This window comes from Streptomyces sp. NPDC048018 (assembly GCF_043202995.1).
Taxonomy (GTDB): Bacteria; Actinomycetota; Actinomycetes; order Streptomycetales; family Streptomycetaceae; genus Streptomyces.
The window spans coordinates 761,943-989,352 of sequence record NZ_JBIDBK010000001.1; the positions used below are offsets into that span (position 1 = coordinate 761,943).

The window sequence follows — 227,410 nt, forward strand, 5'->3', positions numbered from 1 at the left end:
GACGCCTGACAGGGCAGGGGGTTAGCAAGGCCCCGTGCCCGGACCTGTGCCGGGAGCCCGGACGCTGCCGGAGCGCGGGGCGGTGCGGGACCGGCCCCGAGGGGCCTGGTGGGCCACCGGCGCGCGGCATTTCGGGCAGCGCCCGGTTCCGGCCCGCCCGGTGGTGCCGGTGGGACCGGTCAGCAGTTCTCGTTCTTCTTCACCGCGCCGAGGACGGCGGTGCCGTCGGGGGCGAGTTCCTGGGTGCAGATCTTCCAGTCCGCCGCCGCCGGTGAGTCGACGGGGACGATCCGGCCCTGTCCCGAGGCGTCCTCGGCCCTGAGGCCGCCGGTCAGCTGGCTGTACGCGCCGGCGACGCTTCCGCCGATCATGTCGGGCAGGCCCCCGCCACGGCCCGGTGACTGCGCCGGGGGTGTGGTGGCCGTCGGGACGGTGTCCGAGGTGACGGTGGGCGACGCCGCGGCCTGCGGGTCCGGGGAGGAGGTGCAGGCGGTGAGTCCGGCGATCAGGACGATGCCGAGTGCCGCGGCGAGACGGGCGGTGCGCATGTTCCCCCCAGGGACGAGCGTGAATGGGGGTACATCATCCACGCACCGTCCCGACGACGGACACCCGCCCGTCAGTTGTGCCCGAACTTGCGTTCCTTGCGGTGTGACGCGACGTCGATGGCCGGGCGGGGCGCCTCGGGCATCTGCATGCTCGTCTTGGTCTCGACCGCCGCACGGTGTTCGTGGCCGCCCGTTCGGGCGCCCTTGTTGACCCGGGTCTGTTTCTTGCCCACGATCATGCCTCCCGTGGTCGGGGAACTTCCTCCCAGGCTCGCACGGGGGTACGAAACCCGCACGTCAGGCCGGGCGTGTCGGAACGCGCGGACGCTACGGTGCCGGGATGACGATGCCGACGCACACCACGACCGAGGCGGACGCCCACGCGATCGGGCCGGTCCGCACCTCCTACGCGCCCGCCCACGACGGGGACCCCGATCCGGGGGAGATCGTGTGGACCTGGGTGCCCTTCGAGGAGAACGACGGCCGGGGCAAGGACCGCCCGGTGCTGGTGGTCGCGCGGGAGGCGGAAGGCACGCTGCTCGCCGTACAGCTGTCGAGCAGGCGGCACGACCACGATCGCGAGTGGGTGGCGATCGGAGCGGGGCCCTGGGACGCCGGACGGCGCGAGTCGTGGGTGGATCTGGACCGGGTCCTGCGGGTGCGCGAGTCGGGGATGCGGCGCGAGGCCTGCGCGCTCGACCGGCCGCGCTTCGACCGGGTGGTCGCCAGGTTGATCGAGCGGTACGGCTGGTCGTAGGACACGTCCGCCGGACTCCTGACGCGAGCACGGCACGACCCCCGCGGCGCCCCGCCGGCGCCCCGCGGCGCTCAGGACGGGTCGAGGACGCTCCGGAAGGCCCCCAGGGTGGCCCGGTCGCGGGTGCGGTCGAGGATCGCGAAGACGATCTCGTCGAAGTGGCCGGCGAACCGGCCGGCGCCGGTGAGCAGCGCCTTGAAGGTGCCCGCGACCTGGGCGGGGTCGTTCTGGAAGACGCCACAGCCCCAGGCGCCGAGGACGAGCCTGCGGTAGCCGTGCGCGGCGGCGGTCTCCAGGACCCGCTCGGCGCGGGAGGCGAGGGCCGCGGGGATCCGGTCGGCGAGCTCGGGGGTGCGGCGTCGGATCACTCCGGCGTTGGGCGCGGGCGAGGTGAGGAAGCCGACCGTGAAGGGCTCGTCGAGCAGTCGTCCTCCGTCGTCGCGGAAGACCGGCACGCTGGGCGAGTGGATGACCCGGTCGGTGTAGAAGGGGTCCCGTTCGGCCCGGTGGTGCTCGTAGTACCGCGGTGCGCGCAGCAGGGTGGCGTAGAGGGCGGAGGAGCGGCACAGGGCCTCCTCCTGCGCCTGGGCGCCGTTCAGGTAGCCGCCGCCGGGATTGCGGGCGGAGGCGAAGTTGAGCACGGCCACAGGGGGGCCGGCCTCGGCGCGGACCATCCGGCGGGCGGCGGCCAGGCTGCTCTCGCCGGTGACCTGGAGGGTGGGCGTCCGGTCGGTGCCGGGGGTCACGGCGACCGGCTCGGGGCCGTGCAGCCGGGTTTCGGCCAGGGCCGTGGCCAGCTGACCGGCGAGGGAGACGGTCCGCCCGTCCGGCGTGGTGTAGCGGCCCGCGGTCACGATCTCCTCGTTCGCACGGGCGAGAGCCCGCAGTCGTGCGCTCATGGGCCGAAAGCATGATCGACCGGCTTCCTGGACGGCAACGGGTTTTCCCGGCGCTGCCTCCTGGGACGCAGGAGGCGCTCTTGCACGCCCTCGCCGGGTGGCTTTAGGTGGAATCAGCGCTTTCCCAGGAGGTGGAGCGATGACGACACCGTCGTCGAGCGGCATACCGCGCGGCGGACCCCTGCTGACCGAGGGGGATGCCGAGGATCTGCTGCGATGTATCTGTTTCAAGACGGGCCCGCCGCGGACGGTCGGGGCCGAGCTGGAGTGGCTCGTCCACGAGCTGCGTGATCCGCGCGTCCCCGTCCCGCCGCACCGGCTGGCCGCGGCGATCGACACCGTGCGGGCCCTGCCGCTGACGGCGGCGCTCACCTTCGAACCCGGCGGGCAGCTGGAGCTCAGCTCGCTGCCCGCCGCCTCCCTCATGGAGTGCCTGGACTCGCTCGCCGCCGATCTGCGGGCGGTGCGGGAGGCGCTCGCCCCGCTCGGGCTCGGCCTCAGCGGCTACGGGGTGGATCCCTGGCACGCGCGCCGGGCGCGCGTGCTGCACGAACCCCGCTACGACATCATGGAACTGGTCCTCGGAAGGACCGGTCCCTCGGGTCGCGCGATGATGTGCGAGTCGGCCTCCGTGCAGGTCTGTCTCGACGCCGGTCTGGACGGCCCGGGGCCCCTGGGCTACCGGCAGCGGTGGCGCCTGGCGCACCTGCTGGGCGCGGTGCTGGTGGCGGTGTTCGCCAACTCCCCCGTGCACGGCGGGCGCCGGACCGGCTGGCGCTCGACGCGGCAGCTGCTGTGGGACGAGCTCGACCCCTCACGGGCGCTCGCCCCCTCCCCGGACGGCGTAGCCGGCGGTGCCCCGTATGGGGAGCCGCGTGCCGCGTGGGCGGCACACGTCCTGGACACGCCGGTGATGTGCGTGCGCATGCCGAGCGGGCCCTGGGAGGTACCGGAGGCGCTGACCTTCCGGGACTGGCTGCGCAAGGGCGGGCCGCGCCGGGCCGACGCGGACGATCTGCGCTATCACATGACGACCCTCTTCCCGCCGGTCCGGCCGCGCGGGCATCTGGAGCTGCGGATGATCGACGCGCAGTCCGGCCCCGACGGGTGGATGGTGCCGATCGCGGTGACCACCGCCCTGTTCGAGGACCCGTCGGCCGCCGAGGCCGCCCACCGGGCCGTCGGGCCCCTGGAGGCGCTGGCCGGGCAGGCGCCGGCGCCGCGGAACCCGCTGTGGCGGATCGCCGCCCGGGACGGGCTGACCGACCCGGCGCTGCACAGGGCGGCACTGGAGGTGTTCCCGGCGGCACTGGAGGCGCTGCCCAGGATCGGGGCGTCGCCCGCGGTCGTGGCCGCCGTCGCCGCCTTCCACGAGAGGTACGTGCTGCGGGGCTGCTGCCCGGCCGACGAGCTGCAGGAGGTGGCCTCATGACCACACAGGAGACCGCGCCCGAGGAGAAGCCCGTCGACGAACACGCGCTGCGGCTGCGGGTGGTGGCGGCGCTGGGCGCCGCGCGGGACCGGACCGAGCTGCTCACCTCCTGCGTGGAGGAACCTGATCTGACGGCCCAGCACTCACCGTTGATGTCGCCGCTGGTGTGGGACCTGGCGCACATCGGCAACCAGGAGGAACAGTGGCTGTGGCGGGCCGTCGGCGGCCGTGAGGCGCTGCGGCCCGAGATCGACTCGCTGTACGACGCCTTCGAGCACCCGCGGGCGGCCAGGCCCTCCCTCCCGCTGCTCGCGCCCGCCGAGGCCCGGGCGTACGCGGCGGACGTCCGCACCCGCGTCCTGGACCTCCTCGACGGCACGCGCCTGGAGGGCCGCCCGCTGCTGGACTCCGCGTTCGCCTTCGGGATGATCGCGCAGCACGAACAGCAGCACGACGAGACGATGCTGATCACCCATCAGCTGCGCAAGGGACCCGCGGCGCTCAGCGCCCCGCCGCCGGCCACCGCTTCGGATCCGCCCGGGCGGACCGAGGTCCTGGTGCCCGGCGGTCCGTTCACCATGGGCACCTCCGACGAGCCGTGGGCTCTCGACAACGAGCGGCCGGCGCACACCCGGATCGTCCCGGCCTTCCTGATCGACACCGCTCCCGTCACCAACGGCGCCTACCAGGCCTTCGTCGCCGACGGCGGCTACCACGACGAGCGGTGGTGGCAGGCCGAGGGCTGGCAGCAGATCCGCGAACACGGCATCGAGGCACCGCTGTTCTGGCGGCGCGAGGGCGGCCGGTGGCTGCGCCGCCGCTTCGGGGTGACCGAGCCGGTGCCCGAGGACGAGCCGGTGCTGCACGTCAGCTGGTACGAGGCGGACGCCTACGCCCGCTGGGCCGGTCGCCGGCTGCCCACCGAGGCCGAGTGGGAGAAGGCGGCCCGGCACGACCCGGCGACCGGCCGCTCCCGGCGCTATCCGTGGGGCGACGCCGACCCCGGCCCCGAACACGCCAATCTGGGGCAGCGGCACCTGGGGCCCGCGCCCGCCGGGAGCTATCCCGAGGGGGCCTCCCCGCTCGGGGTGCGTCAGCTGATCGGCGACGTGTGGGAGTGGACGGCCAGCGACTTCCTGCCGTACCCGGGCTTCCGCGCCTTCCCGTACAAGGAGTACTCCGAGGTCTTCTTCGGACCCGCGCACAAGGTGCTGCGCGGGGGTTCCTTCGCCGTCGACCCGGTGGCCTGCCGGGGCACCTTCCGCAACTGGGACCTGCCGGTGCGGCGCCAGATCTTCGCCGGCTTCCGCACCGCCCGGAACGCGGGGCCGGCCTGATGTGCCGGCATCTCGCCTACCTCGGCGAAGAAGTGCCCCTCGGCGAACTCGTGCTCCGTCCCCCGCACTCCCTGGAGCGGCAGGCCTGGGAGCCGCGGACGCAGAGCAGCGGCGTGGTGAACGCCGACGGCTTCGGGGTGGGCTGGTACGCCGAGGGAGATCCGGTGCCCGCCCGCTACCGGCGGGCGGCACCGATCTGGGGCGACCTCTCCTTCGCCGACCTGGCCCGCGTGGTGCGCACGGGGGCGCTGCTCGCCGCCGTGCGCGGCGCCACGCTGCCGGGGGCGGACGGGGAGGCCGCCGCGGCGCCCTTCGCGGCCGGCCGGTGGCTGTTCAGCCACAACGGGGCCGTCCCGGGCTGGCCCGGCTCCCTCGTCCCGCTCGCCGCGGCGCTGCCGGCCGCGGAGTTGCTCGACCTGCCGGCGCGGACCGACTCGGCCCTGGTGTGGGCGCTGGCCCTGCACCGGCTGCGGGCCGGCGACGCGCCCGAGCGGGCGCTCGCCGACACCGTGCGGGAGGTGGCCGAGGCCGCCCCCGGCGCCCGGCTCAACCTGCTGCTCACCGACGGGGCGACGATCACGGCGACGGCCTGGGGGAACTCGCTCTGGTATCTCACCGGGCCCGGCCGGACGGTCGTGGCCTCCGAACCGTACGACGACGATCCGCGCTGGACCGAGGTGCCGGACCGCACGGTCCTCACCGCCTCCGGCGCCGACGTCGTCCTCACCCCGCTCAAGGAGCCCTCCCCGTGAGCCCCTTCCAGCTGACCCGCACCCTGCCCGAGGACGCCACCGGCGCCGCCCTGCGCGCCGACGTTCTCCACGGCCTGACCCAGAGCCCGAAGGAGCTGCCGCCGAAGTGGTTCTACGACGCGCGCGGCAGCGAGCTCTTCGAGGAGATCACCCGGCTGCCCGAGTACTACCCGACCCGCGCCGAGCGGGAGATCCTCGTCTCCCGCGCGCACCAGATCGCGGCCGCGACCGGCGCGCGGACCCTGGTGGAGCTCGGCTCGGGCTCGTCGGAGAAGACGCGGCATCTGATCGACGCGCTGCTGCCGGACCTGGACGCGTACGTGCCGGTGGACGTGTCCGAGTCGGCGCTCGAGGGCGCGGGCGAGGCACTCCTCCAGGAGCGGCCCGGGCTGCGCGTGCACGCCCTGGTCGCCGACTTCACCCACGGGCTCGACCTGCCGCCGACGGTGGGGCCCCGGCTCGTGGCGTTCCTGGGCGGCACCGTGGGCAATCTGCTGCCGGAGGAGCGGCGGGAGTTCCTGCGGGGCGTCCGGACGATGCTCGTGCCCGGGGACGCCCTGTTGCTCGGAACGGACCTGGTGAAGGACGAGGCCACGCTGGTGGCGGCGTACGACGACGCCGCCGGCGTGACGGCGGAGTTCAACAGGAACGTGCTGGCCGTCCTCGGCCGGGAGCTGGGGGCCGACGCCCGTCCGGAGGACTTCGAGCACGTGGCGCGGTGGGACCGGGAGCACGAGTGGATCGAGATGCGGCTGCGGGCGCGGCACGCGCTCGTGGTCAAGATCCCGGAGCTCGATCTGGTGGTGCCGTTCGAGGCGGGTGAGGAGATGCGGACGGAGATCTCGGCGAAGTTCCGTCAGGAGGGGGTGCGCGCGGAGCTGGCGGAGGCGGGCTTCACGCTCTCCCACTGGTGGACGGACGCGGAGGGCCGGTTCGCGCTCTCGCTGGCGACCGTGGACTGAGCGACGCGCGCGAGGGCGCGGCGGTCGGCGTACCGGGTGCCGGATATCGGATCCAGCACCCGGATCCCGGCCTCGATCCGCCGCGCCCTCGCGATCCGCCACAGCGAGGCGCCGAGGGTGTCCTCGCCGACGAAGGCGGCCGGGCCCGCCGGCCGGTAGGCGATCCGTACCGGCTGGACGGCGGCTCCGCTGTCGAGCGCGGCCTGGAAGGCGGCCCGCCGGAACGCCCCGCCCGCCGTCCCGCACCAGGTGGAGCCCTCGGGGAAGACGACCACCCGGCCGCCGTCCGCGAGCGCGCGCGTCATCGCCCCGACCGTGCCCGGCAGGCTCCTGATCCGGTCGCGGTCGATGAAGAGGGTCCCGCCGAGCGCGGCGACCGGGCCGAGCACCGGCCAGCCGCGCACCTCGCGCTTGGCGACCATCCGGCCCGGGAGCACGGCGCCGATCAGCGGGATGTCCAGCCAGGACACGTGGTTCGCGACGACCAGGAGCGGGACGCCGACCGGCGCGGGGGTGCCCGAGATCCGGAGGCGTACCCCGAAGGCGCGCAGCACCGTGCGGCACCAGAGCCGGACGAGGAGCGCACGCCGGGCCGGCGGCAGCGGGAGCGCCGCCGGGGCGAGCAGGACGCCGAGGAGGACGACGACGAGCCCGGCGGTGAGCCGGAGCACGGCCCGGCCGGTCCCGCAGCGCGGCGCTGCGGGACCGGGATGGGCGGCGCACCGGCCGGGCGTGCACGGGGCCGTGGGGAGCCACGGCGACGGGGCCGTGGGGCCGGTCACCGGGCGGGGGCGAGCGAGAGGAAGTGGCGCAGGTAGCGGGGGTTGGTGCGGCGCAGCGAGAGCAGGACGTAGAGGTCGGCGACGCCGAAGTCGGGGTCGTGGGCGGGGGCGCCGCAGACCCAGGCGCCGAGCCGCAGGTAGCCGCGCAGCAGCGGGGGCAGCTCGACGCGGCCCTTGGCGGGGGCGGCGCCCTCGGGGGTCCAGAGGCGGTGCGGGGTGACCCAGTACTCCTCGGGGGCCAGGTGCCCGGCCCTGACGGTGTCCCAGGTGGCGGCGGCGAGGGTGCCGCCGTCGGCGAGCGGGACGGAGCAGCAGCCGGCCAGCCAGTTGTGCCCGGTGCGGGTCATGTAGCGGGCGAGGCCGGCCCAGACGAGGGCGATGACGGCGCCGTTGCGGTGGGCGGGGTGGACGCAGGAGCGGCCGACCTCGACCAGGTCGTGCCGGATCGGGGCGAGCCGGGCGAGGTCGAACTCGCTCTCCGAGTACAGTCGGCCCGCGATCGCGGCCCGCTCGGGCGGCAGCACCCGGTAGGTGCCGACGACCTCGCCGGTCTCCTCCTCGCGTACGAGCAGGTGGTCGCAGTAGGCGTCGAAGGCGTCGCTGTCGAGGCCGGGCTCGGGCCCGTCCAGGCGGGCGCCCATCTCGCCGGCGAAGACCAGGTGGCGCAGCCGCTGGGCGGCGCGGACGTCCTCCTCGGTCCGGGCGAGACCGACGGCGTAGCGGGGCTGCGGTTCGCCGGGCCGGGGCTGGGCGGGTACGGCGGCGAGGGTCTCGCGGGGCGGTCCGGCGACGGTCGGGGCAAGGGGTACGGCGGCCATGGCGGGCTCCTCCGGCACGACGGAAGGGGACGGTCGGTGCCGGGCCGTGCGAGCGGTGGCCCGGCTCCTCGTTTCTTCCGTGAGTGGCTGGATTCGACGTGACCGTGCGGGGGCCGAGTGATGTGGAGGCGCTGAATGGTGGGCGGAGCGCCTATTCGGCGAGGGTGTCGGTGATCTGTTCGGAGGCGTTCCGGGCGGCCTGCCGGGGGTCGTCGCCGGAGAGGACGGCGGTCATGTACGGCTTGATGGGGTTGTCGGCCTCGACGTCGGCCCACTGGGGCGAGTTGGGGGTGGCGCGACCTCGGGCGGCGCCGACGGCCATGGTGGCGGTGGCCTCCTGGCCGGCCACGACGGAGGCGAGGGAGGTCTTGTTGGGCACGTAGTTCATGGCGCGGGCGAGTTCGCCCTGCCATTTCTCGCCGGCGAGCGCCTTGACGACGTCGAGGGCGGCGGTGCGTTCCGGCGCGTTCTCCGGGATGATCAGGTCGGAGCCGCCGGTGAAGACGGCGCAGGGCTGTCCGGCCTTCTTGCCGGGGATGGGGAAGAAGCCCAGTCTGTCCTTGAGCCCGGGGTTGGCCTTGGTGATGGCCGGTATCGCACTGGGGGGCGCGATGATCTGGGCGACGTCGCCCCGGGCGAAGACCTCGGCCTGCGGGGGGTTCTGCTCGTCGGCGTTCCGGGGCCCCTTGCCGAGGGCCTGGAGGTCCTTGTAGAAGTCCATGCCGCGCAGGGCGGCGGGGCTGTCGAGGGCGCCGGCCCAGACGCCGCCCTTGTCGACGGCGAGTTCGCCGCCCTCTTCCCAGATGAAGCCGGAGAGCGTGTACCAGTCCTGTCCGGCGAGGTAGATGCCCTGGGTGCCGTCCCGGTTCAGCTTCTCGGTGTCGTCGAGCCACTGGCCGCGGGTGGCGGGCGGGCGGACGCCCGCCGCGGCGAAGAGGTCCTTGTTGTAGATGACGATGCGGTTGGCCGCGTACCACGGGATGCCGTACTGGGCGCCGTCGATGCTGCCGGGTTCGGCCAGGCCGGGGAGCCAGTCCTGGCCACCGAGGTCGCGCACGGACTCCAGGGTGAGGTCGTAGAGCTTCTCGGTGTCGGCGTACTGGGCGACCTGGGTGTTGCCGACCTCGATGACGTCCGGCCCGCCGGGGCCCTGGATGGCCTCGGTGACCTTCTTCCCGATGCCGGTCCAGTCCTGGATGGTGACCTTCAGCTCGACACCGTCGTGCTCGGCCTCGTAGGCCTGGGTGAACCGCTGGAGGAAGTCGTCGCTGACGCTGTCGCGCATCAGCCAGAGGTTCACCGTGCGGCTCTTGCTCCCGCCACCGGGGAGCAGCCCGCACCCGGCGAGGGAGAGGGCGGAGACGACTGCCAGGGCACAGACGAGACGGCGGTTCTTCACGTAGGTCACCTTCTGCAGGGGAGCTGCTGACCCGACGTGGGGGGACCGAACGGAGGGTTCGCGCGGGTATGTGGCCTGGATTCTGGTCTGGACCAATGCGGATGGTCAAGTCCTCTACCGACTCCTCCGCGCTCCGCCGGCCGGCGGCGGACGTGTCGCGGACCCCGGCCGGGTGGGGCACGGTGGAGGGGACCCGCACCGGGGGCACCGAGAGGAGTCCGGCTTCCATGTCGAACCACACCTACCGCGTCACCGAGATCGTCGGCACGTCCACCGAGGGCGTCGACCAGGCCATCCGCAACGGCATCGAACGGGCCTCGCAGACCCTGAGGGGTCTCGACTGGTTCGAGGTGACCCAGGTACGGGGCCACCTCGTGGACGGGGCGATCGAGCACTACCAGGTCGGCCTCAAGGTCGGCTTCCGCCTGGAGGAGGAGGAGGCCTGAGGCAGGCGCCTCACGCCCGCCCCTCCACCTCCTGCGCCTCCTTCAGCGCCTCCGACGCCGCCGCCCACCGGGCGCGGACGACGGTGAAGCCCGCCGCCTCGGCGGCGTCGCAGACCAGCTCGTCGTCGTCCACCAGGACGCGGACCTCACGGTCGCGCTCCAGCCGGCGCAGCACGTCGAGCTTGGTCTGCCGGGCCGGGCGGAAGTCGCGGTCCCGGCGCATGTGCACCGGCCCCTCCGGAAGTCCGTGCGCGGCGAGCCAGTCGAGGGTGTCGCGGCGGCAGCGTTCGGGCCGTCCCGTCAGGTAGACGATGTCGCACTCCCCGGCGGTCTCGCGGCACAGCGCGAGGCCCTCGGGGAGCGGCGGGTCCGCGGGGGCGGCGGCGAAGAAGCCGTCCCAGTCGCGCGGACGCCCCTCCAGGAAGTGCTGCCGGTGGGCGGTGGAGGCGAGGGTGTTGTCGAGGTCGAAGACGGCCACGGGCCGGTGCTGTCGGATCACTCCCCCAGCCTAGGCAGCGGACGGCGCCGCGGAGCGGCCGGACACCGCCGGGGAATCCCCGGCGCCCCGGGGCGTTGAAGCCTGTGTGAGCAGCATGACGACACCCCTGGACGGCATCCGTCTCTCCGTCCTCGACCGCTCCCGCACCCGGGAGGGCGAGGACGGCGCCCAGGCACTGCGCGACACCGTCCGGCTGGCGCGGGAGGCCGAGGCGCTGGGCTATCACCGCTTCTGGGTGTCGGAGCACCACAGCGTGCCGGGGGTGGCCGGCTCGGCGCCGACCGTGCTCGCGGCGGCCGTCGCCGCCGCCACCACCCGCATCCGGGTCGGTACGGGCGGGGTGATGCTGCCGAACCACCAGCCCCTGGTGGTGGCCGAGCAGTTCGGGGTCCTGGAGGCCCTGTTCCCGGGCCGGATCGACATGGGCCTGGGGCGTTCGGTGGGCTTCACCGACGGCATCCGGCGGGCGCTGGGGCGGGACAAGGAGGACGCCGACCGGTTCGCCGCGCAACTGGACGAGCTGCTCGGCTGGTTCACCGGCGAACAGACCGCCCACCCGCAGGTGCACGCCCGCCCCGCCGAGGGCCTGCGGGTGCCGCCGTACGTGCTGGCCACCGGGGAGGGCGCGGCGATCGCGGCCGCGGCGGGGCTGCCGCTGGTCGTCGGCGACCTGCGCGGGCGGACCCGGCTGCTCGACGCCGTCGACGCCTACCGGGCCGCGTTCCGCCCCTCGCCGTGGTCGGCGGAGCCCTACGTGGCGGTGGCGGGCACGGTCGTGGTGGCGGAGAGCGAGGAGGAGGCGCGGCGGCTGCTGATGCCCGAGGCCTGGTCGACGGCCCACGCGAGGACCCTCGGGGTCTTCCCGCCGCTGGCCCCGCCGGAGCGGATCGAGACGCTCGCCATGACGGAGAGGCAGCGCGGATTCTACGAGTCCGGGCTCGCCGGGCACGTGTACGGGACGGAGGACCGGGTCGCCGAGGCCCTGGAGGCGGTGGTGAAGGAGACGGGCGCGCAGGAGATCCTGGTGACCACCAGCACGTACGACCGGGACGCCCTGCTCGACTCGTATCGCCGGCTCGCCCGCCTGGCGGGCCTGACCAGGGCAAACGCCATAAACACGGCCTAGAATCAGCGAATGCGCGCCCCCGACCCCGAGACCCCCGGCAGCTCTCCCGCCGCTCCCCACGATCCCTTCGTCCGGGTCAGGGGAGCCAGTGAACACAATCTCCGGGGCGTCGACGTCGACATCCCGCGCGACGCGCTGACCGTCTTCACCGGGGTGTCCGGTTCGGGCAAGTCCTCGCTGGCCTTCGGAACGCTCTACGCGGAGGCCCAGCGCCGCTACTTCGAGTCGGTGGCCCCCTATGCCCGGCGGCTCATCCACCAGGTCGGGGCGCCGAAGGTCGGCGAGATCACCGGCCTGCCGCCGGCGGTCTCGCTCGAACAGCGCCGCGCGGCGCCGAACGCGCGCTCCTCGGTGGGCACGGTGACCACCCTGTCCAACTCGCTCCGGATGCTGTTCTCCCGCGCGGGCAGCTACCCACCCGGAGCGGAGCGCCTCGACTCCGACGCCTTCTCCCCCAACACCGCGGCGGGAGCGTGCCCTTCGTGCCAGGGTCTGGGACGGGTGCACGGGACGAGCGAGGAACTCCTGGTCCCCGACCCCTCCTTGTCGATCCGGGAAGGGGCGATCGCGGCCTGGCCGGGAGCCTGGCAGGGCAAGAACCTGCGGGACGTCCTGGACGCGCTCGGCCACGACGTGGACCGGCCCTGGCGGGAGCTCGACGCCGAGGACCGCGAGTGGATCCTCTTCACCGACGAGCAGCCCGTCGTCACGGTCCATCCGGTACGGGAGGCGAACCGCATCCAACGCCCCTATCAGGGGACGTACATGAGCGCACGGCGCTATGTGATGCACACCTTCTCCGACTCGAAGAGCGCGACGCTGCGGGCGAAGGCGGAACGGTTCCTGACGAGTGAGCCGTGTCCGCTGTGCGGGGGCAGCCGGCTGCGGCCGGAGGCGCTGGCGGTGACCTTCGCGGGCCGCACGATCGCGGAGCTCGCGGCGCTGCCGCTCACCGAGCTGGCGAGGACGCTGGAGGCGGCGGGCGGGACGGAGACGGCCCGGGTGCTCACCGGGGACCTGGTGGCGCGGATCGCCACCGTCACCGAACTGGGCCTCGGCTACCTCAGCCTGGACCGGGCGACACCGACCCTGTCCAACGGGGAGCTGCAGCGCCTGCGGCTCGCCACGCAGCTGCGGGCCGGGCTCTTCGGGGTGGTGTACGTGCTCGACGAGCCGTCGGCGGGCCTGCACCCGGCGGACACCGAGGCGCTGCTCGTGGTCCTGGACCGGCTGAAGGCGGCCGGCAACACGGTGTTCGTCGTCGAGCACCACCTGGACGTGGTGCGGCACGCCGACTGGCTGGTGGACGTGGGCCCGCGGGCCGGGGAGCACGGCGGCCGGGTGCTGTACAGCGGTCCGCCCGCGCAGCTCGCCGAGGTGGCCGCGTCGGCGACCCGGCGCTTCCTCTTCGAGCGGCGGCCCGTGCCCGAGCGGAGCGTGCGCGAGCCCGCCGGGCTGCTGCGCACCGGGCCGGTCACCCGGCACAATCTGCGCGGCCTGGACGCGGCGTTCCCGCTCGCGGTCCTGACCGCCGTCACCGGGGTGTCCGGGTCCGGGAAGTCGACCCTGGTGCGCGCGCTGACGGTGGCGGCGGAGGAAGGGGAGGCCGTGGCGCGGGTGGTGACGGTCGACCAGAAGCCGATCGGGCGCACGCCGCGCTCGAACCTGGCCACGTACACGGGCCTGTTCGACGTGGTGCGCAAGCTGTTCACGGCGACGGAGGAGGCCCGGGCCCGCGGCTACACGGCGGGCCGGTTCTCCTTCAACGTGCCGGGCGGGCGCTGCGAGACCTGTCAGGGCGAGGGGTTCGTCTCCGTCGAGCTGCTGTTCCTGCCGAGCACCTACGCGCCCTGCCCGGACTGCCGCGGCGCCCGCTACAACCCGGAGACGCTCGAGGTGCGGCTGCGCGGACGGACGATCGCCGAAGTGCTCGATCTGACGGTGGAGTCGGCAGCCGGCTTCTTCGCGGACACGCCGGCGGCCGCGCGGAGTCTGCGCACGCTGCTCGATGTCGGCCTCGGCTATCTGCGGCTGGGGCAGCCCGCGACGGAGCTGTCCGGCGGCGAGGCGCAGCGCATCAAGCTGGCCGCGGAGCTGCAGCGGCCGCGCCGCGCGCACACCCTCTACGTGCTGGACGAGCCGACGACGGGGCTGCACCCGGCCGATGTGGAGGTGCTGATGCGCCAGTTGCACGGGCTCGTCGAGGCGGGGCACACCGTGGTCGTGGTGGAGCACGACATGGACGTGGTGGCGACCGCGGACTGGGTCCTCGACATGGGCCCCGGCGGCGGCGACGAGGGCGGCCGGATCGTCGCCGAGGGGACACCGGCGGCCGTCGCCGCCGCCCCGGACAGCCGGACCGCACGCTTCCTCGCCGCCCGTCTCGCCCGCTGACTGCGCACCGCTCCCCGTCCTCCCCCGCGGGCGCGGTGAGCCGGGCCCCGGGTCGACTCCCGCCCCGCGCGGGGGTGTACCTGGACACACCCCCGTCCGGCAGCCGCCTCCAGGGACCGCGGGCGCGCCGGACGGCAGAGTCGGCGGTGACGGAAACGGACCGGGCGACGGGAGGCCGACGGCATGGGGATACGGGGACGGAAGGCGGAGGCGGGGGTGTTCCTCGCCGTGGCGTTCGTCGCGGCGGGACTGCTCGGGGCGGTGCAGCCGGCGCTCGGGGTGCCCCCCGAGGTGCTGCAGCTCACCCAGTTCGGGCCCGCGGTGGGCGTGCTCGTCGTGGCGCTCCTGTGGCCCGCGCCGGTCCGTCGGCGCCTGGCCGGAGCGTTGCGCGCGGCGCCGGACACGGCTCCGCGGCCGGGGGCCGAGGCCGGGCTGTCTCCCGCGCGCGGCACCGGGTCGGCGGGGACGTCCGGGTGGCTGCTGCTGACCGCACCGCTGGTCATCGCGCTGTCGGCGGGGACGTACGCGGTGGTGCACGGGGGGCCGGTGGCCACCGATCCGCGCACGCTGTCCCACCCGTTCCTGCTCATCGCGGCGGCCCAGCTGGTGGGTGCCTGCGGCGAGGAGGTCGGCTGGCGCTGTCTGCTGCAGCCGCTGCTGCGCACCCGCTTCGGCCCCTTGACCGCCTCGGTGCTCGTGGGTTCGGTGTGGGGCGTGTGGCATGTGGGGGTGTTCACGCGGGCACCGGCGTACGCGGCCGGGTTCCTGGCGGCGACGGTCGCGATGTCCGTGGTGCTCGGGCTCGCCCTGGAGCGGATCCGGGCCGGCCGGCTGCTCCTCGCGGGCGGCTTCCACGCCCTGGTCAACCTGGGAATGCTGCTCTTCATGGACGAGGAGTCCGGAGCGGTGCCCCCGATGCTCCTGTTCGGCGCCGCCTGCCTGCTCGCGGCGGTCCTGTGGGTGGCCGGGGCGGGCGGGCGCGCGCCGGGGGTTACGATCGCAGCGGCGCGACGCAGCGCGCTCTGACATGGGGGAACACACGGTGGGGAGAGGGCGGGCGGCCTGGACGGCCCTCGGGCGGTGCCAGCGGCACTCGCTGCGCGCCCTGCTCCTTCCCCTCCACGGCGGACTGGTGGTGGGCGCGCTGCTCCTGCTGCCCGTGGGCCTCGGCTTTCCGCTGCTGCCGCCCGCGGCGGCGGCCCTGCGCCGGCGCGCCGACCGGCAGCGGGGGCGTACGGCCGCGTGGTCGGGCAGGGCGGTCGTCCCGCCCGCTCCGCTCCCCCGCACGGCCAGGGCGATCCTCGGCGACGAGGGCTTCTGGCGCGAGCTGCGCTGGGCGTGGCTGGAGCCGGTCACCGGCGGTCTCGTCGTGGCCGTGCCGCTGTGTCTCTTCTGGTACGGGGTGTTCGGTGTGCTCGTCCAGCCCTTCGTGTGGCGCGGGTTGGGCGACGGGAACTGGTACGCCTTCGTGCCCGTCCGCTCCACCGCGACCACGGCGGCCGCCCTGCTCCTGGGTCTCGCCTTCGTCGCCGCGGCCCTGACGCTCGCGCCCCGGGCGCTCGCCGGCCACGCCCGCTGGAGCGGCCGGGCGCTCTCCGCGTCGCGCACCGCCCGACTGACGAGCAGGGTCGCCGATCTGACGGACAGCCGGGCTGACGCGCTGGACGTGCAGGCCGCCGAGCTGCGCCGTATCGAGCGGGACCTGCACGACGGGGCGCAGGCGCGGCTGGTGGCCCTGGGGATGACGCTGGAGGAGGCGACCCGGCTCCTGGACAGCGACCCGGCGGCGGCCCGCACCCTGCTCGTCGAGGTGCGCGCGGCCTCGGAGCGGGCCCTGCAGGACCTGCGGGAGCTGGTGCACGGCATCCTGCCGCCGGTTCTCGCCGACCGTGGGCTCGGCGACGCGGTGCGCTCGCTGGCCCTGGACAGCTTCCTGGACGTGCACGTGGACGTCGGCCTGCCGCCCGGACGCCTCCCGGCTGCCGTCGAGTCCGCCGCCTACTTCGCCGTCGCCGAGCTGCTCGCCAACGCGGCCAAGCACGCGGCCGCCCGGGAGGTCCGCATCGGGCTCGGCCAGTGTGGCGGCGTCCTGCGGGTGAGCGTCGCCGACGACGGCCGCGGCGGGGCCGACGCGTCCTCCGGCGGCGGCGGGCTGCTCGGTGTGCGGCGCCGGCTGCTCGCCTTCGACGGAACCCTCGCCCTGCACAGTCCGCCGGGCGGCCCCACTCTCGCGATCCTGGAGATACCGTGCGCGTCGTCCTCGCCGAAGACCTCTTCCTCCTCCGGGACGGGCTGACCAGGACACTGCGGGAGCACGGCTGTGACGTGGTCGCGGCCGTGGACAACGAGCCCGCGCTGCGCCGTGCGCTGCGCGAGGAGCGGCCGGACGTCGCCGTGATCGACGTCCGGCTGCCGCCGGGCTTCACCGACGAGGGGCTGCGGGCCGCGCTGGACGCCCGGCGCGAGCGGCCGGGCCTGCCGGTGCTGATCCTTTCCCAGTACGTCGACCAGCTGTACGCCCAGGAGTTGCTCGCGGGCGGGGAGGGAGCCGTCGGCTATCTCCTGAAGGACCGGGTGACGCACACCGCCCAGTTCGTCGACGCGGTGCGGACCGTCGCCGCCGGCGGCACCGTGCTGGACCCGCAGGTCGTCGCCCGGCTGCTGGCCCGCGGCGACGCCCGGGGCACCACCGCGGCGCTCACTGCGCGCGAGCACGACGTGCTGCGGCTGATGGCCGAGGGCCGGTCGAACGCGGCGGTCGCCCACACCCTGCACATCAGCGAGAGCGCCGTCGCCAAGCACACGGCGAGCATCTTCGGGAAGCTGCGCATCGACGCGTCCGCCGACGACAACCGGCGGGTCCTCGCCGTACTGGCCTACCTCCGCCGGTGACCGGCCGTAGGGGGCCCGCCACGCGACCGGGAGGCGCTTCGGCCGTGGCTTGCGCGGCGGCGGGGACGGTCGCATAGTCCGAGGTATGGACCCGCGTGAGGCGGCGCTCCGCCAGGCGTACGACCATGCCGTCCGGTGGCTGGCGAGCCTGCCCGACCGGCGGGTCCCGGCCCGCGCCGACGCCGACGCGATCGCCCGCGCCCTGGGTCCCGGCCTCCCCGACGGTCCCGGCACCCCCGCGGACGTCGTCGACCTGCTCGCCACGGCCTGTGAACCGGGGCTCACGGCCTTCCCCGGCGGCCGCTTCTTCGGATTCGTGGTCGGCGGCACCGAACCGGCCGCGCTGGCCGCCGACTGGCTGGTCAGCGCCTGGGACCAGAACTGCGTGATGCGCGCCGTCTCCCCCGCCTACGCGGCGGTCGAGGACATCGCCGGCGCATGGCTGCTCGATCTGCTGCGCCTGCCCGGCGACGGCTCCGTCGGCTTCACCACGGGCGCGACGACGGCGAACTTCACGTGTCTCGCCGCGGCCCGGGACGAGGTGCTGCGCCGGGCCGGCTGGGACGTGGCCCGCGACGGCCTCCACGGCGGTCCGGCCGTACGCGTGCTGGCCGGGGCGTCACGGCACATGGCCGTCGGCCTGGCCCTGCGCTACCTCGGCCTCGGGAGCCCCGAAACGGTGCCGGCGGACGACCAGGGCCGGATCGATGCCGGGGCACTGCGGCAGGCGCTGGCCGACGGTGGCGGGCGACCCGTCATCGTGGTCCTCCAGGCCGGCGACATCCACTCCGGCGCCTTCGACCCCTTCACCGAGTGTGTGGAGGCCGCCCGCGAGGCGGGCGCCTGGGTGCACGTCGACGGCGCCTTCGGGCTGTGGGCGGCCGTCTCGCCGCGCCACGCCCATCTGACGGCCGGGGTCGCGGGCGCCGACTCCTGGGCGACGGACGCCCACAAGACCCTCAACGTCCCCTACGACTGCGGGCTCGCGATCGTGCGCGACCCGTCCGCGCTCCGGGCGGCGATGGGCGAGCGCGGCGACTACCTGATCCAGCACGAGCACGGCGACCCCGTCGACAAGGTTCCCGAACTCTCCCGCCGCGGCCGCGCCTTCACCGTGTGGGCCGCGCTGCGCGCCCTCGGCCGGTCCGGGGTGGCCGACCTCGTCGAGCGGCTGTGCCGGCACGCCGCCACGTTCGCCGCCGGCATAGCCGCCGTCGACGGGGCGAGCGTCCTCAACGACGTGGTGTTCACCCAGGTGTGCGCCGAGTTCGGCGACGACGGGCGCACGGACCGGGTCCTCGCTCGGCTGCTCGACGACGGCACGGCGTGGATCAGCGGCTCCACCTGGCGCGGGCGGCGCGTCATGCGCATCTCGGTGAGCAACTGGTCGACCACCGACGACGACGTGGCGCGCACCCTCGACGCGATCCGGCGCGCGGCCGGGGCCACACCGTAGGCGCCGGGCCACGGGGCGGCGCCGGCCCGGGCCGGCGGACGGGTGTCACAGCCGTTCGTCAGGCGGGCGCCGGCGCGAAGCGGTGGAGTTCGTCGACACCCGGCTGGACGACGCCGTAGCTGCTCTCCGGGACCTCGTTCCAGGCTCCCGGCAGGTCGCCGAGCGGTTCGGAGACGATGAGGCGGGTCTCTCCCGAGACCTCCTGCAGGAAGCCGAGGTCGGGGTGGAGCCGGCGCAGCGCCTCCACGCGGCTGCTGTAGAACAGCGAGCGCGAGGCCCGCGCGCTGGAGTAGCGGAAGGCCCAGACCCGCTCGCCGTCGGTGATGGCGAGCGTCATCTGGAGCGGGAACTCCACGCCGTGCTCGTGCCCGAGGCGCTCCACCACGCCGGCCATCCGGGCCACGGCGGCGGGCGGGTCCCGGTCGAGGCCGAAGGTGAGCGCCAGGTAGAACATCACCTCGGAGTCCGTCGTGCCCTCCATGTCGGGGTACAGCCGGGGGTCGACGAGGAGGCTGAGCTCCCTGCGCAGCAGGGGGAACCCCGCGATGGCGCCGTTGTGCATGAACATCCAGCGTCCGTGCCGGAACGGGTGGCAGTTCGACTGCTGCACCGCCGTCCCGGTCGAGGCCCTGATGTGGGCGAAGAACAGCGACGACCGCACGTGGTCCGCCAGCTCGCGCAGATTGCGGTTGTTCCAGGCCGGGCCCACGTCCCTGAGCAGGGCCGGGGTGTCGTTGTCCGGCGAGTACCAGCCGACGCCGAAGCCGTCACCGTTGGTGGTCTCCACACCGAGCTTCGCGTGCAGGCTCTGGTCGATCAGGGAGTGGGTCGGCCGGTACAGGATGGTGTCGAGCAGTACGGGCGTTCCCCAGTACGCGAGCCATCGGCACATGCACGATCACCTGGACCCCAGCCGGTTCTCGGTGACAGGTTCCCTACGCGCGGACGGCGTGACGCATCCCGCCCGCCCTCTCATTCTCGGCTCCGTTCCCGGCGGACGCCACGCGGGTGGGCGCGGCGTCCGCCGCGGGTGCCGGGCCCGGGGGTCGTGCCCGGCGCCCGGCCGGCCCCCGCCCCTACGGGCGGCCCGCCTTGCGCCGTGCCCGCAGCCACTCCTTGTTCATCGCCGCGATGGACGGCAGCGGGATGCCCTTGGGGCAGGCGGTCGCGCACTCCCCGGTGAGGGTGCAGCCGCCGAAACCCTCGGCGTCCATCTGGGCCACCATGTCGAGCACACGGGTCTCGCGCTCGGGGGCGCCCTGCGGCAGCACGCCCAGGTGGTTCACCTTGGCGGAGGTGAAGAGCATCGCGGAGCCGTTGGGGCACGCGGCGACGCAGGCCCCGCAGCCGATGCACTCGGCGTGCTCGAAGGCGGAGTCGGCGTCGGCCTTGGGGACCGGGGTGGCGTGCGCCTCGGGGGCGGAGCCGGTGGGGACGCTGACGTAGCCGCCGGCCTGGATGATCCGGTCGAAGGCGGAGCGGTCGACGACGAGGTCCTTGACGACCGGGAAGGCGGCGGCCCGCCAGGGCTCGACGTCGATGGTGTCGCCGTCCCGGAAGGACCGCATGTGCAGCTGGCAGCTGGTGGTGCGTTCGGGGCCGTGGGCGTCCCCGTTGATGACGAGACTGCAGGCGCCGCAGATGCCCTCGCGGCAGTCGTGGTCGAAGGCGACGGGGTCCTCGCCGCGCAGGATGAGCTCCTCGTTGAGGGTGTCCAGCATCTCCAGGAAGGACATGTCGGAGGAGATGCCGTCCACCTCGTAGGTGGACATGGCGCCTTCGGCGCCGGCGTTCTTCTGGCGCCAGACGCGCAGGGTGAGCCTCATGCGTAGCTCCGCTGGGTGGGGTGGACGTGTTCGAAGACGAGGTCTTCCCTGTGCAGGACCGGGCCGCCCGCTTCGGTGAACTCCCAGGCGGCGACGTACGAGAACTCCTCGTCGCGCCGGGCGGCCTCGCCGTCCGGGGTCTGGGACTCCTCGCGGAAGTGGCCGCCGCAGGACTCCTCCCGGTGGAGGGCGTCGAGGCACATGAGCTCGGCGAGCTCCAGGTAGTCGACGACCCGGTTGGCCTTCTCGAGGGACTGGTTGAACTCCTCTCCGGTGCCCGGGACCTTGATGCGGCGCCAGAACTCCTCGCGGATCCCGGGGATGCGGCGCAGCGCCTCGCGCAGGCCTTCCTCGGTGCGGGCCATGCCGCAGAACTCCCACATGAGTTCGCCGAGTTCGCGGTGGAAGGAGTCGGGGGTGCGGTCGCCGTCGACGGCGAGGAGCAGATGGATCCGGTCCTCGGTCTCGGCGATCACCTCGCGCACGGCGGGGTGCGCGTCGGTGACGGGCTCGCTGTGGGGGTGGCGGGCCAGGTAGTCGTTGATGGTGGCGGGGAGCACGAAGTACCCGTCGGCGAGGCCCTGCATGAGGGCGGAGGCGCCGAGCCGGTTGGCGCCGTGGTCGGAGAAGTTGGCCTCGCCGACGGCGAAGAGGCCGGGGATGGTGGTCTGGAGGTCGTAGTCGACCCAGAGCCCGCCCATCGTGTAGTGCACGGCGGGGTAGATCCGCATGGGCACTTCGTACGGGTTCTCGGCGGTGATCCGCTCGTACATGTCGAAGAGGTTGCCGTACTTCTCCTCGACCGCGGCCCGGCCCATCCGCCGGATCGCGTCGCCGAAGTCGAGGTAGACGCCCTGGCCGCCGGGGCCGACGCCGCGGCCCTCGTCGCAGACGTTCTTGGCGGCGCGGGAGGCGATGTCGCGGGGGACGAGGTTGCCGAAGGACGGGTAGATGCGCTCCAGGTAGTAGTCGCGCTCGTCCTCGGGGATCTCGTTGGCGGGGCGGGTGTCGCCCTGCGCCTTGGGGACCCAGATGCGTCCGTCGTTGCGCAGCGACTCGCTCATCAGGGTGAGCTTGGACTGGTGGTCGCCGGTCCGCGGGATGCAGGTGGGGTGGATCTGGGTGAAGCAGGGGTTGGCGAAGTACGCGCCGCGCCGGTGGGCCCGCCACACGGCGGTGGCGTTGGAGTTCATGGCGTTGGTGGACAGGTAGAAGACGTTGCCGTAGCCGCCGGTGGCGAGGACGACGGCGTCGGCGTAGTGGGTGGAGATCTGTCCGGTGACGAGGTCGCGTGCGACGATGCCGCGGGCCCGGCCGTCGACGACGATCAGGTCGAGCATCTCGGTGCGCGGGTGCATCTCGACGTTGCCGGCCGCGATCTGCCGGGACAGCGCCTGGTAGGCGCCGAGCAGCAGCTGCTGGCCGGTCTGGCCGCGGGCGTAGAAGGTGCGGGAGACCTGGACGCCGCCGAAGGAGCGGGTGTCGAGGAGGCCGCCGTACTCCCGGGCGAAGGGGACGCCCTGGGCGACGCACTGGTCGATGATCTCGACGGAGATCTGGGCGAGCCGGTGGACGTTGGACTCGCGGGCGCGGAAGTCGCCGCCCTTGACGGTGTCGTAGAAGAGGCGGTGGACGGAGTCGCCGTCGTTGCGGTAGTTCTTCGCGGCGTTGATGCCGCCCTGGGCGGCGATGGAGTGGGCGCGGCGCGGGGAGTCTTGGTAGCAGAACTGGACCACCTGGTAGCCCTGTTCGGCGAGGGTGGCGCCGGCGGAGCCGCCCGCGAGTCCGGTGCCGACGACGATGACGCGGTGGCCGCGCCGGTTGGCGGGGTTGACCAGCTTGGCCTGGAAGCGGCGGGTGTCCCAGCGCTCGGCGATGGGGCCGGAGGGGGCCTTCTCGTCGGCGAGCGGGGCGCCCAGGGTGTAGTCGGGGGAGGTCATTCAGCTCACCACTCCGGTCATGACGGCGACGGGTACGGAGACGAAGCCCGCGGTCAGGACGAGCGCGAGGGCGTTGGCCAGGAACGTGAGGGCGCGTTCGCGGCGGGCGTTGCCGACTCCGAGGGTCTGGGCGGCGCTCCAGAAGCCGTGCCGGACATGGAGTCCGAGGGCCAGCATGGCGACGATGTAGACGAGGTCGCCGTACCAGGTGGAGAAGGTGTCGACGACGTTCTGGTAGGGCTTGCCCTCCTCGAAGCCGCCGGGGTGGACGGTGCCGGTGGTCAGGTCGAGGACGTGCCAGACGATGAAGAGGGCGAGGATGACACCGCCCCAGCGCATGGTGCGGGTGGCGTACGAGGAGCGCCGGCGCCGGTGCACGTACGCCGTGGGGCGGGCCTTGAGGTCGCGGCGGCTCAGCTGGTACGCGGAGACGGCGTGCGCGACGACGGCGGCGAGCAGCACGACGCGGGCGATCCACAGACCCCACTGGTGGTGCAGCACGGGGGCGCCCATGACCCGCAGCCAGTGGCCGTAGGCGTTGAACTCCTCGGGGCCGAAGAACACCTTCAGATTGCCCGCGACGTGCGCGACGAGGTAGGCGAGCATCAGCAGGCCGCTCACGGCCATGACCGTCTTCTTGCCGAGCGTGGACGCCCAGAAGCCGCGGGTGGGGGCGGCGGGGGGCCGGGGTGTCGTCCGGTCGGTCTTCGTTGCCAAAGCCATGCCGTCGACGGTAGGGCCGAAGGGCCCGAGAGGTCCAAGACATGGATCGGCTCATCTCGATAGGTGACGGCTATGGCCGCGGGTAGGGTGGTGTCATGCAGTTCCAGCAGCTCCTCTACTTCGTGGCCGTCGCCGAGACCCGCCACTTCACCCGGGCCGCCGAGCGGGTGCACGTCTCGCAGCCCTCCCTCTCGCAGCAGATCAAGGCCCTGGAGCAGGAGCTGGGCGCGGAGCTCTTCAGCCGGGCGCGGGGCAACATCACCCTGACCGACGCGGGCGAGGCACTGCTGCCGCTGGCCCGCCGGATCCTCGCCGACACCGACACCGCCCGGCACGAGGTGCAGGAGCTGGTGCAGCTGCGGCGCGGCCGGGTGCGGCTCGGCGCGACGCCCAGCCTGTGCACGGGGCTGCTGCCCGACGTGCTGCGGGCCTTCCACGACCAGCATCCGGGGATCCAGCTGCTCATCGAGGAGGGCGGTTCGCACGACCTCGTCCGGGAGCTGGCGCGCGGCGCGCTCGACCTGGCGCTCGTGGTGCTGCCGCTGCCGACCCCGTCGCCGGCACTGACCACCGTGGAGCTGCTGACGGAGGACCTGGTGGTGGTGTCCTCGGCGTCCGCACCCGCGCCGCGCCGGCCGGTGCGCATCGCGGACCTGCGCGACCAGCCCCTGGTGATGTTCCGGCACGGCTACGACCTGCGGGAGCTGACCGTGGCGGCCTGCCGGGCGGAGGGCTTCGAACCCTCCTTCACGGTGGAGGGCGGCGAGATGGACGCGGTCCTCGGCTTCGTACGGGCGGGGCTCGGCCTGGCCGTCGTCCCCACCATGGTCGCCGCCCGGGCGGGCCGCGACCTGCGCGTCACGGCACTGGCGCCGCCGGGCCTGCGCCGGACCATCGCGCTGGCCCACCGCAGCGACGTGGCACCGCCGAGGGCGGCCCGCGAGCTGCAGAAACTCCTGCTCGACCGCAGGTGACCCCCCGGCGGGAAGCCGCCGGCCGCGGCGCGCCTCCCCCGGGGGTGCCCGCACGGAGAGAGCGGGCCCCGCCCCGGGGACGGGCGCGGCCCGGCGTGGCGAGTGCCCGGTGGTTACACCGCGTCCACCAGGACCAGGGAGTGGATCCGGTCCGGGGCGCCGGGGCGGGCGTAGTACCAGCCCTGGGCCGTGTCGCAGCCGAGCTCGCGCAGCTGCTGGGCCTGCGCCCCGGTCTCCACGCCCTCGACGGTGACCGCCAGCTCCAGGCTGTGGGCCAGCTGCACGATGCCCTCCACGATCTTCAGGTCCACCGGGTCGGCCGGGTGCTGCTGCATGCCCTGGGTGAAGGAGCGGTCCAGCTTGAGGACGCTCACCGGCAGCCGGCGCAGGTTGGCCAGGTTCGAGTAGCCCGTGCCGAAGTCGTCGAGCGCGATGTCCACGCCCATCTCGGCGAGTTGCCGCAGCGGCTTGAGCAGGTCGTCGTCGGCGCCGATCAGAGCCGACTCCGTCACCTCCAGGCACAGGGCGCCCGGTTCGAGCCCGGAGCGCTCCAGGACGTCGACGGTCTCGGCGACGAGACCGGGGTGGTGCAGCTGGGTCGGCGACAGGTTGACGTTGATGCGCAGCGGGCGGGTGGCCTTGCGGCCCCCGGGGGCCTCGTCCTGCCAGAACCGGGCCTGGCGCACCGCCTCCTGGAGCACCCAGCGGCCCAGCGGCACGATGAGGCCGGTGTTCTCGGCGAGCGGGATGAAGCGGTCGGGGCCGAGCACCCCGTGCTGCGGGTGGCACCAGCGCACCAGCGCCTCGGCGCCGTGCACACTGCCGTCCCCGAGCCGCACCAGCGGCTGGTACTCGATGAAGAACTCGCCGCGCTCCAGGGCCGCGGGCAGCGCGGTGGTGAGGCCGTGCCGGGTGATGGCCCGGGCGTCGGCCTCCGCGTCGGCGTACTCGAAGCGGTTGCCGCCCGCGGACTTGGCCCGGTACATGGTGATGTCCGCGCTGCGGAGCACCTCGGCCGCGGTCCGCTCCCCCGCCGGGCCCTCGACGACGCCGACGCTGCCGCGGACGGTGAGCTCGCGCCCGTCGACGCTGATCGGGGAGGCCAGGACGGCGAGCATCCGGTCGGCCAGCTCGGCGACCTTCCGCTCGGTGCCGGGCCCGGTGGTGAGGGCGACGAACTCGTCGCCGCCGAGCCGGGCGACCATCTCGCCGGGCGCGGTGACACAGCTCTGCAGCCGGTCCGCGACCTCGACCAGCAGCCGGTCGCCGGTGGAGTGCCCGAGGCTGTCGTTGATGACCTTGAAGCCGTCGAGGTCGAGGTAGCACAGGCCGAAGCGGGTGTCGCCGGCCGGCCCGAGGGTCTTCTCCAGGCGTTCGAAGAACAGCGTCCGGTTGGGCAGCCCGGTGAGGGCGTCGTGGGTGGCCTCGTACCGCAGCCGCAGGTTGAGCAGCCGCCGTTCGGTGGTGTCCTCCATCAGCGCCAGCTGGTACTGCGGGGCGCCGGCGGCGTCGCGCAGCAGCGAGACGGTCAGGTTGGTCCACAGGACGGTGCCGTCGGCGCGGTAGTACGGCTTCTCGACCCGGTAGTGCTCGCGCTCGCCGCGGACCAGCTCGTCGTAGAGCCGCCAGACGTGCGGGCCGTCCTCCGGGTGGGACCACTCGACGATGTTGCGGCTGAGGACGGTCTGCTCCAGGCCGCCGAACATGCGGGTGAGGGTCTCGTTGACCTCCAGGACGTTGCCGTCGAGGTCGGCGATGCCGATGCCGATCGCCGCGCCGTCGAAGACCGCGCGGAAGCGGCTCTCGGTGGCGTGCAGGGCGAGTTCGGCGGCGCTGCGGGCGGAGAGCGCCGAGTGGGCGATGGACTCCTGCTCGACCAGGGTGCGTTCGCGCAGGGCCTGGGCGAAGCCGGCGGCCACGGCGTGCTGCAGCCGGGCACAGCGGGCCCGGAGCTCCTCGGCGGGGGTGTCCTGCTCGTCGCCGCAGTAGAGCACCAGGTACGCGTCGACCACGCCGAGGCTGCGGGCGAGCGCGTCGGGGTCGGTGCAGTGGGCGGCAACCAGGGCCTGGCCGACGCGGTGGGCGGGCGCGGTGTCGAAGGGCCGCGCGTGCAGGGCCTCGGACAGCTCCCGGGCGGGCGGCAGCAGGTGCCGCTCGAACTCCTGACGGGTCATCGAGGTGGCGGTGACCGGGAAGACGGCGCGACTCCAGATGGTCACGAACCGTCTGAGTCGGTCCTCCGGCCCGTCGGCTTCGGCCGCGGCACGGGTCGGCTGGGACGGCAGCTTCACGCCTTGCGCCCCACCCCTGCGAACCCGGAGAAGGCGAAGGGATCCTCCTCCTCGTCCGGGCTGTCCGGCCGCCACAGCGGCATCGGGACGAGTCCGGGCTCGACGAGCTCGGTGCCGGCGAAGAAGCGTCCGACCTCCTCGTGGCTGCGCATCACCAGCGGGTTGCGGATGTCGCGGTAGACGTCCACGACCCCGCCGGTCTGCTCGTGCGTGGCAGGGATGCCCTCGTAGGAGGCGTGGGTGAGGACGAGGAGGCTGCCGGGAGCGAGCGCGTCGAGGAGTTCGGCGACGGCGGCGCCGGGCTCGTCCTCGTCCTCCAGGAAGTGCAGGACGGCGACGAGCAGCAGGGCCACCGGGCGGTCCAGGTCGAGCAGTTCGCCGACCTCGGGGCTGCGCAGGATCTCGCGGGGCTTGCGCAGGTCCGCGGCGACCACGGCGGAACGCGGGACCCCGTCGAGCACGGCCCGGCTGTGGGCGACGGCGACCGGGTCGTGGTCGACGTAGACCACCCGGGCCGAGTCGCTCGCGGCCTGGGCGACCTCGTGGACGTTGCCGAAGGTCGGGATCCCCGAACCGATGTCGAGGAACTGCGTGACGCCGCTGGCGACGGCGTACCGGACGGCGCGGCGCATGAAGGCACGGTTCGCCTGCATGATCTTGGGGAGTCCCGGCAGGAACTCCATGGCCTTGCGTGCCGCCTCCCGGTCCACTTCGAAATTGTGCGAGCCGCCCAGATAGAAGTCGTACATACGGGACACGCTCGGCACCGAGATATCGATGCCCGGCGGGGCCCAGGCGGGACGCTCCATCAAAGTCTCCATCAAGTCGCCATGGATGCGGCCATGTGTTCGCAGCATACGTTCGAGCTGAGGCTACTGATCGCCCGCCTGGAGAGCGAGTGGAAACGGAAATTCGCGATCCGTTCTTGGTCACACGCCATTGGCACGTGCGCCGGGTAAGGAAGAGTTCACGCCTTCAGGTCGTGCAAATTCACGTGCATATGGACGCACGGATTCCGGAAACCCCTCCCGCACAGCCCAGAAGCCCGGAACGCCGCCGCGGGCGGACCAACGGAGGGCGACAACCGGCCAGTTCTCCGCACGAGCGGTCCGACCGAGCCGCCGATCGCGCATTCCTCCCGAATCGGCCGCAACGGCCGGGCCGTTGGGTGCGTTGGGTACGCGTGAGACGACAGAACGCCGTGAAACGTCAAACCCGTGAGACCCGAGATCCCCACCATCCGGGGAATCCCGAGCCGTTCCGGCCCGCCGGATCGGTCCATATGATCATGCTGCGAGGCGTGTCTCTGTCACCTCTGCACAGATCGCGCCTCGCGCGGCCGCTCGCGGCCGGTGCCCTGGTGTGGCTCCTCAGCGCCCCGGCGCCCGCGGGCGCCGACGCGTGTGCCTACGCCGCGACCGGTCCGGACGGTTCGAGCGTCTCGGTCGTGTCCACGGGGCCGGGGTCCTGCCCCGGGCATCCGCCGCACCCCTCGCACCCTCCTCACCCGTCCCATCCCCCGCACCCGACGCACCATCCCCACCCCACCCACTCGCCGCAGCCCACGTGCACGCCGACACCGACGCCGGAGCCCACACCGCCGCCGAAGCCGACACCGAAGCCGACGCCGCCCCCACCGCCGCCGCCGAAGCCGAAGCCGCCGGCCACCCGGCCCGCTCCCCCGCCGAAGCCCGCCCCGGCCCCGGTGCCCGCGCGTCCGCGACCGGCGCCACGGACGCCCGAGGCGGCCCCGCCGCCCCCTCCGCCCCCGCCGCCGTCCCCTTCGCCGACCCTGCGGCCGCGCCCGCCGGCCCCCTCGCCGGTCGCCCTGCCGCACTACCGGCGCACGGCCCGGGTCGAACCGAAGAGCGCCCCGAACGTCCTCAGCACCACCTTGCTCATCACCGCCCCCGCGGTGCTCGCGACCGCGATCCTGCGCCCCCGTTCCCGCTGACCGCTCGTCACCGCCGAGCGCTCGATCCCGCCGGGCCCCGGCTCGGCCGACGGAGGAAACCTTGTCCGAATGGCTCGTCCTGTCCATCGCGATGGCCGCCGCCTGCGCCGTCGTCCTGACCATCGTCGTCATCAACCACCGAAGGCTCCCCGAGGACGACGACCCCAGTGAGACCCCCGACGTCATCGAGTACATGACGATGATGATCGGCGTGGTGTACGCCATCGTGCTCGGCCTCGCGATCGCCGGCGTCTGGGAGGCACGCAGCGCCGCCCAGGAGACCGTGCGCCAGGAGGCGCAGGCCCTGCACGAGATCTCCGCCCGCGCCGAGGTCTACCCGCCCGCCGTACGGGACCGGATCCGGTCCGACGTCGACGCGTACGTCAGCTACGTCGTCCACGACGAGTTTCCGTACATGTCGGACCACAGCGAGCTGAGCGACACGGGCACGGAGCTCCTGGAGAAGGTCCGCCGCAGCGTGACCGACTACCAGCCCGCCAACGACTTCGAGGGCCAGGCCTACCAGCCGCTCGTGGACCAGGTCGCGGTCGCCGACGACGCGCGGGGTTCCCGGGGACAGAACGCGGGCGCGACGATGCCGGGCGTGGTGTGGTTCGGCCTCATCATCGGCGCCCTGGTGACGGTGGGCCTCATCTTCACCCTGCAGATCCGGCGCACCGGCAGGGAGGTGCTGCTCGCCGGCCTCTTCAGCGCGCTCATCGCCTTCCTGCTCTTCCTCATCTGGGACTTCGACGCACCGTTCGGCCGCGGCATCTCGGCCACCGCCGCGCCGTTCACCGATCTGTTCCCGCAGCTCATGGGCTGACCGGGGACCGGTTGCTGGGCCGGGCGGGGGACATCGGTGCCCCATTCGCACGTCTGGGATCGCGGCTGTGGTAGTGGGCTCCTAGCGTTGCCGGCATCGAGGTGCATCTCATGCCATTCGTGGAAAAACCTTCCGCAGCTGCTCCTCGGAGACCGGAGGATTCACCATGCGCGCGATACGTGCCGCGTCCACCGCTCTGCTGGGGGCGGCCACCCTCGCCCTGGCCGCCCCCCACGCCGTCGCCGTCGACGGCGCGCCGGCGCCCAACCCCCGGGCGCCCGGAGCCAGGCAAGTGGGCGACTTCGTCGTCTCCCCCGCGTTCGTCGCCCCCGGCGGCCGGGTCACCCTCAGCGCCCCGGGCTGCGCGAGCACCGCGACGGCCTCGGCGGGCATCTTCGACACCGTCACGATCGCGCCCGGCTCCGCGGCCACGGCCACGGTGGACATCGACGCCAAGCGCGGCGCCGTCTACACGGTGTCCTTCAACTGCACGGGCGGCATGCAGAGCACCGTCGACCTGACCATCACCGGTGGCGCGACCGCCACTCCCACGGCGCTCTCCACGCTCCGCCCCGCGACCCCGCGCGGTGTCGCCGGCGGTCTCGGCGGCTCGGTCGACCCGACGAACGGCTGGACGATGGCGGCCGGCGGGGCCATGGCGCTCGCCGCGGCGGGCGGTCTGGCCCTGGTGATCCGCCGCAGGTCCGCCTCGGGGCGGCGGCACTGACGGGGCCGCCGCACCCCGGCCCGATCCGCGACGGCCGGGATCCGCCCCGGACGCCCGTCGCCCCCGGACCCTGAGGAGGGTCCGGGGGCGACGGGCGTTGCGGGTCCACCGGGAGGTTCGACCGGTCAGACCCCGGCGCGGGCCGTCCGGCGACGGCGGACGATGAACATGCCCCCGCCCAGCGCGGCCGCGGCGACGAGGGAACCGCCGACCGCCATCTCCGCGGAGCTCGGCGCGAGCGAGCCGCCCAGACCGCCCTGTGCGCCCTGGCCGGGCAGCACGCGGAAGGACTGGGTGAGCGTGCGTCCGTTGTTGCACTGGACGGTCAGCTGGTACTGGCCGGGCGTGGCGTTGTTGAAGATGCGGGCGGTGGCCGTGGACACGCCGTTGTTGGCGGCGGAGAGGGTGGTGGTGGCGAAGGCACTGGACGTGACCGTGCCCCCGGCGCACCCCCTGACGGTGATCGTGAGGATCGACCCCGGGTGGACCGCGAACGGGGATACGGTGACGCCGTTGGAGTTGTCACCGCCCCCGGGGGCCTGGAAGGAGTCGGCCGTCACGCTGCTGGGCCCAGAGGTGGCGGTGGCGAGGGGGGCCGCGAGCCCGAGCGCCGCGAACGCGGTCGCCGTCACCGCCAGAGTGCGTACAGCACGCATGGTTGAACCTCCACTGAAGGCGCCCCAAAGCGGTGCTCCGGGAGTATCGACGAGTACGCCTTCCATGACGAACCATCACAAGTGCCGACGGAGCGCGCATTTCGGCAATGGGCCACCTCGGTGAGGCCCGGCGTCGGCCGAACGGGGGTCCCGGTCTGACGGATCCGCAGGTCACACGACATCAGAACGATGATCTGACGATTACTCGGACGGGTCATCACCCGGACGCCCGCGACACCGTCCCCCGGCGCCGCTCCGGCGGGCTCGCGGCGTCCGTTCGCGGCCCGGGCACGGGGCGCCGCGGTGGCCGCCACCCGTTCGCCCCGCTCCGATCGCCGGTTTCCCCCGGCGCCCTTACCGTTCCCGTGACGTACCAAGGGAGAACCATGAGCCCGGGAGAACCATGAGCCCCAAGGACTTCAGCTTCCTCGAAGCCGCCAGGAGACGCCAACCCTGGGGCGCCCTGGCCCTCGTCATGCTCTCCGGGGTGGCCATAATGCGCAACGGGGTCGGCTTCGAGTCCGGACCGCCCCAGCCCACCGCGGCGGCCCGCCCGGTGACCCGCCCGGCCGCCCCGGCCGCCACGCCCGGCTTCGGCGTGGAGCCGCTGCCCTTCGCCCCGGCCTCACGGATCAGGATCCCGGCTCTCCGGGTGGCCGCTCCCGTCATCGACGTCGGTCTGGACGCCAACGGGTGGATCGCCGCCCCGCCCGCCGAGGACACCAACCTCGCCGGCTGGTACCAGAACGGCATCGCACCGGGCATGCGGGGCACCTCGGTGGTCGTGGGCCACGTGGACAACCTGGCCGGACCCGCGGTCTTCTACGGCCTGGGCTCCCTGCAGCGCGGTCAGCACATCGAGGTCGAGCGCTACGACGGCCGGGTGGCCGTCTTCGAGATCTACGGGGTCGACGTCTACGCGAAGAACGACTTCCCGGTGCAGGTCTACGCCGACACCGGCGAGCCCGAACTGCGGGTGATCACCTGCGGCGGCGGCTACTCCCGGGCGCACGGCTACGACGGCAACGTGGTCGTCTACGCGCGGATGGTGGGCTCCCGGTAGGACCTGAGCCCGGCACACCGGGGCCCCGGCACCGTCACCGGTGCCGGGGCCCCGGGGCGTTCGGGCCGGGCGCCGCGCCCGGCGGTCCATGGGCCGTGCGGGCGCGGCCGTCCGTTCAGCGGCGCGGGACGGTGATGCTGTAGCCCGCGTCGAGGAGTTCGGGCAGATAGCGCTTGAGCGCGGCGACGCTGTGCGAGCGGTTGCCGCCGGCGTCGTGGTTGAGGACGACGACGCCGGGTCCGGCCCCGTCCAGGACCCGGCGGACGATGCGGTCCGCGGGCGGCTCCTGCCAGTCCAGGGTGTCGACGGTCCACGCCAGCGGCTCCATGCCGAGCTCCGCGCCGATCTCGAACGAGAGCCTGTTCCAGGCCCCGTAGGGGGCCCGGTACCACAGCGGCGCGGCGCCCAGGGCCCGTTCGATGACCTCGCTCGTGGCGCCGAGTTCGTGGCGGATGCGGGAGGGGCGCAGCTTGGGGACGAGCGGATGGGACCAGGAGTGGTTGCCGACGACGTGTCCGTCGTCGGCCATCTCCTTGAGCAGGTCCTGGTTGTCGACCGCCATCTCGCCGCACACGAAGAACATCGCGCGGCAGTCGTGGCGCCGGAGGGTGGCGAGGATCTCCGGGGTGTAGCGGGGGTCGGGCCCGTCGTCGAAGGTGAGCACCATCGAGCGTCCGACGCCGGTCAGGTGGAGGAAGGGCCGGGTCCTGACCGGGGTGACCGCCCTGCGGAAGGCGGGTGGCGCGTAGCCGGTCATGGGCTGCAGCCGGTAGGCGGCCGGGCGCAGCCGGGCGGCCTGGGGCTGGGGTCCCGCCGCGCCGGGAGTTGGCCGTGCGGACGGGCGCGCCGGGGGTTCGGCGCCGGGTGCGGCCTCGGGGGTGCCGTCGGGGCCGGTGAGGCGGTCCGTGGCGAAGACCCCGACCGCGGCGGTGGCGCCGAGGGCGGCGGCGAGGCGCAGCAGCGACCGCCGCCCTGTGGTCGTCTCATCCTTTTTCATGACCAATGGTTCGTACGGAGGACGGCGCCGTCCGCGCAGCGACACCGCCCACCCGTCCGAAAGCACCTGATGAGCCGATAGCCTCGAAGGGTGAGTGGATTCGAACGGGGCACGGACGGCCCGAAGGTGATCGTCGCCGGGGTCGACGGCTCCGCCTCCTCGCTGCGTGCGGCGGCGTACGCGGCGGGCCTGGCGCGCCGGCAGAACGCCTTGCTGGCCCTCGTCTACGTACAGCCCGTGATGGCGGCGGGCGTCTCGCTCGGCGCCCCGGTCGCCGGCACGACGGAGGAGATCGCGGAGGGCCTGGTGGCCGAGATCCGGGAGGCGGCCGAGCGGGTGAAGGAGATCTTCCGGGTGCGCTGGGAGTTCCACACCTTCCGCGGCGACGCCTACGCGGGCCTGGTCTCGGCCGCCGACGAGCTGAAGGCGGACGCGGTGGTGGTGGGGGCGTCGGAGTCGGCGGGGCACCGGTTCGTGGGCTCGGTCGCGGTGCGCCTGGTCAAGGCGGGCCGCTGGCCCGTCACCGTGGTGCCGTGAGCCCTCTCTCCCCCGGCCCGGGGGGGGGCGGTCCGTCACCGTGGTGCCGTGAGCCCCGCCCTCCCGGCCCCGGGGGGCTACTCCCCCATCACCAGGCCGTCGCGGGCGGCGCCCCGACCCAGGACGGCCTCGCGGACGGCGTCACGGGTCGCGGTGTAGTGCGCCTCGCCCTTCCCGATCGCCTCGTTGAGGTTCACCACCCGGCCGCGGGCGGTGTCGAAGAGCTGGGGCACGAACTCGGCCCGGGAGACCGTCCAGCGTCCGCCGGGCCCCCGGGGCGGGGCGAAGGTGAAGCGGGCGAGGGTGCCCTGGTTGCCGCGGGGGTCGTGGGCGCCCTCGTGGTTGACCATCTCCCCGGCGATCTGGTCGCCCATGCCGTAGACGATCCAGGTGCCGTTGACCTTCTCGTAGGCCTGCGGCACATGGGCGTGGGTGCCGATGATCAGGTCGATGTCCGGGCGGTTCCCGCTGCGCGCGGCGGTGAGCGAGCGCCCGAGGGTGAGCTGGCGCCGGTCCGGGGCGGTCTGCCACTCGGTGCCCCAGTGCAGGGAGACGACCACGACGTCGGCACCGGCCTTCCGGGCCGCCCGGGCGTCGGCGAGGATGCGCCGCTCGTCGATCAGGTTGACGGCCCAGGGCTGCCCCTCGGGCAGCGGGTAGCCGTTGGTGCCGTAGGTGTAGGCGAGCTGGGCGACGGTCGCGGCGCCGGCCCGGAGAAGGGTGGGCCGGGCCGCCTCCTCGGCGCTGCGGGCCGAACCCGCGTGCCGGACCCCCGCCCGGTCGAGCGCGTCGAGGGTGCGGCGCAGGCCGCCGGCCCCGTCGTCGAGGGTGTGGTTGGAGGCGGTGGAGCAGGAGTCGTAGCCGGTCTCCTTGAGCGCGGCGGCGACCTCCGGCGGCGACGTGAAGGCCGGGTAGCCCGCGTAGGGGCCGCCGGCCTTGCCGTAGACGGTCTCCATGTGGCAGATGGCCAGATCGGCGCGGGACACGACGGACCTGACGCCGGAGAGCATGGGACGGAAGTCGTGGCCCGCGCCGCCCGCGTCGGCTGCTGCCTGCCGGATGACCGAGTCGTGCGGCAGCACGTCGCCGGAGGCCACGAGGGTGAAGGGGACCGGTGCGGTCGGGCCCCCGGGGGCCGCGGGGCGCTCCGCGCCGCCGCTCCGGCCGGGGGTGGCGGCCGAAGGGCCGGCAGCACGTCCGGCGAGGGTGCAGCCGGTGGCCGCGGCGAGCAGGACGACGGCGAGGGCCGCCGCGCCGGGTCTGGTGCGTGGGGTCATCTGCCACTCTCCGCCGATTCATAGGATGAACATCTGTTCATGCGAATCCACAGGGGAGATAAGCGCCAGTCAAGGGTCATTGCCGCATCTCACGGAAACCCCGCCGAATCGGACGAAGCGCTTCCCTGGCAACCGTTCGCCGCACCACTCACCGCGCGGTGCGACCGTTCGTCGCAGACCGCCGTCCGTTCCCTGGCCGTCGTCGAGCGGATGCGTTCGGATGCGGAACCATGACGACGGCACCGACGGCACCGAGGGCGACCGCCGACGAGCGGGCCCTGAAGGAACTCCAGCGCGAGCACGGCCAGGCCCTGCTCACCTTCCTCCTCGGGCTCACCCAGGGCGACCGGCAGCGGGCCGAGGACCTGGTCCAGGAGACCCTGCTCCGCGCCTGGCTCCACCCCGAGGCCTTCGACTCCCCCTACGACTCCATGCGCCCCTGGCTGTTCACCGTGGCCCGGCGGCTCGCCATCGACGCACGCCGCTCCCGGCTGTCGCGGCCCACCGAGATCGGCGACGGAATGCTGGCCTACGCCGCCGACCCCGCCGACACCACCGAGGCGGCCGACGCGGCGCTCGACGTCCGGGCGGCCGTCCGGGGGCTGAGTCCGGAGCACCGCGCGGTCCTCGTCCGGCTCTACTTCCGCGGCCTGACCGTCAACGAGGCCGCCGCCGACCTCGGGATCCCGGCCGGCACCGTCAAGTCCCGTTCGCACTACGCGCTGCGGCAGCTCGGCCACCGGCTCCCCGGCTACCGTCCCCGGCACCGCACGGGCGTTGCCGGGCCCACGGCCGGCGCCCCACAATGACGCTCGTGACGCTGACTCTCATCGCCGCCGAAAAGATCCTCGCCGACAACTTCGCCCCCTGGGTGCTCGACCTGGGGCTCTCCGTCGCCTCCGTCGACGGTCACGAGGCCGTCCTGCGGCTCCCCTGGTCCGACCGGCTCGCCCGCGAGGGCGGCGGGCTCTCCGGACAGGCGCTCATGGCGGCCGCCGACACCGCGACGGTCATCGCGGTGTCCGCCGCCCGCGGCGGCTTCGTCCCGATGACCACGGTCCAGCAGTCGATCAACTTCCAGCGCGCCGTGCTCGGCACGGACGTCCTGGTGCGGGCGCGGCTGACGAAGGCCGGCAAGCGGATGGCGTTCGCGGACATCACGATGACCGCCGAGGGCACGGACCAGCCCGCGGCGCACGCGACGGCGGTCTACGCACTCCTCGGCTGATCCTCTCCCACCTCCGGCTTCACCCTCGTCACACGGCTCTCACCTGCACCGATGTGGCGGGGGCCGTGTCCGAAACCACTCGGGGGAGTTGAGGAAACGCGCCCCGCGCGCGCCCTTCTGGGAGGAGGCTCGTCACCGGGGGGCTCGTTCTGTGACGTCCGGGAGAAGGTGGAAACGGTGCTGCCCGAAAGCACGAACGGCGCCGGCGGAGGCGGGCTCGCCGTCCCGATGGACTGGCTGTGCGCCGAGTACGTGGCCGACGACGTGTTGCGGACCAGCGGGCTCGTCGCGCCCGGCTCGCTGGAGTTCCGGGCCGGGGTACGCACCCTGTCCCTCACGGTCCTGCTGTCCGGCGCGGACCCGGACGGCTGGCTCCGCCGGACCGCCCACGACCACCCCTGGTCCGCCTGGGTCGGCGAACGGCTGGGCGCACCGGCCCCGGGCCTCCCGGAACCGGACCTCGCGCTGGCCCGGGACACCTGGCGGCGGCTGCGGGCCACCGAGCTGCGCGCCGCCGACCTGGCCGAGCTCGCCGGCCTCACCGGCGTCGACGAGGACCGCCAGGTGTGGCTGCCGGCCTGGCAGGTCGGGGTCGCGCTGAGTCACCTGGCACTGCAGCTCTGCTGAACGCCGGGCCCGTCAGGCCGTCGGGTGCACGCCCGGACGGTACTTCGGGATCCGTACGGTCACCTTCATGCCCGCGCCGACACCCGTCTCGATGACCAGGCCGTGCTCGGCCCCGTAGACCTGCCGGAGCCGCTCGTCGACGTTGCAGAGGCCCACGCCCGAGTCCGAGGGGCGCTCGCCCCGCAGGACCGCGCGGAGCAGCTCCGGGTCCATGCCGACGCCGTCGTCCTCGATGGTGACGACGGCCTCGGGGCCCGCGTCACGGGCCGCGATGACGACCCGGCAGCCCTCGGCGGAGTCCTCCAGGCCGTGCTTGACCGCGTTCTCCACGAGCGGCTGCAGGCAGAGGAACGGCAGCGTCACCGGCAGCACTTCGGGCGCGATCCGTAGCGTCACCTGGAGCCGGTCCCCGAAACGGGCCCCGGCGAGGGCCAGGTACTGCTCGATGGCGCGCAGCTCGTCGGCGAGCTGGGCGAACTCGCCGTGCCGCCGGAACGAGTAGCGGGTGAAGTCCGCGAACTCCAGGAGCAGGTCGCGGGCCCGCTCCGGGTCGGTGCGGACGAACGAGGCGATGGCGGCCAGGGAGTTGAAGATGAAGTGCGGCGAGATCTGGGCGCGCAGGGCCCGTATCTCGGCTTCGACGATCCGGGTCCTGGAGCGGTCCAGCTCCGCCAGTTCGAGCTGCACGGACACCCAGCGGGCGACCTCCGTCGCCGCCCGCACCAGCACCGCCGACTCGCGCGAGCCGTAGGCGACGAGCGCGCCGAGCACCCCGTCCTCGCCGGTCAGCGGGGCGACCACCGCCCAGCCCAGCGGGCACTCGGGGGCGGCGCAGGCGCCCGGACAGCCGGTGTGGGCGGAACGGCTGCGGCCCGAGGCCAGGGTCTCCGCGACGAGTTCCGTCACCGCCTCGCGGTGGTGCCCCTCGCCCGGACCGTCCCAGGCGAGGACGCCGGCCCGGTCGGTGAGGCACAGCGCCTCGGTGCCGAGCAGGGAGCGCAGCCGGCCGGCCGCCCTGCCCGCGGTCTCCTCGGTGAGCCCGGCGCGCAGCGGCGGCGCGGCGAGGGAGGCGGTGTGCAGCGTGTGGAAGGTGGCCCGCTCGACGGGGGTGCCGAGGTCGAGGTCGGCCGCCCGGCGCCCGCGCCCCGCGGTGGTCCGGCCGAGCACGAACCCGGCCGCCAGGAGCACGGCTCCGACGGCGACCGCCGCCGCCGCCACGATGCCGCTCACCGCTCGGCCCCCCGGGCCTGGACCTCGGGCCGCCCGCTGAACTCCTCCGGCAGATGCAGCCGGGCCAGGATCCCCGGCGCCCCGGCCGGGACGCTGCGCGGGGTCGCGAGGGACACCAGGACCATGCTGAGGAAGCCGAGCGGCACCGACCACACGGCGGGCCAGGCCAGCAGGGTGTGCGGCCAGCCCCCGGGCGGCAGCCCGGCCCGGGTGACCATGACGGCGGTGAGCGCGGAGCCGCCTCCGAGCAGCAGCCCGGCGATGGCGCCGGGCGGGGTGAGCCGGCGCCACCAGATGCCGAGCACGAGCAGCGGGCAGAAGGAGGAGGCCGACACCGCGAAGGCGAGGCCGACGGCGTCGGCGACCGGCACCTTGGAGGCGACGGTCCCCGCCGTCAGCGGGACGGCGGTGGCCAGCAGGGTCGCGAGCCGGAAGTGGCGGACGCCCCGGGAGGGCAGCACGTCCTGGGTGAGGACCCCGGCGACCGACATGGTGAGCCCGGAGGCGGTCGACAGGAAGGCGGCGAAGGCCCCGCCGGCGAGGAGCGCCCCGAGGAGGTGGCCGAGGACCCCGCCGAGCAGGCGTTCCGGCAGCACGAGCACGGCGGCGTCGGCCGCCCCCGTCAGGGCGAGTTCCGGGGCGTAGATCCGGCCCAGGGCCCCGTACAGCGGCGGCAGCAGATAGAAGACGCCGACCAGGCCGAGGACGACCAGGGTGGTGCGGCGGGCCGCACGGCCGTGGGGGCTCGTGTAGAAGCGGACGGCGACGTGCGGCAGCCCCATGGTGCCGAGGAAGGTGGCGAGGATCAGCCCGTAGGTGGCGTAGAGCTGGTGCCCGTCCCGGCCCCCTGCGAGGGGCTGCGACCAGCCGAGGGGATCGGCCCCGTTCGAGGCGCGGGCGGGCACCGGCTCGCCCGCGGGGAAGGCGAGCCGGGTGCCCTCACCGATCTGGTGCGTGCCGGGGCGCAGGGTGACCGTGGCCCCGTCGTACGCCCGCTCGTCCACGCTCCCGGTCACGGTGAGCGTCAGGGGGGCGCCGACGTCGATCCGCACCGTGTCGGCGACCCGGACGGCCGTGTGGTCCCGGAAGACGGCCGGGGCGTCGAACCGGGCGCGCGGGGCGCCGTCCCCGTGCCAGGCGGCGACCAGGAAGAACGCGGGGACCAGCAGCGCGGTGAGCTTGAGCCAGTACTGGAAGGCCTGTACGAAGGTGATGCTGCGCATGCCGCCGGCCGCGACGATGCCGGTGACGACCAGCGCGACGACGAGCCCGCCCAGCCAGTCCGGGGCGCCGGTGAGGATCTCCAGGGTGAGCCCGGCGCCCTGGAGCTGCGGCAGCAGGTAGAGCCAGCCGATGCCGACGACGAAGAGGCTGGCGATCCGGCGGACCTCCGGGGACTCCAGCCGGGCCTCGGCGAAGTCGGAGAGGGTGTACGCGCCGGAGCGGCGTAGCGGCGCGGCGACCAGGAGCAGCAGCACGAGATAGCCGGCGGTGTAGCCGACCGGGTACCAGAGCATGTCGGGGCCCTGGACGAGGACGAGCCCGGCGATGCCGAGGAAGGAGGCGGCCGAGAGGTACTCGCCGCTGATCGCGGCGGCGTTGAGGCGCGGGCCGACCGTGCGGGAGGCCACGTAGAAGTCCGAGGTGGTACGGGATATCCGCAGGCCGAGTCCGCCGATGAGGACCGTGGCGAGGACGACGGCGGTGACGGCGGCCACCGCGTAACCGTGGTTCATGGGCCCGGGGTCACCGCTCGACGAGGCCGGTGAAGTCGCGCTCGTTCCGCTCGGCGCGCCGGACGTACCAGTGGGCGATGCCCCAGACCACCGGGTGGACGCCGACACCGAGCACCGCCCACACGACGGCCTCGGGCGCGGGCAGCGCGAGCAGCAGCGGCAGGGAGCCCACGAGCAGGAGGAGCGCCCCGAGTCCGGTCAGGGCGGCGCGCAGCTGGCTGCGCATCAGGGAGCGCACATAGGTGTGGCCCAGGGTGGTCTGTTCGCTGATCTCCGAGCGGGCGGGCGGGTGATGAGGACGGGGGCGGGGCACGGATCCGCCGCCCGTGGCCGAGGCGTGCGTGACGGTCTCGCGCCGGGGCCGGCGCGGGGGCTCCCCCCGGCCGGGGGCCGGGGGAGGGTGGTGCTCGGACATCGGCGTCCGCTCCCTCACGGTCTGGTGGGCCCGTGGAGTGTAAGCGGAAGCGGTCGGGGGCGTACAGGGGTCGCCGGGGCCGCCGACGGCTCAGCCGCCGGCCCGGCGCATGAGGAGGTCCCGCAGGTCGCGGGCGTGCCGGCGGGAGACGGCGAGCTCGGCGCTGCCGACGCGGACGGAGGTCGCGCCGCCGTCGAGGCGCAGTTCGTCGATCCGGCCGAGGGCCACCAGGTGGCTGCGGTGGATGCGGACGAAACCGCGGGCGGCCCACCGCTCTTCGAGCGCGGACAGCGGGATGCGGACCAGGTGGCTGCCGTGGTCGGTGTGCAGTCGGGCGTAGTCGCCGTGCGCCTCGACGTACGCGATGTCGTCGACGGACACGAAGCGCGTGACGCCGCCGAGTTCGACCGGGATCTGCTCGGGCGCGGGTGCCTGCGCGGTGGCGTGCACCACGTCGTGGACGCGGCGGACGGCCTCGGCGAGGCGTTCGCGGCGCACGGGCTTGAGCACGTAGTCGACGGCCTCCAGGTCGAAGGCCTGGACGGCGAAGCCCTCGTGGGCGGTGACGAAGACGATGAGCGGGGGGTCGGCGAAGCCGCCCAGCAGCCGGGCGAGGTCGAGTCCGCTCAGGCCCGGCATGTGGATGTCGAGGAAGACGACGTCGATGCCGTCGTCGCCGTCGGGCCCGCTCTCCAGGGCGCGCCCGATCCTGCGCAGCGCCTCGGTGGCGTCGCCGGCGCCCTCGGCGGCGCGGACCCGCGGGTCGGCCCGCAGCAGGTAGAGGAGTTCCCCGAGGGCCGGCGCCTCGTCGTCGACGGCCAGTACGCGCAGCATGCGCGGGAGTCTATTTCAGGGCGCCGGGAGGCGGCCCCGGGAGTCGGGCGGCTACTTGAGCAGTCGCGACATGCGCCGGTCGGCGAGCGGCTTGCCGCCGGTCTGGCAGGTGGGGCAGTACTGGAGGGAGGAGTCGGCGAAGGAGACCTCCCGGATGGTGTCCCCGCAGACCGGGCAGGCCTCGCCGGTGCGGCCGTGGACGCGGAGCCCGCTCTTCTTCTCGGCCTTGAGCCGGCCGGCGGCGAGCCCGTGGGAGCGTTCGACGGCCTCGTCGAGGGTGGTGCGCATCGCCGCGTAGAGGGCGGCGGTCTCCTCGGGGGTGAGGTTCTGCGTGGGCTTGAACGGCGACATCCTGGCGGCGTGCAGGATCTCGTCGCTGTAGGCGTTGCCGATGCCCGCGACGAGGCTCTGGTCGCGCAGGGCGCCCTTGATCTGGCGCCGTTCGCCCGCGAGCAGGGCGCGGAAGGCGGCGAGGTCGAAGCCCGGGGCGAGCGGGTCGGGCCCGAGGCGCGCCACGCCGGGCACCTCGGAGGGGTCGCGGACCAGGTGAACGGCGAGGCGTTTGGTGGTGCCGGCCTCGGTGAGGTCGAATCCGTCGCCCTCGGTGAGCGCGGTCCGCAGCGCCAGGGGTCCCTTCCCGGGCTTCGGGAAGCCGGAGGGCAGCACGTCCCTCCACTGCAGCCAGCCGGCCCGGGCGAGATGGGTGACCAGGTGCAGTTCCCCGGCGGCGCCGTCGGTGGTGATGTCGAGGAACTTGCCGTGCCGGGCGACCCCGGTGACCCGCGCGCCGTCGAGCGCGCTCAGCGGCGGGTCGTAGGTCTTGAGCACGCTGATCGCGACCGGCAGCACGCGGGCGATCTCCTTGCCCACGAGGTGGGCGTCGAGGAACTCGCGGAGTGCCTCGACCTCGGGCAGTTCGGGCATGTCCCCACCCTGCCGCACGAGCGGGACGGGCGCGCGTCAGGGCGTGCCGGCCCCCTCGGAAACGCGCTGGAGCGCCCCTGTCAGAGCCCCGTCTCCTCCGTGACGAACTCGCACCACACGCATTTGCCGCTGCCGCGCGGCTCCACGCCCCACAGGTCGGAGAGGCGGTCGACGAGCAGCAGGCCGCGGCCCGAGACGCCTGCCTCGCCGGCCTCGCGGCGGCGCGGGAGGGCGCTGGAGCGGTCCTCGACCTCGACGCGCAGGCGGCGGTCGGGGCCGGTGAGCATCCGCAGGGTCACGATCGCGCCGCCGTCGGTGTGCATCAGGGCGTTGGTCGTCAGCTCGTCGGCGACCAGTTCGATCTCGTCGGAGCGTTCGCCCGCGCCCCAGGCCCGTACGGCGGCCCGGATCATGTGACGGGCGGAGCTGAGCGCCTCGGGGTCGTTCTGGCCCACGTGCTGCTGGAGGCGGCCGCCGGCCTGCGGGGCCTGGGTGCCCTCGCGGCGCAGCAGCAGGACCGCCACGTCGTCCTCGCCGCCGCGCTCGTCGACGACGTCGCAGAGGTGGTCGGCGAGCAGGGAGAGGTCCCGCGGGCCGCGTTTGACCAGCGAGGAGAGCCACTGGAGGCCCTCGTCGAGGTCCGCGCCGGGCTTCTCGACGAGTCCGTCGGTGTACAGGAGCAGGGTGTGGCCGGGGTCGAGCTCGGCGGTGGTGACCGGGTAGTCGAGCCGTCCGAACTCGGCGGACAGCCCGAGCGGGAGGCCGCCTTCGACGGGCAGCCGGTGGGCGGTGCCGTCGGGGTCCTGGACGAGCGGGTCGACGTGGCCCGCGCGGACGATCTGGACCAGTCCGGTGGCGGGGTCGGCCTCGGCGTAGGTGCAGGTGGCGAAGCGGTCGGTGTCGAGCTCGTGGAGGAAGACGGAGGCGCGGGCCATCACGGTGGCGGGGGTGTGGCCCTCGGCCGCGTAGGCGCGCAGCACGATCCGCAGCTGGCCCATGACGGCGGCGGCGTGGGTGTCGTGGCCCTGGACGTCGCCGATGACGGCGCCGACCCGGCCGCCGGGCAGCGGGATGATGTCGTACCAGTCGCCGCCGATGTCCCGGCCGAGCCGGGCGGAGCGGTAGCGGACGGCTATCTGGGCGCCGGGCACGTCCGGGATGCGGCGGGGCAGCATCGCCTGCTGGAGGCCCTCGGCGAGGTCGTGCTCCTGCTCGTAGAGCATGGCGCGCTGCAGGCTCTGGGCGATGGAGCTGCCGAGCGCGACGAGGAGGTTGCGTTCGTCGGCGCTGAAGCCGGTCCGGTCGCTGTAGAGCAGCCCGAGGGCGCCGATGGGCCGGGCCTGGGCGATCAGCGGCAGATAGGCGGCGGAGGTGACGCCGAGGCCGCTGATGTGGGGCCACAGGACCGGGTAGGAGGCGGCGAAGTCCTCCGGCGACTCGATGAACCGGGGGCGCAGGGTGCGGATGACCTCGCTCATCGGGTACGGCTCGTCCACCCGGGTGAACCGGGTGCCGGGCACGAAGGCGCCGTCGGGCCCCTCGGCCACCAGGTGGATGCGGCCGGCCTCCAGGAGGCCCATCACGAGGCTGGCCGCGCCGAAGTGCTCCAGGCCCTGGGAGTCGTTGAGCAGGTCGATGATGTCCTGCACGGTGCGGGCGTGGGCGAGGGCGGCCGTCATGCCCTCGACGACGCTGGTGCGGTGCCGGCGCCCCTCGTCGAGGCCGAGCCGTGCGGCGGACTCGGTGAGCTCCTCGGAGGCGTCGCGGACGATGCCGACGATGCGGTAGGGGCGCCCGGTGCCGTCGCGCCGGACGACGCCCTGGGTGTGGGTCCAGCGCTGGACGCCGGCGCGGGTGCGGATGCGGAAGTAGGCGCCGTAGCGTTCGCTGCCGTCCTTGAGGGCCTGGGCGACCAGGGTGTCGAGGCGGCGGCCCTCGTCGGGCAGGACGCGCGAGCCGAGGGTGGCGGGGTCGCCGTCGTAGGTGTCGGGGTCCATGTCGAACACGCTCAGGGCGCCCTCGTCCATGGTCATCCGACCGGTGAGCAGGTCCCAGTCGAAACTGCCCATCCCGAATTCCTGGCCGAAGTCATGAAGGAAACAGCAGGTCGGCCCCGCCGGCCCCGCCTCGCAGCGGCACTGCCCGGCCGCCTCCCCGCCCCGTCTGCCCGCGTTCATGGGGCCACGCTAGGCGTACGCCCGCCCGTGCGCACGGCGAAGATCGGAACAGCTTCGCAACAACGTGCGGACGGGCCTGCCGGAGGGGGGCAGGGGGCGGTCGGGCCGTCTCTCTCGCATCATGCCGGACTCCCGCCGATCAGCCGTGTCAACAACGTCCGTGATCAATACACCTATCCCTCGAAGGTCTCGGGCTGCTGGGGGGCGGTCTCGGCGGGGAACAGGTCCTCGAAGGAGGGCGGCGGCTCGGCGCTGGGGTACTCCCCGGGACCGTCCGGTCCGACCGAGGGGTCGGGCATGGGCACGGGGGTGCCGCCGTCGGGCGGGGCGGGGGCGTCGGGGGACGACCGGTCGGGTGCGGGCTCGGTCGCCGAACCGTCCGGCGCGGGAGGGACCGGCTGCGGGCTGGAGGGGGGCGGGACGGGGTCTGCGGGCGACGTGGGCTGCCGCGGCGTCGCGTCGTCCGGCGCGGGCGGCGGCGGGGCGGTGACGACGTCGCAGGTGGCGGGGTCGCAGGGCGGCAGGACGTCGGGCCTGCGGTCCTGGGCTCCGGTGGTGCCGGTGCGGCGCTCGATCCAGGTGTTGTCCGCGGTGTTCACGATGACCAGGCTGGTGACGACCGTCGTGGTCGGCGTGATGGCGACGACCCGGTCCGGGCGGTAGCCGGCCCAGGGCTGTCCGGCGTGCGCGGCGCCGGGGGCGGCGGCCGGGGAGCGCAGCGGGTTCCCGCAGGCGCAGCGGACGCGCGGGGCGCCGTACCGGTCGACGAGGACGGCGGTGCCTCTCTGGAGCACGGACTGGAAGGCGGTGGCGTGGCCGTCGCCGAAGCCGTGGCTGGTGACGCGGACGTCGGTGCGCAGCACGACGGGGGTGAGGTCGTGGAGCCAGCCGGCGATGTTGCTCTCGGGGATGCCGGCGGACTCGGCGAAGGCGCGGGCCCTGGCCGGGTCGGCGGTGAGGAGGGCGACCTGCCGCTCGACGTCGCAGCTGGCGACGGAGCGGGTGCCGCCGTACAGGCCGGGGGTGGCGCCGGTGAGGGCCCGGCCGACGGGCGCGGGGCCGCCGACGCCGGCGGCGGGTGGTGCGCTCGCGTCCTGCGGAGCGCCCTCCTGCGCGGTGGAGGCGGTGAAGGGGGCGGGGCCCGGGGCGCCGGCGGGCTGCAGGAGCACCTCGCGCGCGGGGGCCGCGGCGGCGGTCTGTTCCGCGCCGGGTTCGCCGGGCTCGCCGGCGGCGCAGCCCGCGAGCAGCAGGGCGGAGGCCAGGGCGGCGAGGGTGAGCGCGCCGGGCCGGGCGTGCGGCGGTCGCGCGGCCCCCGTTCGCGTGGGCCGTCGTCTGGTTGCGTCGCGCACTGCGTCTCCCGCCTGTTCGCCCCGGGTCGTTCCTTCATGTCTGCCGCAGGGGCCGGGGGGTCGCAATCCGTGCGCGTCCATCCGGCGAGGGAGGCACGACCACCCCTCCCTTGAACGCGTTCAAGGGAGGGGTTACGCTCACTCCGCAAGCACTTGAACGTGTTCAAGAGGGGGGTCCGTGCCGTGTCCGTACTCGTGGGACTGATCGTGCTCCTGGGGATGCTCGTGGTCGTCCCCGCCGGTCTCCGGCTGATCGACGGGCCCCGGCCGGCCGGCCTGCGCCTCCTGCGCCGCGCCTGGCCGCTGCTCGCCGTACCCGGGGCGCTCTCGCTCTGGCTGCCCCGCTCCCCCTACGCCGCCGCCCTGGCCGGGGTGTACGCACTCGCCACCCTGGCGCTCGCCCTGCAGGCCCCGGTCCGTCTGGTCCTCACCCGGTCCCTGGCCCCCGCCGAGATCGCGGTGCTCACCGCGCTCGCGACGCCGTCCGTCGCCGGGCTCGCCCTGGTCGCGGAACGCTCCGGGTACCGGCTCTTCGGCTTCGAGCTCGACGTCCTCGCCCTCACCGTCCCGCACTTCCACTTCGCGGGCTTCGCCGCCGCGCTGGTCGCCGGACTCGTCTGCCGTGCGGCCGACGGCCGCGCCACCCGGTTCGCCGCCCTCAGCGTCCCCCTCGGCACCCTGCTCGTGCTGCTCGGCTACTTCGTCGACGACCGGGCCGAACTGGCCGGGGCCCTCGTCCTCACCGCCGGCATGTGGGCCGTCGCCCTCACCACCTGGCGCGAGCTGCGCCGCACGGCACCGGACCCGGCGACGCGCACCCTGCTCGGGATCTCGGCGGCCGTCCTGCTCGCCACCATGCTGCTCGCGCTCAGCTGGGCGCTCGGCGAGGCCACCGGCCTCCCGCACCCCGGCCTGACCTGGATGGCCGCGACCCACGGCCTCGGCAACGCCCTCGGCTTCGCGCTCTGCTCACTGCTCGCCTGGCGCCGCCTGCGGCCCGGCCCCGCGGCCGGACCGCGTCCCCCGCGGCGCGGCCCCCTCGGCCGCGCACCCGGCCGCCCCCACAGGCCCTCGCCTCCCCGCGCCCCCGCCCGCCCCCGTACCGCCGGCGCCACCGGCGCACCGGCCGCGGCAACCGCCCACCGAACGGAGCTCCCGGCATGACCCGTCTCGTCCGCAGCCTCTCGGACTCCCCCGCCACCGGCCCCACCTACCCCGAGGTCGGCGCCACCGGCACCCGGCCGCTGCCCGCCGGCTACCACCACCTCCACCACAGCGTCCGGGTCGGCCACGGCCGGGCCGCCTACGCGGCGGCCGGCACCGCCGTCACCACCTGGGCCGTGCACCGCGCGACGGGCGCCCGGGTCAGGAGCACCGCCGGGCGCGCCGAGCCGGGCGTCACCGTGGAGATCTCGATCGGATCCGGCCCCGTCCGCTTCACCGCTCCCTGCCAGGTGATCTGGACGACGCACACCGACCGGAGCACCGGCTTCGCCTACGGGACCCTCGCCGGGCACCCCGAGTGCGGGGAGGAGTCCTTCGTGGTGGACCTGCGAGAGGACGGCTCGGTCTGGTTCACGGTCACCGCCTTCAGCCGCGCCGCCGTCTGGTACACCCGGCTCGGCGGACCGGTCGTCCGAGCCCTCCAGCTCGCCTACGCCCGCGCGCTCGGCCGCCGGCTGACGCGGCTCGTCTCCGGCCGGTCCGGCCGATGAGAGATACGCTCCTTCTGTACTCACCCGTGCATCCTCCGAGGAGGCGGCCATGAGCAGCTGGTACGACGAGTACACGAACCCCTCGCAGGCCGAGGGCGAGCGCCTCGACGAGGACCTGGACCCGCAGCAGAAGGCCCACGTCCATCCGCAGGTCACCCGCACCACCCCCTCCCAGGCGGAGGGCGAGCGGTCGACGGACGAGGAGACGTAGAGGCGCCGGCCACCCCTCCCGACGACGCCCCCCGACAGCCGCCGCTGATCACCGGTGCCGGACGCGATGGAGTGGTTCACCGCCCCCGACTACTGGCTGAGCCGCATCGTCTTCCAGCGGGGGCTCGCCGGGCTGTACCTCGTCGCGTTCCTGTCCGCCGCCCTGCAGTTCCGCGCGCTCATCGGCGAGCGCGGCATGCTGCCGGTCCCGGAGTACGTGCGCCTGGTGCCCTTCCGGCGGGCGCCCAGCCTGTTCCAGTGGCGCTACTCCGACCGGCTCTTCGCCACCGTCGCCTGGGGCGGCGCGGGCCTCGCCCTCGCCATGGCGGCCGGCGCGGGCGACGCCGTGCCGCTGCCGGTGTCGATGCTGCTCTGGCTGCTGCTGTGGGGGCTGTACCTGTCGATCGTGAACGTGGGACAGACCTGGTACTCCTTCGGGTGGGAGTCCCTGCTCCTGGAGACCGGCTTCCTCGCCGTCCTCCTCGGCAACGACGAGACCGGGCCGCCCGTCCTGGTCCTGTTCCTGCTGCGCTGGCTGCTGTTCCGGGTCGAGTTCGGTGCCGGGCTGATCAAGATCCGCGGCGACCCGTGCTGGCGGAAGCTGACCTGCCTCTACCACCATCACGAGACCCAGCCGATGCCCGGCCCGCTGAGCTGGTTCTTCCATCGGCTGCCGAGGCCGCTGCACAAGGTCGAGTGCGCCGCCAACCACGTCGTCCAACTCGGCGTGCCCGTCCTGCTCTTCACCCCGCAGCCGGTCGCGACCGTCGCGGCGGGGCTGATGATCGTCACCCAGCTGTGGCTCGTGCTCTCCGGCAACTTCGCGTGGCTGAACTGGCTGACCATCGTCCTCGCGCTCCCGGCCCTGGACGGCTCGCTCCTGGCCGACACCCGTGCACAGCCGCAGGCGCCGCTCTGGTACGTGATCGTGGTGTGCGCCGCGACCGCCCTGATCCTGGTCCAGAGCCGGCACCCGGTGCGCAACCTGCTCTCGCGACGGCAGGCGATGAACCGCTCCTTCGACCCGCTCCACCTGGTCAACACCTACGGCGCGTTCGGCACCGTCGGCCGCGTCAGGGACGAGATCGCCGTCGAGGGCACGGACGACCCGGAACCGGACGAGAACACGGTGTGGCGGGAGTACGGCTTCCGGGGCAAGCCCGGCGACCCGCGCCGGATGCCACGCCAGTTCGCTCCGTACCACCTGCGGCTCGACTGGCTGATGTGGTTCGCGGCGCTCTCCCCCGGCTACGCGCGCGACTGGTTCGGGCCCTTCGTCGAGCGGCTGCTCGCCGGGGACCGGGACACCCTGCGGCTGCTGCGCCACAACCCCTTCCCTGACGCGCCCCCGACCCATGTACGGGCCCGGCTCTACCGCTACCGCTTCACGACCTGGCGCGAGCTGCGGGAGACCGGGGCCTGGTGGCACCGGACCCTGCGGCGGGAGTTCATGCCGCCGGTACGGCTGCGCGGGCCCGCCGAACGCGGGAGGGCGCGGCCGGGCGCGTGACGGGGGCGGGGTGCGTGAGGTGGGCGGGGCGGCGCGTGAGGTAGGCGGGGCGCGTGAGCGGGGCGGGGCGCGTGACCGGTGCAGGGCCGCGGGCCCCTCCGTCGGCTGGGCCCCCTCCGCCGCCCCGTGCGCCTCGCCCGTCGCGCACGCCGGCGCCACCCGGGCACGCCCGTGCCCCCGGCCGTGGGGTCGGCCGGGGGCACGGGGCGAAGCGACAGTGTCCGACTCAGTCGATGCCGGGCAGGATGTGCGGCTCCGCGAGGTCGTCCTCGTAGCCGGCGAGGCGGATCGGGGCCGAACGCGCCCACACTTCGAGGCTTCCCAGCTCTCCTGACCGGCGCGTCCGCTCGGTCGGTTCGGCGGGAACCTTCTCCTGCTTGGTCAATTCTGGTGTCACCGCGCACTCCTCTGTGTCGCGTACCGATGGGGACAAGGGGGCCGTTCGGTCGCGGTGGCGCCGTTCTCCGGGCGGGACCGCGGCCTTGGTGGCAGGCCAGTCCCCGACCGGCCGAAGGGGTTCGGTGGAACCCCGTGGCCGACCATGTGCATCAGACTAACCAGATGAGCGCGCCAGCGCTCTATGGGGCGCAAAAGTGTGACGCGATCGAGTGACGTTGGCCCGTTTGCCGAGGTCAACGCCCGATCATCGATCAAAATCGGCGGCTCGAAAACACCTCCCGAGCCGCCCGCGAATCACCAGTTTCCGGGCGCGTAGTCCTTCATGAACACGCCGTACAGGTCCTCGCCCTGCTCGCCGCGCACGATCGGATCGTAGACCCGGGCCGCACCGTCGACCAGGTCGAGCGGGGCGTGGAAACCCTCCTCGGCGAGCCGCAGCTTGTCGAAGTGCGGGCGCTCGTCGGTGATCCAGCCGGTGTCCACGGACGTCATCAGGATGCCGTCGGTCTGGAACATCTCCTGGGCACTCGTTCGCGTCACCATGTTGATCGCGGCCTTGGCCGCGTTGGTGTTCGGGTGCCCGGCGCCCTTGTAACCGCGCCCGAAGACGCCCTCCATCGCGGAGACGTTCACGACGTACGCGCGCTTGCTCGCGGCCTTCGCGGCGGCGTCGGCCATGGCCGGGCGCAGCTTGCTGATCAGGATGAACGGCGCCGTGTAGTTGCACAGCTGGGTCTCGAGGAGCTCCACCGGCGAGATCTGCTCGATGGTCTGCACCCAGGTGTTGGTGTCCACGACGTCCGGCAGCAGGCCGCCCGCGTCGATGGCGGTGCCGGCGTGGTGGCGCTCGATGCTGGCGTTGCCGGCGACCAGGGCGAGGTCGGCGACCTGCTGGGCGTCGAGTCCGCTCACGCCGGCCGGCAGCGCGGCCGGCCCGCCGAGCTCACCGACGGCGCCGGAGTTGAAGGCGCCGATGACGTGGTGCGCCGGGAGCTCCCCGAGGGGCAGCGGGGCGCTCTCGCCCTCGACCAGGGCGGCGTACGCGGCGGGCAGCCGGCGTACGGTCTGCGTCGCGTTGTTCACCAGGATGTCCAGCGGCCCGGCCTCGGAGACCTGGTCGGCGAGGGCCACGGCCTGCGCCGGGTCGCGCAGGTCGATGCCGACGACCTCCAGGCGGTGCATCCAGTCCGCGGAGTCCTCCATCGCCTTGAAGCGGCGGATGGCGTCCTTGGGGAAGCGGGTGGTGATGGTGGTGTGCGCGCCGTCGCGGAGCAGCCGCAGCGCGATGTACATGCCGATCTTGGCGCGGCCGCCGGTGAGCAGGGCGCGCTTGCCGCTGAGGTCGGCGCGGGCGTCACGCTTGGCGCGGTTCTCCGCGGCGCAGCTCTGGCAGAGCTGGTGGTAGAAGTAGTCGACCTCGACGTACCGCTGCTTGCAGACGTAGCAGGAACGGGGGCGCTGGAGTATGCCGGCGATCCGGCCCTCCTCGGTGACGGAGGAGGGCAGCAGGCCCTCGGTCTCGTCGTCGATGCGCATGGCCGAACCCGTCGCGGTGGCCTCGGTGACCGCCTTGTCGTTGGCGGTCTTGGCGGCGCGACGCTCCTGGCGGCGGCGCTGCTTCACGGTCCGGTAGATGCCGGCGGTGGCACGGCGGACGGCGATCGCGTCCGGGTGGTCGACCTCCAGTTTGTCGAGCTCGTCGAGCACGCTCAGGCAGACGGCCAGGCGCTCGGGGTCGATGCCCGGCCCGTACTCCTGGGTCTCTTCAGTCACCGTCATGCCGTCGTCGTTCCTCGATCGCTCGTGCCGTCGCGTCTGCTCGGCGTTTTCCGGCGGTTCCAAAGACGCAACTTTACGGAGCGAAGGGCCGCCGCTCCAAACCCTTACGGGGAGCGTGGTCGAACACACAGTCCCCGCACAGGCCGCCGGCGGGGCAGCGGTAGTACAGGCAGCAGCTGCTGCGGCGCAGGGCCGGCCCCCGGACGGTGCCGGCCAGATCCGGGTGGTCGAACAGCCCCTCGGCGAGGGCGGCGGCCCGCCGGGCGGCCTCGGGGCGGTCGTGGGCGCGGGCCCAGCGCAGGAGTTCGCGGAGCGCTCCGGCGAGCGCGGAGCCGGCGTTGCCCCAGAGCAGCCGGGCCGAGATGCGCCCGTCCCGGGCGAAGGCGGCGTGCAGCGGGACGAGGTGGGCCTCGTGGACGGCCGCGCGGAGCTCGCCCACGGTGCCGGGGCGGGTGTCGGTACCGGACCACCACAGGTCTTCGGGTGAGGTGAGCGCGCCGTCCCAGTGCAGGGTGCCGGGCGTCAGGTCGGGGAAGCGGCCGTGCAGGGCGGCGGGCCCGAGGGCGGTGGACCAGAGCCGGGCGGCGAGCCCGAGGTGGGCGACGGAGGCCCCGACGCGCCGTTCGGGGGCGCCCAGACGGGCGGCGACCCGGTCGACGCGTGCGGTGAGCGGGGTGTCGTCCCGTCCCGCGTAGAGCTCCGCGAGGGGCCGGTGGGCGCCGGCGTCCGGCGGGGGCGGACTGGTCCGCAGCGCGAAGAAGCCGCCCACCTGTGCGCTTTCGTCGAGATCCACGCCCGCATCCTGCCATCCTGCGGAGTCGGGCCGGTCTCGTTCGGCCATGCCTGATCAGGAAGGGAAGGTGCGGGCGGGCGGATCTGGCGCCAAGGAGGCCGGAACGGTTCGGAGCCGGCGGAAGCGCGACGGTCCGAGCGCTCGGGAATGCGGGATGGTCCGGAGCTGGAGCCGGAGCACGGATCGACCAGAGCAGGAGGTCGGAGCACGGGCCGGCCGGAGCAGAGCAGGCGTCCGGCGATCCGGGGTGCCCGGTCGCGCACCGGGGAGATCCTGGACGGTCGCGAGCCCGGGGAACCGGGGGCCAATGTGGACCGGTTCGCCCGGCGACTGGCTCGGGATGCGGCCCTTTCGCGGGGACTCGTCGCTTGTGACCCGTATCGGACCGGACACCGGAAAGGTCCCGTTCCACCCCTCCTGACCTGCGAGGGGCGTACGTCCCACGACGTACGCGTGCGCCGCGTACTCCATCCGCGGTACTTCCGATCGCGTTCCCAGGTACGACGACGTGAAGGCACGGAAGAGAGATCGTGGAGTCATGAGCCCCCTCGTGCTGTCCGTGGTCCTCTCACTGGTCTCCGCGGTCGCCTACGCTGCCGCGGCGATCGTGCAGGAGCGGGTCGCCGCCTCGGCCACCGGCCCGCGCTACGCGCCCCTGCGCCGACCGGCGTGGTGGGGCGCCGTGCTGCTCAACGGCGTCGGCGCGGCCCTGCACGTCGCGGCCCTCGCGTACGGTCCGCTCAGCCTGGTGCAGCCGCTCGGCGCCCTCACCATCGTGTTCGCGCTGCCCATGGCGGCTCTGTTCGTCGGCCGCCGGGCCGGCCGCGCGGCCTGGTGGGGCGCCGTGATGGCGACCGCGGGACTGGCCGGGCTGCTGAGCCTCACCGGCGGCACGGGCGCGCAGTCCCTCGCGTCCGACGAGCGGCGGCTGCTCGCGATCGGGGCCTTCGGCCTCGTGGCCCTGCTCTTCGCGGCGGCGCACATGGTGGGGCGCTCGGTGCTGCGCGCCGTGATCCTGGCGGCGGCGGCCGGCGTCGCCTTCGGCATCGCCTCGGTCTTCACCAAGACGGTGGCCGTCGACTTCACGCCGGACGCGCCGTTCGCCCAGTGGCCGAGCCTGCTGGTGCTCTCGGCGCTCGCGGTCACCGGGCTGCTGCTCTCCCAGGCGTCCTACCGGGGCGCCGGCCTCGCCGCGCCCCTGGCCACGGTCACCGTGGTCAATCCGGTGATCGCCGCGGCCGTCGGCCTGACCCTGTTCGGCGAGTCCTTCCGCTACGGGACGGCCGGCGCGGTCGCCGCGCTGATCTGCGGCGCGGTGGCGGCGGGCGGTCTGGTCCGGCTCACCCTCGACCGCATGACGACGCACGAGGACTCGCCGGCGGTGTCAGATCGACACGCCTCTGGCCCGGAGGTACGCCAACGGGTCGATGTCGGACCCGTACCCGGGACCGGTACGCATCTCGAAATGGAGATGAGGTCCCGAACTGTTGCCGGTCGACCCTGAACGCGCGATCCGCTGCCCGGGGCCGACCCGCTGCCCCTCGCGCACGCTGAGCGCGGAGAGGTGCGCGTACTGGCTGTAGCGCCCGTCCTCGTGCCGGATGACGACCTGGTAGCCGTACGCGCCGCCCCACCCCGCGGACACGACCCGGCCGGCGGCGACGGCCCGTACGGAGGTGCCGGTGGGGACGGGGAAGTCGACGCCCGTGTGGTAGCCGCTGGACCAGGAGGAGCCGGTCACGCGGTAACGGGTGCCGATGTCGGTGTCGGCGACGGGCGAGGCGAAGTGCACCGCAGGCCGGGCGGGCTTGTGGACGGGCTTGGGCGCGGCCGGCTTGTGCACGGGCCTGGGCTTGGCCGCGGCGGGCCTGCCGACCGGCTTGGCGGTCTGCTGGGCGTTCGGGGGCTTGGCGACCGACGGCCTGGGCGCGGGCTTCGCGGCCACGGGCTTGGTGACCGGCTTGGCGGGCGCCTTAGCGGCGGGCCGCGGCTGCGTGGGCGGCGCGGGGCGCGTGGCGGGCTTCGGCTTGGTGTGCGGCGTCGCGTCGGGCCGAGCCACCTTCGGGGGAGCCGCGGGGGCCGTCATGCGCAGGGTGAGCCGCTGGCCGGGGTGGATCAGGTCGGGGTCGTCGCCGACGACCGCGCGATTGCGCTCGTAGAGCTTCTGCCAGCCGCCGCGGACGTGCTCGTCGCGGGCGATCTCGGAGAGGGTGTCGCCGGGCGTGACCGTGTACATCTCGCGAACGGTCGGCACGGTGGTCGGGCCGGCGGGCTTCCCCGCCTCGACGGGCCGGTTCGCCCGGGTCCGCTGAGCCGGTAACGCGACGTCCTTGAGCGGGCGGGTGCGCTCGGTCTGCGGGGCGACGCCGGGGGCCGGGCCGCCCCGCTCGAGTCCGGCACGCGGCGCGCAGGCGGGCCAGGCGCCGGGGCCCTGCCCCTTGAGGACGCGTTCGGCGACGGCGATCTGCTGGTCCTTGGAGGCCAGGTCGGCGCGCGGCGCGAAGTGCGTGCCGCCGTAGGCCTCCCAGGTGGACTGTGTGAACTGCAGCCCGCCGTAGTAGCCGTTGCCGGTGTTGATCTGCCAGTGGGACGAGGACTCGCAGGACGCGAGCTTGTCCCAGACATCGAGTGAGGCGGCATGCCCCGTGCCCGCGCCGATCAGCGGCAGGGCCATGCCGGCGCCGCCGGCGGTGACGGTGAGCGAGGCACGGTTGATCCGGCTCGGCTGGACCCGACGGTGTTTCCCGCGTACGGCCATGAGCCCCCCTTGAACGCATCGGCAGTCGCCCACGGTAAGGGCGGGCAACCGTGCGTGACAAGGGTTTGGGGCCGATCCCGCGCCTCTTCCGTCACATCCCGGCGGGACCCGGTTGCGGCTGGGGCTCGGGCTCCGGCACCGGAACGGGATGCGGCGGCGGGACAGGACTCGGCGGCGGTACGGGCGTGGGCACCGGCCCCGGCGTGGGCGGAGGCAGCGGATCCGGGATCGGGGGCTGGGTCATGGCGGACTCCGATCTGAGGGGAGGTGACGCTTCGGCACCAGCGTCTCCCCGTGCGCCTGCCCCCGCGATCGGGACCCATTCCTTCGGGTGGGAGTCCCGGCGGCCGGGCGCCGGGACAGGGCACCCGGGGAGGTCCGGGTGGCCGTCGGCCGACCGCCCGGACGAGGTCTCCACGGGCGGCGGGACCTTCCGCCCCGCTGTCAGATCGCGGCGGGAACGGCGTGCGGCGCGCGCACCGTGTCGCTGCCGGGCACCGGCGCCGACGCGTCGCCCCCGAGCTGCACGATGCGGTTGTCCGCGTCGACGTGCACCACCCGCGGCACGAGCGCACGGGCCTCGGCGTCCGTCACCTGCGCGTAGCTGATGAGGATCACGAGGTCCCCGGGGTGGACCAGATGGGCGGCGGCGCCGTTGATGCCGATCACACCCGAACCGCGCTCGCCCTCGATGACGTACGTCTCCAGGCGGGCCCCGTTGTCGATGTCGACGATGTGGACCAGCTCACCGGGCAGCAGATCGGCGGCGTCCATCAGGTCGGCGTCGATCGTGACGGACCCCACGTAGTGGAGATCGGCCTGGGTCACGGTGGCACGGTGGATCTTGGACTTGAACATTGTACGTATCATCGAGGTACTCCTGGACATAGGCTCCCTGCCTGCGTTTTTGCAGGTCAAGGGCTGTTTCCACACCCTACAACGAGTCGCAAGTTCGGGCAGCTGTCCCCAGGTTTTTCAGGACTCATGCTGACCACTTGCTGACTTTCCTGACGCATCGTCAGGCAGTCCGGGCGGCTTCACCCGCCCCTCAGGACCGACCACGACGACTTCACAAGCCTACGCAGCCCTCGCCCACGAGCCCCCGTGATCACCGTCACGCCGACGGATCGGCGACGACCCGGATCCGTACGTCCGCGAGGCCCCGTCACCCCAGGAACCCTCGAAGCGGCGCGGTGACCTAGCAGCGAATCCCGGCTCGGCAAAGCCGGCGATCCCCATGACCATGGCCGTGGTCCGTCCGTGACCCTTGGCAGCAACACAGGACGGCCACCAAGAATCTCCGGAATCCGGCCAGAGCAGAGCGCGACCGGCACTGCGATCAGCCTCAGAGCAGCCTCGAGGAGCCGTCTCCCCCATGGAACCGCAGCCACACCCCTCCGAAAACGGCCAACCGCGCAAGCGCCAGCCCGTCGAGCCCGTCCTTATGGAGACTTCCGAGGTCGCCGCGATGCTCAGCATGTCCACGAGCTGGGTCTACAGGGAAGCATCGAAACTGGGCTTGAAGGGGTACAAACTCGGCCGAGGCAAGAACGCCAAGGTCCTGTACAAGCGGACTGAGGTCTTCAAATGGCTGGAGCAACAGAAGATCCATTAGCTCGATCTTCAGCATCCCCGACGAACCGGGCTGCGCACTAGGCCACTTGGTTCGGCAACCGCCAAACACTCGCCGCAGCAAAGAAATTCGGGGAATACCCGACAGATGCTCGCAAGCAGCCCACCCCTTCAGGGATTGTCAGTGGCATGGGGGACGATGACCTCCGTACTGATTGGCCTGTGGGGGGACATGGTGCACCTGAGTCGTATTGCTGTCAGTGGCTTCCGGGCAAGCGCGGAGGGGGAGATGATCTGCGATCTCCCGGGTCGTTTCAGTGTGCTGATCGGAGCCAACGGCGCTGGGAAGACGACACTCACAGACGCCCTCTACCTGGCACATCCCGCCAGCCGTTTCCCGGTCCTGCCTAGATACGGATCCGCCACGCTCGCGCCCGAAAGGTCCACCCGCAGCATCGAGGTTTCCTACAAGCTGGGCGACAGCCTCACTGGGGAAGGCCGCCTGGGGCGTCAGTTACACGAGGCCGACCACCGACCCCTCGGTCACGTCGCCCAGAGCTGGGGTGTCACGCTGAGCCGTCGACTCGGAAGCGTCGCCACGAAGATCGAGAGCGCGCACGGCAGGTCCTTGGACCTGGACCCGTACAAGCTGATCTACCTGCCGGCGTGGCGCTATCCGCTCGACGAGCTGGCACGCCGCGAGGCGCGGATCCTGGTCGAGCTGCTCCGTGCCGAGCAGCAGCGTCTGAACGGCACCCGGAACCTGGTGGGGCTCCGGGCGCGCGCCTCCCAGCTGCTCGAGGAGCTGGCCAAGGACAGCATCATCGACGCCGTCGAGACGCGGATCGGCGGATATCTCAGGGATCTGTCGGCCGGAGTGGACCGCCAGTGGCCGTACATACGCGGCCAGGTCATCGACGACGCCTACCTGGCCCGCGTGCTGGAAGTCATGCTCGCCGTCATGGAGGGACGGAAGTTCGCTCGGCCGCTGGAAGTATCCGGGCTGGGATACGTCAACCTGCTGCACATCGCCGTGACACTGGCGGCGATACCGGACTCCACCGAATCTCCGCAGGCAGGGGTCTGGCCCCCCTCGGGCACCTCAGATCAGCCGCCCCTCACCGAGGAGGAGCAAATCCGGGAGGCGACCCTGAACCTCGAACAGGCACAGGCGGACGCCGACGCCGAGGAGGACTCCTTCTTCGGTACGAAGCCATTCCACGCGACGGTCGTCATCGAGGAGCCCGAGGCCCACCTTCATCCGCAGTTGCAGCAGGCTCTGGTCCGCTATCTGCGCAGGACCGTCGAGAAGCGACCGGAGCTGCAGGTCGTCCTCTCCACCCACGCAACAGACATCATCACGTCCTGTGCCCCGGAGGAGCTTGTCGTCGTCCGCCGGACGGAGCGGGGAAGGGTCTGCCGCACCGTCGCCGACGTCGTACCGGACAAACACCGTGCCGTCACGCTGCGGAAGACACGGCTCCACCTGGACGCGAGCCGGTCCGCCGCACTTTTCGCCGAGCGCCTCGTGCTGGTCGAGGGCGTCACCGACGCCGCTATCGTCCGGGAGTTCGGCAGGACGTGGGCCGGCATGGACGCACGCAAACACTCGTTCGTCGACGCGCTCAGCATCGTGCACATGGGCTGGAAGGTCGGACCGTGGCCGGTGCATCTGCTGGCGACCCGAGGCAGCGAGCTGTGCACCAGGCTGGCGGTCCTCGTCGACAGCGATCTCCCTTTCGAGAGCGAAGAGCGCACGAAGCCGAAATGGATCTTCGATCACGACCCCTCGGTCGTCGACGCCTTCGTTAGCCACCCGACCTTGGAACCGTCCATCACCGAGGGCAACGAGCACCTGATCGAGGCCGCCCTGAAAGAGGTCGGGCTGGAGGTGACGGAGGTGACGGCCCAGACCGTGCACGAGCTGTTCCGCAGTGCCCGGAAGGCCAAGGGCGAGCAGCCCGGTACTCCGGCGGGGCCGGGTTCCAGCAAGAAGGGCGACTTCGCGCTTGCCTTCGCCGGTCTCCTCGCGGAGGCCAACGAGGCGGGCCCTGAGCAGCCGTCGAACCTCCCGACCGTGCCCGAGCACATGCGCCAGCTGTTTGAGTTCCTCTACGCGCCCGGCGCGATTGCTCATGACGGCTCCGGGTCGGAGAACGAGCCCTTCGCGCCCCACGAGGAGCCGGACTGGCTGGCAGTGGTGAAGGAGGAACGGGATAGGGATGACCAACCCGTCGAGAAAATGGAGGACTTCCACTGGCCGGATGACGAGGAGGAGGAGAGCGACTGGGTGTCCGGATACGAACCGTTCTCGGAAGCACCGGAACCGGATGCACCGCTCTGGGATGAGCTACTTCTCAAGCGTCCCTCCCCCAGGGGGGCGTGGCCTACGGCCGCGCTTCGCACGACGGGCTCCGATGAGTAGCCGCCGGCCTGGCAGACCGGTCCTCACGCCGGAGCAACTCCTTGTCGCTGCGAGCCCTCACCGCCTCCTCTACATAGAGGCGTTCCCGGGTTCGGGGAAGACGACCGTCTCGCACCAGCGCTTCGGCCTGCACCGCTTCGCGCGCACGACCGACCACCGGGCGGTCGTGGCAGTCAGCTTCACTCGCTCGGCCACCGAGGAGATACGCAGCCGCGTGACCCAACAGTGGGGCCCTTCAGCCCTGACTTGGCCCCATCGCATCGTCACGCTGGACACCGTCCTCAACGACCTTCTCACCCACCTCCTGCGTTCCCGGGTCCTCCAGTGGCCGGGAAACCACGAAGACCTGGAGGTGCTGGACACATGGCCAAGCCATCTGCCCACCATCCGAACGAAAGCAAAACCGGTCCTCCGCCTCGTGGGCACCCGCGTTGTCACCACCTACCAGGTGGAAGACGAACCGAATTACCACATCAAGCCGGTGGACTTCTCCTCCACGGTCGGAGACGGGCGGTGCACCCACGAGAACGTGCGTGAGGTCCTGCGCGACGCCCTCGGCACCGAGGACATCCGCGCCCGGGTCACGGCCTACTTCACCACGGCGATCAGGTCCCTGCTCGTCGATGAGGTCTACGACGCGAACGACCTGGACATGGAAATCATCCGCGTGGCGGCGGACGCGGGACTGGCCGTCACCCTGGTTGGAGACCCCTGGCAGGCTCTCTACGCCTTTCGCGGCGCCCGCCCGGAGAGCGTGCGTCGGCTCCTCGGACTGCTGGAGTTCGAACGCGGCGAACTCCGGACCACGTTCCGATGGCGCGACAGCGTGACCCAGACATCACTGACACAGGGACTGCGCCGCGGGGAGAGCACGATCCTCCCCGCGGGAGCGGCGAAAGACGTCGATGTCGTGCTCGCACGGAAGTGGCAGTCGCTGTGGGACTGCGCCCCTCATGTCCTCCCCCTGGCCACTGCCAGGTGGAGGATGGGGCCGCTCCAGAAAGCCTTGTGCACCTTGCTTCTGAACGAATTCACTCAGACTGCCCTTGGCCTGCCGGCCTTGTTCCTCCCTGAGGCATGGACCACCCTGGGCATCAAGGAGGTCGAGACGTTCGAGAAGCTGCGTCCGGACCTGCAGAGCACGCTCCAACGCCTGGCGGGCCAGGACGATCTCTCCGAGATCTGGACCGCCTTGGTGCGTACCGTGGCCGCTACTACGGCCCACCTCGAGCCGTCGGACGGGCAGAAACGGACACCTCGCAAGGCTCTCGGTCACCTGCGCACGCGCCTGAACGTCCAGCACGAGCGCCTGGTACTCGGTCTGACCTGTCACCAGGCGAAAGGCAGGGAATGGGACAGGGTCGGAGTGCGGCTGGAAGAGTCCGACGTGGCCGCGCTCCGCAAGGGCCTCGACCCTGGCGACGAGGCCCACCGCGCGCTCTACGTCGCACTCACCAGAGCACGACACCTCAGCGTCATGGTGTGAGGGCTCTTGAGCCCCGTCGCCCCCTCCGGCTCAGCTGTGTTCACCTCTCCGAGCCACACGGAGATGTGGCCGACGGCAGGGCCCGCCAGGCGTATCCACTGCCCCGGACGTAGACGATGACGATGATCAGCGTCTCATCAGACGTGCTCTGCGGCCGCGCCCGTCTTCTGAGCGGCTGAACGACTCGCCTCTTGGTGCCTAGATGTGGAATACCGCGAGCCCTCCGACGTTTGGTCTTCGTACGGAGATCACAGGAGGGGCGCTGGTGGCCGAGCTGATGTTGTTCCGGCAGGACGCGGACGGGCGGGATGTCGAGCTGTCCGGTTCGACGGTGGCGCTGGAGGTGGAGCTGCAGCGGCGGGTCGAGGCTGGACTGGAGCAGATGCTCGGGATCCGGTTCGTGGCGTCGGAGTATGCGACTGGTCCGTGGCATCGGGGGCGGATCGACACACTGGGGCTGGACGAGAACGGCAGCCCGGTGGTGATCGAGTTCAAGCGGGGTTCTGACAGCGGGGTGCTGTCGCAGGCCGTCTCGTATCTGTCCTGGCTGCGCTCGGCGCAGCACGAGTTCGAGGCGCTCGTCCGGAAGGTGCTGGGCGCGGAAGCCGCCGAGTCGATCGACTGGCGGCGTCCGCGGATGGTTTGCATCGCGGCCGGCTTCTCCCACCACGACCGTGTGGCCGTGCAGTGGCTGCCCGAGCGGATCGACCTGGTGCGCTACCGGGTCTTCGAGGGCGGCCTGCTGAGCCTTCTGCTCGTCGATTCCTCGCCCGGCTCAGCGAGCGCGGCTTCGTCTCGGCGGAGCCTGGAGCGGGACACGGTGGTCGGCAGCGCGCCAGCGGCTCCCGCGACTCCTTCACCTGCGGGTGCCGCCCTCGTGCCAGAGCGCTTGCGGGACCTGTACGCGGAGCTGGACGAGGCGCTCACGGCGTGGGGCGAGGTCGAGGTGGCGCCGCTGCGGCACTACATCGCCTACCGGCGGCTGGTGAACGTCGCGTCGGTGATCTTCCGTCCGAAGCACGAGGCGATCCTGGTCTATCTCAGACTCGACCCAGACTCGGTCGTACTTGAGGAGGGATTCATCCGGGACATGCGTGGTATCGGGCATCTCGGGACCGGGGACCTGGAGGTGCGTCTCGCCTCGGCGGCCGACCTGGAGAAGGCGGCGCCGTTGATCCGGCGGGCGTTCGAGGCGGCCTGACGCAACGAGAAGGGCGGCTGGTGCATCGGATTCTCGATGCACCAGCCGCCCTTCGGCGTCTGCGGCCCGCCGGCCCCGGGCTCTCTCCGCTCTCATGATCACGCCTCCGGTCCGGCCAAGTCGAAGTCGTCCTTGGTCAGCTCGGCGCGGAGTCGCTGTTCGGCCACGTCGGCGTAGTGCGAGGACAGCTCGACGCCCACGAAGCGACGGCCCTCGCGAAGGGCCGCGACGCCCGTGGAGCCGCTGCCGGTGAACGGGTCGAGGACGGTGCCGCCCTCGGGGCAGACCTGTACGAGCTGCTGCATGATCTCGACGGGCTTCTGGGTGATGTGGACCCGGTCCTTGCGGGGCTGGGAGGCGATGTAGTGGCCAGGCAGGTAGAGGTCGCGGGTGTTGTCGAGGGATCCCTTGACGCCCCAGACGATGAACTCGGAGTCCTGCTTCGGCCCGCCCTTGCGGGGCCGGCTGGCGGGCTTGATCCACGGGATGGTGCCGCTCCAGGTCCACCCGGCCATCTGCAGGGCGTCGGACGTTGTCGGTTCCTGGCGCCAGTCGGAGAAGACCATGGCCACCGCGTGCTCGGTCGAGGCCCGGTACGCCTCGGTGAGCAGTTCGGTCAGCCAGGAGCGGTAGGAGCGCTGGTCGCGGTTCTCGCCGGGGAAGTTGGCGAGGTCGTGTGCGCTGTTGCTGGTGACGTACTTGGCGCGCGCGGTCCGTCCGGTGCGTTCCGAGCTCGTACGGCCGCCGGAGTTGTACGGCGGGTCGGTGATCACGGCGTTGACGCTCTCGTCCGGAAGGGACTTCAGCACGGTCAGGGCGTCGCCTCGGTGCAGCGTGTAGCTCATGGGAAGGGCCTCTCTCAGGGCATGGCAGGGGCTGGGCCCGCTCAAGGCAGCGCTCAACGGCGTTCTTCCGGGGCGGGGTTGTGCTGGAGGTTAGCGGCGTTCTCCGGCCGTACCCAACGAGGCGGGCCGTGCTGCGGGCCGCGGTCCGGGAGTCGTTTGGTGCGGCCGGAATCCCTGTCTACTGTCTCGCCGTGTCACCGGGCAGGAGCCTCGCTCCGCCCCCGCTGACCTGTGCTTATCCGTGCTGTCTCGTCCAGATGAGCGGTATCGGAGGCACGTTGCTCTCTTCCTTCCCGCACACCGTCAGGAGCCCCGGTGTACTGCCTGAGATTACGAGCGCGGCTGGCTGCCGCGCGTGACCTGAGACCGGCGTCCGGAAGCTACCAACTCCTCTGACCCGGGCCCGCCCGAGCGGCGGATGCACATCGGCGCGGTGCCGGCGGCTTTGCACGAGAAGTCGGCACCGCGCCTCCTACGAACACCGAGGAGCCGCTGCGATGCAGCATGCCCTGATACCTCCGCGCCCCGACCCGACGCCGTCACCCGGCCGGCACCGCCGCCTCGGTGAACGGCGGCGGCGATGAAGAAGACCACCGGAGCCGTCGTCGGTCTCTGCGCAACCGCTCCGCTGCTGCTGGCCGTTCCGGTTCTCGCCATCGGGGCCGGGACCGCCTCGGCCGCCTGTTCGACCGGCGGGGCACAGGATGTGGATACCGCCGCCGTCGCGACCCAGGTGAAGGCCATCCTGGACGGCGGCGACAAGGGCTCGGTCTCCATGCCGGGCCTGGACGACCCGGCCGAGCAGGTGCCCAACGCCAAGACGATCCAGGCCACCGGCGTCGCGATGAACATCCCGGCCCGCGGGCAGGTCGTGGCCCTGGCGACCGCCCTGCAGGAGAGCGGCCTTCGGAACCTGACCTACGGCGACCGCGACTCGCTGGGGCTCTTCCAGCAGCGGCCGTCGATGGGCTGGGGCACCGCGGACCAGATCCTCGACCCGGTGCACGCCTCGACCAAGTTCTACGAGGGGTTGCGGAAGGTCTCGGGCTGGGAGTCCCTGTCGATCACGCAGGCCGCCCAGGCCGTGCAGCGGTCGGGCTTCCCGGAGGCGTACGCCAAGTGGGAGCCCCTGGCCACCGCTCTGCAGAAGGCCATCGAGCCCCTGCTGCCGAAGGCCGGTAGCGCGTCACCGGACCCTTCGCCGTCCGGCTCGGGCGGCACCGGCAGCCCTGCGCCCGGTATCGCGGGCGGTTGTAGTGCCGAGGGGGACGGGACCGACTTCGGCACCATCCCGCCCGGCGCGCTGCCGGCCGAGTACAAGATCCCCGCCGACGCTCCGCGAGAGGTCCAGACGGCGATCCGGTGGGCGCTCGGGCAGCTCGGCACGCCGTACCAGTGGGGCGGGAGCTGCACGGACTCCCACGGCGAGGACGCCATGGGCCGGTGTGACTGCTCCTCTCTGATGAAGCAGGCGTACAAGGCCGCGGGGGTCACCCTGACGCGGACGACGTACTCGCAGGTCAAGGAGGGCAAGGCGGTGTCGGTCGACACCCTCCGGCCGGGCGACCTGCTCTTCACCGAGGGCACGGCCGCCGTGCCCGAGCACGTCGGCATGCTCATCGGTCAGGGCTTGATCGTGCACGCCCCCCGCACTGGCGACGTGGTCCGCATCACGACCCTCGCCTCCTGGAAACCGCGGATTCTCGCGGCCCGCCGAGTCGTCTGACCGGCGCTTCTCCCCTTCCCCTCGCAGCGCCGCTTCGCCCCAGCGGGGCTTTGGCGTGCGTGTAATCCAACTGGAGTTCTCCATGTATCTCGCTGACCAGGTCATTCAGCTCGCCTACGATCCCGGGATCAAGCCGAACGAGGGCGGTCTGCCGGGTCTGTCCGTGCTCAAGCAGGTGATGGGCTCAATCAATCTCTTCGGGCTCATCGCCGTGGTCGGCGCCCTCGCCGTCAGCGCGGGTGTGTGGGCCTGGGGCCACCACTCCGGCGGCCACCAGGCGGAGGCCAATGGCAAGAAGGGCGTGCTGGTGAGCGCTGGCGCGGCCCTTCTGCTCGGTGCGGCGAACGGCGTGGTGGCCTTCTTCAGCACGCTGGGGACGCAGGTCCGCTGATGGCTCAGCACTCCACCCACCCCGGCGGCGCATCTCACGTGCGCCGCCGGGCGCTGCTCGGCACCGTCGTCCTGGCGGTGCTCGTCGCCCTCGCCGGCCTGGCCGCGTACCTCACCCGCGACGGCAGGGGCCCTTCCGAAGCCGCTGCTCCATCGCCGAGTTCACCCTCGAGCTCCTCTTCGGCTCCTTCGGCGTCCGGGTCGTCCACCCCGCACACCCGTCCTCGTGCCCTTCCGGTCCCGCCGAAGACCCATGACCCGATCGCGTACGGGAAGGCAGCCGCCGCAGCGCTGTGGTCCTACGACACCCGTGCGTACGCGCAGCCCGAGCTGCGGAAGGCTCTGCGCGCGTGGCTGACCACGGAGGCGAAGTACGCCGACCCGGCCTCGGTCGACAAGGTCGTTCCCTCGGCGGTGCTGTGGAAGGAGATGGCCGCCAACGGCCAGTTCGCCACAGCCAAGGTGTACGAGGGGCACTTCCCGAACGCGTTCACCCGGGCCCTTCAGGAAGACCCGGGGGCGATCACCCAGGCGTACGTCTACGCCGTCACGGTCTCCGGCAAGCAGTCGATCGCTTGGAAGGGCTCGCCCGCCGGCGGCGCGGAGAGCCGTGCCACCACCCTCGCGGTCCAGTGTCGGCCCGACCACCCCTGCGCCCTGGTCGGCGTCATGCCGTCTGTCGCGCCCTAGGTTCTGTCCGGCCGATCTTGGACTATGGGAGGATGCCATCCATGACTTGCATCCGAAGGGGCCGTGCCGCGTAGAGCACCAGCTTCACTTCGCTCGCGGGAACGCGTCTGGGGAAGACCCTGGGTGCGGTATCGCGATGTCCCAGGTCTGTCAGGAGCGGCGAATGCCGCCGTCCGTGTGCTCGAACGAGAGCGATTGTCTCCGGGTATCGTGGCAGTGGCACTGAGCGTGTGGTCCGTGCACGTCCACGGCACCAAGCGCCGGTGGAGGCAATGGGAGGCTGAGTTCACCTGCCCGTGCTGCGGTGCGGGATGGGCCCGGGACAAGCTGCAAGACGCTCTGTTTATGCTGCCGCCAAGGGCCGCCGGCGAACTACGGGTGCAGGTGGAGAGCCTGGACATGGTGCTCCTCGGACGAACTCATCACGAGCCGATGGCAGACCCGGAGTCGGCGTGGTGGCATCGCAGGTGCTGAACGCACCCATGTCTCCCACTGATTCGTTGGCTCTTGTATGACTGGTCGGGGGGATCTGACAGAGGCGGAGTGGCGACGTCTGGAGCCGCTCCTGCCTACGGGTAACAACCGCTGCGGGCGGTGGCGCGATCACCGCCAGGTGGTCAACGGCATCCTGCACCGCGTGCGGACTGGGGTGCAGTGGCGTGACCTGCCGGAACGCTATGGGCCGTGGAAGACCGTCTATGAGCGCCACCGGCGCTGGTCCGCCGACGGAACCTGGGAACGGTTGCTTCAGCAGGCGCAGGCCCAGGCCGATGCCGTCGGTGGAATCGACTGGGACGTCTCGGTCGACTCCACCTCGATCCGTGCCCACCAGCACGCGGCCGGCGCCCAGAACGCCCCGCCACCCGCCGCGCCAAAAGGGGCCGCGGTATGGCACACCAGAGCGGAAGACCATGGGTGAGACTGTGCGCCCGCCTGGTGGAGGTGGTGCAGGAGGTGAGGCGCTCGGTCGCTCCCGAGGAGGCTTCACCACCAAGATCCACCTGAGTGCCGACGGTCGTTGCCGCGTGCTATCACTGCTGCTGACGGCGGGCCAGCGAGCAGACTGCACGCAGTTCGAGCCGGTCATAGAGGGCATTCGGGTGCCCCGCCTCGGGCCCGGGCGCCCGCGCATCACACCAGACAGCGTGAGCGCCGATAAGGCATACAGCAACCGCCGGATCCGCCGCTACCTGCGACTACGAGGCATCCGCCACGTCATTCCCGAGAAGAGCGACCAGGCAGGGAACCGCCTACGCCGCGGCCGGGCAGGAGGCCGCCCGCCCGGCTTCGACAAGGAGCGGTACAAAAAGCGCAACACCGTGGAACGGGCGATCAACAAGATCAAGAACTACCGAGCCGTGTCCACGAGGTACGACAAGCGCGCATATGTCTACCTGGGCACCGTCACCGTCGCCGCAACCATCATCTGGCTCCGGACATGATCGGCCGGACAGAACCTAGGGAAGGGTCGAAAGCGCTTCGTACCGCCCATGCGACGAGACGACCATCGCCTCCCACAAATCCCTCACCGTACGAGTCGAGTTCGACGAAGCACGCCACCGTACCGACCTCGTCTGGACCATCGCGAATTACGACGGCCTCGGAGAGCACCTCTGGCACCGCCCTCACCGCCAACACCCCCGTGCCCCTCATCCGGGCGATGTCCAGCACCTCGAGGCCCCGCCCCTCACCACCGTGAGCCACCCGAACGACGTCCTACACGACGCTACCTGGCACGTGGTCACCGCCCCGCCCGCACCACCTGGGCAGCACCAGACCGGACCATCGTTTCGAGTCCACGCCGCACGCCGCAGCCGACCGATGGGCGCTGTACGACGGAGAAGACCTTGACCGAGCGGCCACCGCCACAACCCTCGTCGCCGCACCCACACCCGCCCCCGCAGCACGCACCGCTCGCCGTACCGCGACCGCCACCGCCGCGGCGGTGACCGGGGGCACTCCTGCGCACCGGTTGGACGCTCCTCGCCATACTTGAGAACCCTCGCGGGAGACAAGGTCGCGGGACATGCCTACCCTTCGGCCCTCGATGCGCCCGGATGCAGGACGACGAACTGCTGAAGGAGTGGGCACGCCGGCGCACCGGGCGTCAGGCCGCCTCAGCGCTCTCAGCTGAGCCCCAGCCAACGACAGTCAGCCATGACGGCGGGTGCACCGATCGGTCAGGCTCTCCTGGCCATCGTTCAAGTCAGATGACTCAGTTGGATGCTCTCGAGATCGCCACCGAGATTCCATGCGACGACGTCCAAGACGCGCAGCACGCTCACGCCGTCCGGAGCACATCCCATCAGCGTTTTCCACGTATCCGGCTGCTCGTCCAGGTCGCGCGCCATGGCATCGCCGAGAAGTCGGAGGAACTGTGCCCAGGTGCGCTGGGGAGACTTCTTGATCGGATACCGCGCACCGGGCCCGCAGTAGCAGGCATAGACCTGGGTGTCGTAGAGCGGCAGGAACAGTGGACGCTTGCGGTGCATGATCTTCATCAGAATCGTTCCGCCCACCCCGCGGAGCGGGGCCGGACCGTCGAGCAGGCCGCCGATGCGGTGCAACGGCTCCGTGTGCGCGCCGGAGGCGACCGCATCTTGCAGCGTGAGCTTTGGTGGAATCGCCGCGAGCACTGCCTCCAGGTCTGGGCGCACAGCTTGGAGGTTCAGGACGGCATGTAGCTTCGGCGTGACGTTCAGCAACACCGGTGCCAGCAGGTCCCCGTCGTTGAGTTCGTTTGGCCCGCTTCCGGTGTCCATCCGATCGTAGACGGGGAACGCATACGGTCTGCCCTTCGCGGCGACAGCAGCCGCCCGATTCGCCTCAGCGTCGAAGTACTGCCATATCCATTGCGTGGCTTGGTCCAGCGCCACGCTTCGGCCGCCGACACGCACGGTCTGCCCGCTCATGTCCCCCCTCACCGTGCTGCACATGCGGCAGAGTGCGGAAGTGACTTGTGCAAGGGAAATGGTCGCCGCGATACTCCGCTGCTGGGCGTTGCCGTATCAGTCCTCGCCGAACCCGTACCGAATGTTCTCGTGGCCGCACGAAGGACAGCTGATGTACGCGTGCGAGTTGCTGCCGTCTTCGTAGGGAAGATACGACGTGCCGGTCGACAACGACGACTGACACACCTCGCAACTGCTGCCGCCGTGCTTGCGGTTGCCCCCATAGCCGTTGAGGTTGCCGTCTTCGATGCGGTACACGACGCCGTCAGTGCACGTCGGGCACTCGTAGGCTTGACCGTACGTGCCATCGCTCTTCAACGTGCTGCCGCACGATGGACACGACGGACCCGAGCTACCGCCAATGCCGCTCAACAACTTGTCACAGATCGCCATCGTTACCCAGCCCCCTCCCCGCGCACAATACGCACAGAAATGTGGCGATGCTATGAGCCACGCGGTGAAGCGCTAGGTCGGTGGAACGGTTTTGGGTTTGGGTGTGGTCCTGCGTGGGTTCCTCACCGTGCTCTTCACCTACAACGACGGCCTTCGTCCGTCCCTCCCGACCGTCTGGCCCGTCGTCATGAAGGCCGCCCTCGACTTCATCGGCGACGGCACCAGCTGCGCACCAGCCATCACTGGGACGGCCGCGCGCTGGGGTCGCTCCTGCCCACGCCCGAGATCGACATGAGTGACACCGACATCGACGCGAGCCTTGCCCGCGCCCGGGAGGACTGGCTCCCTCCCGACATCCTCACCGGCCTCCTGGACCGCTGGACAGTACTCGCCCGTCAGGAACCGGAGGCCCTCGACGCACTCGCACGTCTCGGCAAGTGCACCCCGCTCGCGTGGCAGAGGGACACGGGGGCTCCGCCTGGCGGAGCCACTGATCGACGGCGACCATCGCATCGCAGCGAACAGGTGCAGGTGCCTCCCCGACTGGCTCGGGGGCTTCACTCGCGCGATGCCATGACACCGGACCAGATCGCGCGATGGCGACGCCTCGTCGACGGGTTGGCGTCCGCAGGTGACCCACCGGGCGGCGGACCTACAGCGTATGGAGGAATGACCCGGCGCAGGGTCCCCCGGGGTGCGGGGGGGCAGGCGGCCTTGTGTTCGCCCAGGACCGGCTCCGGCGCCAGGGGAACACGTTCCGGCGGGTGCCGATCCGCCTCTATCTCCCACACGGGGCACCTTCAAGTTCGCGGATCCATCCCGATGTACAAAGGCTGGCATGGCTGGAGGCCAGCGTCGGCCTCTGGTCACCGAATCGGAACTCGGACACCGCCGTCATCAGTAGAGGATGCGGTAGCGCACGATCCGTGAGGCTGCGACTTCGCAGGACATCAGCCGCAACGATGTCGCCCAGCACCTCGTACGACCGCAGGGGCCTCCCAGCCCGGAAAGAGCGCTGTCGGCTCCTGAAGGCTTGCTCGACTTCACGCCCATGGGACGGGCTCGGTCTCACCAACCCACCTATTGGTCCTGGAGAGGTCCTGGTAGGAGCCTCGGTAGCCGATCGAGCGGAGCACCAGCAGCGCGAGGTAGTGGCGGGTCAGGAGCCAGGTGTCGGTGACCAGTCCTTTGACGCCGTAGACGGGTTCTTGTTTCTCTTTGGGATGCACAAGACGGTTACGGACGCGGGTGACGACGTCGGCGCCGTCCGCCGGCCGACCACCGTCTACCTGCTGTCTGGTCGCATAGGCAGCGGCTGCCGGCAGGCGGTCTGCGCGCACCCTCAGATCGACCCCGGACTCCGTCAGGAGCGTACGCAGCTTGTCATGAGCCGGCCGTGCGCGGGATGCGTACTCGGCTTCCGTGAGCCGGCCGCTGAGCACGAGTTCCTGCCACATCACATGCTCCAGTCCGGCAGCTCCGCTCATGATCCGCTGTTCGACAAATCCCCGATCGGCGATGGCAGTGATCGCGAACTGCATCTGCAGGCGAAGCTCCTGCCCCTTGTCGGGATCACGGAAGGCAGGCAGGAGGCAGGCCAGCAGACCTGCCAAGGACTCCTGGTCTTCGGGATACCACCAGCCGGAGCTGATGCGGCGGGCCGGGTCACAGAGCATCGGACCCCATTGGCCCCACGCCGCATGCTCCTGGTCGTTCAGGCCGACGGGCAGGGCGGGGGCAACCCACCGGCCGAGCGCGAAGGACAGCCCGACGTGCAGCGCACTGAGAACCGGGGTGACCTCGGTGGCCGTGAACGTGGTTCCGTCCAGCCGACGGATCTCCATCACATGGGTCATGACGTAGACGTCAGCCTGGCGCACATCAGAGAAGACGGCCTCGTGGTCTGGGCGGACGTCGAGCGTGATCCTCCATCCGTCCGCCTCGTACACGCTGCGTCCGGCCGACAAAAGTCGCGGCGTCCCATCAGCAGCATGAGCCTCGAGGTGGGCTGATCCACGCCATCGGGGCAGATTGAACCAGTGGGCAACAACACGGTCGAGCGGGGCGGCGGGGTCTCCGTAGGAAGTGCCGTTGGACCAGCCGCTCACAGCGTCTCTGGCGGACACCGGCAGTTCGATGCCGAGATTGAACAGACTCAGCTCAGTCCTGTCCATAGAGGTGGGGTCATAGTCCTCAGTACGCAACCGCCAAGAGATCCCGGGCTTCGGGGAGCAGTCGTACTGCACAACCCCGGGTGCCTCAGCCCCGGCCGGTCCAATGGGTCCGTCGTAGAGGGTGATCGGCTCCCCTGGCGCATTGAAGGGGTACATCGGCGCCAGGGGCTCCTCAGCCTTGAGCTCAGTCGACGAAGCAGACATGTGCCGCACTCTAGACGTTGCCACCGACATTGGCCGCGCAGTTCCGCCGGGCACTGCGCGGCTCCCCCCTGCAAGCTCAGCTCTCCACAACGCGTGCTCGGACGACAACGCGAGAAGGGCCGCAAAGGGAGGGCGGTGCAAGGACCTGAATCGCTACACAACGGCCCCACGCTCTGCACGGGCCCTCAGAAGGGAGCCCCTCGCCGTCCAATTACAGTGCGCTTATCCAGCCTATACAGTGTGTGGATCGCGCCATTCTCCCGGACTGCGTTGTCGTGCCTCCTCGGCCACCCGATTCTGGAACGTTCGTCACCAGCTGAGGGGAGACAGGTGAAGGTGCCACGACACGCCGCGAACAACTCTGATGTCATCGGGCAGACCACCGGGCTGATCGGCTTCTTGCGAGAGGTCGTCCAAAGCAGCCACCAGCGTCTACGGGACGACCGGCGTTCGCGGGAGCGTTTGTGGCTCGCCAGTCTGCCGGCCGCCGTACGACGCCCCGTTGACCGGCCCGACGGCGTCCTGCTCACCCTCGACCACGTGCCCCAGGCTGCCCCGCCGCCGCTGCCGGAGGTGCTGGACGGCTGGGTGTCCCCTGAACTCTGCCGGGACGCGGACGGTGAGGATCCGCCGCTCGCGAGCGAAGGACCGGGGAAGGAGTTGGTGCGTGCCGAGGACGGTCGCCAATGGCGAGAGGAGGCCGACGACCACAGCGTCCGCCGCGAGGACGCGGCCGAGGTGTTGCGGGCCTACGGACCGTGGTTGGCGCGGTGGCGCCGCTGGGCCGAGCGGGAGCGGGCCGAGCGGGCCCTGCGGGAGCTGTACGAGCAGGTCTACCACTGGCACCAGAAACTGACCCAGCAGGACGACCAGCTCGAACTCGTGCTCGTCACTGGCCTGTTGACCTGGAGCGATCCGCGCGGCGATGCCGTCCATCGTCATATTCTCACCCACCGGGTGGAGACTTCGGTGGACCGCAAAACCGCCCGGCTCACTGTCCGGCTGACGGCCGAAGGGGCGGTACGGCTGGAGGACCAGGCATTCCTCGACACCGACGACGGCTGGGCCCCCGAGCGGTCGGCCGCGCTCGCCGAGGAGATCGCGGCCCAGTCGCTGCACCTTCTCGGCTCGGAAACCTTGGAACACCTGGCCCAGTGGCAGGAACGCGTGCTACAGCGTCCCGTGACGTTCAGCGCCGAGTGGCAGCCTCCCCGCGAGCCGGAGCCGGGGGCACGCCTCACGTACGCCCCGGCGTTGGTGCTGCGCCCCCGGGACCGAAACGCCCTGCTGAATTTCTACGAGCGGATTGCCGACAGCGTGGCCTCGGAGGCGCACGCGCCGCTGGCACTGGCACAGCTGGTGCTGCCCCTGGACGCCGAGGCTCGTGCGAACTGGGACGGGCGAGAGATCCCGCCCCTGTTCGGGGGCGACCCGCTCTTCCCGGGCAAGACCAACGAACGCCAGCGCAGTGTGCTGCGGCGCCTGGAACACGACACCGGCGTGGTCGTGCAGGGTCCGCCAGGCACCGGCAAGACGCACACCATCGCCAACCTTGTCTCGGCATTGCTGGCCCAGGGGCAGAGGGTCCTGGTGACCAGCGCCCGGGACCAAGCCCTGACCGTCCTGCGGGACAAACTTCCTCCTGCCGTACGCGACCTGTGCGTCCTCCTGCTCAGCTCCGCCCGCCAGGACGGGGCGGACGAACTGGAGCGGACGATCAACGCCCTGACCGACCAAGTCGCCGCCAGCGACCCGGAGCAGCTGCAGGACGAGATCCGCCAGCTTGCCGCACAGCGTGAGGAGGTTCGTGAACGGATTGCCACGCTCACCGAGGAGGTGATCTCACTGCGGGAGGCAGAGGTGTATCGGCACCCGGAGATCGCCCCCGGGTACGGCGGTGTCCTCGCCGCCATCGTGCAGCGCGTCCGCGACAATGCCGAGCATCACTCCTGGATCGGCCTGGTCCCGGAGGGCGGACCGACACCCTCCTCCCCTCCGCTGTCACCCGCTCAGGCGGCCGAACTGCTGAGCCTGCTGCGCGAGGGCGCCGCGGAACCCCGGACCGGAGGCACTCTGCCGGATCCCAACACCCTCCCCTCCCCTGAGGACCTGAGTCAGGCTATTGAGGCGGGACGCATCACCGACGACGGCCTGTCCCTCGAAGCGGTCGATATCCGCGACAGTCTCGCGCAACTCGACACCTCCGTCACCGACGAACTGGTCTCACTCGCGAGCGATTGTCGTACGGCCCTGCACCACCTCGGCCTGCCACCGAACTCCAGGCGCTGGGACACCGACAAGTGGACCACGAATGCTCTGACCGCCCGCCTGTCCCGCGAAGACTCCGCCATGTGGCGCCAGGTGTACACCCTCAACGACCAGCTCACCGAGGTGTCACAACAGCTGGAAGCCGTCGTGACGCGGCGTGTGCTCCTGCCCGAGGCACTCACGGGGCAGCAGGCCGACGCGTTCAGTACCGCCGGCGCCGCCCTGCGGGCCCATCTCGCCGGGGGCGGCAGGCTGCGCAAGCGGGGCAGCCTCCTGGCCTCGAAGGCTCAGAAGGACGCCCAGGACCTCCTCGACGTCTGCTCTGTCGACGGTCATTCGCCCGGCACACCGGACGAACTCGATGTCGTCCTCGCACACTTGCGGGCACTCGCCACTGTGGACGCGATCGCGCGCCGGTGGGCGCAGGCAGGTGCCCCCCTCTCCGACGGTCCCCTGGAACTCCGACTGGCGTCCTTGACGGAGGCGTACACGCGCCTGAGGCAGGTCGATGCCTTCGGTGCCGCCCGCGAGCGCATCGACGACGTCCTCGTCCGCCACGGCCTGCACATCGATCTCACCTCACGCATGGCCTGGCAGGACTTCGCCGATGCACTGGCGGCGCTGTCGGATCGGCGGGCCGCGGACGAGGCACTGATCCGACTGGCCACGTGGGAGGAGCAGTTGCGTACACCGTCGGAGGGTTCGCGTCCCGCCCCTGAGGCGCTGGCCGCAGCACATGCCATCCGGGAACAGGACACCGAGCGCTATTCCAAGGAGCTTGACGCGTTGCGGGAGGCTCACCGGCGCGAGCACCGCCGGCGACGGTGCGCTGTACTCCTGGACAGCGTGCGCCGGGCGCACCCGTTGCTCGCGGACCAGCTGACGGAGGATGCCAACGATCCAGCCTGGGAGAAGCGGCTGGACTCCCTGGCTGAGGCATGGGCCTGGGCGACGGCCTCCGCATTCGTGAAGCGCCGGCGTACTCCTGGGCGAGAGCGTCAGTTGGAGGGCGAGCTTGCCGAGTGCGAACGCCGCCTGGAGGCACTGACCGGTGATCTCGCCGCCACCTGGGGGAGGTGGCACTGCCTGAAGCGCATGACACAGGAGCAGCGTTCGGCGCTGCAGGCATACCGCAATCACATGGCTTCGTACGGCAAGGGCAAGGGCCGCAACGCGGGCCGTTTTCGTGCCGCAGCGCACGACGCGATGCGGACGGCGCAGGGAGCGGTGCCTGCATGGGTGATGCCCATCTCTCAGGTGGCGGAGATGGTGGCGCCCAAGCGCGACGCCTTCGACGTCGTCATCGTCGATGAAGCCAGCCAGGCCGGCATGGACGCGCTGTTCCTGCTGTGGCTTGCTCCCCGCGTGATTGTCGTCGGCGACGACAAGCAGTGTGCGCCTCCGGTCAGCGGCATGGGCCGGCTCCAGGCGATCCAGGACCGGCTCCTCTCACATCTGCCCGACATGCCGCCCATGCTGCGCCAGCTCTACACCCCTGCCACCAATCTGTACCAGCTACTGTCCACGTTCTTCCCGAAGGTGATCCGGCTGGAGGAGCACTTCCGCTGCATGCCCGAGATCATCGGCTGGTCCTCCCGGACCTTCTACAACGACAAGTTGCAGCCGCTTCGGCAGTTCGGCGGCGAGCGTCTCGACCCGCTCGTGACGCACTTCGTCGAGGGAGCGGTCACCCAGGGCCGCGACAGCCGTCTACGCAACCCAAAGGAAGCCGAGGCCGTCGCCGACTGCCTGGCCCGGCTGGTCGAAGATCCCGCCTACCAGGACAAGACCATGGGCGTCATCGCCCTGCAAGGCCCGGTGGGGCAGGTCAAGCTCCTGGAACAGCTGATCAATCAGAGGATTCCGGCGCCGGTACGCGAACACCACCAGATTCGGGTGGGCAATCCCGCCTCGTTCCAGGGAGACGAGCGGCACGTCATCCTGCTGTCGATGGTGGCGACCGACCCGCCGCGCATCGCGGGCGGTGCCCGCAGCGAACGACAGGCGTACAACGTCGCCGCTTCCCGGGCTCAGGACCAGATGCGGCTGTTCTACTCGATTCCGCCGGACCGCCTGAAGAAGGAAGACCTCCGGTTCAATCTCCTCGCTTACATGGAGAACCCGCCCGCCGTTCTGGCGAGCGCCGACCAGATCGGCGATGTCTCGGCGGACATCCCGGAGGATCCGTTCGAGTCCCTCTTCGAGCAGCAGGTCTACCTGTGCCTGAAGGCACGCGGCTACCACGTCGTCCCGCAGTTCCCTGCTGGGAACAGGCGCATCGACCTCGTGGTGGTGGGTGCCCGCAGCCGTCTGGCGGTGGAGTGCGACGGCGACCGATTCCACTCCACGCCCGAGCAGATCCGGCGCGACCAGTGGCGCGACCGTGAACTCCAGCGGGTGGGCTGGACGTTCTGGCGTATCCGAGAGAGCGAGTTCCGCTTCGACCCCGACGAGTCACTGACCGGGCTGTGGGTGGAGCTGAACCGGCTGGGCATCCATCCGGCCACTTTCGACTACGCCCGCTCCCCCACACCATCCATCGCGCCCTCCGCTGTGCAGTGGACCCCGCTCGACCTCTCCTCCGACGAGGACCTGACCGTGGACACGGCGGAAGCCGCGGACACCACCGACGCAGCAGATCCCCTCGCTGTTCTGCAACCGGCCGAGGACGAGGAACCCGACAACATCAAGGAAGGCTCGGCATGACCCCGTCCCCTCTCAGCATCCTGGACGCCAACACCCTGGAGGAACTGGCCCGCGTCATCTGCGGCGACGAACACCTCTACTACCGCAAGGGCTACGAGATCGCCCGATTCCTGGAACACGCAGGCTGGCAGCGCGTGCCGGAGTACGACGGCGAGTACCGCAGGGAGTGGGCCCTCGCGCGACTCACCGAGCGCCGCGAGGATCCCACCGAGTTGGAGAGGGTCCTGCTCCGGCTCGCCGACCCACGCGAGTACCTCGACGAGCCCGAACAGCTCCCCGCCGTCATCTCCGCCGTCAACGCCTTCCTCATCCATGAGGGCGTACGCCTGGAGAACCCCGGCGGCCGCCCCCGCCTCGTCGCCTGCGACCCCTCTCTCGCCCATCCGGGCAGCCAGGGCCCAGTCGAACTCAGAGCCACCATGACCGACCTCATCACGGACAAGAACATGGCCGGCCTCCTCCAGCACCGCCTGGATGAGGCCCACACCTGCTACGCCAACGGCGCCCATGTGGCCGCCATCATCATGCTCGGCAGCCTTCTCGAAGGCGTCCTCGTCCATGTCGTCCAAGAGCGCAACGCTTCTCTACTCGGCCCTACATCCCCGGACAGGGTGAGCCTGGATACCCTGATCAAGACCTGTCACGACGCCGACTGGATCGGGGCCGACGTCGAGCGCTTCTGCCACGAGTTGCGCAAGTACCGCAACTTCGTACATCCGCGCGCTGAGATCCGGGAGGCTCACGCCCCGGACCGCGACACCCTGGACATGTGTTGGCCCGTGGTGAACGCGGTCCTGAACGACCTCGCAGACTCCCAGCCCAACGCAATCTGATCATCCGAACCGCACCGTCCCGCGCGCAGCTCGTCAGACGAGTCTGAGCACGGGGCGGCCGTCCGGCACCCCCAGCAGTTTCAGTGCGCGGTCACCACCTCGTTCGGCGCGGCCCACGACCCTTCCGATTTCTCGGCCTTGGAGGGGCCCGCGAGCCACTGGCTCATGCGGCCTCGATCCGGTGTGGGCGCCTGGGCAGCCGACCGCTTGCCCCGTCCAATCCCGATCGCACCCAATCCCTGCCGCTACAGCCCCAGCTAAGGGCCAGGCAGGCACCAGCTGGGTCAAGATCCGGACCGTTCCCGGACCTACCCCCGCCACAGAGCCGCACCAACTGCTATTTCTCCTAGTCAGCATGCATGCAACTCCTGTACCACCAACAGACCAAGAACCTGCTGTTCCCTCAAAACCGGAAATCAGGCCGCTTCCCAGAGGCCGGCGTCCAGGATCCGGGCGGCCTTGGTGATACTGCCCGGCATCAGGTGCCGGTACGTGCGGTACGTCTCCTCGATGGACTTGTGACCCATCCACTCCGCCACGTCAGTGATGGGGATGCCGTTGCCGAGGGCGTTCGAGGCGAAGTAGTGCCGGAAGCCGTACATCCCGACGCCTTCCTCCGGCGGGAGGTCCGCGAAGAGCTTTTTCACCCGACGTCGCTCCGTACCTTCGGTGAAGTAGCCGCCCGGGCCGCGCAGCAGGTAGCCATCCTTCGTGGTGCCGTGCTTCTCCGCATAGCGCTCGATCGCCTCCCGCACCGACCGCGGCAGCGGAACCTCACGGAACTCCCCCGCCTTGCGGTGCTTCAGCTTCGCCGGCCTCAGCGTGTTCGAGTGGATCTGCTCTCGCACCCGGTAGACGTCCTGCGCCACGACGTTGTTGACATTCACCGCCCGCGCCTCACCATTGCGCAGACCGCATCCCGCCATCATGACGATCTCCAGCGCGAGGTCCTCGTCGGCGACCTTCAGCGCTTTCGTTACGTAGGCGAGAGACGGAATGGCAACCTGTTCGCGCACATACTCCGGTTCCTGGACCCCCTTCACCGGGTCGTCCGCCATGGCCCCCTTGGCATACGCATCCCGAAGGATGGTCTTCAGGACGCGGAATATGTTCACCTGGTTTCCCCGGCCGACTCCGTCGTTCTCCATCTCGTCCAGGAAGCGTTCGACCACCATCGGTGTGACCGAGTTCAGCCTCCGCGCTCCCAGACGCGGGACGATATGCACGTTGATCGAGCTGTCGACGTGCTCGCCGGTGGAGTAGTCCGTCATCCTGCGCTGCCGGGGCCGCCACTGCTTCGCGTACTCCTCGACCGTCAGCTGACCCAGTTCACGGCGGGCCGCCGCCACGGACGGCGCCGTGGTCTTCTTTTCCGCATACAGCTGCGTGAGGCGTTCGATCGCATCGTCCTGCGTGTCGTATCCGGACTCCTCGCGCTGCTTGCCGAGCGCGTCGCGGAAACGGATCGAGTACGGGTGAGGGCAGCGGGTGGGCTTGGCGCAGCCGCAGTCCTTGAAGAAGGAACCCATGCCGCGGGCGAGCTGTCGGGCCATGTCGCGAACCATCCGATCCAGCCCAAGAATCATGCTCAGGCGCCTGCTGCGGGTCGAAGGTCAGCAAGTGCGGACATCATGCGGACGCATGCTGACCGTTTGCTGACCTGAGGGGGGCACATGATGCCCCTGACCTGCGGCAACGCCAAATAGTCAGATCTTGGACTTGAACATCGTTCGCATCATCGAGGCACTCCTGGACATAGGCTCCCTGCCTGCGTTTTTGCAGGTCAAGGGCTGTTTCCACACCCTACAACGAGTCGCAGGTCCGGTCAGCATTCCCCAGGTTCTTCAGGGCTCATGCTGACCACTTGCCGATTTTTCTGACGCATCATCAGGTCGGGTCGGCTTGGGCTGCGCGAGCCCGTCCACTCCCCCGCCGGGACGACGATGCCAGCCTACGCAACGCCCCGCAGAGGTTCTGCGTGATCGCTGTCACTGCGGCATCCAGGGACACCAGCCGCCCGCAGGTACGGCTCCTGCCCCGAGCGGTTTCCTGAAGGGCTGCGAGCTCGGTCGCGGCAGGAATGCCAAGGTGCTCTGCAAGAGCCCGAGGTCTTCACATGTCTGGAGCAGCAGAAGGTCCATTCGACACGGGCGTCGTGGAACCCCACCCGGCCGAGTCCACCCCGGGTCAGTGGCATGCCGACAGCCGGCCATGCGACTGGGGACCGTTCGGCCCCAGCGAGACGCCTGCCTGTGAACCAGACTGGTGGTGTCGGATCTGGGAGGTGTACATGAATACCCGGCCGAGCCCCGCCGCGACAGCCGAGTCCCTCTTGCTGGACGCGGCTCTGCCCGAGTTCCGGTTCTCCCGCCTGGAGTGCGCCGTGATCGCCGCCGCGCCCGACGTCGTGTACCGCGCAGCCCGAGATCTGGACATGCTCTCCATCCACTCGCCGCTGTTCGACGCGGTCATGTGGGCCCGTGGAGTCCCGGACCGACTGCGCCGTCGGCCAGTGGTCACACCGCCTTCCATGCGGGTGTCCGACCTGTTCGAAACCGCCGCAGGCAGTGATCAGGGGGACTTGGAGGCCCAGCCCTGGGTTGCCTTGGGGGAACGCTCGGGGCGCGAGATCGTCTTCGGGGCGGTCGGCAAGGTGTGGAAGCCCGTCATCGAGTGGCGCCGGGTCGAACCCGGCGACTTCGCGGGCTTCGAGGAGCCCGGCTGGGCGAAGATGGCCGCCGCCTTCGTCGTCCACCCCTACGGGGAGCGGCGGTCCCTCCTGACCTACGAAGCGCGCACCGCCTGCACCGACCCGGCGTCCACCACACGATTCGGACGCTACTGGACGCTGGTTTCCCCGGGCGTCGGCATCGTGCTGCGCGGGGCGCTGCGGACGATCGAAGCGGCCTCCGAGGCCGGAGAACGAAGCACCTGAGGAGATGAGACGTGATGCGTGCCGTGATCGTCTACGAGAGCCTCTTCGGCAACACCCGCGAGGTCGCCGACGCGATCGGAGAGGGCGTGAAGGAAGCGCACCCGGACGCCGAGGTCGAATGTGTGGCAGTGGTCGACGCGCTGCCGGAGCGCATCGGTCCCACGGACCTGCTGGTCGTCGGCGGTCCGACCCACATGCGGGGCATGACCACGGGGATGAGCCGGAAGATGGGGCTGAAGGCCGAGGCGAAGGAAGCCGAGAAGGTGGAGCGGGCCTTCGCCCCGCAGGAAGGCGCCGAGGGTCCTGGCGTTCGCGACTGGTTCCACGGCACGCTCCCGAAGGCCCACACCGGTACTCATGCCGCCGCGGCCTTCGACACCCGGGCGGACCTGCGCCTGGCCGGCGCCGCCGCCGGCGGCATCGCACGTCGGCTGCGCAGCCATGGTTACGAACTCGTCGCGGAACCGGAGGGATTCATCATCGAGGACACCGAAGGGCCGCTGCGCGAGGGCGAGAGGGATCGCGCAAGGGCGTGGGGCGCGGCCCTCCGAGTCGGTTGACCGACCCACCGGGAACCGCACGGGCCGACCAGCACTCCCAAGGGACCATCCGGCCCTCCTCTCCCCTCGCACGACAAGGCCAGACTGGGAGCGAGCGCCGATCAGGAGGCCCCGATGAGCACTCCCCCCAACCCACGGCTCACAGCGGCTCTCTCCGCCGAGCACCGTGACCGGCTGTTGCAGCGCGCTAACCCGGTGGACTTCCCGGAAGAGACCCGGCTGTTCGAGGAAGGCGGATACGCCGACCGGTTCTGGATCATCCGTACCGGCACGGTCACTCTGGACGTCCGTGTCCCCGGCAAACGGCCGGCCGTGGTCGACAGCGTCTGCGCCGGTGAACTGCTGGGCTGGTCATGGCTGTTCGAGCCGTACCGCTGGCACTTCGGAGCCGAGGCCATGACGCGGGTCCGCGCGGACGAGTTCGACGCGGCGACCGTGCGCATGATGATGGACGCCGATCCGGGCTTCGGCCTCGCCCTGGACCACTTCGCCGGACAGATGCTCGCCCACCGCCTCTTCTCCGCCCGTGTACGGCTGCTGGACCTGTACGCCCCGCACGGGAGCGGTATGTAGGCCCTCTCACCCCCTGGGAGAACGTGATGCCCGCCTCGCGATACACCGTCAGCGACGTCATGACCCACACCGCCGTCGCCATCGGGCGTGACGCTCCGTACAAGGAGATCGTCGCCCTCATGGACCAGTGGAAGGTGAGCGCCCTGCCCGTCCTGGAGGGAGAAGGGCGGGTGATCGGGGTCGTCTCGGAGGCCGATCTGCTGCCCAAGGAAGAGTTCCGCACGGACGAACCCCGCCCGGACGAGTTCGCCGAGGCGTCCAAAGCCGGAGCGGTACGGGCAGGGGAGCTCATGTCCACCCCGGCCGTCACCGTCCACCCGGATGCGACGCTCGCCGAAGCGGCACGGATCATGGCGACACGGAGGGTGAAGCGCTTGCCCGTGGTCAATGGCGTCGGCATGCTGGAGGGCGTGGTCAGTCGGAGCGATCTGCTGAAGGTCTTCCTCCGCACGGACACCGAGATCGAGGAGGACGTCCGCCGCTCGGTGCTCAGCACGACAGCTGCACCGGCGGGACTGGACGTCACGGTGACGGAGGGGGTGGCCGCGGTACGTGGTGGGCTCACCGATCGGTCGCTGGTGCCGCTCCTGGCCCGGGCGGTGCGCGCTGTCGAGGGGGTCGTCGACGTCCGGATGGATCTCGATCCGCCTCCTGAGGCGTTCGATGACGGGCAATCCTCTTGAGGGGCGGACCACGAGCGCGACCGACCACAGGGATCGCCATGGACGATCGTCCGGCAGCCACCGCACCCACGCGGGTCTTCCTCGTGGACGATCACGAAATCGTCCGCCGGGGCCTTCGTGACCTCATCGACGACGAGCCCGACATGGAGGTGGCAGGCGAGGCGTCGACTGCGGAGCAGGCGCTGGCCAGGGGACCCGCACTGCGTCCGGACGTCGCGGTTCTCGATGTCCGGCTGCCCGACGGCGACGGCATCTCCGTGTGCCGGGAGCTCCGCTCACGGATGCCTGAAGTGGCGTGCCTGATGCTGACGTCGTTCGACGACGAGGACGCACTTCTCGACGCGATCATGGCAGGGGCCGCGGGGTACGTCCTCAAGCAGATCAGGGGCTCCGACCTGGTGTCGGCCGTGCGGACCGTGTCCACGGGCCGGTCGATGCTCGACCCGGCCACCACCGCTCGGCTGATGCGCTCGCTGCGCGACCCCGCGGCGGCGAAGCCGCCGGAGGACGAACGGCTCACGGTGCTGTCCGAGAGGGAGCGTTCGGTACTGGAACTCATCGGCGAGGGGCTCACCAACCGGCAGATCGCCAAGCGGCTCCATCTCTCGGAGAAGACGGTCAAGAACCACATCTCCCGGCTGCTGGGCAAGCTCGGCGTGGGGCGCCGCGTCCAGGCTGCCGTCATCGCCGCACAGGTCCACGAGCACGACGCCGAGGAGGCTTAGGACGCACCTACCCGCTCGGCCGGGAGCGAGATCCGCCCCTCTGGGACCGGGGCTGCGACGGACGCACGGTCTCCACCTCGCGCGCGCACTTCTACCGTGGTCGGGATGTGCCGTCTCTTCCTGTCGGCAGGGTGGGGTGGAACGCGGTCCGTAGGACGCGTGCGGCCACGAAGCCGACGGGTGCGCAGACGAGAGCGATGCCGACGCTCGCCAGGTCCAGGGGCTCGGTCTCCAGGACCGAGCCCAGGAAGGGTACGTAGAGCGCCGCCGCGGCAAGCAGGGCGGAGGCGAGGACGGACAGCGGGAGGAACGGGTTCTCCTTGGTCAGAAGTCGCGTGCGCAGCCCCAGAACGACTCCGAGCTGTGCGGCGAGCAGTGCAAGGAAGAGGACGCTCTGCCAGGCGAGGTCCAGTGCCCGGGCGGCAAGTCCCGCGCCGAGGGACGCCGCCGTGACGGCGGCAGCGAGAATGAGCAGCCTCTGCCAGGCGCCACCGCCGAGAATGTGCTGGTCAGGTGGGCGCGGGGGCCGGTGCATCGCTCCCGGGGACGCGGGCTCGGCACCCATCGCGACGCCCGTGAGCCCGTGTGTCAGGAGATTGATCCACAGGATCTGGCCCGCGCGGAGGGGCAGCGGCATTCCCAGGAGCGGGCCGATGAGCATGACGAGGATCTCGGCCGCGCCGCCGGCCATGCCGTAGACGAGGAAGCGGCGGATGTTGTCGTAGACGCGTCGCCCCTCCTCGACGGCCGCCACGACGGTGGAGAGCTCGTCGTCGGTGAGGACGAGGTCCGCGGCCTGCCGCGCCACCTCCGTCCCACGGGCGCCCATGGCGACTCCGATGTCGGCACGGTGCAGGGCCGGGCCGTCGTTTACCCCGTCGCCGGTCATGGCCGTCACCGCTCCTCTGGCGCGCCACGCCTCCACGATGTCCAGTTTCTGCTGGGGGTCCGTGCGTGCGAAGACGCGCACGGAGGTGAGGTCGGCGACCCGTCCGGCTGTCACTTCCGCCCCGGTGACGACGTGTCCCTCCGTCCCCCCGTCGTCGCCCAGGAGTGCGACGTGGGACGCCACCGCGCGAGCCGTCGCCGGATGGTCCCCGGTGATGAGTACCGGGGTGATGCCCGCCGCTCGGCAGGAGGCGAGGGTGGCTGCTGCATGCGGCTTGGGAGGGTCACTGAGCGCGACGAGGCCGAGCAGGGCCAGCCCCGACTCCGCCTCCGTGACCGGGCTCGGGAGGTCCTTCCGCACACCCGACGCGACGGCGAGCACGCGGTATCCGCGGGCGGCCAGGCGCGCGGCCTCGTGCCGGGCCGTGGCGAGCGCGTTCGGAGGATCTCGCACGACGGCCGGGTCGAGGACTGCCTCAGGGGCGCCCTTCAGGCAGACCAGCACCCGGTCCTCGTCACTCTTGTGGAGCGTGGTCATACGCCTGCGGAGACTGTCGAAAGGTGCTTCTCCGATTCGAGGGCGAGTCGCGGACAGTTCGCCCGGCTCCTGGCAGCCCGTCTTGACCGCAGCCGTCAGGAGGGCGGCTTCCATGGGATCACCCAGAGCCGTCCAGCGGCCGTCGGAGGTCGTGGAATCCGGTGGGCGTAGCGTGGCGTCGTTGCAGAGGGTGGTCACCGTCAGCAGCTCCCGCAGCGGCTCGAGCTCGTCGGCCGCCGCCCGCCTCCCGGCGACAAGGACCTCGCCCTCGGGCTCGTAGCCCACGCCCGAGAGCTCGGCGCTCACCTGTGGTGTCCAGACGTGCTGGACGACCATGCGCCCCTCGGTCAAGGTGCCGGTCTTGTCGGTGGCGAGGACGGACACCGAGCCGAGCGTCTCCACTGCGGGCAGCCGCCGCACCAGGGCGTGCCGGGCGACCATGCGCCGGGCTCCGAGTGCGAGGGCCAGGGTGACGACGGCGGGAAGGGATTCGGGGACCGCCGCCACGGCCAGGCTGATGGCGGTGACCGCCATCGTGCCGAGCGGAAGCCCCCGCACCAGGCCGAGGGCGAAGACCAGGACGCACAGGCCGAGCGTCACGGCCGCGAGGACGCGCCCGAGGGAGGCGAGTCGGCGCTGCAGCGGGGTCGGCTCGCGCCGTTCGTCGAGCAGAGCCGCGATGCGGCCGAGGGCGCCGGCGGCCCCTGTCGCCGTGACCACGGCCACGCCCCGGCCACGGACGACGACCGTGCCGGCGCTCAGCATCGCGCCGGCGTCCTTGTCGACGGGCACGGACTCCCCCGTGAGCATGGACTCGTCCACCAGTACGGCGGAGGCCGCGGCGAGCTCGGCATCGGCGGCGACGATGTCGCCCTCGCCGACCAGGAGGACGTCACCCGGGACGACCGACGCCGCCGGGACGTCACGGACCGCGCCGTCGCGCCGCACTCGCGCGTGCGGGGCGGTGAGGGCGGAGAGGGCGGCGACGGCGTTGTCGGCACGGATCTCCTGCGCCACGCCGACGGTCGTGTTCACGAGGACGACCAGCCCGATGACGATCGCGTCGGGATGGTCGCCGATGGCGAGGGTCAGCACGACCGCGCCGAGGAGCACCATGATCAGCGGGTCGGTCAGCTGGGCCAGGACCCGCTTGTGGAGCCGTACGGGCTTCCTCGCGGCCACCTCGTTGGGGCCCGTGTCGGCGAGCCTCCGCGCGGCCTCCGCCTGGGTGAGTCCCGTCGGCTCTCCCACCGAGGCGAGCGCCCGGTCCGCCGACGCGGTCATGGCACGTTCACCCGGCAGGGACGGTGATCACCGGGCAGTGGGCACGGTGCAGCAGCCCGTGGACGACGGAGCCGACGCGCATCCCGCTGTAGCCGCCCCGGCCTCGACGGCCGACGACGACGGCAAGGGCGTGCTCGGCCGCTTCGGCGAGCGTCTCCACGGGGGAGCCGATGGGTACCTCGTGGGTGAGCCGGACGTCGGGGTACTTCTCCGCCCAGCCCGCGGTGGTCTCCGAGAGCAGGCGGCGCTCGGCGTGGAACAGCGTGTCGGCGCTGTGCAGGGAGAAGACGGGTGGCTGCCAGACGGCGATGGCACGCAGCGCGCAGCGCCGGAGATCCGCTTCCTCGAAGGCCCAGGCCAGAGCTGCTCGGGAGGACTCGCTGCCGTCGATGCCGACCACGAGACAGGGCGTGGCCTGCGTGACGTGTTCCGCGTCGCCCACGACGACCACCGGGCATCGCGCCTTCGCGGTGACCGGGACGACCAGGGAGCCGGCGCTCAGGAACTCCTCGGTACGACTGAGATGCCGGGAGCCCAGCACGATCACGCCGGCCTCGTGGGACAGACCGGCCAGAACGCCTGCCGGGAACCCGTCCAGAAGGGAGGATGTGGGCCTGGTGTCCGGCTGACGGGCACGCGCCCAGGCGAGCGCGCTCCGCAGGGCTTCTGTACCGGCCTGCCGCTGCGCCAGGTGACGAGGGGTGTCGTCGACGTGCTGGGTGTCGTGCTGCGGTGGTATCGCGACCACCAGACGCAGCCTTCTTCCTCGCAGGTGAGCCTCGTCCGAAGCCCAGGCAAGGGCCATGCGCCAGTTCTTGACCGGGTCGATGCCGATGACGACGTCTCCGCGATCCGTGGTGCTGGTCATGACGTGCTCCCATGTCCAGGCCCTTGCCGGGGGATGAGCTCCACGGGGCAGTGGGCGTGCTGCAACAGACTGAGCGTCGTCCGCCCGATGGTGGGTCCGAGGTATCCGGGCGCCCGTCGGCCTCCGACGACCACGGGGTCCGCGAGGAAGAGGGCGCTGCCCCGCAGGGCCGCCTCCGCCGCCGCCCACATCACCGCCGTGTGCGCGGACGGCGACCCGCCGACCCCGACGACGACGCTGCCGAGACCGGAACGGGCCGTGGTTCCGTTCATGGCTCCTCCCTCCATGTCCGAGGGGCTTCCTTCCACCCTGGCAGCCGGTCCCGGATGGCCGCAGGGCCGCTGGGGGCAATGGCGGGACCAAAGGGCCCCTTCCCGGCCGGGGCACAGACCCGGCCGGGACGAGCCCGTTCGGTCCCGAGGTTGGACCGTTCGGCCCTCGCCCAAGCCATGCACGCGTCGGAGGGTGGTGACGCGGGACAGCACCGTCCGAACCCTCGAACGAACAGGAGGCGCGGCGATGAAGCACTTGAAAGTCGGCAGCCTGATGACCGCCGATGTGGTCTCCGCCGTCCCTGCGACGCCGTTCAAGGAGGTCGCGAAGCTGCTCGCCGAGCGCGACATCAGCGGGGTCCCCGTCGTGGACGAGGACGATCATGTCCTCGGTGTCGTCTCCGAGAGTGACCTCCTGGCCCGCCACGAACCGGCCACGCGAGACCTCATGACCACCCCGGCCGTCACCGTGCACGCCGAGGAGACCGTGGCGGACGCGGCACGGCTCATGGTGCGCCGCGGGGTCGAGCGTCTTCCCGTGGTCGACGAGGAGGAACGGCTCGTGGGCATCGTGACCCGCCGGGATCTCCTCTGCGTCTACCTCCGCCCGGACTCGGAGATACGGCGCCGTATCCGTGAGGACGTCCTCACGGACGTCCTGGGCCTGGCGGGAGACGCGGTGGACGTGCACGTCCTCGACGGCGTGGTGACGCTGGGAGGCCGCGTCCGGCGTCGGAGCCAGGCCCTGACGCTCGTCGGCCTCGCCGAGCGCGTGGACGGCGTCGTCGCCGTCGTGGACCAGCTTTCCTTCCACGAGGACGACTCCTACCTGACCGCCTCCGCCCGTACCCCACACCACATCTCATGGTGACCTACCGCAGGCAGGACGAACCGTGACTCCCACCGCTCTGACGCGACCACTCGTGACGTCGCTGATCGAAGATGCCGTCACCGCTCCCTCGATGCACAACGCACAGCCCTGGAAGTTCGTCTGCAAGCCGGCCACCGGCCTCATCCACCTGCACGGCGACCCGCTGCGCCGCATGCCGCACGAGGATCCGGACCATCGCGCCCTCCACCTCGGCTGCGGCGCCGCCCTGTTCGGTCTGCGGGTCGCCGCCGCGCACCGGGCCCTGCGTCCTGTGGTCCGGCTGCTGCCCTCTCCCGACGATCCCTGGCACCTCGCCGACATACGCTTCGACGCCACCGACGACGCCGACAGCGACCTGGGCGTGCTCCACGGCGCCTTGTCGCGGCGGCACACGAGCCGCTTCCCCTTCACCGAGGAACGGATCCCCCCGGAGGTCGTCGACGGGCTCCGGGCCGCGGCCTTGCTGGAGGGCTGCCGACTGGTCGTACCAGGGGCGTGGCACACCGACACCGTCATGGAACTCGTCCACGCCTCCGAACTGTTCGAGGCGGCGGACGAGGCCGTACGCGCGGAGATCGCCGCCTGGACACGCACCGGTGCGGCCGGGGAGGGTCCCGGCACCGAGGGCATCCCGGCGTACGCCTTCGGCCCACGGCAGTACGACGTGACCTCACCTGTCAGGGACTTCGGCGCTCCCCGCCGCGTGCCCGGCCGTGCGTCGGCGCTCTTCGAGAAGAAGCCGCAGCTCGCGCTGCTCGGCACAGTCGGGGACACGCCGGAGGAGTGGCTGAAGGCCGGCCAGGCGCTGCAACGCGTCCTTCTGCAGGCCACCCTCGACGGCCTTGCCACCTCCCTCATGTCCCAGCCGCTGGAATGGCCCGAGCTGCGTTCCGGCACCCGCGATCCCGGGTCGGCGATCGGCTTCGTCCACATGGTGATCCGCCTGGGCTACGGCCCCCAGGGGCAGGCCACGCCGCGCCGGCCCGCCGCCGAGGTGCTCACCTTCGGCTGAGGCTCTCCTCACAGCCGGAGCCAGCGCTCCTCTCCGGGGGCGACGGCGCTTCGCCGGCCGCCAGGGAGCAGCACGCCACCGCGGCGCACTGCACCTCCGCTGCACGCAGGCCGTGAGAGCCGGCCGAACGTGGGGAGGCCGTGACGCCCTCCGTACGGAGCAGATCGACGAACGCGTGTTCCTTGCGCGCGTGTCCGGGACCAGGGCTCGGGGCGTGCGGAGTCCGATCTCGGTCGTCCACCGGAGCGCTTCGTGCCGGACGGAGGTGGGAGCGGGGGCTCGCCACGTCCTACGCCCCGCCGAGCGCGACCTTGAGGGCGCCGGTCTCCGCCGCACGACCGAAGACGTCGTACGCCTCCTCCATCTGTCCCAGCTCGAAGCGGTGCGTGATCAGGGACGAGGACGGCAGCCGCCCGGCCGCCATCATGCGCAGCAGCAAGGGCGTGGACGAGGTGTCCACAAGACCGGTGGTGATCGTGACGTCCTTGATCCACAGGTCTTCGAGGTGGAGGGTCGCCGGCTTGCCGTGGACTCCGATGTTGGCGACCCGACCGCCGGGCCGGACCATTCGGGTGCACAGCTCGAACGCCTCCGGAACGCCGACGGCCTCCATGACGACATCGGCGCCCAGGCCCTCGGTCAGATCCGCGACCAGCTGTTCCGGCTCTTCGCCCGCGTTCACGGTGGCGTCCGCGCCGAGGGCACGGGCGGAGGCCAGCCGCGACTCGGCCAGGTCGACGGCGACGATTCGGCCCGGACTGTAGAAGCCCGCGGTGGTGACGGCGGCGAGACCGATGGGGCCGGCGCCGACGACGACCACGGTGTCGGCGGGGCGCACACCTCCGTTCAGGACCCCCACCTCGTAGGACGTGGGAAAGATGTCGGCGAGCAGGACGGCGTCGGAGCCGTCGATCGAGTCCGGCAGCGGGTGCACGGAAAGGTCGGCGAAGGGCACCCGGACGTACTCGGCCTGTGTACCGTCGATCGTGTGGCCGAGGATCCAGCCGCCTCCGCCACGGCACTGCCCGTAACGGCTCTCACGGCAGAACCGGCACCTGCCGCAGGCGGAGATGCACGAGACCAGGACCCGGTCTCCCGGACGCACTGTCCGGACATCCGCCCCGGTCTCGACGACGGTTCCGACCGCCTCGTGTCCGAGGACCCGGCCGGGCGTCACCTCCGGCACATCCCCCTTCAGAATGTGCAGGTCCGTACCGCAGATGGTGACGACGTCGACCCGGACGATGGCGTCGGCGGGGTCCTCGACGGCCGGGTCGGGTACGTCCTGCCAGGCGATACGGCCCGGCTCCTGGAAGACGAGTGCCTTCATGGCGCCCACCCACTTCCTGTCGCACGTCACTGTGGTCCTGCTCGACCAGGCTCTGCGGAGCCCTCCGGCAGCACATGAGCCGATCGGCCCCCGAAAGGGGCCCGCTCGGACCCTCCGGGACCGACCGGTCGGGGTGCGAGGGTGGTGACCGGTCCACTCCGAAGGAGGGCTGACCATGTCCGAGGCGGCCCCGAACCCCACGCCCACCGCTCAGCGTCCGGCACTGCTCAGTTTCCTGGGTGCCGTGGGGACGGTCACCGGAAGCAAGTTCCTGGTCGAGAGCGACCATGCGCGAATCCTCCTCGACTGCGGACTCTTCCAGGGTTTCGCGACCCTGCGACGGCGCAACTGGGAACGGTTCGCCCGCGACGCCGCGGACGTCGACGCCGTGGTCGTCACCCATGCCCATCTGGACCATTGCGGCTATCTGCCGCGCCTCGTCCGGCAGGGCTTCCGGGGGCCGATCCTCACCAGCGCCCACACCGCCCGGCTCGCCGGGATCGTGCTGCGCGACAGCGCCCGGCTCCAGATGGAGGCTGCCCGGCACGCCGATGAGCACGGCTGGTCCAAGCACCGCCCGGCCAAGCCGCTCTACGACGACTCGGATGTCGAGAAGACGCTCGCGTTCTTCGACCAGGTCCCGGTCGGCGAGGACGTCGAGATCATGGACGGCACCTCGCTGACGCTCCACCACTGCGGGCACATCCTGGGATCGGTGTGGGCCCGCCTGACGCTCGAGGACGGCCACACCCTGGCCGTGTCCGGAGACCTGGGGCGGCCCGGACACCCCCTGCTGCTTCCGCCCGAACCGTTCTCCGGCGCCGACGTACTGCTCATGGAGTCCACATACGGCGACCGCCGCCACGACCAGGAGTCCGCCCGGTCGGAGTTCGCCGCCGTGATCGCCCGGACCCTCGCCCGGAGCGGCACCGTCGTCATCCCGGCCTTCGCGATCGACCGCACCGAGGTCGTCCTGCACGAACTCACCCGGCTGCGCGAGACGGGCGTCCTGCCCCGGTCGGTGCCGGTGTACGTGGACAGCCCCATGGCACTGGCCGCGCTCGACGTGTACCGGGACGCGGTGCGCGAGCGGTCCACCGAACTGCGGCCGGAGATCCTCGCCGAGGGCGAGGCCGCGCTGAGCCCCGAACCGTTCCTCGCCGCGCGCACCGTCCAGGAGTCCATCGAGATCAACGAGGTCCACGGCCCGGCCGTCATCGTCTCCTCGGCCGGTATGGCGACCGGCGGCCGCGTCCTGCACCACCTGCACCGGCTGCTCCCGGATCCACGCAACGCGGTCGTCGTGGTCGGCTTCGCCGCCGCGGGCACCCGCGCCCGGGACCTGGTCGACGGCGCCAGGACGCTCAAGATGTTCGGCGAGTACGTGCCCGTACGAGCCGAGGTCGCTGACGTCCCCCACTTCTCCGCCCACGCGGACGCCGGACAGATCATCCACTGGCTGCGCGGCGCCCCTCCCCCGCACACCACGTACCTCGTCCACGGAGAGCCGGCCGCGTCCGAGGCGCTGCGCGACCGCATCGACCACGAGCTGGGATGGACGGCAGTCGTGCCCCGGTCGGGTGAGGCCGTGCTGGTCCGCTGACAGGGGCCTGTCGGCCCCCCGTATGGGCCCTGCCGGCCCTCCCGGACCCCGAACGCGACGCGGGACGCTGTACGTGAAAGGGCTGGAGGCACGGTATGAGCACCATGACCATGCTGCTGAACGAACTCTCGACGGGCAGGCCGTCCGGGAGCTGTGTGCGGAGGACACCACGATCGGCGAGGCCCTGGCCGCCGCCGTGGCCGCCGCGATCGAACGAGGGCTCCTCACGTGAGGAACAGGCGATGACATCCCAGCCGTTCACCGTCGCCGACGTCATGACCAAGAAGGTCGTCGCGGTCCTGCCCGGCGCGGACTTCAAGGAGATCGTCACCGCGATGCAGCGGTGGAAGGTGACCGCCGTCCCCGTAGTCGAGGGCGAGGGTCGCGTGAGGGGCGTGGTCTCGGAGGCGGACCTGCTGCTCAAGGAGGAGTTCCACGACCACCGCCTGGGACTCCTCGAACAGCTGCGCCGCCTCGACGCCACCGCCAAGGCCGGTTCCCGCCGGGCCGAGGACCTGATGACCTCACCCGCCGTCACCGTCACCCCCGAGGCGTCCCTGCCGCAGGCCGCGCGCCTCATGGCCGCGCATGGCGTCAAGCGACTGCCGGTCGTGGACGCGAGCGGCGCGATCCAGGGGATCGTGAGTCGGTCCGACCTCCTCAAGGTATTCCTCCGGTCGGACGAGGATCTCGCCACCGAGGTACGCCACGAGGTCATCGAGCACCTGTTCCCGCTCTCCCGCCGCCAGGTCGACGTCCGTGTCGACGCCGGTGTCGTGACGCTGTCCGGCGAGGTCCGCGACGGCGCGCTCGTCCCGCTCGCTGCCCGCCTGGCGCGGGCCGTCGAAGGCGTGGTGGACGTACGGTGCGAACTCACCGCCCAGGAAGGCGCGTAGCCGTGCCCCGCCGATCCGGTGCGGGCCACGGGTCCGCCGTACAGGCTCGAACCGTGTCCCAGGTGACCGCCACCGACCTGTACGAGGTCACGATGGCCCTCTCGTACCTGCGGGAGGGCATGCAGGGATCGGCCACGTTCAGCCTCTTCGTCCGTGACCTCCCGCCGGGCCGCGGGTTTCTCGTCGCCGCCGGGCTCGAACCTGCCCTCGACTACCTCTCCGGCTTCCGTGTGGGCCGATCCGACGTGCAGGAGTTCGCCGAGGCACTGCGACGGCCGATCGATGACGCCGAACCGCTGCGCGGTCTGTCCTTCGGCGGCCGCGTCCGCGCCGTGCCCGAAGGCCGGCTCGTCTTCGCGGGTGAGCCGCTCCTGGAGGTCACCGCGCCGCTGCCGCAGGCGCAGCTCGTCGAGACGTACCTGCTCTCCCTCCTCTGCCATCAGACGACCGTCGCGTCCAAGGCGGCGCGATGCGTGCTCGCCGCCGCCGGGCGGCCCCTGGTCGACTTCTCCCTGCGTCGCACGCACGGGCCCGGGGCAGGCATGCAAGCGGCACGTCTCTGCGCGCTCGTCGGCTTCGCCGGCACCAGCAACGTCGCCGCCGCCAATCGGTACGGTATCCCCGCCGCCGGCACGATGGCCCACTCGTACATCGAGACCTTCGCGTCGGAGGAGGCGGCGTTCCGGGCGTTCGCCCACGCCCATCCCGGCCCGGTGACCTTCCTGGTCGACACCTTCGACACCGACCGCGGTGTCGCGACGGCGGCACGCGTGTTCAAGGACCTCGGGCTGGGCTCGGGGTGCGGGATCCGCCTCGACAGCGGAGACCTGGGCGCAGTGGCCCGCCGGGCTCGTGCGGCCCTCGACGGGGCGGGTCTGGGGGACGTGCGGATCATCGCGAGTGGCGGTCTGGACGAGTACGGCGTCGACCGGCTCGTCCGTGAGGGAGCGCCGATCGATGCCTTCGCCGTGGGGACGAAGGTCGGCACGGCCGCCGACGCCCCGTATCTGGATGCGGCGTACAAACTGGTCGAATACGACGGGCACCCGGTGATGAAGCTGTCGTCGGCGAAGGTGACGGCGCCGGGGCAGAAGCAGGTCTTCCGTGGTCCCGGCCTTCGGGACGTCATCGGCCTGGCCGACGAGAAGCCGCCCGCGGGCACGGAGGCCCTGCTCCGGACCGTGATGCGCGACGGGCTGCGTACCGAGCCACCGGACACCCTGACCGCTGCCCACGCCCGCTTCGAAGCGGATCTCGCCGCGCTGCCGAATGAGGCGCGGCGCATCGATCGCCCGGTGGCGCCGGAGCCCATGGCGTCACAGCGGCTGACGACACTGACGACCGTCGTTCGGCAGCGCATCGCGTCGCGGACGGGCGCCTGACGGTAGGCGTGACCCGGCCGCCCGCAGCCTCCCACCGTCCGCCACCGGGCTGAGAGCCGTGGCCTTCACCGACCGGATCCGCGGGACCTGTTCGTCCTGATCGTGGGTCTGAACCGCTGGGTGCTGCGCGTCGCCGCCCACGCGAGCCTCATGACGGACGACGCCTATCCGCCCTTCCGCCTCGACCAGGGCGGGACCGAGACGGCCGAGCGCGCCGCGCATGCCGGCTGACGGCGCCGCTTGGCACGCCGCAGCTCGTCCGTGCCCCACACCAGGACCGGGAAAATCGCGATGAGCAGGACGACGTCCAGGGGAAGGGCGGCCGTGCCGAAGAGGTGCTGGAGCGGGGGCGCGTAGACGAGGGCGGCTGTGAAGGCGAGCTCGAAGGCGATACCGGCGAGCAGCAGGCGGTTCGAGAACACCCCGATGTCGCGCAGGGCGGCGTGATCGGTGCGTGCCGCGAGGGCTGTCCCGACCTGGCAGGTGACGATGCCTGCGAAGGTGGCCGTGGTGGCCGTCACGTAGGCGTGGTGCAAGGGGCTGCCCGTGCCCGTGGGATCGCCCGGCTGCCAGCCCGCGCGCCACAGCACGTAGAAGTAGCCCGCCATGACGAGGGCCGCCGACACCAGGCCCAGGTAGCCCCAGCTCCTGACCAGCATGTCACGGGAGATCACGCCCTGGTGCCGTGGCCGGGGCGGTCGCTGCATGATGCCGGGCTCGGAGCGTTCCCTGCCCAGGGCGAGAGCGGGCAGGGTCTCGGTGCCGAGGTCGATGGCAAGGATCTGCAGCACGGTGAGGGGCAGCGGTACCGCGCCGGCGGAGAGCGCGAAGACGAGGAAGGGCACGATCTCCGGGGTTGCGTGGGCGAAGATGTAGACGATGAACTTGCGTACGTTGTCGTAGACGCGTCGGCCGGATTCGACGGCTGTCACGAGGGTGGCGAAGTCGTCGTCGGTGAGCACCATGGTGGCGGCCTCGCGGGCCACATCGGTGCCGGAACGGCCCATCGCCACTCCGATGTGCGCGCGGTGCAGCGCCGGGGCGTCGTTGACCCCGTCACCGGTCATGGCCACGATCCGGCCATGGGCCCGCAGGGTGTCGGCCACCTTGAGCTTCGTCTCGGGCGAGGAGCGGGCGAAGACGATCTCGGCGTCGCCGTGTACGAGGAGCTGGTCGAGCTCGTCGTCGCCCAGCGACTCGGAGGCCGCGACCACGTGCAGACGGGGCTCCCCGATGCCCACTTCCCGGGCGACCGCCGCGGCGGTGTCTCCGCTGTCCCCCGTGACGATGTGCACGCGTACTCCGGCCTCGTGGCAGCGGCGCACGGCCTCCGCCACCTCGGGGCGCGGCGGATCGTACAGGCCGACGAGGCCGAGCAGCGTCAGTCCCGACTCGGCATCCTGACGGCGTGACGGCGGCTCCGAGCCCGGCGGCAGGTCGCGTACGGCGACGGCCAGGACCCGCATGCCGCTCTGGGCCAGTTCCTCGGCCGCCGAGCGGGCGGCGTCCGTGCCGGAGCCGGGACGGACACGATCCAGGACCGCCTCGGGCGCTCCCTTGGTGACGATCCGCAGACGACCCGTCGCCTCGTCGTCCTGCACGACGGACATCAGCCGCAGCCGCGGATCGAAGCGGAACAGTCTGCGCCGTCCCGCGTCGCGCCGGGCAAGCTCCACCGGGGCCCCGTGGTCGACGGCGCCGGCGACGAGGGCGGCCTCGGTCGGATCCCCGTGCAGCTCACCCTCCTGCTCGCGGGTCACGGTGGTGCAGAGGGCGCTCGCCCGTACCAGCTCCTGTGCCCAGGGTCCGGGTTCCGCTCCGTGACCGGCGGCCCAGAGGGCTCGCAGACGCATGCGGTTGCGGGTCAGCGTGCCGGTCTTGTCCGTGCAGATGACGCTCGTGGAACCGAGCGTCTCCACGGCGCTGAGCCGCTTCACCAAGGCACCCTCGCGCGCCAGCGCGCGGACGCCGACGGCGAGGGCCAGCGTGATGGTCGGAAGCAGTCCCTCGGGGACGTTGGCGACGAGGAGCCCGATCGCGAACGTGAGGGAGTCGGTCACCGGTAGTCCGACAGCCACCCCGACGACCAGGAACAAGGCCCCCATGCCGGTCGCGACCCCGGCGATGAGCCAGGCGACCTTCTTGACCTGTCGTTCCAACGGGCTCGCCTCGCGCCGGGTCCGCTGGCTGAGGGCGGCGATCCGGCCGAGTTCGGTGTGGTTTCCGGTGGCGAACACGATGGCCCGAGCCTGTCCTTCGACACATGTCGTCCCGCTGAAGACGAGGTTCGGCTCCTCGAGCAACGGGGCACCGAGGAGCCCGGCGGCAGCCATGCGTTCGGCGGGGACGGACTCCCCTGTGAGCATCGACAGGTCGACCTCCACGCCCCCTTCGGTGAGGCGTGCGTCGGCCGGTACCTTGTCGCCCTCTTCCAGGAGGATCACGTCGCCGGGCACCAGGTCGCGGGCCTCCACCGTGAGGGGCCGGCCGTCGCGTACGGCAAGGGCGTGCTCGGGCAGATATCGCGCGAGGGTCTCCACCGCGCGCTCGGCCTGTCGTTCCTGAAGCAGCGCGAAGGCCGCGTTGACGGCGACGACCGCCAGGATCGCCCAGCCGAGCACCCCGAGATCCGCGACGAAGGCCAGCGCGGCGGCCGCCCAGAGCAACAGGGCGAGGGGGTGGACCAGCTGCCCGACCAGCTCCCGCGCGAAGGAGGAGCGGGCCTTGCGCCGTACCTCGTTGGGCCCGTGAACGGCGAGCCGGCGCGCGGCCTCCCGAGCGGACAGCCCGTCGGGCCCGGTGGCGAGTTCCCGGCGCAACCTGGCGAGAGGCTCGCTGGGGTCGAGGGGAGGTGCCTCGCTGGGTGTGGGAGCCCTCCCCATGGCCGCGCGGTCAGTCATCGTCCGACCCCGGAGCGCTCCCCCGGCGGAGCCGCCCGGACCACACGGGTTCGACCTGTTCCCATTCATGTTCCCAGGCCGTGAGCCGACGGGCTTCGGTCCACCGTCGTACGAGGAGGAGAGCCCCGGCCCCGATCGCTCCGACGGCGGCCGCGGCGGCGGTTCCGCCCGAGAGTGAGGTCAGCGCGCGGTCGGCGGCGCTGTTCGGGGGGCGGGCGGGGGTGCCGTCGTCGTCCACCCAGATCGTGACGGTGCGACCCTCGGGCGTCCGGGGAGGAACCTGGATCGTGCCCGTCCGCCGGACGTTGTCGGGCTGTTCCCAGACCGCTGGTGCGACGGACTTGGGCGTCGCACCAGCGCGGGCGACCGTAGGGGGCTCCTTGGCCGGTCCGGTGGTGGTCGCCTGCACCTGGCGGTGTTGGGCGGCGAGTTCACGGTCGGTCTTCCCTGCGGCGTTCCAGAGCATCCCGGCGGTCACCGCGCCGCAGATCAGGGAGATCAGCAGGACGAAGGCCAAGGCGGAGCGCCGTACGGTTCTCCTGGGCGGGATGATCCCGCTCTCCGACGGCTCGTGGTGAAGCATGCCGCACCTCCCGAAGGGAGCGGACCTCGCCGGCCCGTCACCCACCCGTTTCAGTCGGGGGCGCCGAGTTCCGTTCCTCTGTGGTGGGCCCACGCCCGGACCCGTTCCGGATTGCGGAATGCGCCACCCTCACCGATGCTCACCATGTTCCGGGCGACCGGGTCCGACGTCTCGCCGGTCACGGCGCCGCCGAAGGTCATGTGCCCACGAGCGCCGGGCTTCTCCATCCGCCGGGCGACCCCGCGTACGGGCGGGATGTCGGGGCGGGATGTCGGGTTCGTCCGCCGGCGTGTCCATGGGGCCGCTGCTGAAGAGCCACACGGCCCGGTGCCGGAGATGTTCGGCGTTACGCCGCGCACACCGGCGGGTCTTGCCGGTCCAGTGCCCGGCGTAAAGAGCCCCGCCGAGGACGACTCCGTCGTAGCCGCTGACGTCGGTGACGGTGTCGGCCGGCGGGACGGCGGTGTCGAAGCCGTCGTCCCGGAGCGTCTGGCCGATCCCTCCGCGATTCCGGCGGTCGCTCCGGCCTTGCTGCCGCAGGCGACCAGGACACGCTCGGCGTTCATGATTCCGCGTCCCCGGCCGGCCTGGTGATCCGCTTCACGGGAATCGTCCGCGCGGTCTTCGTCCGCTCCTCGTCGGGCATCGGGATGCGGACGGTGAGGATGCCGTCCGCGTACGACGCCTCGACGTCGTCGGCCGGGATCGTGCCGGGAAGACGCACGGTCCTGCGGAACGACCCGTAGCGGAACTCCGAGTGCTCCTTGTCCTCCTTGCTCTCGCTGTGCTCCGCGCTCACGGTGATGAGGTTCTCGTCGACGGTGATCGTGATGTCGTCCGAGTCCATCCCCGGCAGCTCGGCCCGCAGCACATACGTGCCGTCACTGCTGGACACCTCTACCGGGATGGAGTGGGCGGCGGTGGCGGGGCGCCATCCGGGCAACCCGGGGAACTCCCGGCCGAACCAGGTGTCGAAGTCGGGGAAGAGGCTGTGCCTGCGTTCCACGTGGTGTCCGGTCATCGCTCTGCTCCTCGTGTACGGGGCCCGGCAAGGCGCCGTGGACCCGAGTCGGTGCGGACGGGCGGCGGATCGGGTCAGGAGCCCGGTCCGACTCCGTAACCCCATCGTCCGCCCGCGAGGCCACGTGGCGCAGTTCCAAGCGGGTTGTTCGACGGGGCCGAACGGGCCCCACCGGGAAGGACCGACTGGCCCAAGGTGCGCCACGTCGCCCGTGCGATCAGCGACATATCTCCTCGACGAAGTGACCCACCCGTTCCTCCGGCAGGTGGCGCGCCAGGTCCGCCTCGCTGATCATCCCGACCAGGCGATGGGCGTCGATCACAGGGACGCGACGGACCCGATGGTCCTGCATGGTGCGCAGGACCTGCTCGCTGTCGGCGTCCGCGTCGACCGTGATCGGCTTGCCCTGGGCGAGGAGTCCGGCCGTCATGTGGTGGGGGTCCTTGCCTTTGGCCAGGCACTTCACCACGATGTCACGGTCGGTGATGATGCCGTGCAGCCGGTTGTCCGGTCCGCAGATGGGCAGCGCGCCGACGTCCAGTTCGCTCATGAGGCGTGCCGCGTCCATCAGGCTCTCGTTCTCCTGCACGCAGCTCGCACCGGTGTGCATGATTTCCCTTGCGGTCGTCATGGCTGCGTCCTCCTTTCTTGCCCCCCTGCTCCCGCGCGCATGCGCAGGGCGCTCTGATGCGCGAGCGCGTCGTACCGGTGCCCGTCGTGGACCGGAGGCACGGCGACGACGAGCCGGAGGACCCGGCCGCCTCGTACGGCCTCGTACGGCCTCGTCGGCGGCCCAGACGAGAGCGGGCATCGACGGTTCCCGAGGGTCGACCCCGAGCAGAATCTCTTTCACGTCTCCTCGAACCGGCTGGCGAAGGCGGGTGGGACGATCATCACCGGGCAGTGGGCGTGGTGGAGCAGGACGTGGGCGACCCGCCCCAGGGAGGGGCCCGCGCCGAGAGCGCGGTGTTCGCGGCCCATCACGAGCAGATCGGTGTGGGCGGTCGCCTCCACCAGTATCCCGGGCGTGCTCGTGGCCGTCTCGACGTGATGGCTCACGATCAGCTGTGGATAGAACTCGCGCACGAGGTCGGCGAGCGCCTTGGTCTCGCGCACACGTTGCCGTGCGATCTCGTCGAGGTCGTCCAGCATGGTCGCGACGCTGCCGACGTGGGTGAGCACGTTCCAGACGCTCACCAGCCGCAATGCCGCCTTGCGGGCATCCGCCTCGGCAGCCGCGACGAGCAGCCAGCCAAGGTCCGAGGCGCCGTGCACGGCCGCTGTCACCGAACCTGACGCGGGACGGTCGCCGTCACCGCGCACCACGATCACGGGCACGTCGGAGCGGGCCGCGACACCCAGACCGACCGATCCGAGCATGAGGGCCGAGAATCCGCCCAGCCCGCGGCTGCCCACCACGATCGTTCCCCGGTCACCGGCGGCCGATCGAAGGCTCGCGACCGGCTCCTGACGGCTCAGTTCCTTGGTGATCTTGAGGTCCGGAAAGTCCTCCTGGATCGCGTTCACGGTCTCCGTCAGAAGGTCGCGGCCGGCCTCTCGCACCGCCTGGAGCGTTTCGGCGTTCGCGTAGAGGGCCCGGCGGTCCGTGTCGGCGGCATGCACGAGGTGCAGGTGCCGCTCTCTGCGGTCCGCCTCCGCCGCGGCCCACAGCGCGGCCGTACGGCCGGAGGGCGACCCGTCGACTCCCACGACGACGTTGCCGAACTCCGGCCGGGTGGGGGTCTCGCTGCTCATGGTTCCTCCTCGGGGTACGCCCGAAGCTCGGGAACGCGTGCCGAAGGACGACACCTCCCACGCTGACATCGTGCCGGGCTCCTCGGGATGGGCCGTTCGGCCCCCATCGAGACCTGCCCGGCCCTGATGCCGGGAGGGACGTGGCGCCAACCTGGACGGTGAGATGCCCCGTTCGATCCGAACCCGAGACGGGGCGGGCGGGGCGGAATGGACCCGATGAGGGAGGCATGCCATGACAGCCCAGGTCACCGTCGGTCTGGACGGCTCCGACGAAAGCCTCGCCGCCGCCCGTTGGGCCGCGGCGCAAGCGGTGCTGCGCGAAGTGCCCCTCAGGTTGGTGCACGTGGAGGAATGGCCGAGCATGCCGGAAGTACCCGTGGCGTACGCCCGCACACTCGCCCACGACGAGCAGACCGAGAGGCTGATGCGCGAGGCGACGGACCGAGCGCGGGAGGAACATCCCGACCTCGAGGTCGTCACGGAGCATGCGCAAGGCCGGGCAGCCGAAGAACTGACGGCCGCCGCGAACGAGGCGGATCTGATGGTCCTCGGTTCGCGCGGACTCGGCGGCGTCCGCGGCTTCCTCGTCGGATCGGTCTCCCTCGCCGTCGTCGGCGCGGCCCGGCAGCCGGTCGTCCTCGTACGGGGCGAGGACAGCCGGACAGCTCCCGAAGGCGGGATCGTGGTGGGCGTCGACACCTCCCACCCGTGTGACACGCTGCTCGCGTTCTCGTTCGCAGAAGCCGCCCGCAGGAACACGCCGTTGCGGTTCCTGCACAGCTGGACGCTCCCCGCTTCGTACGGCCACGCGGCTGTCGTAGACCCCGGGATCGGTGAGGAACTGGGCGGCCACCTCCTCAGGGGGCTGGACGACCTCCTGGAACCGTGGCGGAAGCGGTACGCGGGCGTGAAGGTGGAGGCCAGGGCTGTGGTGGGCTCGCCCGCGTACCAGCTGGTCGAGACGGCTCGGACCGCCCAACTCGTCATCGTGGGACGCCGGAACCGGAAAATACCTCTCGGCCCGCATCTGGGCCATGTCGCGCACGCGGTCATCCACCACAGCCCCGCACCGGTCGCCGTCGTCCCCTGCTGAGGCTCGGCTTGCTGAGGCCCGGCCCGGGGCACGGCGCTCAGGGACACGGCCGGGCCCGCCGCAGCGGAGGCAAGCACCGCCCGGTACTCGGAGATCACTCAGGGGACGGACCGAAGTCCACAGGCCCGGACGGCGTGCCGGGCGCTCCCGGTACGACGATGCGCCGTCCGGTCACCCTCCGCGGTGAGAGCACCACCACGGTGTCGCGTCCGTCTCCCGCCCACGGTGCCGAGTGGACACCGTCCCTGATCCTCCGTGTCTCACTCTCCTCCGACACCGTGTGTGCCGGACCCACCAGGAGCACGCTCCAGCCCTGGCTGAAGGCTTCGTCCATGCGGTCCTCCTCGAAGGCGACCTCCACGCCGGACGCCGAGGCACGCGCGAGGGACGAGTCCGGAGCCGTCATGAAGACGATGCCGCTGTCGACGACCTGGTAGTTCACGGGGAACACCATGATCCCGTCCCTCCCTTCGACGGCGATCCGTCCGACGCCGTGGCCGTCGAGGAGCTCCCAGCATTCGGCCTCGCCGATCTCCTCCATGCGCGCCCGGTATCCGGCACGGGCCCCACCCGGAGCGACGTCGGCCGCATACCCGGTCAGATCCTGGACCGTGGTCTCCAGGGCGTTCGCGAGCCGGACCAGGAACTCGATCCCCGGGGCGGGTACCTGCTCCTCCACGTAGGCGATGTATCCGGGAGTGGAGCCTGCCCGTTCGGCCACGTCCTCACGGGACAGGCCGAGTCGGGCGCGTCTGGATGCGACGCGGCGGCCGAGGTCACTCGCGGCGTGCGGGGTACGCGGGTCACCAGCCGTGTTCATCACCGGTCTCCTTCCGTTGCCTCCGGACCCCGCTGAGGAACGACGGCGACCGGGCACGAGGCGTGGTGCAGGGCGCGGTGGGCGATCCTGCCGAGTTCCAGGCCGACGAGTCCGTCGCGGCGGCGGGCCCCGACGACCAGCAGGTCGGCGGCGGCGGACCGCTCGGTCAACACTTTGTGCGCCGGTCCTTCGAAGGTGGTCCTGCGCAGGCGGACCCGTGGATACCCGGAGGCGGCGGCCGCGAGAACCCTGTCGAGGAGTCCGGCGGACCGTTCGGCGAGATGGGCTTCGACGTCGCCGGTGAGCAGCGGGGGGGTCGACCGGTTCGTGGGCCGGCCGTCGCCAGGCGTGGACGGCGTCCAGTTCCGCGTCCCGGACCGCCGCCTCCCGGAAGGCGAACCGCACGGCCGGCGAGTCCACATGGACGATCCTCAGCGGAAGCGCGTGCCGTACCGCCTCGTCGACCGCCCAGCCCAGGGCCGTGAGACTGGCGTCGGACCCGTCGACTCCAACCACCAGGGGCGATTCCATGGTGCCCACCGCCTTCCGGAAGGTGTGGTGGCCTGCTGCCACGGTCGCACCGCGCCGACGTGGCGGGTCAGGGCTCGGACGTGCCCCGTTCGACGGTCGTCGTCCCCGGCGGGCGGCGAACCGGCCCTGCGCCCAACCAGGGCCGTGCCCCGCGTGGTGGACGGCGCGGCTGCGTTCACGACCGTGCAGTGGGACCAGGGCCGCTCAGCGACCTTCGCCCTTCCTGACATGCGAAGGAAAGTGCTGGACCCGCGCGTCCGGGCCCGGGAACACCAGAGTGACCCGGCCCGTGTCCGACCACCGGACGTCGAAGGGCGGAGTGCCGTCCTCGTGGTGCAGCCCGACGATCTCACCGTCGCGCCCCTCGTCCCCGACCGTGGAACCTCCCACGATGAGCCGGTCGCCGACGCGGGCCCAGAGCCCGGCGCGAAGCCTCTCCTGACCTTGTCGTGCTTCGGTCGCGGTCATGGTTCTCGCCTCCCGGCCCGCGCCCGGCCCCGGTACTCCCGAGACCGGCGCGCTCTCGTCATCCACCGTGCGTCCCGATGGGCGGACCGCCATAGGGGCCAAGAGTCCCGAATGGGGACCATTCGGCACTGCCCCGGCGGTGTTTCACGCAGCAGGGTGATATCTATCGGGGCCGTCGCGCCCCGTGAAGGAGGACCGTCATGCAGCACCGCACGGTTTTCGAGGTGATGACCCACGACGTGGTCACCGCCGCCCCAGAGACCCCGTTCAAGGAGATCGCCCGTCTCTTCGCCGAGAACGACGTCTCGGCGGTCCCCGTCGTCGACGCCGACCGTCGCCTGCTCGGCGTGGTCTCGGAGGCCGACCTGCTGCGGGCCACCGCCGAACTTCCCGACCTGGAGGGCCGCTGGGCGGGCGTCGGACTACTGTCTCGCGAGGGAGGGCTCTCCGATGCGGAGACGGCTGCCGAGCTGATGTCCTCGCCGGCCGTCACGGCGCAGGCGAACTGGAACCTCGTCGAGACGGCTCGGACGATGCAGCAGAAGGAAGTGAAACGGCTTCCCGTGGCCGATGAGACCGGTCGGCTGGTCGGGATCGTCAGCCGCAGCGACCTGCTCAGGCCGTTCCTGCGCAGTGACGATGCGATCCGCGACGAGATCGAGCACGACGTCCTGTACGACACGCTTCGCCTCGCCCCTGACACGGTCCGGGTGACCGTCGACGACGGAGTCGTCAAGCTGACCGGCCGGGTCGACGAACGCGCCGACATCCGCGTGATCGTGCGGCTGTGCCGCTCGGTCGACGGAGTCGTCGCCCTGCACGAATCGATCGAGTACGCCAACGACAACCTCGTCCTCGACGGGGAGGCACGGCGATGAACGCCCTGTGTGTGGAACCCGTCGTCCCTGACTGCGACAGTGCCCGGGCCACGTTCTCCCTCGACCGTTGGGGCGGCTCGGCCGCCCGACTGGTGGGCGGGGCACATGCGTCCGCGCGGGGAAGGAGAGGGTGATGCGTCATCGCACGATCGGCGAGCTGATGACCCGGGAGGTGGTGAGTCTCCACGGCGACACCCCCTTCAAGGAGATCGCCCGCACGCTCTCACAGCACCAGGTGACCGCTGTTCCCGTGGTGGACGGAGGTGGCCGGGTGCTCGGGGTGGTGTCGGAAGGGGACCTGCTGCGCAAGACCGCCGACCAGGCCGCCACACCTGGCGACCTGCCGGCCGTTCCGGACCTTGAGGCGTGGGAGCGGGCGAAGGCCCAGGGCACGCGCGCCGAGGAACTGATGTCCGCGCCCGCCGTGTGCGCCCGGCCCGACTGGACGGTGGCGGAGGCGGCCCGGCTGATGGAGGTGCAAGGGGTCAAACGGCTCGTCGTCGTCGACGACGAGGACCGGATGGTGGGCATCGTGAGCCGTCGCGACCTCGTGGGCATCTTCCTCCGCCAGGACGACGAGATCCGCCGGGAGATCGTCGAGGACGTGCTCGGTCACACGCTCCGCCTCGGACCGACCGCCCTCGCCGTCGAGGTCCACGACGGACGGGTGGAGCTCAGCGGCAGACTGCCCTTCCGGGGCATGATCCCGGCGATCGAGCGCATGTGCGCGACGGTCGACGGCGTCGTCTCGGTCTCCAGCACCCGTCTTACGTACGACATCGACGACACCGAACGAGGAGGTGGACGATCATGACGCGGAACGTCCTGGTCGGCCTGGACGGCACGGAACAAGCACGCGCCGCCGCGGAGTGGGCGGCGGAGGAGGCGCTGCTGCGCGGCACGGGCCTGGAGCTGGTGCACGCGAGCGAGCCCGTGCCGGAATCCGTTCTGCCCTTCGTGGCGGGGGAGGACGAGGAGGCGTGGGCCCAGGAGATGGTGACACGCACCGCGACCGACCTGGGCCGGCGCCATCCCGGCCTCTCGGTGACCACGCGACTGCTGGCCGAGGGACCGGTACCGGGTCTTGTCGCCGCGGCCCGGGAGAGCGATCTCCTGGTCCTCGGCTCGCGGGCGCTGGGCAGCGTGGCCGGATACCTGCTCGGTTCGGTCGGTCTGACGATCGCCGGTGCCGTGGAGCAGCCGGTCGTCCTGGTACGGGCCGCCGGCACGGCACTCACGCCACGCGGACCGGTGGTGGTGGGGGCCGACGCGCGACAGCCCGTCGACGCGGTGCTGGGCTTCGCCTTCGAGGAAGCCGCGCGCCGGCACAGCCAGGTGCTCGTCGTCTATGTGCAGCAACTTCCGCTGCACGCGGGGATGGGGCCCGCCATGGTTCCGGATTTCAGGCTCTCCCTGGTTCCGGAGATCAGAACTTCGCTGGAGGGCCTGCTGGACCCCTGGCGGGCGAAGTACCCCGACGTCGAGGCAACAGCCCGCGCGGCGGTGGGATCAGCAGGGCCCGAACTGGTGGCGGCCGCCAGGAAGGCTTCGCTGGTGGTGGTGGGTCGGCGCACGCGGCATTCGGCGCTGGGCGCTCATATCGGCAGCGTGGCCCACGCGGTACTGCACCACAGCCCGGCGCCTGTGGCCCTCGTGCCACACGACTGAGCTCCTGGCGGGTCTCTGTCGCCGCCGGTTCAGGCGTCGGCCCCTGCGGGCCGCAGCCGTACCGCCGTGACCTTGTACTCCGGACACGAGGTCACGGTGTCGGCGTGCTCGGAGGTGAGCGAGTTGACGCCGCTGGCCGGGAAGTGGAACGCGCAGAAGACCTCCCCGCGAGCGAGTTCCGCCCCGAAGCGGGCGACGAGGCGCGCCAGTCCGCCCGGCGCAGGGGCCAGCCGTCCTCGACCACGCAGCGGGCCAGGCGCAGGCGTCCGGGTCTCGGTCAGGGGTGCATTACGGTGGGGCATGAGGGCCTTCTGATCGTTCGGTGGAGATGGCGCAATCCACGCCGAACCCGGAAGGCCCTCACCCGTTCAAGATCCCCCAGCCGAGACCTGCATCACCCGTCCACAACCTCCCGGGACAGAACACCTAGGCTTCGCCACCTGAGGTGCCGTCGTCGTCACGCCGCGCCGGCAACCTCACGGTGAAGCGGGTGTGGCCGGGTCGACTGCTGACCGTCGCCCGGCCGTCGTGGGCGCGGGTCACGGCGTCCACGATGGCGAGGCCGAGCCCGGTCGAGCCCATCGCGCGGGAGCGTGAGGAGTCGCCCCGGGTGAACCGGTGGAAGACGCCGGACAGCAGCTCGGCGGGGATGCCGGGACCGTCGTCCGTGACGGTGAGGATCACCCTCTCTGCGTCGACAGCGAGGCCGACGACGACTCGGGTACCGGCCGGGGTGTGCCGGCCGGCGTTCGCGAGGAGGTTGCCGAGGACCTGGTGGAGGCGGTCGCCGTCGCCGGTGACGTGGACGGGTTCCTCGGGAAGGTCCAGCTCCCACAGGTGTCCGGGGTGCCGAGCGGTCGCGTCCGCCACGCTGTCGAGGACCACGTGGGTCAGGTCCACGGCGTCCCGGCGCAGGCTACGTCCCGCGTCCAGCCGGGCGAGCAGCAGCAGTTCGTCCACCAAAAGGCTCATGCGGCGGGACTCGGCATCGATGCGTTCGAGCGCGTGCCGGACCTCGTCGGGCACGGTGTCCCCGTGATGGCGCAGGGCGAGTTCGGCGCGGGCCCGCACCGTGGACACGGGAGTGCGCAGCTCGTGTCCGGCATCGGCGGCGAAGGTGCGCAGCCGTTCCTCGACGACGTGGCGGCGGTCCAGGGCGTCGCCGACATGGCCGAGCATCCGGTTGAACGCACCGGTGAGCCGGCCCACCTCGGTGTCTGGCCGGGTGCCGGGCAGCGGCGGCGGCATGGCGACCTGCCCCGCAGCGAGCGGAAGTCGGGTCACCTCGTCGGCGGTCACGGCCAGGCGTTCGAGGGAGCGCAGAGAGAACCGGGTCCAGACCGCGGTGATCACCCCGGCCGCGGTGAGGACGATCGCGAACACGACCGTCTCCACGACCGCGAGCCTCTCCACCGTCTCCTCGACGGGGTGCAGGGGCAGTCCCGACAGCAGGACGTCGCCGTCGTCGCCGCTCCAGGCGGCGACACGGTACGTCCCCAGGGACGCGAGGCGCACGGTACGGGGCCGCGCATCTGCGGGCACGGCGGCAAGCGCCCGCGCGTCATCGGCGGTCAATGGCACCGTGACGTCGCTGGTGCCGCGCACCACGGCGGCCTGTGCGATCCGGCCCCGCAGCAGCCGGGCGCCGAGAGTCCCGTCGGCCTGCCCCCGGGTGTCACCCCGGCCGTCGGCGTCGGGCCGGTCCTCGTGTTCGAGGCTGACGGCGAACCGACCGCCGCTCGCCACGATCTGCTGGTCGAGACGGTTGACCAGGAAGCTGCGCAGGGCGAGCACGGTGACCAGGCCGACGATGCCGCAGGCGAGGGCGAGAAGCACGACGAGCCCCGTGGTCAGCCGGGCTCGAAGGGAGTGCGGCAGGCTGGGGCGTACGCGCCGTCCACGGGCGCGTGACGGGCGCTGCGGGGTCATCGGCGCTCGGGGCGCAGCACGTAGCCGACGCCGCGCACGGTGTGGATGAGCGGCGGGCGGCCGGCGTCGATCTTCTTGCGGAGGTAACTGATGTAGAGCTCGACGACGTGGGCGCGGCCGCCGAAGTCGTACCGCCAGACGTGGTCCAGGATCTGCCGCTTGGACAGCACGCGGTGCGGATTGCGCATGAGGTAGCGCAGCAGCTCGAACTCGGTGCGGGAGAGGTCGACGGGGACGCCGCCGCGGGCGACCTCGTAGCCCTCCTCGTCCATGACGAGGTCGGCGAGGACAAGCCGAGGTCCACCGCCCTGTGCGGCCTCCGCGAGCCCGGCCCGGCGCAGCAGCCCCCGGAGCCGGGCCAGTACCTCCTCGAGGCTGAACGGCTTGGTGACGTAGTCGTCGGCGCCGGCCGTGATCCCGGCGATCCGGTCCTCGACGGCGTCGCGCGCCGTGAGAAAGAGGACGCACAAGGTGGGACGGGCGGCGCGCAGTCGGGCCAGCACGTGCGGGCCGTCGTGGTCCGGCAGCATCCAGTCCAGGACCACCGCGTCCGGGCCGAAGTCCTCGGCGGCCGCGGTCGCCTCGGCGGCCGTTCCCGCGGTGCGCACCTCCCAGCCTTCGGCGCGCAGGGCTGCGGCCAGCACCTCGGTGAGATCCTGCTCGTCGTCGACGACCAGCACCCTGGGCCGGGTGCCGTCGGGGCGCAGCACCTCGGTACGCGGCGATGGGTTCATGGTCCTTCCAGGATGCCGGACGGCGCGGGGCCGGCGGCCCGCTCTCACCTCTGAGTCTCCTCTGAACTGATTCTCACCGTCCGGCCGTGCCCCGTCGGGTCCGGCGCTGGTCCTGGGCCGGCGGACCGCTCCGTACGGGGTCTGGTTCAGAGGCTTCTCACAGGATCACGGACCACAGTGGGCGAGGCCCTGGCGCCCTGCCGGGCCACGGGATCGAAGGCGAGGGAGAGATGAGCACGGAAGTCGCAGGGACGGTGCGGCCGGGAGGCCGGCGTCGCGCCGGCCGGGCCGCCCCCGGGTCCGCGACCGTCGCGGTGATTGCGGTCCAGGCGGTGATCTGGGCCGGTGCCACGGCGGTGCTCGCCCTGTGGTGGGTGGACACCGCCTCGGTGGTGGGGCCTGCGGGCTGGTTCACCGGCGCGGGCCGGATCACCGGCCTGCTCGCGGGGTACGCCTGCGCGGTGCTGGTCGTCCTCATGGCACGGGTGCCGCTCCTGGACCGCACGCTGGGCACCGACCGGATGACGCGCTGGCACGCGGCGGCGGGCCGCTACACCATCGGGCTGACACTGGCCCACGCGGTGCTGATCGTCGAAGGCTACGCACTCACCGGCCGGACGGATCCGGTCACCGAGGGAGTCCGGGTGGTCCTGCACTACCCGGACATGCTCAAGACGACGGCCGCGTTGCTGCTCCTGCTGCTCACGGCGGTGGTCTCGGCGCGTGCCGCACGCCGCCGGTTGAGCCACGAGACCTGGTACTACCTGCACCTCCTCACGTACGCGGCGGTCTTCCTCGCCTTCGGGCACCAGATCACGAACGGTGCGGACTTCGACCGGCCGGCCGTGCGAGCCGCCTGGTACGTGCTGTACGCGGGGGCCGCCGCGCTGATCGTCTGGTTCCGGATGCTCACGCCGGTGCGGCTTTCGCGGCGACACGGACTGCGGGTCGCGGGCATCCGGCGGGAAGCCCCCGACGTGGTGTCGGTGCTGGTCACCGGCGATCGCATGAATGAACTCACCGTCCGGCCCGGGCAGTTCTTCCGCTGGCGGTTCCTGGCACCGGGGCTGTGGTGGACCGCGTCGCCGTACTCGGTGTCCGCCGTCCCCGACGGACGCAGCCTGCGCATCACCGTGAAGGCACTGGGCGGCCACAGCGCGGCGCTCGCCACTGTCCGTCCCGGCACCCGGGTGTGGGCCGAGGGCCCGTACGGCGCCCTCACCCCGGACCGCGCGGCGGGACGGCCCGCGCTGCTGCTCGCAGCCGGGGTGGGCATCACCCCGCTGCGGGTGCTGTTCGAGACGCTGCCGAGGGACCCGGTGCTGATCCACTGGGCACGACGGCCCGAGGATCTGGTGCTCCGCCACGAGATCGACGCGATCGCGGCCCACCGAGGCGCGCGCGCCCACTACTCCGTGAGCCACCCGACGGGCTACCGCCTGCCGCTGGACGCCGCCACGCTGCGCGGCCTCGTCCCGGACGTGGCGGGGCGCGCCTGCTTCCTGTGCGGGCCGCCCGGCTGGACCGCGGCGGCGGAGGCGGCGCTGCGCGAGGCGGGGGTGCCCGCCCACCGGATCCACTCCGAATCGTTCACGTGGTGAACCTGCCGGGGTCGACCCGAAACACACCCCGCCCACCGGCCCTGAGGAGGCCCCCATGCGCCGTCTTCTGCTCTCCACCGCGGTCACCGTGGCCGGAGTGTGCTCCCTGCTCGCCCTGAAACCGCACCAGCCGGCCGGCGCCTCGGCGGAGGCCGGGGTGCCCGGTTCCGTCGGCACGACACCGGGCACCCCGGCCTCCGGCACGTACACCGGGGACGTCGTCGACACCCGGTACGGACCGGTGCAGGTGCGCGTCACGATCGCCGACGGACGGCTCACCGACGTCACAGCGGTCCGGATGCCGTCGGAGAACGAACGCGACCGGGAGATCGCCGGCTACGCGGTGCCGACGCTCACCGGCGAAGCCCTGACCGCGCAGAGCGCCCACATCGACACGGTGTCGGGTGCCACGTACACGAGCGAGGGCTACATCCAATCGCTGCAGAGCGCGCTTGACCAGGCCCATGGATGACCGGACCGCGCCCGGGACGGCCCCTTGGCGGCACGCCGAACCAGTGATGGGCACCGTGGTCTCCTTCGCCCTGCGCCACCGGCGGACGCCGGAGCTGCGGACCGCGCTGGGCAAGGCCGTGGCGCTGCTGCACGAGGTCGACCGGGAGTTCTCCCCGTTTCTGCCGGACAGCGCCGTGAGCCGACTGCGACGGGGCGAGTCGGGCCGGGCGGACACCACTCCCGCCGTACGGCGCGTGCTGGAGCTGTGCGACCTCGCGCACAGCCGTACCCGGGGCGCCTTCGACGCCTGGGCGGACGGCCGGCCCGATCCGTGCGGTCTGGTGAAGGGCTGGGCCGCCGAGCGGGCCTGGCGGGTGCTGCGGGAGGCGGGCGCCACCGACGTGTGCGTGAACGCGGGCGGCGACGTGCGGGTCGGCGGCGCCCCGGGACCCGGGGGCACCTGGCGCATCGGGATCGCCGACCCCCGGGTGTCGGGGCGGCTGCTGGCGGTGGTGGCGGGGCGAGACGTCGCGGTCGCCACCTCGGGCACGACCGAGCGCGGCGCGCACATCATCGACCCGCGCACCCTGAGCCCGGCCACAGGGCTGCTGGGGGCGACCGTGACGGGCCCGGAACTGCTGTGGGCCGACGTCTACGCGACGGCGGCGATGGTCCTGGGGGCTCGCGAGGCCCATCGGTGGATCACCGCTTTGCCGGGGTACGCCCTCCTCACCGTCGCTGCGGACGGGGAAGTCCGGGCGTCCTCGGACTTCCCCCTCGCCCCGCTTGGGTAGGGGCTGGGCGTCACCACGAGACCCGACCGAAGGATTTCCGACGGCCCCTCAATGCCTGTCGTCCGCCCCCGGACGGATGCGTCGGGACATCATGTTGTCCTCGGCCCACGCTGCGCCGACCGTCAGCGGCACGACGACCGGGTCGCCCGCATGGCGAGGCGGTCGCCGTCCGAACAGTGAGGTGAAGACCATGCCGTACGACCGCACCGTCAAGGTCGCCGGAACCTTCGACGAGACGGTGGAGGCCGTCCGCCGCGCCCTCGCCGACCAGGGCTTCGGCATCCTGACCGAGATCGACGTCCAGGCCACTCTCAAGGCGAAACTCGGCCACGACATGGAGCCGTACCTGATCCTCGGAGCGTGCAACCCCCCACTCGCCCGTCAGGCCCTGGACGCCGACCGCTCGATCGGGCTGCTGCTGCCCTGCAACGTCGTGGTCCGCACCGACGGCGACCAGGTGACCGTCCAGGCGATCGACCCCGCCACCATGGTCACCCTCACCGGCGTCGACGCCATGGCCCCCGTCGCCGACGAGGCGGCACGACGCCTCGACACCGCACTCGCCAACGTCGCAGAAGGCAGTACGTGAGCTGTCGGGCTGCCGTACTGGTCGTGGAGCATGACCGGGGCATCGCAGAGTCCTTGGGCGCGGTCTGCGACAAGCCGGATACAAGGCCGCGAGTGTGGGGACCGGGCGGGCGGCCCTGGCAGCGTTCACGCCCGATGTCGTCCTGCTGGAGCTGGGGCATCCGGACATCGACGGTGCGGCGGTGTGCCGGTGGGTGCGGGAGCGTTCAGACGACGAGATCATCGCCGTGACAGCGCGGGGTGAGGAGGCGGACCGGGTGGTGGCCCTGGACGAGGGTGCCGATGACTACCTGGTCAAGCCGTTCGGTCCTGCCGAGTGCTGTGGACGCCAACGCCGTCAGCACGGCGGCGATCGTGCTGGGCGAACGGGCGCCGGACTGGCTGCTCAGCAGCGCCCTGCCGGCCCGGCTGACCTCCCTCGACGGCAGGATCGTACGCCTCGGCGGCTGGCCGTCCGACTCGCACGCGCCCGCACCGCCCCGCTCGCGGAAGCCGGACCCCGGAGGCGCGCGATGACGACTCCCCTGGCACTGACCGGCAGCCCTCCCTGGTACGCGAGCCGTGCGGGCGGCACCCTCGCCCTGTCCTCCTCACCGCCACCGTGGGCATGTCGCCGGGCGCCTGACGGCCGCCGTGGCCGCGACCGCCGTACCCGTGGTGCTCACCGCGTTCCTCACCGCCGGGCCACTCCAGCCGGGCTGGTCGTAGCGCGCCGCCCTGACACCTGTGGTCCTTATTTGGGTGCCGCACCCGGTGCGGGCGGGCTGGTCGCTCTGCCCCGGGAGGCCTGCGGCCTGTCCGAGGCGGCGCACATGCTTGCGTACCTCGCCGCCACCCGGACGGCGCCCGAGGCGGGCGCCCACCGCTCGCGTCAGGCCCTTTTCAGCAGGCTCAAGGATCGCGACGCACCCGACGTGCTGGGCCTTCCGCACCACCAGGCGTCGGGTCCGCCACCCGAAGCCCTCTCCCCCGCACCGTCCCGGTGCGCCGATCCGACGCGTACGGACGGTGCGACGTCAGCTCAGCTCCTCTGGAAGAACTCCACCTCCGCCAGTGCGAGATGGCTTTCCGGGGCCAGGCCGACGGGAGAACGGAGCGTCAGACGAACCGTCTTCACGTCGCTGATCCCGGTCTGGATCGTCTGCGGGCCCGCCTTGTCTCTCAGCGTGAGTTCCCTGACCTGACGCGTGCCGTCCGCCGCCGTCACCTCCATGTCGATCTGCAGGGCACGCCCCTGACGGGCGTACTCCTCGGGAGACTTGGACGCGCCGTTGGTAATGATCAGGTCGACCATCCGGAACGGCTTGCGGAACGTGTACGTCACCGAGGCACCCGCTCCGGGGGCCGCCCAGTACTTGTTGTTGATGCCGTCCGTGGTGTTCGTCACGGGGTGCCCGGCAAGCTCGCCGCTCCCCTCGGTCCTCTCGGGCGTGATGGCCGTGGCCTTGCCCAGCTTGTCCCGGGTGTCCTCGATCAGGTTCCGGCCTGCGGGCATCAGGAAGAACCCGGCGGCGCACAGCGCGAGCACGGCCAGGAGGATCACGACGAAACGTGTGCTCTTCCCCGAACCCGCCCGCACCCGGCGCCGGAACGGCCACACGGTACGCCACCACGGCAACGGCGCAGCCTTCGGCGCGGGTCGCAACTCCGCTGCGCAGCGCCGGCAGAAGCGCCGGTCCGGCCGGTTGGGCGCGCCGCACGCCGGGCAGGGGAATCCGCTCCCCTCGTCCTCCACCGCTGCCGGGCGCACGACCGGACGCGGGGCCACGGCCTTCGCCGGGAGCACGGGCAGGATCGGGTCGCCGGCGGGCGCGGGGCCGACGGGCGTGCGCGGGCCGATCGGAGAGGAGGGGCGCCGGGGCGGCACGGCAGGAGCGCTCGGCCGACGGGGGGCCGTCGCCGGACCCGAGCCCGTGTCCGAGCCGGGTCGCGTCCCCGGGTCGGCAGCCGGGGCAGGATCGGGCGTGCGAGCCGGGCCGGATGGGGGAGCCGCCTCGGACGCCGGAGCCGGGCCGGTGGGGCGCACGGTGCCCTCGGGGCCGGACGGCGAGGCGTCCGGGGTTCCCTCGTCCACGGGCTGGTTCGCCCTGGCCCGGGTGATCCGGTTCTGGGCCACCTGGCTGAGGGCCGCCCGGGTCCTGTTGACCGCTCGGGCACGGGCCGACTCGGTGACGGACGCCGGGGTCTCCGGTTGCGGGATGTCTGGAGCCGGTGGGCGCGGAGCCGGGAGGTCCGGTATGGCGACGTCCGGTGCGGAGGCTTGCGGTGCCGGGGCGTCCGGTGCCGGGGCGTCCGGTGCCGGGGGGCTGGTCGACGCGGCCACGGCAGGCGGGTCCGCGGGCGCCGGGGTGCCGCCCCGGACGGCCGGGCCCGCGCCGTCGGCCCCTCCCGCGGTCCCCGGCTCGAGGGCGCGGGTCGTCACCGTCGGCGCGGGCGCGGTCACCGGGGCCGTCCGGGACGGGGAGGAAGAGGCTTCGCCCGCTCCCCCGGACGACGCCCTCCCGCCCGGCGGTACGGCGTCCTCGCCCGGCTCCGTACCTCCCCTCGTCGTGGGGCGCGCGGGCTCGTTCGACCAGCCCAGGTACGCGCCGCAGTTGCCGCAGAAGTCGTCGGCGGGGTCGTTGGCGGCCCCGCACGCAGGACACGCGCGCATGCGTCAGTTCCCTTCCTCGGCGGGCGGGCCGGTGAGGACCTCCACCCGGAACGCCACGTGGACCGGGCACATCGCCCGTACGACGTCGTGGACCCGGTCCACGTCCACCCGCCCGGCCCGCGCGCCCTCGGGAGCGACCCGTACGAGCAGTTCGGCGTCGGGCTCCGGCGGGAGGTCGGAGCCCGCGGTGTCGGACCAGACCGCGTCGCCGTCGCCGACGATCTCGGTGCGCACGTCCAGGGCGAGCCGCAGGGCCTCGGCCAGCCCCCGCTTCGTACCGCGCCACCGGTGCAGTTCCACCGCGCGCGCGACGGCCTCGCGGCGCAGTTCCATGGGTCGGCGCGGATCGTCGGCGGCGCCGACCCAGGACGCCAGCCACACCAGGAAGTCCGGCGGCGCCAGCCGGGGGTCGAGGTAGGAGGGCAGGTTGTCGAGGGTGGAGAAGACCGGGGCGAGGACCGTGTCGAGACCGGCGGTGAGGCGCTGTGCGAGGTCGTCGTCGGCGTAGAGGGCGGGCAGCTGCTCCCCGATGGGGTGTCGGCTGGGCAGCCCGGGGATCGCGGCGCGGCTCATCGTTCCTCCCCTTCCCGGGGGGACACGACCACCTGGTGCTGGTAGGAGAAGACCAGGGCGCCGGGACCGACGTCGATGCGGTCCGCCGGGGCGCCGCGCCGGCCGGTGACCGGGTCGGCCGGGAAGAGCCGGATCTCCTCGACCAGCGCGTCGCCCGTGGCGCGCTGCAGGACACCGAAGACCTCGCCGTACTGGACGGGCCGTCCGAACGGCCATCCGGTACCGTCCGGACCGCCGGTCAGCGGGTTGAAGTGGCGGAACAGGGCGTCCAGGGCGGCGGTGCGGACCGCGTCCGTGTCGCCCGGGGCGGTGGACAGGCGGGCGACGACGGTGACTCCCTGGTAGACCGGCGGCTCCACCACGAGGCGGGTGCCGATCAGGCGCCGTTCGTCGAGACTCGCGGTGATCGCCGAGAGGACCTGCTCGCCAGGGATGAGCTGCTCGAAGCGGAGCCGGTCGTCGCCCTCGTCGGCGACGGCGTCCGGGACCACCAGCACCCGGACCGCGCCCGCCGTGTCGGCGGCCGGCAGGCAGCGAACCCGGCGCACCGAGGGCGCGGCCTGGCGGCTGATGATCTCGTAGTCCTCGGCGGTCACCGCGCGGTCCTGCATGCGCAGCGCCTCGGGGGCGCGCAGCCGGGCGTTGTGCACGCTCTCGCCCGCGACCCCGCCTCGCGCCGCCTCCCGGTTGCCGACCCGGGCGACGTACGGCACGGAGCTGAGCAGGACGGAGATCGCGCCCCGGGCGACGTTGCCCGCAGGGCCGCCGCCGGTGCGGTAGCGGGCGACCCGGATCCGCTCGCCCTTGGGCGGGACGGCCCCGCACTGCCGCAGGGTGCCGTCCGGCTCCCGCAGGGCCGGGGGGAACGCGAACTCGCCGGTGGTGGCGTCCACCCGGACGTGCAGGTCTGTGGGACGGGAGCGGCCGAAGTGCTCGACGACCTCCCAGCGCTGCCAGCCCTCCTCGGAGGACACCTCCACCACGGGCGGTCCGGCGTCGAGGAGGACGGGCGGCCGGCCGAGCCGGAAGGTCTGTCCGGCGACGCCCTCGGAGGTGCCGAGCGGCACGTCGGTGACCGTTTCCGCGTGCTCGGCGGACATGGTGCCGCCGACGGTGAAGACCTCCGCCTCGCGGACCGTCGGGGACTCGGAGTAGAACGGCTGGCCCGGTTCCGGCTCGGTGACCCGGCAGCGCAGCCAACCGGCCCGGGTCCCGCCGATCACGGACGCGACGTGTCCGGCGGGCACGTGCACGACGACCTCGCCGGGCCGGTTGAGGCCACCGGTGGTGTCGTCGCCGGTCTCGCAGGCCTCCCAGCCGCCGCCGTTCCACGCCTCCCACACGAGCGGGGGCTGGCGCGGGTCGACACCGACGCCTTCGACGCGGCTGTCGAGGCGTACGGCGACGATGCAGCGGGGTACGGCCGTGGGCAGCCCGAAGAGCAGCGCGTCGCCGGGTTCCGGCGTGGCCTGGAAGCAGGGGATGTCGAGGCCGTCGGCGAGCATGCCGGTCCTGTCGTGCTGCTCGCCGCTCCGCCACGCGGTCACCAGGCGGGTCAGCTCGCTGGGCAGGATGCGCAGTTCACCGGCGGTGGCGAAGACCACGGCGTCGTCGGTCTCACCGCCCGCGGTGGTCACCTCGGTGCCGGGCGGCAGCGTGACCGTGTCGGGCTGCGGGGCGGACAGCCAGAAGTCGACGTCGGCGGCCGCGGCCGTCGGCGGGAACAGCCGGATGCCGAGCAGGTCGAGGAAGGCGTGGTAGTTCTTGTCCGGCACCCGGTTGAGCCGGTAGAGCACCTGGTCCACCAGGTAGGCGAACGTCTCGATCAGGGTGACGCCCGGGTCGGACACGTTGTGGTCGGTCCACTCCGGGGCACGCTGCTGCACGTACCGCTTCGCCTCGTCGACGAGCTGCTGGAACCGGCGGTCGTCCAGGTTCGGGGAGGGCAGGGCCATCAGTCAGCGCCCGCTTCCTCGGCCCCCTCCTCGGAGGGGATCGTGTAGAAGGGAAAGACCAGGTTGCGCCGGTCGTTGGTGGAACGCAGGGTGTAGTGCACGTCGATGTAGAGGGTGCCGTCCTCGACCGCGTCGAAGGCGACGGCCACGTCGTCCACGGTGATCCGCGGTTCCCATCGCTCCAGCGCCTCCCGCACCTGCCGCGCGACGCGGCCGGCGGTGGCGCCGTCGCCGGGGGCGAAGACGTACTCGTGGATGCCGCAGCCGAACTCGGGGCGCATGGGGCGCTCGCCGGGCGCGGTGCCGAGGACCAGGCGGATGGCCTCCTCGATCTCCCGCTCCCGTTCGACGAGGGCGATGCCTCCGGTCGGTCCGACGCGCAGGGGGAATCCCCAGCCCCGGCCGATGAACCGTTCGCTCATCGGCCGTCCTCCGGGAAGCCGTGCGCGGCGGCCGGTCTCGTGCCCTCCCGGGACCCGTGCGCGGGATCGCGGGCCGGCCGCCGCTCGGCGCCCGCCATCACACGCCCCCGATCAGCACGTTGGGCGCCCCGGTGAGGATCATCGCGCCGCAGGCCGTCCTGTCGCGGGCTCGCGCGGCCGGGAGACCGCCGATGAGGACCTGCCGGCCGGCGAGCCCGGCCGGGTTCGGCAGGATCACGTTGGCCGGTCCGGTGGCGGCGTGCGGCGGCACCACGCAGGTGTGCAGGCTGCCGGTGACGGCGGCGGGACGGCCGCCGATGAGCACGGTCGCCACCGCCCTCGCGACGGCGGGCGGCGGGGTGGCAACGACCCCGCCGTGGTCGGTGGGGTCGCCGGTACGGGCGGCGGCGGGCATGCGGAGCTCCTTTCACGAGCTTTCTGCGGAAGGTCAGTTGATGCGGATGAGCTTGGCCTTGAGGGTGGCGAGCAGGCCTCCGTCGACGGTGACGCCGGAGACGCCGGAGACGTCCACCGTGCGGCCGCCGATCTTCACCCCGACCCGGCCGTTGATGGCGACGTTGCGCCCCGACACGTTCACGTCGCCGCGCCCCGCGTCCACGGTGATGCCCTTCTTGTCGAGGACGACGGAGCTGAGAACCTGCCGGCTCCTCCCCTGGTACACGGTCAGCTCGATCCGGTCCCGGCGGTCGTCGAGAAAGACCTCCAGGCGTTCGTCGGCGGACATCAGCCGCACTCCGGAGCGGCCCGGCGCCCGCGCGTCGAGCAGTTCCACCCGGTGGCCGGAACGGGACACCAGGGAACGGCGGTTGACCTTGCCGGTGGTCTTGTCGATGAGAGGCACGTCGTGCGGCGAGGGCCTGTCCACGCCGTTGTAGAGCCCGCCGATGACGTACGGGCTGTCGAGCAGGCCCTGTTCGAAGCCGACGAGGACCTCGTCGTTGACCTCGGGGCTCACCACTCCGCCGCCGCCCTTGCCGCCCCACTGCACCGTACGGACCCAGTCGGTGACGTAGGTGTCGTCCAGCCACGGGAACCGCAGCCGCACCGAGCCGCTCTCGGCGCCGCCGGTCTCGCGGACGTCCGTCACCACGCCGATCGCCAGGCCCGGCATGCGCGGCCCCCGGGACGGCGCGTTGGCGCCGGTGACCAGTCCGGTCAGGGAGCGGTCGGGGCTGGCGCTCACCCACACCGTCGTGCGGTAGCCGCCGTGCGGTTCCAGGACGTGCTGCACGGCGGTGGCCGTGTACTTGCCGGAAAACGCCCCTCCGACGTTCCCGAGCGCCACGGGCTTGCCCGCGCGCAGCAGCGGATTGCCCTCGACCAGCGCCTCCAGCTCGCCGAAACCGGCGCTGACCTGCCCGGCGACCGCGTCCGCGACCGCCTTCGTCTCGGCCTGGGTTCGGTACGGGGTGTCGGTGACGGTGAGCTTGGACGCCTTGCCGAACCGGGCGGCGAGCGCCGGGCTCAGGCCCGGCACGACCGTGTCGCTGTCGACCGAGGGCTGCCGGGCCACCAGCGGCCGCTTGGTGGTGACGTCCCAGCCGCGCACCTCCACCTGCTGCGCCCCGTCCGCCGTCGACAGGGAGGCCCGCAGCGCCAGCAGGTTGCGCCCGTACTCCAGGACCAGCGGATCGCGGGCCGCCGAGGTGGTCGGCGAGGGCGCCCCGGACGCCTTCCGGGGCTTGGCGAACTGGAGCAGCCCCTTGTCGTCGACGCGCACCAGCGCGCCGCTCTCGGCGGCCAGGTACTGGAGGAATTCCCAGTCGGAGACGTTCGCCTGGGACAGCTGCTGGTAGGTGACGGGCGCGGCCTCGACGGTGCCGCAGGCCAGGCCGGCCCCGGCGGCCACCTTGCGGACGATGGCCGCCGCCGTCATGTTCCGGTACGCCACCACCTTCCGGCCGCGCTGGAGCCGGTGCGCCTTGGAGTAGGCACGGAGCACGGTGAACGAACCGGTGCGGTCCCGGTCCGCCTCCAGAGCCGTGACCTCGCCGTTGAACAGCCGCTCGCGGGCCTGCCCGGTCACGGTGACCACGGAGACCCGGAGCGGGGTGCCGATGGTGATGCCGGTCTTGCCCAGGAACTCGTGGTCGGGGTCGCGGTAGGTGAGCACCGCCGCGTCCGGCAGCCCCACGTTCTCGTCGATCACGCAGCTCACCAGCTGGGCCGCCCAGACCGGCGGCAGTTCGCCGGGCGTCTCGACGATCGGGTCCGCGGCGAACGACCGGCCGTCGCGCTCCCCGCCGCTCACCGCTCCTCCTCGTCGGTCAGCGCCGGTACGACGAGTTCGGTGCCGGGCACGAGCGCCATCGGGTCGTCGATGTCGTTGGCCTCCGCGATGACCCGCCAGGCCGTCGCGTCGCCGTACTCCCGCCAGGCCAGCAGGGCCAGGCTGTCGCCGGCCACGACGACGTGCGTGCTGCGGCCGGTGCGCGAGCCGGACGTCGGGTTCTGTCCGGCGGGGCCGACGCTCGCCTCCTCGATGGACAGGCGGCAGGTGGCGCGCAGCGGCTTTCCGTCCACGTCGAACAGCGTGTACGACACCGACAGGTTGGAGAGCACGCCGTCGAACGACGTGGTGCGCGCGCTGCCCCACTCGAACCGGACCCAGGGGCTGGCGGGCTTCTTGCGCCCCAGGCTGGCCTTGGTCGGCACGCACGCCTTCATCAGCTTCTCCACCGCCTGCTCCACGGAGTTGTCGTGGGTGGCGGTGGCGTCCAGGAACACTTCGAGGCTGAGCTCGCGCGGGCCGCTGCCGACGAACTCGGGCAGGGAGGACTCCTCCGCCATCCGGGACGGGGAGCGCCGCCACTCGGTGGTCTTGCGCAGTTCCAGGGTGGACGGGTTGAACTGGAGGTTCAGCCGTGCCAGCGTCCCGCCGGGCTTGGCGCCGACGGACGCCGGAGGCTCCTTCAGCGTGAGCTGGGCCCTGGCCCGACTGGCTCGGGACGCTGGGGACATGACGGGGGTCCTTTCCGGTGGGACAGGGGAACTGAGGGGTGCCGGACGGCGGACGGCCGGCAGGAGGCGGGCGGGGGCGTCAGGAGGGGCGGAGTCCCTCGTGGGCGATCTCCAGCGTCTCCACCGCCGCCTGCGAACTGCTGGGGTCGAAGGACGGGCCCTGCCAGCGCACCGGGACGATCCCGAAGACCTGCCAGCTGATGATCCGGCTCAGGTCGGGCCGGAGGGCGACGATCTCGCCATCCTTGGGCTCCACGCGCTTCAGTGTCTCGTCGAGCCAGCGGGCGATCTTCGCGGTGTCGGCGGTGACCGGCCGGGTCAGGGTGATGTTCGACCAGCTCACGCGGCCGGGCAGCTGCCAGGTGAAGCCGTTGTTGCCGCCCTCCGCGTAGCTCTCCATCTCCACTTCGGCGCCCATGCCGGAGCAGGTGTGGAAGGCGCCCAGGTCGTTGCCGCCGATCGCGAGCCTGAAGAACACGCTGCTCGCGAAGATGTTGTCCGTCATTGATCCGTCATCCGTTCCATGCCGTGCGCTCAGCGGCGTCCGTCGAAGGGGCGGCCCGAGCGCTCCCGGCCGCGCCGCAGTTCGGTGCGCAGCAGGCGGGCCATCGGGTCGAGCAGCCGTCGCGCGAGGTCGTCCAGGTCGAGACCGGGGTCCTGCGCCGGCTCGGCGTCGCGCCCGGTGTTCCGGGCCGTGCTCCGGCCGGCGGCGGCCGGTGCGGAGGACGACGCCTGCTTCCCGCGCGCGGGGACCTCCTTCACCGGAACGGCCGGGGTGGCGGACGCGCTCCTGCCGGTGTCCGGCACGGCGCGCTGGATCCGGGGCGTCGCGCCGCCACCCGACGAGGGGGCCGCCGCAGGCACGCTGCGGGGCCGCACCACGGGGACGGGCGCGCCGGGCGCGGGCGTCCCCGGAGCGGACGGGCCGTGCGCCACGGGAGGAGCCTGCGGCGGCGCGACCGGGAGGGAGTGGGCCGGGGCGGCGGACGCGCCTCCGCCTGGCGGAGCGAGCGTGACGACAGGGACCCGTGCCCCGACGGCCGGCGCGCCCGCCGCCGCTGCCCCGTCGGCGTGCCATGACCCGGGGGCGGTGGCGGCGCGCTGGACGGTCGGCACGGCGAAGGGCCCCGGCGTGTCCCAGCGGGTGGACGGGGGAGGTACGGCGCCGGACGCCGGGAGACCCCGAGAGGGCGACGCGGCTCGCTGTACGGGCGCGGCTCCGGCTCCCCGTACGGATGCCGACGCGGCTCGCTGTACGGGCGCCGAGGCGCCACCGCCGCCGGGGGGCGACGCGTGGGCGGGGCCGCCCGGGGTGTCCTGCGCCGTGTTCCAGCGCGCCGCCACCACGGGAGGGCCACTGACCGCGCGGGACGCGGCGGACGGGGCCGGGCCCTCGGCGGCCCCGGTGCTGAGCGTGAGGGGGCGGGCCGGGAGCAGCGCGAGGGTACGCCGCGCCACCGGAACAGGCCCGTTCGCCGGGCTCCCGAGGTACGGGGCGAACGCCGGACGCCCGCCGCCGGCCCCGACCCGGGACGCGGAGCCGGAGGTGGGGCGCGGACCGGGCCCCGGAGTATCGGAGACCCGGACGGTCCCCGACGGTCCGGCGGCCGTCTGCGCGGCGGTGCCCGGCTTCGGACCGGGGCCCGCCTGACGCCCGGTGGTCGGCTTCGATCCGGTGGTGCTCGCGGGCCCTGGGGTGGGCGCCGGTCCGGCCGTCCCCGGCCGGTCGCCGCCGGACCCGGGCGCCGCGCCGGGGGCGTTCGTACCCGGTCCGGATACGACGCGGGCCACGACGACCGGAACGGGAGCGGTGGAGCCGGAGCCGCCGGGGGCCGTGTGGGGCCCTACGGCCTCGCGGCTCGCGGCGAGTTGCGGAGCACCCCCGGAGGGCGGCGCGGCGGAGCCCGGAGTGCGTACGACGGGGGCGCCGCCCGGCGCGCGGTCCGTTCGGCCGGCACCCGGGGACGCCGGGTGGTCCGTGATGCGGCGCTGCACGTCGGTGGCCCCCAGCAACGGGGCCCCGGGTGCGGAGGCATCCGGGCGGGGCGCAGCGGGCGAGGGCCGTTCCCCGGCGGGCGAGGCCGGGGCGCGCTGGACACCGGGGCCGGGCGCAGGGAGGCCGGGTCGGGCGCCGGACGCTGGGGAACCGGCGGGCGGGGTCGCGCTGGACGGCATCGCGGACAGGGGTGCGCCCAGGCCGCCGCGCGCCCGCGCTCCCGAGCGGCCCGGGGGCACCGGGTCGGAGGCGGAGACGCCGGACATGTCCCGGGGGGTGCCCTCAGCCTGTCGCTGGACGATGGGGAGCCCCGGGCCCCGTGTTCCTCCCCCGCCCGGCGCGGGGGAAGGGGTGCCGGTCGTCGGGGTGGTGCTCGCGGTCGACGGCAGTTCGGTCAAGGGAGCGCCCAGGACCGTCCGGGCGGCGGCGCGCCGGACGGCGGGGCTCGGCGCTGCCGGGTCGGGGGCCGCGGTCCCGGTCGGTTCGGCGCGGCCGGGAGCGGTGGCGGGCCGGGCGTCCGTGGCCGCCGTCGTACTGCCCTGGGGTGCCGCCGGGGCGGCGGGCCGGAGCGCGGGCACCGGGCGGGCGCTGCCCGGCACACGGCGGGCGACCGTCAGCCGGGCCCCGACCGGTCGGGTCCGGACGACGGGCGGGGAAGAGGGTCCCGGCGGGGCACCGCCGGGCGCGACCCGTGCCCCGTTCGACGCGGCGCCCTCCCGTCCCGTACTCCCCCGGGCCTCGCCCCTCATCCGGGGCGAGCCCTCCCGGGCCGCGCCCGTCTCTGTCGGGGTCGTCCGTGCCGGGCCCGTCGCGGGCCGGGGGGCGAACGCCTCGCGGGTGCGCGGGGCGACGGGGAGCACCGCCACCCGTCGGATCAGTGGAACAGGGGCCGTGGCGGAGGTGCCTCCCTCGTCGACGGAGGCTGCGGCCCGCTGGACGGCGGCCGGCTCCGGTGCGGAGAGCACCGCCGGGGACGTGGTGACGGACAGGTCACGGCTCGGCGGACGACCGCTCACGCTCCGGCCTCCGGAGGGAGCGGCGGTGCCGCGCGTACCACCGGAGGACGAGGAGGTCGCCGTGCCGCGCCCACCGGACGACGGACGGGCCGCCGCGGCGGAGTCCGGCGCGTCAGGGGCGTGCAGGGGCTCGGGAGTTCCGCCCGCGCGGACCGCGCGGAGCAGCAGCGGCCCCCCGCCGGAGTCGGTGGAGCGGGGCGTGGCCGGGCGGGTCGCCCCGTGCACCAGACCGGTCGGGGCCGTGGGCAGCAGGGCGTGGCCCATGCCGCTGTCGAAGGACGGGTTCTGCCAGGCGGCGAGGCCGGAGCGGAAGGCGAGACCGTCGCTCACGCCCAGGGGCGCGCGGGAGAGGGTCAGGAGCGGCGGTGCGGTACGCCGCCAGCCGCCGTCCCAGTCGCCGGGCACGGCAGAAGGATCCGGGGCGCCGCCGGACACACCGGAGCCCCCGGGCACGCCGGGCTCCCGGGACAGACCCGAACCGGCGGCGCCACGGGACGCACCCGGACCGCCGGAGCCCCCGGACGCACCCGCGCCGGTGGCACCCCCGGACGGGCCGGGCCCGCCGGAGCCGCCCGACGTGCCCGGCCCGGCGCCCGTGCGGCCGGCCGCACCGCCGCGGCGCAGCCTGTCCCGCCATGCCATGTGCTCAGCCGCCTTCGTTCATGCGGGTGTTGATGCGGGCTATCTCGGCCACCCACTGCTGTCGTTCGCCGTGGGTGAGGTCGAGGATCTCCTCGCGCTGCCAGTGGAAGTGGTAGGCGATGTACGCGATCTCCTCCCGGAGGCGGGGAAGGGCGTACGTCACGATTCCCCCAGGCGCCCACCCGAGAGGTCGACCTCGAAGCCGCCCTCGCAGTGCGGGCAGGTGACCGCCGCGCGGGTGTGGCCCTCGCTGTTGACGCGGCGGTAGAAGTCCTGGAGGAACGCCACGTCGGTGGCGTACATCCGCTCGACGATCCCGGCGTGCACGTCGGTGATGCCGCCGAGCCGGGTGACCACCTGGCTCAGCAGGACCACGCTGAGATAGGCCGGGTTCTCCTTGACCCGCAGGTCGATCTGGGGTCGCAGCTCGTCGCGGGCGGTGGCCAGGCGCATGGCGCCGTGCCGGTGCACCGTACCCGCCTCGTCCACGTATCCGCGCGGGAGTTCGAACTCGAACTCCGTGCGCAGCCCGTCGCCCTCCTGGCGCGGCGGGGGCTGCGGGGCGGGGGCCGGGGCCTGCTGCTCCGGCGCCCGGTCGGGCTCCGTCAGCTGGAGGATCTCCTCCAGGTTGCCCGCCGTCACGGTGCGGCGCCTCATTCGACGACGATCTCCTCGAACACGATCGTGACGGACTCGGTGGCCGGGGAGGACTCGCCCGCCTTCAGCGACGGGCCCTCCCACTTGGACGCCCAGCCCTGCATGAGCTGGATGCGGCGCACCGTGTTGCCCTCGGTGTCCTTGATCTCGATGGTCAGGTTCTGCCGAGCGGAGTTGACGGCCCCGTTGTTCAGGGTCTCCTTGATCCACTTGGTGAACTCGCTGCTCTGGTCGAGTCCGCGGGTGATCGTGATCTCGCCGGCCTGCCGGGCGCCCGGCTGCTTGCGGATGATCTGCTTGCCCTCGGCGGTGACCTGCTTGACCTCTACGACGTCCTCTTCGACGGTGAAGCCGCTGATCTCCTGGATGGACTCCACGAGGTATCCGCCGAGCTGCACGCCGAAGACGTGGGTGGAGAGTGCATCGCCCGTTGCCATGTCTGTCTGTCGACCTTTCCTTGCGTGTGCGACCGGGACCCGCGGGTCACTCGTCGATGAGGCTGGTGGTGTCGGAGAACTGGGCCAGTCGGAAGACCACGAACTCGGCCGGCTTGACCGGTGAGACGCCGATCTCACAGACCACGCGGCCCTGGTCGATGGACTCCTGCGGGTTGTTCGTGCGGTCGCACTTCACGTAGAACGCCTCGTCGGCGGTGCGGCCGAACAGCGCGCCCCGGCGCCACTCCTCCATGAGGAACGCGGTGACGTTGCGCCGGATGCTGGACCACAGCCGGTCGTCGTTGGGCTCGAAGACGACCCACTGCGTGCCCAGGAGGATCGACTCCTCCAGGTAGTTGAAGAGGCGGCGCACGTTCAGGTAGCGCCAGGCCGGGTCGGAGGAGAGCGTGCGGGCACCCCAGATCCGGATGCCTCGGCCGGGGAAGGCCCGGACGCAGTTGACGCCGATCGGGTTCAGCAGGTCCTGCTCGCCCTTGCTGAGGCGGATGTCCAGGTCGACCGCGCCCCGGATCACCTCGTTGGCGGGGGCCTTGTGCACGCCGCGCTCGGCGTCGCTGCGCGCCCACACGCCGGCGATGTGACCACTCGGCGGGACGGTGGTGTTGCGTCCGAGGGCCGGGTCGAAGACCCGCACCCAGGGGTAGTAGAGGGTGGCGTACCGCGAGTCGTAACCGGCCTCGTCCATGCGCCAGTTGCGCACCTGCTGGGCGTTGAGGCCGGGCGGGGTGTCGAGGACGGCCACGCGGTCGCCCATCTGCTCGCAGTGCGAGATGACGGCGAGCTGGACGGTGCGCACGCCCTCGGCGTCGATGTCGCCGCGCTCGTAGGCGCCCATCAGGTCGGGGACCGCGACCATGGTGATCTCGTCGATGGTCTCCAGGCCGCCGAAGCCGGTGCGGGCCGCCGCGTCGCCGACGTACTCGGCGGGGTCGATGCGGGCCACGTCGGCGGCGGCCGGGGCGGCGGGGACGCCGGGTGCGTCGGGGATCGCCAGGGTCTGGGTGCCGGGCCGGGTCTGGGGGGCGCCGCGCTGCTCGGTGACCTCGATCAGCTCGGAGGCGCGGGCCTGGGTGACCAGGTAGCCCTTGACGTTCTTGCGGGCGGAGGCGTCGTACGTCTCGCCGACCTGGTCGCCGCGGCGGACCAGCAGCCGGAAGCGGTCCTCCGGCGGGTTCTCGCCCTCGGGGTCGGCGACCTCGACCGAGACGCCGGTCACGCCCGGCTTGGCCGCGATCAGGAAGCCGCCGAGCTCCACCGGGCGTGCGGCCACGGCCTCGCGGTCGGGCCGGCCTGTGGTGGTGGACCGGGCGCCGGACTCGGCCGAGCCGCCGATGCGCACGACGTAGGCCGCGCCGCCGCCGTTGGAGAAGTACCCGTAGAGCGCGTGGGCGAGGTAGGTGCCCCCGGTGAGGCCACCGAACACCTGGGTGTACTGGTCCCAGCCGGTGACCAGGGTCGGTGTGTGGAACGGCCCCTTCTCGGCGAAGCCCACGAAAGCGGCGACGGCCGTGCCGACCCCTTCGATCGGCCTGGCACCGGACTGCACCTCCTCCACGTAGACGCCCGGGGTGAGGTACGTCGGCATGCTCGCTCCTTCATGTTCTCGCGGCCTCGCGATGACCTGTGTCCAGGTCGAGTCTGTTCGGCCCGCGGCCGGACCGGCAGGGACCGGGGGACCTGCCCGGGGGCAGCGCTTCTGCCTCAACGGGCGGTCCGCGTTGACCGCCCGGACCTCACCGGGGACTGCCCACACGCTGCCCGTTCGTCCCTGGACGCGCCCCCCGGCGGGCGGTGTGCTGGAGAGTCGTACGACGGGCGCCGACGAGGAGACAGCTGTGCAGACTTCCAGGCCGCGCAGGGATCGGGTCGAGGAGCCTCGGTCGGCGCGCGACCGGTCCGGGCCCCGGCGGGAGAGCCCGGGCACCGGCGCCGCCGTCCCGCCCCCGCTCACGGCCGACGTGCTGCGGGCGGCCCAGGGCAGCGCGGGCAACGCCGCGGTGAGCGGCATGATCGCCCGCCGGGCGAGCGCCGGGCCCGCCCCGGCGCAGCAGGACACCGGGGTGCGGGAGGTGCTGGGCTCGGCGGGCCGGCCGCTGGCCGGTCCGGTGCGCTCGGAGATGGAGTCCCGCTTCGGCACGGACTTCTCCGGCGTGCGGCTGCACACCGGAGCCGCCGCGGCCCGCTCGGCGCGGGCCATCGGGGCGCGCGCGTACACCTCGGGCAGTCATGTCGTCCTCGGAGAGGGCGGCCGGGACAAGCACACCCTGGCCCATGAGCTGACCCATGTCGTCCAGCAGCGCCAGGGCCCGGTGTCCGGCACCGACCGGGGGGACGGGCTGCGGATCAGCGACCCGGGCGACCGCTTCGAGCGGGAGGCGGAGAGCAACGCCCGGCGGGTGCTCTCGGGACCGGTGCCGGTGGCCCGCGCCGTCGGGGGCCACGGCTCCGGGCACCACGCGGGCGACGGGCACGACCACGGACACCCCGGGCCCGGCACGGCGCAGCGCGCGGCCGACCCGGACGCCGTGCAGCGTCTGGTGGGCTTCGAGGTGGAGCTGAGCGTGCCGAGCTTCGCCCAGCACGACACGACGGGTCTGAACACGGTCGGCGGCCGGGCGCCCTCGGCGGACCTCGGCGGCTTCTTCCACGGCGGTTTCGGTTACGCGGCCACCGTGATGAGCGAGCCCAACCTGACGATCCTCACCGACCACAACTCGCTCGCCCGCAAGGCCGCGCAGCTGTACGCGGTGCTCTGCGGGCTGGCGGGCGACGGCGGCCGGCCGGTGGCGACCGGGCGGCCCGTCTCCTCGCTGAGCAACCTGGAGTACGTCACCGCGCCGTTCGACGAGATGGCGCCGGGCTCCGACGTGGCGATCGGGCAGGTCGCCAACCGGATCGACGCGCATGTGAACGAGATCTTCGGGAACGACCCCCAGCACCGTGCCTCCCGCGTGCCGGGTTCGCCCGTCGCCGCGACCGGCACCCCGCTGGCGGCCCTGCGCGAGTGGCTGGGCCCGGAGCTGTTCGCCAGGGCCGACGTGCAGAAGGCCATCGCGGACTTCCAGGCCGACGTCAAGGCCGAGATGTACATCCAGGCCACCCTCGGCGTCCTGCCGTCCGGGCTGGCGTCCCTCTACGCCTACCAGGCGCAGGTCAGCCACGAGTCCCGGCGGGCCCCCGGCAAGGAGCACATCGCCGACGGCTGGCGCGACGCCGCCGCCGCGGTCAACCGCGCGGTGCCGCGCCTGCGTTCCGAAGTCGTGCCGCACCTGATCCCCGGACTGGGCCCCGTCGACCAGGAGGCCCTGACCGGCACCCTGGCCCTCGGCCTGTCGTACGCGATCGGCTCGGCCATGATCGAGGCGGGGGTGCGGGGGCCCACGGCCTCCACGAAGAACGCCGTGCCGTTCCTGCTGAAGTTGGCCAACCTGGGCGGCATCCGCCGGGCCGCGACCACGGACACGCTGCGCGAGAAGGCGGTCGGGCAGGACCTGGTCCAGCAGCTCGCGTCCTGGCTGCACGGCCAGATCCCGGAGACAGGTGTCGCGCACTGGCAGGGGCTGCTGGCGAAGTACCCGAACAACAAGGCGAACCCGGCCGGACCGGCGTACGGCCACGGTGCCACCGGGGTCGCGAACACCGCGCAGATGCTGGACAGCCTCCTGCACGGCAGGGAGGACTTCCCGGTGATCGCGCCGGGCAAGGCTCTGCCGAAGGCCGACGAGCCCAACGCCGCGATCGTGCCGCACATCGGCGGCCAGAAGGGCGCCCCGGTCGAGATGCGCTGGCTGACCACGCGCGCCACCAGGATCGGTCAGCTGGCGAGCGGCTTCAAGGAGATCACCGACGAGGCGCGCAAGGCCAACCTGATGTCGGTCCCGCCGGAGGTCCGCGCGGCGATCCTGGCGGGGGCCACCGACCCCACCGCGGCACCCGCCGCGGGCGGGCAGGGCGTGCACCAGGCCGAGATGATGGAGATGTGAGACGCCGGAGGGGCCCGGTCCGGCGGACCGGGCCCCCCTGGGACCCGGCACCCTCGGATGCGGGCCCCCTCGGATCGGGTCGGGCACGCTCGGGTCGGGCACCTCGCCCAGGCGCCCCGGTCAGGCCCCCGCGGCCTGCGCCAGGTACGGCCCGAACTCACCCTCCAGGACGAGCCGTCCGAGCTTGCGGTACTCCTGGGCCACCGCGGTGACCACCTGCCCCATGGTGAGCGGCTCCTCGGACTCGGCGGCGAGATAGGCCGCGGTGACCGCGCAGGCACGGATCGAGCCACCGGCCAGTTCGAACCGGTCGGCGCAGAAAGCCAGGTCCAGGTCCTCGCTCCGGGGCAGCCGGGTGCCCAGGCACCGCTCCCACAGCGCGAGGCGCTGTTCCGCGTCCGGCACGGGGAAGTCCGCCACCACGTCCAGGCGGCGGGTGAACGCCTCGTCGAGGTTGGCCCGCAGGTTGGTGGTCAGCACCGCGATCCCGTCGAAGGACTCCATGCGCTGGAGCAGGTACGCCGACTCGATGTTGGCGTGCCGGTCGTGCGCGTCCTTGACCTCGGAACGTTTGCCGAAGATGGCGTCGGCCTCGTCGAAGAGCAGCACGGCGTTGACCGCCGACGCGCCGGTGAAGATCCGCTCCAGGTTCTTCTCGGTCTCCCCGATGTACTTGTCGACCACCGTGGACAGGTCCACCACGTAGAGGTCCATGCCGAGGTCGGCGGCGACGACCTCGGCGGACATGGTCTTGCCGGTGCCGGACCCGCCGGCGAACAGGGCGACGACCCCGCGCCCCCGGCCGCCGCCGGGCCGCATCCCCCACTGCCCGAGCACCTGCTCGCGGTGGCGTGCGCGCAGCGCGAGCTCACGCAGCCGGCGGTGGGTGGTGGGCGGCAGCACCAGGTCGTCCCAGCCGACGGCCGGCTCCACCCGGCGGGCGAGCCGGTCGAGTCCCGCGCCGTTCTGTGCCCGCACGGCGGTCCGCAGGTCGTCGGGCGCCACCGGGCGGCCGTCCAGGGCGGCGGTCCGCACGGCCGTGTCGGCGGCCCGGCGCAGTTGCCCCGAGTCCAGGCGGTGCGCGGCGACGGCACGGGCCAGCGCCCCGACGTCGCCGGTCACCAGGCCCCCGTCGCCGGCGGCCCGGTCGAGGGCGTGGCGCCAGCGGGCGGCCTGGCGTTCCGGAGAGGGCGGCTGGACGTCCAGGACGACGGGGGTGTCGGCAGACCAGACCGGATCCCAGCCGGTCGTGCCGTGGGTGAGGAGCGGGAGACCGCGCAGCGCGGCGCACAGCGACGTGAGGACCCGCTCCCTTTCGACGGGTTCGCCGGGCAGCGCGGTCAGCGGGCCGAGGACGACACCGGAGCCGGTCAGCCGGGCCTCACGGGCGAGCACCCGGGCGAGCGCGGGCACGTCGGCGGCGCGCCGGGCGAGCGCCGCCGCGTCCAGGACGAGCGTGCCGAGCCCGGCCTCGGCGAGCGCGGCGGCGGCCAGTCCCCCGGCGTCGCCGCCCCGGCCGCGCAGATGGACGAGTCCGACGCCGGTGGTGGCGGCCGAGGCGGCGCGGCGGACTTCCGCCGCCTCGGCGGTCGGGTCCGCGCGGACCTCGTCGAGTACCCCGGTGAGGCGGGCGTCGGGCCGGCCGTCGCCGAGGATGTGGGCGGTGACCCGGTCGGGCACGGCCAGGACGCGGGACAGTGGCGGCCGTTCCGGTTCGGTGACCTCAAGGAGGCCGTGGTCGACCAGCGGCGCGCCGGGGGCGAGCCGGAACCGGGCGGGCGAGGCGCCGTCGAGTCCGCACAGCTCCAGGGCCAGCCCGACGGTGGGCCGACGGCGCGTCAGGTCGTCGTTGAGATAGCCGTAGAGCCGCTCGAACCGGGGGTCGAGGTCCGGGGCGGTGGCGACGAGGAGCAGGTCCAGGTCGAGCGGGGTCAGACCGAAGCGCTCCGCGAGGACGTCGAGGAGGGACCCGGCGGGCGGTCGCCAGGGCTCCGCCCGTGGCAGGCCGAGGCCGCCCGGCTCGTCCAGGATCCGCGCGGCGGCGTCGGGTGCGAGGTACTGGCCCCGGTAGGGGTCGTCCGGGTCGGGGTCGACGGCACGACGGGCGGCCACGGCCTCCCGTACGCGTGCTTCGACGGCGGCGAGCCGCGTCCACAGGGCGTCGGGGGCGCTGGGCCGCCGGGTGCCGGGTCCGCCGTCGGTCAGGGGTTCGACGGTGTGCGTCACGGCTGTCGGTCCCCCCTCCGTCGTCGGCGGGCCGGGGCGGGCGGGCGTTCACGGGGGCCGGCGAAGCCGTCGCGGCCGGGGTCGGCGACCTCGGTGTAGCGAAGCCTGCGGCCCTGGTCCCCCTCCTCGGCGGAGCCGTCGCGGGCGGCGGCCGAGCGGACCACGAGTCCTTCGGTGACGGGGGGTGCCGCGGCCTTGGCCACCCCGGCGAGCGGGGCCCACACCCGTACCCCCAGGGAGGCCTTCATCTCGCCGCCGAGCGCCGGCCACACGTCGGCCGCGGCCGGCGCGTCCGTGACCGGTCCGGCGGCCTCCAGGGCGACGGTCAGGCCGAGTTCGGCGAGCGAGCCGGTGAGCAGCGGCGCGGGGAGCGCGTCCTGCGCGACGAGGGCGGCGAGCACCTGGGACAGCAGCCGGTGCTCGTCCTGCGGGCGGTTGGCCCACGCGGTCACCAGGTAGGTGAGCTGGAACCAGCGCGGCGGTGAGCGGCGCGCGACGAGGTGGCCGACCTCGTCGTAGACCTCGCCCGTCCCGGAGCCGCGCCGCAGGGCGTCCTCGCGGATGTCGTACAGGAACACGCACACGGTGGGGGCGCTGCGGCGTGCCGCCCAGTCACGGGTGGGGGCGTCGAAGGTGACCTCGATGCCCGAGGCCTCCAGGCCGCTGCCGTTCAGCAGCCGCCTGAGGCCCTCGTCGACCTCGTGGATCACCGGCGGGTCACCCCGTCCGGCGGCTGGATGGTTCCGCTGACGACCAGGAAGTCGGTCTTCACCGGGGAGAATCCGGGGCCCGAGGCCGTGATGGTGCGCGGCCCGGTCTGGTCCTTCGCGAGGACGAGCAGCTGTCCGATGAACGTGCCGTCGGCCTTCGGGAAGGTCGGCGAGGCGGCGGCGGTGATCCCCGGGTTCCAGCTGAAGCGGACCGGGACGCCGGGCGGGAAGTCCACGCCGCGCACGGAGGTGACGAATCCGGGCTTGCCGATGTCGGGCACGGCGACGATGCGCGGCTGGAGGACGCGCAGGCGCTCCCGGGCGGTGTTGTCGCTCCGGTCGGCGTCCGTGCCGGTGGTGGTGAGCACGGCGGTGACGCGGGCGGTCACCGCCTTCTTCGGGCTGAGGACGACCCGCAGGACGGCGGTCGTGCTCGGGGTGAGGTCGGGCAGCGCGCACGCGCCGTTCCGGTCGCAGCCCGCCGGGAGTCCGCCGTGGGGCACCCCGGCCGGCAGTCCGATCCTGAGCCGGAGTCCGGTGGCCAACGCGTTGCGGCCGTTGCGGACGCTGTACGTGACGACGACGCGTCCGCCGACGTAGCCCGGTTCGGGCTGGACGGTGATCCGCACCCCGGGTCCGGCCTTCGGCGCGGGGGGCTGCGGGGGCGTGGTCGGAGTGGGGGTGGGGGTCGGAGTCGGGGTGGGGGTGGGGGTCGGCGTCGGGGGTGCCTCGCGTACGGGGATCACGCTCCGGCCCTCGTTGTCGCCGGGCCGCGGGTCGAGGACCGCGCCGGTGACCGACCAGTCGACGGGTGCGTCGCCGGCGGTGACGCCGGTGAGCGTGACGTCCACGGGGACCTGGGCGCCGGGCTCGACGACGCCCAGGTCGCACTGGAGGGAGGCGGCGTCGCAGGTGCCGCCGGACCACTCGATCCCGGTGATCCGCACGCCGGACGGCGGGACGACGGTGAGCCGGGTGCCGGGCGAGGCGGCGGGGCCGTGGTTGACCACGTGGACGGTGACCGTGCCGGATGCGCCGACGGTGACCTCCGGCGTCGTGCCGGGTGCCTCGACGGCGAGGTCCACGGACTGCTGGACGGTGGGTTCCTTCTGGCGTCCGGCGAGCTCGGCGGTGAGCGGGGTGACGTCGCCGGAGCCGACGTCCAGGACGTTCAGCTTCTCCGGGCTGTTGACCGCGGCCGTGGACCGGGAGCTGAAGACCAGGCTCTTGCCGTCGGCGGTCCAGGCGGCGTCGCGCGGCTGGTGCGGTCCGGTGAGCGTGGTGTCCGGCAGTTCCCGGTCGCAGGCGCCGTCCTGACCGCGGGCGGCGGTGGGCAGCAGGGCCTGGCAGGCGTCGCCGGACACGGTGGTCAGGAGGAGGCCGTTGCGCTCGTCGATCCGCCCGCCGCCGTTCTTGCGGTTGAAGGCGAGGGAGCGCCCGTCGGGCGAGAAGGCGGGGCTGTCGTCGATGACGTCGCAGTCGCGCGGGCAGTGCGTCGCGCTCAGGTCGCGCTGCCGGGTCAGGTCGGCCACGGACGCGGTCCACACGTGCTTGCTGCCGCCGCCCCCGTCGATCCGCCGGGCACGGGTGAAGGCAAGGGTGGTGCCGTCGGAGGACCAGGTGGGCTGGGCGTCCCGGCCGCGGAGCTCACCGGCCGGGGGCACGATCTCGCCGGTGATCCGGCCGGTGGCGACCTCGGCGAGGAGGATGCGGCTGTCCCCCGCGGCCTCGCCGACCCCGCCGGGCGAGGTGCGGGTGAAGGCCAGGCGGGTGCCGTCCGGGGAGAACGTCGGGTCGGTGTCCCAGTCCCGCGCGCCCCGCCCGTCGAGGGGCATCGGCGCCTCGTTCGTACCGTCGGCGTCGGCCGTCCAGATCCGCTCGATCCGCGCGTCGTCGGGGCCCTCGAAGCGGGTGAGGACGAGGCGGCGCCCGTCGGGGGTGTAGTTCTGCCGTTCGGTCCACGGGTCGAACGGGGACGCGGGCTGGAAGAGCGGGTCCTTGGCGGGGTCGGTGTTGGTGTCGGCCTGGGGGTCCTCGCGCAGGATCTTCCGCTCCAGGTCGCGCGGGTCGGAACCGTCCGCGCGGATGTCCTGGAGGGTCGCCGTGTGCGCGGTCTTCGCCGAGCTGCGCTCCACGACCGGGTGGCCGCCCTGGGCGGGGCCGAGCCAGGTGGGCGAGAGGACGTCGCGGTCCTCGTCGAGCACCAGGGAGGGTTCCTGGCCGGAGTGCACGACCGACCGGAAGACGTGGTCGTAGGGCGTCCTGCAGGTGCAGGTGGTCTCGGGGCTGAGGAACACGATCCCGTCCCCGTCGGGCAGCCATGCCGCCCCGTGGCCCTGCCAGTTCGCGTACGCGCCGGTGAACAGGGTCTCGTCGGTGGTGCCGTCGGTGATCCGCAGCCGCTGCCGGGTCCGCCCGTCCTCGGTCGTGGTCGACGTGTACGCGATCCACGCGCGGTTGACGTCGTCGTCGACGGGGTTCCAGGCGGGCTCGGAGGCGGTGCCGCGGGCCGGGTCGGTGAGCCGGGTGGGGATGCCGCCCGCGAGGGCGCGGACGTAGATCTGCCGCCCGGCCAGGGGGTCGGCGTCGCTGGAGTAGGCGATCCGGGCGCCGTCGGGAGAGACCGCCGGGTCCTCCTCGCTGGCGGGCGTGTCCGTCAGCCGGGTCAGCCCGGTGCCGTCGGTGCGCACCAGCCACAGGTCGCGCTGGGCGCCGCCGGCCGGGTCGGCGGCGTCGAAGAGCACCGACCCGCCGTCCGGGGTGAGCCGGGGATGGGCCGCGTCCAGGCCGCTGGTGAGCCGCAGGACCCCGCCGTCGGCGCCCCGCAGATAGATCTGCGGGTGCTTCTCGTCGCGGCGGCTCGCGAAGACCAGCCGGTCGCCGAGGGCGGACGGGTCGGTGTCGTAGTGGGTGGGTCCCGCACCGAACAGCGGGGTGCTGGAGCCGGTGGAGACCGGTTCGCCGAGGCTGCGGTGGCCGGTGCCCGCGTACGCGATGCGGGTGGTCTCCGCGGCGTCCGCCGCGGCCGCCGCGGTCCGGGTGCCGTCCGGCCCGACCACGCCCGTCGCCCCCAGCAGGGGGACGAGCAGCAGGAGCGCCGAGGCGAGTCTCCCCCGGCGGCGCCGTCCACCGGGGCCAGCGGTCTTCATCAGGGTGCCCTTCTCCGTCCGGTGCGGCACCGGGAGGTGCCCCCCGTCATCGTGCGTCGGCGGCGCACGCGGCGGGAGGGCCCGGGGGCCGCACCCGGGGGAAGGGCGGGATGCCCTTTGGGGCAGCGCCGCCTTCCCTCCGGCTGTCGCGCCGGCCGCCGGGCCGCGCTCCGGACGGGACGGTCATATCAGACCGTTGCGGAGCGCGTAGCCCACGGCGTGGGCGCGGTTGCGCAGTTGGAGGCGGGTGGTGATCTCGTGCAGGACGTTCTTCACGGTCCGCTCGGAGTACGAGGTCTTGCGGGCGATCGCCGCGGTGTCCAGGCCCTCCGAGACCAGGCGCAGCATCTCCGCCTCCCGGCTGGTGAGGGTGGAGAGGGGCAGGGCGCCGGGGTCGAGGGCCGCGCGGCGCAGGCTGCCGACGTGTCCCAGTAACTCGCCGAGCAGGTCGCCCGGGAGCACGCCCTCGCCGTTGGCCACCGCCAGGACCAGCTGGACGAGCTGGTCCTGGTCGGCCTCGGCGCGGCGCAGGACCGCCGACACCCCGCACTCGACGACGCGCTGGAGCGCCCCGACGCCGAGGGTGCCGATCACGAGTCCCGCGCGGGTGGCGCCGTTGTAGCTCAGCCGGGTCAGCAGGGCGGTCACGTCGTCGTCGAGGGCGTCGACGACGACCAGGGAGACCTGCGCGTTCTCCGCGTCCGCGTCGTCGACGAGTTCGGTCTCGGGGCGCTGGCGGAGCTGTTGGACGACGCCGACCCGCAGCACGGGGTCGGCGGCGTAGACCGCCACGGTGACGCGGCGCGGTCGGCCGAAGCCGGCGGCATGGGGGTCCGGGTGGCCCCGGACGGCGTCATGCGCCGTACTGCCGGTCGCGACCAGCCTCTTTTCCTCGGTGCGGAACATGGGATACCTGTTTTCCTGAGTCGGTGGGGGGAAGGCGGACACGACACGAGCCGACCACGGGCCGGTGGTGTGTCGAAGGCGGCTCTCCAGACTAGAAATCCATTGTTACCGGAGAGTTGACTTGTGCTTGCCGGGCAGCCGCGCTGCCCGGACACTGCCCTCGCGTGCCTCGTACGGATCTGTCAGGTCTCCTACGGTGGGGCGGGTGACGCCTTCCGCAGCCTCCTCCGGTCCCGGTGCGCCCGGCCTCGACATCCCGGCCGTGTCCGTGACGCCGGGTGACATCGCCACCACCACCCTGACCGTCCGCAACGACAGTGACATCGTCGAGGCGTACGACCTGAAGGTCGTCGGTGACGGTGCCGAATGGACCACCGTCGAGCCCGAGCGGCTCTCCCTCTATCCCGGCACGTCCGAGACGGTGACGCTCCGTCTGGCCCCGCCGCGCTCGCCGGAGATACGGGCCGGCGAGCTGCCCCTCGGCGTACGGATCCTCCCGAACGAGCAGCCCGAGTCGGTCAAGGTCCTCGAAACCGTGGTGCGCATCGGCGCGTTCCACGAGTTGCGGACCGGCCTCTCGCCGCGCCGCAGGCGCGGCTGGCTCCGGGGCCGCTATCTGCTGGCCGTCCGCAACCAGGGCAACACCCCGGTACAGGTGGGATTCACCCCCGGGCAGGCGGGCGAGGAGCTCCGGTTCGCCTTCACGCCCGCGGAACCGGCGCTGGAGCCGGGCGAGTCGAAGGAACTCCGGCTGCGGGTCCGCACCGCGCGGCCGGTCTGGTTCGGCGACCCCGTGGTCTGGCCGTTCACCGTGGACTGCCGCGAGACCGGCGAGCGGGCGCAGACCGAGGACCGTACCGAGGGGCCCCACGCGGGAGCGACGCTGGACGCTGAGTTCGTCCAGATACCGGTCTTCCCCAAGTGGCTGCTCCTGCTGCTCGCGGCCCTGATCGCGCTGCTGATCGCCTGGTTCACGCTGGTCCGGCCGGCCGTGCGCAGCGCCGCCGAGGAGGCGGCCACCCAGGCGGTGCAGCCCCGCCCGATCCCGACGGAGAGCGGCTCGGACGGATCGTCCCCCGGCCCGGGCCGGCCGTCCGGCGGCAGCAGCCAGAAGCCGGGAACGGGCGGCGGACCCGGCGGCGGGGAGGACGGTTCGACCGGCACGGACGACGGCACCGCGACCGGCGGGGGCCGGCAGAGCTCGGCCACCATCGACCTGAAGTCGGAAGCGGGACAGTCCAAGACCGGGACGTACACGGTGCCCGAGAAGACCGTGTTCGGGATCACGGACATCGTTGTCGCAAACTTCCAGGGCGACGAAGGAGTGATGACGATCACCTTCGGCGACCGTAAGATCACGACGATCGCGCTGGAGACGTTCCGCAACCAGGACTACCACTGGGTGACTCCCATCAGGATCGGCGCGAAGGACACCGTGACCATCGACGTGACCTGCACGAAGCCCGGTACGCCGGCGACGGGGCAGCAGGCGCGGGAGTGCCACGAGGTCGTCAACGTGAGTGGTGCGCTCAAGAGCACCGAGTGATTCCGACGTTGCCCGTCCACCGCATTATCGATCGGCCTCGATCACAGCTGTAAAGTCCGGCATATCTTTCGGCCTGAAATCGCCAGCCCAGGACTCGAAACACGCATCGGCCCGCACGAACCTGGTGTTCGTGCGGGCCGAACCGTGTGCGGGCCGGCCGCAGGGCCCCGCACCGGATGCCCCCGCGTGACCTGCACCAGAAGGGGCCCCTGCCCTTCCGTGCGTACCGACCGTGCGGGCGGGTGCCGGCGGCGGCGTTGTCGGCGTTGTCGGCCCCCGGTGTTAACGTCCCCGCCATGGCAAACCGTTCATATCTCTACTCCGCGGACTCGATGCCGGACGAGGCGGAGATCCCTCAGCGGATCCGGTGCATATCCGAGCACAACTGGGACATCCCGCTCGCGCACAAACTCCTGGTGGGGCGCGGAACGTCGGTCGTCCCGTCCATGATCTGGAATCCTCCGATCGGCATCGCCGCGGACTACGCCGGAGGGGCGGCCCTGCTCCGCGACCTCCTGCGCGCGGTCGGCAAGGGCCTTGAGGACGACGCCGAGTTCGCCGAATGCGTTGCCAGGACCACGGCCCACCTCGAGAAGCAGCAGGCGACGTACTTCCTCCTGGAGACCGGGGAGATCGTCTCGATGACGGACGACGATCCGTCATCGAGCGTGCAGCGCCTGGTGGCCGAGGAGATTCCCGACGCCGTCGCCCAGGCAGAGGCGGCGATCGCGGGCCTGAACGACGACTGGCTGGCTTCGGTCCGGGCCGACTGGCAGAGGCACTTCGCGTCGTTCTACAGCGACGCGCTCTACTTCTCCTTCCCTGGCTGACGGCTCCCGCGGAATCCGGCCGCGCCCACGGAAGGGTGTCCGGCCGTGCCCCGGCCGAAGGCGACGCGCGGCCTTCGGTCGGGGCGGTCGGGGCGGGGGGGAACTGGCTGCCGTGCACGGCGTGGCCGGGCCTCCGGACCGAGGACCGTATCCGGCAGGCCCCCCGGCCCCGGCGGGTAGGGTCACTGCCGAGAGGACCTGTGCAGAGTGGGAGTCACGTGGTGAAGCGGCCGACGATTGCGGACATCGCGCTCCGTGCCGGAGTGTCCAAGGTGGCCGTCTCCTATGCGCTCAACGACCAGCCGGGGGTGTCCGACGCGACCCGCGCGTCGATCAAGGCGATCGCCAACGAGCTCGGCTGGCGTCCCAACAGCGCCGCGCGGGCCCTGAGCGGTGCTCGTGCCCAGGCGGTCGGGCTCGTCGTGCGGCGGCCCGCGTCCACGCTCGGCACCGAGCCCTTCTTCATGGAGCTCATCAGCGGCATCGAGAGCGTCCTCTCCGACCGCGCCTACGCCCTGATGCTGCAGATGGTCGACAGCGAGGAACGCGAGCTGGAGATCTACCGGCGCTGGTGGGGAGAGCGACGGGTGGACGGGGTGTTCCTCGTCGACCTGCACACCGACGACCCGCGCGTGCCGGCGGTCGAGGCCCTCGGCCTGCCCGCCGTGGTCATCGGGCCGCCGCACACGGCGGGCTCCCTGCCCGCCGTGTGGTCGGACGACGGGGAGAGCGTGCGCGAGGTGGTGCGATACCTGGTGGCGATCGGCCACCGGCGCCTCGCGCGGGTGGCCGGCCCCGAGGACTTCGCGCACACCGGCGTCCGGGACGCCGCCTTCCGCGAGGGGTGCGCGGAGGCGGGGTTGCCCGAGCCCGAGATCGTCCACACCGACTACACCGGCGACGAGGGGGCCCGTGCCGCCCGCCGGTTGCTCATCGCCGCCGAGCGCCCGACCGCGATGGTCTTCGACAACGACATCATGGCGGTGGCCGCGCTGTCCGTGGCCCAGGAGATCGGCCTCTCGATCCCCCGCGAGCTGTCCGTCGTGGCCTGGGACGAATCGCCGCTCACCCAGGTCGTCCGGCCCCCGCTGTCCGCCCTCGCCCGGGACATCCCGGCCTACGGGGCCGGAGCGGCTCGGGCCCTGCTCGCCCTCGTCGCGAACGAGGAGGTCGGGAACGTGGAGGAGGAGTACGCCCGGTTCGTACCCCGGGGCAGCACCTCCGCTCCGTCGGTCTGAGCCGCCCCTCGCCCGCCACGGGCACTACTTCGTGGCCCCTTGCGCGAAGCCGTTGTAGATCCACCGCTGGAGCAGGAGGAAGACGACGAGCGTCGGCAGGATGACGAGGATCGCGCCCGCCGAGATGGCCTCCCAGTGCGCGCCGAAGGGGCCCTTGAAGCGGAACAGCGAGGTGGAGATGGTCCCGAGGTCCTCCGAGTGCAGGTAGAGGAAGGGGATGTAGAAGTCGTTGTAGGTGGTGATCCCCTTGATGATGACGACGGTGGCGATCGCCGGCTTGAGGAGCGGAAGAATGATCTTCCGGTAGATCGTGAACGCGTTGGCGCCGTCGAGGCGGGCGGCCTCGTCGAGCGAGCGGGGGATGGAGCGGATGAACTGCAGGAAGACGTACACCGAGACGATGTCCGTCCCCATGTAGAGCAGGATCGGGGCCCACCGGGTGTCCACGAGGCCGAAGCTGTTGACGACCTGGAAGGTCGCGACCTGGGTGGTGACGCCCGGCACGAGGGTGGCGACGAGGAAGAGCGCCATGACGAGCTTCTTCGCCCGGAAGTCGAAGCGGTCGACCGCGTAGGCCGTCATCGAGCCGATGAGCACGGTGCCGCCGACCGAGAAGACGAGGATGAAGGCGGTGTTGCCGAAGGCCGTGAGCATGTGGCCGTCCGTGAACGCCGTGGCGTAGTTCCGGAGGTTCAGCCAGTCCCCCGGAAGGGAGAGGGCGCCGCCCTCGGAGACCTCCTCGGACGTCTTGAGCGAGGTGAGGAGGACGACGACCAGCGGCAGCAGGACGACTGCCGCCGCGACCAGCAGGGACAGGTAGGTCAGCGCGGTCCCGACCGGCAGGCGGCGGCGGTGCGTCGTGGGGGCGGGGGTCATACGAGGTCCACCTTGTCGTCGGGTACGAGCCGGCGCTGGATCCAGGTGATCAGCAGGATGATCGCGAGCAGCACCACGGCGGCGGCCGAGGCCAGCCCGGTCTTGTTGAACTGGAAGGCGAGCTTGACCGTCTGGATGACGAAGGTCGACGTGCCGGTCGCGCCGCCGGTCATGATGTAGGGGATCTCGAACACGGACAGGGAGCCGGAGACCGCAAGGATGACGCTCAGGCTGAGGACGGGCCTGATGCTCGGGGCGATGATGTGGCGGAACTGCTTCCACTTCCCGGCGCCGTCCAGCTGGGCCGCCTCGTAGAGCTCTCCGGGGATGGACTGGATGGCGCCGAGGAAGAGGACGAAGTTCAGCCCCGTGAAGCGCCAGACCGACACACCCGCCAGGGACACGTTGGCGGAGGTGGGATCTCCGAGCCAGGGATGGTCGGCGCTGACGCCGAGCCAGGTCAGTACGGAGTCGAGGGTCCCGCCGTCCTGGAAGAAGTACAGGAAGACGAAGCCGATCGCGACGCCGTTGATGAGGTAGGGGAAGAAGAGGATCCCCTTGAAGAAGTTGCGGAACCTGAGGTCGAAGCTCAGGACGGTGGCGAAGTAGAGGGCGACGCCGATCTGGAGGGCGGACGCGGCGAGGTAGTAGCCGCTGACGAAGAAGACCCGGAAGAGTTCGGGGCGGGTGAAGATCTGGACGTAGTTGTCCACGCCCGTGAACTCGCGGTCGGGGCTCACGCCGTCCCAGTCGGTGAAGCTGTAGGTGATCATGCTCGCCACGGGTACGTAGGTGAACGTGATCAGCAGCGCCAGGGGCGCCGCCAGGAAGAACCACGGGGTGGCGCGCCGGAGCGGGGAGTCGCGCCAGGAGCGCCGCCGGGTCCTCGTGCCGCCCGGGGGTCTCCGGGCCGCGGCGGCGGCCGGGCCCGCCGGGTGATCGTCTCTCGTCGTCCGAGGCGGCCTCCGCGCCGGCTCGGTCCGGGGAGGGGCAGGAGGGGTGTCGGTCATGTCGGCCTTTCGTGTCCGAGGCTGCGGGAGACCGGGTCCCGGCCGGTGTCGTACGGCCGGGACCCGCTCGGCCGGTGTCAGGAACCGGCGGTCCTGGCCGCCTCGTCCCACCTCTTGTTCAGGTCGGCGAAGAAGTCCTGGAGGCTGCCGTCCTGCGCTCCGCGGGCGGTGTCGATGAGCTTCTGCCGGTAGTCGGGCTTGTTCAGGCCGATTTCGGCGGCGTTGTCGATGTCGTTCACCAGGGCCGTCTCGGCCTCGGAGCGCTCCGTGAAGGTGACATCGTTGTCAACGAAGTCCTTGAGGGTCGCCGGCATCGGAGCCGACTTCACCGCGGGCACCGCGCCCTCCTGCGCCGAGTAGCCGGACTTCTCGGTGAACCAGTCGATCCAGGCGCGCGCGGCCGCCTTGTTCTCGGAGTGGGCGCTGACGGCCTGCTGGTAGTCGGAGACCAGGGTCGCGCAGAACCTGCCGTCCTTCTGGGCGGGGAAGGGCATGAATCCGATGTCCGCCGGCGAGCCGCCGGCCTCCTTCGCCGCCCCCTGCATCTGTGTGACCGCCCAGGAGCCGAGCATCATCGCACCGGTCCTGCCCTCGGCGAGCATCGCCTTGGAGGTCTCCCAGTTCGTGGTGGTCGGGTCCTTCTCGGCGAGCCCCTGCTTCACGATGTCGTGGACCAGCGTGTCGATGGTGCGGAGCTCCCCGCCGGCCTTCCAGGGCGACACGGGGCCGGCCAGCTTGTCGGTCGCCTTCGCGTCGCAGGTCACGGATCCCACGTTGGCGGTCCACTGGACCAGCGGCCAGCCGTCCTTGAAGTTCGTGTAGTAGGGAACGGCCTCGGTCCTGTCGGCGATGGCCTTCAGGTCCGCGAGGAACTCCTGCGGGGTCTTCGGCCACGCGGTGATGCCGGCCTTCCTCCACACCGCCTTGTTGTAGACGAAACCGTTGGCGGTGCCGAACTGGGCGATGCCGTAGACCTTGCCGGCCACCTCGGTCTTGTCGCTGAAGCGGTACTTCCCCGCGAGTTCGGCGGTCGTCCCGAGGGGGGCGAAGAACTTCGGGTAGTCGTTCTTGGCGACCGCCGCGGGGATCATCAGCACGTCGCCGTAGGACCGGGTGTTCATGCGGATCTTCACCTCCCCCTCGTAGTCGGTGATCCCCTCGAACGTCACCTTCACCTTGGGGTAGACCTTGTTGAACTCCGCGGCGTACCGCTTCAGCGTGCCGTTCTGGACGAGGTCGGTCCGCTGGGTGAGGACCTTGATCCCCCCGGAGACCTCGTTCGGGTCGGCGGGTGCCGCCGCGGTCTCGCCCGACGCGGCACCCCCGCCACTGCAGCCCGCCACGGCCAGCATCGCGACGGTGAGAAGCACGCCCGTGAGCGTCTTCGTCTTCCCCATGTGCCCAACTCCTTCAGGGTTACGGCTCAGGTCAATGTGGGATGTCGGCACTATGACAGGAGCTTGTGAACCGGTAAAGCTCAGAATTCATGCACGATGCCCAATCGTTATCAGGCGACTGCACAGACCCCTGGAAGAGGCCGGTTTCACACCTCTCCGCGCACGGTCGGTGACGTAAAAGAGCTTTACCGGTTCATGGACAGTGGCTGTGCGTCCGGCTAGGTTGTCCGGGTCGTATACGCATCCCGCCGCAGTCAGGCGATTGGAGCCGCACACATGAAGGACGTCACCCAGCTGACCGAGGGCTGGAGCCTGCGCCACGAGGACGCGTTGCTCCCGGCCCGCGTCCCCGGCTGCGTCCACACCGATCTGCTCGCCGCGCAGGTCATACCCGACCCCTTCATCGGCCGGAACGAGACCGAGGTCGCCTGGGTCGGTCGGCAAGGGTGGTCCTACGTCACGGAGTTGGCCCACGACAGCACGCACGAGCGCACGGAGCTGGTCTTCGACGGGCTGGACACCGTCGCGGAGATCGTCCTGGCCGGCGAGGTCCTCGGCGGGACCCGCAACATGCACCGCGCCCACCGTTTCGACGTCACCGGCCGCACGGGCCGCCTCGAGGTGCGTTTCGGCTCGGCGTACGAGGAGGCGGACCGGGTCCGTGCCCTCACCGGGGACCGGCCCAACGTCTACCCCGAGCCCTTCCAGTACCTCCGCAAGATGGCGTGCAGCTTCGGCTGGGACTGGGGCCCCACCGTCGTGACGGCGGGCATGTGGCGCCCGGTGCGCCTGGAACACTGGTCCACCGCCCGGCTCGCCGAGGTCCGCCCGCTCGTGACGGTCGACGGGGCGACCGGTCACGTCGAACTCCGGCTCCGGGCGGAGCGCACGGGATCCGGCACCGGTCGGTCGCTGACCGTCCGGGCCGCCGTCCGAGGAGAGGGCGCGGAGGCCGAGGGCCGGATCTCCTTCACCGGTGACGAGGCGGTGCTGCGTCTCGAGGTGCCCGCGCCCCGGCTGTGGTGGCCGCGCGGCTACGGCGACCAGCCCCTGTACGAGCTCGACGTGACCCTGCTCGACGAGGAGGGGGACACGCTCGACGCCTGGCGGCGCCGGATCGGCTTCCGCACCGTCGAGCTGGACCGGTCCGCCGACGAGCACGGGACGGGCTGCACCTTCGTCGTCAACGGCGTCCGGATCTTCGCGCGCGGGGTCAACTGGATCCCGGACGACGTGCTGCCCTCCCGGATGACACCGGAGCGCTACCGGACCCGGCTCCGTCAGGCGGCCGAGGCCAACGTCGATCTGGTGCGCGTCTGGGGCGGCGGCATCTACGAGGACGACGCCTTCTACGACGTCTGCGACGAACTCGGGCTCATGGTGTGGCAGGACTTCCTCTTCGCCTGCGCCGCCTACCCCGAGGAGCAGCCGCTGCGCGGCGAGGTGGAGGCGGAGGCTCGTGACAACGTTGTCCGCCTGATGGCGCACCCCAGCCTGGTCCTCTGGAACGGCAACAACGAGAACCTCTGGGGCTTCCGCGACTGGGACTGGGAGGAACCTCTCGCGGGCGACTCCTGGGGCGAGGGGTACTACCTCGGCGTGCTCCCGCGCGTCGTCGCCGAGCTGGACCCGACCCGCCCGTACACGGCGGGCAGCCCCTGGTCGGGCTCCTGGGAGCACCACCCCAACGACATCCGCCACGGGACCCACCACTCCTGGGAGGTGTGGAACCGTCAGGACTACGCCGAGTACCGCGCGAGCGTCCCCCGCTTCGTCGCCGAGTTCGGCTGGCAGGCGCCCCCCGCCCTCGCGACGCTGCACCGCGCCCTGCCCGGCGAGCGGCTCGCCCCCGACTCTCCCGGCATGCTCCACCACCAGAAGGCCGAGGACGGCAACGGAAAGCTGGACCGGGGCATCGCCCGCCACTTCCCGCTCCCCGAGGCCGACTTCGACCGCTGGCACTACCTGGCACAGGTGGTGCAGGCGCGAGCCGTCGCGGCGGGCATCGAGCACTGGCGGGCCCACTGGCCCGTGTGCGCGGGCACGGTGGTGTGGCAGCTCAACGACTGCTGGCCGGTGAGCTCGTGGGCGGCGATCGACGGCGACGGACGGCTCAAGCCGCTCTACCACGAACTGCGCCGGGTGTACGCGGACCGGCTGTTGACACTGCTGCCGGGCGAGGACGGGCCGGTGCTCACCGTCGACAACCAGTCGGGCACCCCCTGGCCCGCCCGGGTCGTCCTGCGCCGGTTCGACGCCGACGGCACCGTCCTGGCGGAGAGCGAGATCGAGGTCGAGGCCGCGCCGCGCTCGGTCGTCCGGCCGGTGCTCCCCGCGGAACTCCTGCCCGTCTCCGCCCAGGAGTTCCTGGTCGCCGACGCCGCCGGGCTGCGCGCGGTGCACTTCCCGGTACCGGACCGGGAGTTCGCCTACCCGGCCGCCCGCTACGACATCGCGCTGGAGGCCGTCCCCGGTGCGGACACGGCCGTCGACGTGGTGGTGACGGCGCGAACGCTGGTGAGAGACCTCCTCCTCCAGGCCGACCGGCTCGGTCCCGCGGCGAGTGCCGACCGCGGACTGCTCACCCTGCTCCCCGGCGAGGCGGCCAGGATCCGGGTCAGCGGCTGCGGGGACCTCGGCCCCCAGGGGGACGAGCGGGTCCGCGCGGCCCTGTTCAGCGTGGACCCGGCGTGAGCACCGACGCTCCTCGGGTGACCATCAACGACGTCGCCAAACGGGCCGGTGTGTCGAAGGGCGCCGTCTCCATGGCGTTCAACGACCGCCCGGGGGTGTCGCGGACGACCCGGGAGCGGATCTTCGAGGTCGCCCGGGAGCTGGGCTGGGCCCCGCACCAGACCGCGCGGAGTCTGTCGGGCCGGCGGGCGGGCATCGTGGGCCTGGCCGTCTGCCGCCCGGCCCGGCTGCTCGGCCTCGAGCCGTTCTACATGGAGTTCATCTCCGGTATCGAGAGCGTGCTGACCGAGCGTTCGTGCTCGCTGCTGCTCCGTCTGGTGCGGGACCTCGACGAGGAGGTGGCCCTGTACGAGGAATGGTGGCGGAGCAAGACGATCGGCGGAGCGATCCTCGTGGACTTCCGGCAGGAGGACCCTCGGATCCCCCCGCTGCGGGCGCTGGGGCTGCCGGCGGTCGCCGTCGGACACCCGTCGCTGACCGGCGGTTTCCCCTCGGTGTGGACGGACGACGCCACGGCGGCCGCGGACGCCGTACGGTACCTGGCGGCGCTCGGCCACCGGCGCATCGCCCGGGTGGGCGGCCCCGCGGGCCTCGGCCACAGCGCCATCCGCGCGCGGGCGTTCGAGGCCACCATGGCCGAGCTCGGTCTCGACGGCCGCCGTCAGGTGTCGACCGGCTTCGCCGGCGAGGAGGGCGCCCGGGCGACCCGCGGGCTGCTCCTGACGCGGGACCGCCCCACCGCGATCGTCTACGACAACGACATCATGGCCGTCGCGGGAGCCGCCGTGGCGGCCGAGATGGGCCTCGTGGTGCCGGACGACGTGTCGCTGCTGGCCTGGGACGACTCCCAGCTGTGCAGGCTCACCCACCCGCCCCTGTCGGCGATGAGCCATGACGTGCACCGCTTCGGCGCGGAGGTGGCGCGGGCCCTGTTCGAGGTGATCGAGGGCACCCGGAGCGACGCGCTGCAGGTGCCGACGCCGTCGCTGACGCCCCGGGGTTCCACGAGTCCGCCCCGTACGCGTCAGGGACGATGACCCGAAGGCCGTGCCTCCCTGCCGGGGGGTACGGCCTTCGGGTACGTACGGCCTCGGGGTACGGCCCGGCGGTACGGCCTGCGGGTACGGCCGTGGGTGCGCCGACGCCCGCGGGAGCGCCCGCTCTCCCCGCCCGGCGCCTTCGGCGGGGCACTCGGCGTCTCCGCGGGCCTTCCGGCGTCGCCGCGGGCCACTCGGTTCCCCGGCACCGGGGCCTTCGCCGTGCCGCGCCCCCGGGCGCCGGGGACCTGGTGGCGCGCCGGCCGCCTCATGCGGGGTGCAGGCGCGGGTGCTCCCCCAGCCAGCGCAGGTGCTCGACGGCGGTGGCGCCCCGGCCTCCGGCGTGGTCGCCGAAGGGCCACTCCCTGATGGCCTTCTCCCCCGCGTACGCGCGGAAGGCCGCGAGGACGGTGGACGGCGGGCAGACCGGATCCATCAGGCCGGCGCTGAACAGCGCGGGGGCCGTGGCCCGGCGGGCGAAGTGCACGCCGTCGAAGTACCCGAGGGTGGCGAAGACCCGCTCCGTCGCGTACGGAGCCTGGTGGCGCAGGTAGTCGACGAGTTCGGTGTACGGGCCCTCGGTGGCCGTCTCGGCGCCGCGCCGGATGTGGCAGAGGAACGGCACGTCGGGCAGGGCGCCCGCGATGCGGTCGCCGGTGAGTCCGGCGACGGCCAGGGCGAGCCCGCCTCCCTGGCTGGCCCCCTGGACCACGATGCGCTCCGGGTCGACGTGGGGGATCGTGCGTGCGGCGTCGACCGCGCGGACGCAGTCGGTGACGAGGCGCCGGTAGTAGTGGCCGTGGGGCGACTCGACGCCCCGGGTCATGTAGCCGTGCACCCAGTGGGTGCCCTCGTCGGGGTGGGGATCGGGGGTGTCGTGGCCCTGGCCCCGGCTGTCGACCACGAGGTGGGCGTATCCGGCGGACGCGTACAGGAGGTGGTCGACGGCCCTCCCGCGGCCTCCGCTGTATCCGATGTACGTGATCACCGTCGGCAGGGGCTCCTCCGCCTCGGAGGGGACGAGCAGCCAGGCCGCGACGGGCTGGCCGGCCCAGCCCGCGAACCGCACGTCGTAGGTGTCGAGGGTGGTGAGGGGCGAGTCGGACACCGGCCGGACGACCGGATCGCTCCCGGCCTCCCGTGCCGTCCGCAGGGTCTCGTCCCAGAAGGTGTCGAAGTCGGCCGGCTCCTCCGGGAGGTCGACGGTCCGGGCAGCCGGGTGGTCCGGCGGCAGGTCGGTGTACGGCACGGGAGGTTCCTCGCTGAAAGGCCCGGCCGCGCCCGGCCCGTCGGGGCGGTGCGACCGGGCGGGCCGGCGGTGCGGCCGGACAGGTCGGGGCGGGCGCGGCCGGGCGGGTCGGGTGGGGTGGGGTGGGGGTGCGGGCCCCGTCACGCGGGACGGGGCCCTGAGGGCGGTGGGGTCAACTCCTGGCGCAGGCGACGCCGTTGAGGGTGAAGGCCACGGGGGCGGCGTTACCACCGGTGGACGAGGCGCTCAGGCCGAAGCTCACGCTGCCGCCGGCCGGGATGGTCTCGGTCCAGGACTCGTGGGTGGCGCGCACCTGGTTGCCCTCCTGGACGACCTTGGCGTTCCAGGCCGAGGTCACCGTCTGACCGCCGGGGAAGGCGAAGTCGAGCCGCCAGCCCTTGACGGCCTGGAGGCCGGTGTTGCGGATGGTGACGTCGGCGTTGAAGCCGGTGCCCCAGTCCTGCAGCCGGTAGCCGACGGTGCAGGCGCCGGCGGACGGCCCGGCCGCGGTGGTGAGGGCGGTCGCGGTGGACCGGGGGGAGCGGTTGCCGGCGGCGTCGCGGGCGTACACGGCGAAGGCGTAGGCCGTGGAGGGCGTCAGACCGGTGAGCGTGGCGCTCGTGCCCACCGTGGTGGTGACCGGGGTCTCCGCAGAGCCGCTGACGCGGACGACGTCGTAGCCGGTGACGCCGGTGTCGTCGGTGGCGGCGGCCCAGGTCAGCCGGGCCCCGGTGGCGGTCACGTCGGTCGCGGTGGGAGCGCCGGGGGCGGTCGGCGGCCGGGTGTCGCCGCCCGTCGCGCCGTAGACGCTCGCCTCGCGCGCGGTCTGCCGGATGCCGTCGGCGCCGTGGAACAGGCGCTGTCCCCAGGGGGTGAGCCGGGTCGCGTCGAAGTCGGCGGCGAGGTCGAGGTATTCCACTCCCCCGCCGTTGCCGCTCCACGACCAGCCGAGGTAGCCGAGGTTCAGCTGCCGCGCGGTGGCCATGATGGCGTCCTCGTCCGGGTCGCCGTCCGAGTGGTTGTTGCCGAACTCGCCGACGACCAGCGGGAGTTTCCGGCTGACGAAGCTGTTCAGGTATCCCTGGACCTCGGCGGCGGTGTCGTAGACGCCGTACATGTGGACGGAGAAGACGGTGTTGCGTTCCGGGTCGGCGGCGAAGACGGCGGGCGCGTTGTCCCGCATGGTGTTCGACCAGTCCTGGCCCCAGTTGGGTGCGTCCGCCATGAGGGTGTGGTGGAAGCCGGCGGCGCGCAACCGGGCGACGGCGTTCTTGGTGTCCTCGGTCCACGCGCTGTAACCGGTGTTGCCGTGCGGCTCGTTGCCGAGGTTGAGGACGACGTACTTCTCCTGGCCCTTGACCGCGCCGGCGACCTCCAGCCAGTAGTCGACCGCCTTGGCGAGGGACACGGCTCCGCTCTGCTCGCCGTAGCCGGTGGTGTCGTGGGCCTCGAGGACGCAGACCAGCTTGCTGGCCTTGCACTGGGTGATGATGTTCGCGACGTCGGCGACGCCGTTCTTGGGCCACCGGTCACCCGTGCCGAGCACGATCCGGGCGGAGTTGGCGCCGAGCGCCTTGAGGTCGGTGAGGGCCTGACCGGTCCTGCCCGGGTACCAGGCGTGGGCGTGGTTGACCCCGCGGAAGACGAAGTCCTGGCCGTTGGCGTCGACGAGCCGGCCGTCGGTGACGTGGAAGCCGGCGGTGGCGGTGTCGGCCGCGTGGGCCGCGGCGGGGGCGGTGATCGTCGCGGCGGCGAGGGCGAGCAGCGCTCCCGCCGCGGTCGCCAGTGTCCTGTTCATGTGTGGTGCTCCCAACTCGGTCGCGCGCATGCCGGGGCGCGATGCCGGGGCGTGCGGGCTTGCCTGACATGGAGGGTGCGGTGCTGCCGGCCCTGCGGAGCGACGCGTCGAGGACGCGGGGTGGGCCGGTGGATCCCCCCTGCTCGGTGTGTTCCTGCGACTCTCACCGAGCAGGGAAGGGAAGGCGCCGGCCGGTGGGGGGATGGTCCCCGCCCGGCGGTGGCGTGGGCGGATTCGCGAGACGCCTCGGCGACCGAGGACGAGGCTAGAGGGGAACGGGGCCGGAAAACAATAGAGAGGACCTAACCGGTTAAGTGCGCTTGGCCTTTCCGTGGACGACCGGAGGCGCGTCGGGCCCGACCTCGATTCCGACCGTGGCGCGGAAGACGACCCCTTCTCCCTCGAGGGAGACCGTCTCGGCCGCGGGGACGTAGACGGAACGCCCCGGTCCGATCCGCAGGGTGTCGCCCCTCGCGGCCGAGGTGAGCCGCGCCGCCCCCGCCACGCACAGGACGATCTGCGGTGCCCCGGCGGGGAGCGGGCGCGGCGGCTCCCCGCCGCCGAGCCGGAACCGTGACAGCCGGAAGTCGTCGACGGGGATCGGGTAGATCTCTTCACCCGCCTGTTCCGCGGGGGTGAGGACTCGGCTGGGCAGGGCGGTGAAACGGACCACGCGCAGCAACTCGGCGGCGGCGACGTGTTTGGACGTCAGCCCGCAGCGCAGGACGTTGTCGGAGTTCGCCATGATCTCCACGCCGAGGCCGGAGAGGTACGCGTGCGGGACGCCGGCGCCGAGGAACAGGGCCTCCCCCGGTCGCAGTTCGACGCGGTGCAGCATCAGGGCGGCCAGCAGGCCCGGGTCACCGGGGTGAGTCCGGGTGAGTTCCGCGTAGCGGACGAAGTCCTTCTGGTGCGGGCCGACGTGAGCCGCGACGGCCGTGACGGCCGCGGTGACGGCGCCGAGGAGCCCTTCGGGCGGGCTGAGGAAGGCGGCGAAGACCTCCGCGAGCGCGACCGCCTCGGGCCGGGTCCTCAGCACCTCGGCATGCGGACGGAGGGCGGGTACGGCAAGGGCGTCCAGGAGGTCGGCGCACTGCGGAGGGCTCCGGAAACCGCACAGCCCCTCGAAGGGGGTGAGGGCGACGATCATCTCGGGCTTGTGGTGGGGGTCCCGGTACGTGCGGTGCGGAGCGTCCAAGGGCACTCCGAGGGCGTTCTCCAGCGCGAAGCCTGCTTCGGCCTGGGCGGGATCCGGGTGGACCTGCAAGGAGAGCGGGGCGTCGGCGGCGAGCAGTTTCAGCAGGAACGGCAGCCGGGGCCCGAACCGGCGCAGCGTGGGCGGGCCGAGTTCGGTCGCCGGGTCCGAGCGGAGCACCCGGTCCAGGGGCAGCGGCCCGTGCCCGCGGTCGACGCGGGACGGCGCGGCTGGATGGGCGCCCATCCACAACTCCGCCTGGGGCTCGCCCGTGGGCGGGGTTCCCATAAGACGCGGGATGGCGGTGCGGGAGCCCCAGGCGTAGGGCTGGACGGTGTTCGAGAGGAGGTCCATGGGCTCTCTTCCGGGCGTACGGACGGGGTGCGGGGCCGCCGGGGGCGCCGGCCCCCGGGGGTCACGATCGGGTGCGAGGCCGCCGGGGGCGCCGGCCTCCGGGGGACACGAACGGGGTGCGAGGCCGCCGGGGGCACCGGCCCCCGCGGGACACGAACGAGCAGCGGAACCGCCGGCGGCACCGGCCCCCGCGGGACACGAACGAGCAGCGGGGCCGCCGGCGGCACCGGCCCCCGCGGGTCACGAACGGGGTGCGAGGCCGCCGGTGGCGCCGGCGGCCGTGCGGGGCGGGCCGGCCGGCGCGGCGGCGACCGCGGCCGCGCCGATCAGCCCCGCGTCGAGCGCGAGCCCCGCCGGCACCACCGGGACGCCACGGGTGAAGTCCAGGACGGCGTAGTCGGCGAGGTGCCGGCGGAGCGGGCCGAGGAGCGTCTCGCCGGACTGTGCGACGCCGCCGCCCACGACCACGAGGTCGAGTTCGACCAGCGCCGCCGTGGCCGCGACGGCCGCGGCCAGGGCTCGGCCCGCCCGGTCGAAGGCGGCCAGGGCCCTCGGGTCCCCCTCGCGGGCCGCTTCCGCGACGGCGGCGGCCGTCGGGACGGTGCCGGGCCGCGGGGTCCACCCGGCCTGCAGGGCGTGGGCGGCGATGGCGGTGCCGCTGGCGAAGCGCTCGACGCAGCCCCGCGCGCCGCAGGGGCAGTGGGGGCCGTCCTGTTCCACGGTGATGTGGCCGATGTGGCCCGCGTTTCCCGAGCGACCCGGGTGGAGGGTGCCGTTGAGGATCAGCCCACCCCCCACCCCGGTGGAGACGACCATGCAGAGCGCGTTGTCCACTCCCCTCGCGGCTCCCGCCCAGTGCTCGGCCGCGGTCATCGCCACGGCATCGCCCACGAGGACGGGCCGGATCGCGGACGGCAGCCGCGGGTGTTCCCGTACCCGGTCCACGAGCGGAAAGGAGCGCCAGGCCGGGATGTTGACCGGGCTGACCGTCCCGGCGTCCGTGTCGACGGGCCCCGCGCTGCCGATGCCCAGGCAGGAGAGGGCCGCCCACTCGGGGCGGGCGGACAGTTCCTCCAGCACGGCGGACACCTCGGCCATGAGCTCCGCCGCGGAGCCGTGGGCCGGGGTGGCTCGCCGGGACCGGGCGACCAGCCGGCCCTCGCCGTCGACCAGGGCGCCGGCGATCTTCGTACCCCCGATGTCGAGTGCTCCGTACATCATCGCCTCGAGCCTTCCGTAAGCGCGAACAGGAAAAGGTGCACACACTCTGAGCTCTCGATGACAACGTTGTCCAGTTAACTGGTTCAGTTCAGCCTCCGTTTAGTAAAACCGAGCTCTTCCCGCCTTCTGATCCTGGACGGAAACACGGAATCGCCTCATGCTCGGCTCTGGATTCCCGCAGCCGATCTCCCCTGTCCCGAGCGAAGGACGTGCTCTGCCATGACCGACTTCACGGCCTTCCCCTCCGGCTTCGAGTTCGGCACCGCCACGTCCGCGTACCAGATCGAGGGTGCGACGGACGAGGACGGCCGGGGACCGTCGATCTGGGACACCTTCGCCCGGCGCGGCGGCGCCGTCCTGGACGGCACCAGCGGCGACCCCGCCTGCGACCACTACCGCCGCCACCGGGAGGACGTCGCGCTGCTCGCGGACCTCGGGGTGGCCTCGTACCGTTTCTCCGTCGCCTGGCCGCGGATCCAGCCCTCCGGCCGAGGCCCGGTGAACCCGCGAGGGCTCGGCTTCTACGAGCGCCTGGTCGACGACCTGCTGGAGGCCGGTGTCACGCCGGTCGTGACGCTCTACCACTGGGACCTTCCCCAGCCGCTGGAAGACCTCGGCGGATGGCGCTCACGGGACACCGCCGAGCGGTTCGCGGAGTACACGGAGCTCGTCGCGGCGCGGCTGCACGACCGGGTCCCCCGCTGGATCACCCTCAACGAGCCGTGGTGCAGCGCCTTCCTGGGGTACGCCGACGGCGAGCACGCCCCGGGAGCGCGCGAAGGGACGCCGGCACTGGCCGCGGCCCACCATCTGCTGGTCGGCCACGGCCTGGCGATGGAGGCGCTGCGCGCCATCGGTGTCCGGGAGGCGGGCATCGCGCTCAACCTCGACCACATCTCCCCCGCCACCCCGGCGGACGCTGACGTGGCGGCCGCCCTCCGCGCCGAGACGCAGCGCAATCTGATGTGGACCGACCCGCTGCTCACGGGGAGTTACGCCGCCGCCGAGGCGGACACCTGGGGCGAGCTCATCGGACGCCGGCCCTTCCGCCGCGAAGGCGACCTCGCCCTCATATCGGCCCCGATGGACTTCCTGGGCATCAACTACTACACGCCGTCCAGGGTGCGCGCCGCCCCCTGGCGCGAGCCCGACCCCGCCCGCCGCACCGCGACGGACAACCGCTTCGAAGCGGTCCCCACCCCCGGCGTCCGTCACACCGCCATGGGCTGGCCCGTCGTCCCCGGCGCCCTCCGGACGCTCCTCGTCTCGCTCCGCGACCGCTACGGCACGGCCCTTCCCCCGATCCACATCACCGAGAACGGCTCCGCCGAACAGGACGCCCTCGCCCCCGACGGCAGCGTGCACGACACCGACCGCGTCGCCTACCTGGAGGGCCATCTCCACGCGGTCGCCGAAGCACTGGCGGACGGCGTGGACGTGCGCGGGTACAGCGTCTGGTCCCTCCTGGACAACTTCGAGTGGGCCTACGGGTACAGCAAGCGCTTCGGGCTGGTCCATGTCGACTTCCCGACCGGGCGACGCACCCCCAAGGCGTCCTACCACTGGTACCGGTCGCTCCTCGCCGGGAGGGCGCACAGACCGTGAGGAGTGGGCCCGCGCGCACGGCCGAGGCCGAACGGCCGGCCTCAGGCGGTGGAGTCCAGGGCTCGGCAGACATGCCTGAGGTAGTCATGGGCGCGCTGCGAGCCGAGCAGTCCGTCGCCCAGCCGGTTCATCGTGTACGAGAACGTGACGCGCCGGTCGAGGTCCATCATGACGATCGAACCGCCGGGGCCGGGCGTGCCGCGTCCCGGAGGTGAGGGGCGGCAGACCGGCTCGGCGCCGGTGGGTTCGCGTCCTGCCGTGTTCGGCGTACGCGGAAGCGTGGTTCAGACGCCGGCCTCGGGATGTTCCGGGCTGAGGTAGTGGACGGTGCTCCGTGCGGCGTGCGCGGTGAGCAGGTCGCGCAGGTCGCCGACGGCGGTCCGGAGGAGGTGGCCGTCGCGGGCGCTGTGGAGGGTTTCGAGGACGAAGGCGACGTGGGTGGAGTCCTCGGTGACGCGGGTGCGGTGGGCGTCGCGGTGGTTCCAGTGACGGGTGAGGACGTCGGTGGTGTCCGTGTAGACGACCTCGCCGGGCTTGGGGTTCTCGACGGTTTCGGGTTCGCCGAGCGGGGTGAAGGTCTCGGTGCCGTCGGCGTGCCGGATGTCGACGTCGCCGGTGACGTGGTCCAGGTCGAAGGCGCCGGCGGGCAGGCCGTGGCGGACGGAGACGGCGTTGTAGGAGTCGACGGCCGGGTTGATCCGGGGCAGGGTGCCCTTCTTGGCCATGCGGCGGCCCAGGGCGTCGACGCTGGGGCGGATGCGGCGGGGGTTGGTGCCGAAGGCGCGGTAGGCGGTGTGCCATGCCTCGATGCGCGGGTCGGTCTCGTCGGCGGGCGCCCAGGTGCCGTCCGCGAGCTGCCGCTCCAGGTCCTCCAGGGCGGTCGTGGTGGCCGGCCAGGGTTCGTGGCCGCGCAGGCCGTCGGCGGTGACGACGGCGATGAGGGTGTCGGGGAAGGCGTCCGCGACGGCGGGGCTGATGCGGAAGGTGGTCATCGAGGAGTCCGGTTTCCGGGAGTGCGGGCGGGGTGGGGTCAGGCTTTCCAGGGGCCGATGCGGTCCAGGCGGCGCAGCTGCTGGGCTGCGGTGGGCGCGTCGAGCCGCCGGCCGCGTTCGGCGAGCCGGCGGGCGGTGTCCGTGCGTTGCCCGACGGGTTCGTGGTCGTCGTACGTGAACTTGGCGCGGACCTCGGTGACCTCCAGGCGCAGGCCGCGGATGCCGGGCAGCATGCGCCCGTAGGGCGGCTGGTCGGGGTCGATGGGGGCGTGGTCGCCGTCGGGCTGGAAGTGCGCCATCTGCCGGCGCAGCAGCTCGGCCTTGGCCGCCGGGTCGTCGGCGACGGTGGCCCGGCAGGTGAACTGGACGGCCGCGTAGTAGCTGGTCGGAACGCCGTCGGTGGGCGGGGTGCCGGGCTTGGCGCGCCAGGGGCCGGGGATGAAGGCGTAGTCGCCGGTGACGGTGAAGGTGACGTCGGGGTCGGCTTCGATCGCGTTCCATACGGGGTGGGGGCGGGCGAGGTGGACCAGCAGGGTGTGCCCGTCGACGGCGAAGTGGGTGGGCACGACGATCGGTGCCCGGCCGGGCAGGCCGTTGACGCTGAGGAGACCGAAGTCGTGGCCGTCGGCGATCCAGTTCTGCCACTCGTCGTCGTCCAGAGCGGCGTCCCAGGGCTGGATGAACATGCGCGGGTCCTTTCGGGCTCGTTGCGGGGTCAGGCGAGGGCGAGGAGGCTGACGGCGACGGCGGCGGTGCCCAGGCCGATCAGCTGGCCGCGGTGGACGCGCTCGGCCAGGACGCTGCGGGCGAGCAGGACGGTGCCGGCCGGGTACAGGGCGGTGATCACGGCGACGACGGCCAGGTCGCCGCTGCGGGCGGCGAGGAGGAACAGCAGGTTGGCCACCGAGTCCAGCACACCGGCCGCCGCGGACATCGCGTGGGCCGGCTTCTCCGGGCCCAGCCGCCTGGACATCAGCCCGGCCGCGGCCAGGGTGACCGCGGAGGACACGGCGCGGCCGACGATCAGCGGGCCGACCCCGCTGTCGGCCGGCGCCTGGTGCAGGAAGACCAGTTGCAGGGCGATGGCGGCCCCCGCACCGAAGGCCATCAGCAGCGCGGTGCGCGACGGGCGGGCACTGCCGGCCCCGTGTCCGGCGCTGACCAGCACCACCGCCGCGAGCGCCAGCGGCAGACCGACCAGTCCGGTCGTGCCGAGGTGTTCGCCCTGCAGCAGTCCGACGGCGACCGGCAGCATCGCCGAGACCAGCGCGGTCACGGGCGAGAGCACGTTCATCGGGCCGATCGCGAGCGTGCGGTAGAGCAGGGCGAACGCGGCGGCCGACGCGACACCGGAGGCGGCGCCCCACGCGAGGGTCGGCACGGCGAACGAGGCGCCGAGGAAGGGCCACAGCAGCAGCTCGACGGCGAGCGAGGCCGGGGCGGCGATCATCACGGTGCACAGGACGTGGGCCTTGCGGGCGCCGAGACCGCCGAGGAAGTCGGCACAGCCGTAGGCCAGAGAACTGCCCAGAGCCAGCAGCAGAGCGATCACGGGTGTACATCCCTTACTATCAATGGAACGACTGAACCGTACAACGCACCGACCGATTGCTGTCAACCGAACGACCGCATGGTGCAGTGCACTGAACCATCTGCCGGAGGGGACAGCCGATGACCGAGACCGAGGCGGCACTGCGGACGCTCGCGCACAACGTCCGCGCCGCCCGCACCCGCGCAGGGCTCTCCCTGGACGAGCTCGGCCGCCGCGCGAAAGTCAGCAAAGGCGCCCTGGTGGGCCTGGAGAAGGCCCAGGGAAACCCGAACTTCGCCACGCTGGTGCGCCTCGCCGACACCCTCGGCATCTCGGTGTCCGCACTGATGGAAGGCCCCGCCGAAGGGCGCGTCCGGATCGCGTCCGCCGACGCCGCCATGCCTCTGTGGGCCGGGGAGAAGGGCGGCGAGGCACGGCTCATGCTGACCACTTCGGGACCGGCCCCGGTGGAGGTCTGGCGCTGGAGACTGGAGCCGGGCGAGGAGTACCCCAGCCATCCGCACCAGGCCGGCGTCGTGGAGACCGTGAGCGTCACCGCCGGACAGATGACGCTCGTCGTCGACGGCACCGAGCACCGCGTCGAGGCCGGGCAGACCGCCACCTTCGACGGCGACGTCCCCCACACCTACCGCGGGTCGGGCACCGGCACCTGCCACCTGATCATGACCGTCCACCTGCCCCTCGGCCCCGCATGACCGGCGCGTGCCCGGGGAGGATCACCCCGGGCACCCGTAAGGCCGGCGCCCCCACCTGACGACAGCCAGGGGAGGGCGCCGGCCCACCTGCGGTTAACTGGTCAGTCCGTGACCCTGACGACGCCCGTGACCGCCGCCTCTGCGCCGACGCCGTCGGACGGAGCGGAGGTCAGCAGCCAGGTGTAGGCGCCGGCCGCCACCGGGGTGCCGGCGCCGTCCCTGCCGTCCCAGGAGACGCGTACGGCGCTGAGGGCCTCTCCACCCGTCCAGGTGCGCACCGCCTCGCCGGTCCGACGGTCGGTGAGCGTCAGCCGCCAGGACGCCGCGGGCTTGGAGAGCCACCAGGCGGCGGCCCACTCGGCGGTCCCGGTCCGGGCCAGCGCGCGGGGTGTCGTGCTGCCGGCGACGCGCAGGGGCGAGACCCCTTGCTGGGGCGCGGTGACGTGGACGGTGTCGTCCGTGTCGACCCACGCGAGCTTGCCCGCACGCGGGTCGAGGGTCCAGGTCGTGCCGCGTCCGTCCCCCTGCGCGGACTGCTTCAGGCCGGTGACGGTGCCGAGATCGGCCGTATCGCCGTCGCCCCGCAGGGCCGTGAGGCGCAGGTCTCCGGCCGCGTCGCGGTGCGCCAGGAAGCGGTCGCCCAGGAGGACGCCCGAGGCCGGGGCCGGGTACGCGTGCCCGGTCGCCAGATCGCGCACTCCTGCCGTACCCGCGGAGGCGCAGCTCCAGTACAGCAGGGTGCCGCTGCGCTGGAGCTCGTCCGGGACGCATGCGGTGCCCAGCGCGACGGTCTCGGTCACCCTGCCGGTGACCAGGTCGACCACGTTCACCGCTCCGGGATTCCTCGGCGCGGGCTTGAGCAGCCACTTCTGCTCCAGTGCGGCGGCCTGCGCGCGCTGCTCGCGGACGACGACGTCGCGTGCGGTGTCCACCACGTACTGCCGTCCGGCCGCCTCGTACAGCACGAACTCCGGTGCCGTGTCCAGGATCCGGCCGTCCTTGCCCGGAAGCGTGAAGCTGTCGGTCGGGTGCTCCGGGTCGTCGCCGGTCACGAGCACGTCGGCGCCCGTGTCCGGGTCACGGACCAGGCGGGCCAGCCCCTCGTCGGTCCCGTCGGCGAAGCGGCCCGCCGCCGGGCCGGGGTGGTCGGCGAGCGCCGCTCCCCTCGCCGGGTCGAGACCCGACCCGATGCCCGCGCCGTGCAACGTCTCCTTGCCGGCCAGGGAGTTGACGTACCGCAGCCGCCCACGGTCGAGACTCAGCGCCTGGATGCTGCCCTCCGCCGTCGTGACCCCGGGCACCTCGCGCAGGAGCAGATCGAAGACGAGTCCGGAACCGTCCACGCTGAAGTGGTGGATGGCGCGCCTGCCTTCCGCGTTCTTTCCGAGGGCGACCAGCGAACCCCCGCCCTCGGAGCGCAGGAAGGTCGTCTCGACGTCGCTCAGCAGCGTCCGCTCGGCCTCCGCCCCGGCGAAGGGGGTGAGGCGCAGGGGTCCGCCGTCGCCCTCGCGCCAGAGCACGTTGTCGCCCACGACGAAGGCCGTGACCTCGCTGTCGGCCGACTGCGTGGCGAGCGGCACGACGCGCGGGGCGGCGGACATGTCGGCGCGCGCCATGACGCGCACGCCCGGCTGCCCGTCACGGGTGAACCAGCTGACGGTGTCCTGCGTGATCCGGAAGCCGCTCGCCTCGCCGCTCACGGGCAGCGGCTCGACGGTGCCGTTGTACGCGGTGAGGATGCCGTAGCCCGGGGTGCCGTCGGCGGACCGGTATCCGATCACGAGCCGGTTGGACTGGGCGCCGAGCAGCACGGGTTCGGCTCCGGTGGTGGCTCCGGCGGGGAGCTGCACGACGGGGTCGGCGGCCGGGTCCCCGCCGCGTGCCACGCGCAGTTGGTACGTTCCGTCGCCCCGGTCCACGGTGGCCAGCACCCAGCCGTTGGCGATCCGCGGATTGAGGTAGCCGGCGGGCAGGGTGGTGGTCCTGGTGAAGCCGGGATCCTCGACGCCGATCCGCACGACGTCCGTGCCGCCGTCCTCGCGCGGCCTGGTGTGGATGACGCGGTTGAACTCGTCGTGGCCCTGGACGATCGCACCCTCCGGTACGCCGTCGAGCTCCGGAACCGGCTTGGTGGCCGCGTTGTACGTGTTGGTCCAGAGGTAGCCGCCGCCCTCGCGGTGCAGTACGCCCTGGCTGCCGGTCGCCAGCAGCGTCTCGGGTCCGTCGCCGTACGCGTCCGGAGCGGGTATGCGGACCTCGGCGGCCTCGGCGGCCTCCGCCGCGTGAGCGGTGGCCGGCAGCACGACGGCCGATCCTGCGGCGAGGACGACGGCGACGGCGGCCGCGGTGGCGGTACGCCGGGTACGTGCGGTGCGGCTGGTTGCGCGCAGGTGACGAGACACCTGACCCCCCATGTGTTAACAGGCGAAATTCTGGTATCGAGCTGTGAACGCGGTTAACACTACACATCGAGACGGGAGTTGTGCACGCCCTTTGCGTCGCCCCCGGTAACCCGTTCGACGGGGCGGGGGCTTCGCTCGTGCTCCCGACCCGCCCCGGGTGAACCGGCCGGAATCCGGGCCCGTGTTACGTTCCTCCATTTCGTCGGGCGACCGGGGACGTGGGGTGACCGTGGTGACGGAGGCGGGAGCGCCGGAGGCGGCGGGGCGGGTGCGGCGGAGGCCGCAGCAGGCGCGGAGCCGGGCGCGGGTCGAGGCGATCCTCGGGGCCGCCGACCGGATCCTGGCGCGGGAGGGGTACGAAGCGCTGACCATACGCCGGATAGCCGAGGAGGCGGGCGCGCCCGTCGGCAGCATCTACCAGTTCTATCCCGACAAGAGCGCCGTCGTGGACGCCCTCGGGCAGCGCTACCTGGAGGCGTTCAGGGCCGCCATCGACGATCTCGTCGCGCGGGCCCTCGCGGGTGAGCTCACCGACCTGGTCGGCACGACGGTCGACGTCTACGCCGAACTCTTCCGGTCCCAGCGGGGCGGTATGGCGCTGTGGGCCGGCCGGCACCTGAGCCCCGAGCTCGCGCGCGCCGACGAGGCGAGCAACGGGGTCGTGGCCGAGGGGCTGCAGCAGATCATGGAGCACCTGACGGGCGCGCCCGGCGGTGAGCGGGCGCGCCGCGCGTCGCGGATGGTGGTGTGGGCCGCCAACGCCGTCCTGCACGAGGCGCACAAGGGTGACGGCGAACCGGACCCGGAGACGCTGGACGAGCTCAAGCACATGCTGAACGCGTACTGGGGCGACCTGCGCGGCCGGTTGGCCGCCGACGCGGGCGATTAGCAACGGGGGGCGCACCGGGAGCGGGCCCGGACGGGACCCGCGGACCTCGCCCCTGCCGGTCCAGCCGACGACCCGGGTCCGGCGCGGCGCTCAGGCCTCGGCCGGGCGCGGTCCGGCATGACGCTCAGGCCCCGGCCCGGCGCGGTCCGGCATGGCGCCCGGGTCTCGCTGCGGTCGGCCTCACGCCGACCCGTCCGGCCCGGCGCGGTCCGGCATGGCGCCCTGGTCTCGCTGCGGCGGTCCGGCGTGGCCGCGCAGGTCTCGCGCCCTGGCCGGCATCGGCCCCGCTCCGGTCGCACGCCCTCCCGGTCCCGCAGCGGCCCCGCAGCGGGTCTCGCTCACCCCTAGAACGTGAACGTGTGTTCATGTTACGTTCCCGCTCGCCGTGAACGGCGTGCCCGGCCACGTGACCAAGTCCCGCTTCAGCGTTGAAGGCAGGTGCCTGTGACAGCCAGCTCCGCCGATCCGACCCGGGTTCCCCGACTCCCGGCCGACTTCGTCTGGGGCGCCTCGACCGCCGCGTACCAGATCGAGGGCGCGGCCGACGAGGACGGCAAGGGCGCGTCGATCTGGGACACCTTCGTGCGCCGTCCCGGTGCCGTCCTGGACGGGCACACGGGCGACGTCGCCTGCGACCACTACCACCGGTTCGACGAGGACGTCGCACTGATGCGCCGGCTCGGGCTCGACGCGTACCGCTTCTCGATCGCGTGGCCGCGCGTCCTGCCGGCTGGTGCGGGCAAGGTCGAGCCCCGGGGCCTGGACTTCTACGACCGGCTGGTCGACGCGCTGCTCGACGCCGGGATCGAGCCCACGCCGACCCTGTTCCACTGGGACCTGCCCCAGGCCCTGGAGGACGAGGGCGGATGGCTGAACCGCGACACCGCGTACCACTTCGCCGAGTACGCCACGGTGGTCGCGGAGCGGCTCGGGGACCGGGTGAAGCGCTGGATCACCCTCAACGAGCCCTTCGTGCACATGTCGTTCGGCTACGGGTTCGGCGTCCACGCCCCCGGCCGCGCCCTGCTGCTGGACGCCCTCCCCGTCGCGCACCACCAGCTCCTCGCCCACGGCCTCACGACCACCGCGCTGCGGACGAACGTCCCCGGCGCGCACGTGCTGATCGCCAACAACTGCACGCCCGTCCGCCTGCGTTCGGACGCCCGGGCGGACGAGGACGCGGCGGCGGCCTCGGCGTACGACGTCCTGCACAACCGGCTCTTCAACGACCCCGTCCTGCTGGGCCGTTACCCCGACCTCTCGCCCTACGGCATGACCGACGAGAGCTGGGGCGGCATCGTGCGCGACGGCGATCTCGCGTCCGTCGCGCAGCCGTTGGACGGGCTGGGCATCAACTACTACAACCCGACCTGGATCACCGCTCCGGCCGATCCCTCCGGCGGACTGCCCTTCGACCTGGCCGAGCCCGAGGAGACGTACGAGAGGACCGCGTTCGGCTGGCCGGTCGTCCCCGACGGGCTCACCGAACTGCTCACCGGGCTCAAGGCCCGTTACGGCGAAGCCCTTCCGCCGCTGTGGATCACCGAGAACGGCTGCTCGCAGCCGGCCGGGACGGAGGACCAGGCACGGATCGACTACCTCGCCGGCCACATCGCCGCGGTCGCCGAGGCGAGCGCCCGAGGGGTCGACGTGCGCGGCTACTTCACGTGGTCGCTGCTCGACAACTTCGAGTGGGCAGAGGGCTACCACCAGCGCTTCGGCCTGGTCGAGGTCGACTTCGCCACCGGACTGCGCACGCCGCGCGCGAGCTTCGCCTGGTACCGCGACCTCATCGCCGCCCACCGGCCCTGAGCGGGGTATCCGATGACCCACGCCCCGGCTGGAGACGCGAGAGAGCCCCTGGACCCGGGAGTCGTGAGTGGTGTGCGCGGCACGGGTGACGCGCACGACCCGACGGGTCCGGCAGCCGCCGGCGCCGTCCTCGCCGAACCCACCGTCCCGGTCGGGGCGGGCTGGACGGCGGGGCTCTCGCTCGCCACGCTCGCCGTCTTCATGGCCTTCATGACGCCCATCCAGATCCTGCTGCCGCTGCAGCTCGAACGGATCGACCCGGCCGGCAAGAACACGGCCCTGTCGCTCGTCACCGGGCTCGGCGCGCTCGTCGCCGTGCTGGTCAACCCCGTCGCCGGCGCCTGGTCGGACCGGACCACGAGCCGGTTCGGGCGCCGGCGGCCGTGGATCCTCGGGGGCGCGCTCGCCGGCGCGGCGGGACTCGCCTTCACCGCCTCGCAGCACACGGTGGCAGGCGTCGCGCTGGGCTGGTGCCTGGCGCAGGCGGGCCTCAACGCGATGCTGGCCGGGGTCACCACCCCGATAGCCGACCGCGTGCCGGTCGCCCAGCGCGCGCAGGTCTCCGGCTGGACCGGGCTGACGCAGTCCCTCGGCCTGGTCCTCGGCGCGCTGATCACCACCGCGCTCGTGACGGGCGTTCCGTCCGGCTACGGCGTCCTCGCCCTGCTCACCGTCGGGCTCGCGCTCCCCTTCGTCCTGCGTCACGGCGAGCCGGTGCTGCCCCGGTCCCTGCGCCCGCCCTTCGCCCCGCGCTCCTTCGCCCGCTCCTTCTGGGTGAGTCCGCGCCGGCACCCGGACTTCGGCTGGGCCTGGCTGACGCGGTTCCTCGTCAACCTGGGCAACGCGCTCGGGACGCTCTACCTCTTCTATTTCCTGGCGGACGCGGTCCACCACGCCGACCCGGGGACCGGCGTCCTGATCCTCACGGTCGTCTACACCCTGTGTGCCGCGCTCACGGCGATCCCGGCCGGCGTGCTCTCCGACCGCGTGGGGCGCCGCAAGGGCTTCGTCGTCCTGAGCTCCCTGATCATGGCCGCGGCGGCCCTCCTGCTCGCCCTGCTCCACACCTGGCCGTCCGCCCTCGCGGCGGCGGCGGTCCTCGGTGCCGGGTACGGGATCTACCTCGCCGTCGACCAGGCCCTGGTCACCCAGGTGCTGCCCGAGGCCGCCGACCGCGCCAAGGACCTCGGTGTCATCAACATCGCCAACTCCGGCCCCCAGGTCCTCGCCCCCGCCCTGGCCTCCCCGGTCATCGCCCACGCCGGCGGCTACACCGGCCTCTACCTCACCGCCGCCCTGGCCACCCTCGTGGGCGGCCTCCTCGTCGGACGCATCCGCGGGGTGGCCTGACCCGGGACCGCGGGACCCGTCCCGGGGCCCCCGGGCCTCCCGCCCCGGCGCCGCCCGGCGCCGCCTGCCGGTCGCCGTCCGGTGGCCCCGGCCCGCCGCTGTCCGGCGGTCACGCGTCCCAGGCGACCGGAAGGCTCTTCACCCCGTAGATGTCCGCGGTCTCCGGGCGCAGGGCGACCTCGTCGGCCGGGACGGCCAGGCGCAGGGTCGGGAAGCGTCCGAGGAGGGCCGGAAGGGCCACGCGCATCTCGATGCGGGCCAGCTGCGCGCCGAGACACAGGTGGATGCCGTGGCCGAAGGCCAGGTGGCCGCCGGACCTGCGGCGGAGGTCGAGGACGTGGGGGTCCTCGTAGCGCTCGGGGTCGCGGTTGGCGGTGTGGTACGAGAGGACGACCGTGGTGCCCGCCTCGATGGTGTGGCCGCCCACCTCCACGTCCTCCAGCGCCGTCCGGTGGAACGACTTGGCGACGCTCAGATAGCGGAGCAGCTCCTCCACGGCCTGGTCGACGAGTTCGGGCTCCGAGCGCAGCGCGGCGAGCTGGTCGGGGTGCTGCAGCAGGGCGAAGGTGCCGAGGGAGAGCATGTTGGCGGTGGTGTCGAAACCGGCGGCGAGGAGGATCAGGCTGATGCCCCTCAGCTCCTCGTCGGTCAGGTCGCCGTCGGTCAGCTCGCTGAGGACGTCGTCGGTGGGGTTCGCGCGCTTCGCGGCCACCAGCCGCGCGAGGTACTCCTGGGTCGCCGTGTAGGCGGCGATCAGGTCCTCGTCGCTCGACTCGCCGCTCATGAAGGTGTCGATCTGCTCCTGGAAGGAGTCGCGGTCCTCGTACGGCACGCCCAGCAGCTCGCAGATGACCATGGTGGGGATCGGCTTGGCGAAGGCGGCCACGAGGTCGGCCGACGGTCCCGCCGCCTCCATCGCGTCCAGGCAGTCGGCGGTGATCTGCTCGACGCGTTCGGTGAGCAGCCGCATCCGGCGCGCGGTGAACTTGCCCACCAGCGGCTTCCGGTAGCGGCTGTGCTGGGGTTCGTCCATGAGGAGGAACTCCCCGGGCGGGGCCGGCGGGAGCTCGAAGTCGACCACGTTCATGAGCTCCTTGCGGGAGCTGAAGCGCGGGTCGGCCAGGATCGACCGGACGAGTTCGTGCCCGGTGACCATCCAGCCGGGCTTGCCGCCGGGGTGGGTGTAGCGGCTGATCGGGCCGTGCCGGCGGGCCTCGGTCAGCTCGGCCGGCGGGTCGAAGGGACAACCGGACCGACGCTCCGCCGGAAGCGCCGTGACGGTGTGCAGGGATTCGCTCATGACCATTCCTCAGCTCGCGGCGCCACGCGTTTGACGCATCACGAAAGCTACGTTGCGTTCAGAGAACGGTCAATCTCGCTTTTCCCGTATCCGCAGTTCGCAGTGCATAAATTGAAGCAATGACGAAGGGATCGAACGCAACGATACGTTGCAATGATGGCCAGCGAAGGCAATATCGCACGCGCGCCCCCACCCCCGGGGCCTCTCCTCGGCCCGCGACGATGCACCGATCCGCGGCGGCCGACCACATCGCCGCCCCCGTCCGGGGCCGCCCCACCGCTCAAGGTGACGGTGGTGCGCGGGGCGGACGCGCCCCCACACAACCCGGCGGCCCGGCACACAAATTGGTTTGCCGACCTCCGTCCCGGGCCGATAAGAAGCCATCATGCTAAAAGGCACCAAGGTCGGGCTGAGGGCCCGTCACGAGGACGACATCCCGATCCTGCGGACCGAGCTCTACGACGACGTGGTCAACGCCTCGCGTGCCGAGGGCGGTCCGTGGCGACCGATCAAGCCCGACTCGCAGGACCCCCGGCTCGTGGTGGACGACACCCAGCAGAGCAGCGTCCAGTTCTCCGTGGTGGAGCGGGAGGGCGGCACCCTCATCGGCACCGCGACGCTGTGGGGCATCGACACCCACAACCGGACCGCGCACATCGGGCTCGGGCTGCTGCCGTCCTGCCGCGGCAAGGGCTACGGCACCGACGTCGTCGCGGTGTTGTGCCACTACGCCTTCGTCGTACGCAGCCTGCACCGGCTGCAGATCGAGACGCTGGCGGACAACACCGGGATGCTCCGCTCCGCCGAGCGCAACGGCTTCGTCCGCGAGGGCGTCCTGCGCTCCTCGGCCTGGGTGATGGGCGAGTTCCTCGACGAGGTGCTGCTCGGGCTCCTCGTACGCGACTGGAAGCAGGACGCGACGGTCTAGCGGCCGCGCCATGCACCCGGGCACGTCGCGCGACGTGCCCGGGTGCCCGCACCGACTACCCGCATCTCGCCCCCTGCCACCTTCGCTGTCCGCTTCCGGACAGACCCCGGAGGCCCCGGCAAAACTTGTTCCCGATTCCGGTCACACTCCCGCTCCTCGCTGCGTCAGTGCTGTGAAGACACCGAAGGCGCCGCCCCGCAAGGCCCCAGAAGGGCCCGCGAGGCCCTGCGAAGGAGAGAGACCATGACGAAGCCGACGACCTCCTCGATCTCCCGGATGCCGAACCCGGGCGAGTTCGTGCCCGAGCTGGCCGACATCAGCGCCGCCCTTTTCCGGGCCACCGGGAACCAGTCCGTGCCGCGGACCACGTTCAACCTGATCCACCTGCGAGCCGGGCAGATCGTCAACAACACCTACCTGACGATCCTGAACACCGGCTTCCTGAGGAAGGCAGGCGAGTCCGAGGAGCGCATCACCGCCGTCGCGTCCTGGCAGGACGCCCCGTACTTCACCGCGGCCGAGCGTGCGGCCCTGGCCCTGGTCGAGGCCACCCTGCAGCCGACCCCGACCGGTCGGGAGCGGGTCAGCGACGAGCTGTACGCCGAGGCGGCGAAGCACTACGACGAGAAGGCCCTGGCGACGCTGACCATCGCGATCGGGCAGATCAACTTCTTCATCGCCCTGGCCGTCATCGGCAAGCCGCAGCCGGTCGCCTCCCTCGCCGCCCAGCAGTGGGACTGACCCCACGGGGACGCGGCGCACGGCGGCGTGCGGGTCACGCCGCCGGGTAGTCGCGCAGGGTGATGTTCTCGGCGGTCCTGCGGGCGATCCTGGCTGCCATGTTCTTGCCCGGGAGGTACGGCATGAGCTTGTAGTAGCGGTTGAGGGCCGCGGCGGCGAAGCGGCTGCCCGGCACCATGAGACCGGCGACACCGTCGCCCATCTTCTGGCAGCCCTCGGCGTACGCCCGCATCTCGCGCTCGTAGCGGGCGAAGGCGACCGCGTGGTCGCCGCCGGCGGCCGCGAGTTCGCCGGCGAGGACGTAGGCGCCGACGAGAGCGAGGCCGGAGCCCATGCCCGAGAGCGAGGACGGGCAGTACGCGGCGTCGCCGAGCAGCACGATCCGGCCGCGCGACCAGCTGTCCATGCGGACCTGGCTGACGGAGTCGAAGTAGAAGTCGGGCGCGTGGCGCATCTCGTGCAGCAGCCGGTCGCTCTGCCAGCCGCCCCCGGCGAACTTGGCCCTCAGCAGGTCCTGTTGGCGGGTGACGTCCCGGCGGTCCAGGTCCAGGTCCGGGGAGCCGAAGTAGAAGACCGCCTTCGCCTCGGCGTTGTGCCGGGCGCTGTACATCGCCACCATCCGGTTCGCGGTGCGGTAGGCGTGGCCGGTGTGGTCGAGCCCCAGGTGGTTGGCGGTGGTGAAGACGGCGCAGTAGACACCGAGGTGCTTGACGAAGTCCTCCTCCGGCCCGAAGGCCAGCCGGCGGGTGGTGGAGTGCAGCCCGTCGGCGCCGACCACCAGGTCGAAGCGGCGCGGCGCGCTGCGTTCGAAGGTGACGGAGACGCCGTTCGCGTCCTCGGTGAGCGAGGTGACGGAGTCGCCGAAGAGGTACTCGGTGTACGGGCTCGTCTCGTCGTACAGGATGCGTGCCAGGTCGCCCCGGAGGATCTCGACGTCCCCCGCGAACAGGTCCGCGGGCAGCTTCGCGACGGGCTTGCCGGTCGCGTTGACGTACGACATGGAGCCGACGCCCGTGCGGGCGCTCTCGACGGCGTCCAGGATGCCCATGCGGCGCAGTACCGAGAGGTGGGCGTCGCCGCGGAAGTCGACGGCGTAGCCGCCGTCGCGCAGCGCGGGGGCGCGCTCCACGATCGTCGCCTCGAAGCCGTGGCGTCGGAGCCAGTGGGCGAGGGCGGGGCCGGCGACCGAGGCGCCGGAGATGAGGACCGAGAGCTTCCGGCCGCCACCGCTGCCGATGCCGCTGCCGGCCGCGGCGCTGCCTTCGGGCTGCTGCCGCGTGCTCTGCCGCGCGTCGTGCCCCGCGCTCCGGCCGGGGGCGTGCTTCGCGATCGGCTGCGTGTTCTTCTGCGCGTTCTTCTGCGTGTTCTTCTGCGTGTTCGTCATGGAACGAGCTTGTCCGGGGGCGCTCACCGGGTGCTCACCCGCCGCTCACCGCCCCGGTGAGCGGCCGGTGCCGCCCTCGCTCACCCCGCGCGCAGCACCGCCTCGACGGTGGCCGCCGGCAGGCCCATCAGGCGGAGCGTGTCCGGGACACGGGGGCCGAGTCCCGCCACGCAGGCGGCGGCCCGGCGGTAGTGGTCGCCGGCTGCGGCGTGGTCGCCCCGGGCGTCGGCGACCCGGCCGAGGCCGGCCAGGGCGCACACCCGGTTGCCCAGGCTCTTGACCCAGTGCGGGTCGATCCGTTCGAGCGCCTCGGTGTACAGCCGTCGCGCCTCGTCCAGGTCGCCGTCGAGGAGGGCGAGGTCGCCGAGCCCGCGGAGCGCCGCGCCGAGCCCGGCGGTGCTGCCGCCGGCGCGGGCGAGGGCCGCGGCCTCGGCGTAGTCGGCCCGCGCCTGCCCGGGGTCCCGGGCGAGGTGCTGGTCGCCCCGGTTGACCAGGAGGTCGGCGGAGTCCTCGCGGGCACCGAGCTCGCGGGTGAGGGCGAGGGCGCGGTCGGTCAGCGCCACCGCCTCCGCGCTGTCGCCGCGCGCCGCCGAGAGACCGGCGAGCGCGTCCAGGGCCAGCGCCGCGCCCCAGCGGTCGCCCAGGGCGTCGAAGCGTTCGACGGCGGTACGGAAGGCGTGTGCGGCGCGCTCGGTGTCGCGGCCCCTCAGCGGCCCGTACCCGGCCACGTACGCGGCGACGGCGCGCGCCCACGGATCGGGGCAGGCGTGCTGGGCGGACACGAGGGCGAAGGCGGCCTCCGGGTCGGGCTCACCGGCGTTCCGCATCATCCACTGCAGCAGGGCGGCAGGGTGCCGGCCGGCCCGGTCTCCGGGCCAGACGGTCCCCAACGCCCGCTGGGCCGCGGCACGGTGACGCCGCCACACCGTCTGCCCGGCGGGGGCGGGGGCGGCCGCGGCGAGCAGCACACAGACGGCGTACTCCTCGGCGAGACGGCGAGGAGCCGCGTCACCGGCCGCGGTCTCCTCTGCCGTGTTCCCGGCGACGTGCCCGATCGCGACGCCCCCGGCCGCCACACCTCCGGCCACGTCTCCGGACACGTTTTCGGCGATGCCTTCCGAGACGTCCCCGGCAATGCCTTCCGACACGTCCCCGGCGATGCCTTGGGCCACGTCCTCGGTGCCTTCCCCGAGCACGACATCGTCGATGACGGCGCGGCCGAGCGCGTCGAGCACGGCGGTCGCGTGGGCCGCGGCCGTGGCCGACGCTCCCCGGATCCACAGCGAGGTCGCGGCCGAGGCGAGCAGCCGCAGCGCAGTGCCGGTGTCGTGCGCGTCCAGCGCCCCGCGCAGCGCCGCGGCCAGGTTGTCGTCCTCGGCCGCGACGCGCGGCAGCCACTCCAGCTGGGCGGATCCGAGCAGGCGGGGGCCGGCTTCGTCGAAGAGGTGAAGGACGTGGGCGGCGTGCAGCCGTCGGGTCGTCCCGTCCTCCCCCGCCTCGTGCAGGCGCTCGGCGGCGTAGGCGCGGACCGTCTCCAGCATGCGGTAGCGGCCGACGCCGACGCCCTCCAGAAGCGACTTGTCGACCAGCGACTCCAAGGTGTCGCCGTCCATCCCGCAGACCTCGCGGGCGGACGCCGGCGTCGCGCCGCCCGCGAAGACGGCGAAACGGCGTGCCGCGCGCTGTTCGTCCGCCGACAGCAGATCCCAGCTCCAGGCGACCACCGAGCGCAGCGTCCGGTGCCGCTCCTCGACTCCGCGGCTGCCGCGAGACGTGACGGCGAGCAGGTCGTCCAGGCGACCGGCCAGTTCGGCGAACTCCAGGGTGCGCAGTCGCGCCGCCACGAGTTCGATCGCCAGCGGCAGCCCGTCGAGGGCGGAGCAGATGCGCCGTACGGCCCCCGGATCGGGCGCGGGCCCCCGGCGTACGGCGCGAGCCCGGTCCTCGAAGAGCCGTACCGCCGCGTCCTCGTCCAGCGGGCGGACCTGCCAGACGTGCTCGCCGATGACCCCCAGCGGCTCCCGGCTGGTGGCGAGCACCCGCAGCCGGGGACAGGCCGTGAGCAGCCGTGCCGCCAGGGCGGCGGCCTCGTCGACGACGTGCTCGCAGTTGTCCAGGACGACGAGGAGCGGGCGGTCCGACAGCGCCGTGATCAGGCGGTCGAGCGGTGTCTGCGGGCCGCCCGCCGCCTGGAGGCCGCTCTCCCGCAGTCCGAGCGCGCTGAGCAGCACCTGCGCCGTGCCGGATCCGTCGCGGAGCGCGGCCAGTTCGACGAAGCACACGTCGTCACCGGCCGCAGAGGCCGCCCGGGCGACCTCTGCCGATAGCCGGGTCTTGCCGACCCCGCCGGGGCCGGTCAGACAGACCAGGCGGGCCGTGCGCAGCAGCGCGGCCACGTCGGCGGTCTCGGTGTCGCGGCCGACGAAGCTGGTGAGGGGCGCGGGGGGTTCGGCGGGCGCGGGTACGGTGGCCGCGCTCAGCAACTCGGTGTGCAGCGAGACCAGTTCGGCGGACGGGTCGGCACCGAGTTCGTCGGCGAGGTGCCGTCGGGTCTCCTCGTACACCAGGAGTGCCTCGGCCTGGCCGCCCTGGGCGAACAGGGCCCGGATCAGCAGGGCGGCGAGCCGTTCGCGCAGCGGATGCGCGCCGACCAGCTCACGCAGTTCCGGTACGAGGGCCCGGGGCTCGCCCGAGCGCAGCTCGGCCTCGATCCGGTCCTCCAGGGCGGCGAGTCGCAGCTCCTCCAGGCGCGCGGCGGCCGCGCGGGCCGAGTCGCTGTCGGGCAGCCCGGCGAACGCGGGACCCCGCCAGAGGCCGAGTGCCTCCCGCAGCAGCTCCGCCGCGCGTACGGGGTCGCCGTCCCGCAGGGCCGTGCGCCCCTCGGCGGCCAGCCGTTCGAACCGCACGGCGTCCACGGCCTCTTCAGCCGCCGACGGCTCCTCGGCGCCCGCGACGGCGGAGGCTCCCGCGGCGGCTACGGCACCCGCGGCGGCGTCGGCATGGGGGGCCGGATCCCCTCCCCCGGGTTCCCCTGCTCCCGCGGCGACCCCGGTTGCTCGGCTTCGCCCGGCTACCCCGACTCCCCCGTCCTCCGCGACGCCCCCGCCCTGCCCGGCCCCTCCGGCGTCGAGCACCAACCGGTAGCCGGCGCCGACCCGTTCGATGGTGGCTCCGGCCGGGAGGACCGCGCGCAGCCGGGAGACCTGGGACTGGACGGCGTGTGCGGACACCGTGCCGCCCGGCTCGATCTCGTCGGCGAGGCGGTCGGCCGGCACGACCGAGCCGGGGCGGACCAGCAGGAGCGCCAGCAGGGCGCGGCGCGCGGGGCCGCCCAGCGGCACCTCGGTGCCGTCGCCGTGCCAGGCCTGGGTGTCTCCGAGGATTCCGAACCGCATTCCGGCGATTAGATCATGACGCGGCGAGCGGCCCGAGGTAGGTGCCGCCCGAGACGTCGACGGTCTGACCCGTCACCCAGCGGCCCTGCGGTCCGGCCAGGAACCCCACCACGTCGGCGATGTCCTCCGGCTCGCCGATGCGGCCGAGGGCGGTGATGGCCTCAAGGCCCGCGACCACCTCGGGAACCGCCGTGTATCCGGCGGTCATGTCCGTGCGAACGGCCCCTGGGGCAACGGTGTTGACCGTGATGCCGCGCCGGCCCAGCTCGTTGGCGAGCGAAGGTCCCATCGCCTCCAGAGCGGCCTTGCTGACGGTGTATCCGATCTGGGTGGCGACCGCGAACCGGCTGGCCGTCGAGCCCATGTTGATGATGCGGCCACCGTCGTTCAGCAGGGGCAGGGCACGCTGGATCACGAAGAAGGGCGTGGTGACGTTGACGTCCATGAGCCGGGCGAACTCCTCCGGCGTGACCTCGCCGATCGGGGAACCCGAGCCGATACCGGCGTTGTTGACGAGGATGTCGAGGTCGCGCACGCCCTGAGCGGCCATCCCCTCGAAGAGCCGGTCGACCGCCCCGGCCTCACCGAAGCGCGCGCCCACCGCGACGGCGCGACCGCCGTCGTCCACGATCCGCGCGACGGTGTCCCGTGCGGCCGCGGCGTCGCCTCCGTAGTGCACCACGACGAACGCCCCATCGGCCGCGAGCCGCAGGGCCACCGCCCGGCCGATGCCCCGCGACGCTCCGGTCACCAGTGCGGTCCTGCCGGTCAGCTGCGTCATGTCGTTGCCCCTCTGCATGGTGCGGATCCCGTGGGTGGGACCCGGCGATGTCCTCATGCTGGTCGGCGCCGCTCACCGGGGACTCACCGTCCGCTCACCGCTGCTCACCACGACTCCCCACCCGCTCACCACGGCTCACCGCCACGCGCCGCCTGGCGCCGCCGCTCGCGTCGACGAGGAGGGGGAACGGCCGGGCCCCGGGCCGTACGAGACGGTCCGGGGCCCGGCGGCCTGGCGCCGGCCAGCAGTGTGCCGTGGCGCGCGGGCCGGTCACAGGCTCAGTGCGTCCTCCGCGTTGGTCATCCAGGCGGTGACGGAGTTGGTGGTGGGCGAGACGTTGAAGCCGGGAGTGGAGGCCTTGAGGGGCTTCTGCTCCAGGTCGGACTCGGTGCTCATGGTCAGGGCGATCGAGTTGACGGTCTTGCCCTTGCCGTCCTTGGCACCGCCCATGAGCCCGGCGTACGCGGACTCGCCCGGCGCGAGCCGGATCGCCTTCTCGATGTCGGGCGCCTTGCCGCGCTCGGTGGCCTGGCCGTCGAGGTCGCCGAAGGTCACGACGGGGTGCCCGAGCGCCTTGCACGGCTTGCCGCTCTTGTTGGTGATCTTCAGCAGATAGCTGCTGGTCGTGGGTTCGGCCAGGCTCGCGGTGAAGGTCACGTCGAAGGTGCTGCACGGGAACACGTCGTAGTCGGGGTCGGTCGGACCGCCGCTGCCCCCGGTGGCCCCGCCCGTCGAGCCCCCGGCGGAGCCGCCCGTCGAGCCACCGCTGGTCCCGCCCGTCGAGCCACCGGTGGAGCCGCCCGTCGTGCCCTTGCCCGGCGTCGAGGTCGGCTTCGCCGACGGCGTGGGCGCCGCGGACTTCGTCGGCGTGGCCGGTGCCGTCGGCGCCCCGGCGGCACCGTCCTCGGAGGGTCCGCAGGCGGTGAGGGCGAGGCTGGAGACGGCCGCGGCGGCGGCGAGGGCGGCGGCTCTGCGAACGGTGCTCATGGTGGTGTTCCCCCGAGTCTGTGAAGTACGTGGCGCACTGGGCTGACCAGTATCGTCCCCAAGAAGTTTCACGACTTCATGACAGTCTCTCGCCGGATTCACCACAGCGCCGGGGGGAGCGGCCGCGGCCGCTCCCCCGCGCCACGGCTCAGCGCGCCACGGTCCGTGCGTCCGTGGCGCTGACCAGCTGGTCGATCAGGGCGAGCGCGTCGTGCGCGGCGTACTCCTTCGCCAGCTCCGCGGCCCGCTCGCTGAAGGAGGGGGTGCCGAGGACGGTGTCGACGGCGGCGCGGAGGGCGTCGTCGGAGGGGTCGGCGGTGCGGAGGTTGACCCCGGTGCCGGTCCATTCGACGCGGGCGGCGACCTCGGGCTTGTCCTCGGTGTCGCCGCCCACGACGAGGGGGACGCCGTGGGCGAGGGCGGCCTGGGTGCCGCCGTAACCGCCGTTGGTGACGAGGAGGTCGGCGAGGGGAAGGAGGTCGGCGAAGGGCACGTAGCCAGCGACGACGGCGTTGCCGGGGATCTCGGGCAGATGGGCGGCGAACTGCGCGGAGGCGTCGGAGCGCCCGGTGGCGGCCACCACGAGGACGTCGTCCCGGTCGGCGAGGGCGCGCACGGTGGGGATGACGAGGCGGTCGAGGCCGGTGTTGGCGAGGGTGCCCTGGGTGACCACGACGACCCGCCGGCCCTCGGCGCGGGCGCGGACGAGGTCGGGCCACCAGCCGGGCGCCTCCTGGCCCTCGGCGGCCGGGATCGGGATGGCGCCGACGAACCGCACGCTCGCCGGAAGGTCACCGCGCGGGTACTCGAAGCCCGGGACCGTGAGCTGCAGGAAGGCGTCCGCGGCCTCCACCAGGTCGCGTCCGAGACGCCGGGCGGGCAGGGTGACGCCGGCCTGGGCGAAGCAGCCGCGCAGGTACGCGTCGAGCGGGGCGCGCTGTTCGGCCATCCGGGCGGCGATGGCCGCGTACTGCTCGCGCTGGGCCGCGTCGGCGGGCGGCAGCAGGCCGAGCATGTGCGGCGCGGTGTCACGGCTCTCGATGCCGAGGGGCGAGATGCCCACGCTGAACACGGCCGGCCGCCGGCCCGGCTCGTCGGCGAGGGCGAGGGCCACACCGCCGAAGAAGAGGTTGTCGTGGAGAACGGCGGTCGCCGGGAACTCCGCCAGGACGTTCTTCAGGGCGCGGAACTGAGCGGCCGTCGGATCGCCGAAGACGTGCTGGACGTCCCACATGATCTGGGCGGGCCCGGCCGGGATGCCGTCGCGCTCGGGGAAGCGGGCGGAGAAGTCGCGGTCGTCGTAGTCCGCCTCGGCGGGCAGCGCGCGGAAGGCGGGCCCGGCGGACCGGACCTGCCCGGCGAAGCGCGCCCCGCCGAGGAAGGTGACGTCGTGGCCGAGCCGCGACAGATGGGCGGCGATCTGGAGCAGCGGGCCGTGGTGTCCGGCCACGGGCGTGGCGGCGACGAGAATCCTGGCCATCGTGAAGTTCCCCCCGGGGTGCGGCCGTTGTGCGGCCGTCTTGACGTCGTGATGCGGTGGTCGTGCGGTTGTGCCGCGATCCTGGTGCGGTCGTCGTGCAGCGGTGGCGCGATTCCGTCCGGGCGCCCGGACGACGCGCGTGGCGAGCGTACGACCTGCGGGAACGCACGCTCAAAGGGTCCACGCCCGACGGCGCGTCGAGCAGCCCCCAGAAGCGGGCCTGGCGCCGCGCTTTCTCCTGGCATCAACCAGCGCCGGCATCGAGCAGGCCCCGCACCCCCACATCGCTCGAACCACCCCGGCGGGCACGCACGAGCCACAACCACCTACGCCGAACGGCTCGCACCAGGCCGGGGGCCCGCGGCCCATCCGCCTGGAGCGACGACGCCCCGGGCGGATGGGGCATGTCGTCGAGAACACCAGGCACGGCCTTTTCCATGGCCCGCCGGGCCTCGTTCCGCACGCGCGAATGGCCGAGCTGACGGGGCAGGTGCTCGTCGACCGGTCGGCGTGCCGGTTCCGTGTGCCGGTTCCGTGTGCCGGCGGGGTCCGGACACCCTGGGCTGCGGGGGGCGTTGTAGGTCGGCGACCGCTGACCGGTGAGAATCGTCGGTGTGAGGATCACCGCGCGCGAGCTCAACCGGGCCACCCTCTGCCGTCAGCTGCTCCTGGAGCGTGCCCCGATGGGGGTCGCGGAGGGGGTGCGGCGGGTCGTCGCGCTGCAGGCGCAGCATCCGGGGTCGCCGTACGTCGCCCTGTGGAACCGGCTCGCGGGGTTCGACCCGGCCGAGGCGGACGCCGTCCTCGGGCGGCGCGAGGTCGTGAAGGCGACGCTGATGCGGATCACGCTGCACGCGGTGCACGGCGAGGACTACCGGGTCTTCCGGCAGGCGATGCAGCAGACGCTGTACGCCTCCCGACTCGGCTTCCGGTTCGCGGCGAGCGGCCTGAGGCCGTCCGACGCGGAGGAGCTGCTGCCCGGGCTGCTCCGGTTCGCCGGGGTGCCGCGCGGCAGCGCGGAGATGAAGGGGTGGCTGGAGGAGCGGGTCGGGGCGGACCGGCGGGACGACGCCTGGTGGGGTCTTCGCGGTTACGCGCCGTTGCATCATCATCCGACGGGCGGGCCCTGGGCGTTCGGCGAGCGCCCGTCGTACGTGGCCGGGGACGAGGGTGCCGTGCCGGGGGGCCGCGAGGTGCCGCCGGAGGCGCTGCGGCATCTGCTCCTGCGGTATCTGGCGGGCTTCGGGCCGGCGTCGGTGGCGGACATGGCGCAGTTCGCCATGGTGCAACGGGCGCCGATCCGGCGGGTGTTGGCCGGGCTGGGCGATGTCGTGGAGCGGCTGGAAGGGACGGACGGAACGGAGCTGTTCGATCTGCCCGGGGCTCCGCGGCCGGCCGCTGACACGCCGGCGCCGCCGCGGCTGCTGGGGATGTGGGACAGCGTGCTGCTCGCGTACGCGGACCGGAGCCGGGTGATACCGCCCGCGTACCGGCGGGTCGTGATCCGCGTCAACGGCGACGTGCTGCCGACGCTGCTCGTGGACGGCGAGGTGGCGGGCGTGTGGCGGCCGGCCGAGGGCGGGATCGAGGCGACGGCCTTCCACGAGCTGCCGGAGCCGGTGTGGGAGGGGCTCGCCGAGGAGGCCGAGGGGCTGTACGCCCTGCTCGGCGGGCGCGATCCCCGGCTGTACCGGCGGTACGCCCACTGGTGGGCGAAGCTGCCGGCCGGGCGGGTCCGCCTGCTGCCGGGCCGGGGCTGACCGCCGGACGTGACCGGAGGCCTCCGCGCCTACCGTGCGCGCGCGGAGGCCCCGGTTCGTGCCGCCCTGCCCGCCCCCCGGGCGGGCATCGCGGTGCTCGGGATCAGTGCCAGTACTTCATGTCCGTACCTCCTCCCCCGGTGAGGGCGCGGGCATCACACGACTGGGCTCAGTGCCAGTACTTCATGTCCTGACCTCCTCCCCCGTGGTGGGGCGCAGCGTCACCTCGAAGCGGTCGAGGCCGCGGAGGGTGAGATTGCGCCGGTGGTGTGGTTCCGCGACCGCCCGTGCGCCGGGGTGGTCCGTGGCGAGGGTCCCGAGGACCGATCCGGCGAGCCGGATCGCCATGGACGCGCCCAGGCAGGCATGGGCCCCGCGGCCGAACCCGAGGTGGGGGTTCGGGGCGCGGTCGAGTCGCAGCTCGGTGGGGTGGGCGAAGCGGAGCGGATCGTGGTTCGCCGCGCCGAGGAGCAGCGTCACGGGGTCGCCCGCCCTGATCGTGACGCCGCCGAGTTCGGTGTCGGTCACGCAGACGCGGGCGTCGGCCTGGACGGGTGCGTCGATGCGGACGAGTTCGTCGACGGCGGTGGCGGGACCGGCCGCGCGGAAGGCGGCGAGTGCGCCCGGGGTGGTGAGCAGGGCTCTGGCGGCGTTGCCGAGGAGGCGGGAGGCCGATTCGTAGCCGGCGTGGAGTACGGCGCGGAGGCTGTTGCGCAGGACCGCGGGGTCGACGCCGCTGTCGTCGGCGTGGGCGGCGACGTAGGCGATGAGGCCGGTCGGGGGCGGGTCGGCGAGCCAGCCGCCGGCGTAGGCGGCGAGTACGGCGCGGGCGGCGACGGCGGGTTCGTGCTTCTCCGGCCACAGACCGGCGTCCATGCCGTCGACGACGGTGCGGGACATGGGCACGAACCAGTCCGGCTCGGGGGCGGGTACGCCGAGGAAGGCGGTGACGAAGCGCAGCGCGAGGGGTTCGGCGAGCTCGCCGACGAGGTCGAAGGAAGGGCGTGCTGCGAGGTCGCCGAGGAGCTCCTTGACCTCGTGGTCGAGGCGCTCGTGGAGGGCGTGCCGGTCCTGGGCGCGGAAACCGTCGAGCAGCAGGTGCCGGATCGCGGTGTGCTCGGGCGGGTCGAGGGTCTGGACGCTGAGCAGTGGCGCCGGGACGTCCTCGCCGGCGCGGCGCCAGTCGGAGGCGAAGCGGGTGCTGTCGGTGAGGACGGCGAGGCAGTCGGCGTGCCGGGTGAGCACCCAGGAGCCGAGCGGTTCATGCCAGAAGAGGGGGGTACTTTCGCGCAATGCGGCATATGCCGGATAGGGGTCGGGCAGGATGCCGGGACGGGCCAGATCCTTGATCGGATCGGCCGGAGCCGTCTGGTCGACCTGTGCCACGAATCGTCTCCCCCTGCGCAGTGAGGCCTGGTTGAGGCCGTAAATGCTTGCGGTTGAGCGGTGCGGAGCAAACGTTTCGCCGGTGGGCGACGGTGCTCCGCGGGCAATTCTGCGTGCCGATGGCCGGTGACGCTACCACGCAACTTCGGTGGCTGGTATGACTACCTGCCACAGATCTTTCGAACGCTCACGGGGAGTAGCGGATGTCGGATCAAGGTCAGGCCATCGTCCATGACGTGCCGCTGAACGTCGCTCAACAGCCCGACCCCTACCCGCTGTTCGAGCGGATCCGGGAGCACGGGGTGGTACAGCGGGTTCGGCTGAATCCCACCCTTGAAGTCTGGATGGTCACGGGCTACGACGAGGCGGTGGCGGCACTCACCGACCCCCGGCTCAGCAGCAGTCCGGCGGGGGTCAACGGCCTCGCCGAGGAGATGGCCCACCAGGAGCGCACCAACGTCCTCATGGCGAGCATGCTGGTGGCGGACGGACCGGACCACACGCGGCTGCGCAACCTGGTCTCCAAGGCCTTCACCGCGCGCCGGATCGAGGCACTCGTCCCGCGGATCCAGGAACACGCGGACGCCTTCGCCGACGCCTTCGCCGGGCGGGGAACGGCGGATCTGGTGGCCGAGTTCGCCCTGCCGCTGCCGATGGCGGTGCTGAGCGACCTCATCGGGATCCCGGCCGAGGGCCAGCCGGACTTCGCCAGGCTCGCGGTCGGGCTCATCATGCCGCCCAACACCCCCGAGCGGCTCGCCAAGGGTGCCCGGGCGCGCGCCGAACTCACCGAGTTCTACGAGCCGTTGATCGCCCTGCGGAAGAAGGAGCCGCGGGACGACCTGCTCAGCGCGCTGTGCGCGGCGCAGGCCGAGGAGAGGATCAGCGACCGCGAGCTGACCGCGATGGCGATCCTGCTGACGCTCGCCGGTCACGAGACCACGGCCGGCCTCATCGCCAACGGCCTGCACGCGCTGCTGCGCCATCCGGACCAGCTCGCCGCGCTGCGCGCCGACCCGGAACTGCTGCCCGGGGCGATCGAGGAACTCCTGCGCTACGAGGGCCCGGTGAGCCGCGGGGTCGCGCGGTTCACCGTGGACACGTACGAGATCGGCGGCGTCAGCATCCCGGCCGGGGAGATGATCATCATCGGTCTCGCCGCCGCCAACCGGGACCCGGGGCGCTTCGACAGGCCCGACATCCTCGACGTGGCCCGGCGCGAGATGCCGCAGCAGTTGGCTTTCGGCCACGGAATGCACTTCTGCCTGGGCGCGCCGCTCGCCCGCACCGAGGCGCGGATCGCGCTGGGCACCCTGCTGCGCCGCTTCCCCGACCTGCGGCTCACCGACCCGGACGAGGACCTGAGCCGACGCGAGGGCATCCTGCGCGGGATGGCGACGCTGCCGGTCAGCTTCACGCCGGTGGCCGCGAGCGGGACCGCGTGAGCGGGGCGCGGGCCGCGTTCGACGCGATCGCCCCCACCTACGACGCCTCCCGCGGCGGCACCGCCAGGGCGGCGGTCTTCGCCGAGCAGCTCGCGCCGCTGCTCGACCCGACCGAGCCGGTGCTCGACATCGGCGTCGGTACGGGCATCGTGGCGGCCGAACTGACCGCCCGGGGCCACCGGGTCTGCGGGATCGACCTGTCCCCCGGGATGCTCGCGCACGCCCGGCAGCGGCTCGGGGCCCGGGTCGCGGTCGGGGACGCGGGCCGGCTGCCCCTGCGGACGGCGTCGGTGGCGCAGGCCGTGTCCACCTGGCTGCTGCACGCCGGGCCCGACCCGCGGGCGGTCTTCTCCGAGGTGGCGCGGGTGCTGCGGCCGGGGGGCCGCTATCTCGTGATCCCGGCCCGGGGCATGCGTCCCACGGACGACATCGGCCGCATCGTCAACGAGCTGGAGGACCGGATCGACCCCGGGCACACCCGCCGGGACGGCCCGGACCTGCTCGCCCCCCTGGCTGCCGAACGCGGGCTGCGCTACGAGGGTCCGGCGGGCGAACGCCCCACGGTCTTCCGGGTGTCGCCCGCCGGGATGGCCGACACGATCGCGGGCGGCCGTCTCTTCACCGGGGCCTGGCAGGTCCGTGACGAGGACCTGCCGCTGGTGGCGGCGGCCTGCGCGCGCCTGCGGGCCCTCCCGGACCCGGAGGTGCCCCGGGTCCGCGAGATGGCGGACTTCGTGATGGTCTTCCGGCGCGTGGACTGACCGGGCGGGCGGGCGGCCGGAGACGGTACGGGCCCGCCCCAGGCCGCCCGCCCCTCCCGACTCCCGCCCGCCACCGGTTGCTTGAGTCCGGCCGCTTGCCGCTTGCCGCTTGCCGCTTGCCGCGACACGTACGCCCGACGCCCGCCGGTCCGCCCGCTAGTGCCCGTACCGCAGCGCCGCCGCGTACGCCTCGTCCGGGTCGAGGCGGCGGAGTTCCTCGGCGATGAGTTCGGCGGTGGTGCGGACCTTGAGGGCCATGACGCGGCTCGGCTGGCCCGGGATGGCGAGGTGGGCCACCGGGCCCTCCGGGCGGTCGATGCGGATCTCGCCGTCCGGCGTGCCCAGGCGGACGGCCGTGACGACCGGGCCGTCGGTGACGACCCGTTCCACGGGGACGTCGAGGCGGTCGCCGAACCAGCGGGCGAGGAGCTCCGCGCTCGGGTTCTCCGCCTCGCTCTCGACGGCGGCCGAGATCACCGTCGTGGGGGCCTGGTCGAGCGCGGCGGCGAGCAGGGAGCGCCAGGGGGTGAGCCGCGTCCAGGCGAGGTCGGTGTCGCCGGGCGCGTACGAGGCGGCGCGGACGGCGAGGGCGCGGATCGGGTCCTCGACGGCGTACGCGTCGGTGATCCGGCGCTGGGCGAGGGCGCCGAGCGGGTCCTTGGAGGGCACCTCCGGGGCGTCGACGGGCCACCACACGACGACCGGCGCGTCCGGGAGCAGCAGGGGCAGGACGACGGAGTCGGCGCGCCGGGCGACCTCCCCGTGCAGCCGGAGGAGCACGGTCTCGCCGGCGCCCGCGTCGGTGCCGACGCGCACCTCGGCGTCGAGCCGGGCGTCGTTGCGGGCGCGCGGGGAGCGGGTGTGGCGCTTGATGACGACCAGGGTGCGCGCGGGGTGTTCGCGGGAGGCCTCGTTGGCGGCCTTCACGGAGTCGTAGGCGTTCTCCTCGTCGGTGACGACGACGAGGGTGAGGACCATGCCGACGGCAGGGGTGCCGACGGCGCGGCGGGCTTCGAGGATGGCCTTGTTGATCTTGCTGGAGTTGGTGTCCGTGAGGTCGATCTTCATGACCGGCACCGGTTCCTTCCGTCGCGTGCGCGCATGTCGCGGCTCTCCCCCTGCTCTCCCCGTAGCACCGGATCGGCTCCGGATCTTCCCGCTCAGTATCGCGGCATCGGGTGCGCGGCACGCCGGGTCAGTGTTCGCCGACGGCCAGGACGAGCTTGCCGCGGGTGTGGCCCTCGCTGTTGAGGCGCCAGGCCTCGGCGGCCTCCCGCAGAGGCAGCACCTTCTCGACGAAGACGGTGAGCCGGCCCTCGTCGGCGAGCGCGGCCAGCGTCGACAGTCCGGCGCCGTCGGGCCGTACCCAGACGTAGTGTCCGCCGAGGGCCGCGGCCCGGTGGTCGGCGATGGAGGCGAGCCGTTGCGGCGAGCGCAGCAGGTCGACGGAGACGTCGACGGACTCGCCGCCGACGAAGTCCAGCGCGACGTCCACCCCGTCCGGGGCGAGCTCACGGACGCGCTCGGCGAGGCCGGACCCGTACGCGACGGGTTCGGCGCCCAGACCGCGCAGGAACTCGTGGTTCGCGGGACTCGCGGTGCCGATGACCCGGGCACCGCGGGCCACCAGGATCTGGGTGGCGAGGGAGCCGACTCCCCCGGCGGCGGCGTGCACGAGCACGGTGTCGCCGGCGCCCGCGCCGACCCGGTCGGCGGACTGCAGGGCGGTGAGGCCGGCGAGCGGAAGGCCCGCGGTCTGCGCCCAGCTCAGCGCGCGGGGCTTGCGGGCGAGCATGCGGACGGGGACGGACACCTGCTCCGCGTAGGCGCCGTGCTCGGCGCTGTCCTTGCGGATGTAGCCGAACACCTCGTCGCCGGGGGCGAATTCGGTGGCGTCCAGGCCGTTGCGGGCGACGACCCCGGCGACGTCCCAGCCGGGGATCATCGGGAAGTGGGCGACCATGATCGGGTCGAGCCCGCCGGCCGCGAGCTTCCAGTCGACGGGGTTGACCCCGGCGGCCTCGACCTGCACCAGGACCTCGCCGGGCGCGACCTTGGGATCGGCCAGGTCCACGAGCGTCAGGTTCTCGGGACCGCCGTACTCGGGGAGTGCGATCGCCTTCACGGGGTCACCCCTCCGATCCGCGGGCACTGCCGTGCTCGGGCTCGGGCTCCTCGCGCCCGGACGGGCCGGGTTCGGCCTCGGCGATGGCGTCGGCGCGGCGGCCGACGACGGCCGCGGCGGCGAGGGCGCTGCCGACGAAGGCCGTGGCGACCACCCAGGGCTGGTCGAGGACGTGCCCGGTGGCGTGGTCGAGGGAGTAGCGGCCGGCTCCGGCGATGCCGAGGGCGGCGGCGGTGAAGCCGAGGAAGGCGGGGTACTCGTAGCCGCCGGCCATGGCGAAGAAGCCGGCCGGCAGGTGCACGGCGACCGCGCCGGCCATGGCGCCCGCGGCGGCGGCGCCGGCCGCCGGGGTGGCGAGGCCGAGGGCGAGCAGGGCGCCGCCGCCCGCCTCACCGAGTCCCGCGGCGACGGCGCTCTCCCGGCCGGGCGAGAAGCCCATGGCCTCCATCGCCTGGGTGGTGCCCTCGATGCCGCCACCGCCGAACCAGCCGAAGAGCTTCTGGGCCCCGTGCGCGACGAGCACGGCGCCGGTGCCGACCCGCAGCGCGAGCAGCCCGAGGTCGCGGCGGTTGAGAGCGGTCATGGGTACTCCCGTAAGGACGCGGGCGCGGCGGGTGCACGCGCCCTCGACAGGTCTTCTCCGTCCACTCTGCTCCGCACGGGCGTGCGACCTGATGCGTTGTTCGTCCGAACAGGTCATCTTTTGCGGCGTTCGTCGGCTGTTGCTTTAGTGAGAGCGCTGGTGACGGCCGACGAGAGTGGTGAGGCATGACCGCCGATGCCGGGGAGACCGCGGCCCTGCGCGCGAGGATCCGGGAGCTGATGCCCCGGGCCAAGGAGGACCTGACGGCGCTGGTGGCCATGCGTTCGGTCGCCGACCCTCGCCAGTTCCCCCCGGAGGAGTGCGCCGCGGCGGCGGACTTCCTCGTCCGGGCCTTCACGGACGCCGGGCTCCGGGACATGCGCCGGGTGACCACCCCGGACGGCACGGACGCGGTGGTCGGGCACGCCCCCGGCCCCGAGGGCGCGCCCACCGTGCTCCTGTACTGCCACTACGACGTGCAGCCGCCGCTCGACGACGCGGCCTGGCGGACCCCGCCCTTCGAACTGACCGAGCGCGACGGGCGCTGGTACGGGCGCGGCACCGCCGACTGCAAGGGCAACATCGCCATGCATCTGACGGCCCTGCGGGCGCTGGGCGGCCCCGAGGGCAGGGGCTTCCCGGTGAACCTGAAGTTCGTGGCGGAGGGATCCGAGGAGCAGGGCACCGGCGGACTGGAACGGTTGGTGCCGCAGCATCCCGAACTCTTCTCCGCGGACGCGCTGTTGATCTGCGACACCGGCAACTTCGCGCTCGGCCTGCCCACCGCGACGACCTCGCTGCGCGGACTGGCCAACGTCGTCGTGACCGTCTCCACGCTCAAGGGCGAGATGCACTCCGGCATGTTCGGCGGTCCGGCCCCGGACGCGCTCGCCGCCCTCGTGCGGATCCTGGACAGCCTGCGCGACGACGCCGGCAACACCACCGTCAAGGGCCTTGCCGGCGACGGCGGCTGGGACGGAGTCGACTACCCCGTCGAGCAGTTCCGGGCCGACGTCGGCGCCCTCGACGGCGTGTCCCTGCTCGGTACGGGCTCGGTCGCCGACGAGCTGTGGGCCCGGCCCGCCGTGACGGTCCTCGGCATCGACTGCCCGCCCGTGGTGGGCTCGTCGGCGGCCGTCCAGGCGACCGTACGGGCCCGGGTCAGCCTCCGGGTGCCGCCGGGCACGGACGCGGAGAAGGCGCGGGCCGCACTCACCGGGCATCTGATCGACGCGGCGCCTTGGGGCGCACGGGTCGAGGTCGAGCCGGAGAGCGCCGGCCAGCCCTTCCGGGCGCGCGCCGACGGCCCGGCCTACCGGGCGCTGGGCGCGGCGCTCCGGCAGGCGTACGGGACGGAGATGGTGCAGGCCGGGCAGGGCGGCTCGATCCCGCTGTGCAACGTGCTCGGCGCGCAGTTCCCCGACGCGGAGATCGCCCTGATCGGGGTCGAGGAGCCGGGCTGTCTCATCCATGCGCCCAACGAGAGCGTCGACCCGACGGAGATCGAGAACATGGCGCTCGCCGAGGCCCTGTTCCTGAGCACCTACGCGACCGCGCGCTGAACGGGCGCGGAGAGAAGGGGACACCCCCATGGCACAGACACACCCCCACGTGCCGTACGACCGCCCTTCGCCGGAGGACGTACCGCCCGGGCCGCTCGGGATGCTGGCCGGCATGGCCTGGCAGGCCCTCCTGCTGTCCGGCCTCGTCGCCCTCGTCATGGGCGTGCTCGTCCTGGTGTGGCCGGGGCAGTCGCTGACCGTCGCCGGCGTGCTGTTCGGTCTGTACCTGCTCGTCAGCGGAGTGATGCGCCTGGTCGCGGCCTTCGGCACGCACATGCGGACCTCGCTGCGGGTCATGGCCTTCATCAGCGGCGCCCTGTCGATCCTGCTGGGCCTGTTCTGCTTCCGCGGCGCGATGCAGTCGGTGCTGCTGCTCGCGCTGTGGATCGGCATCGGCTGGCTGTTCCAGGGCATCACGCAGACGGTGGCGGCCGCCTCCGACCCGACCATGCCGGCCCGCGGCTGGCAGGTCTTCCTGGGCGTCGTCAGCGCGCTCGCCGGTGTGGTGCTCATCGTCTCGCCGCTCGAGTCGGCGGAGGTGCTCGTCCTGTTGGGCGGCATCTGGCTGGTGGCGGTGGGCGTGGCCGAGATCGTGACCGCGTTCATGGTGCGCTCGCGGGCCAGGCTCATCCCACCGGGCACCTGAGCGGCACGCACCCGTTCACGCACTTCAGGCCCGCCCGGTCCGCCCGGGCGGGCCTTGCGCTACATTTTGCCGGTCCTTGACCGCGATCGTTCACGATCACTTTCCCCCCGGAGCCGGCATTCCATGAGCGACATCGTCAACGGCCTCGGCCGGACCGCGGCGTACGGCGCCCTCGGCGTCGTCCTGCTGATCCTCGGCATCGTCCTCGTCGACCTCCTGACGCCCGGCAAGCTCGGCCGCCAGATCTGGGAGGACCGCAACCGCAACGCCGCGGTGCTGCTGAGCTCCGCGCTCCTCGGCATAGGCGGCATCGTCTTCACCTCCATCTGGACGACGTACGACGACTTCGCCAAGGGCCTCGTGTCCACGGCCGCGTTCGGGCTGCTCGGCCTGGCGATGATGGCCGTGGCGTTCTGGGTGGTCGACCTCGTCACCCCGGGCAAGCTGGGCAAGACCCTCGTCGACCCGGAGCCGCACCCGGCGGTGTGGGTGACGGCCTCCTGCAACATCGCGGTGGCGGCCGTGATGTCCGCCTCGATCGCCTGACCGGACGCCCGGCTCCCCGGGCGCCGGCCCGCACACCCTGCCCGGCGCCGCCCCGACCCCTCCGGCCGGCGCCGCCCCGGCCGCATCGCCGGCCCGCGGGCGTCCGACGCCGACCGGCCCGGCACGCAGGCGTGCAGGCGTGCAGGCGTCGGCCACTGTCCGAGCCCGGCCTCGGCGCACCGGCCGGATCGCGGGGCCTGCGGGATGCGCCTCGGAGTCGACGGTCACACCGCGGGAGCCGCCGGCTCCACCTCCAGATAGCGGTGGCGGCGGGGGCCCCGGTAGAGAAGGGCGTCCCAGCCGAGCGGCGCGAGGGCGGAGGCGCAGGCGGTGAGAGCCGCCTCCCCCTCTTGGGCGGCGCCCGAGCCCGGGGGCCCGAGCCATTCCACGACGACCGTGCCGAGGCGTTCCCCGGGCGCGACGCGGTAGCCGGTGGCGACGCGCGCGCCTGAGTCGTCCAGCGCCGACGGGGGCCGTTTCGCGGCCTCCAGGGCCAGGGCCACCGCGCGCACCGGCTGCCGGAGCTCCCATTCCGCGGGGCGGGCGGCGGGGTCCCCGCCGCCCGGCCGGTTGGTCACGCGGCGGATCTGCAGGAGCCCTTCGAACGCGGCCCGCACCTCCCGGGAGCGCTGTTCCGCGTCGTCCTCGGGCAGCGGCGGCCCGTCCCCGGTGGCCGCCGCGAAGCCCGCGCTCACAGCAGCCGCCGGATGTCGCCGCGGACGCGGTAGAAGCCGCCGGACGCCGCGTGCAGCGCATCGACCACGTACCGGGCGCCGGGCTCGCGGATGGACCGCGGGAACTGCACGTTCCACCGGGTCTCGTAGCCCTCGGTCAGGACGTGGACGCGGGTGCGGGCGCCCTCCTGGACGCACTCCACGACGATCGACCCCGCCGGAGCGACGCTGACCGCGTCGACGGCCGCGACGGTGGTGGCCGGTGCATACGTGGGCAGCGCGGCGGCGAGCTTGACGTCGTGGGCGACCGGGACGTCGCCCTGCTGCGCGGCCGCGACGGCCGCATCGCTCGCGTCCACGCACAGCAGCGAGCCGTCCGTGGTCACCAGATAGAGCCGCTCGTCGTGGTACTGCATGGAGAGCGCCGAACCGCCGCCGGTGCCCAGCTTCCACAGGCGCGTGCCGTCCTCCGCGAAACAGTAGACGGACGAGGCGCCGTCGCCCGCGAAGACGAACCGGCCGCCGGGCGAGGTCGCGCACGAGTAGACCACGCTGTCACAGGCGTACACGGCCTCGGTCCGACCGTCCTTCTTGGCCAGTCGGTGCACCTTGCGGCGGCCGGTGCCGGCGTAGACGGCGGTGTCCTCCTGCCAGCCGAAGAGCACCCCGCCCTCGGTGCGGGTGTGCCAGAGCTCGCCGCCGCCGTCGGGTGCGTAGGCGGTGACGCCCTGGCTGTCGCCGTAGTAGACGGCGGTCCCGTCGGCGCGGACCATCCACGCGTGCTCGCCGCGGCCGCCGCGGGCCCACTGGTGCTCGTCCTCGTGGTCGATGACGGTGAGGCGGCCGGAGCGGTCGGCGACGTTCAGCACGCCCTCGTGGATGTCGAGCCAGAAGATGTCGACGTCGGCGGCGATGTCGTAGGCGGCGAAGGGCAGCTTGGACGACAGGTCGTAGACCCGGCCGTCGTCGCAGCCCGCATAGATCCAGAAGTCGTCGGCGACCAGGCACTTGACGCCGTCGGGCAGACCGAAGCGGGCCAGGACCTCACCGGTGTGGCTCAGCGTGAAGACCTCTCCGGCCTGGTTGCCGACCCAGCAGCGCTCGTCGTCCACGTGGATGCCGAAGGCGGCGGACCCGGTGCGGAAGCGCCACAGCACGGGGGCCACCGCGCGGGCCGTGGAGGGCGCGGACACGACGGCGCGCCGGGTCACCGAGCGCGGCGCGCGCTGCCCCTGGACGGCCGGCGCATAGCCCTTGCGGACCTTCTCCCCTATCTTCTTCGCCGCCGCGGCCCGCGCCTTGTCGGGCGTCGCGAAGGTCGAGGTCTGCGTCTGGCCCGCCGCACCGATCCGTCCGTAACGGACCGACACCACGGTGCCGTCGACCGTCACTTCGTAGAACTTGTGCGCGCCGCCGCCGTCCTGCGACAGCTCCAGATAGGTCTTCGTCGTCATGTCCTGAACGGTAGGGGGTGCCACTGACAACGCGGCCGGCCGGACGCGCCGCGCGCAGCTCGCACACCCGGGGTGCGCGTCCGCCGTCCCGTGCCGTCGTGGACGGCACGGGACACGCGGGTGGCTACCGTGCCAGGAACTCCCGGCGCAGGCCTTCGAGGATGCGCGCCGCTTCGGGGAGATCAGCGGTGCGGCAGCGCGCGATGGCCGCCGTCAGGCGCGTGACCGCGTCGTCGCGGCGGCCGAGGCCGTTGGCCTCGATCAGTGCGGCGATGCGGACGGCCTCGGCGCGCGGGACCTCCCCGTCCTCGCCGCCGCTCCGGTGAGCGGCGATCGCGGCCTCGGCCTCGGCGAGCGCCTCGGTGAAGCGCTCGGCGTCGGCGAGGACCAGCGCGCGGCGGTAGTGGACGGACCCCTCCTCGTACCAGCGGGCGAAATCCTCGGAACCCTCCGCGACGGCGCCGAGAACGGCGTCGGCCCGGGCGAGATGGGCCAGCGCCGCCTCCGTTCCCTCCGCGTGCCCGGCCTGCACGGTGAGCCGGGCGAACTCGCGCATCATGTCGACGACCACCGGCGCGTTGGGGGCCTCGGCATGGCAGGCGACGGCCCGCTCGTACGCCGAGTCGGCCGCCTCCCAGCGGTCGGCCATCGCCAGCGTGACCGCGGCCTCCGCCGCCACCAGGGTCTGCACGGGACCGGCGTCCTCCCAGCCGGCGACCGTGTCGGCGAGGCGCAGGAACTCCTCGGCGGCCGGCAGGTACTCCTCCAGGTCGCGCAGTCCGCGCGCCAGCGTCAGACGTGCCTGGGCGAGCGGGCGGTGCTCGAGCGAACTCGTCGCCTCGTCGCCCAGGACCGACTCCAGGACGGCGACGGCGTCCGCCTGCTGCCCGCCGCGGGCCAGGACGTCAGCGAGCTGCAGCCGCGTCCGGGTGGCCTCCTCGGGGTCCTCCTCCTGGTCGAAGCGTGCCGCCGCCTCCGAGAGGTACCGCACGGCGCCCGCCGTGTCGCCGAGGTGCGAGGCCGCGTGGCCCAGCAGCGCGTAGGACGGCGTCAGCGGGAAGTCCACGTCGTCGTGACGCACCGCGTCGGCGATCGCCTGGTGGAGCAGTTCGACGGCCTCGGCCGGCTGCTCCGCGGCCAGCAGGATCTGCGCGAGCAGACCGCGGGAACGCGAGCCGCGCCAGGGACGGTCCGAGGCGTCCAGGATGTCGAGGACCGCGCGCAGCTCGGCCTCGGCGCCCGCGACGTCGCCCCGGCGCAGCGCCACGTCCCCGGCGTACTGGCGGGCGGCGGCCACCTGGTGCGGCACCGAGAGCCGCTCGGCCTCGGTGCGCAGCGTGCGGGTGCGCTCCTCGAACCGCTCCAGGGCGGTGTCGGAGGGTTCCGGGAGCTGTCCCAGGAGCTCTTGGTGTGCGGCGTAGACGCAGGCGTTGAGTACCACGAGGTACTCGAGACGGCGCTCTCGGCCCACGTCGGAGGCGACCGCGACCTCGCCCTCCGAAGCCGAGTCCCCGGTGAACGGCCTTTCGGCGAGCAGCAGTCGGGCCGCGTGTGCGCACGCGTCCACGGCGGCTCGCATCGCCTCGGCGTCCTGGGCGCCGTCGCCGTCCCCCTTCCCGTCACCATCCGCGTCCTTGTCCGCCTCCGTGTCGACGTCCGTCGTCCACGCGAGGGCCCGGGTGCGGGCCGAGAGGGCGTGCCATGGCATGTCCAGCCCGTCGAAGAGCTCCGAGGCCCGGCGGAGTTCGGCGGCTCCCTCCTCGTTCCGCTCCTCGCGGCCGAGGCGCGTCACGCGGTGCTCGGCGAGCTCCGCGGACAGCAGGTCCCGCGGGCCGAGGCCGTCCTCGTGCGCACCGGTGCCGTCGGCGAGGCGCTCCGCGACGCGGTCCCACAGCCGGTGCGCGCTCGGATGCCCCTGGTGGTTCAACCGGCGCGCCTCCAGCACCAGCGCCACGAAGTCCTCCGGGGCCTCGGCCACGGCGGCGGACGGCGTGCTGACGGGAAGGGCGGCCGTCCCCCGGGCGGCGGGCGTCCGCAGGCCGAGCGGCAGCGGTTCGGCGAGCACCGGGGTCCGGTCGAGGCGCGCCCGGCGCAGGTCGCCGACGGCCCCGGTGCCGTTGCGGGCGTCGAAGGCCGCGGCGAGCGGATCGGCCTCCGCCCGGACGTGGGCGAGGAGTTCGCCCACCGACCAGGTGCGGCCGGCCGGCCCCGCGACGGTCGTGTCGGCGTGGCCGTCGTCGGCGAGGCGGGCGAGGAGCACTTCGGCACCGGTGAGAAAGCCGAGGTGGTCGAGGGGGGCGCCGGTGGCCTCGAAGAGCGGGCGGTTCTCGGCGAGGATCTCCAGGCCGCGGCCCTCGTTCCGGGAGAGCGCGCAGAACTCGAGGTGGAGTCCGACCTCGTGCTGCATGCCGGTGTTGCCGCGGACCCGCCGGTAGCCGGTGAGGTGATGGGAGCGCGCCTCGTCCGTGCGACCGGTGCGGAGCAGCGGAAGCAGCGCGCGGGCCTGGCTCGCCTGCGGCTCTTCGCCGCAGCCCTGCCTTCCGTCCAGCACCGGCTGCCAGGTGTCGAGGGCCCCCGCGTCGTCTCCGGTCGTCACCTGGTGCCAGGCGAGGTGCCGGGTCTCGCAGGCCTCGCAGTCGCTCAGCTCGCTGCGGGGCCTGGTGGCCCACAGGTCGTAGGCGTCGGCGAGGCCCGTCCCGGTCTGGTGCGCGACGTGGTAGCGCATGGCGGCGACGGGCTGCGGGGAGTGGCCGGCCGCCTCGTAGCGGTCGCGCATCTGGTCGATCCAGCCGTGCACGGCCGCGAGGGGCACCTCGGGGACCTGGAGCAGGGAGGTGGTGACCCACTTGAAGCGCCAGAAGACCTGGTGGGCGCCCCACTCGCCGAAGGCACCGGGGTCGGTGTCCCACAGTTTGAGGATGCGGGCGAAGGCGACGGGCGACTTGCGGTGCTCGCCGGTGAACTCGTACGCCGTCATCAGTTCGAGGAGAGCGGTGGCGAGGACGTCCGGCTTGTCGACGGCTTCGGCGGCCTCGACGAGCTCCTCGGCGGTGACGGTGCGCGGCAGTCCGTGCGGACGCTCGTGGTTCTCTCGGAGTGCTTCGAGGACGGCCTCGGGGGTGTCCGGCATCTCTACAGTTCCTTCCGGGGCTCGGAGCCGGGGGCGTCGGCGCCGGGGTGGTGCATCGCGTGGGTGAGCAGGCCGATGAAGGCGCGGTTGAGCAGGGCGCTCTCGCTCGCGCGCAGCGGGCGGCGGCTCAGGAGCAGGGCCTGGCCGTAGAGGGCCTCGGCGGTGGTGACGGCGAGGCCGCGTTCGGTGATCGTGGTGGCCTGACGGACCAGCGGGTTCAGGTGGTTGAGGACCAGCTGGGCGCGTGGGGCGTCGTGGCGCAGGGAGCCGAGGATGTCCGCCCACAGGCCGTCGCTGTCGGCGGCGAGGCTCGACCGGGTGCGTTCGTGGCGCGCGTCGCGGTTGTCGAGGAGAAGGGCCGGCGCGGTGACGGGCTGGAAGTCGCGCAGGACGACGTCGCAGTCGTGGACTCCGATCGTCTCCCTCGCGACGGCGAGGAAGCCGGCCGCGCGCAGCTCGGCCCTCGGGTCCACGGCGTCCAGGTGGGCGGTGACCGTGGCCGGGTCGAGGTCCGTGACGGCCGTGCCGGGCCGGATCTCGGGCAGCCGGTGCACGAGGTCGCGGTCATAGGTGTAGCCGCCGTTGACGACGCCGAGCCCGGCGGCCGCGGCGATCGGGGCGACCTGCCGGAACTCCTCGACGCTCCGGGTCACCAGCACGGTCGCGTGGGTCCGGGCGAACTCCTCCAGGGTGACGTTGCCGTCGGTGGTCTCGAAGGGCAGCCAGGGCAGGACGATCCGCAGCAGCTCGTCGTCGTACCGGGCGAGTGCCTTGACCGCGAGGTGGTGGGTGTCGATGAAGCGGTGCAGCAGGGCCGGGTCGCTGGCGGCGAGCCCGGTGACCCAGTCGCGGATCCGCTCGCCGAGGGCGTCGCGTACGGCGGACAGCGTGCCGTCCTCGTACAGCGACTCCCGTGAGGCGGTCGGGCGGAGGCTGGTGGTGTCGACCACGCAGCGCACGAAGAACGCCCAGTCCGGCAGCAGTTCCCGCGCCTGGTCGGTGAGCAGCATGCCCTTGAGGTGCACCCGGTGCCCCGCGCGCTGGGCGGGGCTGACGGCGGTGGGGAGCACGTACGCGACCCCGCGCAGTCCGGCGGCCGGAAGGTCCAGTTCGATGCTGTCGAGGGGCGTGAAGTCGAACAGCTCACGGCAGTAGGCCGTGAACGCCTCGCGACGGGCCAGCGGAGAGCGATGGGTCCGCTCCCACGGAGCGGTCTCGTTGACGCGGTGCCCGTCGCCCCGCGGACCGACGACGGTGACCTCGTGCCGCAGCAGACCGCCGTAGTGCCGGGCCAGTTCGACGACCTGGTCGTGGGCGGTCCACTCGGCGTTGTCCGCCCGGGGGACGAGGCGCACGGTCGTGCCTGGCTCGGGCACGGTCGACGCGGGGAGGGTGCGGATCGTGTAGCGCCCGTCGGAGTGGCCCCGCCACTCCACGGCGGGCGCGGCAGGGTCGGCGGCGGAGCGGCTGAGGACGGTGATCTCGTCGGCGACGACGAAGCAGGCGAGCAGGCCGATGCCGAACTGGCCGATGAACTCCCCGCGAGCGGCGTCGAGGCCGGCGCCGTCGAGCGCGCCCTCGGCGGTGCGCTTGGAGCTGCGTCCGATCGTGGCGAGGAAACGGTGGACGTCGGCCTCGGTCAGGCCGATGCCGGTGTCCGTGACGGTGAGGGTGTCACCGGTGCGCACCGTGATGGTGCCGGGCGCCCCGGGCGCCAGGGCCTGGCGGGCGGTGATGGCGTCGACGGCGTTCTGCAGCAGTTCGCGCAGGTAGACGCGGGGGCTGGAGTAGAGGTGGTGGGAGAGCAGGTCGACCAGGCCGCGGAGGTCGACCTGGAAGGTGTGTGCGGTCTCGGAATGGGACACCTGGCGCAGTCTTTCGGTGGCGCGCCCGCGCGCACCGGAGTGTCACGGGACGCGGGCGGGGTGGATTCGGGAGGGGTGGCGCGGGCCCCTACGGGGCGTACGGGGCCGGGCCGGAGGGTGGATGCCCGGGACGGACGGGCGTCCGGCGTCCGCCGATCGGCCCGCTGCCTTCCTGGAGCTGCCTTCGGGGAACCGTCCTCGGGGAACCGACGTCGGAGGGCGCTCAGCGGCCGGTGACCGAGCGGAACTGTTTGTAGGCCTTGGCCGGCTCGGCGGCGTCGACGTAGTACCAGGGGAACTCGGTGACCCGCCCCTGCGTGGCCCGGAAGCACTCGCGCGCGGAGGCGACGTCCCCGACCAGGGAGAAGGCCATGGCGAAGGTGTTGTAGACCTGGAGCCAGTTGCCCCGGCGCTCGAAGTCGGGGTGCCGGTAGGAGTGGTCGGCGGCCTGCTGCAGGGAACGGGCGACCTCCGGCCGCCGCATGTAGCGGGTGTCCGGTCCCCGGTCGAGGGCCAGCCAGTGTTCGACGTGAGCCACCGCGACGAGCTGGCCGAGCGCGGTGCCGGCCGGCGCGCCGAACGCCGACTCGTGTGCGAAGGCGTGCATCTCCTCGTGCGAGCCGCTCCACTTCTCGCACACCTGCTGCAACTGCTGCTGGTGCGCTCCCAGGTGGTACGGGTCGCGACGCACGGTCGCCGCGAACCGACGTCGCGCGGTGCCCGCGTCGATCTGGAGTCCGCGGCCGGTGATCTGCAGTCCGTACCACGGCGAGGTCCAGCCGGGCTGCTGCTCGGCGACCTCGTACAACCACGTCTCGGCCGCGCGGAGCCGCGCGTGGAACACCTCGAACTGCTCACGGGACACGTCCTGCGCGCGGGCGCCGGTCCGCGCCTCCCAGCCCCAGCAGATGTGCCGGATGCCGGCCACGAGACGGGGCAGAGGGGCTTCCGGCTCGGCCTCCAGGACCGGCGTGATCCACTCCTCCACTCCGGAGGTGTCGCCGACCGCCCACAGGAGCTCGGTCCGGTCCTCGCTCTCCGCGCGTGCCTCCAGCACGGCCTTCACCGCCGGCCAGTCGGCGGCCGCCGCCGCCTCCCGCACCCGCCGGACGTCGGGATCGCCGGAGTCCTGCTGCACCTTCGGCACGGGCCGTCCGACCCATGTCCCCAGCGTGAGCCCCCAGTCCCGGAGCAACGCCATGTCCCCACCCCTTGCTGTGTACGAACGGGCAGGTCGTCGGTCGCCCCCGCCCGGTGGAGTAGTGACTATCACGCGCATCCGACAATCGCACGCCGGTAAACGTCCGACGGGGGGCCGGGAACTCCGGCCTATTCGACGGTCAGGTGATACACGACGTCCAGCCAGAAGCCGTCGGTGGTCTCGGCCCTGAAGTCGACGAGGTACGAGCCGGGCGACAGCGGGGCGATCGCGGACCACATGCCCCAGCAGCGGTGGAACCACAGCCGGTGGTGGAACGCCGGAGACACGTACTCCGTCACCTCCAGGGGTACGCCGTCGAGGTGGGCGGTGGCCGTCAGAACCTCCGGGACCCGGCTCCACCCGCCCGGCAGCGTCCACCACTGGTTGATGACGGGGAAGAAGACCGGCGTTCCGGCCGGCACCGTGCAGTGACGGACGACCCTGCCACCGAAGTTGCCTGCCAGGAACCACACGTCCCGCGGCTGGCGCCGACCCCCGTGCTTCCCCTCACGGTCGCGGATCGGGTCGAGCCAGCGAGGCGCCGACCGCGCCCACCGGTACCAGCGGGCCGACAGCGCCCCGCCCATGTCGTCGGTCAGCTTCCAGTCGACGTCCTGCACCGTCATGCCCCACCCCTGTGTCCTCACGCCGCTCACGGCTCCCGCCCGCGAACAGACTGTAGGGGAACCGAGGACGGGGCTTCAGGCCCGGGGCACAGGCAGCCCGGTCGCGGTCGTGCGGCGACGGGGGGCTCCGGGGCCGTGCGCCGACCTGGGTCCGGCGCGCCGCGCGCGTGGTCGCACGCCCGGCGCCGGTGGGGGATCCGGGCGCCGTACGCCGGCGGGGTGGTCGCGCGCCGTGCGGCCTACGGGGCCCCCGGGGGCCGTCCGGTGCTCCGCCGTCCCACTCCGCCGAAGGCTCAGCCGCCGTACGCCTGGGGGTCGGCCAGGATGTCGCGCAGGACGAGGGCCGCCGCACCGCGGGCGGCGTCGGCGGTGGTGGAGGCGGCGCGCAGCCGGCCCCTGGCCGGGGTCCACAGGCCGGAGACGACGCGGAGGCCCAGTTCGGCCTCGGCGGCGGGGGCGAGCCAGCGCATGAGGCGCGGGTAGATGCCCCCGAGGACCACGGCCTGGGGGTCGAGCAGGTTCACGGCGCCGGAGACGGCGACGCCGAGCATCCGGCCGGCCTCGTCGAGTGCGGCGAGGGTCCGCGACTCCCCTTCCCGCGCCCGTCGTTCGAGGGCGTCGACGTCGCGCACGCCCGCGGCGCGCAGCAGCGCGGACTGGCCGGCGTAGCGTTCCAGGCAGCCGTGGGAGCCGCAGCGGCAGCGGGGGCCGTCCGGGGTGACGGTGAGGTGCCCGATCTCGCCGGCGAAACCATGGGCGCCGCGCAGGAGTTCGCCGTCGAGGACGATCGCGCCGCCCACCCCGATCTCGCCGGTGACGTGCACGAAGCTGCGGATGCCGCCCAGGTCGCCGAACCACAGCTCGGCGAGGGCGGCGACGTTGGCCTCGTTGTCCGAGGCGACGGGCAGGGCCGGGGCGCCGGACGGCCGGACGGCGTGCAGGGCGCGGGCGAACAGGGCGTCCGCGTCGACCCGGTTCCAGCCGAGGTTGGGGGCCTGCTGCACGGTACCGCCGGCGACCAGTCCGGGTAGCGCGAGCCGTACGCCGGTGGGCCGCAGGCCCCGGTCGGCGGCCTCCGCCAGGACGTCGGCGGCGATGGCGGCCGCCCGGCGCAGCACCTCGACGGGGGCGAGGGCGCGGTTCTCGACGGGTACGGTGCGGCGCACCCGGTCCGCTCCGGTGAGGTCGGCGACGCAGACGCCGACGTAGTCGACGTTGAGCTCGACGCCGAGGCCGGCGGGGCCGGTGGTCGCGGGCTTCAGGACGGTGCCGGGCCGTCCGGCGGAGCCGCTGAAAGTCTTGCCGGACTCGACGAGGAGGCCGCGCTCCAGGAGCTCTTCGACCAGCGAGGAGACGGCGGCGCGGGTGAGCCCGACGCGGGCCGCGACCGCGGCGCGGGTCGTCTCGCCGGACTCGTGCACGGTGCGCAGCACGAGGCTCAGGTTGTGCCGGCGTACGCCTGCCTTGTCGGCCTTGGGCTCCGGGGCGTCCATGCGGGTGTTCATCGTGCGCCGAGCCTAACCCCAGGGGGACCGAACGGCCCCGGTGAGGACGGATGCGGAGGGCGGGGACCGCCAGGCGGCGGTTCGGTCACCGAACTCTTGGAGATAGGGTCTGTCCATGACACTTCCGCGCGACTACGGCGGGCAGAGCTGCGCCCTGTCCCGGTCGATGGAGATCGTCGGCGAGCGCTGGACGCTGCTGATCGTGCGGGACGCGTTCCAGGGGGTACGCCGCTTCGGCGAGTTCGCCGCGCACCTGTCGGTCCCGCGTGCCGTGCTCACCGACCGGCTCGCCACGCTCACCGGTGCCGGAGTGCTCGAACGCCGCCCCGGCGCCGGCCGGCGCGAGGTGTACGGGCTCACCGCCAAGGGGATCGCGCTCTGGCCGGCCGTCCGCGCGCTCAGCGCGTGGGGCGAGCGGTTCCACCCGGCGGAGGGCGGGGCGCGCCGTGTCTACGTGCATGCCGCCGACGGGGCTCCGGTCGACGAGGACGGGCGCTGCACGGCCTGCGGCGGCCACGTCCCCGTGGCCGATCTGGTCGTCGTCCCCGGCCCGGGGCCGCGCCCGCCCGCCCCGGCGCCGATCCCGTGACGGCCGCGCCGGCCGGGCCGCACCGGCTGCTCACCCCGCTGCTTCCCCACTCAGCCCCCAGAGAGGTCGTAGAACGATGAGGATCCTGGTCGTCGGCGCCGGTGCCACCGGTGGCTACTTCGGTGCCATGCTCGCCCGCGCCGGACAGGACGTCACCTTCCTCGTCCGTCCCGCCCGCGCCGAGGCGCTGCGCCGGCGCGGCCTGCGGGTCGTCGGCAGGGACGAGGAATGGCGGGTCGAGCCCGTGCTGCTCACCGCGGCGGAGCTGGCCGCCGCGCCGCTCCCGTACGACCTGGTGCTGCTCTCGGTGAAGGCGACCGCCCTCGCGGCGGCGATGGAGGACCTCGCCCCGGCCGTCGGGCCGGACACGGCGATCGTGCCGCAGCTCAACGGCTTCGCCCATCTCGACGCGCTCGCCGCCCGGTTCGGGGCCGGCCGGGTGCTCGGCGGGGTCGCGAAGGTGGTCACGACGCTCGACGCGGAGGGCGACATCCGGCGGCTCGCGCCGCTCGCCCACCTCACCCTGGGCGAGCCGGACGGCACCGTCTCGCCGCGGGTCGAGGCGATCCGGAAGGTGCTCGTGGACGCGGGCATCGACGCGCAGGTGCCGGAGAACGTGCTGACCGCCATGTGGCACAAGTGGGTCTTCATCACCACGTTCGGCGCGCTGACCAGTCTGATGCGCGGCACGGTCGGCGACGTCAACGCGCAGCCGGGCGGTACCGAGCTGGCCACCGGTCTGCTCGACGAGGCCTCCGCCGTGGCGGCGGCCGCCGGCCATCCGGTGCCCGAGGCGGAGCGCCGGATGAGCCTGGACGTGGTGACGGCCGCCGGCTCCCCCATGGTGCCCTCGCTCTATCGCGACCTCGTGTCCGGCCGGCCCACCGAGGTCGAGCACCTCTTCGGCGACCTGACGCAGCGGGGCCGCGCGCTGGGCGTGCCGACGCCCCTGCTCGACCTGGCGACCCTGCACCTGCGGATCCACCAGGCGCGGGTCGGGCACGCCTCCTAGGGAGCGACGAAGAGCCGCGGAAAACGGGGCCCGAGCCAGGGCTTGCGGCCCCAGGCGAGTGCCCGGCCGGTGGCCATCACCGGCACCGGGTCGATGCGCCCGAGCGCCATGAGCAGGAAGGCGACGGGCTCGGTCAGGATGGTGCAGTCGGCGCGGTCGACCGGGCCCTCGACCGTCGTGACCTTGCCGTCGGCGACGGTCGCGCCGAACTGGGCGCCGCCCCACAGACGGACGCGGAACCGGGCGTCGAGTCCGGCGAGGGCGGCCGGAGCCGCCACCCGGGGCATCGCCGCGACCATGAACGGCAGGGTCAGCTCGACCCGGCCGCGGTCCAGCATGTGCGGGCGGCCGAGCGCCCGGGCCAGGTCGTAGCCGTGCCCGAGCATGTGGGTGAGCAGGTACGCGCCGAGCGCGGCCGGGCCGAGCGGGCCCATGGGGGTCTGCACGACCTCTTCCGGCGCGCGCTCCTCGACAGCGTCGAGGAAGGCCAGGGCCCGGTCGTGGATCAGGTCGGCGAGCGGCCTGGCGGCCCGCTCGGGAAAGGCCGCCAGGGCCTCCTCGTTGGCGGCCGCGAGGCTCTCGGGGGTGCCGTCCCCGTACGGGCGGGGCCGGCCGGCGGCCAGGTCGGCCATCAGCTCGTTGGCCTGCCCGAGATGGGCCGCGGCCTCGCCGAACGTCCACGTCGAGCGCGGTACGGGGCCTTCGGTGCCGGGCGCGGCCCGGACGACCTCGGCGATGTCCCGGGCGGTGTCGCGTATCGCCTCGCCGAGCCCTTCCGGCAGCACGCCCATGTCTCCCCCAGCTCGCCCGCCCCGATGGATCAGGGCGCAAGAGTAGGGGCTGCCCCCGCCCCGTGACCAGGGGCGACCCCGGGGCGCCCGGCGCGGCGGCCCCGGGGCACCTGCCCGGGCCGTGGACCGGGGCCCCGGCGGACGCCCGCCCCGGACCGTGCCGGCGCCCCGGAGCCGCCACCCAGGACACCCGGGGTCAGGCGCGGGCGAGCCGCAGCGTCAGGAGCTGGAAGGGGCGCAGCGCGATCGCCACCCCGTCCCGCTCCACCGGCAGCTCTCCCCCGTCGTCCCCTTCCCGCGGCCTTTCCAGGAGGTCGCAGAGCCGGGCGCCGGCGAGCGCGAATCCGGCGGTGAGGCGGGTGCGCGCGCGGCCGCCGCGCGACTCGTAGAGGCGGACGACGACGTCGCCGCTCCCGTCGTCGGCGAGCTTGACCGCGCTCAGGACGACGGCCTGGTCCGCGACGCTCACCAGGGGTGCGACGTCGACGCCGCCGGGCACGCGCCGCTCGGGCAGGTTGATGCCGTAGCCCTCGCGGACCGCGTCGCCCACGCTCGCGCCGGGCACGAGGGCGTGCCGGAAGCGGTGGACGCCCCGGTCGGTGTGCGGATCGGGGAAGCGGGGCGCGCGCAGCAGGGAGGCGCGGACGGTGGTCGTGGTGCCGTGGTCCTCCGGCCGTACGGTGCGGGTGACGTCGTGGCCGTACGTCGAGGCGGTGACGAGGGAGACGCCCCAGCCGGGCTCCTCGAAGTGGACGAACCGGTGGTTGCAGGCCTCGAACTTGGCCGCCTCCCAGCTGGTGTTGGTGTGCGTGGGCCGGTGGAGGTGCCCGAACTGGGTCTCGGCGGCGTAGCGGTCGGTGTGCAGGTCGAGGGGGAAGGCGAGCTTGAGGAACTTCTCCGTCTCGTGCCAGTCGATCTCGGTGTCGAGGTCGAGGCGCTTGGCGCCGGCGGTGAGGGTCAGCGTCTGGACGGCCGTCGACGCCCCGAAGGAGCGGCTGACGCGGACCGACACCGTCTCGGGCGAGGTGTGGGCGAGGGTCAGCGCGTCGACGTCGGTGAGGTCGGTGACGGTGTTGCGGTAGAAGCGGTCGACGTCCCAGGCGTCCCACATGTTGGGGAAGTCGGGGTGGAGCTGGAGGAGGTTGGCGGCAGCGCCGGGGGCGACCGTCTCGCGTCCGGTGTCGAGGTCGGCGACCGAGACGACGAGTCCGCGTCCGTCCACGGCGACCCGCAGCAGCCCGTTGTCGAGGACGAAGCCGCCCGCGTCCCGGGGCTCGGCGGTGCAGCGTCCGGGGGCGGCGGGCAGTGCGGCGGCGCGGCGGGCGCCGCCCGCGGGGACACCGGACCGGGCGTGCGGAGCGCTGTTGAACAGGACCTCGGCGTCCCCTGGGCCCGCGAGCGCCCGCTGGGCGCGGTCGACGATGGCGGTGAGCTCTCCGGCGACGGCGGCGTGGGTGCGTTCGGCCTCGCGGTGCACCCAGGCGATGGACGAGCCGGGCAGGATGTCGTGGAACTGGTGCAGCAGCACCGTCTTCCAGAGGCGGTCCAGGTCCGCGTACGGGTACGGGAGTCCGGTGCGCACGGCGGCGGTGGCGGACCAGAGCTCGGCCTCGTACAGCAGGTTCTCGCCGGCCCGGTTGCCCTGCTTGGTGCGGGCCTGGCTGGTGAGGGTCGCGCGATGCAGCTCCAGGTACAACTCGCCGACCCACACCGGGGGTTCAGGGTACTCCGCCTGGGCCTTGGCGAAGAAGTCGGCGGGCCGTTCCCAGCGCACCCGGGCGGAGCCCTCCAGGTCGCGCAGTCGCGCCGCCTTGGCGATCATCTCGCGGGTGGTGCCGCCGCCCCCGTCGCCCCAGCCGGTGGGCGCGATGGAGTGCGAGGCGCGTCCCTTGTCCTTGAAGTTGCGTACGGCGTGGGCGATCTCCCTGCCCTGCATGGAGCAGTTGTAGGTGTCGATCGGCGGGAAGTGGGTGAAGATCCGGGTGCCGTCGATGCCCTCCCACCAGAAGGTGTGGTGCGGGAAGGAGTTGACCTGGCTCCAGGAGATCTTCTGGGTGAGGAGCCACTTCGATCCGGCCTCCTTGATGATCTGCGGAAGTCCGCCGGCGAAGCCGAAGGTGTCGGGCAGCCAGGCCTCGTGGTTCTCGATGCCGAACTCGTCGAGGAAGAAGCGCTTGCCGTGCACGAACTGACGGGCCATCGCCTCCGAGGAGGGCATGTTGGTGTCGGACTCGACCCACATGCCGCCGGCCGGGACGAAGCGCCCCTCGGCGACCGCCTTCTTCACGCGGGCGTACACCTCGGGCCGGTGCTGCTTGATCCAGGCGTACTGCTGGGCCTGGGACATGGTGTAGACGAAGTCCGGCTGGTCCTCCAGGAGCGCGGTCATGTTGGCGGTGGTCCGTGCCACCTTCCGCACGGTCTCGCGCAGCGGCCACAGCCAGGCCGAGTCGATGTGGGCGTGGCCGACGGCGCTGATGCGGTGGGCGGAGGGCTCGGCGGGCGTGGCGAGGACGCCGGCCAGTTCGGCGCGAGCCGCGGCGGCGGTGCCGTTCACGTCCTGCAGGTCGAGGGCGTCCAGGGCCCGTTCGACGGCGCGCAGGAGGTCCCAGCGGCGGGCGCCCTCGACGGGCAGCTCGGCCATGAGTTCGCCGAGCACCTCCAGGTCGGCGACGAGCTCCCACACGGTCTCGTCGAAGACGGCCAGGTCCATGCGGGCGAGCCGGTACCCAGGGCGCTCGCCGGCGGTCTCCTTCTCGCCGAGTTCGGTGGGCAGGAAGGGGTGGTAGTCGAGGATCACCGGGTTGGACGCGGCCTCGACGTGCAGCAGCACCTCCTCGCCGCCTGCGGCGGGTGCGGCGATCCGCACCCACTGGTTGCGCGGGTGGAGGCCCTTCACCGGGCTGCCGTCGGGGCGGTAGACGAGGCCCTCGCACTGGAAGCCGGGCATGTTGGCGTCGAAGCCCAGGTCGATCAGCGCCTCGACGGTGCGGCCCGCCCACTCCTCGGGCACGGTGCCGGAGACGGTGAGCCAGCTCGTCCCCCAGGGTGCGCCCCAGGCGTCGCCGACGCGGACGGGGGTGCGGGGCGCGGCGATGCCCTCGGCGACCGGTACGGGTTCGCCGGGGGCCACCCACATCCCCACGTCGAGCGGGACGGACTGCGGATGGATGGCCGGTCGGATGCGTTCGTCGAGGACCCGCTTGAGCCGGGACTCGACGAGGCTGCGGTCGTCATGCATGCGGAACTCTCCCAGGGGCGGGTGGCACGGAGGTCAGGGTCGGCCGGGCGGTGCGGCTGCGGGGCCGTCGAGGGCGACGAGCTCGGTGATGCCACGGGCGGCGAGATGCGCGGGGTCGTCGGCGCGGGCCGCGAGGACCACCGCCGGGCGGACCCCGTCCGCGGTGAGCCGCATGAACGCGTCGAAGTACGGCCCGCCGGGGCCGCACGCGGAGCGCTCGGCCGCGTCGTCCGCGAGGTCGACGACGAGCGCCGTGCTGCGGGCGGCCGGGGCGGAGCGGGCGGCCCGGGCCTCGGCGACGGCTCCGGCGAGGGCCCGGCCGGCCGGCTTGACCCGGCGGTCCGTGGTCAACAGGCCCAGGCCGTATTCCAGTTCGGGGAAGTCGGCGAGCGACCGGTCGACGTCGTGGGAGCACCACCACGTGATACCCCACAGATCGGGGCAGTCGAGCGCGGCGGCGATGGTCGTACGGGTGAATTCGGCCGCCCGCTCGGGGGCGATGTGGGGGGCGGGCGCGCCGACCTCCTGGAGCCAGACGGGGCGCCGGGGGTCGTCCGCCCAGGCCTTGGAGAGCTCGACGAGATACGCGGCGTGCTGTCCGACGGCCACGGACTCGGGGCCGTAGCGCTGCGCGGTGCCGTTGAAGACCCAGGAGTGGACGGCGGTGGCGGCGCCGAGTCGGGCCGCGTGGGCGGGGGTGAAGGGGTGGTCGTCGAGGTACCAGGCGGCGTCGTAGGCGGCGTGCAGGTGGAGCCGCCCGGGGGCGCCGGTCTCGCAGGCGGCGAGCATCCGGCGGAGCCAGGACTCGGCCTGGGCGGGGGTGGCCCGGTCGGGGTCGGGGTGGGGGTCGCCGGAGAACTGGTTGATCTCGTTGCCGAGGGTCATGCCGAGGAAGTTCGGCCGGTCGGCGAGGGCGGCGGCGAGGGCGTGCAGGTAGGCGCTCTGGCCGTCGAGGACGTCGGGGTCGGTGAAGAGGTTGCGGCGGTGCCAGGTCCGGGTCCAGGAGGGCAGGAAGTCGAAGCTGGACAGGTGCCCTTGGAGGCCGTCGACGGCCACGTCGAGGCCGTGTTCGGCGGCCGCGTCGACGAGTTCACCGAGCTGGTCGAGGGCGCGGGGGCGGATCAGGGTGCGGTTCGGCTGGAAGAGCGGCCACAGCGGGAAGACGCGGACGTGGTCGAGGCCGAGCGCGGCGACGGAGTCGAGGTCGGCGCGGACGGAGTCGAGGTCGAAGTCGAGCCAGTGGTGGAACCAGCCGTGGCTGGGTGTGTAGTTGACGCCGAAGCGGGGAGCGGCGGACCGCTCCGCGCGCGGGCCGGGGGGCGGCCCGGCGGGCCTGGGCTGACGGTTCGTCATGCGGGTGCCGGTTCCTTCGTGAGTCGGCGGGGGCCGGGGGCGGCGGTCATCCCTTGATCGCGCCCTCCTCGACGCCCTTGAAGAAGAAGCGCTGGAGTACCGCGAACACGGCGACGATCGGCAGGAAGGCGATCATGGTGCCGGCGGCGATGAGCCGGGGATTGGCGGAGAAGGTGCCGTCGAGGTACTGGAGTCCGACCGTGAGCGTGTACTTCTGGGGGTCGTTGAGCACGATGAGCGGCCACAGGAAGTCGTCCCAGGCGGCGATGAAGGTGAAGATGACGACGACGCTCAGCATGCCCCGCACGTTGGGCAGGGCCACGTGCACGAGCCGTTGCCGGACGTTGGCGCCGTCGACGAGCGCGGCGGCGTCGAGTTCCGGCGGCACGGCCCGGAAGGCGGTGTACATGAGGAGCACGTTGAGCATGGCGATGGCCCCGGGGAGGGCCACGCCGACGAGGGTGTCGGTGAGTCCGAGGCTGCGGACGGTCACGTACTGGGAGACGATCGTGACCTCGCCGGGCAGCACCAGGGTGGCCACGAAGAGCCCGAGCGCGAGGCGCGCCCCGCGGAAGCGCAGCCGGGCGAGCGCGAAGCCGGAGAGGGTGGTGCCGACGACGTTGCCGAGTACGGCGATGCCCGCCACGGTCAGCGAGTTGGCGGCGTAGGTCCACACCGGGACGGTGTCGGCGACCCGGGCGTAGTTGTCGAGGGTGGGGTCCTCGGGCAGGAAGGCCGGGGTGCGGGACCAGACGTCCTCGCCGGGTCCCTTGAGGGAGGTGGACAGCTGCCAGAGGAAGGGCCCGATGGTGAGGAGCAGGACGAGGACGAGAAGGAGGTAGCGGACCGCCTTCTCGGCGACGGGCGGGGTGCGGCGGGGTGCGTTCATGCCGTCATGCCGCCTTCCGGTTGAGCCGGGCCAGGACGGTCATCGGGCCGACGGTGAGGACGAAGAGCAGCACGCTGAGGGCGGAGGCGTAGCCGATGTGCCCGGTGAAGCCGCGGCTGTACATCTGGATGAGCATGACCACGGACATGTCGCGCCCGCCGGGGCCGCCGGTGCCGTGGGAGAGCACGTAGAGCTCGGAGAAGATCCGCAGCGCGGACACCGAGACGAGCACGGAGACGAGGAGCATGGCGGGGCGGACGCCGGGCAGGGTGACGTGCCAGAAGCGGCGGAGCCGGGAGGCCCCGTCGACGGCGGCGGCCTCGTGGAGTTCGCGTCCGACGTTCCCGAGCGCGGACAGGTAGATGACCATGTAGTAGCCGAGCCCCTTCCACACCGTGAGGGCCATGGCGCTGAGCAGCAGCAGCCAGCGGTCGGTGAGGAAGGAGACCGGGTGGTCGACGGGGCCGAGCTGCTGGAGCATGCCGTTGAGCAGGCCCCGTTCGTCGAGGAGCCAGCCCCAGATGATGCCGACGACGACCGCCGAGGCGACGACCGGGGTGTAGAAGGCGGTGCGGAAGAAGGTGATGCCGGGGAGCCGCTTCTCCACGAGGAGCGCGAGCAGCAGCGGCAGCACGGTGAGCAGGGGCAGGCAGACGAGGAGGTAGAGGACGCTGTTGACGAGGGCGTCCGTGAGCTGGTCGTCGTCGAGAGCCCGGCGGTAGTTGGCCAGGCCGGTGAAATGTCCTCCGCCGAGCGGCTTGGCGTTGGTGAAGGACAGGACCACCGTGTTGACCGCGGGCCACAGGTTGAAGACGGCGAGCCAGAGCAGGGCGGGACCGGCGAGCAGCCAGGGCGTGAACCAGCGCCGGTGGGTCATGGGAAGCCTTCCGTGGGTCCGGTCGGTGCCGGGGAGCCGGCCGGTCAGTCCTCGAGGAGCCGGTTGGCGCGGGCGGCCGCCGTGTCGAGGGCCTCCTTGGAGCCGGTCCGGCCGCTGACGGCGAGGGCGATCTGCTGGTTGACCAGGGTCTTGATCGCGTCGTTCGCCTGGACGGGTTCGAGGACGCGGGCGGAGGACAGCGAGCGGAAGGCGAGGACCTTGGCGTCGCCGGCATTGCTGCCGTCGCTCCTGCTGAAGAACGGGTCGGTGCCGGAGGCCGTGGTGGAGGGGAAGATGCTCGTCTCATGGGCGAAGGCGGCCTGGTTCTCGGCGTTCGTCACCCAGCGCGCGAGGGCGAGGGCCGCGGCCGGGTTCCTGGTGGTCTTCGGGACGGACAGGCCCTGGACGTAGAGCGGCGGGGTGCCCATGGGCGCGGAGGGGACCACCTTGGGGGCGAGCGTCGGGTTGTCGACGGCCAGGCTGGTGATGTAGTTGGCGCCGGCGGTGGTCCACGCGGCGGTGCCGGAGCTGAAGAGCTTGGTGTTGCCGGCGTAGGTCTCGGTGAGCACGTCCTTCGGCAGCAGGCCCTCCTTGAAGGCCGCGCGGTAGGTGTCGAGGACGGCGGCCGCCTCGGGGGTGTTGAAGGTGAAGGTCCTGCCGTCCGGGGACATGATCGGCACGCCGGCGTTGGCCAGGTCCATCAGGTTGGGCTTGCGGCTCATCAGGTAGGTCCTGCCGCCGGACCTGGCCTTGACGGTGCGGGCGGCGGCGACGAGCTGGTCGAGCGAGGCCGGGGGCTTCCTGGGGTCCAGGCCGTAGGCGGTGAGGAGCTCGCCGTTCCAGTAGTTGACGTCGGTGTTGAGGTACCACGGGTAGCCGAAGGTGCCCTGCCGGCCGGGGAAGCGGTACGCGTCGAGGCCGCCCTTGACGTAGTCGCGCGAGGCGGCGGGGTCGGAGGCGCCGATGTCGAGCAGCAGGTTCTGCCTGACGAGCGGCAGGGCGAAGTCCGGCGGCAGGTTCACGACGTCGGGAAGGGTGCCGCCGGCGGACTGGCTGAGGACCTTCTCGGAGTAGCCCTCGCCCGGCTGGTCGAGCCACTCGACCTGAGTGCCGGGGTACTTCTTCTCGAAGCCGGCGATCACTCCCTCCATGTAGGCGGTGAACTTCGGTTTGAGGGCCCAGGTCTGGAGCGAGACCTTGCCCGTGACCTGGCCGCCGGTGGCGGCGGGGCCGGGCGGGCCGGAGTCCTCGGCGCCGCCGAGGCCGCAGCCCGCGAGGGTCAGGGCCGCCACGGCGGCGGCGGTCCACCGGGCCCACAGGCCGCTTCGCATGTGTCGCATGAGGGTGTCTCCTTGCTCGGACGTCGCGGGAGGTGCGCGGACCTTGCTCGACTAAACCGCTCTAGCGATGCGGGACTATGCTCCCGGCTAAACTCCGGTGTCAAGAGCGCGTGCGGAGACGCGCAGGACGAGGGAGCGCCCGATGGCCCGACCCACCATCGCCGACATCGCCCGGGAGGCGGGTGTCTCCAAGGGCGCCGTCTCCTTCGCGCTCAACGGGCGTCCGGGCGTCAGCGAGGCGACCCGGGAGCGCATCCTGCGGGTGGCCGAGCGGATGAACTGGCGCCCGCACAGCGCCGCCCGCGCCCTCGGCGGGGCGCGGGCCGGAGCCGTCGGCCTGGTCCTCGCCCGGCCCGCCCGGACGATCGGGCTCGAACCGTTCTTCGGGCAGCTGCTCTCCGGACTCCAGGCGGCGCTCTCCGTTGGCGGCACGGCGCTGCAGCTGCTCGTCGTCGAGGACACGGCGGCCGAGATCGAGGTCTACCGGCGGTGGACCTCGGAGCACCGCGTGGACGGCTTCGTGCTGGTCGACCTGCAGGTGCGTGACCCGCGCATCGTGGTCCTGGAGGAGCTCGGGGTGCCGACCGTGGTGCTCGGCGGGCCGGGACGGCACGGGCGGCTGCCCGCCGTGTGGGCGGACGACCGCGAGGCGATGACCTCGATCGTGGAGTACCTGGCGGCCCTCGGGCACCGCCGGATCGCCCATCTCGCCGGGTTGACCTCCTTCCAGCACACCCGGCGCCGGATCCGGGCGGTGCGGGACGCGGCGCGCCGGCTCGGCCTCGACGAGGCGGTCTCCGTGCCCACGGACTTCAGCGACGCGGAGGGTGCCGCCGCCACCCGCGCGCTGCTGGCCCGGCCGGGCCGGCAGCGGCCGACGGCGCTCGTGTACGACAGTGACGTGATGGCGGTGGCGGGCCTCGGGGTCGCCGCGGAGATGGGGGTCGCGGTGCCCGGCGAGGTGTCGGTCGTGTCCTTCGACGACTCCGCGCTCGCGCGGATCGTCCACCCCTCGCTCACCGCGCTCTCCCGCGACACCTTCGCCCTGGGGGAGCAGGTGGCGACGGCCCTGCTCGCCGTGCTGGACGACCCGTCGTCGGCGCGGGACGTCCAGAACCCGACCCCGCGCCTGACGGTCCGTGAGAGCACGGCGGCTCCCGCCGCCGGCCGGACCGCGCGCTCGACGCCCTCTTGACCCCTCTGGCTAAAGCCCTTTAGCCTCCGCACCGGACGAAACACCGCACCGTCGCGCCACCGGCACCACCAGCCCCTTCCCCCTCTGCTGGACCGGAGCTCCGATGAGACGACCCCTGCATCTCCTCCTGGCCGCGGCCCTGTCCGCGGTCGCGCTCGGCCTCGCCGCCACACCGGGCGCGTCGGCGTCCGACCCATCCCTCTCCCAGACGTCGGACAACGTTGTCGTCCACGCGGCGGGCACGGGCACCCAGCCGTACGCCTCGTACTGGTATCCGAACACGATCCTGAACTGGGATCCGGCCGGCGACCCCGACGCCCGGTTCAACCGCTCGCGGGTGCCGCTCCGGACCCGGGTCTCCGACCCGGCGCTGAAGGCGAACGCGAACGCCCGCGCGGGCGAGGGCAGGATCGCCTCCCTGGTCTCCTTCGGACCGACCTCGAACAACCCCTCCCAGGGCTCGCTCGACCCGCGCTACTACGCCTTCGGACACTGGCAGTACGTCGACAAGCTGGTCTTCTGGGGCGGTTCGGCCGGCGAGGGGCTGATCCTCGCGCCGAACCCGACCGTGATCGACGCCGCCCACCGCAACGGCGTGAAGGTGTACGGCACGGTGTTCTTCCCGCCCACGGCCTACGGCGGCCAGATCCAGTGGGTGCGCGACTTCGTCCAGAAGTCCGGCACGCGCTACCCCGTCGCAGACAAGCTGGCCCAGGCCGCGCAGTACTACGGCTTCGACGGCTGGTTCATCAACCAGGAGACGGCCGGCGGTGACAGCGCCCTCGCGACCGAGATGCGCAACACCCTGCGCTACGCCCGCTCGCTCGGGCCCGTCGAGTTCATGTGGTACGACGCGATGACCGAGTCCGGCTCGGTCAGCTGGCAGGACGCCCTCACCACCGCCAACGACGCCTTTCTACAGGAGGGTTCGCAGCGCACGAGCGACTCGATGTTCCTCGACTTCGGCTGGGGAGCCGCCGCCCTGGACTCCTCGCGCACCCTCGCCCGCTCCCTCGGACGCGGCGAGTACGAGCTGTTCGCCGGGGTGGACACCGAGGCCGACGGCTACGACACGAGCGTCCCCTGGAGCGCCGTCTTCCCCGCCGGCCGGCCGCACACCACCTCGCTCGGCCTCTACCGCCCCGAATGGACGCACAACTCCGCGACGGACCGCGCCGATTCGTACGCGCGGGAGGCGCGCTACTGGGACGGCCCCAACGGTGATCCCTCCGACACCACGACCACGGCCTCGTGGAAGGGCCTCGCGACCTACGTCGCCGAGTCGTCGCCGGTCACCGGCAAACCCTTCGTGACCTCCTTCGACGCCGGACAGGGCGACTTCTACCACTCCGGTGGCGTGAGGGTCTCCACCGGCGGCTGGAACAACCTCTCCCTGCAGGACGTGCCGCCGACCTACCGCTGGCTGGTCGCGTCCACCGGCACAAGGCTCAAGCCCTCGATCGACTTCGGCGACGCCTACGAGGGCGGTTCGACGCTGCGCCTCACCGGTGTCCTGGACGCGGTGAACACCGTGCGCCTCTACCAGTCGCGGCTGCCGGTCGCGGCCGACACCAAGCTGTCCGTGGTCGTGAAGACCCCGGCCGCCGGACCGACCCGGCTGAAGGCGGCGGTGGCGTTCACCGACTCCCCCACGAGCTTCACCACCCTCGATCTCGGATCCACCACGACGGCGGGCTGGGAGCGCAGGACCCTGGACCTGTCCCCGTACGCCGGGCGCACCGTCGCCCAGATCGGCCTCCAGACCACCGGCACCGCCGCCTCGTACGACATCAAGGTGGGTCAACTCGCCCTCTACGACGGGTCGGTGGACGTTCCCACGGCCCCCTCGGCGCTCACCGTGCTCGGCTCGAGGGACACCGGCGGCACAAGCAGGTCGCTGCGGACGGCGTGGACGGCCTCGGCCGCCGGGGACGTCCACCACTACGAGGTGTACCGCCGCAATCCCGACGGCAGCCGCAGCTTCCTCGGGGCCACGCCCAACGACAGCTACTTCGTGCCGCGGCTCGACCGGGTCGGGAACGAGACGAGCACCACGCTCGACGTGGAGGCCGTCTCCACCGAGTACGGCCGCTCGCCGGCCGCGAGCACCACGGTGACGTGGTCGGCGACCCCCGGCGCCAACCTGGCCCTGAACCGTCCGGCGACCTCCTCCGGCCAGTGCACCACCACCGAGACCGCGGCCAAGGCCGTCAACGGCAGCGTCTCCGGCGGGAACGGCGACAAGTGGTGCACGCTCACCGGCGCCAAGTGGCTGGAGGTGGACCTCGGCACGCCCCGCGCCCTCGACCGCTTCGTGGTGAAGCACGCGGCGGCGGGCGGCGAGAGCGCGAGCTGGAACACCCGGGACTTCACCGTCGAGGTCCGCGACAGCGCGACCGCCCCGTGGACCACCGCCGTGACCGTCACCGGCAACACGGCGGCGACCACGACCCACCCGGTCTCCGTCACCGCCCGCTACGTGCGCCTGTCGATCACGAAGCCGACCCAGACGACGGACCCCGCCGCCCGCATCTACGAGTTCGAGGCGTGGGGCTCGTAGCCGAACGGACGGTGGCCGAACGGACGTTGGCCGAGGGCGCGTTGGCCGAACGGGCCTTGGCCGAGCAGGAGTTCGGGAGTCCCGGAGGCATGCGACCGTCGGGCGCCGGCTTCGGGGCGCGGGGGGTTCCGGGGGCGCAGGGTGTTCGGGGGCCGCGGGGCGTTCCGGGGGCGCAGGGTGTGGGGCCCTGCAGTCCCCGTCGTCGGGCGGGCCCGACGGGCGGGCCGTCCGCGAGGGGTCGGGCCGGGCCGGCGGTCGGGCCGTCCGGGGCCGCGCCGGGGGCCTGTCTCCCGGGGCCGTTCCCGGGGCCTGTCGCCCGGGCCGCCGCCCGTGGTCGGATGGCGGGCATGACTGCCCTCAGCCGTACGTACACGGACGCATGCCGGGACGGGAACGCGGGCTTGCGGGACGCGGTCGCGCGCGCGGCCTTCCCGCCGGCCTTCGACGAGGCGTGGCGGCGGCACCTGCTGCCGCGGCCCTGGTTCGTACCGGAGGCGGAGCTCGGGGAGTTCGCGCGGGACCTCGGCGGCCTGTTCGACATCCTCGTCTCGCTCCCGGACCGGCTCTTCGACGGCGACGCCGAGCGGTACGCGAAGGAGCTCGGCCTCGACCCGCGGCATGCCGCCCTGCTGCGCCGGGGCGCCGACGGACGTCCCGCGAGGCTGGGCCGCGCCGACGCCTACCACGACGGCACCGGCTACCGGCTCCTGGAGTTCAACCTCGGCAGCGAGGTGGGGGGCATGGACATGGCCGTGTGCAACGCGGCACTGCTGCGGGTCGGGGAGTTCGCCGCCTTCGCCGCCGAGCACGCCCTGACCCACGTCGACACGGCGGCCCGGCTCGCGGAGGACCTGCGTCTACGGGCCGGGACAGCGCTCTCCGGGAGCGGGGCGGACCCGGTGATCGGGCTCGTGGAGGGCAACGGGGGCATCGGGCCGTACGGCACGCTGATGCGGGCCTTCCAGGAGGCCATGGCCGCACAGGGGCTCGACCTGCGAATCGGCGAGCTCGGCGACGTGCGCACCCGGCCCGACGGCAAGTTGACCCTCGACGGCGCCCCGCTCGATCTGGTCCTGCGCAACTTCGGGGCGCGTCAGCTGCTCGACGACCCCTTGGGGCCCGAGGCCGCGGAGCACCTGTTCCGTGCGCACGAGTCCGGCCGGACCGTGCTGTACACCTCGCTGGAGAGCGGGTTGTACGCCCACAAGAACGCGCTCGCGCTGCTGTCCGACCCGCGCTGGGCCACGGCCTTCGACGCCGACGAGCGGGCCCTGGTGGACCGGGTCCTGCCGTGGAGCCGGACGCTCGGCCGGACGGCGGCGCCGGAGCTGCTCGACGCGTGCCGGGAACGCCGGGAGCACCTGATCCTCAAGCCAGGTGCCGGGCACGGCGGTCTGGACACCTTCGCGGGCTGGGAGTGCGACGACGCCGGGTGGCGGGCGGCGCTGGCCGTCGCCGCGGACCACGGCTATCTGGCCCAGGAACGCGTGGTGCCACGAGCCGAGCCGGTGCTCGACCCGGTGACGGGGATGGTCGACGACCGGGTCGCGGCCGTCGGCGTCTTCCTCACCTCGCGCGGCTACGCGGGCGCGCACGCCCGTGTGAACGCGGCGGACGGCGGCGCGATCGTCGGGATGAGCGCCAATCCCGGCACCCGCATGGCCTGCGTGTTCGCCCACGCCTGAACGACGCGGCCGGGTTCAGGTCATGTTGACGTACGGCAGGGGCCCGGCCGGCCGGCCTGCGGTGACACGGCGGACGACGGCGATCGCCAGGACCGCCGTCACGAGGTCGAGCGCCTGGTCCACCGGGCTCCGGCCCCGCCCTGACTCCGGTCCCGAACGGCCGGCGCGGGGCGGGGTGAGGTGGGCCGGGGCGGGACCCCTGGTGGGCCCCGCCCCGGCGCTCCGGGTGGCTCAGCGCAGTCCGGCCGCGTTCGCCGGGCTGTCGTCGAGGAAGCCGCCCGACTGGTGCTGCCACAGCTTGGCGTACGGACCGTCCGTGGTGAGCAGTTCCTGGTGGCTGCCCTGCTCGATGACCCGTCCGCGGTCGAGGACGACGAGCCGGTCCATGCCGGCCACCGTACTCAGGCGGTGCGCGACGACCAGGGCCGTCCGCCCCTCCATCAGGCGCCAGAGCGCGTCCTGCACGAGGATCTCGCTCTCGGAGTCGAGGGCACTGGTCGCCTCGTCGAGCAGCAGGATCGGCGCGTCGCGGAGGATCGCCCGGGCGAGGGCGACCCGCTGGCGCTGCCCGCCGGACAGTTTCACCCCGCGCTCGCCGACCATGGTGTCGAAGCCCTCGGGCAGCGCGTCGGCGAACTCCGTGACGTGCGCCGCCTCGGCGGCGGCGCGGATCTCGGCGTCGGTGGCACCGGGCCGCGCGAACGCGATGTTGTCGCGCAGGGTGCGGTGGAACATCGCCGGTTCCTGCGGCACGTAAGCGATCAGGCTGCGCAGGTCGGCCTGGGACATCCGGCTGATGTCCTGGCCGCCGATCAGGATCCGGCCGGCGTCGACGTCGGTCATGCGCAGCAGCAGACGGGTGAGCGTGGTCTTGCCGCCGCCGGACCGGCCGACGAGACCGATCCTGGTGCCGGCGGGCACGTCCAGGTCGAGGTCCTCGAAGAGCGGCTTCGCTCCCCCGTGGGAGAAGGTCACCCGCTCGAACCGCACGTCGGCGGCCCGGGACCCCAGGGGCTCCGGGGATTCCGGGTCCACCACCGTCGGCGGGACGAGGAGCAGTTCGGTGAACTGGGCCGCCTCCGTCATCGAGCTCTCCAGGCGGCGGTAGATCTGGTTGAACTCGAACATGATGCGGGTCGCGTTGGAGTAGTACGTGAAGGCCACGATGACCGCCTCCACGCCGTGCTCGCCGGCCCCGAGCGCGAGCGCGACGGTCAGACCGAGCACGTTGGTCAGGACGGACAGGGGGGCGACCAGGGTGTCGATGCGCAGGTTGCCGTAGTCCCACGAGCGCAGCGTCAGCCGCCTCGACTCGGCGACGCGGGAGCGGTGTTCCGCCGCCTCGCGCTCCTCGGCGGCGAACGCGCGGACGGTGTCCATGTTCATCAGGCTGTCGGCGACGTGGCCCGACACCCGGGCGATCGCCTCCTCACGCTCGCCGACCAGCACCTGACGGCGCCGGATCAGCGGCGTCACGCACACCGCCGTGACGAGGATCATCACGAGCAGGCCGATGACCAGCAGCGGCTCGTACGTCCAGAGGACGACGGACGCGAAGGTGAGGGGCACGAAGCTGCCCATGACGTTGAAGGTGAGCGTGTCGACGAACTCCTCGAAGCGGGAGGCGAAGCTGAGGACCCGCTTGGTCAGCGACCCCGCGAAGTTGTCGTGGAAGAACACGGCGTCCTTGGCGAAGAGTTCGTCCATGCCGACGACGTAGAGGTGCTCGATGCCGAGGGCGTCGAGGCGGTTCAGGCAGTGCAGTCCGACGCGCCAGAGCGCCTCGGAGAGCAGCAGGACGACGGCGAAGCCGAGGACGTAGGGCAGCATGGCGCCGAGCCCCGACCCGGAGCCGTCCGCTCCGTCGCCGGCGATGCGGCCGACGAGCTTGGCGACGATCAGCGGCGCGATGTAGGCGATGCCGATGTTGCCCAGCGCCGGGAGCAGCATCGCGGGCACGGTCATCCGGCGGAGCCGGGCCAACTCCCGCCCGTAGTGTCGAAGTGCGAGAACTACCGGGCCGCGGCCCGGCGTACCTTTGTCTGATTCAGACGAATCCATTCCAACCCTGCTTTGTCGGACCCCCAGGGACAGAACTCGCAGTCTCCCGCGAAGGTCCCCGCGCCGTCCAAGCGTTTTCCGCGGCGCATCTCCGGCGCGCAGGGTCACCGGGGGCGGCTCCGCCGGGGCGGCACGACGGGGGCGGGGCAGGGGCCGGGACAGGAGCCCGCGCAGGGCCCGCCCGGGAGGGTCACGACGGGGCCGGGCAGAGCCGGGCAGGAGCCCGTCCAGGGCCCGTCCCGGAGATCACGGCGAGGCCGGCAGGGCCGGACGGCCGTCGCCGTCGCCGTAGCCCTGCTCCGCAAGCCCCCGCCCCGCTCAGCCCTTCCCGTCGCCGCTCGGCGATCCCGGGCCGATGCGGAGCTCGAAGTCCCCGTCGTAGCGCTTGTGGCCCGCGATCACGGCGAGTTCGACGACCTCCTCCCCCACCCGCCCGCGCACGATGAGCGGATCCCTGCGCAGGTCCCGCATCAGCGCCACGCACATCCCGATCATCACGAGCACGAACGGTGCCGCCACCAGGATCGTGAGGTTCTGCAGACCGGCGAGCGCGTCGCCCTGGCCGTCGCCGATGAGGAGCATGACCGCGGCGACGGCCCCGGTCACCACGCCCCAGAACACCACGACCAGGCGACTGGGCTCGAAGGCGCCGTGCTGGGAGAGGGTGCCCATGACGATCGAGGCGGCGTCCGCGCCGGACACGAAGAAGATGCCGACGAGGATCATCACCAGCAGGCTCATGGTCCCGGCGATCGGGAACTCCTGCAGCACACCGAAGAGTTGGCCCTCCGGCGTGGTCTCTCCCGCGAGCGCGCCCTCTTCGCGGAGCTTCATCGCCGTGCCGCCGAAGACGGCGAACCAGACCAGGCTGACGGTGCTGGGCACCAGGATGACGCCGCCCACGAACTGACGGATCGTCCGCCCGCGGCTGATCCGCGCGATGAACATGCCGACGAAGGGCGTCCACGAGATCCACCAGGCCCAGTAGAACACCGTCCAACTGCCCAGCCAGTCATGGATGTTGTCGCCGCTCGTCGCCTCGGTGCGGCCGGCCAGCTGCGGCAGGTCGCCGACGTAGGCGGCGAGGGACGTGGGCAGCAGGTCCAGCACGATGATGGTGGGGCCGGCGACGAAGACGAACACGGCGAGGATCGCGGCGAGCACCATGTTGATGTTGGACAGCCATTGGATGCCCTTCTCGACGCCGGACACCGCGGAGAGCACGAAGGCGACGGTCAGCACCGCGATGATGCCGACGAGCAGGCCCGTGCCGGCCTTCTCCATCCAGCCCAGTTCCTCGAAGCCGCTGCCGATCTGGAGGGCGCCGAGACCGAGCGAGGCCGCGGACCCGAAGAGCGTGGCGAAGATGGCCAGGATGTCGATGACCCGGCCGGGCCCGCCGTACGCACGCCGCTCGCCCATCAGCGGGACGAAGACGGCACTGACGGTCTGCCGCCGGCGCCGGCGGTACGTGGAGTACGCGATGGCGAGCCCGACGACGGCGTAGATCGCCCACGGGTGCAGCGTCCAGTGGAACAGGGTGGTGGCCATCGCGGTCTGCATCCGCTCGGCCGAGTCGGCCGGATGGGTGCCCGGCGGCGGGGTGCCGTAGTGGGCGAGCGGCTCGCTCACGCCGTAGAACATCAGGCCGATGCCCATGCCGGCACTGAACATCATGGCGATCCACGACACGGTCCGGAACTCCGGCCCCTCGCCCTCCTGGCCGAGGGTGATCCGCCCGTATCGGCTGATGGCGAGCCACAGCGCGAAGACCACGAAGCCGGTCGCGGCCAGCATGAAGGCCCAGCCGCCGTTGCGGATCAGCCCGTCGAGGGCCTTGCTGGAGACGGTCTCCAGGCTCCCCGTGGCCGCCGCCCCCCACACGACGAAGGCCACGGTGAGGACGGCACTGACCCCGAAGACGACCCGGTCCGTACGGGCCCGCGCGTGGCCGCCCGAAGGCCCGGGGAGGTCGGCCTCCACCGGCCGTCTCTGCTCTTCCTGTGACACGAAGTCAGCCCCCTTCGGAGCAATCCTGGATGAATCGGAACAGCAATGACCATTCCCCCCTAAGGGACTACCACAGCGGCGGGGATACCCCGGGGAACGACGGCGCCGCTCTTGTCGAGGTGGGACGCCCTGTGCTGCAATCCGTGTCGAACACCTACGGACCGGGATGCTCGTCAGTCCCGGGGCGGCCCCTGGGCGCGAGGGCCGGACGGCGGGGGGTGCCGCGGCGGACGCGGCACCGGACGCCGGGCGTACGGGATCCACGAATCCACGTACCCGCAGGAGCCGCATCATGAGCACGTCCACCGGCAGGCACGTTCTGGCGCAGAACCAGTACGGCAAGGCCGAGAACCGTATCGTCGCCGTCAGCCGCAAGGGCAACGAGGGTGCCTGGCACGAGATCCGCGACCTGAACGTCTCCGTCGCCCTGCGCGGCGAGTTCCGCGAGGTGCACCTCACCGGCGACAACGGGAACTGCCTGCCGACCGACACCACCAAGAACACGGTCTACGCCTTCGCCAAGGAGTACGGCATCACCTCCCCGGAGGCGTTCGCCGTCCTGCTGGCCCGGCACTTCGTGAACTCCCAGCCCGTCATCCACGAGGCGCAGATCCGCGTCGAGGAGTTCGCCTGGGACCGGATCCCCGTCCCCACCCGCCCGGAACAGCACTCCTTCGTCCGCCAGGGCCAGGAGGTGCGCACGGCGCAGGTCACCTACAGCGGGTCGAGCGGACAGCTCCAGGTCATCTCCGGCCTGCGCGACCTCACCGTGATGAACTCGACCGACTCCGAGTTCCACGGCTACATCAAGGACCGGTACACGACCCTGAAGGAGGCGTACGACCGCATCCTGGCCACCAAGGTCACCGCCCGCTGGGCCCACTCGGTACTCGCCGCCGGGGACCCGGACTTCGACTGGGACCAGTCGTACAAGAAGGTCAGGCGGCACATGCTGGAGGCCTTCGCCGAGACCTACAGCCACTCGCTGCAGCAGACCCTCAACGCCATGGCCGAGCGGGTCCTCGACCACTGCTCCTCCGTCAACGAGGTCCGGCTCAACCTGCCGAACAAGCACCACTTCCTCGTCGACCTGGAGCCCTTCGGCCTGAAGAACGACAACGAGGTCTACTACGCCGCCGACCGGATGTACGGCCTCATCGAGGGCACCGTCCACCGGGACGGGGTCCAGCCGGTCATCGCCACGAGCGACTGGATCACGGCCTGACCGCCACGCCCGCGGCCTGACCCGGCCGCGGCGACGGCCCGGGGCGAGCGTGCCCCGGGCCGCCGCCCGCCCCCTTCCGGGGCACCTCGCCCGCCTCCCGGTGGAGCGCCCCACCGCGCCACCCCCGGAGGCGGAGGCCACCTCCGCCCCCGCCTGCCCGTGACACCACGGCCCGGCGAACGGTCGACGTCTCCCCGCCTTCCCGCCGCGCGGCGGCTAGGACGGGGCACGGGTCAGTTCGCACCTCCCGTTCACGCAGGACCGGCGCAGCCGTCCGGCGGAGACCGTCTCCATCAGGCCGATCGCCCAGCACATCGGGCAGCCGCGCAGGGCGACCAGGCCCACCGGGGCGAGCAGCAGGCTCACCGGGCCGACGAACGGCAGGAGGACCAGCGAGCCGACGAGCGCGCCGAACCCGAGGGCGCCGCGGACCAGATGACGCGGCACGCTGGCGCTGGCATAGCGGCCGGGAGCCAGAGGGTCGCGCACGGCGGTGGCCCCGGGTGCACGGCCGGGCACGGTGATGCGGGTCCTCGTGGCGGTCGGTTCAGATGTCATCGTCGGCTCCCCTCGTCCCGGCCGCTCGGTCCGGTTCCTCGTGCAGCGCCTCGCGCACGGCCGAACGGGCGCGGTGCAGGCGGGACTTCATCGCCGCGGTGCCGATCCCGAGGCGGTCGGCGACGGTGCGGCCGGGCAGGCCCTGGATGTCCCGCATGACCAGCACCTGACGCTGGTCGGCGGGCAGGGCGGCGACGGCGGCGGCGACGCGCTCGGCCTCCAGGCGCAACAGGACGTCCTCCTCGGCGGACCGCGCGGTGTCCCCGCCCCCCGCGGACCGGCCGGACGCCTTGGGCCCGTCCGGTGCGTCGGCCGGTCCGCCGCGGAGCAGGGAACGGGCGCGGCGCAGGCACTCGTTGCGGACGATCCGGAACATCCACGACGCCAGCGCCCCGGAGGCGCGCAGCATCCCGATCTTGCGGTAGAGGATGATCAGCGCTTCCTGGGCCGCGTCCTCGGCGTCCTGGGGCGTCGCGCACAGCGTGTGGGCGAAACGGTGCACGTGCGGGTACGAGCCGTACACCAGCGCGCTCAGCGCCTCGACGTCCCCGCGTTGCGCCGCGGCGACCAGGGTCGTGCCCGGCCAAGTGTGCTCAGCCACGCTGACGCCTCCGGCGGCGCAGCGTGACGGCGCAGGCGCACACCAACAGCGCGGCGGCCGCGGCGACGATGACGACGGTGGTCATGGGTCCTCCTGGTGACCTCGGGGGGCGGACGCGGTCGTCCGCACGCCTATGAGAGGCACACCGGACAGGAAAGGATTCACCCCCACCTCGAACCGGGGTCCGCGCGGACGAGCACGGACCCGGCCGGGGCGGGGGCGTACGCCCCCCCGGGCGCCCGGTCGCCCCCGCGACGCCACCGCGGCGCCGCACCGGAGGAAGGCCGGTGCGGCGCCGCGCGGCTCGGCACCCGGGGCCCGGGGCATCCGCCGGACCCGTCAGAGCGCGCCGACGATGTCCTCGACCCGGTCCTTCGCGTCACCGAAGAGCATGGCGGTGTTCTCGCGGAAGAACAGCGGGTTCTGCACGCCCGCGTACCCGGAGGCCATCGAGCGCTTGAAGACGATGACCTTGCCGGCCTCCCAGACGGTGAGCACCGGCATGCCGGCGATCGGGCTGCTGGGATCCTCGGCCCCGGCCGGGTTCACCGTGTCGTTGGCGCCGATCACGAGGACGACGTCGGTCCCGGCGAAGTCGTCGTTGATCTCGTCCATCTCCAGCACGATGTCGTACGGCACCTTGGCCTCGGCCAGCAGCACGTTCATGTGGCCGGGCAGGCGGCCGGCGACCGGGTGGATGCCGAACCGTACGTCGACGCCCTTCGCGCGCAGCTTCGAGGTGAGCTCGGCGACGGGGTACTGCGCCTGCGCCACGGCCATGCCGTAGCCGGGCGTGATGACCACCGACCGGGCCGAGCCGAGCAGTTCGGCGGCGCCCTGGGCGGTGATCTCCGTGTGCTCGCCGTAGTCGACGGCCGAGGCGGAGGGCGCCTCGATGCCGAAACCGCCGGCGATCACGGAGAGGAACGAGCGGTTCATGGCCTTGCACATGATGTACGACAGGTAGGCGCCGGAGGAGCCGACGAGCGCGCCGGTGATGATCAGCAGGTCGTTGCCGAGCAGGAAGCCCGAGGCCGCCGCGGCCCAGCCGGAGTAGCTGTTGAGCATCGAGACCACGACCGGCATGTCACCGCCGCCGATCGAGGCGACCAGGTGCCAGCCCAGCGCCAGTGCCAGCGCCGTCACGGTGATCAGCAGCCACAGCTCCGGAGTGATGACGAACCACACCGTCAGGGCGATGAACAGGCCGAGCGCACCGAGGTTCAGAGCGTTCTTGCCCGGCAGGACCAGGGGCTTGGAGTCGATCTTCGCGGAGAGCTTCAGGTACGCCACGACGGAGCCGGTGAAGGTCACCGCGCCGATGAACAGCCCGATGAACACCTCGGCGTGGTGGATGCCCAGCGTGCCGAGCGCGTCCAGGGCCTCGGCCTCGTGGCCGGTGGGGTCATGCTCGACGTTCAGGAAGCCGTTCCAGCTGACCAGGACGGCGGCCAGACCGACGAAGGAGTGCAGCAGCGCGATCAGTTCGGGCATGCCCGTCATCTCGACGCCGCGGGCTCGCTGCAGGCCGATCAGCGCACCGATGAGCATCGCCAGGAGCATCAGTCCGAGGCCCGCGGCGCTGATGTCGCCGTCGGCGGCGAGCACGATCGTCGCGACGAGCGCGACGCCCATGCCGAGCATGCCGAAGGCGTTGCCGAGCCGTGCCGACTCGTGCTTGGAGAGTCCTGCCAGCGCCAGGATGAACAGCAGCGCGGCAACGAGGTAGGCCGCCTGCGCGGCGAGGGTCGCAGACATGTCAGCTCCTGTTGAACATGGCGAGCATGCGACGCGTCACCGCGAAGCCGCCGAAGACATTGATACTGGCCAGAAGGATCGCCGCGAACGACAGCACCGTGACGGCGGTGTTCGCGTGCCCGATCTGCAGCAGCGCGCCGACGACGATGATCCCCGAGATCGCGTTCGTCACCGACATCAGCGGCGTGTGCAGGGCGTGGTGCACATGGCCGATCACGTAGTAGCCGATCACGATGGCGAGTACGAAGACCGTCACGTGGGGCAGGAGCGCGGCCGGCGCGAACCCGGCGGCGAGGAACAGCGCCAGTGCGCCGAGGGCCACGCCGCCGAACTTCTGCCGCGCCGTCATGGGCGCCTTCTCCGGCACCGGCTTCGCCGCGGCCGCCGCGGGCGCGGGAGTGGCGGCGGGGGCCGCCGAGACCTGCACGGGCGGGGGCGGCCACGCCGACTCGCCCTTGCGGACGACGGTGATCGAGCGCTGCACCGGGTCGTCCCAGTCCAGCACCGGCACCCCGTCCTTGCCGGGCGTCATCAGCTTCAGCAGGTTCACCAGGTTGGTGCCGTACATCTGCGAGGCCTGCGCGGGCAGCCGCCCGGCGAGATCGGTGTAGCCGATGATCGTCACGCCGTTGCCGGTGACGACCTTCTCGCCCTTCACGGTGCCCTCGACGTTGCCGCCGTTGGCGGCCGCCATGTCGACGATCACCGAACCCGGCCGCATGCTCGCGACCATCTCCGCGGTGATGAGCGTCGGCGCGGGGCGCCCCGGGATCAGCGCGGTGGTGATGACGATGTCGACCTCGCGGCACTGCGCGGCGTAGAGGTCGACCTCGCGCGCCTTGTAGTCGTCACCCATCTCCTTGGCGTAGCCCGTCGTGGAGACCTCGACCTCCGGGGACTCGATCGACAGGTACTCGCCGCCGAGCGAGCGGACCTGGTCGGCCACCTCGGGCCGCGGGTCGGTCGCCCGCACGATCGCGCCGAGGGAGCCGGCGGCGCCGATCGCCGCGAGACCGGCGACACCCGCGCCCGCGACGAGCACCTTGGCCGGCGGCACCTTGCCCGCCGCCGTCACCTGACCGGTGAAGAAGCGCCCGAACTCGTGGGCGGCCTCGACGACGGCCCGGTATCCGGCGATGTTCGCCATCGACGACAAAACGTCCATCGACTGCGCCCGGCTGATCCGCGGCACGGCGTCCATCGACAGCGCGGTGAACGGCCGTCGGCCCAGCTCCTCGACCATCGCGGGGTCGAAGGCCGGCGCGAACAGCGCGATGACCGTCGCCTGCGGGCCGACCCGGTCCAGCTGCGCCGGAGCGGGGGCGTTGACGCCGAGCACCACGTCGGCGGCCGTGGCGTCGCCGACGGTCGCGCCTGCCGCCTGGTAGGCGCTGTCGGTGAAACCGGCCGCGACACCCGCGCCGGAGTCGACGACGACGTCGTACCCCAGCTTGCGGATCTGCTCGATCGTGGCCGGCGTGGCCGAAACGCGGTTCTCACCTGCCCGCGCTTCCTTGAGGACTCCGACAATCACGAGTGTTCTCCGTTTCGCTGCTCAGGCCGTCAACGGCGTGTTCTCAACACGTTCAGAAGTCAGAAGTGCCCGCCATGATCCGGAGCACGCCGTTCAGCTTGGCCGTCGTGGGCTCTCCTTGAACAGCATCCACTGGTGAGGTGTACGCAACATCGACGGGGGCCCGGGTGCCGTGCCGCACTGGACATGGTGCACCTCGAAGGCGTCCGCCCCCGCCGTGCCCGGCTCCCACGTGTCGGCCGTGGCCCCGGCCGGGTACCTGCCCCGCGACCGGGCCGGGGCGCGACGTCGGGGATGTCACGTCCCGGTCCGGGGCGCGACGTCGGGGATGTCACGTCCCGGGCCGGGGCGGCAGGCGGAAGCCGTCGAACAGGTCGTCCATGCCCCGCACCGCCAGGCGGTCGGGGGTGGCCCGGACCGCGAGGTCGCGGACCGCCGCGGCGAGCGGGTGACGGAGCGCGCCCAGGCGCCCGGCCCGGCGGGCCCGGACGCGCACGGCGTCGGTGCGGTCGCGGCGGGCGGCGGTGTACGCGGCGAGGGCCGCGGGGACGGCGTCCGCGTCGTCGCCGCCGTCCCCGGCGGGCAGCAGATGGGCGAGGACCACCGCGTCCTCGACGGCCTGGCAGCCCCCCTGTCCGAGGTTCGGTGCCATGGCGTGGGCGGCGTCGCCGAGCCAGGCGATCCGGCCGTGGTGCAGGCGCGGGAGTGGGGCGGCCAGCTCGTAGAGGTCGTGCCGGAGGACGTCGGCGGCGGGGAGCCGGCCGACGCGGTCCAGCAGCGCCGGAATGGGGTCGTGCCACGCGCCGAAGCGCCGCCGGAGTTCGGCACGGGGATCGCCCGCGGGAGCGCCGGCCGGAACGGCCGCGGTGGCGTAGAGGTAGAACCTGCCGTCGGACAACGGGGTCACGCCGAACCGTTCGCCCCTGCCCCAGGTCTCGCTCATGGCCGGGACCCGCAGGCCGGGGGCCTCCACGAGGGCCCGCCAGGCGGTCTCGCCGAGGTAGCGCAGGCCGGGGTGGGCGGGGAAGTACGCGCGCCGCAGCGGACTGTGGATCCCGTCGGCGGCGACGACCAGATCGGCGGGCAGGTCCGGACCGGCTTCGGTCCGCAGGATGGGGTGGCCTTCGGCGTCGTCGACGCCGGTCACGGCGGTGCCGTACCGGAGGGCGTCCGCCGGCAGGGCCGCGGCGAGGGCGACGGTGAGAGCCGGCCGCGGCACGGCGATCGGGGGCGTTCCGTGGCGCGCGGCCAGGTCGGCGGTGGTGGTCCGGATGAGCCACCGGCCGTCGGAGCGCCGCACCCCCATCACGAGCGGTACGGCGTCGCCGGTGGTCCGGGTGACGTCGACGTCGATGGCACGCAGGGCGCGCAGCGCGTTGGGGGCGAGGCCGATGCCGGCGCCGGTGACCGGGGGCTCGGGTGCGCGTTCGCAGACGGTCACCTGCCATCCCCGGCGGTGCAGCGCCGCCGCGGCCGTGAGGCCGCCGATGCCCGCTCCGACCACGACCGCCCGACGTCTTCGCACAGGGCCCCTCCCCCTCCGGTCGCGGCGGCGCGCCGCCGCGCGGATCACGTTCCCGGTCACCGTACCCACCTCACGGGCGCGCCCTGCGCCCCCGGGGCACCTCCGCCGGCCGGCCCACCGCGGTGGGCCGGCCGCGGCGCCGTTCGCCCCGGAGTTCGTCCTCCGAGGGGCGCGGCCCCGGGTTGCGCGACGCGACGGCGACGCCCGGGAGGAGCCCCACCACGCCGTGGGTCGGGAACTCGTCGTGTCCCGTGGTCACGCGGCGCATGGGTCGAACGCCTTTGCGCCCAGAGAGGAATGAGCGCGGATCCGACCGCTGTCCCGGCTCCGGGCCGACATCGCCCGCGTGCGTTCAGTAGCGTGGGCGCCGTGCATGAGGTGATCACCGGTGACGGCCGGACGCTGGCCGTGGAGGAGTGGGGCACGCCCTCGGGAGTGCCCGTCGTGTACCTGCACGGCAGTCCGATGAGCCGGCTCGCCCGGCACCCGGACGAGCGTCTGTTCCATGACCTCGGCATCCGGCTGATCACCTACGACCGTCCGGGCTTCGGACGGTCGAGCCCCGCCCCGGGCCGACGGGTCGTCGACGCCGCCGACGACGTGGTGGCCGTGGCCGACGCGCTCGGCCTGGAGCGCTTCGCCGTGTTCGGCGTGTCCGGCGGCGGCCCGCACGCGCTGGCGTGCGCGGCCCGGCGTCCCGACCGCATCACCCGGGCCGGCGCGCTGGCGAGTCTGGCGCCCCGGGACGCCGAGGGCCTCGACTGGACCGCCGGGATGAACGAGGGCAACCGCCGCAGCGCGGCCGTCGCGGTGATCGGCCGGGACGCCGTCAGGGAGCACCTGGCGCAGGTCGGCACCGCCGACCTCCCCCCGCTACCCGACGTGGAGCAGGCCGTCCTCTCCCGGCCGGAGGTCAGTGCCATGCTCGGCCCGGCCTTCGCCGAAGCCGTCCGGCCCGGCCTCGACGGCTGGGTCGACGACGTCGTCGCGCTCTTCGGTGCGCCGTGGGGCTTCGACCCCGCGGACATCGAGACCCCCACCCGCCTCTGGCACGGCGGCCTCGACACCCTCGTACCCCCCACGCACGGCGACTGGCTCGCCGCCCGTATCCCGGCCACGAGCCTGACCCGGCAGCCGGACGCGGGCCACGGCGGACACTTCGACGCCACCCCGTCGCTCCTGGCCTGGCTCGTCGGCTGAGTCAGGCGGCGCCCACGCCGTCGGCACGGCGTCCCCGCCGTCGGCGTCCGGGACCCGGCCCCGCCGACCGGCGCGTACGGCGCGTGCCGGTCGGCGGTCACGCACGGTGAAGTGCCCGGACTCCCCCGTACGTGCCCGCACTTTCCCGTGCGCGCCCGCACTCCCCCGTACGACGACATGCGCAGCCCGGGCGCCGACGTCCCCGGGGCGCCCGCGCGCCGACGTCCTGGCCCCCGCGCAGCGACATCCCGGGGCTCCCCGCGGCCGCTGCGATGTCGCCCCGCGCCTCTTCTTCCCCCGCCCGGACCCCCGGGGATCACGGTGTGGGGTGCTCCGATCCCGCACCGTGCAGGCCGGGGCCCCGGCTGCGGGGAAGTGCTACAACTGGATTGTGAGCCCGTCGCGTCTCTCGTGCCCGGCGTCCGGGTGCGGTCGAAACTAGGCAGAAGATTCGGAAGCGTCGCCGGACAGGTCTTCGTCCTTCAGGTGGCGATCGTGGTGCTGCTCGCGGCCGGGGCCCTGCTGGCCCTGCTGCTGCAGTCGCGGCACGACGTCGACCGTGAGGCGCGTGACCGGTCGGTCTCCGTGGCGCAGACCTTCGCGAAGTCCCTGGGCCTCCAGGAGGCGCTCAAGTCGCCGGACCCGTCCGCGGTCGTGCAGCCCGCCGCCGAGGAGACGCGCAAGGCCGCGGGGGTGGACTTCGTCGTGGTCATGGACACCCACGGCATCCGCTACAGCCACCCGCAGCCGGACCGCATCGGCAAACGCTTCGTCGGCACGATCGGCCCCTCGCTGGCCGGTCAGGTGCACACCGAGAGCGTGGAGGGGCCGCTGGGCAAGGAGGTCCAGGCGATCGTCCCGGTCACCTCGCCCGAGGGAAAGGTCGTCGCCCTCGTGTCCGCGGGTCTGACGGTGGAGAGCGTCACCGGCATCGCGGACAGCCAGCTCCCGGTCATCCTGCTGGCCATCGCCGGCGGCCTCGCGCTGGCCACCGCCGGCACGGCGCTGATCAGCCGACGACTGCGCCGCCAGACCCACGGGCTCGGCACGCAGGAGATGACCCGCATGTACGAGCACCATGACGCGGTGCTCCATGCCGTACGCGAAGGGGTACTGATCACCGACGACGAGGGGCGGCTGCTCCTGGCGAACGACGAGGCCGGACGGCTCCTCGGCCTGCCCGACGACGCCGAGGGGCACCGCGTCGACGAGGTCGGCCTGGATCGCCGGATGGCGGAACTGCTGCTGTCCGGCCGGGTCGCCACCGACGAGGTACTGCAGGCCGGGGACCGGCTGCTGGTGGTCAACCAGCGGCCCACCAACCCCCCGGGCGGCCCGAAGGGCTCCGCGGTCACCATCCGCGACTCCACCGAGATGCAGCTCCTGAGCAGCCGGGCCGAGACGGCCCGCAGGCGGCTCAAGCTGCTCTACGACGCCGGCGGCGACATCGGCACCACCCTCGACGTGGTGCGCACGGCCGAGGAGCTGGCCGACGTGGCCGTGCCCCGGTTCGCGGACTTCGTCACGGTCGACCTGGCCGACCCGGTGCTGACCGGCGACGAGCCCGGTCCGGGCGCCGACATGCGGCGCACGGCGGTCAGCGGCATCCGTTCCGATCACCCGCTGTACCCGCTCGGCAGTCTGATCGACTTCCTGCCCTCGACTCCGCAGGCCCGCGGATACGGCACGGGCGCGGCCGAGCTGGTGCCCGACCTGAAGGACGCGGCGGGCTGGCACGCCCAGGACCCGCCGCGGACGTCGGCGATCGTGGAGTACGGGATCCACTCGCTCATCGCGGCACCGCTGAAGGCCAGGGGCGTGGTGCTGGGGGTGGTCAACTTCTGGCGGTCGCGGAAGCCCGAGCCGTTCGACGAGGACGACGTGTCCCTGGCCGAGGAACTCGTCGGCCGCGCCGCGGTCACCATGGACAACGCCCGCCGCTACACCCGGGAACACAATCTCGCCGTGACGCTCCAGCGCAGCCTGCTGCCGCAGGACCTGCCCGAGCAGAGCGCGGTGGACGTCGCGCACTTCTACCAGCCCGCCCAGTCCGGAGTGGGCGGGGACTGGTTCGACGTGATTCCGCTGCCCGGCAGCCGCGTGGGGCTGGTCGTCGGGGACGTCGTCGGGCACGGACTGCACGCCGCCGCCACCATGGGGCGGCTGCGCACGGCGGTGCACAACTTCTCCTCGCTCGACCTGCCGCCCGACGAACTCCTCGCCCGTCTCGACAACCTCGTCCAGCGCATGGACCAGGAGGGCGACGCCGCCGCCCCGAACGGCGGGGTCCTGGGCGCGACCTGCCTGTACGCCGTCTACGACCCGGTCTCCCGGAACTGCACCATGGCGCGGGCCGGGCACATGCCACCGCTCGTGGTCGACCCGGACGGCACGACGACGATCTCGGAGCTGCCGGCCGGCCCTCCGCTGGGCCTGGGAGGCATGCCGTTCGAGTGCACGGAGCTGAACCTGGCGGAGGGCAGTCAGCTGGTCCTGTACACCGACGGACTGGTCGAGGAACGGAGCCGGGACATCTCGGTGGGCGTGGAGCGGCTGCGGGCGGCCCTGAGCCATCCCGACCGGGATCCGCACGCCAGCCGCCGCGCCGTGCTCGACGCGCTGCTCCCCAGCCGCCCGTCCGACGACATCGCGCTGCTCATCGCCCGGACCCGGACCCTGGGCCCCGACCGGGTCGCCGAGTGGGACGTGCCGTTCGACCCGAGCGAGGTCGGCACCCTGCGCAGCCTGGCGGCCGGACAGCTCGACGAGTGGGGTCTGGAGGAGCTGGCCTTCAGCACGGAGCTGATCCTCAGCGAGCTCATCACCAACGCCATCCGGTACGGCGCCGCGCCCGTCCGCGTCCGGCTGCTGCGCGACCGCACCCTGACCTGCGAGGTGTGGGACGGCAGCAGCACCGCCCCGCACCTGCGGTACGCCGCCACCATGGACGAGGGCGGCCGCGGACTGTTCCTGGTGGCGCAGGTCAGCGAGCACTGGGGCACGCGCTACACCCCGGAAGGCAAGGTGATCTGGGCGGAACAGAACCTGCCGCCCGACGACGCGGCCGGTCCCGTGGGCTGATCCGCGCACGGCACGGCGGGCGTGGGCGACACTGCCCCCACTGACGCCGGCCCTACGCCTCGCAGCCGTGCTTCTCGGCGAGGTCGACTGCGGCTTCGCGCACCGCGGATGCGCTGTTGCGGACAGCCGTGCCGCCTCGAACTCGCCCCGTTGAACCGCCTGACCAGGGCATCGACGGATGCCGACAGCGTGGGCGTCAGCGCAGGTCCGGGTGGACGGTGGGTCCGGGGAGCTCCAGGCCGGTGCAGCCACGGCGCTCGGCCTGGTCCGCCACGAACATGTTGAGGAGGCGACGTACCTCGCCCATCGGCAGCACCGGTCGGGAGCTGTTCGGGGCATAGCTGTTGGCGAGGTAGTTGGCGGCTTCTCCGGCGCACCGGGCCTTGGCGCGGCCGAAGTGCCCACCCAGCAGCGCGTCGTGGGGGCTGTGCCCTTCGGGGATGCGTATGTTGGCCGAGAGCAGTCGCTCGAAGGGCTTGTCGGTCCAATCGCCGTACCAGCCCGTCAGGTTCACGGCAGCCTCGCCCGTCCCGGAGTCGATCAGCGAGCAACTGGTGATCGGGGCCCGCTCGTCCGTCGGTGCGGCCACCTGCCACGCCTTGCCGGACGGGCTCCTGGGCAGCGCGCCCCGGACCAGCCAGCCGCACATCGTGCCCGCCGTCTGGTTCAGGGAGAGCTTCCGGACGTGTTCGACGTGGTCCGGGAGCGGCAACACGGCAGCACCACAGCCGAGTTCGGCAGCGGCGCCGTTGGCGATGCGCACGGCTGTGCGCAGGGACTGGACCGAGGGGGCACCCTCCACGCCGTTGGCGTACACGTTGGTGACGAGGCGCCGCTTGCGGCCCTCGGAGTCGTGGCCGAGCTTGGGGCACTCCTGGATGATCACCGGGCCGAAGCTGCCGTAGAAGCCGGGGACGGAGCTGGGGAACGCGTAGTCCGGGTCTCTCGGAATGGTGAACTCCATGTCCAGCGGCCCCAGCCGCTCACCCCCGTCGGGCTGCGCCTCGATCTTGAGGACGAAGTGCCGACCGTCGTTCTCGTTCACCCCGCACCTGAGCAGCTCGTGCCCGGAGTCGAACGTGTCCTCAGCTGCCTGCAACCTCTCGTTCGGCAGCAGTTCGGCGAGGTCGGCGCCCGACAGGTTGCCACCGCACAGCGTCGCCGCGTACCACCAGGGCTGCCACAGCGGCTTGGCCGACCAACCGGCGCCCGCGGCGAGGGCGAGCACCGCCGCTACGATCACGACCGCCCGCCTGCAACGCCGCCACCACTCCCGTATGCCTGTCGCCATGCCCCGCAGACTCTCCCCCGCTCACGTGCTCATCGGACGAGTGCAGCTTACGTTCCAGGCAATCCGGCGGACCGCCAGGCGTGAACCGGTGGAGGGCGCACGGGGCTTCCGGCAGGCCGGCCGTATGCGGCACAAGGCGCCCCACCTGTCAGCGGTCACCCGTCCGGAGCGATGCGCAGCGGCTGGAGGGAAGATCCTCCGGTCAGTGGCAAGAGCCCTCGCTGAACGTCGCAACGGAGCGATAGAAGGCGAACATGCCCGGGGCGGGTGGCGGTTGGTCCTCGGCTCCCGGAAAGACGACGGGAGGCTGCTTGTCCAGCGTAAGGGTGATGCGGACGCAGTACTCCGATTCCGTGTCCGCGGTGCTGACGGTGTACCCGCCGCCCTCGTCCTTGTGCGTGTAGACGCCGTATCTCGGCCCGATGCCGCTCTCCTGGATCGCCTCCGCGATCAGGAAGCCACGGTCGCTCTCCAGACTCGTGTAGTGCTGCTTGCCTTCCAGGTCCGCGACACCCTTGCGGACGGCATCGCGGAGTTCGCTCTCACTCCACGTCGACTCGGCCTGCATGCCGAACATCACGCCGAGCGCGATGAGCGGCGCCAGGACGATGAGTGCGAGTCCGAC

Annotated in this window: 188 protein-coding genes and 4 pseudogenes (1 of these 192 running past the window's edge); 82 read left to right on the forward strand and 110 right to left on the reverse strand. The window is 72.8% G+C overall.

All coding sequences use genetic code 11. From position 1 onward, the window contains the following. Positions 1-179: 179 nt before the first annotated feature. Both ACGF1Z_RS03480 and ACGF1Z_RS03485 read right to left on the reverse strand, forming a co-directional pair. The gene (locus tag ACGF1Z_RS03480) at positions 180-548 is read right to left on the reverse strand and encodes a hypothetical protein (RefSeq protein WP_392999417.1); all 369 of its coding nucleotides are present in this window, start codon (positions 546-548) and stop codon (positions 180-182) included. 71 nt (positions 549-619) lie between these two features. Continuing rightward, entirely contained in the window at positions 620-781 is a 162-nt protein-coding gene (locus ACGF1Z_RS03485; protein WP_393000355.1) for a hypothetical protein, read from the reverse strand. Between the two features lie 107 nt (positions 782-888). On the opposite strand from ACGF1Z_RS03485, the gene ACGF1Z_RS03490 reads away from it, so the two are divergent. Continuing rightward, entirely contained in the window at positions 889-1,305 is a 417-nt protein-coding gene (locus ACGF1Z_RS03490; RefSeq protein ID WP_392999419.1) for a type II toxin-antitoxin system PemK/MazF family toxin, read from the forward strand. 71 nt (positions 1,306-1,376) lie between these two features. Here ACGF1Z_RS03490 and ACGF1Z_RS03495 read toward each other — a convergent pair whose 3' ends face one another. Then, positions 1,377-2,204 (reverse strand): TIGR02452 family protein, encoded by an 828-nt coding sequence (locus ACGF1Z_RS03495; protein WP_392999421.1) that lies wholly within the window; start codon positions 2,202-2,204, stop codon positions 1,377-1,379. A gap of 139 nt (positions 2,205-2,343) precedes the next feature. On the opposite strand from ACGF1Z_RS03495, the gene egtA reads away from it, so the two are divergent. From egtA to egtD, 4 genes are read left to right on the forward strand one after another with little or no spacing between them, the layout of a single operon-like run. Continuing rightward, entirely contained in the window at positions 2,344-3,636 is a 1,293-nt protein-coding gene (gene egtA / locus ACGF1Z_RS03500; protein ID WP_392999423.1) for an ergothioneine biosynthesis glutamate--cysteine ligase EgtA, read from the forward strand. Further along, complete coding sequence (gene egtB, locus ACGF1Z_RS03505; RefSeq protein ID WP_392999425.1) at positions 3,633-4,973, forward strand: ergothioneine biosynthesis protein EgtB; 1,341 nt, start codon at positions 3,633-3,635, stop codon at positions 4,971-4,973. The genes egtA and egtB overlap by 4 nt, the downstream gene beginning before the upstream one ends. Further along, entirely contained in the window at positions 4,973-5,725 is a 753-nt protein-coding gene (gene egtC, locus ACGF1Z_RS03510) for an ergothioneine biosynthesis protein EgtC (RefSeq protein ID WP_392999427.1), read from the forward strand. Before egtB ends, egtC begins: the two co-directional genes overlap by 1 nt. Further along, positions 5,722-6,687, forward strand: a complete 966-nt coding sequence (gene egtD / locus ACGF1Z_RS03515; protein ID WP_392999429.1) for an L-histidine N(alpha)-methyltransferase — start codon at positions 5,722-5,724, stop codon at positions 6,685-6,687. Before egtC ends, egtD begins: the two co-directional genes overlap by 4 nt. Here the strand turns inward: egtD and ACGF1Z_RS03520 are convergent. The 3 genes from ACGF1Z_RS03520 to ACGF1Z_RS03530 all read right to left on the reverse strand — a co-directional run bounded on the left by ACGF1Z_RS03520 (position 6,582) and on the right by ACGF1Z_RS03530 (position 9,686). Next, the gene (locus ACGF1Z_RS03520; RefSeq protein WP_392999431.1) at positions 6,582-7,469 is read right to left on the reverse strand and encodes a lysophospholipid acyltransferase family protein; all 888 of its coding nucleotides are present in this window, start codon (positions 7,467-7,469) and stop codon (positions 6,582-6,584) included. The genes egtD and ACGF1Z_RS03520 overlap by 106 nt on opposite strands. Next, positions 7,466-8,287: a GNAT family N-acetyltransferase gene (locus ACGF1Z_RS03525; RefSeq protein ID WP_392999433.1), complete on the reverse strand. Its 822-nt coding sequence runs from the start codon at positions 8,285-8,287 to the stop codon at positions 7,466-7,468. The genes ACGF1Z_RS03520 and ACGF1Z_RS03525 overlap by 4 nt, the downstream gene beginning before the upstream one ends. Before the next feature lie 151 nt (positions 8,288-8,438). Next, positions 8,439-9,686, reverse strand: a complete 1,248-nt coding sequence (locus ACGF1Z_RS03530) for an extracellular solute-binding protein (protein WP_392999435.1) — start codon at positions 9,684-9,686, stop codon at positions 8,439-8,441. 227 nt (positions 9,687-9,913) lie between these two features. Here ACGF1Z_RS03530 and ACGF1Z_RS03535 point away from each other — a divergent pair, with 227 nt between their 5' ends. Then, positions 9,914-10,132: a dodecin gene (locus ACGF1Z_RS03535; RefSeq protein WP_392999437.1), complete on the forward strand. Its 219-nt coding sequence runs from the start codon at positions 9,914-9,916 to the stop codon at positions 10,130-10,132. Positions 10,133-10,142: 10 nt separating this feature from the next. Here ACGF1Z_RS03535 and ACGF1Z_RS03540 read toward each other — a convergent pair whose 3' ends face one another. Further along, the gene (locus tag ACGF1Z_RS03540; RefSeq protein WP_392999439.1) at positions 10,143-10,631 is read right to left on the reverse strand and encodes a hypothetical protein; all 489 of its coding nucleotides are present in this window, start codon (positions 10,629-10,631) and stop codon (positions 10,143-10,145) included. A 94-nt stretch (positions 10,632-10,725) separates the two neighbouring features. Between ACGF1Z_RS03540 and ACGF1Z_RS03545 the strand changes: the two genes are divergently transcribed. From ACGF1Z_RS03545 to ACGF1Z_RS03570, 6 genes are all read left to right on the forward strand, one after another. Then, the gene (locus tag ACGF1Z_RS03545) at positions 10,726-11,757 is read left to right on the forward strand and encodes an MsnO8 family LLM class oxidoreductase (protein ID WP_392999441.1); all 1,032 of its coding nucleotides are present in this window, start codon (positions 10,726-10,728) and stop codon (positions 11,755-11,757) included. Positions 11,758-11,766: 9 nt separating this feature from the next. Then, positions 11,767-14,151 carry an ATP-binding cassette domain-containing protein gene (locus ACGF1Z_RS03550; protein WP_392999443.1) on the forward strand — a complete coding sequence of 795 codons (2,385 nt, stop codon included), beginning with the start codon at positions 11,767-11,769 and terminating at the stop codon, positions 14,149-14,151. A 183-nt stretch (positions 14,152-14,334) separates the two neighbouring features. Further along, entirely contained in the window at positions 14,335-15,177 is an 843-nt protein-coding gene (locus ACGF1Z_RS03555) for a CPBP family intramembrane glutamic endopeptidase (RefSeq protein WP_392999445.1), read from the forward strand. A gap of 16 nt (positions 15,178-15,193) precedes the next feature. Beyond that, positions 15,194-16,447, forward strand: a complete 1,254-nt coding sequence (locus tag ACGF1Z_RS03560; RefSeq protein ID WP_392999447.1) for a sensor histidine kinase — start codon at positions 15,194-15,196, stop codon at positions 16,445-16,447. Then, on the forward strand, positions 16,399-17,043 hold the full coding sequence (locus tag ACGF1Z_RS03565) for a response regulator (RefSeq protein WP_392999449.1): 645 nt from the start codon (positions 16,399-16,401) through the stop codon (positions 17,041-17,043). The genes ACGF1Z_RS03560 and ACGF1Z_RS03565 overlap by 49 nt, the downstream gene beginning before the upstream one ends. Before the next feature lie 85 nt (positions 17,044-17,128). Next, positions 17,129-18,499 (forward strand): pyridoxal phosphate-dependent decarboxylase family protein, encoded by a 1,371-nt coding sequence (locus ACGF1Z_RS03570; RefSeq protein WP_392999451.1) that lies wholly within the window; start codon positions 17,129-17,131, stop codon positions 18,497-18,499. Between the two features lie 58 nt (positions 18,500-18,557). Here ACGF1Z_RS03570 and ACGF1Z_RS03575 read toward each other — a convergent pair whose 3' ends face one another. From ACGF1Z_RS03575 to ACGF1Z_RS03590, 4 genes are all read right to left on the reverse strand, one after another. Next, on the reverse strand, positions 18,558-19,391 hold the full coding sequence (locus ACGF1Z_RS03575; RefSeq protein WP_392999453.1) for a class II glutamine amidotransferase: 834 nt from the start codon (positions 19,389-19,391) through the stop codon (positions 18,558-18,560). A 184-nt stretch (positions 19,392-19,575) separates the two neighbouring features. Next, entirely contained in the window at positions 19,576-20,325 is a 750-nt protein-coding gene (locus ACGF1Z_RS03580) for a succinate dehydrogenase/fumarate reductase iron-sulfur subunit (RefSeq protein WP_392999455.1), read from the reverse strand. Next, a complete protein-coding gene (locus ACGF1Z_RS03585) occupies positions 20,322-22,265 on the reverse strand; it encodes a fumarate reductase/succinate dehydrogenase flavoprotein subunit (protein ID WP_392999457.1) in 1,944 nt (647 codons plus the stop codon). The genes ACGF1Z_RS03580 and ACGF1Z_RS03585 overlap by 4 nt, the downstream gene beginning before the upstream one ends. After that, positions 22,266-22,988: a succinate dehydrogenase gene (locus tag ACGF1Z_RS03590; protein ID WP_392999459.1), complete on the reverse strand. Its 723-nt coding sequence runs from the start codon at positions 22,986-22,988 to the stop codon at positions 22,266-22,268. 95 nt (positions 22,989-23,083) lie between these two features. Between ACGF1Z_RS03590 and ACGF1Z_RS03595 the strand changes: the two genes are divergently transcribed. Continuing rightward, the gene (locus ACGF1Z_RS03595) at positions 23,084-23,962 is read left to right on the forward strand and encodes a LysR family transcriptional regulator (RefSeq protein ID WP_392999461.1); all 879 of its coding nucleotides are present in this window, start codon (positions 23,084-23,086) and stop codon (positions 23,960-23,962) included. 113 nt (positions 23,963-24,075) lie between these two features. Here ACGF1Z_RS03595 and ACGF1Z_RS03600 read toward each other — a convergent pair whose 3' ends face one another. Next, the gene (locus ACGF1Z_RS03600; RefSeq protein WP_392999463.1) at positions 24,076-26,253 is read right to left on the reverse strand and encodes a putative bifunctional diguanylate cyclase/phosphodiesterase; all 2,178 of its coding nucleotides are present in this window, start codon (positions 26,251-26,253) and stop codon (positions 24,076-24,078) included. Then, positions 26,250-27,062, reverse strand: a complete 813-nt coding sequence (locus ACGF1Z_RS03605) for an SAM-dependent methyltransferase (RefSeq protein WP_392999465.1) — start codon at positions 27,060-27,062, stop codon at positions 26,250-26,252. Before ACGF1Z_RS03605 ends, ACGF1Z_RS03600 begins: the two co-directional genes overlap by 4 nt. 1,206 nt (positions 27,063-28,268) lie before the next feature. Between ACGF1Z_RS03605 and ACGF1Z_RS03610 the strand changes: the two genes are divergently transcribed. After that, a complete protein-coding gene (locus ACGF1Z_RS03610; protein WP_392999467.1) occupies positions 28,269-29,033 on the forward strand; it encodes a hypothetical protein in 765 nt (254 codons plus the stop codon). A gap of 166 nt (positions 29,034-29,199) precedes the next feature. Continuing rightward, on the forward strand, positions 29,200-29,760 hold the full coding sequence (locus tag ACGF1Z_RS03615) for a hypothetical protein (RefSeq protein WP_392999469.1): 561 nt from the start codon (positions 29,200-29,202) through the stop codon (positions 29,758-29,760). Positions 29,761-29,885: 125 nt separating this feature from the next. Here the strand turns inward: ACGF1Z_RS03615 and ACGF1Z_RS03620 are convergent, their stop codons facing one another. Then, entirely contained in the window at positions 29,886-30,416 is a 531-nt protein-coding gene (locus ACGF1Z_RS03620) for a hypothetical protein (protein ID WP_392999471.1), read from the reverse strand. Between the two features lie 403 nt (positions 30,417-30,819). Between ACGF1Z_RS03620 and ACGF1Z_RS03625 the strand changes: the two genes are divergently transcribed. Then, on the forward strand, positions 30,820-31,479 hold the full coding sequence (locus ACGF1Z_RS03625) for a class F sortase (protein ID WP_392999473.1): 660 nt from the start codon (positions 30,820-30,822) through the stop codon (positions 31,477-31,479). A gap of 115 nt (positions 31,480-31,594) precedes the next feature. On the opposite strand, the gene ACGF1Z_RS03630 is transcribed toward ACGF1Z_RS03625, so the two are convergent. Next, entirely contained in the window at positions 31,595-32,476 is an 882-nt protein-coding gene (locus tag ACGF1Z_RS03630) for a polysaccharide deacetylase family protein (protein ID WP_392999475.1), read from the reverse strand. A 90-nt stretch (positions 32,477-32,566) separates the two neighbouring features. Between ACGF1Z_RS03630 and ACGF1Z_RS03635 the strand changes: the two genes are divergently transcribed. Continuing rightward, positions 32,567-33,013, forward strand: a complete 447-nt coding sequence (locus ACGF1Z_RS03635) for a universal stress protein (protein ID WP_382478115.1) — start codon at positions 32,567-32,569, stop codon at positions 33,011-33,013. 77 nt (positions 33,014-33,090) lie between these two features. On the opposite strand, the gene ACGF1Z_RS03640 is transcribed toward ACGF1Z_RS03635, so the two are convergent. Further along, entirely contained in the window at positions 33,091-34,290 is a 1,200-nt protein-coding gene (locus tag ACGF1Z_RS03640) for a CapA family protein (RefSeq protein ID WP_392999477.1), read from the reverse strand. 230 nt (positions 34,291-34,520) lie between these two features. On the opposite strand from ACGF1Z_RS03640, the gene ACGF1Z_RS03645 reads away from it, so the two are divergent. The 3 genes from ACGF1Z_RS03645 (at position 34,521) to ACGF1Z_RS03655 (ending at position 36,145) form a co-directional block, all read left to right on the forward strand. Next, positions 34,521-35,099 carry a sigma-70 family RNA polymerase sigma factor gene (locus ACGF1Z_RS03645; RefSeq protein ID WP_392999479.1) on the forward strand — a complete coding sequence of 193 codons (579 nt, stop codon included), beginning with the start codon at positions 34,521-34,523 and terminating at the stop codon, positions 35,097-35,099. 5 nt (positions 35,100-35,104) lie between these two features. Beyond that, positions 35,105-35,518 carry a PaaI family thioesterase gene (locus ACGF1Z_RS03650; RefSeq protein WP_392999480.1) on the forward strand — a complete coding sequence of 138 codons (414 nt, stop codon included), beginning with the start codon at positions 35,105-35,107 and terminating at the stop codon, positions 35,516-35,518. A gap of 177 nt (positions 35,519-35,695) precedes the next feature. Continuing rightward, positions 35,696-36,145 (forward strand): hypothetical protein, encoded by a 450-nt coding sequence (locus ACGF1Z_RS03655; RefSeq protein WP_392999481.1) that lies wholly within the window; start codon positions 35,696-35,698, stop codon positions 36,143-36,145. Between the two features lie 12 nt (positions 36,146-36,157). On the opposite strand, the gene ACGF1Z_RS03660 is transcribed toward ACGF1Z_RS03655, so the two are convergent. The 7 genes from ACGF1Z_RS03660 to ACGF1Z_RS03690 all read right to left on the reverse strand — a co-directional run bounded on the left by ACGF1Z_RS03660 (position 36,158) and on the right by ACGF1Z_RS03690 (position 44,810). Next, a complete protein-coding gene (locus ACGF1Z_RS03660; RefSeq protein WP_392999482.1) occupies positions 36,158-37,375 on the reverse strand; it encodes a histidine kinase in 1,218 nt (405 codons plus the stop codon). After that, complete coding sequence (locus ACGF1Z_RS03665) at positions 37,372-39,111, reverse strand: cation acetate symporter (protein WP_392999483.1); 1,740 nt, start codon at positions 39,109-39,111, stop codon at positions 37,372-37,374. The genes ACGF1Z_RS03660 and ACGF1Z_RS03665 overlap by 4 nt, the downstream gene beginning before the upstream one ends. Positions 39,112-39,121: 10 nt before the next feature. Then, positions 39,122-39,526 carry a hypothetical protein gene (locus ACGF1Z_RS03670; protein WP_392999484.1) on the reverse strand — a complete coding sequence of 135 codons (405 nt, stop codon included), beginning with the start codon at positions 39,524-39,526 and terminating at the stop codon, positions 39,122-39,124. 90 nt (positions 39,527-39,616) lie between these two features. Continuing rightward, positions 39,617-40,360 carry a LytR/AlgR family response regulator transcription factor gene (locus ACGF1Z_RS03675; protein ID WP_392999486.1) on the reverse strand — a complete coding sequence of 248 codons (744 nt, stop codon included), beginning with the start codon at positions 40,358-40,360 and terminating at the stop codon, positions 39,617-39,619. A 51-nt stretch (positions 40,361-40,411) separates the two neighbouring features. Next, the gene (locus ACGF1Z_RS03680; protein ID WP_392999488.1) at positions 40,412-41,284 is read right to left on the reverse strand and encodes an Fpg/Nei family DNA glycosylase; all 873 of its coding nucleotides are present in this window, start codon (positions 41,282-41,284) and stop codon (positions 40,412-40,414) included. 80 nt (positions 41,285-41,364) lie between these two features. Continuing rightward, the gene (locus ACGF1Z_RS03685) at positions 41,365-43,353 is read right to left on the reverse strand and encodes a SpoIIE family protein phosphatase (RefSeq protein ID WP_392999490.1); all 1,989 of its coding nucleotides are present in this window, start codon (positions 43,351-43,353) and stop codon (positions 41,365-41,367) included. Positions 43,354-43,634: 281 nt separating this feature from the next. Further along, positions 43,635-44,810 (reverse strand): DUF6777 domain-containing protein, encoded by a 1,176-nt coding sequence (locus tag ACGF1Z_RS03690; RefSeq protein ID WP_392999492.1) that lies wholly within the window; start codon positions 44,808-44,810, stop codon positions 43,635-43,637. Between the two features lie 183 nt (positions 44,811-44,993). On the opposite strand from ACGF1Z_RS03690, the pseudogene ACGF1Z_RS03695 reads away from it, so the two are divergent. From ACGF1Z_RS03695 to ACGF1Z_RS03710, 4 genes and pseudogenes are all read left to right on the forward strand, one after another. After that, positions 44,994-45,806: pseudogene (locus ACGF1Z_RS03695) on the forward strand (YndJ family protein); the annotation flags it as partial. A 164-nt stretch (positions 45,807-45,970) separates the two neighbouring features. Next, positions 45,971-46,525 carry a DUF1990 family protein gene (locus tag ACGF1Z_RS03700; RefSeq protein WP_392999494.1) on the forward strand — a complete coding sequence of 185 codons (555 nt, stop codon included), beginning with the start codon at positions 45,971-45,973 and terminating at the stop codon, positions 46,523-46,525. Between the two features lie 49 nt (positions 46,526-46,574). Continuing rightward, positions 46,575-46,736 (forward strand): hypothetical protein, encoded by a 162-nt coding sequence (locus tag ACGF1Z_RS03705; protein WP_392999496.1) that lies wholly within the window; start codon positions 46,575-46,577, stop codon positions 46,734-46,736. A 66-nt stretch (positions 46,737-46,802) separates the two neighbouring features. Beyond that, positions 46,803-48,245 carry a lipase maturation factor family protein gene (locus ACGF1Z_RS03710; RefSeq protein WP_392999498.1) on the forward strand — a complete coding sequence of 481 codons (1,443 nt, stop codon included), beginning with the start codon at positions 46,803-46,805 and terminating at the stop codon, positions 48,243-48,245. Between the two features lie 226 nt (positions 48,246-48,471). Here the strand turns inward: ACGF1Z_RS03710 and ACGF1Z_RS03715 are convergent, their stop codons facing one another. From ACGF1Z_RS03715 to ACGF1Z_RS03725, 3 genes are all read right to left on the reverse strand, one after another. Beyond that, entirely contained in the window at positions 48,472-48,642 is a 171-nt protein-coding gene (locus ACGF1Z_RS03715; protein WP_392999500.1) for a hypothetical protein, read from the reverse strand. Between the two features lie 296 nt (positions 48,643-48,938). Beyond that, the gene (locus ACGF1Z_RS03720) at positions 48,939-50,423 is read right to left on the reverse strand and encodes an SDR family NAD(P)-dependent oxidoreductase (protein ID WP_392999502.1); all 1,485 of its coding nucleotides are present in this window, start codon (positions 50,421-50,423) and stop codon (positions 48,939-48,941) included. Positions 50,424-50,496: 73 nt separating this feature from the next. Further along, positions 50,497-51,216: a (2Fe-2S)-binding protein gene (locus ACGF1Z_RS03725; RefSeq protein WP_392999504.1), complete on the reverse strand. Its 720-nt coding sequence runs from the start codon at positions 51,214-51,216 to the stop codon at positions 50,497-50,499. A 538-nt stretch (positions 51,217-51,754) separates the two neighbouring features. On the opposite strand from ACGF1Z_RS03725, the gene ACGF1Z_RS03730 reads away from it, so the two are divergent. Continuing rightward, entirely contained in the window at positions 51,755-52,720 is a 966-nt protein-coding gene (locus ACGF1Z_RS03730) for a DMT family transporter (protein ID WP_392999506.1), read from the forward strand. Here the strand turns inward: ACGF1Z_RS03730 and ACGF1Z_RS03735 are convergent. Together ACGF1Z_RS03735 and panD are read right to left on the reverse strand one after the other, a co-directional pair. Beyond that, positions 52,601-53,974 (reverse strand): transglycosylase family protein, encoded by a 1,374-nt coding sequence (locus ACGF1Z_RS03735; RefSeq protein WP_392999508.1) that lies wholly within the window; start codon positions 53,972-53,974, stop codon positions 52,601-52,603. The genes ACGF1Z_RS03730 and ACGF1Z_RS03735 overlap by 120 nt on opposite strands. 444 nt (positions 53,975-54,418) lie before the next feature. Beyond that, entirely contained in the window at positions 54,419-54,844 is a 426-nt protein-coding gene (gene panD / locus ACGF1Z_RS03740; protein WP_392999510.1) for an aspartate 1-decarboxylase, read from the reverse strand. 505 nt (positions 54,845-55,349) lie between these two features. Here panD and ACGF1Z_RS03745 point away from each other — a divergent pair. The 4 genes from ACGF1Z_RS03745 to ACGF1Z_RS03760 all read left to right on the forward strand — a co-directional run bounded on the left by ACGF1Z_RS03745 (position 55,350) and on the right by ACGF1Z_RS03760 (position 60,658). Continuing rightward, positions 55,350-55,589: a helix-turn-helix domain-containing protein gene (locus ACGF1Z_RS03745; protein ID WP_392999512.1), complete on the forward strand. Its 240-nt coding sequence runs from the start codon at positions 55,350-55,352 to the stop codon at positions 55,587-55,589. Between the two features lie 156 nt (positions 55,590-55,745). Next, positions 55,746-57,971, forward strand: a complete 2,226-nt coding sequence (locus ACGF1Z_RS03750; protein ID WP_392999514.1) for an AAA family ATPase — start codon at positions 55,746-55,748, stop codon at positions 57,969-57,971. Continuing rightward, complete coding sequence (locus ACGF1Z_RS03755) at positions 57,964-59,457, forward strand: UvrD-helicase domain-containing protein (RefSeq protein ID WP_392999516.1); 1,494 nt, start codon at positions 57,964-57,966, stop codon at positions 59,455-59,457. Before ACGF1Z_RS03750 ends, ACGF1Z_RS03755 begins: the two co-directional genes overlap by 8 nt. 265 nt (positions 59,458-59,722) lie before the next feature. After that, positions 59,723-60,658 carry a DUF5655 domain-containing protein gene (locus tag ACGF1Z_RS03760; protein WP_392999518.1) on the forward strand — a complete coding sequence of 312 codons (936 nt, stop codon included), beginning with the start codon at positions 59,723-59,725 and terminating at the stop codon, positions 60,656-60,658. A 98-nt stretch (positions 60,659-60,756) separates the two neighbouring features. Here the strand turns inward: ACGF1Z_RS03760 and ACGF1Z_RS03765 are convergent, their stop codons facing one another. Beyond that, entirely contained in the window at positions 60,757-61,503 is a 747-nt protein-coding gene (locus ACGF1Z_RS03765) for a DNA-methyltransferase (protein WP_392999520.1), read from the reverse strand. Between the two features lie 580 nt (positions 61,504-62,083). Here ACGF1Z_RS03765 and ACGF1Z_RS03770 point away from each other — a divergent pair. The 4 genes and pseudogenes from ACGF1Z_RS03770 (at position 62,084) to ACGF1Z_RS03785 (ending at position 65,751) form a co-directional block, all read left to right on the forward strand. Continuing rightward, positions 62,084-63,229 carry a C40 family peptidase gene (locus ACGF1Z_RS03770; protein ID WP_392999522.1) on the forward strand — a complete coding sequence of 382 codons (1,146 nt, stop codon included), beginning with the start codon at positions 62,084-62,086 and terminating at the stop codon, positions 63,227-63,229. 82 nt (positions 63,230-63,311) lie between these two features. Continuing rightward, positions 63,312-63,620, forward strand: a complete 309-nt coding sequence (locus tag ACGF1Z_RS03775; RefSeq protein ID WP_386869888.1) for a DUF6112 family protein — start codon at positions 63,312-63,314, stop codon at positions 63,618-63,620. Then, positions 63,620-64,309: a hypothetical protein gene (locus ACGF1Z_RS03780; protein WP_392999524.1), complete on the forward strand. Its 690-nt coding sequence runs from the start codon at positions 63,620-63,622 to the stop codon at positions 64,307-64,309. The genes ACGF1Z_RS03775 and ACGF1Z_RS03780 overlap by 1 nt, the downstream gene beginning before the upstream one ends. A gap of 511 nt (positions 64,310-64,820) precedes the next feature. Further along, positions 64,821-65,751 (forward strand): annotated as a pseudogene (locus ACGF1Z_RS03785) (IS5 family transposase). 759 nt (positions 65,752-66,510) lie between these two features. Here the strand turns inward: ACGF1Z_RS03785 and ACGF1Z_RS03790 are convergent. From ACGF1Z_RS03790 to ACGF1Z_RS03800, 3 genes are all read right to left on the reverse strand, one after another. Beyond that, positions 66,511-67,221, reverse strand: a complete 711-nt coding sequence (locus tag ACGF1Z_RS03790) for a DUF6308 family protein (RefSeq protein WP_392999526.1) — start codon at positions 67,219-67,221, stop codon at positions 66,511-66,513. 96 nt (positions 67,222-67,317) lie between these two features. Then, positions 67,318-67,518, reverse strand: a complete 201-nt coding sequence (locus ACGF1Z_RS03795) for a hypothetical protein (RefSeq protein ID WP_392999528.1) — start codon at positions 67,516-67,518, stop codon at positions 67,318-67,320. A 1,178-nt stretch (positions 67,519-68,696) separates the two neighbouring features. After that, on the reverse strand, positions 68,697-70,031 hold the full coding sequence (locus ACGF1Z_RS03800; protein WP_392999530.1) for a hypothetical protein: 1,335 nt from the start codon (positions 70,029-70,031) through the stop codon (positions 68,697-68,699). A 330-nt stretch (positions 70,032-70,361) separates the two neighbouring features. Between ACGF1Z_RS03800 and ACGF1Z_RS03805 the strand changes: the two genes are divergently transcribed. Together ACGF1Z_RS03805 and ACGF1Z_RS03810 are read left to right on the forward strand one after the other, a co-directional pair. Continuing rightward, entirely contained in the window at positions 70,362-75,005 is a 4,644-nt protein-coding gene (locus tag ACGF1Z_RS03805; RefSeq protein WP_392999532.1) for an AAA domain-containing protein, read from the forward strand. Beyond that, on the forward strand, positions 75,002-75,838 hold the full coding sequence (locus ACGF1Z_RS03810; RefSeq protein ID WP_392999534.1) for a hypothetical protein: 837 nt from the start codon (positions 75,002-75,004) through the stop codon (positions 75,836-75,838). Before ACGF1Z_RS03805 ends, ACGF1Z_RS03810 begins: the two co-directional genes overlap by 4 nt. Positions 75,839-76,254: 416 nt before the next feature. Here the strand turns inward: ACGF1Z_RS03810 and ACGF1Z_RS03815 are convergent, their stop codons facing one another. Further along, a complete protein-coding gene (locus ACGF1Z_RS03815) occupies positions 76,255-77,391 on the reverse strand; it encodes a tyrosine-type recombinase/integrase (protein WP_392999536.1) in 1,137 nt (378 codons plus the stop codon). Positions 77,392-78,128: 737 nt separating this feature from the next. Between ACGF1Z_RS03815 and ACGF1Z_RS03820 the strand changes: the two genes are divergently transcribed. The 5 genes from ACGF1Z_RS03820 to ACGF1Z_RS03840 all read left to right on the forward strand — a co-directional run bounded on the left by ACGF1Z_RS03820 (position 78,129) and on the right by ACGF1Z_RS03840 (position 81,314). After that, on the forward strand, positions 78,129-78,773 hold the full coding sequence (locus ACGF1Z_RS03820; RefSeq protein WP_392999538.1) for a hypothetical protein: 645 nt from the start codon (positions 78,129-78,131) through the stop codon (positions 78,771-78,773). A gap of 14 nt (positions 78,774-78,787) precedes the next feature. Beyond that, complete coding sequence (locus ACGF1Z_RS03825; protein WP_393000302.1) at positions 78,788-79,333, forward strand: flavodoxin family protein; 546 nt, start codon at positions 78,788-78,790, stop codon at positions 79,331-79,333. A 114-nt stretch (positions 79,334-79,447) separates the two neighbouring features. Beyond that, positions 79,448-79,906 (forward strand): Crp/Fnr family transcriptional regulator, encoded by a 459-nt coding sequence (locus ACGF1Z_RS03830; protein WP_392999540.1) that lies wholly within the window; start codon positions 79,448-79,450, stop codon positions 79,904-79,906. 26 nt (positions 79,907-79,932) lie between these two features. Continuing rightward, complete coding sequence (locus ACGF1Z_RS03835) at positions 79,933-80,589, forward strand: CBS domain-containing protein (RefSeq protein WP_392999542.1); 657 nt, start codon at positions 79,933-79,935, stop codon at positions 80,587-80,589. Between the two features lie 38 nt (positions 80,590-80,627). Next, the gene (locus tag ACGF1Z_RS03840; RefSeq protein WP_392999544.1) at positions 80,628-81,314 is read left to right on the forward strand and encodes a response regulator; all 687 of its coding nucleotides are present in this window, start codon (positions 80,628-80,630) and stop codon (positions 81,312-81,314) included. A gap of 91 nt (positions 81,315-81,405) precedes the next feature. On the opposite strand, the gene ACGF1Z_RS03845 is transcribed toward ACGF1Z_RS03840, so the two are convergent. The 3 genes from ACGF1Z_RS03845 to ACGF1Z_RS03855 are packed head-to-tail and all read right to left on the reverse strand — an operon-like array spanning position 81,406 to position 85,164. Beyond that, positions 81,406-84,024, reverse strand: a complete 2,619-nt coding sequence (locus tag ACGF1Z_RS03845) for a cation-translocating P-type ATPase (RefSeq protein ID WP_392999546.1) — start codon at positions 84,022-84,024, stop codon at positions 81,406-81,408. A gap of 7 nt (positions 84,025-84,031) precedes the next feature. Then, positions 84,032-84,892, reverse strand: coding sequence for a universal stress protein (locus ACGF1Z_RS03850; protein ID WP_392999548.1), 861 nt, complete (start codon positions 84,890-84,892; stop codon positions 84,032-84,034). After that, entirely contained in the window at positions 84,889-85,164 is a 276-nt protein-coding gene (locus ACGF1Z_RS03855) for a hypothetical protein (RefSeq protein ID WP_392999550.1), read from the reverse strand. Before ACGF1Z_RS03855 ends, ACGF1Z_RS03850 begins: the two co-directional genes overlap by 4 nt. A gap of 247 nt (positions 85,165-85,411) precedes the next feature. Between ACGF1Z_RS03855 and ACGF1Z_RS03860 the strand changes: the two genes are divergently transcribed. Together ACGF1Z_RS03860 and ACGF1Z_RS03865 are read left to right on the forward strand one after the other, a co-directional pair. Further along, positions 85,412-86,035 carry a CBS domain-containing protein gene (locus tag ACGF1Z_RS03860; RefSeq protein WP_392999552.1) on the forward strand — a complete coding sequence of 208 codons (624 nt, stop codon included), beginning with the start codon at positions 85,412-85,414 and terminating at the stop codon, positions 86,033-86,035. 22 nt (positions 86,036-86,057) lie between these two features. Beyond that, complete coding sequence (locus tag ACGF1Z_RS03865) at positions 86,058-87,047, forward strand: Acg family FMN-binding oxidoreductase (RefSeq protein ID WP_392999554.1); 990 nt, start codon at positions 86,058-86,060, stop codon at positions 87,045-87,047. 289 nt (positions 87,048-87,336) lie between these two features. Here ACGF1Z_RS03865 and ACGF1Z_RS03870 read toward each other — a convergent pair whose 3' ends face one another. Next, on the reverse strand, positions 87,337-88,377 hold the full coding sequence (locus tag ACGF1Z_RS03870) for a zinc-dependent alcohol dehydrogenase family protein (RefSeq protein ID WP_392999556.1): 1,041 nt from the start codon (positions 88,375-88,377) through the stop codon (positions 87,337-87,339). 175 nt (positions 88,378-88,552) lie between these two features. On the opposite strand from ACGF1Z_RS03870, the gene ACGF1Z_RS03875 reads away from it, so the two are divergent. From ACGF1Z_RS03875 to ACGF1Z_RS03885, 3 genes are all read left to right on the forward strand, one after another. Next, on the forward strand, positions 88,553-89,980 hold the full coding sequence (locus tag ACGF1Z_RS03875) for an MBL fold metallo-hydrolase RNA specificity domain-containing protein (protein ID WP_392999558.1): 1,428 nt from the start codon (positions 88,553-88,555) through the stop codon (positions 89,978-89,980). 242 nt (positions 89,981-90,222) lie between these two features. Then, complete coding sequence (locus tag ACGF1Z_RS03880; protein ID WP_392999560.1) at positions 90,223-90,876, forward strand: CBS domain-containing protein; 654 nt, start codon at positions 90,223-90,225, stop codon at positions 90,874-90,876. Between the two features lie 53 nt (positions 90,877-90,929). Next, entirely contained in the window at positions 90,930-92,258 is a 1,329-nt protein-coding gene (locus tag ACGF1Z_RS03885; protein ID WP_392999562.1) for a nicotinate phosphoribosyltransferase, read from the forward strand. A 164-nt stretch (positions 92,259-92,422) separates the two neighbouring features. On the opposite strand, the gene ACGF1Z_RS03890 is transcribed toward ACGF1Z_RS03885, so the two are convergent. The 5 genes from ACGF1Z_RS03890 to ACGF1Z_RS03910 all read right to left on the reverse strand — a co-directional run bounded on the left by ACGF1Z_RS03890 (position 92,423) and on the right by ACGF1Z_RS03910 (position 98,517). Then, positions 92,423-95,158, reverse strand: a complete 2,736-nt coding sequence (locus ACGF1Z_RS03890; RefSeq protein ID WP_392999564.1) for a cation-translocating P-type ATPase — start codon at positions 95,156-95,158, stop codon at positions 92,423-92,425. Next, the gene (locus ACGF1Z_RS03895) at positions 95,151-95,741 is read right to left on the reverse strand and encodes a hypothetical protein (protein WP_392999566.1); all 591 of its coding nucleotides are present in this window, start codon (positions 95,739-95,741) and stop codon (positions 95,151-95,153) included. The genes ACGF1Z_RS03890 and ACGF1Z_RS03895 overlap by 8 nt, the downstream gene beginning before the upstream one ends. A 562-nt stretch (positions 95,742-96,303) precedes the next feature. After that, positions 96,304-96,762, reverse strand: coding sequence for an Hsp20/alpha crystallin family protein (locus ACGF1Z_RS03900; protein ID WP_392999568.1), 459 nt, complete (start codon positions 96,760-96,762; stop codon positions 96,304-96,306). Positions 96,763-96,979: 217 nt separating this feature from the next. Beyond that, complete coding sequence (locus tag ACGF1Z_RS03905; protein ID WP_392999570.1) at positions 96,980-97,393, reverse strand: CBS domain-containing protein; 414 nt, start codon at positions 97,391-97,393, stop codon at positions 96,980-96,982. A gap of 218 nt (positions 97,394-97,611) precedes the next feature. Beyond that, on the reverse strand, positions 97,612-98,517 hold the full coding sequence (locus ACGF1Z_RS03910; RefSeq protein ID WP_392999572.1) for a universal stress protein: 906 nt from the start codon (positions 98,515-98,517) through the stop codon (positions 97,612-97,614). Positions 98,518-98,749: 232 nt separating this feature from the next. On the opposite strand from ACGF1Z_RS03910, the gene ACGF1Z_RS03915 reads away from it, so the two are divergent. Beyond that, positions 98,750-99,610 carry a universal stress protein gene (locus ACGF1Z_RS03915; RefSeq protein ID WP_392999574.1) on the forward strand — a complete coding sequence of 287 codons (861 nt, stop codon included), beginning with the start codon at positions 98,750-98,752 and terminating at the stop codon, positions 99,608-99,610. 94 nt (positions 99,611-99,704) lie between these two features. Here the strand turns inward: ACGF1Z_RS03915 and ACGF1Z_RS03920 are convergent, their stop codons facing one another. From ACGF1Z_RS03920 to ACGF1Z_RS03935, 4 genes and pseudogenes are all read right to left on the reverse strand, one after another. Then, positions 99,705-100,430, reverse strand: a complete 726-nt coding sequence (locus ACGF1Z_RS03920) for a helix-turn-helix domain-containing protein (protein WP_393000304.1) — start codon at positions 100,428-100,430, stop codon at positions 99,705-99,707. Beyond that, a complete protein-coding gene (locus ACGF1Z_RS03925) occupies positions 100,430-100,852 on the reverse strand; it encodes a universal stress protein (RefSeq protein WP_392999576.1) in 423 nt (140 codons plus the stop codon). The genes ACGF1Z_RS03920 and ACGF1Z_RS03925 overlap by 1 nt, the downstream gene beginning before the upstream one ends. 37 nt (positions 100,853-100,889) lie before the next feature. After that, positions 100,890-100,961, reverse strand: a pseudogene (locus ACGF1Z_RS03930) (hypothetical protein); the annotation flags it as partial. Between the two features lie 204 nt (positions 100,962-101,165). Continuing rightward, the gene (locus ACGF1Z_RS03935) at positions 101,166-101,429 is read right to left on the reverse strand and encodes a DUF1918 domain-containing protein (RefSeq protein ID WP_392999578.1); all 264 of its coding nucleotides are present in this window, start codon (positions 101,427-101,429) and stop codon (positions 101,166-101,168) included. A gap of 200 nt (positions 101,430-101,629) precedes the next feature. Here ACGF1Z_RS03935 and ACGF1Z_RS03940 point away from each other — a divergent pair, with 200 nt between their 5' ends. The 3 genes from ACGF1Z_RS03940 to ACGF1Z_RS03950 all read left to right on the forward strand — a co-directional run bounded on the left by ACGF1Z_RS03940 (position 101,630) and on the right by ACGF1Z_RS03950 (position 103,975). After that, positions 101,630-102,307, forward strand: coding sequence for a CBS domain-containing protein (locus ACGF1Z_RS03940; RefSeq protein ID WP_392999580.1), 678 nt, complete (start codon positions 101,630-101,632; stop codon positions 102,305-102,307). A gap of 133 nt (positions 102,308-102,440) precedes the next feature. Further along, positions 102,441-103,121, forward strand: coding sequence for a CBS domain-containing protein (locus tag ACGF1Z_RS03945; RefSeq protein ID WP_392999582.1), 681 nt, complete (start codon positions 102,441-102,443; stop codon positions 103,119-103,121). After that, entirely contained in the window at positions 103,118-103,975 is an 858-nt protein-coding gene (locus ACGF1Z_RS03950) for a universal stress protein (protein WP_392999584.1), read from the forward strand. The genes ACGF1Z_RS03945 and ACGF1Z_RS03950 overlap by 4 nt, the downstream gene beginning before the upstream one ends. Before the next feature lie 29 nt (positions 103,976-104,004). Here ACGF1Z_RS03950 and ACGF1Z_RS03955 read toward each other — a convergent pair whose 3' ends face one another. The 3 genes from ACGF1Z_RS03955 to ACGF1Z_RS03965 form a co-directional block, all read right to left on the reverse strand. Then, positions 104,005-104,223: a molybdopterin dinucleotide binding domain-containing protein gene (locus ACGF1Z_RS03955; RefSeq protein ID WP_393000306.1), complete on the reverse strand. Its 219-nt coding sequence runs from the start codon at positions 104,221-104,223 to the stop codon at positions 104,005-104,007. Between the two features lie 178 nt (positions 104,224-104,401). Further along, positions 104,402-105,904 (reverse strand): sensor histidine kinase, encoded by a 1,503-nt coding sequence (locus ACGF1Z_RS03960; RefSeq protein ID WP_392999586.1) that lies wholly within the window; start codon positions 105,902-105,904, stop codon positions 104,402-104,404. Next, positions 105,901-106,638, reverse strand: coding sequence for a response regulator transcription factor (locus ACGF1Z_RS03965; RefSeq protein WP_392999588.1), 738 nt, complete (start codon positions 106,636-106,638; stop codon positions 105,901-105,903). The genes ACGF1Z_RS03960 and ACGF1Z_RS03965 overlap by 4 nt, the downstream gene beginning before the upstream one ends. 230 nt (positions 106,639-106,868) lie before the next feature. On the opposite strand from ACGF1Z_RS03965, the gene ACGF1Z_RS03970 reads away from it, so the two are divergent. The 6 genes and pseudogenes from ACGF1Z_RS03970 to ACGF1Z_RS03995 all read left to right on the forward strand — a co-directional run bounded on the left by ACGF1Z_RS03970 (position 106,869) and on the right by ACGF1Z_RS03995 (position 110,590). Continuing rightward, positions 106,869-108,239 (forward strand): ferric reductase-like transmembrane domain-containing protein, encoded by a 1,371-nt coding sequence (locus ACGF1Z_RS03970; protein ID WP_392999590.1) that lies wholly within the window; start codon positions 106,869-106,871, stop codon positions 108,237-108,239. Positions 108,240-108,294: 55 nt separating this feature from the next. Beyond that, positions 108,295-108,711: an FMN-binding protein gene (locus ACGF1Z_RS03975; RefSeq protein WP_392999592.1), complete on the forward strand. Its 417-nt coding sequence runs from the start codon at positions 108,295-108,297 to the stop codon at positions 108,709-108,711. Between the two features lie 46 nt (positions 108,712-108,757). Further along, complete coding sequence (locus ACGF1Z_RS03980) at positions 108,758-109,486, forward strand: FAD:protein FMN transferase (protein ID WP_393000308.1); 729 nt, start codon at positions 108,758-108,760, stop codon at positions 109,484-109,486. Positions 109,487-109,676: 190 nt separating this feature from the next. Continuing rightward, positions 109,677-110,075, forward strand: a complete 399-nt coding sequence (locus ACGF1Z_RS03985) for a DUF302 domain-containing protein (RefSeq protein ID WP_392999594.1) — start codon at positions 109,677-109,679, stop codon at positions 110,073-110,075. A gap of 94 nt (positions 110,076-110,169) precedes the next feature. Then, positions 110,170-110,331: pseudogene (locus tag ACGF1Z_RS03990) on the forward strand (DNA-binding response regulator); the annotation flags it as partial. Between the two features lie 25 nt (positions 110,332-110,356). Then, entirely contained in the window at positions 110,357-110,590 is a 234-nt protein-coding gene (locus ACGF1Z_RS03995; protein ID WP_393000357.1) for a hypothetical protein, read from the forward strand. Positions 110,591-111,095: 505 nt separating this feature from the next. On the opposite strand, the gene ACGF1Z_RS04000 is transcribed toward ACGF1Z_RS03995, so the two are convergent. From ACGF1Z_RS04000 to ACGF1Z_RS04060, 13 genes are all read right to left on the reverse strand, one after another. Next, complete coding sequence (locus ACGF1Z_RS04000; RefSeq protein ID WP_392999596.1) at positions 111,096-111,617, reverse strand: NADase-type glycan-binding domain-containing protein; 522 nt, start codon at positions 111,615-111,617, stop codon at positions 111,096-111,098. A 1,113-nt stretch (positions 111,618-112,730) separates the two neighbouring features. Beyond that, a complete protein-coding gene (locus ACGF1Z_RS04005) occupies positions 112,731-113,300 on the reverse strand; it encodes a phage tail protein (protein WP_392999599.1) in 570 nt (189 codons plus the stop codon). Further along, positions 113,297-115,255 (reverse strand): putative baseplate assembly protein, encoded by a 1,959-nt coding sequence (locus ACGF1Z_RS04010; protein WP_392999601.1) that lies wholly within the window; start codon positions 115,253-115,255, stop codon positions 113,297-113,299. Before ACGF1Z_RS04010 ends, ACGF1Z_RS04005 begins: the two co-directional genes overlap by 4 nt. After that, positions 115,255-115,677 (reverse strand): GPW/gp25 family protein, encoded by a 423-nt coding sequence (locus ACGF1Z_RS04015; protein WP_392999603.1) that lies wholly within the window; start codon positions 115,675-115,677, stop codon positions 115,255-115,257. Before ACGF1Z_RS04015 ends, ACGF1Z_RS04010 begins: the two co-directional genes overlap by 1 nt. Positions 115,678-115,774: 97 nt before the next feature. Further along, positions 115,775-116,092, reverse strand: a complete 318-nt coding sequence (locus ACGF1Z_RS04020) for a PAAR domain-containing protein (RefSeq protein ID WP_392205454.1) — start codon at positions 116,090-116,092, stop codon at positions 115,775-115,777. A 33-nt stretch (positions 116,093-116,125) separates the two neighbouring features. After that, a complete protein-coding gene (locus ACGF1Z_RS04025; protein ID WP_392999605.1) occupies positions 116,126-117,949 on the reverse strand; it encodes a VgrG-related protein in 1,824 nt (607 codons plus the stop codon). Next, positions 117,946-118,659, reverse strand: a complete 714-nt coding sequence (locus tag ACGF1Z_RS04030; protein WP_392999607.1) for a LysM peptidoglycan-binding domain-containing protein — start codon at positions 118,657-118,659, stop codon at positions 117,946-117,948. Before ACGF1Z_RS04030 ends, ACGF1Z_RS04025 begins: the two co-directional genes overlap by 4 nt. 79 nt (positions 118,660-118,738) lie before the next feature. Then, positions 118,739-119,164 carry a phage tail protein gene (locus ACGF1Z_RS04035; protein ID WP_329857183.1) on the reverse strand — a complete coding sequence of 142 codons (426 nt, stop codon included), beginning with the start codon at positions 119,162-119,164 and terminating at the stop codon, positions 118,739-118,741. Between the two features lie 29 nt (positions 119,165-119,193). Then, positions 119,194-119,595, reverse strand: coding sequence for a hypothetical protein (locus ACGF1Z_RS04040; protein ID WP_392999610.1), 402 nt, complete (start codon positions 119,593-119,595; stop codon positions 119,194-119,196). A gap of 2,722 nt (positions 119,596-122,317) precedes the next feature. Then, positions 122,318-122,476, reverse strand: coding sequence for a DUF6760 family protein (locus ACGF1Z_RS04045; RefSeq protein WP_163014002.1), 159 nt, complete (start codon positions 122,474-122,476; stop codon positions 122,318-122,320). Beyond that, positions 122,473-122,970, reverse strand: coding sequence for a hypothetical protein (locus ACGF1Z_RS04050; protein WP_392999612.1), 498 nt, complete (start codon positions 122,968-122,970; stop codon positions 122,473-122,475). Before ACGF1Z_RS04050 ends, ACGF1Z_RS04045 begins: the two co-directional genes overlap by 4 nt. Beyond that, a complete protein-coding gene (locus ACGF1Z_RS04055; protein ID WP_121833625.1) occupies positions 122,967-123,407 on the reverse strand; it encodes a phage tail protein in 441 nt (146 codons plus the stop codon). The genes ACGF1Z_RS04050 and ACGF1Z_RS04055 overlap by 4 nt, the downstream gene beginning before the upstream one ends. 46 nt (positions 123,408-123,453) lie before the next feature. Continuing rightward, positions 123,454-125,013: a phage tail sheath family protein gene (locus ACGF1Z_RS04060; RefSeq protein WP_392999614.1), complete on the reverse strand. Its 1,560-nt coding sequence runs from the start codon at positions 125,011-125,013 to the stop codon at positions 123,454-123,456. A gap of 250 nt (positions 125,014-125,263) precedes the next feature. Here ACGF1Z_RS04060 and ACGF1Z_RS04065 point away from each other — a divergent pair, with 250 nt between their 5' ends. Further along, positions 125,264-127,411 (forward strand): DUF4157 domain-containing protein, encoded by a 2,148-nt coding sequence (locus tag ACGF1Z_RS04065; RefSeq protein WP_392999616.1) that lies wholly within the window; start codon positions 125,264-125,266, stop codon positions 127,409-127,411. Between the two features lie 120 nt (positions 127,412-127,531). Here ACGF1Z_RS04065 and ACGF1Z_RS04070 read toward each other — a convergent pair whose 3' ends face one another. The 4 genes from ACGF1Z_RS04070 to ACGF1Z_RS04085 all read right to left on the reverse strand — a co-directional run bounded on the left by ACGF1Z_RS04070 (position 127,532) and on the right by ACGF1Z_RS04085 (position 134,402). Continuing rightward, positions 127,532-129,616 (reverse strand): ATP-binding protein, encoded by a 2,085-nt coding sequence (locus ACGF1Z_RS04070; RefSeq protein ID WP_393000310.1) that lies wholly within the window; start codon positions 129,614-129,616, stop codon positions 127,532-127,534. Positions 129,617-129,633: 17 nt separating this feature from the next. Continuing rightward, positions 129,634-130,347 carry a DUF4255 domain-containing protein gene (locus tag ACGF1Z_RS04075; protein ID WP_392999618.1) on the reverse strand — a complete coding sequence of 238 codons (714 nt, stop codon included), beginning with the start codon at positions 130,345-130,347 and terminating at the stop codon, positions 129,634-129,636. After that, positions 130,344-133,496: a hypothetical protein gene (locus ACGF1Z_RS04080; protein ID WP_392999620.1), complete on the reverse strand. Its 3,153-nt coding sequence runs from the start codon at positions 133,494-133,496 to the stop codon at positions 130,344-130,346. Before ACGF1Z_RS04080 ends, ACGF1Z_RS04075 begins: the two co-directional genes overlap by 4 nt. Positions 133,497-133,679: 183 nt before the next feature. Continuing rightward, a complete protein-coding gene (locus ACGF1Z_RS04085) occupies positions 133,680-134,402 on the reverse strand; it encodes a response regulator transcription factor (RefSeq protein ID WP_392999622.1) in 723 nt (240 codons plus the stop codon). Positions 134,403-134,607: 205 nt separating this feature from the next. Between ACGF1Z_RS04085 and ACGF1Z_RS04090 the strand changes: the two genes are divergently transcribed. The 3 genes from ACGF1Z_RS04090 to ACGF1Z_RS04100 all read left to right on the forward strand — a co-directional run bounded on the left by ACGF1Z_RS04090 (position 134,608) and on the right by ACGF1Z_RS04100 (position 138,016). Beyond that, positions 134,608-135,948, forward strand: coding sequence for a hydrolytic protein (locus ACGF1Z_RS04090; RefSeq protein WP_392999624.1), 1,341 nt, complete (start codon positions 134,608-134,610; stop codon positions 135,946-135,948). 296 nt (positions 135,949-136,244) lie between these two features. After that, entirely contained in the window at positions 136,245-136,778 is a 534-nt protein-coding gene (locus ACGF1Z_RS04095) for a hypothetical protein (protein WP_392999626.1), read from the forward strand. A gap of 221 nt (positions 136,779-136,999) precedes the next feature. After that, complete coding sequence (locus tag ACGF1Z_RS04100) at positions 137,000-138,016, forward strand: LacI family DNA-binding transcriptional regulator (RefSeq protein WP_392999628.1); 1,017 nt, start codon at positions 137,000-137,002, stop codon at positions 138,014-138,016. 24 nt (positions 138,017-138,040) lie between these two features. Here ACGF1Z_RS04100 and ACGF1Z_RS04105 read toward each other — a convergent pair whose 3' ends face one another. The 3 genes from ACGF1Z_RS04105 to ACGF1Z_RS04115 all read right to left on the reverse strand — a co-directional run bounded on the left by ACGF1Z_RS04105 (position 138,041) and on the right by ACGF1Z_RS04115 (position 141,299). Continuing rightward, positions 138,041-138,892 (reverse strand): carbohydrate ABC transporter permease, encoded by an 852-nt coding sequence (locus ACGF1Z_RS04105; protein ID WP_392999630.1) that lies wholly within the window; start codon positions 138,890-138,892, stop codon positions 138,041-138,043. After that, complete coding sequence (locus ACGF1Z_RS04110) at positions 138,889-139,902, reverse strand: carbohydrate ABC transporter permease (protein WP_392999632.1); 1,014 nt, start codon at positions 139,900-139,902, stop codon at positions 138,889-138,891. The genes ACGF1Z_RS04105 and ACGF1Z_RS04110 overlap by 4 nt, the downstream gene beginning before the upstream one ends. Before the next feature lie 77 nt (positions 139,903-139,979). Continuing rightward, a complete protein-coding gene (locus ACGF1Z_RS04115; protein WP_392999633.1) occupies positions 139,980-141,299 on the reverse strand; it encodes an ABC transporter substrate-binding protein in 1,320 nt (439 codons plus the stop codon). Positions 141,300-141,575: 276 nt separating this feature from the next. On the opposite strand from ACGF1Z_RS04115, the gene ACGF1Z_RS04120 reads away from it, so the two are divergent. After that, entirely contained in the window at positions 141,576-143,993 is a 2,418-nt protein-coding gene (locus tag ACGF1Z_RS04120; protein WP_392999635.1) for a glycoside hydrolase family 2 protein, read from the forward strand. Next, positions 143,990-145,030 carry a LacI family DNA-binding transcriptional regulator gene (locus ACGF1Z_RS04125; protein WP_392999637.1) on the forward strand — a complete coding sequence of 347 codons (1,041 nt, stop codon included), beginning with the start codon at positions 143,990-143,992 and terminating at the stop codon, positions 145,028-145,030. The genes ACGF1Z_RS04120 and ACGF1Z_RS04125 overlap by 4 nt, the downstream gene beginning before the upstream one ends. Before the next feature lie 268 nt (positions 145,031-145,298). Here ACGF1Z_RS04125 and ACGF1Z_RS04130 read toward each other — a convergent pair whose 3' ends face one another. The 4 genes from ACGF1Z_RS04130 to ACGF1Z_RS04145 all read right to left on the reverse strand — a co-directional run bounded on the left by ACGF1Z_RS04130 (position 145,299) and on the right by ACGF1Z_RS04145 (position 150,847). Further along, entirely contained in the window at positions 145,299-146,279 is a 981-nt protein-coding gene (locus ACGF1Z_RS04130; RefSeq protein WP_392999639.1) for an acetylxylan esterase, read from the reverse strand. A gap of 172 nt (positions 146,280-146,451) precedes the next feature. Beyond that, positions 146,452-148,077 (reverse strand): cellulase family glycosylhydrolase, encoded by a 1,626-nt coding sequence (locus ACGF1Z_RS04135; protein WP_392999641.1) that lies wholly within the window; start codon positions 148,075-148,077, stop codon positions 146,452-146,454. Between the two features lie 310 nt (positions 148,078-148,387). After that, positions 148,388-149,626: a mannose-6-phosphate isomerase, class I gene (gene manA, locus ACGF1Z_RS04140; RefSeq protein ID WP_392999643.1), complete on the reverse strand. Its 1,239-nt coding sequence runs from the start codon at positions 149,624-149,626 to the stop codon at positions 148,388-148,390. 240 nt (positions 149,627-149,866) lie between these two features. Continuing rightward, positions 149,867-150,847 carry an ROK family protein gene (locus ACGF1Z_RS04145; protein WP_392999645.1) on the reverse strand — a complete coding sequence of 327 codons (981 nt, stop codon included), beginning with the start codon at positions 150,845-150,847 and terminating at the stop codon, positions 149,867-149,869. 219 nt (positions 150,848-151,066) lie between these two features. Between ACGF1Z_RS04145 and ACGF1Z_RS04150 the strand changes: the two genes are divergently transcribed. Then, positions 151,067-152,452, forward strand: coding sequence for a GH1 family beta-glucosidase (locus ACGF1Z_RS04150; protein ID WP_392999647.1), 1,386 nt, complete (start codon positions 151,067-151,069; stop codon positions 152,450-152,452). A gap of 41 nt (positions 152,453-152,493) precedes the next feature. On the opposite strand, the gene ACGF1Z_RS04155 is transcribed toward ACGF1Z_RS04150, so the two are convergent. The 4 genes from ACGF1Z_RS04155 to ACGF1Z_RS04170 form a co-directional block, all read right to left on the reverse strand. Further along, positions 152,494-152,622, reverse strand: a complete 129-nt coding sequence (locus ACGF1Z_RS04155) for a hypothetical protein (RefSeq protein WP_392999649.1) — start codon at positions 152,620-152,622, stop codon at positions 152,494-152,496. A 114-nt stretch (positions 152,623-152,736) separates the two neighbouring features. After that, positions 152,737-153,444 carry a B3/4 domain-containing protein gene (locus tag ACGF1Z_RS04160; RefSeq protein WP_392999651.1) on the reverse strand — a complete coding sequence of 236 codons (708 nt, stop codon included), beginning with the start codon at positions 153,442-153,444 and terminating at the stop codon, positions 152,737-152,739. 38 nt (positions 153,445-153,482) lie between these two features. Further along, positions 153,483-154,130 carry an FMN-binding negative transcriptional regulator gene (locus ACGF1Z_RS04165; protein ID WP_392999653.1) on the reverse strand — a complete coding sequence of 216 codons (648 nt, stop codon included), beginning with the start codon at positions 154,128-154,130 and terminating at the stop codon, positions 153,483-153,485. A 29-nt stretch (positions 154,131-154,159) separates the two neighbouring features. Further along, positions 154,160-154,996 carry an EamA family transporter gene (locus tag ACGF1Z_RS04170; protein WP_392999655.1) on the reverse strand — a complete coding sequence of 279 codons (837 nt, stop codon included), beginning with the start codon at positions 154,994-154,996 and terminating at the stop codon, positions 154,160-154,162. Between the two features lie 119 nt (positions 154,997-155,115). Between ACGF1Z_RS04170 and ACGF1Z_RS04175 the strand changes: the two genes are divergently transcribed. After that, positions 155,116-155,691 (forward strand): helix-turn-helix domain-containing protein, encoded by a 576-nt coding sequence (locus tag ACGF1Z_RS04175; protein ID WP_392999657.1) that lies wholly within the window; start codon positions 155,116-155,118, stop codon positions 155,689-155,691. 101 nt (positions 155,692-155,792) lie between these two features. On the opposite strand, the gene ACGF1Z_RS04180 is transcribed toward ACGF1Z_RS04175, so the two are convergent. Continuing rightward, complete coding sequence (locus ACGF1Z_RS04180) at positions 155,793-158,093, reverse strand: FlgD immunoglobulin-like domain containing protein (RefSeq protein ID WP_392999659.1); 2,301 nt, start codon at positions 158,091-158,093, stop codon at positions 155,793-155,795. A 223-nt stretch (positions 158,094-158,316) separates the two neighbouring features. Here ACGF1Z_RS04180 and ACGF1Z_RS04185 point away from each other — a divergent pair, with 223 nt between their 5' ends. The 3 genes from ACGF1Z_RS04185 (at position 158,317) to ACGF1Z_RS04195 (ending at position 162,144) form a co-directional block, all read left to right on the forward strand. Further along, positions 158,317-158,982: a TetR/AcrR family transcriptional regulator gene (locus ACGF1Z_RS04185; protein ID WP_392999661.1), complete on the forward strand. Its 666-nt coding sequence runs from the start codon at positions 158,317-158,319 to the stop codon at positions 158,980-158,982. A 438-nt stretch (positions 158,983-159,420) separates the two neighbouring features. Continuing rightward, on the forward strand, positions 159,421-160,794 hold the full coding sequence (locus ACGF1Z_RS04190) for a GH1 family beta-glucosidase (protein ID WP_392999663.1): 1,374 nt from the start codon (positions 159,421-159,423) through the stop codon (positions 160,792-160,794). A gap of 72 nt (positions 160,795-160,866) precedes the next feature. Next, a complete protein-coding gene (locus ACGF1Z_RS04195) occupies positions 160,867-162,144 on the forward strand; it encodes an MFS transporter (protein ID WP_393000312.1) in 1,278 nt (425 codons plus the stop codon). 109 nt (positions 162,145-162,253) lie between these two features. Here the strand turns inward: ACGF1Z_RS04195 and ACGF1Z_RS04200 are convergent, their stop codons facing one another. After that, positions 162,254-163,444 (reverse strand): cytochrome P450, encoded by a 1,191-nt coding sequence (locus tag ACGF1Z_RS04200; RefSeq protein ID WP_392999665.1) that lies wholly within the window; start codon positions 163,442-163,444, stop codon positions 162,254-162,256. Between the two features lie 385 nt (positions 163,445-163,829). Here ACGF1Z_RS04200 and ACGF1Z_RS04205 point away from each other — a divergent pair, with 385 nt between their 5' ends. Beyond that, the gene (locus ACGF1Z_RS04205) at positions 163,830-164,372 is read left to right on the forward strand and encodes a GNAT family N-acetyltransferase (protein ID WP_392999667.1); all 543 of its coding nucleotides are present in this window, start codon (positions 163,830-163,832) and stop codon (positions 164,370-164,372) included. Positions 164,373-164,615: 243 nt separating this feature from the next. Beyond that, positions 164,616-165,113 (forward strand): carboxymuconolactone decarboxylase family protein, encoded by a 498-nt coding sequence (locus tag ACGF1Z_RS04210; RefSeq protein WP_392999669.1) that lies wholly within the window; start codon positions 164,616-164,618, stop codon positions 165,111-165,113. Between the two features lie 34 nt (positions 165,114-165,147). Here the strand turns inward: ACGF1Z_RS04210 and ACGF1Z_RS04215 are convergent, their stop codons facing one another. The 5 genes from ACGF1Z_RS04215 to ACGF1Z_RS04235 form a co-directional block, all read right to left on the reverse strand. Continuing rightward, the gene (locus tag ACGF1Z_RS04215) at positions 165,148-166,497 is read right to left on the reverse strand and encodes an FAD-dependent monooxygenase (protein ID WP_392999671.1); all 1,350 of its coding nucleotides are present in this window, start codon (positions 166,495-166,497) and stop codon (positions 165,148-165,150) included. Positions 166,498-166,577: 80 nt separating this feature from the next. Further along, the gene (locus tag ACGF1Z_RS04220; RefSeq protein ID WP_392999673.1) at positions 166,578-169,892 is read right to left on the reverse strand and encodes a BTAD domain-containing putative transcriptional regulator; all 3,315 of its coding nucleotides are present in this window, start codon (positions 169,890-169,892) and stop codon (positions 166,578-166,580) included. A gap of 13 nt (positions 169,893-169,905) precedes the next feature. Then, positions 169,906-170,673 carry an SDR family oxidoreductase gene (locus ACGF1Z_RS04225; protein WP_392999675.1) on the reverse strand — a complete coding sequence of 256 codons (768 nt, stop codon included), beginning with the start codon at positions 170,671-170,673 and terminating at the stop codon, positions 169,906-169,908. A gap of 270 nt (positions 170,674-170,943) precedes the next feature. Continuing rightward, entirely contained in the window at positions 170,944-171,660 is a 717-nt protein-coding gene (locus ACGF1Z_RS04230) for a DUF4232 domain-containing protein (RefSeq protein WP_392999677.1), read from the reverse strand. A 148-nt stretch (positions 171,661-171,808) separates the two neighbouring features. Then, positions 171,809-173,140, reverse strand: coding sequence for a glycosyltransferase (locus ACGF1Z_RS04235; RefSeq protein WP_392999679.1), 1,332 nt, complete (start codon positions 173,138-173,140; stop codon positions 171,809-171,811). Positions 173,141-173,754: 614 nt separating this feature from the next. Here ACGF1Z_RS04235 and ACGF1Z_RS04240 point away from each other — a divergent pair. Continuing rightward, on the forward strand, positions 173,755-174,900 hold the full coding sequence (locus ACGF1Z_RS04240) for a winged helix DNA-binding domain-containing protein (RefSeq protein ID WP_392999681.1): 1,146 nt from the start codon (positions 173,755-173,757) through the stop codon (positions 174,898-174,900). Between the two features lie 183 nt (positions 174,901-175,083). Here the strand turns inward: ACGF1Z_RS04240 and ACGF1Z_RS04245 are convergent, their stop codons facing one another. Then, entirely contained in the window at positions 175,084-176,286 is a 1,203-nt protein-coding gene (locus tag ACGF1Z_RS04245; protein ID WP_392999683.1) for a cytochrome P450, read from the reverse strand. A 203-nt stretch (positions 176,287-176,489) separates the two neighbouring features. On the opposite strand from ACGF1Z_RS04245, the gene ACGF1Z_RS04250 reads away from it, so the two are divergent. Then, entirely contained in the window at positions 176,490-177,731 is a 1,242-nt protein-coding gene (locus ACGF1Z_RS04250) for a cytochrome P450 (protein WP_392999685.1), read from the forward strand. After that, positions 177,728-178,492 carry a class I SAM-dependent methyltransferase gene (locus tag ACGF1Z_RS04255; protein ID WP_392999687.1) on the forward strand — a complete coding sequence of 255 codons (765 nt, stop codon included), beginning with the start codon at positions 177,728-177,730 and terminating at the stop codon, positions 178,490-178,492. Before ACGF1Z_RS04250 ends, ACGF1Z_RS04255 begins: the two co-directional genes overlap by 4 nt. Before the next feature lie 156 nt (positions 178,493-178,648). On the opposite strand, the gene opcA is transcribed toward ACGF1Z_RS04255, so the two are convergent. The 3 genes from opcA to ACGF1Z_RS04270 all read right to left on the reverse strand — a co-directional run bounded on the left by opcA (position 178,649) and on the right by ACGF1Z_RS04270 (position 181,200). Beyond that, positions 178,649-179,560 carry a glucose-6-phosphate dehydrogenase assembly protein OpcA gene (gene opcA / locus ACGF1Z_RS04260; RefSeq protein WP_392999689.1) on the reverse strand — a complete coding sequence of 304 codons (912 nt, stop codon included), beginning with the start codon at positions 179,558-179,560 and terminating at the stop codon, positions 178,649-178,651. Between the two features lie 127 nt (positions 179,561-179,687). Further along, positions 179,688-180,617, reverse strand: a complete 930-nt coding sequence (locus ACGF1Z_RS04265; RefSeq protein ID WP_392999691.1) for an NADP-dependent oxidoreductase — start codon at positions 180,615-180,617, stop codon at positions 179,688-179,690. Positions 180,618-180,621: 4 nt separating this feature from the next. Then, positions 180,622-181,200, reverse strand: coding sequence for a DoxX family membrane protein (locus ACGF1Z_RS04270; RefSeq protein ID WP_392999693.1), 579 nt, complete (start codon positions 181,198-181,200; stop codon positions 180,622-180,624). 185 nt (positions 181,201-181,385) lie between these two features. On the opposite strand from ACGF1Z_RS04270, the gene ACGF1Z_RS04275 reads away from it, so the two are divergent. From ACGF1Z_RS04275 to ACGF1Z_RS04285, 3 genes are all read left to right on the forward strand, one after another. Then, positions 181,386-182,762 carry a dipeptidase gene (locus tag ACGF1Z_RS04275; RefSeq protein ID WP_392999695.1) on the forward strand — a complete coding sequence of 459 codons (1,377 nt, stop codon included), beginning with the start codon at positions 181,386-181,388 and terminating at the stop codon, positions 182,760-182,762. A 28-nt stretch (positions 182,763-182,790) separates the two neighbouring features. Next, positions 182,791-183,408, forward strand: coding sequence for an HdeD family acid-resistance protein (locus ACGF1Z_RS04280; protein WP_392999697.1), 618 nt, complete (start codon positions 182,791-182,793; stop codon positions 183,406-183,408). A gap of 123 nt (positions 183,409-183,531) precedes the next feature. Next, the gene (locus tag ACGF1Z_RS04285; RefSeq protein WP_392999699.1) at positions 183,532-183,954 is read left to right on the forward strand and encodes a DUF350 domain-containing protein; all 423 of its coding nucleotides are present in this window, start codon (positions 183,532-183,534) and stop codon (positions 183,952-183,954) included. Between the two features lie 224 nt (positions 183,955-184,178). Here the strand turns inward: ACGF1Z_RS04285 and ACGF1Z_RS04290 are convergent, their stop codons facing one another. From ACGF1Z_RS04290 to ACGF1Z_RS04320, 7 genes are all read right to left on the reverse strand, one after another. After that, positions 184,179-184,649 carry a hypothetical protein gene (locus ACGF1Z_RS04290; RefSeq protein WP_392999701.1) on the reverse strand — a complete coding sequence of 157 codons (471 nt, stop codon included), beginning with the start codon at positions 184,647-184,649 and terminating at the stop codon, positions 184,179-184,181. Further along, on the reverse strand, positions 184,646-186,082 hold the full coding sequence (locus ACGF1Z_RS04295; RefSeq protein WP_392999703.1) for a WGR domain-containing protein: 1,437 nt from the start codon (positions 186,080-186,082) through the stop codon (positions 184,646-184,648). The genes ACGF1Z_RS04290 and ACGF1Z_RS04295 overlap by 4 nt, the downstream gene beginning before the upstream one ends. A gap of 124 nt (positions 186,083-186,206) precedes the next feature. After that, a complete protein-coding gene (locus tag ACGF1Z_RS04300; RefSeq protein WP_392999705.1) occupies positions 186,207-189,212 on the reverse strand; it encodes a hypothetical protein in 3,006 nt (1,001 codons plus the stop codon). A 2-nt stretch (positions 189,213-189,214) separates the two neighbouring features. Next, positions 189,215-191,077 (reverse strand): HSP90 family protein, encoded by a 1,863-nt coding sequence (locus ACGF1Z_RS04305; protein WP_392999707.1) that lies wholly within the window; start codon positions 191,075-191,077, stop codon positions 189,215-189,217. 223 nt (positions 191,078-191,300) lie between these two features. After that, positions 191,301-192,278 carry a hypothetical protein gene (locus ACGF1Z_RS04310; RefSeq protein WP_392999709.1) on the reverse strand — a complete coding sequence of 326 codons (978 nt, stop codon included), beginning with the start codon at positions 192,276-192,278 and terminating at the stop codon, positions 191,301-191,303. A 128-nt stretch (positions 192,279-192,406) separates the two neighbouring features. Next, entirely contained in the window at positions 192,407-192,904 is a 498-nt protein-coding gene (locus ACGF1Z_RS04315) for a hypothetical protein (protein ID WP_392999711.1), read from the reverse strand. A gap of 293 nt (positions 192,905-193,197) precedes the next feature. Then, positions 193,198-194,409: an ROK family protein gene (locus ACGF1Z_RS04320; RefSeq protein ID WP_392999713.1), complete on the reverse strand. Its 1,212-nt coding sequence runs from the start codon at positions 194,407-194,409 to the stop codon at positions 193,198-193,200. Between the two features lie 115 nt (positions 194,410-194,524). On the opposite strand from ACGF1Z_RS04320, the gene ACGF1Z_RS04325 reads away from it, so the two are divergent. Together ACGF1Z_RS04325 and ACGF1Z_RS04330 are read left to right on the forward strand one after the other, a co-directional pair. Beyond that, entirely contained in the window at positions 194,525-194,998 is a 474-nt protein-coding gene (locus tag ACGF1Z_RS04325; RefSeq protein WP_392999715.1) for a winged helix-turn-helix transcriptional regulator, read from the forward strand. Positions 194,999-195,074: 76 nt separating this feature from the next. Next, a complete protein-coding gene (locus ACGF1Z_RS04330; RefSeq protein WP_392999717.1) occupies positions 195,075-196,010 on the forward strand; it encodes a ketopantoate reductase family protein in 936 nt (311 codons plus the stop codon). Here the strand turns inward: ACGF1Z_RS04330 and ACGF1Z_RS04335 are convergent. The 6 genes from ACGF1Z_RS04335 to ACGF1Z_RS04360 all read right to left on the reverse strand — a co-directional run bounded on the left by ACGF1Z_RS04335 (position 196,007) and on the right by ACGF1Z_RS04360 (position 204,501). Next, complete coding sequence (locus tag ACGF1Z_RS04335; RefSeq protein ID WP_392999719.1) at positions 196,007-196,801, reverse strand: maleylpyruvate isomerase family mycothiol-dependent enzyme; 795 nt, start codon at positions 196,799-196,801, stop codon at positions 196,007-196,009. The genes ACGF1Z_RS04330 and ACGF1Z_RS04335 overlap by 4 nt on opposite strands. A 196-nt stretch (positions 196,802-196,997) precedes the next feature. Beyond that, on the reverse strand, positions 196,998-200,042 hold the full coding sequence (locus tag ACGF1Z_RS04340) for an alpha-mannosidase (RefSeq protein WP_392999721.1): 3,045 nt from the start codon (positions 200,040-200,042) through the stop codon (positions 196,998-197,000). Between the two features lie 33 nt (positions 200,043-200,075). Beyond that, a complete protein-coding gene (locus ACGF1Z_RS04345; RefSeq protein ID WP_392999723.1) occupies positions 200,076-201,395 on the reverse strand; it encodes a glycosyl hydrolase in 1,320 nt (439 codons plus the stop codon). A 46-nt stretch (positions 201,396-201,441) separates the two neighbouring features. Next, positions 201,442-202,284, reverse strand: a complete 843-nt coding sequence (locus ACGF1Z_RS04350) for a carbohydrate ABC transporter permease (RefSeq protein ID WP_392999725.1) — start codon at positions 202,282-202,284, stop codon at positions 201,442-201,444. A gap of 4 nt (positions 202,285-202,288) precedes the next feature. Continuing rightward, the gene (locus ACGF1Z_RS04355) at positions 202,289-203,161 is read right to left on the reverse strand and encodes a carbohydrate ABC transporter permease (RefSeq protein ID WP_392999727.1); all 873 of its coding nucleotides are present in this window, start codon (positions 203,159-203,161) and stop codon (positions 202,289-202,291) included. A gap of 44 nt (positions 203,162-203,205) precedes the next feature. Next, positions 203,206-204,501, reverse strand: a complete 1,296-nt coding sequence (locus ACGF1Z_RS04360) for an ABC transporter substrate-binding protein (RefSeq protein ID WP_392999729.1) — start codon at positions 204,499-204,501, stop codon at positions 203,206-203,208. A 142-nt stretch (positions 204,502-204,643) separates the two neighbouring features. Here ACGF1Z_RS04360 and ACGF1Z_RS04365 point away from each other — a divergent pair, with 142 nt between their 5' ends. The 3 genes from ACGF1Z_RS04365 (at position 204,644) to ACGF1Z_RS04375 (ending at position 209,941) form a co-directional block, all read left to right on the forward strand. Then, entirely contained in the window at positions 204,644-205,696 is a 1,053-nt protein-coding gene (locus ACGF1Z_RS04365) for a LacI family DNA-binding transcriptional regulator (protein WP_392999731.1), read from the forward strand. Positions 205,697-205,799: 103 nt separating this feature from the next. Further along, on the forward strand, positions 205,800-208,256 hold the full coding sequence (locus tag ACGF1Z_RS04370) for a discoidin domain-containing protein (RefSeq protein ID WP_392999733.1): 2,457 nt from the start codon (positions 205,800-205,802) through the stop codon (positions 208,254-208,256). A 347-nt stretch (positions 208,257-208,603) separates the two neighbouring features. Beyond that, positions 208,604-209,941 (forward strand): hypothetical protein, encoded by a 1,338-nt coding sequence (locus ACGF1Z_RS04375; protein ID WP_392999735.1) that lies wholly within the window; start codon positions 208,604-208,606, stop codon positions 209,939-209,941. A 231-nt stretch (positions 209,942-210,172) separates the two neighbouring features. On the opposite strand, the gene ACGF1Z_RS04380 is transcribed toward ACGF1Z_RS04375, so the two are convergent. Beyond that, entirely contained in the window at positions 210,173-212,002 is a 1,830-nt protein-coding gene (locus ACGF1Z_RS04380; protein WP_392999737.1) for an ABC transporter ATP-binding protein, read from the reverse strand. Between the two features lie 318 nt (positions 212,003-212,320). Continuing rightward, positions 212,321-213,985, reverse strand: coding sequence for a BCCT family transporter (locus ACGF1Z_RS04385; protein WP_393000314.1), 1,665 nt, complete (start codon positions 213,983-213,985; stop codon positions 212,321-212,323). A gap of 319 nt (positions 213,986-214,304) precedes the next feature. Between ACGF1Z_RS04385 and pucL the strand changes: the two genes are divergently transcribed. Beyond that, positions 214,305-215,237 carry a factor-independent urate hydroxylase gene (gene pucL, locus ACGF1Z_RS04390; RefSeq protein WP_392999739.1) on the forward strand — a complete coding sequence of 311 codons (933 nt, stop codon included), beginning with the start codon at positions 214,305-214,307 and terminating at the stop codon, positions 215,235-215,237. A 216-nt stretch (positions 215,238-215,453) separates the two neighbouring features. On the opposite strand, the gene ACGF1Z_RS04395 is transcribed toward pucL, so the two are convergent. The 5 genes from ACGF1Z_RS04395 to ACGF1Z_RS04415 form a co-directional block, all read right to left on the reverse strand. Then, on the reverse strand, positions 215,454-215,795 hold the full coding sequence (locus ACGF1Z_RS04395) for a hypothetical protein (protein WP_392999741.1): 342 nt from the start codon (positions 215,793-215,795) through the stop codon (positions 215,454-215,456). After that, entirely contained in the window at positions 215,785-216,396 is a 612-nt protein-coding gene (locus ACGF1Z_RS04400; RefSeq protein ID WP_392999743.1) for an RNA polymerase sigma factor, read from the reverse strand. Before ACGF1Z_RS04400 ends, ACGF1Z_RS04395 begins: the two co-directional genes overlap by 11 nt. Positions 216,397-216,735: 339 nt before the next feature. Then, positions 216,736-218,154 (reverse strand): Re/Si-specific NAD(P)(+) transhydrogenase subunit beta, encoded by a 1,419-nt coding sequence (gene pntB / locus ACGF1Z_RS04405; protein ID WP_392999745.1) that lies wholly within the window; start codon positions 218,152-218,154, stop codon positions 216,736-216,738. Position 218,155: 1 nt separating this feature from the next. Next, positions 218,156-219,688 carry a Re/Si-specific NAD(P)(+) transhydrogenase subunit alpha gene (locus ACGF1Z_RS04410; protein WP_392999747.1) on the reverse strand — a complete coding sequence of 511 codons (1,533 nt, stop codon included), beginning with the start codon at positions 219,686-219,688 and terminating at the stop codon, positions 218,156-218,158. A gap of 331 nt (positions 219,689-220,019) precedes the next feature. Next, positions 220,020-221,213, reverse strand: a complete 1,194-nt coding sequence (locus tag ACGF1Z_RS04415) for an FAD-dependent oxidoreductase (protein ID WP_392999749.1) — start codon at positions 221,211-221,213, stop codon at positions 220,020-220,022. Between the two features lie 369 nt (positions 221,214-221,582). Here ACGF1Z_RS04415 and ACGF1Z_RS04420 point away from each other — a divergent pair, with 369 nt between their 5' ends. Then, positions 221,583-222,413: an alpha/beta fold hydrolase gene (locus ACGF1Z_RS04420; protein WP_392999751.1), complete on the forward strand. Its 831-nt coding sequence runs from the start codon at positions 221,583-221,585 to the stop codon at positions 222,411-222,413. 486 nt (positions 222,414-222,899) lie between these two features. Next, positions 222,900-225,494, forward strand: a complete 2,595-nt coding sequence (locus ACGF1Z_RS04425; protein ID WP_392999753.1) for a SpoIIE family protein phosphatase — start codon at positions 222,900-222,902, stop codon at positions 225,492-225,494. Between the two features lie 196 nt (positions 225,495-225,690). Here ACGF1Z_RS04425 and ACGF1Z_RS04430 read toward each other — a convergent pair whose 3' ends face one another. Next, the gene (locus ACGF1Z_RS04430; RefSeq protein WP_392999755.1) at positions 225,691-226,737 is read right to left on the reverse strand and encodes a hypothetical protein; all 1,047 of its coding nucleotides are present in this window, start codon (positions 226,735-226,737) and stop codon (positions 225,691-225,693) included. A 250-nt stretch (positions 226,738-226,987) separates the two neighbouring features. After that, on the reverse strand, positions 226,988-227,410 hold the 3' portion of the coding sequence (locus ACGF1Z_RS04435; RefSeq protein ID WP_392999757.1) for a hypothetical protein. Its footprint extends 72 nt past the window's final position; 423 of the gene's 495 nt are visible here — the last part of the coding sequence; its start codon lies off the right edge, out of view; it ends in the stop codon at positions 226,988-226,990.

Bases quoted from the DNA above. Each gene is read 5' to 3' on its own strand.
- ACGF1Z_RS03480 (WP_392999417.1), bottom strand. From the start codon at position 548: ATGCGCACCGCCCGTCTCGCCGCGGCACTCGGCATCGTCCTGATCGCC.
- ACGF1Z_RS03490 (WP_392999419.1), top strand. From the start codon at position 889: ATGACGATGCCGACGCACACCACGACCGAGGCGGACGCCCACGCGATC.
- ACGF1Z_RS03495 (WP_392999421.1), bottom strand. From the start codon at position 2,204: ATGAGCGCACGACTGCGGGCTCTCGCCCGTGCGAACGAGGAGATCGTG.
- egtA (WP_392999423.1), top strand. From the start codon at position 2,344: ATGACGACACCGTCGTCGAGCGGCATACCGCGCGGCGGACCCCTGCTG.
- egtB (WP_392999425.1), top strand. From the start codon at position 3,633: ATGACCACACAGGAGACCGCGCCCGAGGAGAAGCCCGTCGACGAACAC.
- egtC (WP_392999427.1), top strand. From the start codon at position 4,973: ATGTGCCGGCATCTCGCCTACCTCGGCGAAGAAGTGCCCCTCGGCGAA.
- ACGF1Z_RS03525 (WP_392999433.1), bottom strand. From the start codon at position 8,287: ATGGCCGCCGTACCCCTTGCCCCGACCGTCGCCGGACCGCCCCGCGAG.
- ACGF1Z_RS03535 (WP_392999437.1), top strand. From the start codon at position 9,914: ATGTCGAACCACACCTACCGCGTCACCGAGATCGTCGGCACGTCCACC.
- ACGF1Z_RS03545 (WP_392999441.1), top strand. From the start codon at position 10,726: ATGACGACACCCCTGGACGGCATCCGTCTCTCCGTCCTCGACCGCTCC.
- ACGF1Z_RS03550 (WP_392999443.1), top strand. From the start codon at position 11,767: ATGCGCGCCCCCGACCCCGAGACCCCCGGCAGCTCTCCCGCCGCTCCC.
- ACGF1Z_RS03555 (WP_392999445.1), top strand. From the start codon at position 14,335: ATGGGGATACGGGGACGGAAGGCGGAGGCGGGGGTGTTCCTCGCCGTG.
- ACGF1Z_RS03570 (WP_392999451.1), top strand. From the start codon at position 17,129: ATGGACCCGCGTGAGGCGGCGCTCCGCCAGGCGTACGACCATGCCGTC.
- ACGF1Z_RS03575 (WP_392999453.1), bottom strand. From the start codon at position 19,391: ATGTGCCGATGGCTCGCGTACTGGGGAACGCCCGTACTGCTCGACACC.
- ACGF1Z_RS03580 (WP_392999455.1), bottom strand. From the start codon at position 20,325: ATGAGGCTCACCCTGCGCGTCTGGCGCCAGAAGAACGCCGGCGCCGAA.
- ACGF1Z_RS03585 (WP_392999457.1), bottom strand. From the start codon at position 22,265: ATGACCTCCCCCGACTACACCCTGGGCGCCCCGCTCGCCGACGAGAAG.
- ACGF1Z_RS03590 (WP_392999459.1), bottom strand. From the start codon at position 22,988: ATGGCTTTGGCAACGAAGACCGACCGGACGACACCCCGGCCCCCCGCC.
- ACGF1Z_RS03595 (WP_392999461.1), top strand. From the start codon at position 23,084: ATGCAGTTCCAGCAGCTCCTCTACTTCGTGGCCGTCGCCGAGACCCGC.
- ACGF1Z_RS03605 (WP_392999465.1), bottom strand. From the start codon at position 27,062: ATGGAGCGTCCCGCCTGGGCCCCGCCGGGCATCGATATCTCGGTGCCG.
- ACGF1Z_RS03615 (WP_392999469.1), top strand. From the start codon at position 29,200: ATGCGCGCGATACGTGCCGCGTCCACCGCTCTGCTGGGGGCGGCCACC.
- ACGF1Z_RS03620 (WP_392999471.1), bottom strand. From the start codon at position 30,416: ATGCGTGCTGTACGCACTCTGGCGGTGACGGCGACCGCGTTCGCGGCG.
- ACGF1Z_RS03625 (WP_392999473.1), top strand. From the start codon at position 30,820: ATGAGCCCCAAGGACTTCAGCTTCCTCGAAGCCGCCAGGAGACGCCAA.
- ACGF1Z_RS03630 (WP_392999475.1), bottom strand. From the start codon at position 32,476: ATGAAAAAGGATGAGACGACCACAGGGCGGCGGTCGCTGCTGCGCCTC.
- ACGF1Z_RS03640 (WP_392999477.1), bottom strand. From the start codon at position 34,290: ATGACCCCACGCACCAGACCCGGCGCGGCGGCCCTCGCCGTCGTCCTG.
- ACGF1Z_RS03645 (WP_392999479.1), top strand. From the start codon at position 34,521: ATGACGACGGCACCGACGGCACCGAGGGCGACCGCCGACGAGCGGGCC.
- ACGF1Z_RS03665 (WP_392999483.1), bottom strand. From the start codon at position 39,111: ATGAACCACGGTTACGCGGTGGCCGCCGTCACCGCCGTCGTCCTCGCC.
- ACGF1Z_RS03670 (WP_392999484.1), bottom strand. From the start codon at position 39,526: ATGTCCGAGCACCACCCTCCCCCGGCCCCCGGCCGGGGGGAGCCCCCG.
- ACGF1Z_RS03675 (WP_392999486.1), bottom strand. From the start codon at position 40,360: ATGCTGCGCGTACTGGCCGTCGACGACGAGGCGCCGGCCCTCGGGGAA.
- ACGF1Z_RS03680 (WP_392999488.1), bottom strand. From the start codon at position 41,284: ATGCCCGAACTGCCCGAGGTCGAGGCACTCCGCGAGTTCCTCGACGCC.
- ACGF1Z_RS03685 (WP_392999490.1), bottom strand. From the start codon at position 43,353: ATGGGCAGTTTCGACTGGGACCTGCTCACCGGTCGGATGACCATGGAC.
- ACGF1Z_RS03700 (WP_392999494.1), top strand. From the start codon at position 45,971: ATGACCCGTCTCGTCCGCAGCCTCTCGGACTCCCCCGCCACCGGCCCC.
- ACGF1Z_RS03705 (WP_392999496.1), top strand. From the start codon at position 46,575: ATGAGCAGCTGGTACGACGAGTACACGAACCCCTCGCAGGCCGAGGGC.
- ACGF1Z_RS03710 (WP_392999498.1), top strand. From the start codon at position 46,803: ATGGAGTGGTTCACCGCCCCCGACTACTGGCTGAGCCGCATCGTCTTC.
- ACGF1Z_RS03720 (WP_392999502.1), bottom strand. From the start codon at position 50,423: ATGACGGTGACTGAAGAGACCCAGGAGTACGGGCCGGGCATCGACCCC.
- ACGF1Z_RS03730 (WP_392999506.1), top strand. From the start codon at position 51,755: ATGAGCCCCCTCGTGCTGTCCGTGGTCCTCTCACTGGTCTCCGCGGTC.
- ACGF1Z_RS03735 (WP_392999508.1), bottom strand. From the start codon at position 53,974: ATGGCCGTACGCGGGAAACACCGTCGGGTCCAGCCGAGCCGGATCAAC.
- panD (WP_392999510.1), bottom strand. From the start codon at position 54,844: ATGATACGTACAATGTTCAAGTCCAAGATCCACCGTGCCACCGTGACC.
- ACGF1Z_RS03745 (WP_392999512.1), top strand. From the start codon at position 55,350: ATGGAACCGCAGCCACACCCCTCCGAAAACGGCCAACCGCGCAAGCGC.
- ACGF1Z_RS03750 (WP_392999514.1), top strand. From the start codon at position 55,746: ATGACCTCCGTACTGATTGGCCTGTGGGGGGACATGGTGCACCTGAGT.
- ACGF1Z_RS03755 (WP_392999516.1), top strand. From the start codon at position 57,964: ATGAGTAGCCGCCGGCCTGGCAGACCGGTCCTCACGCCGGAGCAACTC.
- ACGF1Z_RS03765 (WP_392999520.1), bottom strand. From the start codon at position 61,503: ATGAGCTACACGCTGCACCGAGGCGACGCCCTGACCGTGCTGAAGTCC.
- ACGF1Z_RS03770 (WP_392999522.1), top strand. From the start codon at position 62,084: ATGAAGAAGACCACCGGAGCCGTCGTCGGTCTCTGCGCAACCGCTCCG.
- ACGF1Z_RS03775 (WP_386869888.1), top strand. From the start codon at position 63,312: ATGTATCTCGCTGACCAGGTCATTCAGCTCGCCTACGATCCCGGGATC.
- ACGF1Z_RS03780 (WP_392999524.1), top strand. From the start codon at position 63,620: ATGGCTCAGCACTCCACCCACCCCGGCGGCGCATCTCACGTGCGCCGC.
- ACGF1Z_RS03790 (WP_392999526.1), bottom strand. From the start codon at position 67,221: ATGAGCGGGCAGACCGTGCGTGTCGGCGGCCGAAGCGTGGCGCTGGAC.
- ACGF1Z_RS03800 (WP_392999530.1), bottom strand. From the start codon at position 70,031: ATGTCTGCTTCGTCGACTGAGCTCAAGGCTGAGGAGCCCCTGGCGCCG.
- ACGF1Z_RS03810 (WP_392999534.1), top strand. From the start codon at position 75,002: ATGACCCCGTCCCCTCTCAGCATCCTGGACGCCAACACCCTGGAGGAA.
- ACGF1Z_RS03815 (WP_392999536.1), bottom strand. From the start codon at position 77,391: ATGGCCCGACAGCTCGCCCGCGGCATGGGTTCCTTCTTCAAGGACTGC.
- ACGF1Z_RS03820 (WP_392999538.1), top strand. From the start codon at position 78,129: ATGAATACCCGGCCGAGCCCCGCCGCGACAGCCGAGTCCCTCTTGCTG.
- ACGF1Z_RS03825 (WP_393000302.1), top strand. From the start codon at position 78,788: ATGCGTGCCGTGATCGTCTACGAGAGCCTCTTCGGCAACACCCGCGAG.
- ACGF1Z_RS03830 (WP_392999540.1), top strand. From the start codon at position 79,448: ATGAGCACTCCCCCCAACCCACGGCTCACAGCGGCTCTCTCCGCCGAG.
- ACGF1Z_RS03835 (WP_392999542.1), top strand. From the start codon at position 79,933: ATGCCCGCCTCGCGATACACCGTCAGCGACGTCATGACCCACACCGCC.
- ACGF1Z_RS03840 (WP_392999544.1), top strand. From the start codon at position 80,628: ATGGACGATCGTCCGGCAGCCACCGCACCCACGCGGGTCTTCCTCGTG.
- ACGF1Z_RS03845 (WP_392999546.1), bottom strand. From the start codon at position 84,024: ATGACCGCGTCGGCGGACCGGGCGCTCGCCTCGGTGGGAGAGCCGACG.
- ACGF1Z_RS03850 (WP_392999548.1), bottom strand. From the start codon at position 84,892: ATGACCAGCACCACGGATCGCGGAGACGTCGTCATCGGCATCGACCCG.
- ACGF1Z_RS03855 (WP_392999550.1), bottom strand. From the start codon at position 85,164: ATGAACGGAACCACGGCCCGTTCCGGTCTCGGCAGCGTCGTCGTCGGG.
- ACGF1Z_RS03860 (WP_392999552.1), top strand. From the start codon at position 85,412: ATGAAGCACTTGAAAGTCGGCAGCCTGATGACCGCCGATGTGGTCTCC.
- ACGF1Z_RS03870 (WP_392999556.1), bottom strand. From the start codon at position 88,377: ATGAAGGCACTCGTCTTCCAGGAGCCGGGCCGTATCGCCTGGCAGGAC.
- ACGF1Z_RS03875 (WP_392999558.1), top strand. From the start codon at position 88,553: ATGTCCGAGGCGGCCCCGAACCCCACGCCCACCGCTCAGCGTCCGGCA.
- ACGF1Z_RS03880 (WP_392999560.1), top strand. From the start codon at position 90,223: ATGACATCCCAGCCGTTCACCGTCGCCGACGTCATGACCAAGAAGGTC.
- ACGF1Z_RS03890 (WP_392999564.1), bottom strand. From the start codon at position 95,158: ATGACTGACCGCGCGGCCATGGGGAGGGCTCCCACACCCAGCGAGGCA.
- ACGF1Z_RS03895 (WP_392999566.1), bottom strand. From the start codon at position 95,741: ATGCTTCACCACGAGCCGTCGGAGAGCGGGATCATCCCGCCCAGGAGA.
- ACGF1Z_RS03900 (WP_392999568.1), bottom strand. From the start codon at position 96,762: ATGACCGGACACCACGTGGAACGCAGGCACAGCCTCTTCCCCGACTTC.
- ACGF1Z_RS03905 (WP_392999570.1), bottom strand. From the start codon at position 97,393: ATGACGACCGCAAGGGAAATCATGCACACCGGTGCGAGCTGCGTGCAG.
- ACGF1Z_RS03910 (WP_392999572.1), bottom strand. From the start codon at position 98,517: ATGAGCAGCGAGACCCCCACCCGGCCGGAGTTCGGCAACGTCGTCGTG.
- ACGF1Z_RS03915 (WP_392999574.1), top strand. From the start codon at position 98,750: ATGACAGCCCAGGTCACCGTCGGTCTGGACGGCTCCGACGAAAGCCTC.
- ACGF1Z_RS03920 (WP_393000304.1), bottom strand. From the start codon at position 100,430: ATGAACACGGCTGGTGACCCGCGTACCCCGCACGCCGCGAGTGACCTC.
- ACGF1Z_RS03925 (WP_392999576.1), bottom strand. From the start codon at position 100,852: ATGTGGACTCGCCGGCCGTGCGGTTCGCCTTCCGGGAGGCGGCGGTCC.
- ACGF1Z_RS03935 (WP_392999578.1), bottom strand. From the start codon at position 101,429: ATGACCGCGACCGAAGCACGACAAGGTCAGGAGAGGCTTCGCGCCGGG.
- ACGF1Z_RS03940 (WP_392999580.1), top strand. From the start codon at position 101,630: ATGCAGCACCGCACGGTTTTCGAGGTGATGACCCACGACGTGGTCACC.
- ACGF1Z_RS03945 (WP_392999582.1), top strand. From the start codon at position 102,441: ATGCGTCATCGCACGATCGGCGAGCTGATGACCCGGGAGGTGGTGAGT.
- ACGF1Z_RS03950 (WP_392999584.1), top strand. From the start codon at position 103,118: ATGACGCGGAACGTCCTGGTCGGCCTGGACGGCACGGAACAAGCACGC.
- ACGF1Z_RS03960 (WP_392999586.1), bottom strand. From the start codon at position 105,904: ATGACCCCGCAGCGCCCGTCACGCGCCCGTGGACGGCGCGTACGCCCC.
- ACGF1Z_RS03965 (WP_392999588.1), bottom strand. From the start codon at position 106,638: ATGAACCCATCGCCGCGTACCGAGGTGCTGCGCCCCGACGGCACCCGG.
- ACGF1Z_RS03970 (WP_392999590.1), top strand. From the start codon at position 106,869: ATGAGCACGGAAGTCGCAGGGACGGTGCGGCCGGGAGGCCGGCGTCGC.
- ACGF1Z_RS03975 (WP_392999592.1), top strand. From the start codon at position 108,295: ATGCGCCGTCTTCTGCTCTCCACCGCGGTCACCGTGGCCGGAGTGTGC.
- ACGF1Z_RS03980 (WP_393000308.1), top strand. From the start codon at position 108,758: ATGGGCACCGTGGTCTCCTTCGCCCTGCGCCACCGGCGGACGCCGGAG.
- ACGF1Z_RS03985 (WP_392999594.1), top strand. From the start codon at position 109,677: ATGCCGTACGACCGCACCGTCAAGGTCGCCGGAACCTTCGACGAGACG.
- ACGF1Z_RS03995 (WP_393000357.1), top strand. From the start codon at position 110,357: ATGACTACCTGGTCAAGCCGTTCGGTCCTGCCGAGTGCTGTGGACGCC.
- ACGF1Z_RS04005 (WP_392999599.1), bottom strand. From the start codon at position 113,300: ATGAGCCGCGCCGCGATCCCCGGGCTGCCCAGCCGACACCCCATCGGG.
- ACGF1Z_RS04010 (WP_392999601.1), bottom strand. From the start codon at position 115,255: ATGGCCCTGCCCTCCCCGAACCTGGACGACCGCCGGTTCCAGCAGCTC.
- ACGF1Z_RS04015 (WP_392999603.1), bottom strand. From the start codon at position 115,677: ATGAGCGAACGGTTCATCGGCCGGGGCTGGGGATTCCCCCTGCGCGTC.
- ACGF1Z_RS04020 (WP_392205454.1), bottom strand. From the start codon at position 116,092: ATGCCCGCCGCCGCCCGTACCGGCGACCCCACCGACCACGGCGGGGTC.
- ACGF1Z_RS04030 (WP_392999607.1), bottom strand. From the start codon at position 118,659: ATGTCCCCAGCGTCCCGAGCCAGTCGGGCCAGGGCCCAGCTCACGCTG.
- ACGF1Z_RS04035 (WP_329857183.1), bottom strand. From the start codon at position 119,164: ATGACGGACAACATCTTCGCGAGCAGCGTGTTCTTCAGGCTCGCGATC.
- ACGF1Z_RS04050 (WP_392999612.1), bottom strand. From the start codon at position 122,970: ATGAGGCGCCGCACCGTGACGGCGGGCAACCTGGAGGAGATCCTCCAG.
- ACGF1Z_RS04055 (WP_121833625.1), bottom strand. From the start codon at position 123,407: ATGGCAACGGGCGATGCACTCTCCACCCACGTCTTCGGCGTGCAGCTC.
- ACGF1Z_RS04060 (WP_392999614.1), bottom strand. From the start codon at position 125,013: ATGCCGACGTACCTCACCCCGGGCGTCTACGTGGAGGAGGTGCAGTCC.
- ACGF1Z_RS04080 (WP_392999620.1), bottom strand. From the start codon at position 133,496: ATGAAGACCGCTGGCCCCGGTGGACGGCGCCGCCGGGGGAGACTCGCC.
- ACGF1Z_RS04085 (WP_392999622.1), bottom strand. From the start codon at position 134,402: ATGTTCCGCACCGAGGAAAAGAGGCTGGTCGCGACCGGCAGTACGGCG.
- ACGF1Z_RS04095 (WP_392999626.1), top strand. From the start codon at position 136,245: ATGGCAAACCGTTCATATCTCTACTCCGCGGACTCGATGCCGGACGAG.
- ACGF1Z_RS04105 (WP_392999630.1), bottom strand. From the start codon at position 138,892: ATGACCCCCGCCCCCACGACGCACCGCCGCCGCCTGCCGGTCGGGACC.
- ACGF1Z_RS04110 (WP_392999632.1), bottom strand. From the start codon at position 139,902: ATGACCGACACCCCTCCTGCCCCTCCCCGGACCGAGCCGGCGCGGAGG.
- ACGF1Z_RS04115 (WP_392999633.1), bottom strand. From the start codon at position 141,299: ATGGGGAAGACGAAGACGCTCACGGGCGTGCTTCTCACCGTCGCGATG.
- ACGF1Z_RS04120 (WP_392999635.1), top strand. From the start codon at position 141,576: ATGAAGGACGTCACCCAGCTGACCGAGGGCTGGAGCCTGCGCCACGAG.
- ACGF1Z_RS04135 (WP_392999641.1), bottom strand. From the start codon at position 148,077: ATGAACAGGACACTGGCGACCGCGGCGGGAGCGCTGCTCGCCCTCGCC.
- manA (WP_392999643.1), bottom strand. From the start codon at position 149,626: ATGGACCTCCTCTCGAACACCGTCCAGCCCTACGCCTGGGGCTCCCGC.
- ACGF1Z_RS04145 (WP_392999645.1), bottom strand. From the start codon at position 150,847: ATGATGTACGGAGCACTCGACATCGGGGGTACGAAGATCGCCGGCGCC.
- ACGF1Z_RS04150 (WP_392999647.1), top strand. From the start codon at position 151,067: ATGACCGACTTCACGGCCTTCCCCTCCGGCTTCGAGTTCGGCACCGCC.
- ACGF1Z_RS04155 (WP_392999649.1), bottom strand. From the start codon at position 152,622: ATGATGGACCTCGACCGGCGCGTCACGTTCTCGTACACGATGAACCGG.
- ACGF1Z_RS04160 (WP_392999651.1), bottom strand. From the start codon at position 153,444: ATGACCACCTTCCGCATCAGCCCCGCCGTCGCGGACGCCTTCCCCGAC.
- ACGF1Z_RS04165 (WP_392999653.1), bottom strand. From the start codon at position 154,130: ATGTTCATCCAGCCCTGGGACGCCGCTCTGGACGACGACGAGTGGCAG.
- ACGF1Z_RS04175 (WP_392999657.1), top strand. From the start codon at position 155,116: ATGACCGAGACCGAGGCGGCACTGCGGACGCTCGCGCACAACGTCCGC.
- ACGF1Z_RS04200 (WP_392999665.1), bottom strand. From the start codon at position 163,444: ATGAGCGAATCCCTGCACACCGTCACGGCGCTTCCGGCGGAGCGTCGG.
- ACGF1Z_RS04205 (WP_392999667.1), top strand. From the start codon at position 163,830: ATGCTAAAAGGCACCAAGGTCGGGCTGAGGGCCCGTCACGAGGACGAC.
- ACGF1Z_RS04210 (WP_392999669.1), top strand. From the start codon at position 164,616: ATGACGAAGCCGACGACCTCCTCGATCTCCCGGATGCCGAACCCGGGC.
- ACGF1Z_RS04215 (WP_392999671.1), bottom strand. From the start codon at position 166,497: ATGACGAACACGCAGAAGAACACGCAGAAGAACGCGCAGAAGAACACG.
- ACGF1Z_RS04220 (WP_392999673.1), bottom strand. From the start codon at position 169,892: ATGCGGTTCGGAATCCTCGGAGACACCCAGGCCTGGCACGGCGACGGC.
- ACGF1Z_RS04225 (WP_392999675.1), bottom strand. From the start codon at position 170,673: ATGACGCAGCTGACCGGCAGGACCGCACTGGTGACCGGAGCGTCGCGG.
- ACGF1Z_RS04230 (WP_392999677.1), bottom strand. From the start codon at position 171,660: ATGAGCACCGTTCGCAGAGCCGCCGCCCTCGCCGCCGCCGCGGCCGTC.
- ACGF1Z_RS04235 (WP_392999679.1), bottom strand. From the start codon at position 173,140: ATGGCCAGGATTCTCGTCGCCGCCACGCCCGTGGCCGGACACCACGGC.
- ACGF1Z_RS04250 (WP_392999685.1), top strand. From the start codon at position 176,490: ATGTCGGATCAAGGTCAGGCCATCGTCCATGACGTGCCGCTGAACGTC.
- opcA (WP_392999689.1), bottom strand. From the start codon at position 179,560: ATGAAGATCGACCTCACGGACACCAACTCCAGCAAGATCAACAAGGCC.
- ACGF1Z_RS04270 (WP_392999693.1), bottom strand. From the start codon at position 181,200: ATGACCGCTCTCAACCGCCGCGACCTCGGGCTGCTCGCGCTGCGGGTC.
- ACGF1Z_RS04275 (WP_392999695.1), top strand. From the start codon at position 181,386: ATGACCGCCGATGCCGGGGAGACCGCGGCCCTGCGCGCGAGGATCCGG.
- ACGF1Z_RS04280 (WP_392999697.1), top strand. From the start codon at position 182,791: ATGGCACAGACACACCCCCACGTGCCGTACGACCGCCCTTCGCCGGAG.
- ACGF1Z_RS04285 (WP_392999699.1), top strand. From the start codon at position 183,532: ATGAGCGACATCGTCAACGGCCTCGGCCGGACCGCGGCGTACGGCGCC.
- ACGF1Z_RS04295 (WP_392999703.1), bottom strand. From the start codon at position 186,082: ATGACGACGAAGACCTATCTGGAGCTGTCGCAGGACGGCGGCGGCGCG.
- ACGF1Z_RS04300 (WP_392999705.1), bottom strand. From the start codon at position 189,212: ATGCCGGACACCCCCGAGGCCGTCCTCGAAGCACTCCGAGAGAACCAC.
- ACGF1Z_RS04310 (WP_392999709.1), bottom strand. From the start codon at position 192,278: ATGGCGTTGCTCCGGGACTGGGGGCTCACGCTGGGGACATGGGTCGGA.
- ACGF1Z_RS04315 (WP_392999711.1), bottom strand. From the start codon at position 192,904: ATGACGGTGCAGGACGTCGACTGGAAGCTGACCGACGACATGGGCGGG.
- ACGF1Z_RS04320 (WP_392999713.1), bottom strand. From the start codon at position 194,409: ATGAACACCCGCATGGACGCCCCGGAGCCCAAGGCCGACAAGGCAGGC.
- ACGF1Z_RS04325 (WP_392999715.1), top strand. From the start codon at position 194,525: ATGACACTTCCGCGCGACTACGGCGGGCAGAGCTGCGCCCTGTCCCGG.
- ACGF1Z_RS04330 (WP_392999717.1), top strand. From the start codon at position 195,075: ATGAGGATCCTGGTCGTCGGCGCCGGTGCCACCGGTGGCTACTTCGGT.
- ACGF1Z_RS04335 (WP_392999719.1), bottom strand. From the start codon at position 196,801: ATGGGCGTGCTGCCGGAAGGGCTCGGCGAGGCGATACGCGACACCGCC.
- ACGF1Z_RS04340 (WP_392999721.1), bottom strand. From the start codon at position 200,042: ATGCATGACGACCGCAGCCTCGTCGAGTCCCGGCTCAAGCGGGTCCTC.
- ACGF1Z_RS04345 (WP_392999723.1), bottom strand. From the start codon at position 201,395: ATGACGAACCGTCAGCCCAGGCCCGCCGGGCCGCCCCCCGGCCCGCGC.
- ACGF1Z_RS04350 (WP_392999725.1), bottom strand. From the start codon at position 202,284: ATGAACGCACCCCGCCGCACCCCGCCCGTCGCCGAGAAGGCGGTCCGC.
- ACGF1Z_RS04355 (WP_392999727.1), bottom strand. From the start codon at position 203,161: ATGACCCACCGGCGCTGGTTCACGCCCTGGCTGCTCGCCGGTCCCGCC.
- ACGF1Z_RS04360 (WP_392999729.1), bottom strand. From the start codon at position 204,501: ATGCGACACATGCGAAGCGGCCTGTGGGCCCGGTGGACCGCCGCCGCC.
- ACGF1Z_RS04365 (WP_392999731.1), top strand. From the start codon at position 204,644: ATGGCCCGACCCACCATCGCCGACATCGCCCGGGAGGCGGGTGTCTCC.
- ACGF1Z_RS04370 (WP_392999733.1), top strand. From the start codon at position 205,800: ATGAGACGACCCCTGCATCTCCTCCTGGCCGCGGCCCTGTCCGCGGTC.
- ACGF1Z_RS04375 (WP_392999735.1), top strand. From the start codon at position 208,604: ATGACTGCCCTCAGCCGTACGTACACGGACGCATGCCGGGACGGGAAC.
- ACGF1Z_RS04380 (WP_392999737.1), bottom strand. From the start codon at position 212,002: ATGGATTCGTCTGAATCAGACAAAGGTACGCCGGGCCGCGGCCCGGTA.
- pucL (WP_392999739.1), top strand. From the start codon at position 214,305: ATGAGCACGTCCACCGGCAGGCACGTTCTGGCGCAGAACCAGTACGGC.
- ACGF1Z_RS04395 (WP_392999741.1), bottom strand. From the start codon at position 215,795: ATGACATCTGAACCGACCGCCACGAGGACCCGCATCACCGTGCCCGGC.
- pntB (WP_392999745.1), bottom strand. From the start codon at position 218,154: ATGTCTGCGACCCTCGCCGCGCAGGCGGCCTACCTCGTTGCCGCGCTG.